This window comes from Saccharothrix saharensis (genome assembly GCF_006716745.1).
Classification (GTDB): Bacteria; Actinomycetota; Actinomycetes; order Mycobacteriales; family Pseudonocardiaceae; genus Actinosynnema; species Actinosynnema saharense.
In genome coordinates this window covers 4,137,038-4,362,482 of sequence record NZ_VFPP01000001.1, presented here as the reverse complement: position 1 = coordinate 4,362,482, position 225,445 = coordinate 4,137,038, and the positions used below count along the sequence as shown (strand labels likewise).

Annotated in this window: 225 protein-coding genes, 2 tRNA genes and 1 pseudogene (2 of these 228 cut by a window edge); 122 read left to right on the top strand and 106 right to left on the bottom strand. The window is 72.3% G+C overall.

Annotation, left to right across the window (positions count from 1 at the left end; translation table 11 throughout):
* The 3 genes from FHX81_RS18965 to FHX81_RS18955 all read left to right on the top strand — a co-directional run.
* Positions 1–431, top strand: the 3' portion of a protein-coding gene (locus tag FHX81_RS18965) for a serine/threonine-protein kinase (RefSeq protein WP_141979437.1). 814 nt of this gene lie to the left of the window's left edge; 431 of the gene's 1,245 nt are visible here — the last part of the coding sequence; the start codon falls outside the window, past its left edge; the stop codon is at positions 429–431.
* Positions 432–647: 216 nt separating this feature from the next.
* On the top strand, positions 648–2,270 hold the full coding sequence (groL, locus tag FHX81_RS18960; protein ID WP_141979436.1) for a chaperonin GroEL: 1,623 nt from the start codon (positions 648–650) through the stop codon (positions 2,268–2,270).
* A 432-nt stretch (positions 2,271–2,702) separates the two neighbouring features.
* Positions 2,703–3,512: a phosphodiesterase gene (locus FHX81_RS18955; protein WP_246108270.1), complete on the top strand. Its 810-nt coding sequence runs from the start codon at positions 2,703–2,705 to the stop codon at positions 3,510–3,512.
* Between the two features lie 46 nt (positions 3,513–3,558).
* Here the strand turns inward: FHX81_RS18955 and FHX81_RS18950 are convergent, their stop codons facing one another.
* The 4 genes from FHX81_RS18950 to FHX81_RS18935 all read right to left on the bottom strand — a co-directional run bounded on the left by FHX81_RS18950 (position 3,559) and on the right by FHX81_RS18935 (position 8,036).
* A complete protein-coding gene (locus FHX81_RS18950; RefSeq protein WP_246107882.1) occupies positions 3,559–6,462 on the bottom strand; it encodes a CHAT domain-containing protein in 2,904 nt (967 codons plus the stop codon).
* Between the two features lie 101 nt (positions 6,463–6,563).
* Positions 6,564–6,986, bottom strand: coding sequence for a carboxypeptidase regulatory-like domain-containing protein (locus FHX81_RS18945; RefSeq protein ID WP_387488077.1), 423 nt, complete (start codon positions 6,984–6,986; stop codon positions 6,564–6,566).
* Positions 6,987–7,045: 59 nt separating this feature from the next.
* On the bottom strand, positions 7,046–7,651 hold the full coding sequence (locus FHX81_RS18940) for an RNA polymerase sigma factor (RefSeq protein WP_053718676.1): 606 nt from the start codon (positions 7,649–7,651) through the stop codon (positions 7,046–7,048).
* A 193-nt stretch (positions 7,652–7,844) separates the two neighbouring features.
* Entirely contained in the window at positions 7,845–8,036 is a 192-nt protein-coding gene (locus FHX81_RS18935) for a hypothetical protein (RefSeq protein ID WP_141979434.1), read from the bottom strand.
* 130 nt (positions 8,037–8,166) lie between these two features.
* Here FHX81_RS18935 and FHX81_RS18930 point away from each other — a divergent pair, with 130 nt between their 5' ends.
* The 5 genes from FHX81_RS18930 to FHX81_RS18910 all read left to right on the top strand — a co-directional run bounded on the left by FHX81_RS18930 (position 8,167) and on the right by FHX81_RS18910 (position 13,296).
* Entirely contained in the window at positions 8,167–8,820 is a 654-nt protein-coding gene (locus FHX81_RS18930; RefSeq protein WP_141979433.1) for a copper homeostasis protein CutC, read from the top strand.
* A gap of 91 nt (positions 8,821–8,911) precedes the next feature.
* Positions 8,912–10,192 (top strand): extracellular solute-binding protein, encoded by a 1,281-nt coding sequence (locus FHX81_RS18925; protein ID WP_141979432.1) that lies wholly within the window; start codon positions 8,912–8,914, stop codon positions 10,190–10,192.
* Between the two features lie 28 nt (positions 10,193–10,220).
* Positions 10,221–11,108 carry a carbohydrate ABC transporter permease gene (locus FHX81_RS18920; protein ID WP_425473888.1) on the top strand — a complete coding sequence of 296 codons (888 nt, stop codon included), beginning with the start codon at positions 10,221–10,223 and terminating at the stop codon, positions 11,106–11,108.
* Positions 11,105–11,950 carry a carbohydrate ABC transporter permease gene (locus FHX81_RS18915; protein WP_141979430.1) on the top strand — a complete coding sequence of 282 codons (846 nt, stop codon included), beginning with the start codon at positions 11,105–11,107 and terminating at the stop codon, positions 11,948–11,950. The genes FHX81_RS18920 and FHX81_RS18915 overlap by 4 nt, the downstream gene beginning before the upstream one ends.
* Positions 11,947–13,296: a beta-N-acetylhexosaminidase gene (locus FHX81_RS18910; RefSeq protein WP_141979429.1), complete on the top strand. Its 1,350-nt coding sequence runs from the start codon at positions 11,947–11,949 to the stop codon at positions 13,294–13,296. Before FHX81_RS18915 ends, FHX81_RS18910 begins: the two co-directional genes overlap by 4 nt.
* 46 nt (positions 13,297–13,342) lie before the next feature.
* Here FHX81_RS18910 and FHX81_RS18905 read toward each other — a convergent pair whose 3' ends face one another.
* A complete protein-coding gene (locus FHX81_RS18905) occupies positions 13,343–13,564 on the bottom strand; it encodes a PspC domain-containing protein (RefSeq protein WP_141979428.1) in 222 nt (73 codons plus the stop codon).
* 228 nt (positions 13,565–13,792) lie between these two features.
* Here FHX81_RS18905 and FHX81_RS18900 point away from each other — a divergent pair, with 228 nt between their 5' ends.
* The 8 genes from FHX81_RS18900 to FHX81_RS18865 all read left to right on the top strand — a co-directional run bounded on the left by FHX81_RS18900 (position 13,793) and on the right by FHX81_RS18865 (position 22,395).
* Positions 13,793–14,671 (top strand): AAA family ATPase, encoded by an 879-nt coding sequence (locus tag FHX81_RS18900; protein ID WP_342787215.1) that lies wholly within the window; start codon positions 13,793–13,795, stop codon positions 14,669–14,671.
* Positions 14,668–15,750, top strand: a complete 1,083-nt coding sequence (locus FHX81_RS18895) for a vWA domain-containing protein (protein WP_141979427.1) — start codon at positions 14,668–14,670, stop codon at positions 15,748–15,750. Before FHX81_RS18900 ends, FHX81_RS18895 begins: the two co-directional genes overlap by 4 nt.
* Entirely contained in the window at positions 15,743–16,849 is a 1,107-nt protein-coding gene (locus FHX81_RS18890) for an XdhC family protein (protein WP_141979426.1), read from the top strand. Before FHX81_RS18895 ends, FHX81_RS18890 begins: the two co-directional genes overlap by 8 nt.
* Positions 16,850–16,918: 69 nt before the next feature.
* Entirely contained in the window at positions 16,919–17,395 is a 477-nt protein-coding gene (locus tag FHX81_RS18885; protein WP_141979425.1) for a (2Fe-2S)-binding protein, read from the top strand.
* Positions 17,392–19,824 (top strand): xanthine dehydrogenase family protein molybdopterin-binding subunit, encoded by a 2,433-nt coding sequence (locus FHX81_RS18880; RefSeq protein ID WP_141979424.1) that lies wholly within the window; start codon positions 17,392–17,394, stop codon positions 19,822–19,824. The genes FHX81_RS18885 and FHX81_RS18880 overlap by 4 nt, the downstream gene beginning before the upstream one ends.
* The gene (locus FHX81_RS18875) at positions 19,821–20,675 is read left to right on the top strand and encodes an FAD binding domain-containing protein (protein ID WP_141979423.1); all 855 of its coding nucleotides are present in this window, start codon (positions 19,821–19,823) and stop codon (positions 20,673–20,675) included. Before FHX81_RS18880 ends, FHX81_RS18875 begins: the two co-directional genes overlap by 4 nt.
* The gene (locus FHX81_RS18870; RefSeq protein WP_141979422.1) at positions 20,672–21,298 is read left to right on the top strand and encodes an SRPBCC family protein; all 627 of its coding nucleotides are present in this window, start codon (positions 20,672–20,674) and stop codon (positions 21,296–21,298) included. The genes FHX81_RS18875 and FHX81_RS18870 overlap by 4 nt, the downstream gene beginning before the upstream one ends.
* 47 nt (positions 21,299–21,345) lie before the next feature.
* Entirely contained in the window at positions 21,346–22,395 is a 1,050-nt protein-coding gene (locus FHX81_RS18865) for a CapA family protein (RefSeq protein ID WP_246107881.1), read from the top strand.
* A 184-nt stretch (positions 22,396–22,579) separates the two neighbouring features.
* Here FHX81_RS18865 and FHX81_RS18860 read toward each other — a convergent pair whose 3' ends face one another.
* From FHX81_RS18860 to FHX81_RS18850, 3 genes are read right to left on the bottom strand one after another with little or no spacing between them, the layout of a single operon-like run.
* Positions 22,580–23,515, bottom strand: coding sequence for an o-succinylbenzoate synthase (locus FHX81_RS18860; protein ID WP_141979420.1), 936 nt, complete (start codon positions 23,513–23,515; stop codon positions 22,580–22,582).
* Between the two features lie 9 nt (positions 23,516–23,524).
* Positions 23,525–23,989 carry a hypothetical protein gene (locus FHX81_RS18855; protein WP_141979419.1) on the bottom strand — a complete coding sequence of 155 codons (465 nt, stop codon included), beginning with the start codon at positions 23,987–23,989 and terminating at the stop codon, positions 23,525–23,527.
* Positions 23,990–24,025: 36 nt separating this feature from the next.
* Entirely contained in the window at positions 24,026–25,687 is a 1,662-nt protein-coding gene (locus FHX81_RS18850; protein ID WP_141979418.1) for a DNA repair helicase XPB, read from the bottom strand.
* Between the two features lie 212 nt (positions 25,688–25,899).
* On the opposite strand from FHX81_RS18850, the gene FHX81_RS18845 reads away from it, so the two are divergent.
* From FHX81_RS18845 to FHX81_RS40615, 4 genes are all read left to right on the top strand, one after another.
* On the top strand, positions 25,900–26,550 hold the full coding sequence (locus FHX81_RS18845; protein WP_141979417.1) for an LppU/SCO3897 family protein: 651 nt from the start codon (positions 25,900–25,902) through the stop codon (positions 26,548–26,550).
* A gap of 140 nt (positions 26,551–26,690) precedes the next feature.
* Positions 26,691–27,554 carry an LppU/SCO3897 family protein gene (locus tag FHX81_RS18840; RefSeq protein WP_141979416.1) on the top strand — a complete coding sequence of 288 codons (864 nt, stop codon included), beginning with the start codon at positions 26,691–26,693 and terminating at the stop codon, positions 27,552–27,554.
* Positions 27,555–27,621: 67 nt separating this feature from the next.
* Positions 27,622–28,089 carry an LppU/SCO3897 family protein gene (locus FHX81_RS18835; RefSeq protein ID WP_141979415.1) on the top strand — a complete coding sequence of 156 codons (468 nt, stop codon included), beginning with the start codon at positions 27,622–27,624 and terminating at the stop codon, positions 28,087–28,089.
* A gap of 65 nt (positions 28,090–28,154) precedes the next feature.
* Positions 28,155–29,033 carry an LppU/SCO3897 family protein gene (locus FHX81_RS40615; protein ID WP_170232095.1) on the top strand — a complete coding sequence of 293 codons (879 nt, stop codon included), beginning with the start codon at positions 28,155–28,157 and terminating at the stop codon, positions 29,031–29,033.
* 57 nt (positions 29,034–29,090) lie between these two features.
* Here the strand turns inward: FHX81_RS40615 and FHX81_RS18825 are convergent, their stop codons facing one another.
* Positions 29,091–29,957 (bottom strand): ABC transporter substrate-binding protein, encoded by an 867-nt coding sequence (locus tag FHX81_RS18825; RefSeq protein WP_246107880.1) that lies wholly within the window; start codon positions 29,955–29,957, stop codon positions 29,091–29,093.
* Between the two features lie 557 nt (positions 29,958–30,514).
* Here FHX81_RS18825 and FHX81_RS18820 point away from each other — a divergent pair.
* The 5 genes and pseudogenes from FHX81_RS18820 to FHX81_RS18800 all read left to right on the top strand — a co-directional run.
* Positions 30,515–33,889, top strand: a complete 3,375-nt coding sequence (locus tag FHX81_RS18820) for a sensor histidine kinase (RefSeq protein WP_246107879.1) — start codon at positions 30,515–30,517, stop codon at positions 33,887–33,889.
* Positions 33,886–34,305, top strand: a complete 420-nt coding sequence (locus FHX81_RS18815; protein ID WP_033442969.1) for a roadblock/LC7 domain-containing protein — start codon at positions 33,886–33,888, stop codon at positions 34,303–34,305. Before FHX81_RS18820 ends, FHX81_RS18815 begins: the two co-directional genes overlap by 4 nt.
* A 30-nt stretch (positions 34,306–34,335) precedes the next feature.
* Positions 34,336–35,094 (top strand): DUF742 domain-containing protein, encoded by a 759-nt coding sequence (locus tag FHX81_RS18810; protein WP_141979412.1) that lies wholly within the window; start codon positions 34,336–34,338, stop codon positions 35,092–35,094.
* On the top strand, positions 35,075–35,680 hold the full coding sequence (locus FHX81_RS18805; protein ID WP_073887831.1) for a GTP-binding protein: 606 nt from the start codon (positions 35,075–35,077) through the stop codon (positions 35,678–35,680). The genes FHX81_RS18810 and FHX81_RS18805 overlap by 20 nt, the downstream gene beginning before the upstream one ends.
* 72 nt (positions 35,681–35,752) lie before the next feature.
* A pseudogene (locus FHX81_RS18800) lies at positions 35,753–35,911 on the top strand (ATP-binding protein); the annotation flags it as partial.
* Positions 35,912–36,112: 201 nt separating this feature from the next.
* Here FHX81_RS18800 and FHX81_RS18795 read toward each other — a convergent pair.
* On the bottom strand, positions 36,113–38,359 hold the full coding sequence (locus tag FHX81_RS18795) for a helicase-associated domain-containing protein (RefSeq protein WP_141979411.1): 2,247 nt from the start codon (positions 38,357–38,359) through the stop codon (positions 36,113–36,115).
* 73 nt (positions 38,360–38,432) lie between these two features.
* On the bottom strand, positions 38,433–38,924 hold the full coding sequence (locus FHX81_RS18790; RefSeq protein ID WP_141979410.1) for an RICIN domain-containing protein: 492 nt from the start codon (positions 38,922–38,924) through the stop codon (positions 38,433–38,435).
* Between the two features lie 301 nt (positions 38,925–39,225).
* On the opposite strand from FHX81_RS18790, the gene FHX81_RS18785 reads away from it, so the two are divergent.
* The 5 genes from FHX81_RS18785 (at position 39,226) to FHX81_RS18765 (ending at position 42,271) form a co-directional block, all read left to right on the top strand.
* Positions 39,226–39,411 carry a hypothetical protein gene (locus FHX81_RS18785; protein WP_141979409.1) on the top strand — a complete coding sequence of 62 codons (186 nt, stop codon included), beginning with the start codon at positions 39,226–39,228 and terminating at the stop codon, positions 39,409–39,411.
* A 92-nt stretch (positions 39,412–39,503) separates the two neighbouring features.
* On the top strand, positions 39,504–40,898 hold the full coding sequence (locus FHX81_RS18780; protein WP_141979408.1) for an NAD-dependent malic enzyme: 1,395 nt from the start codon (positions 39,504–39,506) through the stop codon (positions 40,896–40,898).
* Positions 40,899–40,908: 10 nt separating this feature from the next.
* Positions 40,909–41,379 (top strand): cyclic pyranopterin monophosphate synthase MoaC, encoded by a 471-nt coding sequence (gene moaC / locus FHX81_RS18775; protein WP_141979407.1) that lies wholly within the window; start codon positions 40,909–40,911, stop codon positions 41,377–41,379.
* 11 nt (positions 41,380–41,390) lie between these two features.
* Positions 41,391–41,849, top strand: coding sequence for a MogA/MoaB family molybdenum cofactor biosynthesis protein (locus FHX81_RS18770; RefSeq protein WP_246107878.1), 459 nt, complete (start codon positions 41,391–41,393; stop codon positions 41,847–41,849).
* The gene (locus FHX81_RS18765; RefSeq protein WP_141979405.1) at positions 41,846–42,271 is read left to right on the top strand and encodes a molybdenum cofactor biosynthesis protein MoaE; all 426 of its coding nucleotides are present in this window, start codon (positions 41,846–41,848) and stop codon (positions 42,269–42,271) included. Before FHX81_RS18770 ends, FHX81_RS18765 begins: the two co-directional genes overlap by 4 nt.
* A 98-nt stretch (positions 42,272–42,369) precedes the next feature.
* On the opposite strand, the gene FHX81_RS18760 is transcribed toward FHX81_RS18765, so the two are convergent.
* The 3 genes from FHX81_RS18760 to moaA form a co-directional block, all read right to left on the bottom strand.
* Positions 42,370–43,035, bottom strand: coding sequence for a LysM peptidoglycan-binding domain-containing protein (locus FHX81_RS18760; protein WP_141979404.1), 666 nt, complete (start codon positions 43,033–43,035; stop codon positions 42,370–42,372).
* 380 nt (positions 43,036–43,415) lie between these two features.
* Entirely contained in the window at positions 43,416–43,670 is a 255-nt protein-coding gene (locus FHX81_RS18755; protein WP_141979403.1) for a MoaD/ThiS family protein, read from the bottom strand.
* A 1-nt stretch (position 43,671) separates the two neighbouring features.
* Positions 43,672–44,730 (bottom strand): GTP 3',8-cyclase MoaA, encoded by a 1,059-nt coding sequence (gene moaA, locus FHX81_RS18750; protein ID WP_141979402.1) that lies wholly within the window; start codon positions 44,728–44,730, stop codon positions 43,672–43,674.
* A 114-nt stretch (positions 44,731–44,844) separates the two neighbouring features.
* On the opposite strand from moaA, the gene FHX81_RS18745 reads away from it, so the two are divergent.
* The 3 genes from FHX81_RS18745 (at position 44,845) to FHX81_RS18735 (ending at position 47,064) form a co-directional block, all read left to right on the top strand.
* Positions 44,845–45,309 carry a MarR family winged helix-turn-helix transcriptional regulator gene (locus tag FHX81_RS18745; RefSeq protein WP_141979401.1) on the top strand — a complete coding sequence of 155 codons (465 nt, stop codon included), beginning with the start codon at positions 44,845–44,847 and terminating at the stop codon, positions 45,307–45,309.
* An 18-nt stretch (positions 45,310–45,327) separates the two neighbouring features.
* Positions 45,328–46,122: an HAD-IIA family hydrolase gene (locus tag FHX81_RS18740; protein WP_141979400.1), complete on the top strand. Its 795-nt coding sequence runs from the start codon at positions 45,328–45,330 to the stop codon at positions 46,120–46,122.
* Between the two features lie 153 nt (positions 46,123–46,275).
* Positions 46,276–47,064 (top strand): metallophosphoesterase, encoded by a 789-nt coding sequence (locus tag FHX81_RS18735; RefSeq protein ID WP_141979399.1) that lies wholly within the window; start codon positions 46,276–46,278, stop codon positions 47,062–47,064.
* 31 nt (positions 47,065–47,095) lie between these two features.
* Here FHX81_RS18735 and FHX81_RS18730 read toward each other — a convergent pair whose 3' ends face one another.
* Complete coding sequence (locus FHX81_RS18730) at positions 47,096–47,470, bottom strand: YccF domain-containing protein (RefSeq protein ID WP_141979398.1); 375 nt, start codon at positions 47,468–47,470, stop codon at positions 47,096–47,098.
* A 32-nt stretch (positions 47,471–47,502) separates the two neighbouring features.
* Between FHX81_RS18730 and FHX81_RS18725 the strand changes: the two genes are divergently transcribed.
* The gene (locus FHX81_RS18725) at positions 47,503–48,477 is read left to right on the top strand and encodes a Gfo/Idh/MocA family protein (RefSeq protein ID WP_141979397.1); all 975 of its coding nucleotides are present in this window, start codon (positions 47,503–47,505) and stop codon (positions 48,475–48,477) included.
* Positions 48,478–48,491: 14 nt separating this feature from the next.
* Here FHX81_RS18725 and FHX81_RS18720 read toward each other — a convergent pair whose 3' ends face one another.
* A complete protein-coding gene (locus FHX81_RS18720) occupies positions 48,492–49,040 on the bottom strand; it encodes a TetR/AcrR family transcriptional regulator (protein ID WP_170232093.1) in 549 nt (182 codons plus the stop codon).
* A 36-nt stretch (positions 49,041–49,076) separates the two neighbouring features.
* Here FHX81_RS18720 and FHX81_RS18715 point away from each other — a divergent pair, with 36 nt between their 5' ends.
* Complete coding sequence (locus tag FHX81_RS18715; RefSeq protein ID WP_141979395.1) at positions 49,077–49,727, top strand: HAD family hydrolase; 651 nt, start codon at positions 49,077–49,079, stop codon at positions 49,725–49,727.
* On the opposite strand, the gene FHX81_RS18710 is transcribed toward FHX81_RS18715, so the two are convergent.
* Positions 49,687–49,893, bottom strand: a complete 207-nt coding sequence (locus FHX81_RS18710) for a hypothetical protein (RefSeq protein ID WP_141979394.1) — start codon at positions 49,891–49,893, stop codon at positions 49,687–49,689. The genes FHX81_RS18715 and FHX81_RS18710 overlap by 41 nt on opposite strands.
* Before the next feature lie 148 nt (positions 49,894–50,041).
* Here FHX81_RS18710 and FHX81_RS18705 point away from each other — a divergent pair, with 148 nt between their 5' ends.
* Entirely contained in the window at positions 50,042–50,428 is a 387-nt protein-coding gene (locus FHX81_RS18705) for a cold-shock protein (protein WP_141979393.1), read from the top strand.
* A 93-nt stretch (positions 50,429–50,521) separates the two neighbouring features.
* On the opposite strand, the gene FHX81_RS18700 is transcribed toward FHX81_RS18705, so the two are convergent.
* The 6 genes from FHX81_RS18700 to FHX81_RS18675 form a co-directional block, all read right to left on the bottom strand.
* A complete protein-coding gene (locus tag FHX81_RS18700; protein ID WP_141979392.1) occupies positions 50,522–51,595 on the bottom strand; it encodes a ParA family protein in 1,074 nt (357 codons plus the stop codon).
* Positions 51,592–52,770, bottom strand: coding sequence for an ATP-binding protein (locus FHX81_RS18695; RefSeq protein WP_141979391.1), 1,179 nt, complete (start codon positions 52,768–52,770; stop codon positions 51,592–51,594). Before FHX81_RS18695 ends, FHX81_RS18700 begins: the two co-directional genes overlap by 4 nt.
* Positions 52,771–52,843: 73 nt before the next feature.
* On the bottom strand, positions 52,844–53,323 hold the full coding sequence (locus FHX81_RS18690; RefSeq protein ID WP_141979390.1) for a DUF2771 family protein: 480 nt from the start codon (positions 53,321–53,323) through the stop codon (positions 52,844–52,846).
* 11 nt (positions 53,324–53,334) lie between these two features.
* Positions 53,335–54,852: an MFS transporter gene (locus tag FHX81_RS18685; protein ID WP_141979389.1), complete on the bottom strand. Its 1,518-nt coding sequence runs from the start codon at positions 54,850–54,852 to the stop codon at positions 53,335–53,337.
* 34 nt (positions 54,853–54,886) lie between these two features.
* Positions 54,887–55,792, bottom strand: a complete 906-nt coding sequence (locus FHX81_RS41315) for a threonine ammonia-lyase (protein WP_141979388.1) — start codon at positions 55,790–55,792, stop codon at positions 54,887–54,889.
* 18 nt (positions 55,793–55,810) lie between these two features.
* Entirely contained in the window at positions 55,811–56,554 is a 744-nt protein-coding gene (locus tag FHX81_RS18675; RefSeq protein WP_141984008.1) for a glutaminyl-peptide cyclotransferase, read from the bottom strand.
* A gap of 73 nt (positions 56,555–56,627) precedes the next feature.
* Between FHX81_RS18675 and FHX81_RS18670 the strand changes: the two genes are divergently transcribed.
* Together FHX81_RS18670 and FHX81_RS18665 are read left to right on the top strand one after the other, a co-directional pair.
* Complete coding sequence (locus FHX81_RS18670) at positions 56,628–57,407, top strand: DUF3027 domain-containing protein (protein ID WP_246107876.1); 780 nt, start codon at positions 56,628–56,630, stop codon at positions 57,405–57,407.
* A complete protein-coding gene (locus FHX81_RS18665) occupies positions 57,404–60,232 on the top strand; it encodes a sacsin N-terminal ATP-binding-like domain-containing protein (protein WP_141979387.1) in 2,829 nt (942 codons plus the stop codon). Before FHX81_RS18670 ends, FHX81_RS18665 begins: the two co-directional genes overlap by 4 nt.
* 507 nt (positions 60,233–60,739) lie before the next feature.
* On the opposite strand, the gene FHX81_RS18660 is transcribed toward FHX81_RS18665, so the two are convergent.
* Positions 60,740–61,003 (bottom strand): DUF2530 domain-containing protein, encoded by a 264-nt coding sequence (locus FHX81_RS18660; protein ID WP_141979386.1) that lies wholly within the window; start codon positions 61,001–61,003, stop codon positions 60,740–60,742.
* Between the two features lie 180 nt (positions 61,004–61,183).
* Here FHX81_RS18660 and FHX81_RS18655 point away from each other — a divergent pair, with 180 nt between their 5' ends.
* The 6 genes from FHX81_RS18655 (at position 61,184) to FHX81_RS18630 (ending at position 67,453) form a co-directional block, all read left to right on the top strand.
* Positions 61,184–62,677, top strand: coding sequence for an NCS2 family permease (locus FHX81_RS18655; protein WP_141979385.1), 1,494 nt, complete (start codon positions 61,184–61,186; stop codon positions 62,675–62,677).
* Between the two features lie 17 nt (positions 62,678–62,694).
* Positions 62,695–63,159 carry a MarR family winged helix-turn-helix transcriptional regulator gene (locus FHX81_RS18650; RefSeq protein ID WP_141979384.1) on the top strand — a complete coding sequence of 155 codons (465 nt, stop codon included), beginning with the start codon at positions 62,695–62,697 and terminating at the stop codon, positions 63,157–63,159.
* A 4-nt stretch (positions 63,160–63,163) separates the two neighbouring features.
* On the top strand, positions 63,164–64,486 hold the full coding sequence (locus FHX81_RS18645) for an MFS transporter (RefSeq protein WP_141979383.1): 1,323 nt from the start codon (positions 63,164–63,166) through the stop codon (positions 64,484–64,486).
* Positions 64,487–64,523: 37 nt separating this feature from the next.
* Complete coding sequence (locus FHX81_RS18640; RefSeq protein ID WP_246107874.1) at positions 64,524–65,288, top strand: ABC transporter permease; 765 nt, start codon at positions 64,524–64,526, stop codon at positions 65,286–65,288.
* Between the two features lie 139 nt (positions 65,289–65,427).
* Positions 65,428–67,038 (top strand): ABC-F family ATP-binding cassette domain-containing protein, encoded by a 1,611-nt coding sequence (locus FHX81_RS18635; RefSeq protein ID WP_246107873.1) that lies wholly within the window; start codon positions 65,428–65,430, stop codon positions 67,036–67,038.
* Between the two features lie 4 nt (positions 67,039–67,042).
* Complete coding sequence (locus FHX81_RS18630) at positions 67,043–67,453, top strand: hypothetical protein (RefSeq protein WP_141979381.1); 411 nt, start codon at positions 67,043–67,045, stop codon at positions 67,451–67,453.
* Between the two features lie 568 nt (positions 67,454–68,021).
* Here the strand turns inward: FHX81_RS18630 and FHX81_RS18625 are convergent.
* Complete coding sequence (locus FHX81_RS18625; RefSeq protein ID WP_141979380.1) at positions 68,022–69,521, bottom strand: glutamate-cysteine ligase family protein; 1,500 nt, start codon at positions 69,519–69,521, stop codon at positions 68,022–68,024.
* A 214-nt stretch (positions 69,522–69,735) separates the two neighbouring features.
* Here FHX81_RS18625 and FHX81_RS18620 point away from each other — a divergent pair, with 214 nt between their 5' ends.
* A complete protein-coding gene (locus tag FHX81_RS18620) occupies positions 69,736–70,503 on the top strand; it encodes a TrmH family RNA methyltransferase (protein ID WP_211363828.1) in 768 nt (255 codons plus the stop codon).
* A 41-nt stretch (positions 70,504–70,544) separates the two neighbouring features.
* On the top strand, positions 70,545–71,171 hold the full coding sequence (locus tag FHX81_RS18615; RefSeq protein ID WP_141979379.1) for a DUF2537 domain-containing protein: 627 nt from the start codon (positions 70,545–70,547) through the stop codon (positions 71,169–71,171).
* A gap of 30 nt (positions 71,172–71,201) precedes the next feature.
* Here FHX81_RS18615 and FHX81_RS18610 read toward each other — a convergent pair whose 3' ends face one another.
* Both FHX81_RS18610 and FHX81_RS18605 read right to left on the bottom strand, forming a co-directional pair.
* Entirely contained in the window at positions 71,202–73,049 is a 1,848-nt protein-coding gene (locus FHX81_RS18610; RefSeq protein ID WP_141979378.1) for an ABC transporter ATP-binding protein, read from the bottom strand.
* Positions 73,046–74,809 (bottom strand): ABC transporter ATP-binding protein, encoded by a 1,764-nt coding sequence (locus FHX81_RS18605; protein WP_141979377.1) that lies wholly within the window; start codon positions 74,807–74,809, stop codon positions 73,046–73,048. The genes FHX81_RS18610 and FHX81_RS18605 overlap by 4 nt, the downstream gene beginning before the upstream one ends.
* Before the next feature lie 103 nt (positions 74,810–74,912).
* On the opposite strand from FHX81_RS18605, the gene FHX81_RS18600 reads away from it, so the two are divergent.
* Complete coding sequence (locus tag FHX81_RS18600; protein WP_141979376.1) at positions 74,913–75,140, top strand: hypothetical protein; 228 nt, start codon at positions 74,913–74,915, stop codon at positions 75,138–75,140.
* Between the two features lie 24 nt (positions 75,141–75,164).
* Here FHX81_RS18600 and FHX81_RS18595 read toward each other — a convergent pair whose 3' ends face one another.
* From FHX81_RS18595 to FHX81_RS18570, 6 genes are all read right to left on the bottom strand, one after another.
* Positions 75,165–75,602, bottom strand: a complete 438-nt coding sequence (locus FHX81_RS18595) for a hypothetical protein (protein ID WP_141979375.1) — start codon at positions 75,600–75,602, stop codon at positions 75,165–75,167.
* Positions 75,595–75,969 carry a hypothetical protein gene (locus FHX81_RS18590; protein WP_141979374.1) on the bottom strand — a complete coding sequence of 125 codons (375 nt, stop codon included), beginning with the start codon at positions 75,967–75,969 and terminating at the stop codon, positions 75,595–75,597. The genes FHX81_RS18595 and FHX81_RS18590 overlap by 8 nt, the downstream gene beginning before the upstream one ends.
* Before the next feature lie 139 nt (positions 75,970–76,108).
* Positions 76,109–77,017 carry a septation protein SepH gene (gene sepH / locus FHX81_RS18585; protein ID WP_141979373.1) on the bottom strand — a complete coding sequence of 303 codons (909 nt, stop codon included), beginning with the start codon at positions 77,015–77,017 and terminating at the stop codon, positions 76,109–76,111.
* Positions 77,018–77,271: 254 nt separating this feature from the next.
* A complete protein-coding gene (serC, locus tag FHX81_RS18580) occupies positions 77,272–78,405 on the bottom strand; it encodes a phosphoserine transaminase (RefSeq protein ID WP_141979372.1) in 1,134 nt (377 codons plus the stop codon).
* Between the two features lie 106 nt (positions 78,406–78,511).
* Positions 78,512–78,910 carry a polysaccharide biosynthesis C-terminal domain-containing protein gene (locus tag FHX81_RS18575; protein WP_141979371.1) on the bottom strand — a complete coding sequence of 133 codons (399 nt, stop codon included), beginning with the start codon at positions 78,908–78,910 and terminating at the stop codon, positions 78,512–78,514.
* Positions 78,907–80,019 (bottom strand): citrate synthase 2, encoded by a 1,113-nt coding sequence (locus tag FHX81_RS18570; protein WP_141979370.1) that lies wholly within the window; start codon positions 80,017–80,019, stop codon positions 78,907–78,909. The genes FHX81_RS18575 and FHX81_RS18570 overlap by 4 nt, the downstream gene beginning before the upstream one ends.
* A gap of 185 nt (positions 80,020–80,204) precedes the next feature.
* On the opposite strand from FHX81_RS18570, the gene FHX81_RS18565 reads away from it, so the two are divergent.
* The 5 genes from FHX81_RS18565 to ureG are packed head-to-tail and all read left to right on the top strand — an operon-like array spanning position 80,205 to position 83,891.
* A complete protein-coding gene (locus FHX81_RS18565) occupies positions 80,205–80,507 on the top strand; it encodes an urease subunit gamma (protein WP_141979369.1) in 303 nt (100 codons plus the stop codon).
* 10 nt (positions 80,508–80,517) lie between these two features.
* Positions 80,518–80,859, top strand: a complete 342-nt coding sequence (locus FHX81_RS18560; protein WP_141979368.1) for an urease subunit beta — start codon at positions 80,518–80,520, stop codon at positions 80,857–80,859.
* Positions 80,856–82,556: an urease subunit alpha gene (locus FHX81_RS18555; RefSeq protein WP_141979367.1), complete on the top strand. Its 1,701-nt coding sequence runs from the start codon at positions 80,856–80,858 to the stop codon at positions 82,554–82,556. Before FHX81_RS18560 ends, FHX81_RS18555 begins: the two co-directional genes overlap by 4 nt.
* A complete protein-coding gene (locus FHX81_RS18550; RefSeq protein ID WP_141979366.1) occupies positions 82,556–83,206 on the top strand; it encodes an urease accessory protein UreF in 651 nt (216 codons plus the stop codon). The genes FHX81_RS18555 and FHX81_RS18550 overlap by 1 nt, the downstream gene beginning before the upstream one ends.
* Positions 83,207–83,210: 4 nt before the next feature.
* Positions 83,211–83,891, top strand: a complete 681-nt coding sequence (gene ureG, locus FHX81_RS18545) for an urease accessory protein UreG (protein WP_141984004.1) — start codon at positions 83,211–83,213, stop codon at positions 83,889–83,891.
* On the opposite strand, the gene FHX81_RS18540 is transcribed toward ureG, so the two are convergent.
* Positions 83,861–84,367, bottom strand: a complete 507-nt coding sequence (locus FHX81_RS18540) for a DUF4232 domain-containing protein (protein WP_141979365.1) — start codon at positions 84,365–84,367, stop codon at positions 83,861–83,863. The two genes, ureG and FHX81_RS18540, sit on opposite strands and share 31 nt — an antisense overlap.
* 74 nt (positions 84,368–84,441) lie before the next feature.
* Here FHX81_RS18540 and FHX81_RS18535 point away from each other — a divergent pair, with 74 nt between their 5' ends.
* Both FHX81_RS18535 and pdxH read left to right on the top strand, forming a co-directional pair.
* On the top strand, positions 84,442–85,185 hold the full coding sequence (locus FHX81_RS18535; RefSeq protein WP_246107872.1) for an urease accessory protein UreD: 744 nt from the start codon (positions 84,442–84,444) through the stop codon (positions 85,183–85,185).
* Between the two features lie 170 nt (positions 85,186–85,355).
* Positions 85,356–86,012 carry a pyridoxamine 5'-phosphate oxidase gene (gene pdxH / locus FHX81_RS18530; RefSeq protein WP_141979364.1) on the top strand — a complete coding sequence of 219 codons (657 nt, stop codon included), beginning with the start codon at positions 85,356–85,358 and terminating at the stop codon, positions 86,010–86,012.
* A 277-nt stretch (positions 86,013–86,289) separates the two neighbouring features.
* On the opposite strand, the gene FHX81_RS18525 is transcribed toward pdxH, so the two are convergent.
* Positions 86,290–87,582: a hypothetical protein gene (locus FHX81_RS18525; RefSeq protein WP_141979363.1), complete on the bottom strand. Its 1,293-nt coding sequence runs from the start codon at positions 87,580–87,582 to the stop codon at positions 86,290–86,292.
* An 11-nt stretch (positions 87,583–87,593) separates the two neighbouring features.
* Complete coding sequence (locus tag FHX81_RS18520; protein WP_141979362.1) at positions 87,594–88,511, bottom strand: RNA polymerase sigma factor; 918 nt, start codon at positions 88,509–88,511, stop codon at positions 87,594–87,596.
* A gap of 161 nt (positions 88,512–88,672) precedes the next feature.
* Here FHX81_RS18520 and FHX81_RS18515 point away from each other — a divergent pair, with 161 nt between their 5' ends.
* From FHX81_RS18515 to FHX81_RS43005, 3 genes are all read left to right on the top strand, one after another.
* Positions 88,673–88,864, top strand: a complete 192-nt coding sequence (locus tag FHX81_RS18515) for a hypothetical protein (protein ID WP_141979361.1) — start codon at positions 88,673–88,675, stop codon at positions 88,862–88,864.
* Positions 88,865–88,945: 81 nt separating this feature from the next.
* On the top strand, positions 88,946–90,220 hold the full coding sequence (locus FHX81_RS18510; RefSeq protein ID WP_141979360.1) for an MFS transporter: 1,275 nt from the start codon (positions 88,946–88,948) through the stop codon (positions 90,218–90,220).
* Positions 90,217–90,687 (top strand): hypothetical protein, encoded by a 471-nt coding sequence (locus tag FHX81_RS43005; RefSeq protein WP_425473829.1) that lies wholly within the window; start codon positions 90,217–90,219, stop codon positions 90,685–90,687. Before FHX81_RS18510 ends, FHX81_RS43005 begins: the two co-directional genes overlap by 4 nt.
* Here FHX81_RS43005 and FHX81_RS18500 read toward each other — a convergent pair.
* On the bottom strand, positions 90,666–91,505 hold the full coding sequence (locus FHX81_RS18500) for a helix-turn-helix domain-containing protein (RefSeq protein ID WP_141979358.1): 840 nt from the start codon (positions 91,503–91,505) through the stop codon (positions 90,666–90,668). The two genes, FHX81_RS43005 and FHX81_RS18500, sit on opposite strands and share 22 nt — an antisense overlap.
* Positions 91,506–91,599: 94 nt before the next feature.
* Between FHX81_RS18500 and FHX81_RS18495 the strand changes: the two genes are divergently transcribed.
* Together FHX81_RS18495 and FHX81_RS18490 are read left to right on the top strand one after the other, a co-directional pair.
* On the top strand, positions 91,600–91,833 hold the full coding sequence (locus FHX81_RS18495; RefSeq protein ID WP_141979357.1) for a hypothetical protein: 234 nt from the start codon (positions 91,600–91,602) through the stop codon (positions 91,831–91,833).
* 83 nt (positions 91,834–91,916) lie between these two features.
* On the top strand, positions 91,917–93,299 hold the full coding sequence (locus FHX81_RS18490) for an APC family permease (protein WP_141979356.1): 1,383 nt from the start codon (positions 91,917–91,919) through the stop codon (positions 93,297–93,299).
* Here the strand turns inward: FHX81_RS18490 and FHX81_RS18485 are convergent.
* The 3 genes from FHX81_RS18485 to FHX81_RS18475 form a co-directional block, all read right to left on the bottom strand.
* Positions 93,268–95,424, bottom strand: a complete 2,157-nt coding sequence (locus FHX81_RS18485; RefSeq protein ID WP_141979355.1) for a hypothetical protein — start codon at positions 95,422–95,424, stop codon at positions 93,268–93,270. The two genes, FHX81_RS18490 and FHX81_RS18485, sit on opposite strands and share 32 nt — an antisense overlap.
* A gap of 76 nt (positions 95,425–95,500) precedes the next feature.
* Positions 95,501–96,325, bottom strand: coding sequence for an MBL fold metallo-hydrolase (locus tag FHX81_RS18480; RefSeq protein ID WP_141979354.1), 825 nt, complete (start codon positions 96,323–96,325; stop codon positions 95,501–95,503).
* Positions 96,322–96,876: a TetR/AcrR family transcriptional regulator gene (locus FHX81_RS18475; protein ID WP_141979353.1), complete on the bottom strand. Its 555-nt coding sequence runs from the start codon at positions 96,874–96,876 to the stop codon at positions 96,322–96,324. Before FHX81_RS18475 ends, FHX81_RS18480 begins: the two co-directional genes overlap by 4 nt.
* Positions 96,877–96,944: 68 nt before the next feature.
* On the opposite strand from FHX81_RS18475, the gene FHX81_RS18470 reads away from it, so the two are divergent.
* Both FHX81_RS18470 and FHX81_RS18465 read left to right on the top strand, forming a co-directional pair.
* Complete coding sequence (locus FHX81_RS18470; RefSeq protein ID WP_141979352.1) at positions 96,945–97,820, top strand: aldose 1-epimerase family protein; 876 nt, start codon at positions 96,945–96,947, stop codon at positions 97,818–97,820.
* Positions 97,821–97,839: 19 nt separating this feature from the next.
* Positions 97,840–99,033, top strand: a complete 1,194-nt coding sequence (locus FHX81_RS18465) for an amidohydrolase (protein WP_141979351.1) — start codon at positions 97,840–97,842, stop codon at positions 99,031–99,033.
* A gap of 189 nt (positions 99,034–99,222) precedes the next feature.
* Here the strand turns inward: FHX81_RS18465 and FHX81_RS18460 are convergent, their stop codons facing one another.
* Positions 99,223–100,362 carry an acyl-CoA dehydrogenase family protein gene (locus FHX81_RS18460; RefSeq protein ID WP_141984002.1) on the bottom strand — a complete coding sequence of 380 codons (1,140 nt, stop codon included), beginning with the start codon at positions 100,360–100,362 and terminating at the stop codon, positions 99,223–99,225.
* Positions 100,363–100,473: 111 nt separating this feature from the next.
* On the opposite strand from FHX81_RS18460, the gene FHX81_RS18455 reads away from it, so the two are divergent.
* The 4 genes from FHX81_RS18455 (at position 100,474) to FHX81_RS18440 (ending at position 105,188) form a co-directional block, all read left to right on the top strand.
* On the top strand, positions 100,474–101,070 hold the full coding sequence (locus FHX81_RS18455; RefSeq protein WP_141979350.1) for a TetR/AcrR family transcriptional regulator: 597 nt from the start codon (positions 100,474–100,476) through the stop codon (positions 101,068–101,070).
* Positions 101,067–102,005, top strand: coding sequence for a carbohydrate kinase family protein (locus tag FHX81_RS18450; RefSeq protein WP_141979349.1), 939 nt, complete (start codon positions 101,067–101,069; stop codon positions 102,003–102,005). Before FHX81_RS18455 ends, FHX81_RS18450 begins: the two co-directional genes overlap by 4 nt.
* A 268-nt stretch (positions 102,006–102,273) precedes the next feature.
* On the top strand, positions 102,274–103,587 hold the full coding sequence (locus FHX81_RS18445; RefSeq protein ID WP_073887957.1) for a citrate synthase: 1,314 nt from the start codon (positions 102,274–102,276) through the stop codon (positions 103,585–103,587).
* Between the two features lie 329 nt (positions 103,588–103,916).
* Complete coding sequence (locus tag FHX81_RS18440) at positions 103,917–105,188, top strand: cryptochrome/photolyase family protein (RefSeq protein WP_141979348.1); 1,272 nt, start codon at positions 103,917–103,919, stop codon at positions 105,186–105,188.
* 26 nt (positions 105,189–105,214) lie between these two features.
* Here FHX81_RS18440 and FHX81_RS18435 read toward each other — a convergent pair whose 3' ends face one another.
* The 3 genes from FHX81_RS18435 to FHX81_RS18425 are packed head-to-tail and all read right to left on the bottom strand — an operon-like array spanning position 105,215 to position 107,593.
* The gene (locus tag FHX81_RS18435) at positions 105,215–106,402 is read right to left on the bottom strand and encodes an ABC transporter permease (protein WP_141979347.1); all 1,188 of its coding nucleotides are present in this window, start codon (positions 106,400–106,402) and stop codon (positions 105,215–105,217) included.
* Positions 106,399–107,310 (bottom strand): ABC transporter ATP-binding protein, encoded by a 912-nt coding sequence (locus tag FHX81_RS18430; RefSeq protein WP_141979346.1) that lies wholly within the window; start codon positions 107,308–107,310, stop codon positions 106,399–106,401. The genes FHX81_RS18435 and FHX81_RS18430 overlap by 4 nt, the downstream gene beginning before the upstream one ends.
* A gap of 25 nt (positions 107,311–107,335) precedes the next feature.
* Positions 107,336–107,593 carry a helix-turn-helix transcriptional regulator gene (locus tag FHX81_RS18425; RefSeq protein WP_141979345.1) on the bottom strand — a complete coding sequence of 86 codons (258 nt, stop codon included), beginning with the start codon at positions 107,591–107,593 and terminating at the stop codon, positions 107,336–107,338.
* 194 nt (positions 107,594–107,787) lie between these two features.
* On the opposite strand from FHX81_RS18425, the gene FHX81_RS18420 reads away from it, so the two are divergent.
* From FHX81_RS18420 to FHX81_RS41310, 3 genes are read left to right on the top strand one after another with little or no spacing between them, the layout of a single operon-like run.
* Positions 107,788–108,231 (top strand): YbaB/EbfC family nucleoid-associated protein, encoded by a 444-nt coding sequence (locus tag FHX81_RS18420; protein WP_141979344.1) that lies wholly within the window; start codon positions 107,788–107,790, stop codon positions 108,229–108,231.
* Positions 108,232–108,242: 11 nt separating this feature from the next.
* Positions 108,243–108,557: a type VII secretion target gene (locus FHX81_RS18415; RefSeq protein ID WP_141979343.1), complete on the top strand. Its 315-nt coding sequence runs from the start codon at positions 108,243–108,245 to the stop codon at positions 108,555–108,557.
* Entirely contained in the window at positions 108,554–110,191 is a 1,638-nt protein-coding gene (locus FHX81_RS41310; protein WP_211363508.1) for a WXG100 family type VII secretion target, read from the top strand. Before FHX81_RS18415 ends, FHX81_RS41310 begins: the two co-directional genes overlap by 4 nt.
* A gap of 148 nt (positions 110,192–110,339) precedes the next feature.
* Here FHX81_RS41310 and FHX81_RS18405 read toward each other — a convergent pair whose 3' ends face one another.
* Positions 110,340–111,782, bottom strand: a complete 1,443-nt coding sequence (locus tag FHX81_RS18405; protein WP_141979342.1) for a glycerol-3-phosphate dehydrogenase/oxidase — start codon at positions 111,780–111,782, stop codon at positions 110,340–110,342.
* The gene (locus FHX81_RS18400) at positions 111,779–112,345 is read right to left on the bottom strand and encodes a TetR/AcrR family transcriptional regulator (RefSeq protein ID WP_141979341.1); all 567 of its coding nucleotides are present in this window, start codon (positions 112,343–112,345) and stop codon (positions 111,779–111,781) included. The genes FHX81_RS18405 and FHX81_RS18400 overlap by 4 nt, the downstream gene beginning before the upstream one ends.
* A gap of 16 nt (positions 112,346–112,361) precedes the next feature.
* Here FHX81_RS18400 and FHX81_RS18395 point away from each other — a divergent pair, with 16 nt between their 5' ends.
* The 3 genes from FHX81_RS18395 to FHX81_RS18385 are packed head-to-tail and all read left to right on the top strand — an operon-like array spanning position 112,362 to position 115,749.
* Positions 112,362–113,999, top strand: a complete 1,638-nt coding sequence (locus FHX81_RS18395; protein WP_141979340.1) for an FAD-binding oxidoreductase — start codon at positions 112,362–112,364, stop codon at positions 113,997–113,999.
* Positions 113,989–115,185, top strand: a complete 1,197-nt coding sequence (locus FHX81_RS18390) for an amidohydrolase (protein WP_141979339.1) — start codon at positions 113,989–113,991, stop codon at positions 115,183–115,185. Before FHX81_RS18395 ends, FHX81_RS18390 begins: the two co-directional genes overlap by 11 nt.
* Positions 115,186–115,227: 42 nt before the next feature.
* Positions 115,228–115,749, top strand: coding sequence for a hypothetical protein (locus FHX81_RS18385; protein ID WP_141979338.1), 522 nt, complete (start codon positions 115,228–115,230; stop codon positions 115,747–115,749).
* Here the strand turns inward: FHX81_RS18385 and erm are convergent.
* From erm to FHX81_RS18370, 3 genes are all read right to left on the bottom strand, one after another.
* Positions 115,730–116,497 (bottom strand): 23S ribosomal RNA methyltransferase Erm, encoded by a 768-nt coding sequence (erm, locus tag FHX81_RS18380; protein WP_141979337.1) that lies wholly within the window; start codon positions 116,495–116,497, stop codon positions 115,730–115,732. The genes FHX81_RS18385 and erm overlap by 20 nt on opposite strands.
* 185 nt (positions 116,498–116,682) lie before the next feature.
* Positions 116,683–117,687, bottom strand: a complete 1,005-nt coding sequence (locus FHX81_RS18375; RefSeq protein WP_141979336.1) for an NADP-dependent oxidoreductase — start codon at positions 117,685–117,687, stop codon at positions 116,683–116,685.
* Positions 117,688–117,728: 41 nt separating this feature from the next.
* Complete coding sequence (locus FHX81_RS18370) at positions 117,729–118,439, bottom strand: GNAT family N-acetyltransferase (RefSeq protein ID WP_141979335.1); 711 nt, start codon at positions 118,437–118,439, stop codon at positions 117,729–117,731.
* A 35-nt stretch (positions 118,440–118,474) separates the two neighbouring features.
* Here FHX81_RS18370 and FHX81_RS18365 point away from each other — a divergent pair, with 35 nt between their 5' ends.
* Positions 118,475–118,882 (top strand): GNAT family N-acetyltransferase, encoded by a 408-nt coding sequence (locus FHX81_RS18365; protein WP_141979334.1) that lies wholly within the window; start codon positions 118,475–118,477, stop codon positions 118,880–118,882.
* Here FHX81_RS18365 and FHX81_RS18360 read toward each other — a convergent pair.
* The 5 genes from FHX81_RS18360 to FHX81_RS18340 form a co-directional block, all read right to left on the bottom strand.
* A complete protein-coding gene (locus FHX81_RS18360) occupies positions 118,879–119,298 on the bottom strand; it encodes a hypothetical protein (RefSeq protein WP_141979333.1) in 420 nt (139 codons plus the stop codon). The two genes, FHX81_RS18365 and FHX81_RS18360, sit on opposite strands and share 4 nt — an antisense overlap.
* Positions 119,295–122,063: an FtsK/SpoIIIE domain-containing protein gene (locus FHX81_RS18355; protein ID WP_141979332.1), complete on the bottom strand. Its 2,769-nt coding sequence runs from the start codon at positions 122,061–122,063 to the stop codon at positions 119,295–119,297. The genes FHX81_RS18360 and FHX81_RS18355 overlap by 4 nt, the downstream gene beginning before the upstream one ends.
* A gap of 1 nt (position 122,064) precedes the next feature.
* A complete protein-coding gene (locus FHX81_RS18350) occupies positions 122,065–122,316 on the bottom strand; it encodes a prefoldin domain-containing protein (RefSeq protein ID WP_141979331.1) in 252 nt (83 codons plus the stop codon).
* Between the two features lies 1 nt (position 122,317).
* Positions 122,318–122,578: a hypothetical protein gene (locus FHX81_RS18345; RefSeq protein WP_141979330.1), complete on the bottom strand. Its 261-nt coding sequence runs from the start codon at positions 122,576–122,578 to the stop codon at positions 122,318–122,320.
* A 139-nt stretch (positions 122,579–122,717) separates the two neighbouring features.
* The gene (locus FHX81_RS18340) at positions 122,718–123,521 is read right to left on the bottom strand and encodes a hypothetical protein (protein WP_141979329.1); all 804 of its coding nucleotides are present in this window, start codon (positions 123,519–123,521) and stop codon (positions 122,718–122,720) included.
* A 218-nt stretch (positions 123,522–123,739) separates the two neighbouring features.
* On the opposite strand from FHX81_RS18340, the gene FHX81_RS40610 reads away from it, so the two are divergent.
* Positions 123,740–124,159 (top strand): hypothetical protein, encoded by a 420-nt coding sequence (locus tag FHX81_RS40610; protein WP_170232092.1) that lies wholly within the window; start codon positions 123,740–123,742, stop codon positions 124,157–124,159.
* 56 nt (positions 124,160–124,215) lie between these two features.
* Here the strand turns inward: FHX81_RS40610 and FHX81_RS18330 are convergent, their stop codons facing one another.
* The 4 genes from FHX81_RS18330 to FHX81_RS18315 form a co-directional block, all read right to left on the bottom strand.
* Positions 124,216–124,983 (bottom strand): alpha/beta fold hydrolase, encoded by a 768-nt coding sequence (locus FHX81_RS18330; RefSeq protein ID WP_141979328.1) that lies wholly within the window; start codon positions 124,981–124,983, stop codon positions 124,216–124,218.
* Complete coding sequence (locus FHX81_RS18325) at positions 124,984–125,580, bottom strand: DUF4232 domain-containing protein (RefSeq protein ID WP_141979327.1); 597 nt, start codon at positions 125,578–125,580, stop codon at positions 124,984–124,986.
* A 137-nt stretch (positions 125,581–125,717) separates the two neighbouring features.
* Positions 125,718–126,695 carry a gamma-glutamylcyclotransferase gene (locus FHX81_RS42860; RefSeq protein WP_342787213.1) on the bottom strand — a complete coding sequence of 326 codons (978 nt, stop codon included), beginning with the start codon at positions 126,693–126,695 and terminating at the stop codon, positions 125,718–125,720.
* Between the two features lie 224 nt (positions 126,696–126,919).
* Positions 126,920–127,294, bottom strand: a complete 375-nt coding sequence (locus FHX81_RS18315) for a winged helix-turn-helix transcriptional regulator (protein WP_141979325.1) — start codon at positions 127,292–127,294, stop codon at positions 126,920–126,922.
* 95 nt (positions 127,295–127,389) lie between these two features.
* Between FHX81_RS18315 and FHX81_RS18310 the strand changes: the two genes are divergently transcribed.
* Entirely contained in the window at positions 127,390–128,190 is an 801-nt protein-coding gene (locus FHX81_RS18310) for an SDR family oxidoreductase (protein WP_141979324.1), read from the top strand.
* A gap of 10 nt (positions 128,191–128,200) precedes the next feature.
* On the opposite strand, the gene FHX81_RS18305 is transcribed toward FHX81_RS18310, so the two are convergent.
* Positions 128,201–129,187, bottom strand: a complete 987-nt coding sequence (locus FHX81_RS18305) for a LysR family transcriptional regulator (RefSeq protein ID WP_141979323.1) — start codon at positions 129,185–129,187, stop codon at positions 128,201–128,203.
* Positions 129,188–129,518: 331 nt separating this feature from the next.
* On the opposite strand from FHX81_RS18305, the gene FHX81_RS18300 reads away from it, so the two are divergent.
* Complete coding sequence (locus FHX81_RS18300; protein WP_141979322.1) at positions 129,519–129,944, top strand: nitroreductase family deazaflavin-dependent oxidoreductase; 426 nt, start codon at positions 129,519–129,521, stop codon at positions 129,942–129,944.
* Here the strand turns inward: FHX81_RS18300 and FHX81_RS18295 are convergent.
* Positions 129,890–130,777, bottom strand: coding sequence for a PhzF family phenazine biosynthesis protein (locus FHX81_RS18295; protein ID WP_141979321.1), 888 nt, complete (start codon positions 130,775–130,777; stop codon positions 129,890–129,892). The genes FHX81_RS18300 and FHX81_RS18295 overlap by 55 nt on opposite strands.
* Positions 130,778–130,853: 76 nt before the next feature.
* Here FHX81_RS18295 and FHX81_RS18290 point away from each other — a divergent pair, with 76 nt between their 5' ends.
* A complete protein-coding gene (locus FHX81_RS18290) occupies positions 130,854–131,669 on the top strand; it encodes a LysR family transcriptional regulator (RefSeq protein WP_141979320.1) in 816 nt (271 codons plus the stop codon).
* A 23-nt stretch (positions 131,670–131,692) separates the two neighbouring features.
* On the opposite strand, the gene FHX81_RS18285 is transcribed toward FHX81_RS18290, so the two are convergent.
* From FHX81_RS18285 to FHX81_RS18275, 3 genes are all read right to left on the bottom strand, one after another.
* Positions 131,693–133,093, bottom strand: a complete 1,401-nt coding sequence (locus tag FHX81_RS18285) for a P-loop NTPase family protein (RefSeq protein WP_141984001.1) — start codon at positions 133,091–133,093, stop codon at positions 131,693–131,695.
* Complete coding sequence (locus FHX81_RS18280; RefSeq protein WP_141979319.1) at positions 133,093–134,904, bottom strand: dynamin family protein; 1,812 nt, start codon at positions 134,902–134,904, stop codon at positions 133,093–133,095. Before FHX81_RS18280 ends, FHX81_RS18285 begins: the two co-directional genes overlap by 1 nt.
* A 108-nt stretch (positions 134,905–135,012) precedes the next feature.
* Positions 135,013–135,960 (bottom strand): IniB N-terminal domain-containing protein, encoded by a 948-nt coding sequence (locus FHX81_RS18275; RefSeq protein ID WP_141979318.1) that lies wholly within the window; start codon positions 135,958–135,960, stop codon positions 135,013–135,015.
* A 244-nt stretch (positions 135,961–136,204) separates the two neighbouring features.
* On the opposite strand from FHX81_RS18275, the gene FHX81_RS18270 reads away from it, so the two are divergent.
* Entirely contained in the window at positions 136,205–137,497 is a 1,293-nt protein-coding gene (locus tag FHX81_RS18270; RefSeq protein ID WP_141979317.1) for an Hsp70 family protein, read from the top strand.
* Positions 137,494–139,881 (top strand): helix-turn-helix transcriptional regulator, encoded by a 2,388-nt coding sequence (locus FHX81_RS18265; protein ID WP_211363507.1) that lies wholly within the window; start codon positions 137,494–137,496, stop codon positions 139,879–139,881. The genes FHX81_RS18270 and FHX81_RS18265 overlap by 4 nt, the downstream gene beginning before the upstream one ends.
* Here the strand turns inward: FHX81_RS18265 and FHX81_RS18260 are convergent.
* Complete coding sequence (locus FHX81_RS18260; RefSeq protein WP_141979316.1) at positions 139,878–140,717, bottom strand: phosphotransferase; 840 nt, start codon at positions 140,715–140,717, stop codon at positions 139,878–139,880. The genes FHX81_RS18265 and FHX81_RS18260 overlap by 4 nt on opposite strands.
* Positions 140,718–140,826: 109 nt before the next feature.
* Between FHX81_RS18260 and FHX81_RS18255 the strand changes: the two genes are divergently transcribed.
* On the top strand, positions 140,827–141,402 hold the full coding sequence (locus tag FHX81_RS18255) for a TetR/AcrR family transcriptional regulator (RefSeq protein ID WP_141979315.1): 576 nt from the start codon (positions 140,827–140,829) through the stop codon (positions 141,400–141,402).
* 78 nt (positions 141,403–141,480) lie between these two features.
* The gene (locus tag FHX81_RS18250; protein WP_342787212.1) at positions 141,481–142,917 is read left to right on the top strand and encodes a carboxylesterase/lipase family protein; all 1,437 of its coding nucleotides are present in this window, start codon (positions 141,481–141,483) and stop codon (positions 142,915–142,917) included.
* A gap of 49 nt (positions 142,918–142,966) precedes the next feature.
* Here FHX81_RS18250 and FHX81_RS18245 read toward each other — a convergent pair whose 3' ends face one another.
* A complete protein-coding gene (locus FHX81_RS18245) occupies positions 142,967–143,440 on the bottom strand; it encodes a DUF2165 domain-containing protein (protein ID WP_246107869.1) in 474 nt (157 codons plus the stop codon).
* 86 nt (positions 143,441–143,526) lie between these two features.
* Positions 143,527–147,585 (bottom strand): nSTAND1 domain-containing NTPase, encoded by a 4,059-nt coding sequence (locus FHX81_RS42625; RefSeq protein WP_141979312.1) that lies wholly within the window; start codon positions 147,583–147,585, stop codon positions 143,527–143,529.
* Positions 147,586–147,880: 295 nt separating this feature from the next.
* Between FHX81_RS42625 and FHX81_RS18235 the strand changes: the two genes are divergently transcribed.
* The 3 genes from FHX81_RS18235 to FHX81_RS18225 all read left to right on the top strand — a co-directional run bounded on the left by FHX81_RS18235 (position 147,881) and on the right by FHX81_RS18225 (position 150,168).
* Complete coding sequence (locus tag FHX81_RS18235) at positions 147,881–148,066, top strand: hypothetical protein (RefSeq protein ID WP_141979311.1); 186 nt, start codon at positions 147,881–147,883, stop codon at positions 148,064–148,066.
* 137 nt (positions 148,067–148,203) lie between these two features.
* Positions 148,204–149,661 carry a DNA-3-methyladenine glycosylase 2 family protein gene (locus FHX81_RS18230; RefSeq protein ID WP_141979310.1) on the top strand — a complete coding sequence of 486 codons (1,458 nt, stop codon included), beginning with the start codon at positions 148,204–148,206 and terminating at the stop codon, positions 149,659–149,661.
* Positions 149,662–149,676: 15 nt separating this feature from the next.
* A complete protein-coding gene (locus FHX81_RS18225; protein WP_141979309.1) occupies positions 149,677–150,168 on the top strand; it encodes a methylated-DNA--[protein]-cysteine S-methyltransferase in 492 nt (163 codons plus the stop codon).
* Here FHX81_RS18225 and FHX81_RS18220 read toward each other — a convergent pair.
* The gene (locus FHX81_RS18220) at positions 150,142–150,816 is read right to left on the bottom strand and encodes a DUF2306 domain-containing protein (protein ID WP_342787211.1); all 675 of its coding nucleotides are present in this window, start codon (positions 150,814–150,816) and stop codon (positions 150,142–150,144) included. The genes FHX81_RS18225 and FHX81_RS18220 overlap by 27 nt on opposite strands.
* 347 nt (positions 150,817–151,163) lie before the next feature.
* Here FHX81_RS18220 and FHX81_RS18215 point away from each other — a divergent pair, with 347 nt between their 5' ends.
* The 4 genes from FHX81_RS18215 to FHX81_RS18200 are packed head-to-tail and all read left to right on the top strand — an operon-like array spanning position 151,164 to position 153,895.
* Positions 151,164–151,748 (top strand): ArsR/SmtB family transcription factor, encoded by a 585-nt coding sequence (locus tag FHX81_RS18215; RefSeq protein ID WP_211363505.1) that lies wholly within the window; start codon positions 151,164–151,166, stop codon positions 151,746–151,748.
* Between the two features lie 2 nt (positions 151,749–151,750).
* A complete protein-coding gene (locus tag FHX81_RS18210) occupies positions 151,751–152,461 on the top strand; it encodes an SRPBCC family protein (RefSeq protein ID WP_141979308.1) in 711 nt (236 codons plus the stop codon).
* Complete coding sequence (locus FHX81_RS18205; protein WP_141979307.1) at positions 152,458–153,087, top strand: DUF998 domain-containing protein; 630 nt, start codon at positions 152,458–152,460, stop codon at positions 153,085–153,087. The genes FHX81_RS18210 and FHX81_RS18205 overlap by 4 nt, the downstream gene beginning before the upstream one ends.
* 10 nt (positions 153,088–153,097) lie before the next feature.
* The gene (locus tag FHX81_RS18200) at positions 153,098–153,895 is read left to right on the top strand and encodes an alpha/beta fold hydrolase (RefSeq protein WP_141979306.1); all 798 of its coding nucleotides are present in this window, start codon (positions 153,098–153,100) and stop codon (positions 153,893–153,895) included.
* A 74-nt stretch (positions 153,896–153,969) separates the two neighbouring features.
* On the opposite strand, the gene FHX81_RS18195 is transcribed toward FHX81_RS18200, so the two are convergent.
* Entirely contained in the window at positions 153,970–154,803 is an 834-nt protein-coding gene (locus FHX81_RS18195; RefSeq protein ID WP_141979305.1) for an SAM-dependent methyltransferase, read from the bottom strand.
* Between the two features lie 213 nt (positions 154,804–155,016).
* On the opposite strand from FHX81_RS18195, the gene FHX81_RS18190 reads away from it, so the two are divergent.
* From FHX81_RS18190 to FHX81_RS18180, 3 genes are all read left to right on the top strand, one after another.
* Positions 155,017–155,892 (top strand): helix-turn-helix domain-containing protein, encoded by an 876-nt coding sequence (locus FHX81_RS18190; protein ID WP_141979304.1) that lies wholly within the window; start codon positions 155,017–155,019, stop codon positions 155,890–155,892.
* A gap of 129 nt (positions 155,893–156,021) precedes the next feature.
* Positions 156,022–156,261: a DUF397 domain-containing protein gene (locus tag FHX81_RS18185; RefSeq protein ID WP_141979303.1), complete on the top strand. Its 240-nt coding sequence runs from the start codon at positions 156,022–156,024 to the stop codon at positions 156,259–156,261.
* A complete protein-coding gene (locus FHX81_RS18180) occupies positions 156,245–156,556 on the top strand; it encodes a hypothetical protein (protein ID WP_141979302.1) in 312 nt (103 codons plus the stop codon). The genes FHX81_RS18185 and FHX81_RS18180 overlap by 17 nt, the downstream gene beginning before the upstream one ends.
* Before the next feature lie 215 nt (positions 156,557–156,771).
* Here FHX81_RS18180 and FHX81_RS18175 read toward each other — a convergent pair whose 3' ends face one another.
* The gene (locus FHX81_RS18175; protein WP_141979301.1) at positions 156,772–157,380 is read right to left on the bottom strand and encodes a TetR/AcrR family transcriptional regulator C-terminal domain-containing protein; all 609 of its coding nucleotides are present in this window, start codon (positions 157,378–157,380) and stop codon (positions 156,772–156,774) included.
* A 76-nt stretch (positions 157,381–157,456) separates the two neighbouring features.
* On the opposite strand from FHX81_RS18175, the gene FHX81_RS18170 reads away from it, so the two are divergent.
* Entirely contained in the window at positions 157,457–157,999 is a 543-nt protein-coding gene (locus FHX81_RS18170) for a peroxiredoxin-like family protein (protein WP_141979300.1), read from the top strand.
* Positions 158,000–158,119: 120 nt separating this feature from the next.
* Here FHX81_RS18170 and FHX81_RS18165 read toward each other — a convergent pair whose 3' ends face one another.
* The 8 genes from FHX81_RS18165 to FHX81_RS18130 form a co-directional block, all read right to left on the bottom strand.
* Complete coding sequence (locus tag FHX81_RS18165; protein WP_141979299.1) at positions 158,120–159,058, bottom strand: hypothetical protein; 939 nt, start codon at positions 159,056–159,058, stop codon at positions 158,120–158,122.
* A 169-nt stretch (positions 159,059–159,227) separates the two neighbouring features.
* The gene (locus FHX81_RS18160; protein WP_141979298.1) at positions 159,228–162,008 is read right to left on the bottom strand and encodes a helix-turn-helix transcriptional regulator; all 2,781 of its coding nucleotides are present in this window, start codon (positions 162,006–162,008) and stop codon (positions 159,228–159,230) included.
* Positions 162,005–162,634 (bottom strand): MBL fold metallo-hydrolase, encoded by a 630-nt coding sequence (locus tag FHX81_RS18155; protein WP_141979297.1) that lies wholly within the window; start codon positions 162,632–162,634, stop codon positions 162,005–162,007. The genes FHX81_RS18160 and FHX81_RS18155 overlap by 4 nt, the downstream gene beginning before the upstream one ends.
* Before the next feature lie 25 nt (positions 162,635–162,659).
* Positions 162,660–163,433: an ABC transporter permease gene (locus FHX81_RS18150; protein WP_141979296.1), complete on the bottom strand. Its 774-nt coding sequence runs from the start codon at positions 163,431–163,433 to the stop codon at positions 162,660–162,662.
* Positions 163,430–164,356 carry an ATP-binding cassette domain-containing protein gene (locus FHX81_RS18145; RefSeq protein ID WP_141979295.1) on the bottom strand — a complete coding sequence of 309 codons (927 nt, stop codon included), beginning with the start codon at positions 164,354–164,356 and terminating at the stop codon, positions 163,430–163,432. Before FHX81_RS18145 ends, FHX81_RS18150 begins: the two co-directional genes overlap by 4 nt.
* 13 nt (positions 164,357–164,369) lie before the next feature.
* Positions 164,370–165,539, bottom strand: a complete 1,170-nt coding sequence (locus tag FHX81_RS18140; RefSeq protein WP_141979294.1) for a cytochrome P450 — start codon at positions 165,537–165,539, stop codon at positions 164,370–164,372.
* Positions 165,540–165,567: 28 nt separating this feature from the next.
* Complete coding sequence (locus FHX81_RS18135) at positions 165,568–166,407, bottom strand: DUF4097 family beta strand repeat-containing protein (protein WP_141979293.1); 840 nt, start codon at positions 166,405–166,407, stop codon at positions 165,568–165,570.
* 49 nt (positions 166,408–166,456) lie between these two features.
* Positions 166,457–166,945, bottom strand: a complete 489-nt coding sequence (locus FHX81_RS18130) for a toxin-antitoxin system HicB family antitoxin (protein ID WP_141979292.1) — start codon at positions 166,943–166,945, stop codon at positions 166,457–166,459.
* Between the two features lie 434 nt (positions 166,946–167,379).
* On the opposite strand from FHX81_RS18130, the gene FHX81_RS18125 reads away from it, so the two are divergent.
* Entirely contained in the window at positions 167,380–168,558 is a 1,179-nt protein-coding gene (locus FHX81_RS18125; protein ID WP_170232091.1) for a Fic family protein, read from the top strand.
* A 141-nt stretch (positions 168,559–168,699) separates the two neighbouring features.
* Here FHX81_RS18125 and FHX81_RS18120 read toward each other — a convergent pair whose 3' ends face one another.
* Together FHX81_RS18120 and FHX81_RS18115 are read right to left on the bottom strand one after the other, a co-directional pair.
* Positions 168,700–169,557 carry a tetratricopeptide repeat protein gene (locus FHX81_RS18120; protein WP_141979290.1) on the bottom strand — a complete coding sequence of 286 codons (858 nt, stop codon included), beginning with the start codon at positions 169,555–169,557 and terminating at the stop codon, positions 168,700–168,702.
* A 150-nt stretch (positions 169,558–169,707) separates the two neighbouring features.
* The gene (locus FHX81_RS18115; protein ID WP_141979289.1) at positions 169,708–169,938 is read right to left on the bottom strand and encodes a transcriptional regulator; all 231 of its coding nucleotides are present in this window, start codon (positions 169,936–169,938) and stop codon (positions 169,708–169,710) included.
* A 163-nt stretch (positions 169,939–170,101) separates the two neighbouring features.
* On the opposite strand from FHX81_RS18115, the gene FHX81_RS18110 reads away from it, so the two are divergent.
* On the top strand, positions 170,102–170,434 hold the full coding sequence (locus tag FHX81_RS18110) for a helix-turn-helix domain-containing protein (protein WP_141979288.1): 333 nt from the start codon (positions 170,102–170,104) through the stop codon (positions 170,432–170,434).
* 296 nt (positions 170,435–170,730) lie between these two features.
* Here FHX81_RS18110 and FHX81_RS18105 read toward each other — a convergent pair.
* Positions 170,731–170,803, bottom strand: a tRNA-Arg gene (locus tag FHX81_RS18105).
* 198 nt (positions 170,804–171,001) lie between these two features.
* On the opposite strand from FHX81_RS18105, the gene FHX81_RS18100 reads away from it, so the two are divergent.
* Together FHX81_RS18100 and FHX81_RS18095 are read left to right on the top strand one after the other, a co-directional pair.
* The gene (locus tag FHX81_RS18100; RefSeq protein ID WP_141979287.1) at positions 171,002–171,877 is read left to right on the top strand and encodes a hypothetical protein; all 876 of its coding nucleotides are present in this window, start codon (positions 171,002–171,004) and stop codon (positions 171,875–171,877) included.
* Positions 171,874–172,623 (top strand): FkbM family methyltransferase, encoded by a 750-nt coding sequence (locus FHX81_RS18095; RefSeq protein WP_170232090.1) that lies wholly within the window; start codon positions 171,874–171,876, stop codon positions 172,621–172,623. The genes FHX81_RS18100 and FHX81_RS18095 overlap by 4 nt, the downstream gene beginning before the upstream one ends.
* Positions 172,624–172,725: 102 nt before the next feature.
* Here the strand turns inward: FHX81_RS18095 and FHX81_RS18090 are convergent, their stop codons facing one another.
* Complete coding sequence (locus FHX81_RS18090) at positions 172,726–175,926, bottom strand: penicillin acylase family protein (protein WP_141979286.1); 3,201 nt, start codon at positions 175,924–175,926, stop codon at positions 172,726–172,728.
* Positions 175,927–176,101: 175 nt separating this feature from the next.
* Between FHX81_RS18090 and FHX81_RS18085 the strand changes: the two genes are divergently transcribed.
* Together FHX81_RS18085 and FHX81_RS18080 are read left to right on the top strand one after the other, a co-directional pair.
* Positions 176,102–176,737 carry a peptidoglycan recognition protein family protein gene (locus tag FHX81_RS18085; protein ID WP_246107868.1) on the top strand — a complete coding sequence of 212 codons (636 nt, stop codon included), beginning with the start codon at positions 176,102–176,104 and terminating at the stop codon, positions 176,735–176,737.
* Between the two features lie 145 nt (positions 176,738–176,882).
* A complete protein-coding gene (locus FHX81_RS18080; RefSeq protein ID WP_053719266.1) occupies positions 176,883–177,530 on the top strand; it encodes a response regulator in 648 nt (215 codons plus the stop codon).
* Between the two features lie 115 nt (positions 177,531–177,645).
* On the opposite strand, the gene FHX81_RS18075 is transcribed toward FHX81_RS18080, so the two are convergent.
* Both FHX81_RS18075 and bluB read right to left on the bottom strand, forming a co-directional pair.
* The gene (locus FHX81_RS18075) at positions 177,646–179,097 is read right to left on the bottom strand and encodes a GGDEF domain-containing protein (RefSeq protein ID WP_246107867.1); all 1,452 of its coding nucleotides are present in this window, start codon (positions 179,095–179,097) and stop codon (positions 177,646–177,648) included.
* A gap of 125 nt (positions 179,098–179,222) precedes the next feature.
* Positions 179,223–179,855, bottom strand: coding sequence for a 5,6-dimethylbenzimidazole synthase (bluB, locus tag FHX81_RS18070; protein ID WP_141979283.1), 633 nt, complete (start codon positions 179,853–179,855; stop codon positions 179,223–179,225).
* 84 nt (positions 179,856–179,939) lie between these two features.
* On the opposite strand from bluB, the gene FHX81_RS18065 reads away from it, so the two are divergent.
* Positions 179,940–180,260: a hypothetical protein gene (locus tag FHX81_RS18065; RefSeq protein ID WP_141979282.1), complete on the top strand. Its 321-nt coding sequence runs from the start codon at positions 179,940–179,942 to the stop codon at positions 180,258–180,260.
* A 150-nt stretch (positions 180,261–180,410) separates the two neighbouring features.
* Here the strand turns inward: FHX81_RS18065 and FHX81_RS18060 are convergent, their stop codons facing one another.
* A complete protein-coding gene (locus FHX81_RS18060; RefSeq protein WP_141979281.1) occupies positions 180,411–181,064 on the bottom strand; it encodes a histidine phosphatase family protein in 654 nt (217 codons plus the stop codon).
* A 54-nt stretch (positions 181,065–181,118) separates the two neighbouring features.
* On the opposite strand from FHX81_RS18060, the gene FHX81_RS18055 reads away from it, so the two are divergent.
* The 6 genes from FHX81_RS18055 to FHX81_RS18030 are packed head-to-tail and all read left to right on the top strand — an operon-like array spanning position 181,119 to position 186,160.
* Entirely contained in the window at positions 181,119–181,436 is a 318-nt protein-coding gene (locus FHX81_RS18055) for an EthD family reductase (protein ID WP_141979280.1), read from the top strand.
* Positions 181,436–182,269 (top strand): 3-hydroxyacyl-CoA dehydrogenase family protein, encoded by an 834-nt coding sequence (locus tag FHX81_RS18050; RefSeq protein WP_141979279.1) that lies wholly within the window; start codon positions 181,436–181,438, stop codon positions 182,267–182,269. Before FHX81_RS18055 ends, FHX81_RS18050 begins: the two co-directional genes overlap by 1 nt.
* Positions 182,270–182,279: 10 nt before the next feature.
* Entirely contained in the window at positions 182,280–183,410 is a 1,131-nt protein-coding gene (locus FHX81_RS18045) for a GNAT family N-acetyltransferase (RefSeq protein WP_141979278.1), read from the top strand.
* 11 nt (positions 183,411–183,421) lie between these two features.
* Positions 183,422–184,033 carry a trimeric intracellular cation channel family protein gene (locus FHX81_RS18040; protein WP_141979277.1) on the top strand — a complete coding sequence of 204 codons (612 nt, stop codon included), beginning with the start codon at positions 183,422–183,424 and terminating at the stop codon, positions 184,031–184,033.
* Between the two features lie 52 nt (positions 184,034–184,085).
* Positions 184,086–184,775, top strand: a complete 690-nt coding sequence (locus tag FHX81_RS18035) for a response regulator transcription factor (protein ID WP_141979276.1) — start codon at positions 184,086–184,088, stop codon at positions 184,773–184,775.
* Positions 184,772–186,160 (top strand): sensor histidine kinase, encoded by a 1,389-nt coding sequence (locus tag FHX81_RS18030; RefSeq protein WP_141979275.1) that lies wholly within the window; start codon positions 184,772–184,774, stop codon positions 186,158–186,160. The genes FHX81_RS18035 and FHX81_RS18030 overlap by 4 nt, the downstream gene beginning before the upstream one ends.
* 203 nt (positions 186,161–186,363) lie before the next feature.
* On the opposite strand, the gene FHX81_RS18025 is transcribed toward FHX81_RS18030, so the two are convergent.
* From FHX81_RS18025 to FHX81_RS18010, 4 genes are all read right to left on the bottom strand, one after another.
* A complete protein-coding gene (locus FHX81_RS18025; protein ID WP_170232089.1) occupies positions 186,364–187,173 on the bottom strand; it encodes a hypothetical protein in 810 nt (269 codons plus the stop codon).
* 92 nt (positions 187,174–187,265) lie between these two features.
* Positions 187,266–188,129 carry a carbohydrate ABC transporter permease gene (locus FHX81_RS18020; protein ID WP_141979273.1) on the bottom strand — a complete coding sequence of 288 codons (864 nt, stop codon included), beginning with the start codon at positions 188,127–188,129 and terminating at the stop codon, positions 187,266–187,268.
* Positions 188,126–189,094 (bottom strand): carbohydrate ABC transporter permease, encoded by a 969-nt coding sequence (locus FHX81_RS18015; RefSeq protein WP_246107866.1) that lies wholly within the window; start codon positions 189,092–189,094, stop codon positions 188,126–188,128. The genes FHX81_RS18020 and FHX81_RS18015 overlap by 4 nt, the downstream gene beginning before the upstream one ends.
* Positions 189,095–189,098: 4 nt before the next feature.
* Entirely contained in the window at positions 189,099–190,397 is a 1,299-nt protein-coding gene (locus FHX81_RS18010) for an ABC transporter substrate-binding protein (protein WP_141979272.1), read from the bottom strand.
* Between the two features lie 157 nt (positions 190,398–190,554).
* Here FHX81_RS18010 and FHX81_RS18005 point away from each other — a divergent pair, with 157 nt between their 5' ends.
* The 4 genes from FHX81_RS18005 to FHX81_RS42855 are packed head-to-tail and all read left to right on the top strand — an operon-like array spanning position 190,555 to position 196,375.
* Positions 190,555–192,552, top strand: coding sequence for a beta-galactosidase (locus tag FHX81_RS18005; protein ID WP_141979271.1), 1,998 nt, complete (start codon positions 190,555–190,557; stop codon positions 192,550–192,552).
* A gap of 1 nt (position 192,553) precedes the next feature.
* On the top strand, positions 192,554–193,351 hold the full coding sequence (locus FHX81_RS18000; RefSeq protein ID WP_141979270.1) for a DeoR/GlpR family DNA-binding transcription regulator: 798 nt from the start codon (positions 192,554–192,556) through the stop codon (positions 193,349–193,351).
* A complete protein-coding gene (gene galT / locus FHX81_RS17995) occupies positions 193,348–194,451 on the top strand; it encodes a galactose-1-phosphate uridylyltransferase (RefSeq protein WP_141979269.1) in 1,104 nt (367 codons plus the stop codon). The genes FHX81_RS18000 and galT overlap by 4 nt, the downstream gene beginning before the upstream one ends.
* A gap of 52 nt (positions 194,452–194,503) precedes the next feature.
* Positions 194,504–196,375 carry a trypsin-like peptidase domain-containing protein gene (locus FHX81_RS42855; RefSeq protein WP_342787209.1) on the top strand — a complete coding sequence of 624 codons (1,872 nt, stop codon included), beginning with the start codon at positions 194,504–194,506 and terminating at the stop codon, positions 196,373–196,375.
* Between the two features lie 67 nt (positions 196,376–196,442).
* Here FHX81_RS42855 and FHX81_RS17985 read toward each other — a convergent pair whose 3' ends face one another.
* From FHX81_RS17985 to FHX81_RS17965, 5 genes are read right to left on the bottom strand one after another with little or no spacing between them, the layout of a single operon-like run.
* Positions 196,443–196,838, bottom strand: a complete 396-nt coding sequence (locus FHX81_RS17985; protein ID WP_141979268.1) for a hypothetical protein — start codon at positions 196,836–196,838, stop codon at positions 196,443–196,445.
* Positions 196,835–197,881 (bottom strand): molybdopterin-dependent oxidoreductase, encoded by a 1,047-nt coding sequence (locus FHX81_RS17980; protein WP_342787208.1) that lies wholly within the window; start codon positions 197,879–197,881, stop codon positions 196,835–196,837. Before FHX81_RS17980 ends, FHX81_RS17985 begins: the two co-directional genes overlap by 4 nt.
* Complete coding sequence (locus tag FHX81_RS17975) at positions 197,878–198,480, bottom strand: class I SAM-dependent methyltransferase (protein ID WP_141979267.1); 603 nt, start codon at positions 198,478–198,480, stop codon at positions 197,878–197,880. The genes FHX81_RS17980 and FHX81_RS17975 overlap by 4 nt, the downstream gene beginning before the upstream one ends.
* Positions 198,477–199,139: a TIGR04282 family arsenosugar biosynthesis glycosyltransferase gene (locus FHX81_RS17970; protein WP_141979266.1), complete on the bottom strand. Its 663-nt coding sequence runs from the start codon at positions 199,137–199,139 to the stop codon at positions 198,477–198,479. The genes FHX81_RS17975 and FHX81_RS17970 overlap by 4 nt, the downstream gene beginning before the upstream one ends.
* Positions 199,139–199,786: a glycosyltransferase family 2 protein gene (locus FHX81_RS17965; protein WP_246108266.1), complete on the bottom strand. Its 648-nt coding sequence runs from the start codon at positions 199,784–199,786 to the stop codon at positions 199,139–199,141. The genes FHX81_RS17970 and FHX81_RS17965 overlap by 1 nt, the downstream gene beginning before the upstream one ends.
* A gap of 152 nt (positions 199,787–199,938) precedes the next feature.
* Between FHX81_RS17965 and FHX81_RS17960 the strand changes: the two genes are divergently transcribed.
* The 3 genes from FHX81_RS17960 to FHX81_RS17950 are packed head-to-tail and all read left to right on the top strand — an operon-like array spanning position 199,939 to position 202,871.
* Positions 199,939–201,147: a hypothetical protein gene (locus FHX81_RS17960; RefSeq protein ID WP_246107865.1), complete on the top strand. Its 1,209-nt coding sequence runs from the start codon at positions 199,939–199,941 to the stop codon at positions 201,145–201,147.
* Positions 201,148–201,156: 9 nt separating this feature from the next.
* Positions 201,157–201,852 carry a response regulator transcription factor gene (locus FHX81_RS17955; RefSeq protein ID WP_211363504.1) on the top strand — a complete coding sequence of 232 codons (696 nt, stop codon included), beginning with the start codon at positions 201,157–201,159 and terminating at the stop codon, positions 201,850–201,852.
* Entirely contained in the window at positions 201,852–202,871 is a 1,020-nt protein-coding gene (locus tag FHX81_RS17950) for a sensor histidine kinase (RefSeq protein WP_141983991.1), read from the top strand. The genes FHX81_RS17955 and FHX81_RS17950 overlap by 1 nt, the downstream gene beginning before the upstream one ends.
* Here FHX81_RS17950 and FHX81_RS17945 read toward each other — a convergent pair.
* Positions 202,840–203,859, bottom strand: coding sequence for an NAD-dependent epimerase/dehydratase family protein (locus FHX81_RS17945; RefSeq protein ID WP_141979264.1), 1,020 nt, complete (start codon positions 203,857–203,859; stop codon positions 202,840–202,842). The two genes, FHX81_RS17950 and FHX81_RS17945, sit on opposite strands and share 32 nt — an antisense overlap.
* A gap of 95 nt (positions 203,860–203,954) precedes the next feature.
* Between FHX81_RS17945 and FHX81_RS17940 the strand changes: the two genes are divergently transcribed.
* Positions 203,955–204,455, top strand: a complete 501-nt coding sequence (locus tag FHX81_RS17940) for a MogA/MoaB family molybdenum cofactor biosynthesis protein (protein ID WP_053719418.1) — start codon at positions 203,955–203,957, stop codon at positions 204,453–204,455.
* On the top strand, positions 204,452–204,643 hold the full coding sequence (locus FHX81_RS17935; protein ID WP_141979263.1) for a hypothetical protein: 192 nt from the start codon (positions 204,452–204,454) through the stop codon (positions 204,641–204,643). Before FHX81_RS17940 ends, FHX81_RS17935 begins: the two co-directional genes overlap by 4 nt.
* Before the next feature lie 202 nt (positions 204,644–204,845).
* On the opposite strand, the gene mscL is transcribed toward FHX81_RS17935, so the two are convergent.
* The 4 genes from mscL to FHX81_RS17915 all read right to left on the bottom strand — a co-directional run bounded on the left by mscL (position 204,846) and on the right by FHX81_RS17915 (position 207,369).
* Positions 204,846–205,241, bottom strand: a complete 396-nt coding sequence (mscL, locus tag FHX81_RS17930; protein ID WP_141979262.1) for a large-conductance mechanosensitive channel protein MscL — start codon at positions 205,239–205,241, stop codon at positions 204,846–204,848.
* A gap of 575 nt (positions 205,242–205,816) precedes the next feature.
* Positions 205,817–206,326, bottom strand: a complete 510-nt coding sequence (locus FHX81_RS17925; protein ID WP_141979261.1) for an SAF domain-containing protein — start codon at positions 206,324–206,326, stop codon at positions 205,817–205,819.
* Positions 206,327–206,413: 87 nt separating this feature from the next.
* Positions 206,414–206,701, bottom strand: a complete 288-nt coding sequence (locus tag FHX81_RS17920) for an FmdB family zinc ribbon protein (protein WP_141979260.1) — start codon at positions 206,699–206,701, stop codon at positions 206,414–206,416.
* Between the two features lie 101 nt (positions 206,702–206,802).
* Complete coding sequence (locus tag FHX81_RS17915) at positions 206,803–207,369, bottom strand: 5-formyltetrahydrofolate cyclo-ligase (RefSeq protein ID WP_141979259.1); 567 nt, start codon at positions 207,367–207,369, stop codon at positions 206,803–206,805.
* A gap of 38 nt (positions 207,370–207,407) precedes the next feature.
* On the opposite strand from FHX81_RS17915, the gene FHX81_RS17910 reads away from it, so the two are divergent.
* From FHX81_RS17910 to FHX81_RS17890, 5 genes are all read left to right on the top strand, one after another.
* The gene (locus FHX81_RS17910; RefSeq protein WP_141979258.1) at positions 207,408–208,289 is read left to right on the top strand and encodes a UTP--glucose-1-phosphate uridylyltransferase; all 882 of its coding nucleotides are present in this window, start codon (positions 207,408–207,410) and stop codon (positions 208,287–208,289) included.
* 14 nt (positions 208,290–208,303) lie between these two features.
* Positions 208,304–209,542: a molybdotransferase-like divisome protein Glp gene (glp, locus tag FHX81_RS17905; RefSeq protein WP_141979257.1), complete on the top strand. Its 1,239-nt coding sequence runs from the start codon at positions 208,304–208,306 to the stop codon at positions 209,540–209,542.
* A gap of 33 nt (positions 209,543–209,575) precedes the next feature.
* Complete coding sequence (locus FHX81_RS17900; RefSeq protein ID WP_141979256.1) at positions 209,576–210,232, top strand: GNAT family N-acetyltransferase; 657 nt, start codon at positions 209,576–209,578, stop codon at positions 210,230–210,232.
* Positions 210,233–210,393: 161 nt separating this feature from the next.
* Positions 210,394–211,092: a divisome protein SepX/GlpR gene (sepX, locus tag FHX81_RS17895; RefSeq protein ID WP_141979255.1), complete on the top strand. Its 699-nt coding sequence runs from the start codon at positions 210,394–210,396 to the stop codon at positions 211,090–211,092.
* Between the two features lie 62 nt (positions 211,093–211,154).
* A tRNA-Ala gene (locus FHX81_RS17890) sits at positions 211,155–211,230 on the top strand.
* Positions 211,231–211,521: 291 nt separating this feature from the next.
* Here the strand turns inward: FHX81_RS17890 and FHX81_RS17885 are convergent.
* The 4 genes from FHX81_RS17885 to FHX81_RS42850 form a co-directional block, all read right to left on the bottom strand.
* A complete protein-coding gene (locus FHX81_RS17885; protein ID WP_141979254.1) occupies positions 211,522–211,710 on the bottom strand; it encodes a hypothetical protein in 189 nt (62 codons plus the stop codon).
* A gap of 203 nt (positions 211,711–211,913) precedes the next feature.
* Complete coding sequence (locus FHX81_RS17880; protein ID WP_141979253.1) at positions 211,914–212,255, bottom strand: hypothetical protein; 342 nt, start codon at positions 212,253–212,255, stop codon at positions 211,914–211,916.
* Complete coding sequence (locus FHX81_RS17875; protein ID WP_170232088.1) at positions 212,252–212,791, bottom strand: bifunctional DNA primase/polymerase; 540 nt, start codon at positions 212,789–212,791, stop codon at positions 212,252–212,254. The genes FHX81_RS17880 and FHX81_RS17875 overlap by 4 nt, the downstream gene beginning before the upstream one ends.
* Positions 212,727–213,092 carry a hypothetical protein gene (locus FHX81_RS42850; RefSeq protein ID WP_342787207.1) on the bottom strand — a complete coding sequence of 122 codons (366 nt, stop codon included), beginning with the start codon at positions 213,090–213,092 and terminating at the stop codon, positions 212,727–212,729. The genes FHX81_RS17875 and FHX81_RS42850 overlap by 65 nt, the downstream gene beginning before the upstream one ends.
* Before the next feature lie 320 nt (positions 213,093–213,412).
* Here FHX81_RS42850 and FHX81_RS17865 point away from each other — a divergent pair, with 320 nt between their 5' ends.
* Genes FHX81_RS17865 through FHX81_RS17850 form a run of 4 tightly spaced genes read left to right on the top strand, consistent with a single transcriptional unit; the run spans position 213,413 to position 215,934 of the window.
* Complete coding sequence (locus tag FHX81_RS17865) at positions 213,413–214,258, top strand: helix-turn-helix domain-containing protein (protein WP_141979251.1); 846 nt, start codon at positions 213,413–213,415, stop codon at positions 214,256–214,258.
* A complete protein-coding gene (locus FHX81_RS17860) occupies positions 214,203–214,601 on the top strand; it encodes an NsdA family TPR-like regulatory protein (RefSeq protein ID WP_141979250.1) in 399 nt (132 codons plus the stop codon). Before FHX81_RS17865 ends, FHX81_RS17860 begins: the two co-directional genes overlap by 56 nt.
* Before the next feature lie 51 nt (positions 214,602–214,652).
* Positions 214,653–215,525, top strand: a complete 873-nt coding sequence (locus tag FHX81_RS17855) for a DMT family transporter (protein WP_141979249.1) — start codon at positions 214,653–214,655, stop codon at positions 215,523–215,525.
* A 1-nt stretch (position 215,526) separates the two neighbouring features.
* Positions 215,527–215,934 carry a hypothetical protein gene (locus tag FHX81_RS17850; protein ID WP_141979248.1) on the top strand — a complete coding sequence of 136 codons (408 nt, stop codon included), beginning with the start codon at positions 215,527–215,529 and terminating at the stop codon, positions 215,932–215,934.
* Between the two features lie 217 nt (positions 215,935–216,151).
* Here the strand turns inward: FHX81_RS17850 and FHX81_RS17845 are convergent, their stop codons facing one another.
* The 4 genes from FHX81_RS17845 to FHX81_RS17830 all read right to left on the bottom strand — a co-directional run.
* Entirely contained in the window at positions 216,152–216,556 is a 405-nt protein-coding gene (locus FHX81_RS17845) for a hypothetical protein (RefSeq protein WP_141979247.1), read from the bottom strand.
* A 145-nt stretch (positions 216,557–216,701) separates the two neighbouring features.
* The gene (locus FHX81_RS17840; RefSeq protein WP_141979246.1) at positions 216,702–217,211 is read right to left on the bottom strand and encodes a hypothetical protein; all 510 of its coding nucleotides are present in this window, start codon (positions 217,209–217,211) and stop codon (positions 216,702–216,704) included.
* Positions 217,208–223,306 carry an RHS repeat-associated core domain-containing protein gene (locus tag FHX81_RS17835; protein WP_170232087.1) on the bottom strand — a complete coding sequence of 2,033 codons (6,099 nt, stop codon included), beginning with the start codon at positions 223,304–223,306 and terminating at the stop codon, positions 217,208–217,210. Before FHX81_RS17835 ends, FHX81_RS17840 begins: the two co-directional genes overlap by 4 nt.
* 87 nt (positions 223,307–223,393) lie before the next feature.
* Positions 223,394–225,445, bottom strand: partial view of a laminin G domain-containing protein gene (locus FHX81_RS17830; RefSeq protein ID WP_141979244.1) — the final stretch only. The gene runs 4,662 nt beyond the window's last position; only the last 2,052 of its 6,714 coding nucleotides appear in the window; its start codon lies off the right edge, out of view — the gene reads right to left on this strand; it ends in the stop codon at positions 223,394–223,396.

Here is a 225,445-nt window from a genome sequence, read left to right as displayed (position 1 = left end):
CGGCGTTGTCCGGCGCGGTCCAGGGCTCGCCGCCGCCGCGCCGCGCCGACTCCGGGCCCGTGCCGATGGGGCCGCAGACCGGCGGCGTGCCCGTGGCGCAGCAGCAACAGCCGCAGCCGGGCCAGTACCGGCCGCCCTACCAGCAGCAACAACCCGGGTTCCTGCAGGACCCCGTGCGGCTGCGCCCACCCGCCCAGGTCGGCGCCAGCGCGTTCACCACCACCGGCAAGTCCCGGCCCGCGTGGTTCGCGCCCGTGGTCGCGGGCGCGGTGGCGATCGTGCTCATCGTCATCCTCGTGGTGATCCTCACGCCGAAGGATGAACCTCCGCGACAGGGTGGCAGCGGCGGCGCCAGCCAGTCCATCGAGGTCGGGGGCACGACCAGCGGCAAACCGCTGCCCACCAGCGTGCCCGTGCGCACGTCCCGCTGACCAGCTCTTCTTGCACTCTCCCCCGTCGAGTGCTAAACACGGTGTTGGCACTCGGAACACCTGAGTGCCAACACGCAGGCTAGGACGGTGAGGCCCGTCCCCCCTGGGGGCAGGTCGTCCGTCGCGGGCACCGAATCCTGGCCGAAGCACCGTGTTCCGCTGTGGGCGCGAGCCCCCAGTGGCCCCATTCGTAATCAGGCGGAGGAACACACCGCAATGGCCAAGATGATCGCGTTCGACGAGGATGCCCGCCGCGGTCTCGAGCGTGGCATGAACATTCTCGCCGACGCCGTCAAGGTGACGCTCGGCCCCAAGGGCCGCAACGTCGTGCTCGAGAAGAAGTGGGGCGCGCCGACCATCACCAACGACGGCGTCTCCATCGCCAAGGAGATCGAGCTCGAGGACCCGTGGGAGAAGATCGGGGCCGAGCTCGTCAAGGAAGTGGCGAAGAAGACGGACGACGTCGCGGGTGACGGCACCACGACCGCCACCGTGCTCGCCCAGGCTCTGGTCCGCGAGGGTCTGCGCAACGTGGCCGCGGGCGCCAACCCGCTCGGCCTCAAGCGCGGCATCGAGAAGGCCGTCGAGGCCGTGACCGAGCAGCTGCTGAAGACCGCCAAGGAGGTCGAGACCAAGGAGCAGATCGCCGCCACGGCGTCCATCTCCGCGGGCGACTCGACCATCGGCGAGCTCATCGCCGAGGCCATGGACAAGGTCGGCAAGGAAGGCGTCATCACCGTCGAGGAGAGCAACGCTCTCGGGCTCGAGCTCGAGCTCACCGAGGGCATGCGCTTCGACAAGGGCTACATCTCCGGTTACTTCGTGACCGACCCCGAGCGCCAGGAAGCGGTCCTCGAGGACCCGTACATCCTGCTCTACGGCTCGAAGATCTCGTCGGTGAAGGACCTGCTCCCGCTGCTGGAGAAGGTCATGCAGGGCGGCAAGCCGCTGCTGATCATCTCCGAGGACGTCGAGGGCGAGGCCCTGGCCACGCTGGTCGTCAACAAGATCCGCGGCACGTTCAAGTCCGTCGCCGTGAAGGCGCCCGGCTTCGGCGACCGCCGCAAGGCGATCCTGCAGGACATCGCGATCCTCACCGGTGGCCAGGTCATCACCGAGGACGTCGGCCTCAAGCTGGAGAACGCCGACCTGTCGCTGCTGGGCAAGGCGCGCAAGGTCGTCGTGACCAAGGACGAGACCACGGTCGTCGAGGGCGCTGGTGACGCCGAGCAGATCCAGGGTCGCGTCAACCAGATCCGCGCCGAGATCGAGAAGTCGGACTCCGACTACGACCGCGAGAAGCTGCAGGAGCGCCTGGCGAAGCTCGCCGGCGGTGTCGCGGTGATCAAGGCCGGTGCCGCCACCGAGGTGGAGCTGAAGGAGCGCAAGCACCGCATCGAGGACGCGGTGCGCAACGCGAAGGCCGCCGTCGAGGAGGGCATCGTCGCCGGTGGTGGCGTCGCGCTGCTCCAGGCCGCCGAGATCGCGTTCGAGGGCCTGAACCTCGAGGGCGACGAGGCGACCGGCGCCAACATCGTCAAGGTCGCCGTCGAGGCGCCGTTGAAGCAGATCGCCGTCAACGCCGGCCTCGAGGGCGGCGTCGTGGTGGAGAAGGTCAAGGGTCTCCCCGTGGGCCACGGCCTCAACGCCGCGACCGGCGTGTACGAGGACCTGCTGGCGGCCGGCGTGCCGGACCCGACCAAGGTCACCCGCTCGGCGCTGCAGAACGCCGCGTCGATCGCCGCCCTGTTCCTGACCACGGAGGCCGTGGTCGCGGACAAGCCGGAGAAGGCGGGCGCCGCCCCGGCCGTCCCGGACGCCGGCGGCATGGACTTCTGATCGGCCAGGTCATCTGACCGAAGGCCGATCGGCTGAAGTCGCGAAGGGCCCGGTTCACCACTGGTGAACCGGGCCCTTCACCGTTCTGACCTGCGGCGAAAGGATCTCGCCGAACACGATCGGGTGAGATTCGCCCGCACATGTACGGAAACGCTGTTACCGCCCCTCGGTTAGAACGAGACGGCGCCCCTCAACCACCCGCCCCATCCCGTGGGTTGTCGGCCGCCGCGGAACACCGGCACCGCGTTCGGCTGCCGGCGCATCGCTGCCGCTGCGGGCGCTGTGCGAGTCGGCAGGGGCGGCGGGGATCGTTGTGGCGCCGGGGGCGCAGCCGTGGCTGGGTGCGGGGTCGGTGGTAGCCGGGGCGGCAAGAGCGGCGGGGTGGGATTTCGGTCGACTGGCGGAGTGCGTGCGGCCACGCTGGACGGGTTGGTGGTTGGCGTCGAGGACTGGAGTGGGCACGTGCTCATCGCGCACCTGAGCGACCCGCACTTGCGGACCGATGCGTTGGCGGCTGAGCCGGCGGCGTTGTTGCGGTTGGCGTTGGGCAGGGTGTTGGCGGTGGATCCGCGGCCGGATTGCGTGGTGATCACCGGGGACCTGGTCGAGCACGGTCGGGTCGAGGCCTATGCGCAGTTGCGGGAGTTGGTGGGGGCGTTCCCGCTGCCCCTGCACCTGGTGACCGGCAACCACGACGATCCGGCGGCGTTGGTCGAGGTGTTCCGGGGGACCGGGTTGCTCGGTGGTGGGGAATCCGCGCACTACGCGGTCGACCACGAGGGGTTCACGGTGGTGGCGTTGGATTCCTGGCGGCCGGACGGGCCGGCCGGGTTGGTCGGCGAAGAGCAGTTGGCGTGGCTCGACGACGTGCTCGGGCGGCGGCCCGACGTGCCGGCCTTCGTCTGCCTGCACCACCCGCCGGTGGCGGTCGGGATTCCGTTGCTCGACGGCATGCGGCTGGAGGACGGGCCGGCGTTGGGTGAAGTGCTCGGGAAGCACGGCAACGTCGCCCGGGTGCTGGCCGGGCACGTGCACCGGGCGATCAGCGTGCCGTTCGCGGGAACGGTGGTGTCCGTCGCGCCGAGCACGTACCGCCAGACGTCGTTGACCCTGCGCGCCGACCGGCAGACCGGACATCTGGCCGAGCCGACGGGCTTCCTGCTGCACGTCGCGACCGAGTCGGGATTCGCCACGCACACGGTTGCGGTGAGTCAGGCGTGGGCGTTGTCGGGAACCTTTTAGGGATCGGGAATTCGCTCGGACGTGTGGGGTGGTGGTTGCACAAAGTTCAGGCGCCAAAACACACGAATGGGCGACGCAACGGGTCCGCCGCAGTGGCTTCGGCGAGGGCGTGGGACAGCGGTTTGCCGTCCGACAGGAGTTTGTGGAACGTCCCCATCGCCAGGGCGGCGGCCCGGTCGCCCACCTGGTTCACGGCGGCGACGACGGTGCGCGAGCCGCTCGCCAGCAGCGCGCCGGCGAAGCCCAGGGCTTCGTCGCCCGGCCGGATGTGACTCAGCGCCAGCGAGCACGCGGCCAGGATCACTCGTTCGGGCGCGACGGGGAGGCGGGCGGTCTCATGGGCGAACAGCGGCCCGTCGACCAGTTCCAGGCGGGAGAACAGGGCGTTGTCGGCGACGTGCTCGCCGTGCGCCGCGATGTGGGCCAACCGAGCGCCGTTCAACGACGCCAGCACGTCACTCACCGCTTCCGCCGTCACTGAATCGGGGTACGTCCCGCGGAGGTCGCTCACCTCGCCGACGACCTCCGGCAGGTTCGGCCCGGCCACCAGCACCACGCGCCGCGCAGACGTCCGGGTCGACAGCGCGTTCAACCACGCGGTCGCCGAAGGGGCTACCACGATCGGGCGGCCGTGCAGGGACGGCAGGGCGTTCCACGGCACCGCGTACAGGTCACCGGTCGGCACGACGACCAGCTCGCGCTCGCCGATCAACCCGGCCAACGGCCCGATCAACGCCTCGTCCAACCGCTCGGCCCGCCGCGCCGCCGACGCCCTCACCGCCGCCGCGAGCAGCGGCGACAGGTGGTCCGGGCCGAGCGCGTCCACGTCCGCGTGCAACTCCCGCGCCGACTCGAACACCCCGGCCGCACGCCCGAGCCGCACCAACGTCGCCTCGCCCGCCACCAGCACCACCGCCGACAGCACGTCACCGTGCGTCACGAAGCTCACCATCGCGCGATCACTCAACACGGGGTGCACGTCGGCCACCCGGCACACCGGCCGCGGCCGGCCCCACACGCTCGTGTGCCACCCGAGCCGTGCCACCTCGCGCTGCAGCTCGTCCAGCCGCTCCTCCAGCTCCGCCACCGGCCGGCCGTCCAACCGCGCCTGCTGCACCGCCCGCGTCAACGAGCGCGACTGCGCCACCCGCCGCGCCAGCACCGGGTCGTCGATCGCCGGCAACGGCTCGTACCGGTACACCTGCGCCCGCGTCCGCTCCAGCCAGTCGAACGCCGCCTCCGCGTCGCCGTCGTGGTCCAGCACCAGCCCGACGGCGAGTTCGCCCAGCTCACGCCCGTGCACGGCGGTGCCGCACAGCAGGTCGAGACCGCCCATCCGGTCGCGGACGCGGCCCAGCTCGGCCAGGCCCTCCTCGGCTTCGCGCAACGCCGACCCCGGTTCGCCCTCGGCCACGGCCAGCTCGGCGCGGCACAGCCGCAGCAGCATCCGGTGGTCGATCGGCGTGATGGGGCCCGGTGGCGGGACCTCGGCCAGCAGCGCGCGGGCGGAAGGGAGGTCGCCGCGCCGGATCGCCATCCGCACCGCGAGCAGCCTCGCGACGGCGGCCTCGTCGGTCAGCCCGACCGCGGTCAGCCGCTCGGCCAGCCGGGTCGCGCGGGACGGGCTGAGCCGCGCCGATACCCGCGCCGGGGCTGTCGGTGACGCCGCGGGACGGCCCTGAGCCGGGACGAGAGGTGCGGTGGGGTCGACCGGCTCCGGGCCGGCGGCGGACGGGATCGCGGGTGCGGCGGGTCTGGTCGGTTCCGCGCCGGAGGCCGGGAGCGCGGTTGCTGGGGCGCGCTCGGTGCCGGAGGTGCTGGGTGCGCTGCTGAGGGCGGTGGTGGGGCCGGCGGGGGAGGGGATTGCGGTGGTGGGGATGGTGAGGGACGGGAGCGCGGTCGGGGGTTGTGGAGCGCGCTCGGTGGTGGGTGGGGAGGCGGGCGAGAGGATGTGACCGGCGGGGGTCGAGGTGGTGGCGGTGGTGAAGTCGGCGCGCATGCGCATCAGGGCGGCCAGTTCGGCCCACGACTTGCTGCCGCGGCGGCGGAAGCGGCGTTGGGCTTGGTCGGCCAGGTGGTGGGCGGTGGTCGGGTCGCCTTGCAGCAGGGCGGCGGCGGCGCGGGCCAGTTCGGCTTCGGCGAGGTCCTGGCCGACCCGGCGGCGCCGCAGCACGACCAAGGCCTCGTCCAGGTGCCTGGCGGCCTCGTCGGCCAGGCCGGCGGCCAGCATCACGCGCGCCCGGTCGATCCTGGTCCGCGGCACGAGGTCGGGCGCGAGCAGGCGGAACACGCGCTCGGCCTGCTCGTGGTAGGCCAGCGAACGGGGCACGTCACCCGTCAGGTGGGCGATGTCGCCCAGGTTGCCCAGCGCCTTCGCCTTCAGCAGCGGCAGGTCGTCGGCCTCGGCCAGCTCGATCGCGCGGCGCATGTCCCGCTCCGCCGCCTCCGGCAGGCCGAACGCGATGGTGGTCAGACCCCGGTTCATCAGGGCCGTGGCCAGGGTCGCCGCGCCGACCGCCCCGGACGCCCACCCGGCTTCCAGTTGGCGCACGGACTCGTCGTACAGGGCGATGGCCTCGGCCGTGCGGCCGGCCCGGTGCAGGATCAGGGCCTGCTGGTCCTTCACGATCGCGCGCAGGCCGACCGCGTCCGGCCCCTCGGGCAGCCCGTCGATCAACCCGGCCGCCGTCCGCAGGTGCGCCAGTCCGCCCTCGACCGACTCCGTCTCCGCCTCGCCGTACGACAACGTGATCAGGATCCGGATGCGGACCGTGGTGGCTTCGACGGTCGGCGACATCACCGGCAGTGCGCGCAACGCGCGGCGCAGGAGCGTCACCGCGTCCGCCGGACGGCCGCGCGACGCCGCCCGGAAAGCCTGTTTGTGCAGGTCGGCCGCTACCTCGACACCGTTCGACGATGCGGTGGAGACCGGCAGGGCGGAACGAGGCACGGACACGTCCTTAATGCCAGCACACGGAACGTGTCCGAGAAGCCGTCTTGCGGATGCTGTCCGTGAGCCGAACGGGTCACTCTCGGTGAGTGGTCGATCGGTTACAACATGATCGTCGGCGTCACCACGGTCCGCCCCGGCTCGCCCCGGGAGTCGACCAGGTGCACCACGATCTGCGTGGTGCCCGCGGGCACGTCGGACAGCACGAACCGGCCGCCGTCGTCGGCCTTGGTGGTGCTCGACTCGTGCTCGGCCACCCGCACCTCGACGGTGTGCTCACCGGCGGGTACGAGCCAGCCGTCGATGCGGTGCCGCGCGCCGATGGACGTGAAGTTCACCATCAGCGTCAGGTTGTCCACCGTGAACGTGATGGTGCCGGGGCTGCCGCCGCGCACCCCGGCGAAGGAACCGGCACGTTCCCACCGGGCCACCTCGACGTCCAGGTTCTCCAGCGCCACCGCGAACTGGATGCGTTCGACGAGCCCCGCCGGGGGCGCGTCCAACTCGTACACCAGGCGGTTCAGTTCCGTGAGGACAGCGGTGTCCTCTTGGCCTCTGCGGTCATCGCGCGGGTCGATGTCGTTCACCGCGATCCTCCTTCCGCGTCGAGATGTGTGCGCAACATGGTCAGGCACCGACCCCGGGTGGGGCCGATGCTGCCGCGTGGCATGGACAGTGCTTCGGCGACCGCGCGGTACTCCGCCCGGCCGGCCAGCACGGTGAGCCGCAGAAGTTCCTGGCACTTCTGCGACAGTCGGCCGAAAGCCCGCCACAGCCGGTGGTCCCGGTCGTCGACCAGGGCGGCGTCCTCGGGCAGGCCGTACTCGCTCTCCAGTTGTTCCGCCAGCTCGTCGCTCAGCGCCGCTTCACGGCGAGCCGGTGTCCAGGTCCGTTGGGCCTCGCGGCGCGTCGCGACGACGAGCCACCCGGCCAGAGCCCGCGGCTCGACCAGCCGGTCGAGGTGCCGCAGCAGCGCGAGCCAGACCGTCTGCACCACGTCCTCGGCGGTGCTGCGGTCCAGCCCGTGCCCCCGGGCGACGTGCCACACCAGTGGGGTGAGGTCGGCGACCAGCACGTCCAGCGCCCTGCGGTCGCCGTCGCGCGCGGCGACGACGCAAGCCGCGTGCCGGTCCGTGCCGTCCAGCCCCTCCCACGGTGGGCGCTCACCGGCCGTGCGCAGTTCTCCCACGTCGTCACCTCCTTCTCGGCGTCCCCCAGCCGAAGCTGATCGTCACACACGTTCGCCGTCACCGGCGCGGCGGCGGTCCGCGGTGCCCCCCTCGCACCGCGGACCGCCCTCCCCCCCATTTCGCAGGCGAACCCCCGATCGGCACCCCTCGAAGCCGACCGACGACCGCCTTCCCCCTTCCCCCCAGCGGCTCTCAGCTGCCGGTCACCGGCGTGCCGTCGGTGTCCACCGGGACGCTGTGCGTCTGGTGGTGGCCCGTCGGCGTCACCGGCGGCAGGTCGTCCAGCTCGTCGTGCAGGTCCAGCTCGTCGACCGGCTCCTCGGCGAACTGCCTCTCCAGCTCCTCGGGATCCAGCTCGTCGACGCCAGGCGGATTGGCGCTCATGTGGCCTCCTCAGTCGGGGTTGAGGACCGGTCATCAGATAAGGAGTGAGTAGTTCTACGCGAGATACATCGGCTCGCTTTAACAGTTCACTCGGGTCGTTCCCGAGCCACCGGGCGTTATGGTCTAGACCATGCTCGAGGTCATCGCACTGGACGCCACCGACGCCGAAGCCGCGCAGGACGGTGGCGCGCACCGGCTGGAACTCACCGTCGACATGGCCGCGGACGGGCTGACGCCGCCGGTCGCCGTGCTGCGGGACGTGCTCTCCGCGACCGATCTGCCGGTCCGGGTCATGCTCCGCGACGCGCCCGGCTTCGCACCCGGCGACCTGGACCGGCTCCGGCGGGACGCGGCGGCGCTGCGCGAGGCGGGGGCGTCGGAGTTCGTGCTCGGCTTCCTCGACGCCGCCGGGTGGGTGGACGAGGCGGCGTGCGCGGCGCTCGTCGCGGAGCTGGACGGGTGCGCGTGGACCTTCCACCGGGCGCTGGACAACGCGGCCGATCCCGAGGCAGCGTGGACGGTGGTCGGGGGACTGGGGTGCGACACGGTGCTCGCGGCCGGCAGCCCGCGCGGCGTCGCGGACGGCTTCGCCGTGCTGGAGCGGTTGGCCGCACGGCAGGGCGCGGTGCGGCTGCTGGTCGGCGGTGGGTTGCGGGCCGGGCACGTCCCGGCGCTGAAGGCGGTCGGCGTCACCGGGTTCCACGTCGGTGGCGCGGTCCGGCCGGGCGGCTGGGACGCCCCGGTCTCCGCCGCCGCGGTCCGGACCTGGGCGGATCTGGTCTAGACCGTTTGCCGTCGCGGACATTAGCATCCCCGTTGCTTCCCTTGAAATAGCTGTTGCATATTGCGCAACGTTGCGAGAAGAGGTGGCGAGGATGCGGTTCGCACTGACAGCAGCCGCCGTCGGCGTCGCCGTGCTGGCCGGGTGCACCCCGGTCCAGTCCGGCCCCGTCACGGGCACCGGCACGGACGAGCAGACGGGCCACCTCCGGGTCTGGCTGTTCGACGAGGTCAACCACGGCCCGAAGGAGGCCGTGGTCCAGGAAGCGATCTCGGAGTTCCAGAACGCGCACGGCGGCGTCACGGTCGAGGTGCAGTACATCCAGGTTCAGACCCGCGCCGAGCGGTTCAAGGCCGCGTTCAGCGACCCGCGCAGCGCGCCCGACGTGGCCGAGTTCGGCAACACCGACCTGGCGGGCTACGTCGCGGGCGGCGGGTTCGCCGAGCTCGACCTCGGCGGCTGGGACGAGGCCAAGGACCTGCTGCCCGCCGTGCTGGACACCGGAAAGGTGGACGGCAAGGTATACGGCGTTCCGTGGTTCGTCGGCGTGCGCGCGCTCTACTACCGCACCGACGTCTTCCAGGAGCTGAACCTCCAGCCGCCGGCCACGTTGGACGAGATCGCGCCGCTGGCCCGGAAGATCCGGGCCGCCAAGCCCGATCTGCTCGGCATCTCCGCGGGCGGCAAGTACACCTACGGCGCGATGCCGTTCGTGTGGGCCAACGGCGGCGACATCGCCCGCAAGGACGGTGACAAGTACGTGGCCGCGATCGACAGCCCCGAGTCCAAGGCGGGCCTGCGCCAGTACACCGAGCTGATCGCGGACGACATCTGCCCGCCCTCCCAGTGCGCGGGCAACGGCGGCGACGCCAGCGTCGAGGCGTTCCGCGCGGGCAAGGCGGCGATGGTCATCGGCGGCGACTTCAACCGCAAGTCCGTCGACGCCTCCACCGCCGCGGGCAAGTACGCGGTCGTGCCGCTGCCCGGCAAGAAGGCGGGCGAGATCGCACCCGCGTTCGCGGGCGGCAACCTGCTCGGCGTGATGAAGGGCAGCGAGCGCAAGACGCTGGCCACCGAGTTCGTCCGGCTGCTGGCCGGCAAGCAGTACCAGCGCAAGATGTTCGAGGGGATGGGCAACCTGCCCACGTTCGGCGACGTGCAGGCGGAGGTCGCCGAGGCCAACCCGGTGCTGGAGCCGTTCATCAGGACGCTGGAGGCGGGCACGCGGTTCGTGCCGGTCACGCCGAACTGGGCCAAGATCGACGCCCAGGCCGTGCTGCCGACGTTGTTGCAGCAGGTCGCCGCCGGTGGCGAGGACCTCGACAAGGCGGCGAAGACCGCGGCCGACGAGATGAACGCCGCCTTCGCCTCGTAGCGGACGACCAAGGGACAAGAGCATGACGATGCGGACCGCCAAGGGTGACGGGCGGATCGCGTTCGCCTACCTCGCCCCGGCACTGCTGGTGCTGGTCGGGCTGATGGGCTACCCGATCTACCAGCTCGTGCTGATCTCCCTGTTCGACTACGGCCAGGAGCAGGTCAGCGGCGGCGCGCCGCTGACCTTCCTGGGCCTGGACAACTACGCGACCCTGCTGTCGCAGAGCCGGTTCTGGGCCGTGCTCGGGCAGACCGTCGCGTTCGCGGCGGCCTGCGTGGTCGGGACCCTGCTGGTCGGCGCCGCGCTCGCGGTGCTGGCCACCAGGGTCCGCACGTGGGCGCGGATGACGTTGTTCCTGGCCGCGCTGGGCGCGTGGGCGACGCCCGCGGTGGCCGGGTCCACGATCTGGCTGTTCCTGTTCGACGCCAACTTCGGGTTCGTCAACGAGGTCCTCGGCACCACCGGCATGTCCTGGACCTACGAGAAGTGGACGGCGTTCGGGCTGGTCGCCGCCCAGGTGATCTGGTGCTCGTTCCCGTTCGTCATGGTCACCCTGTACGCGGGGATCAAGGCGATCCCGGGCGAGGTGCTGGAAGCCGCCGCGCTGGACGGCGCGAGCACGGTCAGGACGGCGACCCGGGTGATCCTGCCGCTGCTGCGGCCGCTGCTGATCGTCGTCACGATCCAGTCGATCATCTGGGACTTCAAGGTGTTCACCCAGATCTACATCATGACCAACGGCGGCGGCATCGCGGGCCGCAACCTGGTGCTCAACGTCTACGCCTACCAGCAGGCGTTCGCCGCCTCGGAGTACGGGCTGGGCGCGAGCATCGGCGTGGTGACGACGGTGCTGCTGCTGCTCATCACCCTCGGCTACCTGCGGGCGCTGCGGCGGAGCGGGGAGGTGCTGTGAACCGGCGCGCGTCGCGGGGCATCGCCGAGGGCGTCGTGGTCGTCGTCGCGGCCGTGGTGGCGTTCCCGCTGTACTGGATGGTGCTCACGGCGCTCAAGCCCGAGGCGGAGGTGATCTCCACCGACCCGCGGCCGTGGACGCTCGCGCCCACCCTCGACAGCTTCGTGCGCGCGTTGACCGTGCAGAACTTCGGCCGCTACCTGCTCAACAGCGTCGTGGTGGCGGTCGCGGTGGTGGCGCTGAGCCTGCTGATCTCGTTCCTGGCCGCCACCGCGCTGACCCGGTTCCGGTTCCGCAGCCGCACCACCCTGCTGGTCATGCTGCTGGTGGTGCAGATGGTGCCGGTCGAGGCGCTGACCATCCCGCTGTTCTTCGTCATGCGGTCGGTGCGGGACGTGGTGCCGGTCTTCGGGCTCAACCACCTCGGCTCGCTGGTGCTGGTGCACCTGGCGTTCAGCCTGCCGTTCGCGATCTGGATGCTGCGCGGGTTCGTCGCGGCCGTGCCGGTGGAGCTGGAGGAGGCGGCGACGCTGGACGGCGCGTCCCGCTTCCGGTTCCTGTGGCAGGTGCTGTTCCCGCTGGTCGCCCCCGGTCTGGTGGCGACCAGCGTGCTGTCGTTCATCCACGCGTGGAACGACTTCCTGTTCGCCAAGACGTTCATCATCTCGGCGGCGGAGAACCAGACGCTGCCGCTGGCGCTGCAGGTGTTCGTCAAACCGGACCAGAACGACTGGGGCGCGATCATGGCAGGATCGACGGTGATGACGATCCCGGTGCTGGTCTTCTTCATCCTCGTGCAGCGGCGGCTGGTGGCCGGCCTGGCCGGGGCGGTGAAGTCGTGATCCTTCCGCGTCCCGTGTCGTTCACCCGGGGCGACGGCGAGGTGCCGTTCGACGGCACGTTCCAGGTCGAGCGCGTGGCCGGGCCCGCCGAGGGCTACCGGCTGTCGGTGTCGGCGGCGGGCGTGCGGGTCCGAGCGTCCGACGACGCCGGCGAGTTCTACGCCCGGCAGACGTTGCGGCAGCTCAGCGGGCCGGCGGCGTTCCGGGCCGTGCCGCCGGGTGCGGTCGCGCTGCCGGTGTGCGAGGTCGAGGACCACCCGCGGTTCGCGTGGCGCGGCGTGATGCTGGACGTGGCGCGGCACTTCCTGCCCAAGCACGACCTGCTGCGCTACGTCGACCTGCTGGCCGTGCACAAGCTCAACGTGCTGCACCTGCACCTGACCGACGACCAGGGCTGGCGGTTCGAGTCGCGGCGCTTCCCCCGGCTGCACGAGGTCGGCGGGTGGCGGCCCGACTCGCGGTTCGGCGACCGGCGGTCCGGCGGCCTGGCCGGGCGGCCCCACGGCGGCTACTACACCCAGGACGACCTGCGGGAAGTCGTCGCCTACGCGGCGCAGCGGCAGATCACGGTCGTCCCCGAGGTCGACGTGCCGGGGCACAGCCAGGCGGCCATCGCGGCCTACCCCGAGCTCGGGGTCTCCGGCGGCGGCGTGTGGACCGACTGGGGCGTCAACCCGAACGTGCTCCGGGCCGACGAGTCCACAGTGGACTTCTACCGGCAGGTGTTCGACGAGCTGCTGGACGTGTTCCCGGCCGAGGTGATCGGCCTGGGCGGCGACGAGGCGGCGGGTGGCGACGGGCGGTTCGTCCGCCGCATCGCCCAACACCTGCACCAGCGCGGCCGGCGGCCGTTCGGGTGGGACGAGGTGCTGGGCGTCGGACCGCTGCCGGCCCGCACGATCGTCGCGTCGTGGCGCGGCGAGGAACCCGGCCTGACCGCGCTGGACCGCGGCCACGACGTCGTGATGTGCCCCGAGGAGCACGTCTACCTGGACTACCGGCAGTCCGACCACCCGGACGAGCCGATCCCCGTCGGCACCGTCACCACGCTGGAGGACGTCTACCGGTACGAGCCCGCGGCGGCGGACCGGGTGCTCGGGGCGCAGGCCAACCTGTGGACCGAACACCTCGACTCGCCGCGGCGCCTGGACTACGCCGCGTTCCCCCGGCTGTGCGCGTTCGCCGAGGTCGTGTGGAGCCCCGCCGAACGGGACGAGGCGGAGTTCCTGGCCCGGCTGGCCGAGCACCACCTGCCGCGGCTCGACGCGCTCGGCGTCGAGTACCGGCCCCTCGCCGGGCCCCGGCCGTGGCAGGCGCTGCCGGGCGTGCCCGGGCACCCGCGCTGACCCGCTCGGCTCCGGGTCGGTCGGCTCCGGGTCGGTCGGCTTCGGGTCAGTCGGCTTCGGGCACGAGGATCCAGCAGGCGAGGTAGAGGATCGCGCCGGCGCCGACGCCGAAGAGGGTGGCGGCGACGAGCAGGATGCGCAGCAGCGCGGCGTCCACGCCGAGCATCTGTGCGGCGCCACCGCACACACCGGCGACCATCCTGTCGGTCCGGCTGCGGCGGAGCTTCTTGACCTTGGCGGTGGCTTCGGTGAGCACGTCGTTCGTCATGGCTCAAGAGTGCTCCGCCGGACCTTCGGGGACATCGGGGGCGCACCCTGACTTCCCCCGGACCCGCGCTCTCAGGGTGTCACCAGGACCTTGCCCCGGAGGCCGCCCACCTCCGGGGCGGTGCAGCTCGGTGGGGCCCACGTTCGTCGATCGTCGGTGGATCAGTCGCGAACGGCCGACTTCCCGGCGATCGAGCCGCCGTCTGCGGAGCAGCGGCAAGATGACACCGTGACGCCTGAGGAGCTCGCCGCCGAACTGGACCGGGTCGGCTACCTGCCCGACCGGGGCATCGCGACCGCCGCCTTCCTGGCCTGGCGCATGCACCGGCCGCTGTTCTGCGAGGGCGAGCCGGGCACCGGCAAGACCTCCCTGGCCGTCGCGCTCGCCCGAGCCCTCGACCTGCCCCTCATCCGGCTCCAGTGCCACGAGGGCATTGACGCCTCCCAAGCCCTCTACGACTGGGACTTCCCCCGCCAGCTCCTGCACCTGCGCGCCCTCGAAGCCGCCGGCCCGGTCGACGTCGAGCAGGCCGAAGCCTCCCTCTACACCCGCCGCTTCCTCCTCGCCCGCCCGCTGCTGCGCGCCCTCGAAGACGCGCCGTGCGTCCTCCTCGTGGACGAGGTGGACCGGGCCGACGACGAGTTCGAGGCGTTCCTGCTCGAAGTGCTCGGCGAGAACGCCGTGACGATCCCCGAGCTGGGCCGCGTCACCGCCGCCACCCCGCCGCTGGTCGTCCTCACCTCCAACCGCACCCGCGAGGTGCACGACGCCCTCAAGCGCCGCTGCCTCTACCACTGGCTCGAACACCCCGACCTGGCCCGCGAGGTCGCGATCCTGCGACGTCGGCTCCCCGAAGCCACCGAACGCCTCGCGCACCAGGTCGCGTCCGCCGTGCGGCGGTTGCGCGAGCTGGACCTGCTCAAGCCGCCGGGCGTCGCGGAGTCCCTGGACTGGGCCGAAGCCCTGCTCACCCTGGGCCGCACGGAACTGGACGCGGAGGCGGCGGCGACCACGCTCGGTGCCGTCCTCAAGTACCGGGAGGACGCCCGACGCGCCCTTTCAGCCGGTGTGCCCGGCAGCGTGACGGGGAGCACAATCGGGGGATGACGGGAGCCGGGGCGTCGAACGGGCTCGTGGGGTTCGCCCGCGCGCTCCGGCACGGTGGCGTCGCGTGCGGGCCGGACCGGGTGCAGGCGTTCGTCGCGGCGGTCGGTTGCCTGGACGTCGCACGGCAGGAGCACGTGTACTGGGCGGGACGCGTCACCTTGTGCGGGGAGCCCGACGACCTGCCCCGGTACGACGCGGCGTTCGCGGCCTGGTTCGGGGGCGTGCCGCCGGCCCCTCCCCGGGCCCGCGCCCGGCGGCCCAGCCACCTGGCGGCGCTCGGCGACGGGGCGGGCGGGCGGAGCCGGGCGGCGGTGCTCAAGGTCGCCGCCGGCGATGTGGAAGTGCTGCGGCGCAGGGACATCGCCACGTTGACCCCGGCCGAGAAGCGGCACCTGGACGAGCTGCTGGCCGTGCTGGCACCCGTGCCGCCGACCCGGCGGGCGCTGCGCCGGACCCCGGCCCGACGCGGTGCGATCGACCCCCGCCGCACGTTCCGGGACATGCTGGCCACCGGTGAGGCGGTCCGGCCGCGCCACCGCCGCCGCGCCACCCGGCCGCGCAAGGTCGTGCTGCTGATCGACGTGTCCGGCTCGATGAAGCCCTACGCCGACGCCCTCCTCCGCTTCGCGCACGTCGTCGCCCGCCGGATGCCGGTCGAGGTCTGCACGCTCGGCACCCGCCTGACCCGCGTCACCCGCCAGCTCCGCCACCGCGACCCCGAGCAGGCGCTGGCCGCCGCCGCACGCGCCGTCCCCGACTTCGAGGGCGGCACGCGGCTCGGCGAGACGCTGAAGGTCTTCCTGGACCGCTGGGGGCAGCGCGGGGCCGCCCGGCGCGCCGTCGTCGTGATCTGCTCGGACGGCTGGGAACGCGGCGACACCGCGCTGCTCGCCGAGCAGGCCGAACGGCTCAAGCGCCTCGCGCACAAGGTCGTCTGGGTGAACCCGCACGCCGGCCACGCCGGGTACGAGCCGGTGCAGTCCGGCATCGTCGCCGCCCTGCCGCACCTGGACCGGCTGCTCGCCGGGCACAGCCTCGACACCCTGCACGCCCTGCTGGAGGAGGTCCGACTTGCGTGATGTCCTCGCCGAACTGGCCCGTCGCGTCGACCGGGGTGAGACGGTCGGCGTCGGCACGGTGGTCGCCACGTTCAGCTCCGCGCCCCGGCCACCCGGCGCGGCGATGCTGGTCGGCGCGGACGGCGCCGTCGTCGGCAGCGTGTCCGGCGGTTGCGTCGAGGGCGCGGTCTACGAGCTGGCCCGGGAGGTGGTCCGGGACGGCGAGCCCGTGCTCCAGCGGTACGGGGTCAGCGACGACGACGCGTTCGCCGTCGGCCTGACCTGCGGCGGGATCATCGACGTCTACGTGGAGCCGGTGGACGCGGCCTCGTTCCCCGAGCTGCCCGAGGTGCTCGGGACGGTGCGGGCGCAGGAGCCGGTGGCCGTCGCGACGGTCGTCGAACACCCCGAGTGGGTCGGCCGGCGCCTGGTCGTCTGGCCCGACCGCGCCACCGGCGACATCCCGTCCGCACGGGCCAGGGACGCCATTACCGACGACGCGCGCGGCCTGCTCGCCACCGGCCGCAGCGGCACCCTGCGCTACGGGCCCGACGGGCAGCGGCGCGGCGAGGGCATGGCGGTGTTCGTGAACTCGTTCGAGCCGCCGCCCCGGATGCTGGTGTTCGGCGCGATCGACTTCGCCGCCGCCGTGGCCAGGCTGGGCGCGTTCCTCGGCTACCGCGTCACGGTGTGCGACGCGCGGCCGGTGTTCGCCACGACGAGCCGGTTCCCCGAAGCCGACGAGGTGGTCGTCGACTGGCCGCACCGCTACCTCGCCGCGCAGGCCGACGCGGGCAAGGTGGACGAGCGCACGGTGGTCGCCGTGCTCACCCACGACCCGAAGTTCGACGTGCCGCTGCTCGAGGTCGCGCTGCGGCTCAAGCTCGGCTACGTGGGCGCGATGGGGTCCCGCCGCACCCACGACGACCGGCTGCGGAGGCTGCGCGAAGCGGGCCTGGCCGAGGGCGAGCTGGCCGGGCTGTCGTCCCCGATCGGCCTGGACCTGGGCGCCCGCACGCCGGAGGAGACGGCGGTGTCGATCGCCGCGGAGATCATCGCGCTGCGCTGGGGCGGGGGAGGTGAGCGGCTGGCCCGCACGGACGGCGCCATCCACAAGTGAGGGTTGTTTGACGCGGCAACAACGAGCAGGCTCAGTGTGACCCCCATCACCACCACACTTGGAGGGTTCATGCGGATCACGGTCACCGTCGACGGCGTGGCCTACAGCGACGAGGTGGAACCGCGCACCCTGCTGGTGCACCACCTGCGCGAACGACTCGGCAAGACCGGCACGGTCGTGGGGTGCGACACCAGCAACTGCGGCGCGTGCACGGTGCACCTCGACGGGCGGAGCGTGAAGTCCTGCGCCGTCCTCGCGGTGCAGGCGAACGGCCGCGAGGTCACCACCATCGAGGGACTGGCCCGTGACGGCGAGCTGCACCCCGTGCAGCGGGCGTTCCACGAGAACCACGCGTTGCAGTGCGGCTTCTGCACCCCCGGCATGATCATGCAGGCCATCGACCTGCTCGAGGACAACCCCGACCCCGACGAGGACGAGGTCCGGCACGGCCTGGAGGGCAACCTCTGCCGCTGCACCGGCTACCAGAACATCGTCCGCGCCGTGCGCGCCGCGGCCGCCCGCACGTCCGCCGGGGGTGACGCGTGACCGCCACCGCCGAACCCGAGATCGGGAAACCCCGCCGGCGCAAGGAGGACGCCCGGCTGATCACCGGCGCGACCCGCTGGACCGACAACCTCCAGCTCACCGGGATGCTGCACATGGCGTTGCTGCGCAGCCCCGTGGCGCACGCCCGGATCACGTCGATCGACGTCACCGAGGCCGTGCGGATGCCCGGCGTGCTGGTCGTGCTCACCGGCCGGGACCTGGCCGACGAGCAGGGCAGCCTGCCGTGCGCGTGGCCGATCACCGAGGACATGCTCGCGCCGCCCGCGCCGTCGCTGGCCGTGGACCGGGTGAACTTCGCGGGCGAGGCCGTCGCGCTGGTCGTGGCCCGCACCGCGGCCGAGGCGCACGACGCGCTGGCCGTGATCGACGTGGACTACGAGGACCTGCCCGTCGTGCTGGACCTGGAACGCGCCGTCGCGGACGACGCCGACCTCGTGCACCCCGAGCTGGGCACCAACAAGAGCGCGACCTGGGTGTTCGACTCCGCCGAGGCGGGTACCGGCGACGACGTGGACCGGGTCATCGCCGAGGCCGAGGTGGTCGTCGAGCGCACGTTCCGCCAGCAGCGGCTGATCCCGGCGTTCATGGAACCCCGCTCGGTCGTGGTCGACCCGTCGCCCGACTCGGTGACGGTGTGGTCGTCCACGCAGGTGCCGCACATCCTGCGGTGGATGCTGTCGGCCGTGCTCGGCATCCCCGAGCAGCAGGTCCGGGTGATCGCGCCGGACGTCGGCGGCGGCTTCGGCGGCAAGCTCCAGGTCACGCCGGAGGAGGTGCTGACCCTGCTGGCCGCGCGCCGGCTCGGCAAGCCGGTCAAGTGGACCGAGTCGCGCACCGAGTCGATGCTGTCCGGCCACCACGGCCGCGACCAGCTCCAGCGCGTCACGATCGCGGCCCGCCGCGACGGCACGGTCACCGGCCTGAAGGTCGACCTGCTCGCCGACATGGGCGCCTACCTTCGGCTGATCTCGTCGGGCGTGCCGATCCTGGGCGCGTTCATGTTCAACGCCATCTACAAGTTCGCCGCCTACCGGTTCACCTGCACGAACGTGTTCACCACCAAGGTGCCGACCGACGCGTACCGCGGCGCGGGCCGACCCGAGGCCACGTTCGCCATCGAGCGGATCATGGACGAGCTGGCCGCCGAGCTGGGCGTCGACCCGCTGGAGCTGCGGGAGAAGAACTGGATCAGGCACGACGAGTTCCCGTTCACCACCGTCGCCGGCCTGACCTACGACTCGGGCCACTACGAGGCCGCCACCGCCCGCGCCAAGGAGCTGTTCGGCTACGACGCGCTGCGCGCCGAGCAGGCCGAGCGCCGCGCCGCCGGCGACGTGGTGCAGCTCGGCATCGGCATCTCCACCTACACCGAGATGTGCGGGCTCGCGCCGTCCCGCGTGCTCGGCGCGCTGCGCTACGCGGCGGGCGGCTGGGAGCACGCGGCGATCCGGATGCTGCCCACCGGCAAGGTCGAGCTGATCACCGGCACCTCGCCGCACGGCCAGGGCCACGTGACGGCGTGGAGCCAGATCGTGGCCGACCGGCTCGGCGTGCCGTTCGAGGACGTCGAGGTGCTGCACGGCGACACCCGCGTCGCGCACCGCGGCATGGACAGCTACGGCTCCCGGTCGCTGGCCGTCGGCGGCGTGGCCGTGGTGCTGGCCGCGGACAAGGTGCTGGCCAAGGCGCGCACGGTCGCCGCGCACCTGATGGAGGTCGCCGAGGACGACGTCGAGTTCACCGCCGGCACGTTCGCCGTGCGCGGCACGTCCACGACCATGGCGCTGGGTGACGTGGTGGTCGCCGCGCACGTCGCGCACAACCTGCCCGACGGGGTGGAACCCGGCCTGGACGCCGAGGCCACGTTCGACCCGGACGACTTCTCCTACCCGCACGGCACCCACCTGTGCGCCACCGAGGTGGACACCCGGACGGGCGCGGTGAAGATCCGCTCGTACGTGTGCGTGGACGACGTCGGCACGGTCGTCAACCCGCTGATCGTGGAAGGCCAGGTGCACGGCGGCCTGGCGCAGGGCATCGCCCAGGCGCTGTACGAGGAGGCCGTGCACGACGAGAGCGGCACGCTCACCACCGCCACCTTCGCCGACTACCTGCTGCCGTCCGCGGTCGACCTGCCGCACTTCACCACCGACCGCACCGAGACGCCCGCGACCAGCAACCCGCTGGGCGTGAAGGGCGTCGGCGAGGCGGGCACGATCGCGTCCACGCCCGCCGTGGTCAACTCGGTCGTGGACGCCCTGCGGCACATGGGCGTCACCCGGGTGGAGATGCCGTGCACCCCGATGCGGGTGTGGAAGGCGATCCACGGCCGTGCCGCCGACGTCCCGACGACCCCCGGAGCGGGCGGCGGCCTGGGCTCCATCACCCCGCAGGGAGGTGCCGAGTGATCCCGGCCGCGTTCGACTACGTCGCGCCCACCACCGTCGAGGAGGCGGTGCGCGCCCTGGCCGCCGGCGGCGAGGACGCCAAGGTGATGGCCGGCGGGCAGAGCCTCATCCCGGTGCTGCGGATGCGGCTGGCCGCGCCGACCGTGGTGGTGGACCTGTCCGGGCTCACCGAGCTGACCGGCGTGCACGACGACGGCGACTGGCTGCGCATCGGGGCCATGACCACGCACCACGAGGTGCAGCGGGACCCGTTGGTGCGCCGGCACGCGGCGCTGCTGCGGCTGGCCACGGACACCGTCGCCGACCCGCAGGTGCGGCACCGCGGCACGTTCGGCGGCTCGCTGGCCCACGCCGACCCGGCGGGCGACCTGCTCGCGCCCGCGCTGGCACTGGACGCGGTGATGGTGTGCGTCGGGCCCGACGGCACGCGGGAGGTGCCGGCCGCGGAGTTCTTCGTCGACTACTTCACCACCGCGCTGGCACCCGACGAGCTGCTCACCCACGTCAAGGTGCCCAAGCTGACCGGCTGGGGCGCGCGCTACGAGAAGTTCAACCGGGTCGCGCAGGCGTGGTCGATCGTGGCGGTGGCCGCCGCGGTGCGCGTGTCCGACGGTCGGATCACCGACGCGCGGGTCGGGCTGACCAACATGGGCCCCACCCCGGTGCGGGCCCGCGGCGTGGAGGAGGCGCTGGTGGGGCAGCCCGCGACGGCCGAGGCGATCACGGCGGCGGCCACCCGTGCCGCCGAGGGCGCCGACCCGCCCAGCGACGGCAACGCCGACGCCGAGTACCGGTCGCACCTGGCCCGCGTGCTCACCGAGCGGGCGGTGACGGCCGCGGTGAGCGCATGAAGCTCGAACACCGGTTCACCGTGCCCGCGCCCGCGCCCGACGTGTGGGCGGCGCTGCTCGACCCGGAGAAGGTGGCGCCGTGCATTCCCGGCGCCACCCTGACCGGCGTCGACGGGCGGACGTTCACCGGCACGGTCAAGGTCAAGCTCGGGCCCGTGACGCTGCTCTACAAGGGCACCGGCGAGTTCACGTCCGTCGACGAACGGGTGCACGCGGCCGTGCTCAAGGCCACCGGCAAGGACACCAGGGGCAACGGCACGGCGTCGGCTTCGGTGTCGGTGGCGCTGACGTCGGCCACCGGCGGCACCGAGGTGTCGGTGGTCACGGACCTGAACGTCACCGGCCGTCCCGCCCAGTTCGGCCGCGGTCTGATCAGCGAGGTCAGCGGCCGGCTCATCGCCGAGTTCGCCGAATGCCTGGCGACTCGGCTCGCGCCGGCGGAAGCTGAGCGGGTGACGCCTACCGAGACCGCCGCCAGGCCGCACCTGCGCGCCGTGCCGGACGAGCCCCTCGACCTGGTCGGCACCGCCGGCGTGCCCGTGCTCAAGCGGGTGCTGCCGGTCGCGGCCGGGCTGCTGGCGGTCGTGCTGCTGGTGCGCAAGCTCCGCGGGCGGCACCGCTGAACGCGCGCGGCGGGCGGCCGGTCCTCGGGCTGGTCGCCTGCCTCGGCGTGCTGGTGGCGTGCACCGGGTCGCCGGTCGTGGTCACGTCACCGCGCGCGCCCGCGTCCACCACGTCCTCGGCGGCACCCGAGCCGCCGTCGTTCACGCTCGCCGCGGGCGGCGACATCCTGATCCACCCGGCGCTGACCGAGCAGGCCGACGCCGACGGCGCGCGGAACTTCGTGCCGCTGCTGGAGGGGCTGCGCGAGGCGATCGCCGCCGACGTGTCGATCTGCCACCTGGAGACGCCGCTGTCCGCGCCCGGCGCGCCCACCTACGGCTACCCGGCGTTCAGCGCGCCGCCCGAGGTCGCGTCGGCGTTGAAGGAGATCGGCTACGACAGCTGCTCCACCTCGTCCAACCACACCCTCGACCGGGGCGCGCCCGCCATCAGGACCACGCTGGACGTGCTGGACGCGGCCGGGCTCAAGCACACCGGGTCGTTCCGCTCGCCGGAGGAGTCCGCGACGCCGCTGCTGCTGGACGTCGACGGGGTGAAGGTCGGGCACATCGCGTTCACCTACGGGTTCAACGGCATCCCGCTGCCCCAGCCGTGGATGGCGAACCAGCTGTCCACCGAGGGCGTGCTGGCGGCCGCGCGCGCGGCGAAGGCGGCCGGCGCGGAGGTCGTGGTGGCGAGCCTGCACTGGGGCGACGAGTACCGGCACGAGGCGACGCCGCAGCAGAAGGAGATGGCGCGCGCCTTGCTGGCGGACCCGGCGGTGGACCTGATCATCGGCACGCACGTGCACGCCGTGCAGCCGATCGAGCAGATCAACGGCAAGTGGGTCGTCTACGGCATGGGCAACGAGGTGGCCCGCCACTCCGAGCCGCGCGGCATCACCGAGGAGGGCATCGTCACCCGGTTCAAGTTCGTGAAGGGACCGTCCGGCTGGGCGGTGGCCGAGGCGTCCTACCTGCCGACGCTGGTCGAGTTCGGCCCGCCGATCCGCGTGGTCGACCTGACCCGCGTCCCGCCCAACCCCCGCCGCACCGAAGCGCTCAACCGCACCGACGGCGTCGTGCGCAGCCTCGGCGCCCCGATCGCCCACCCCTGACCCGAGCGCCGGGACTGGCTACGGCGCCCCGACCGCCGAGCCGCGGTGTGGACCACGTCGAGACCGACGACCCCGGCGTGCCGTCGATGTGGCTGCTGCCGCACGGCGCGGCGGTGCACCTCACGCCTGACCGCCTTCCCCGACCCGACCCCGTGCCGGGTCACGGGCCGCCCCGATCGAGCCGTCAGAGCAGGGCGCGGACGCGGTCCAGGCGGGACAGCCAGCGGGTGGTGGTGGCGTCGTCGGCGCGGAAGTCGGTGAAGCGGTCCGGTTTCGGGGGGTGGGGTGGAATGGGCAGGTGGCCGTTCACCGGGAGCAGGGAGTCGGTGGTCACGTCGCCGTCCATCAAGGACAGCGTGGCCAGGCCGCACGCGAAGTCCAGGTCGGGCAGCGCACCGGCCAGCGCCAGGCCGGCCGCCATCCCGACCGACGTCTCCACCGCCGACGACACCACGCACGGCAGGCCGCACGCCTCCGCCACGGCCAGCGCCCGCCGCACACCGCCCAGCGGCGCGACCTTGATCACGGCCACGTCCGCCGCCCCGGCCACCGCGACCTTCATCGGGTCCTCGGCCCGCCGGATCGACTCGTCCGCCGCGATCCGCACGTCCACCCGCCGCCGCACCGCCGCCAGCTCCCCGATCGACGGGCACGGCTGCTCGACGTACTCCAGGCCGCCGGCCGCCCGGTCCAGCTCCCGGATGGCCCGCACGGCCGTGTCGACGTCCCACGCCGTGTTCGCGTCCACCCGGATCGCCCCCGACGGCCCGAGCGCGTCGCGCACCGCCTCGACCCGCGCCACGTCGTCGGACAGCGGCGTGCCCGGGTCGGCGACCTTCACCTTCGCGGTGCGGCAGCCGGACCGGGCCACGATGTCGTGCGCGCGTTCCGGGGAGACGACGGGAACCGTGCAGTTGACCGGGATCTCGGACCGCACCGGCGCGGGCCACCCCTGCTCGGCCGCCTCCAGCGCGCACGCCAGCCACGGCGCGCACTCCTCGTCCGAGTAGTCGAGGAACGGGCAGAACTCACCCCACCCGGCGGGCCCTTCCAGCAGCACGCCCTCGCGCACCGTGATGCCGCGGAACCGGTTGCGCATCGGGATCGAGTAGACCAGCACCCGACGAGCTTAGAGCGGGTCCAGCGCGGCGACGCGGCGCAGTGCGGTGCCGGTCAGCTCCGGGTCCGACTCCTCCACCACGATCCGCAGCGCGTCCTCGAACTGGTCCAGCCGGCGGTCCAGCTCGGCCAGCCCGCGGGTCGGCTCGGCGATCGCGGCGGCCAGGCCGGGCCGGTTCTCGGTGCGCGCCAACGCCTCCCGCAACGGCTGGCTGTCCCGCAACGCCACCAGCGCCCGCCACAGCAGCCGCTCGACCAGGGCCACCCGGGACGGGTCCAGGCCGCGCACGGCGTCGAAGTGCCCGCACAACCGGCCCGCGCGCCGCCGTTGCGCGGCGTCGGTGAACTGCTCGCAGTGCACGACGTCCCGCGCGTCGGCGGCCACGGCCACGTCCCACTCCGTCGACCGGGACCACGGCCACCGCCGACGCGCGGCACGGCGGATCGCCCCGACGTCGGCCCCCGGCCGCCACATCCACCAGCGGGGTAACGGTGCCACCCGGGTCACGGCTCAGCCGACCTCGGGCAGCTTCGGCCCGAGCAGGTCGTCGGCGTCCACGATCCGGTAGGCGTAGCCCTGCTCGGCCAGGAACCGCTGCCGGTGCGCCGCGTAGTCCGTGTCCAGCGTGTCCCGCGACACGACCGAGTAGAAGTGCGCCTGCCGCCCGTCGCCCTTGGGCCGCAGCAACCGGCCCAGCCGCTGCGCCTCCTCCTGGCGCGACCCGAACGTCCCCGACACCTGCACGGCCACCGACGCCTCGGGCAGGTCGATGGAGAAGTTCGCCACCTTCGACACCACCAGCGTGCGCAGCTCACCGCTGCGGAACCGGTCGAACAGCGCCTCGCGCTCCTTGTTCTTGGTCGACCCCTGGATGACCGGCGCGTCCAGCGCCTCGCCCAGCGCCTCCAACTGGTCCAGGTACGCCCCGATGACCAGCGTCGGCTCGCCCGGGTGCCGGTCCAGGATCGCCCGCACCACCGGCAGCTTCGTCCGGGCCGTGGAGCACAGCTTGTAGCGCTCCTCCGGCTCGGCCGTGGCGTACTCCAGCCGCTCGTTGTCGGTCAGCGTCACCCGAACCTCGGTGCACTCGGCGGGCGCGATCCAGCCCTGCGCCTCGATGTCGCGCCACGGCACGTCGTACCGCTTGGGCCCGATCAGCGAGAACACGTCGCCCTCCTGGCCGTCCTCGCGCACCAGCGTCGCGGTCAGCCCGAGCCGGCGCCGCGACTGCAGGTCGGCCGTCATCCGGAACACCGGCGCGGGCAGCAGGTGCACCTCGTCGTAGACGATCAGCCCCCAGTCCCGCGAGTCGAACAGCTCCAGGTGCTTGTACTCGCCCTTCGACTTGCGCGTGATCACCTGGTAGGTCGCGATGGTGACCGGCCGGATCTCCTTGCGCTCGCCGGAGTACTCGCCGACCTCGTCCTCGGTCAACGACGTCCGCGCGACCAGCTCCCGCTTCCACTGCCGACCGGCCACGGTGTTGGTGACCAGGATCAACGTGGTCGCGCCCGCCTCGGCCATGGCCGCCGCGCCGACCAGCGTCTTGCCCGCGCCGCACGGCAGCACCACCACGCCCGAGCCGCCCGCCCGGAACGCCTGCGCGGCGCGGCGCTGGTAGTCGCGCAGCTGCCAGCCGTCCTCGACCAGGTCGATCGGGTGCGCCTCGCCGTCGACGTACCCGGCCAGGTCCTCCGCCGGCCAGCCGACCTTGAGCAGCAGCTGCTTGAGCCGGCCGCGCTCGCTCGGGTGCACGATCACGGTGTCGTCGTCGATCCGCGCGCCCAGCATCGGCTTGACCTTCTTGTGCCGGAGCACCTCCTCCAGCACGGCGCGGTCCAGCGAGGCGAGCACGAGGCCGTGCGCGGGGTGGTTGGCCAGTTGCAACCGGCCGAAGCGGCCCATCGTGTCGACCACGTCCACCAGCAGCGGCTGCGGCACGGGGTAGCGGGAGAACCGGACCAGCGCGTCGACCACCTGCTCGGCGTCGTGGCCCGCGGCCCGCGCGTTCCACAGCGCCAGCGGCGTGACGCGGTAGGTGTGCACGTGCTCGGGGGCGCGTTCGAGCTCGGCGAACGGCGCGATGGCGGTGCGCGCGTCGTCCGACAGCGGGTGCTCGACCTCCAGCAGCAGGGTCTTGTCCGACTGGACGATCAAAGGGCCGTCGGTCACGGGTGCGCGCTCCTGTCGCTTGGTGTCCTTCAAGTGTGCATACCGCGTGCAAGTCCGAAGCGGACAGTACGCGGCCGTGCACCGAACGCTTACGGACTCGGTTCGATAAAGCCGTGCACGGCGGTGTGACGCAGCGGATAGCGTCCCTGCGCCCCACCGCGTGAACCCGCGCGGGACGTACAGGGGCCCTCCCCGGATGAACGAAGGTCGTCATGAGCACGGACATGCCCCCGTCCGCCCCGCAGTACCAGAACGGTCCCCAGTACCAGGGCGCTCCGCAGCAGCCGATGGGCGCGGCCCCGCAGTACCAGAACGCGCCGCAGGGCCAGCCGATTCCCCCGGCGCCGAAGAAGAAGGGCATCGTCGCGCGCATCCTCACGGCGATCATCGGCATCGCGGTCGCTGGCGTGGTGGTCTACGGCATCAACTACTTCACCAGCGACGCCGCCCAGTCCAAGGCGGGCGACTGCGCGAGCCTGACCGGCACCAGCACCAAGCCGGACTTCAAGACCGTGGACTGCGGCTCGGCCGACGCCAACTACACCATCGGCAAGGTGCTGGGCTCGACCGCCGAGTCGTGCCCCGCCGAGTTCTACGACGAGTACACCGAGACCGCCCGCCGCGGCCCGGACTCGAAGCTGTGCCTGGTGCCGAACCTGGCCGAGGGCAAGTGCTACGACATCGAGGGCAGCAGCACCACGACCATGGGCTACCCGGCCGTGGACTGCGGTACGTCCGGTGTGCACAAGCTGGTGAAGCTGGCGAAGGACACCGCGGACGAGACCGTCTGCACCGACAGCGTGCCGCTGGTCTACCCGGAGCCGAAGACCACGTTCTGCTTCGCGCCGGCCGAAGAGGCCTGACCGACCCCGCTGAGCGGCGTGCCCCCACCCCGGGGTGGGGGCACGCCGCTCAGCGGGCCCGTGCTCGGCTGATCCACCTCGCGGGTGCGGGTGGCGCTACCTTCTGGAGCGTCACGCGCACCCGTCCAGCGAGGATGATCATGAGCAACGAGCCGAGTCGACCCGCCGACGACGTGCCGGGCGACCCCTCCCCACGCCCGGACGTGCCGCCCGCCGACGCCCAGCGCATCGCGGCCGCCCGGGACGCCGCCGCGTCGGCGGAGGAGAAGGACCTGGCCAGTCCCGCGTCGGCCGGCCTCGGGTCCGGCCCGGCCGAGCCCGACGCGACGCCCGAGCCCGGCGCGGGCGCGCGGGAGCAGGCCGTGCCCGGCAACGAGCCCACCACCCCCGCCGGTCCCACCGCGGTGCCCGGCGCGCGTCCCGCCCCCGCCGCCGACCCGGCGGCGTCCGACGAGCCCGCCCCCTGGGCGCCCGCGACGACCGAGACCGGCACGCCCGACAAGCCCGGTGGCGGCCGGAAGATCCTGCTCGGCGTGCTGGCCGTGCTGCTGATCGGCATCGTCGTCTACGGCGTGCGGCACCTGACCAGCGACGCCGCCAACGCCGAGGTCGGCGACTGCGTCAGCGTGAGCGCCGAGAGCGACAACCGCGCCGAGGTCGACACCCTGGACTGCGCGGAGGACCGGGCGTCGTACCGGGTGGGCAAGGTCCTCGACACGACCGACGCCACCTGCCCGGAGGACGGCCTCTACACCGAGATCGTCCCGGCCGGCGGCGTCGGCGACGGCTACAAGCTGTGCCTGCTGCCCAACATGGCCGAGGGCTCCTGCTACAAGCCCGACGACGGCAGCGGCTTCGTCAAGACCGAGTGCACCGGCCCCGAGACCATCAAGGTGATCAAGGTCATCCCGGGCTCCGCCGACCTGGAGGCCTGTCCCGACGGCGCGGGCATGGCCTACCCCGAGCCGCCCGTCACGTACTGCCTGGCACCCGCCGAGATGTGACGTTCGCCGCGCCACGGGCGGGTGAACCCGCTCAACCCGTCGTGCGACCGTGCCGATGCCCTGTTCCATGCGGAAGATCGGGTTGGGCGTCGGCGCGGTCGCGGTCGTGGTGGCGGGCGCGTTCGCGGTGACCCTGCTGGGCAGCGGGCCCGCCGCGCCCGAGCCGGGCGGGTGCGCCCACATCGAACGGGTCGAGGAGGGCGCGGCGTACCGGGCGCTGGACTGCGCGGCGGCCGACGCCAACGTGCGCGTGGCCAAGGTGGTGGACGACGCCTCCCAGTGCCCCACGGGCGGCGCGCCGTACACGGTGTTCACCCGCTCGACCACGCTGTGCCTGATGCCGAACTTCGTGGAGGGCGCCTGCTACCAGGGCGACCGCACGTCGGGGATGAAGAAGGTCGAGTGCACCACCGCCCGGGCGATCCGGGTGGCCGGCGTCACCCGCGAGCCGGTGGAGTGCGCGAACGGCAAGAAGCTGACCTACGTGGAGCCGTCGGTCACGTTCTGCCTGGTCCCCGCGTCGGACATGCGCTGAAACCGCTGCGCCCGCGCGGCGCGCGAAGGTAGGTTCCGCTCGCCGAATGTCGAGAGGAACGCCAGGTGACCACGCCTCCCCACCCGCACCCGCCCCAGCAACCCGGCTGGGGCCCGCCGTCGTCGCCACAGGGCTTCCCCGCCCCACCGCAGCCCGGCTACCAGCCGATGCCCGGCTACCAGGGCCAACCGCCGCAGTACGCGCAATCCGCACACCCCGACCAGCCCGGTCCGGCGCAGTTCCCGGGTCAGCCCGGCTACCCCGGCCAGCCCCAGTACGCGGCCCAGCCCGGGTACCCCGGCGGGCCGTACCCCGGCCAGCCGTACCCCGGCCAGCCGTACCCCGGCCAGCCGTACCCCGGCCAGCCGTACCCCGGCCAGCCGTACCCCGGCGGGCCCGGCTACCCCCAGCAGTTCCCGCCCCCGCCCGCCAAGGGCACGTCCCGCGGCGCGAAGGCGCTGATCGCGGTGGTCGGGTTGGGCATCGTCGGCGTCGTCGTGGCGGGCGTCATCGCCGGCGCGACCGGCCCGGCGGGGGCCGAGCCGGGTGACTGCATCAAGGTCGTCTCGGCCAGTGTGACCGACGCCGACGTGGAGAAGGTCGACTGCTCGTCCGCGGAAGCCGCCTTCAAGGTCGCCGCCAACCTCGACAGCAGCAGTGACTCCTGCCCGGACGGCGACTACGCCGAGTACTCCGACAGTGGCGGTCGGCGCAGTGACGGCTTCAAGCTGTGCCTGATGCTCAACGCCGCCGAGGGTGACTGCTTCAAGCAGGAGGGCACGATTGTCGCGGGCAAAACGACCAAGGTGACCTGCGATTCGAGCGCCACCTACAAGGTCGGCAAGGTCATCGCCGGTCGGGCCGACGAGAACGAGTGCGAGAGCGGCGACACCGTGTCCGTTTACTCACAGCCCGCTACGACGATCTGCTTGACGGAAGCCTGATCGAAAAAAAGGGGGCCTTCCACAATGGAAGGCCCCCGCGTTCTCGTTGACGGTGAGTCAGTTAGTGGTTCCGGGCGGCAACAACCCGCCGACGTCCAACCGCTCGGGCAGCACCTCTTCGGTGTCCATCATGTCCGCGACGCGCTGCAAGCGGACCGGGTTGAGCGACAGCGGGAAGGTGCCCACCGACACCAGCGCGGCGGTCCGCTGGTCCACGTCCATGTAGCCGGTCAGCGCGTTCTGCACGGACAGCTTGTCGTTCGACGCCGCTTCCTGCGCGTCCCGCAGGATCTGCCGGAACAGCGCCAGCGTGCGCGGGTTGCCGTCGGCGAACTTCTTGCTCGACGCGTACCCGGACATGGGGAAGTCCTTGGTCGGACCCACGGCGGTGTCGGTGAGCACACGCGCGCCGGAGCCGCTCTGCGCCTGTGTGATGTACGGCTCGGTCATCCACGCGGCGTCGACCTGGCGGGCCTCCATCGCGGTGACCATCTGCTCGAACGGCATCTCGACCGGCCTGATCCGCTGCTTCTCCACGCCCGCGGTCTTGAGCACGGCCTTCGTGGTCAGCGCGCCGACGTCGCCGGTGGACGGCACCGCGATGCGCGGGTTGGGCAGCTTGCCGGGGCTGGAGTAGTTCGGGTCGAGCGTGACCAGCGCCATGGTGTTCACGCCCGCCTGGTACGCCTCGCCCTGGAGCTGGAGCTGCGTGCCCTCGGCGTAGCTGCGGAACAACGTGACGTGCGTCGCCCACGTGATGTCCAGCGTGGTGTCGAGCTGCTTGATGCCCTCGACCTCGTTGTTCAGCGGCACGAGCTGCACCTGCAGGCCGGCCTTCTCGAACAGCTTGTTGTTGAACGCCAGGCGCAGCGGTGCCACGTCCACGACGGGCAGCACGCCGATGCGCAGCGTGCTGCGTTCCACGTCGGGGCGGCTGTTCCCGTCGGTGCCGGGGATCAGTCCGCACGCCGTCAAGGTGGCGGCGCACGCGAACAACGCTGCCGCACGTCGCAGAACACGCGCTGGGGTAGGCATGGCACCTCTCGCCGTGATGACCTCTACAGGCGGGTCTTTTTGATCAACGAAATTCTCGACGCACTTGTCGATGCCGGGGATGGTAACCACCCAGAGGTATGAAACGACAGCCCTGCTCCGATACGGTGAGTGCTTCCGGAGTCTTCCCCGGGGCTGGGCACGAGCACTACGCTCCCCGCCTGGTGGCACAGGTCGTAGCAGACGGTCGTGTCCCGAGTGCGGAGCGCGGTGACTAGCCGGCACCACTGCTCCTGTGCTGCAATTCGGGCCGATTTCGTGTCCATGCTTCGGTCCGCGGGGGAGAGGCCGGGGAACACTGCTGCCGGAAGAGGAAGCCCAGGGTGGCCCGTCGAGAGAGAGGTCCCAGCCAGTCAGGCGTGGGGATTCCACCGCGCTCCGAAAGGCCCGGAACGGGTGACGGACTGGCTGCGCTGAGTGATGGAACTGTGACCGAGTCAACGGGTGCCGGCGCCACGGCTGGTTCGACCTCGGCCGGACGGGACCGGCAGGCCCGCCCGGCGGGCTGGCGGCTGCGCAACTGGCGGCTGCCCACCAAGCTGACCGCCGTGCTGCTGATCCCCACCGTCGCCGCGGTGGCCCTCGGCGGCCTGCGGGTCAACTCCGACCTCGCCAACGCCGCCGAGCTGAACCGGCTCGCGAACCAGATCCAGCTCGAGTCGGCGGTCGCCGACCTGGTGCAGCAGCTCCAGCGCGAACGGGACCTCAGCGCGAGCCACGTCGCCTCCGGCCGCGAGCTCGACCGCGTGGTGCTGGACCGCCAGCTGCGCCGCGTCGAGGACACCGTGCAGGCGCTCAACGCCAAGATCGCCGACCTCAGCGCCGACCTCGACGACGAGGTGGTCACCCGGTTCCGCCGGGCGTCCAGCCAGCTCGACCGGCTCAACAGCCTGCGCAACGCGGTCCGCGAGACGAAGTACCCGTCCGACGCGGTCCTGCGCACCTACTCCGAGTCGGTGGAGAGCCTCCTCGACCTCGGCGAGCAGGCCATCGCGGGCATCAACGAGCCCGAGCTGGTGCGGTTGCACCTGGCCACCAACGCCATCGCCCGCATCAAGGAGCAGGAGTCGCGCAAGCGCGGCATCATGCTCGACGTCTTCCAGCGCGGCGGGTTCGGCCCGGGCCAGGAGCGGCAGCTGCTGGCCGCGAACGCCGAGCTGGACGCCGCCCGCAACGACTTCCGCAAGTCCGCGACCCCCGACCAGGCCAAGATCTACGACGACACCGTCACCGGCCTCATCGTCGACACCGCGAACGACATGCAGGAGACGGCGCTGAACCTGGCCGCGGCCGGGTCGCCGATGACGTCGCTGCGCCCGGAGAAGTGGGACATCGCCTCCACGCTGACGGTGAACCTCACCCGGGACGTGGAGAACCTGCTGCTGGAGCAGCTGCAGAACCGCACCGACGAGCTGACCGGCGCGGCTCGCGCCGCGGCGTTCCGCGACTCCGGCATCGTGCTGGGCGCGTTGCTGCTGGCCTTGGTCATGGCGCTGTTCGTGGCCCGCTCGATCCTCAACCCGCTGCGCACGCTGCGGCGCACCGCGCTCGAGGTGGCCGACCACGGTCTGCCCGAGGCGGTCGGCCGGATCCTCGCCGACCCCAACCCGCAGGAAGCGGCGAAGACGGCCATCGCGCCGGTGCCGATCACCACCCGCGAAGAGGTCGGCCAGGTGGCGCGGGCGTTCGACGCGGTGCACGGCGAGGCGGTGCGGCTGGCCGCCGAGCAGGCGCTGCTGCGCGACAACGTCAACTCGATGTTCGTCAACCTGTCCCGCCGCTCGCAGGCCCTGGTCGAGCGCCAGCTGAACCTGATCGACCGGCTGGAGCAGGACGAGCAGGACCCCGACCAGCTGGCCAGCCTGTTCGAGCTGGACCACCTCGCCACCCGCATGCGGCGCAACAGCGAGAACCTGCTGGTCCTGTCCGGCACGGACCTGTCCCGCCGGCTGACCCGCCCGGTGCCCGCGGCCGAGGTGCTCGGCGCCGCGGTGTCGGAGGTCGAGCAGTACGCCCGGGTGCAGGTCGGCCAGACCCCGGAGCTCACCGTCCAGGGCCGCGCGGTCAACGACCTCGTGCACCTGATCGCCGAGCTGCTGGACAACGCGACCGCGTTCTCCGACCCGGTGACCAAGGTCACCGTGCGCACCGCCCGCACCCGCAAGGGCGAGCTGGCGATCGAGATCCAGGACCGCGGCGTGGGCATGGGCGAGCAGGAGCTCGTCGACGCCAACCAGCGGCTCGCCGACCCGCCGGACGTGGACGTCGCGGTGTCGCGCCGGATGGGTCTGTACGTGGTCGCGCGGCTGGCGAAGCGCCACGACATCAAGGTGCGGCTGCGGTCCAACGAGGACATCGAGGGCGGCACCACCGCGCTCGTGCTCGTGCCGGACACGCTGGTCGCCTCGCCCGGCGCGCCGGGTTCCCCGATCGGCGGCGAGCAGGTCTCGGCGTTCGGCGAGCCCGTGTTCGGCGACTCCGGTTCCGGCTCCGGCTTCGGTGATTCCGGCTCCGGCTTCGGTGGCTCTGGCTCCGACTCCGGTTTCGGGTCGACGGCGCAGCGCGCGTCCGGCATCGCCGGCGCGTTCGGCACCGGCGCGATGTCCCGCCTGGACGAGGACACGAGCTTCCCGAGCATGCCCCGCATCGAGGACGAGCCGGCGTTCCCGGTGAGCTTCGTGCAGGGCCAGGGCGAGCAGGACCCGGCCCGGGTGCCCGCGTTCGGCGAGGCGCCGGCGTTCGGGCAGGTGCCCGAGGAGACCCCCGCCGAGGTGTCGCAGTCGTGGCTGCGGCCCGCGGACGAGCGCGACGTGGAGCGCGAACCGGAGGGCTCGTTCGGCGAGCCGACGCTGTTCACCGCCTACGAGGACCGCGCCGAGCACGACACCGACTACGAGCACGGCTTCGAGACGACCCAGTTCGCCCCGGTGGACAGCGGGTTCCTGGTCGACCCGGAGCCCGAGCCGGACCCGGAGCCCGCGCACCGCAACGGTTCCGCGCCGCAGGCCGCGCCCGCGGCCAGGGAGGTCGAGCAGGACTTGGACGCCCCGACCGAGCGGCTGCCGATCTACGAGGCGGTCCTCTCGCAGTGGTTCCAGGCCGTGGGCAGCGAGACGTCGGCGGCGACCGCGCAGGCGGTGCCACCGGCGCCCGAGCGGACCCCGGTCGCCGAGTCGGGCCTGCCGACCCGCACGCCGCGCCCGATCCCGCCGGTCGCGCCCACCACGTCCGACGACCCGCTGCCGCAGCGGGGCCTGCTCGACTCCGGCCGGAATGCCGCGCCGCGGCGCGAAGCGGAGCCCGTTTCCCAGTCCCATCGGGGCGAGGGGGCGTCAGGCCGCGCCGAGGGCACTAGTCTGACCGAGGGCGGGCTGCCCAAGCGGCAGCCCGGTTCGCCCACCAACCTGCCCAAGCGCGCCGCGGAGGTGTCCCGCGTGACCGAGCCCGAACCGGTCGCCGAACCCGAGCCGGCCGCGCCCGCCGCCGAGTCGGTGTGGGAGTCCCCCGCCGACGAGGGCTGGCAGGCGGCACAGGCCTTGCTGAACAAGGCACCAGAGACCACGACACAGGCGGGGTTGCCCAAGCGGGTGCCCAAGGCTCAGCTTGTGCCGGGATCCGCCGCACCGAAGCCGACGGCGGCGACGGAGCGGCAACCGCAGCGGCCCCCGCTGCCACCACGATCGGCTGACGCGATCCGTGGACGCATGTCGAGTCTTCAGCAGGGCGTCCGTCGAGGGCGACACGCTTTGATCGACGCTTACGCTGGTGACATGTCGAGCCGGCAAGACGAGGAGCAGGAGTGACGACCGCAGCTCAGCCAGGCAGCTTTGGTTGGCTTATCACCGACTTCGTGCGCCGGGTTCCCGGTGTGGCACATTCCGTGGTCGTGTCGGCGGACGGGCTGTTGCTCGCCGGCTCGCAGGGCCTGCCCCGCGACCGCGCCGAACAGCTGTCCGCCGTGGCATCCGGGCTCGTCAGCCTCACGGCGGGCGCGGCGCGGTGCTTCGAGGCGGGCACGGTCAACCAGACCGTGGTCGAGATGGAACGGGGCTACCTGTTCCTGATGTCGATCAGCGACGGGTCGTGCCTCGCCGTGCTGGCGGCGCCCAACTGCGACATCGGTCTCGTCGCGTACGAGATGACGTTGCTGGTGGAGCGCGTGGGCCAACAGCTCACCCCGGAGCTGCGCGCGCAGCTCCAGGGCGTGGTTCGGCGGTAGATCCTCATGAGATCGTGGGGGTGAAGGTAGATGGCTGAACGATCTGGCGCCGGCGGCCGACGCTTCGGTAGGAACTTCAACTACCAGGAGTGGGCGGTCGGGGGCTTCCAATTCGCTGAGCCGGACGCCGACCCCGCACAGGACGAGGAAGCCGAGGACGCACCCAACTCGTGGCCGGGTCGCCGGGCGGAACAGGCGCCGGGGTCACGGGTCGAAGGCACAGGGCAGGGGCAAGGCGATATGTCTCAGCGTGAGGTTGACGACTCGTCGTACGACTACGACGACGTCCCCAACCGGTTCGACATCGACGGGTACGGCAGCGGCCTGTTCGGAGGTCCGGGCGCCGATCTCTTCGGTGCCCACGGCCTGCCCGACAGCGTGCCGGAACAGGTGCCCTACACGACCGGTCCGCAGCCGGTCGTGCGGCGCGAGGAGAACCCCGCGGCCGAGTCCGGGTCCCTGGTCCGCCCGTACACCCGGACCGGTGGCCGCACCCGGCCCGATTACGACCTCGCGATCGAAGCGCTGGTGTCGACCAGCGAACGCGGGCTCGAACGCGACGCGGCGGTGCTCCCCGAGCACCGCTCGATCTGCGGGCTGTGCACCGACACCAGGTCGGTGGCCGAAGTCGCCGCTCACCTCCGGCTGCCCCTCGGGGTGGTGCGGGTGTTGATCGGCGACATGGCGAGCATGGGTTTGGTTTTGATTCACCAGGGTGGCTTGGTCGTGGGGGACCGGCCGTCCATTGAATTCCTTGAGAGGGTGCTCAGTGGGCTTCGCAGGCTCTAGCCCCAACGCGGCCGAAGGCGCCAAGAAGCCGACGACGTCCGCGAAGATCGTGGTGGCCGGTGGCTTCGGTGTGGGCAAGACGACGTTCGTCGGCTCCGTGTCGGAGATCGTTCCGCTGACCACGGAAGCGGTGATGACCGAGGCGAGCGCCGGGGTCGACGACCTGTCGGCCACGCCGAACAAGGTCACCACGACGGTGGCGATGGACTTCGGTCGGGTGTCGCTGGACCAGGACCTGATCCTGTACCTGTTCGGCACACCGGGCCAGCACCGGTTCTGGTTCATGTGGGACGACCTGGTGCGCGGTGCCATCGGTGCGATCGTGCTGGTGGACACGCGCCGGTTGGCCGACGCGTTCGCCTCGATCGACTTCTTCGACGACCGGCAGTTGCCGTACGTCGTGGGGGTGAACTGCTTCGACGGTCTGCTGCACCACCGCATCGAAGACGTGCGGGACGCGCTCACGATCGACCAGTCCGTGCCGATAGTGACGTGTGACGCTCGCAACCGGCAGTCGACCAAGCAGACGCTGATCACGCTGGTCGAGCACGCCATGCGCCAGTGGATGTCGGTCCGCGCGGGCTGATCGGCCCCCGGGGGTCGGCGTGACGTGCTGAAGGGCGGTCTCCTCACCGGGGGCCGCCCTTCGGCGTGCCCGTACCCGTTCGGCACGCCGGGCCGGCGCCGGTTCCGGTTCCTGGGGGACGACCCGGTGCGCGGTGCCATCGGTGCGATCGTGCTGGTGGACACGCGCCGGTTGGCCGACGCGTTCGCCTCGATCGACTTCTTCGACGACCGGCAGTCGCCGCACGTCCTCGTCCCGCCTCCAGCCGGGTCGCCGTCACCCGCCGGACGGCGGTCTCCTCGTAGGAGGCCGCCCTCCGGCGTGCCCGAGCGGGGCGGGGTTCACCCGGCCGTTCGCTGCACGAGGTGGTGATGTGGTGCGGCTTGCGGCCGCGGTTCGACGCTAGGGCGTGGCGGGGTCGCCGATCGGGTGATCATCTGTGCCGAACGGGGATTACGCTCCGTCGTCCTCGACCAGGGCGGCGGACGTGATGCGGTGCAGGGGGAAGCGGCGGACCTCGCCGTAGCTGACGTCGACGCCCTCCAGCACGCCACCGCCCACGACCTGCGGCGTGATCACGCGACGGGCGGCGGTGCCGTGGCCGTCCACGAAGTCGACCAGCACGCTGCGGCCCTCCTTCGCGGCCCGCTGCAGCAGCGCCAGCGTCGCCGACGGTCCCGCGCCCAGGTTGCCGGGCACGGACACCCGCGCGCCGCCGGTGGTCGTCGCCGCCCGGTCGCCGGCGCGCACCAGCCGCACCAGCTCGCCCAGCTGCTCGTCCGACGGCGTGCTCGGCTGCACCGGCCTGCGCCTGCCCTTGCCCGCGATCCGCCGGCCGCCGGCCCGCAGGTCCAGCACGTGCCCGTCCGGCCCCTCGGCTGCGGGCGCGAACCCGGCGGCCCGCAACCCGTCCAGCACCTCGGCCAGCGGCAACGGGCTGACCAGCACGGTCGGCGCGATCTTGCGCAGCGCCAGCCGCTCCGCCGCCGCGTGCGCCATCACCTCGGCGATCAGCACCGGGTCGTCGCAGCGCAGGAACGACCCGGCCGCCCCGCCGCGCAACCGGCCGTGCCGGCGGGCCGCGTCGTCGATCAGGTAGGTCAACGACTGCGGCACCGGCGTGCGCGACCGGCTGCGGAACAGCTCGTGCAGGTCGGCGGCGCTGCGCCCGGCGTCGAACGCCCGCCGCACGGAGTCCTCGCGCACCCGGTAGACGGTGGCGCTGCCCGCCGACTCGACGTCCGCGACCAGCGCGATCTCGTCGGCCAGCTCCGGGTCGAGCCGTCCGGGCGCGACGACGGTCAGGTCCGCCTGCACCAGCACGTGGTCGACCGGCGCGGGCAGCGCGTCGGCGAGCCGTTTCGCGGCCGGCCCGGACCCCTCGGTCAGCAGCGCACGCCCCTGGGCGGTGAGGGCGTTGTGCGCGAGCACGCCCACCCGCGTGCCCTCCTCGACGGTCCAGCGCACCAGCTCGTCCCGCAGCCGCCCGCCCCGCCGGGGAGCGCGCCACGCCAGCACGGCGGCCAGCTCGTCCGGATCGGTCACGGCGGTGCCCGGCGGCAACGCGGCCAGCGCCTCGAGGACGCGCCGCCGGTCGCGGGGCGCACCCGGCCGGTTCAGCTCCGGCGCGAGCGGGTTGAGCAGGCGGTCGCGGTCATCCCGCTGCCCGATCAGGCCCGGCAGCCGCGGCAGGTCGAGCCACGCCTGGGCGATGGTGGCCCACCGGTGCTCGGGCGCGGCGACCAGCCACGCGTCGGTCTGCGTGGTCGGCACCCACTCCGGTTCCAGGCCCTCGGTGTCGGCGACCAGCCCCGCGTTGACGACCAGCTCGACCAGCAGCGCGGCCCGCCGCTCGTCCACGTCGAGGTCCTTGGCGAGCTTGCGCAGCTCCCGCACGCCGACACCGCCGGACCGCAGCACCGCGGGCGGCTCCTCCGACCAGCTCTTGAGCAGCGCCTCGACGTGCCGGGACAGCTCCAACGCCTCGCCCGCGCCGGTGTGGTCGACGTCGGACGGGTCGCGGCGGAACGTGGTCAGCGGCGGCTCGGCGGTCCGGACCGCGCCGAGCGGCCGGTCGCCGCGCACCTTCAGGCCGACCTCGCGGGGCAGCTCGACGGTCTGCGCGTCGCGGCGGACCAGCAGGCCGCGGGCGAGCAGCTTCTGGATCGGGGTCTTGGCGTTGGCCAGCGAGACGACGTGCCCGGCGTCCTTCGTCTGCCCGACCGGCGGCCCGGCGGCGAGGGTCTGCAGCACGCGGTGCTCGTCGGGGTCGAGCGCGCTCAGGTCGGCGTCGGCCAGGCGCGGCACCGAGCGGCCGAGGCCGCAGGGGAACGGGTTGACCGCGTCGCGGGTCGCGGGCGGGGTGGACAGCGCGTGGTCGCCGCCCCACAGCAGGGCACGGGCGCGCAGCGCGTCCAGGGCCGGGCCGATGTCGGTCTCGCCGAACAGCTCCTGCACGGCGCCGCGGCCGACCGGCGCGAGGTCGGCGTCCAGCACGAGCAGCGCTTCCAGCACCGTCAGGGTGACCGTGTCGAGGTCTTCGCAGGCCCGCGCCACGGACGCCCGCGACCCGATGCGGGTGGCGAGCACGGTCGTGTCGGCCGGCGGGGGCGTGGCCAGGTCCGGCCGGGCGCGCAGCAGGGCCACGAGCGCGGAGTCGTCCTGCGCCCGCAGCCACTCGGCGAGGGTGGTGCCGGACATCCCCACCACGGTATATGCCGACCTCCGGGCGTCGTCGGACGGCCCGCCGCCCGACGACGCCCCGGGCCGCGCCCTACACCTGCCACCACTTCCACAGCTCGGCGGCGTTGCCGTTGCAGTAGTAGATCTCGGTGGGGGTGCCCGGCTTGATCTCGAACTCGTAGACGTTCAGGCACAGGCCGGACTGCTTGTGCACCAGCTTGTCACCGTTGAAGGACCACTGCGCGACCTTCGCGTTGCAGGCCCAGATTTCCGTCCGGGTGCTCGCCTTGATGTCGTAGTTCACCGTGTTGAGGCACAGACCGGAATAAGGGTTGTACAGCTGCCCCGCGCTGTTCAACTCCCAGAGCTCGACCGGGTTGTCGAGGCAGTTGTAGATCTCGGTTCTGGCGCCGGGTTCGATGCTGCCGTGGGTGACGTTCAGGCACAGGCCCGAGTTGGGGTTGAACAGGTGGGCCTTGCCCGCGGGGGCGGCTCCGGCCGGGGCCGTGCCCCCGATCGCGAGGACGCAGCAGAGGGCCGCCAGGACGGCGGTGACGCGAATGGTGAAGGAGCGGAGGTTCATGGCATTCGACCTTCCGTTCGCCGATTCGGCACGACGTGTTCCGGGGAACGCGCGTTGTCATTCGGCGGCGGTTTCGCGAACACTACCGGATCGGAAAGGGCGTATTCGCCCGCGCAATGGTCGAATCATCGGACGGGCGAAAGGCTCAGTCCGGTGGGGCGTCCGGTCCCGCGGTCGCCCCCGCGCCGGGGCGGGGACGGTCGCGTGACGTGCCTCTCGCTTTCCGCCGCCGACCACCCGGAGCCGCCACCGGCGCGGATGAGGCACACTTGTCGGCGACGAACACCACCGAGGAGGAACCGTGGCCAAGGCCCGCCCCGAGCGCATCGACCCGCACTGGCCGGAGCCGCCCGCCGACGGCAAGTACGCGGTGTCCGAGCTGGCCAGCGACGTGCAGGGCGCGCTGTCGCCGTTCGGCAAGGTCACCTTCCCGCTGCCGGTCGAGGAGCTCGGCTACCGCCACCCGGTGACCGAGATCAACCGCTAGCCCGGCGCGCGCGGCCGTCGAGCCGCGCGCGTTCCGTATTTCTGCCGGGACTACTCTCGAACCCTCTTGAGCTGTGCTGTCTGGGAGGTTCGATGCCGGTCCCCGGCCCTGGTTACTCGATCACCGTCCGGCTGGAGGCCCCGCCGTCGGCGTCGGCCGCCGGCGACCTGACCTCGGCCGTCGGCCGGGCGGGCGGCGTGATCACGGCGTTCGACGTCGTCGAGTCGCACACCGACCGGGTGATCATCGACCTCACCTGCAACGCGCTGTCGGCCAACCACGCCAAGGACATCACCGACACCCTGGAGCTGCTGCCCGGGATCGTGGTCCGCAAGGTGTCCGACCGGACGTTCCTGGTCCACCTCGGCGGCAAGATCGAGATTTCGTCCAAGGTGCCGTTGCGCAACCGCGACGACCTCTCCCGCGCCTACACGCCCGGCGTCGCCCGGGTCTGCATGGCCATCGCGGAGAACCCCGACGACGCGCGCCGCCTCACCATCAAGCGCAACACGGTCGCCGTGGTCACCGACGGCTCGGCCGTGCTCGGCCTGGGCAACATCGGCCCCGCGGCCGCGCTGCCGGTGATGGAGGGCAAGGCCGCGCTGTTCAAGAAGTTCGCGGGCGTGGACGCCTGGCCGGTGTGCCTGGACACCCAGGACACCGAGGAGATCATCCGCGCGGTCGAGCTGATCGCCCCCGTCTACGGCGGCATCAACCTCGAGGACATCGCCGCGCCGCGCTGCTTCGAGATCGAGGCGCGGCTGCGGGAGAAGCTGGACATCCCGGTCTTCCACGACGACCAGCACGGCACCGCGATCGTCGTCGTCGGCGCGCTGCGCAACGCCCTGCGCGTGGTCGGCAAGAAGATCTCCGACTGCAAGGTCGTGGTGTGCGGGGTGGGCGCGGCGGGCAGCGCGATCATCCGGTTGCTGCTCAAGCAGGAGCCCGGTGACGTGGTGGCGGTCGACGTGGACGGCATCGTGCACCGCGACCGGCCCGGCCTGGACGACAACCTCAAGTCCATCGCGGCGGCGACCAACAAGGACAACGTCAGCGGGCGGCTGCACGACGCGCTGGTGGGCGCGGACGTGTTCATCGGCGTGTCGGCCCCGAACCTGTTCGGCGCGGAGCAGGTCGCCACGATGAACTCCGACGCCATCGTGTTCGCGCTGGCCAACCCGGACCCGGAGATCGACCCGATGGAGGCGCAGAAGCACGCCGCCGTCGTGGCCACCGGGCGCAGCGACTTCCCGAACCAGATCAACAACGTGCTGGCGTTCCCGGGCGTGTTCCGGGGCCTGCTGGACGCGCACGCCCGCACGATCACCGACGCGATGCTCATCGCCGCCGCGAACGCGATCGCGGACGTGGTGGACGGCGACCGGCTGAACGCCTCCTTCATCGTGCCGAGCGTGTTCGACAACACGGTGGCCCCCGCGGTCGCGGAAGCGGTCCGCAAAGCCGCTGTGGAGTCCGCTTCGGCCTAGCATCGCCGGTATGACTCAGTTCACCCACTTGGACGCCGCCGGCGCGGCACGCATGGTCGATGTGTCCGAGAAGGAGCCGACCACGCGCACGGCGGTGGCGTCCGGTGTGCTGCGGACCACGCACGAGGTGGTGGCGTTGCTGGGCCGGGACGGGCTGCCGAAGGGCGACGCGCTCGCCACGGCGCGGATCGCGGGGATCATGGCGGCCAAGCGGACGTGGGAGCTCGTGCCGCTCTGCCACCCCATCGCGCTGTCCAGCGTCAAGGTCGACCTGACGCCGGGTGACGCCGAGGTCCGCATCACGGCGACCGTCCGCACCACGGACCGCACGGGCGTGGAGATGGAGGCGTTGACGGCCGTGTCGGTGGCCGGGCTCACGCTGCACGACATGGTGAAGGCGGTGGACCCGGCGGCGTCGTTGGACGCGGTGCGGGTCGAGCGCAAGGAGGGCGGCAAGACCGGCCTGTGGGAACGCCCGTGAGGACGGCGCGGGTGATCACCGCGTCGAACCGGGCGGCCGCGGGCGTGTACGCCGACCGCGGCGGGCCGATCATCGTCGGGTGGCTGCGGGAGCGGTCCTACGACGTGCCGGAGCCGGTGGTCGTGCCGGACGGAGAGCCGGTGGCCGGGGCGTTGCGCGCGGCCGTGGCGGACGGCGTCTCGGTCGTCGTCACGACCGGTGGCACGGGCATCAGCCCCACCGACCGCACGCCCGAGGCGACCCGGTCGGTGCTGGACTTCGAGGTGCCGGGTGTGGCCGACGCCATCCGGATGTCAGGCTGGCCACGCGTGCCCACCGCCGTGCTGTCGCGCGGTGTGGCGGGGGTGGCCGGCCGCACGTTCGTGGTGAACCTGCCCGGCTCGACGGGCGGGGTGCGCGACGGGCTGGACGTGCTCGCGACCCTGCTGGAGCACGCCGTCGACCAGGTGGCCGGAGGTGACCACGCATGACCGAGGTGCTGCGGGCGACCGTGAGCGACCAACCGCTGTCCGTGAACGAGCACGCGAAGCTCGTGGAGCACGCGGCGGCGGGCGCGGTGGTGACGTTCGCCGGGGTGGTGCGCGACCACGACCACGGGCGATCGGTGCGCGAGCTGGAGTACGTCGGTCACCCGACGGCCGCCGCCGTGGTGGCCGAGGTGGTGGCGGACGTGGTGGGTCGGTTCGAGGGCGTGCGCGCGGTCGCCGTGTCGCACCGGGTCGGTCCGCTGGCGATCGGGGACGTGGCGCTGGCGTGCGCGGTGTCCGCCGAGCACCGGGGCGAGGCGTTCGCGGTGTGCTCGGAACTCGTCGACGAGGTGAAGCGGCGGCTGCCGGTGTGGAAGCGGCAGGTCTTCACCGACGGCACCGACGAGTGGGTCAACATGCCCTGAGCGGGGCTCTCACGCCGCAACGGGTTCGGACCCCGGACCGCCGAGGGGGGCGGTCCGGGGTCCGGTTCCGTCGTGCACCGACTCGCGCCGGCGACGGGTCACTTGGTCGCGATCTTGTGACCCGGCAGGATGAGGTCGGCGTTCGGGATGAACTGCTTGTTCAGCTCGTGCAGCTTGGCCCAGCCACCCTCGACCTTCAGCTCCTCCGCGATCTTGGACAGGCTGTCGCCCGCCTTGATCTCGTAGTCGCCGTTCGGGTTGGAGGTCGGCAGCGCCACGGTCACGGGCGCGGGCGCCTGCTGGACCGGGGCGGACTGCTGCACCGGGGCGGGCGCGGCCTGCTTGGGGGCAGCCTGCTGCGCCGGGGCCGGCTTGGCCTTCACCGGCGCGGGGGCGCCGCCGAGGCCCTTGGGCCCGCACACCGGCCAAGCGCCGATGCCCTGGGTCTGCATCACGTTCTCGGCTACGCGGATCTGCTCCTCGCGGGAAGCCTGGTGGGGCATGCCGGAGCCGCCGTGCGCGGTCCACGTGGACGGCAGGAACTGCAAGCCGCCGTAGTAGCCGTTGCCGGTGTTGATGCTCCAGTTGCCGCCACTCTCGCACGCGGCGACCGCGTCCCAGTTGACGCCGGAACCCTGCGCGTTGGCGGTGCCGGCGGCCATGGCCAGCGGGGCGCCCACGATGACGCCGGCGACGGCGACCTTCGCGATGCCGCGGGCGGCGGGACTGGTGGTCGGGCGGTGCTTGCCTCGGTAAGAAGCCATTTCCCTCTCGTCCACCCGCACCTGCACGACCGGCTCGGGTTCGGGCCCGGTACGCCGCTCGGCTTGATCCCTGTCCGGTGGTTGTCTCTCGCTCGGGGGGTGTTCCGGGGCGCCGGTGGACAGGTTCGGTGCGAGGCGTCCCGGTCGTGCTTCGGTCGGTCGGGGCCAACCGAGAAGCGACGGTACGTAACCGGGAGCCGCGCGCCAAATGATCTGCCGTGTGACGCACGTCACTGTAACGCAACAGAGTGACTACCCGACTCGCCCGTTTAGGCAGCTCAGGACACCGTTATCGGTCTGTTTCCGTTCCGAGATTCGCCGAGATCAATCACCGTAAGTGAGGTTTAGCTCACGTATTAATCCGCAAGGGTGGAGAAGGGTCAGCCACCGGCAAAGGGCGGCAGCACGTCGAGTTGTGACCCGGACAACACTGCCGTGTCATGATCACGGACCGCCACGCCGTCCAGGAGGAAGCTGCACGCGGGCAGCACGCGCGCCACCTTCTCGCCGTGCCGGCCGCGGACGGCCTCGATCGCCGCCTGGACGGTGGCCGTGTCGCCGGGCAGCTCGAAGCTCTCGTCCGGCACGCCCACCGCCGCCCGCGCCCCCGCGAAGTACCGAACGGTCAGCCGCACCTCATCCTCCGATCGCGCTCATGGGCCGGTCGGGCTGGCTGAACCCGGCCGAGTCGATGCCGTGCCCCTCCGCCTTCGCCCACGCGTTGCCCCGCCACACCGCCGCGACCTCCTCGTCGGACGCGCCGCCGCGCAGCAACGCCCTCAGGTCCGTCTCGGACCGGCTGAACAGGCAGTTGCGCACCTGGCCGTCCGCGGTGAGCCGGGTCCGGTCGCAGGCCGCGCAGAACGGCCGCGTCACCGACGCGATCACGCCCACCACGGCCGGGCCGCCGTCCACCAGCCACCGCTCGGCGGGCGCGCCGCCCCGCTCGCCCGGCTCGGGCGTCAGGGTGAACGCGGTGCGCAGGGACGCCAGGATCTCCTCGGCGGTCACCATGTCGTCGCGGTTCCAGCCGTGCTGCGGGTCCAGCGGCATCTGCTCGATGAACCGCAGCTGGTAGCCGTGCGCCAGGCAGTGGCGCAGCAGCGGCACGGCCTCGTCCTCGTTCACGCCCCGCATCAGCACCGTGTTCACCTTGACCGGCGCCAGCCCGGCGTCGCGCGCGGCGGCCAGGCCCGCGAACACGTCCGCGAGCCGGTCGCGGCGGGTCAGGCGGTGGAAGCGCTCGGGGTCGAGGGTGTCGAGCGAGACGTTGACCCGGTCGAGGCCCGCGGCGGCCAGCCCGGCGGCGCGCTTGGCCAGGGTCAGGCCGTTCGTGGTCATCGAGATGCGGGGCCGCGGGTCGAGCGCGGCGGTGGCCGCGACCACGTCGTCCAGCCCGGGCCGCAGCAGCGGCTCGCCGCCGGTGAACCGGACGTCGGTCACGCCCAGGCGGGTCACCGCGATCCCGATCAGCCGGGTGAGCTCGTCGTCGGACAGCAGGTCCGGCTTGGGCAGCCAGTCCAGGCCCTCGGCGGGCATGCAGTAGGTGCAGCGCAGGTTGCAGCGGTCGGTCAACGACACGCGCAGGTCGGTGGCGACCCGGCCGAACCGGTCCACCAGCAGCGGTGAGCCCGGCCGTTCGGAGGTGTCCGGGTTGCCGCGCACGACGGGTAGCCCCAACTCGACAGCTGTCACCCCTACCAGGGTAATCGGCGGACACTTGTGGGTGCTGCTGGAAATGGGGGACAGCGGGGCGTGGCGGTGGACGAGGCTGACGAACCCGGCGCCCGGAACGCTAAATTGCCCGGCATGACCAGTGAGCACGAGGTGCCCGCGGACGTGCTGGAGCGGTTCAGCGTCTACGCGCGGGAGACCAGCGCGCTCACCGTCCTGTTCCACAGCCGGGTGGCCGAGCGGATGGGGCTGTCGCCCACCGACGAGAAGTGCCTCGACCTGGCCCTGCGCGCGGAGGGCCCGATCACGGCCGGCCGGATCGCCGAGCTGTCCGGGCTGTCCACCGGCGCCGTGACCGGGGTGATCGACCGGCTGGAGCGGGCCGGGTACGTGCGGCGGGTGCGCGACCCGCACGACCGGCGCAAGGTCCTGGTCGAGGTCACCGTGCGGGAGGAGGGCGGGCTCGGCGACCTGGTCGCCGGGGCGCAGGAGACGCTGCGGGAGGTGCTGTCGCGGTTCACCCCGGCCGAGCGGGACGTGCTGGAGCGCTACAACCAGGTGCTCATCGAGACGTTCCGCCGGCGCGTGGTCGACGCCTGAGCCGGCAGCATGTCCGCCATGGCCGCTCAGTGGAACTACCTGATGGACATGGACGGCGTGCTCGTGCACGAGGAGCACCCGATCCCGGGGTCGAGCGAGTTCGTCGCCGAGCTCACCGCGAACGGCATCCCGTTCATGGTGCTCACGAACAACTCCATCTACACCCAGCGCGACCTGCGGGCCAGGCTGTCCCGCACCGGTCTGGAGGTGCCGGAGGCGGCGATCTGGACCTCCGCGCTGGCGACCGCGAGGTTCCTGGACTCCCAGCGGCCGGGCGGCTCGGCGTTCGTGATCGGCGAGGCGGGGCTGACCACGGCGCTGCACGAGATCGGGTACGTGCTGACCGACCGCGACCCGGACTACGTGGTGCTCGGCGAGACCCGCACCTACAGCTTCACCGCGATCACCAAGGCGATCCGGCTGGTGGAGGAGGGCGCGCGGTTCATCGCGACCAACCCGGACGCCACCGGCCCGTCCCGGGAGGGCTCGCTGCCCGCGACCGGCTCGATCGCCGCGCTGATCGAGCGCGCCACCGGCCGTGCTCCTTACTACGTGGGCAAGCCGAACCCGTTGATGATGCGGTCGGCGCTGCGGGCGCTGGGCGCGCACTCGGAGACGACGCTGATGATCGGCGACCGGATGGACACCGACGTGCGGTCCGGGCTGGAGGCCGGGTTGCGCACGATCCTGGTGCTCACCGGCATCTCGGCGGAGTCGACGGCGGAGCTGTACCCGTACCGGCCGACGCGGGTGGTCAAGTCGATCGCGGACCTGGTCGGCCACTCGGCGAACCCGTTCCCGGACGAGGCCTGAGGCGTGGCTCGGGGCCGGGGGCGGGGCCGACCTGGCGGACCGGCCCGAACTCACCCCGGTGGGGGAGGCCCGCGGTCCCCGCGGCGACGGTGGCGGCGGCGTGCCTGATCGACTTTTACGCGCCACGCCCCCGCGTCGCTTATCGTCGCAGGTGTGGAACGACCGCTCTTCGTGGTTGGCGACGTGCACGGGCACCTCGCCGAGCTGATCCGCGCCCTGCACGCCGCGGGCCTGGTCGACGCCGACGGCGACTGGTGCGGCGGTGACGCGGAGCTGTGGTTCCTCGGCGACTTCGTCGACCGCGGCCCCGACGGCATCGGCGTGATCGAGTTCGTGATGCGGCTGGCCGAGCAGAGCGGCGGCCGGGTCGACGCCCTCGTCGGCAACCACGAGGTGCTGCTCCTGGGCATGCACCGGTTCGGCGACCGCAACGTCCCGGGCGCGCCGACGCCCCGCAGCTTCGCCCGCAGCTGGCTGCTCAACGGCGGTCTGCGCAGCGACCAGGACCGGCTCACCGACGCCCACATCGAGTGGCTCACCACCCGCCGCGTGCTCACCGAGGTCGACGGGCACCTGCTGATGCACTCCGACACGCTCGCGTACCTGGAGTGGGGCGCCACGATCGACGAGGTCAACGAGGCCGTGCGGGAGGTGCTGCGCGGCGACGACCTGGACCACTGGTGGGAGTGCTGGCGCAAGATGACGACCCGCTACGCCTTCCGCGGCCCGGACGGCGCGGAGGTGGCGGCCGAGCTGCTCGACGTGCTCGGCGGCCGCGAGGTCGTGCACGGGCACAGCGTCATCGCCGACCAGCTCGGCGTGTCGCCGGAGGAGATCGACGGGCCGCTGCGGTACGCCGACGGCAAGGTGCTCGCGGTGGACGCCGGGCTCTACAGCGGCGGTCCGTGCCTGGTCGTGGAGCTGGACGACCTGTCGGAGTGACGCGCGGCGAGGGTGCGGCGGTGATCCGGGGCTAGGGGACCGGCACGATCTCCTTGCCCAGCGGCATCAGGGACACCGGGACCAGCTTGAAGTTCGCCACGCCCAGCGGGATCCCGATGATCGTCACGCACAGCAGCACACCGGTGACGACGTGGCCGATGGCCAGCCAGATCCCCGCCACGACGATCCAGATGACGTTGCCGAGCAGCGACGGCGCGCCCGCGCCGGGCCGGTCCACGACCGTGCGCCCGAACGGCCACAGCGCGTAGTTCGCGATGCGGAACGCGGCCAACCCCCACGGGATGGTCACGATCAGCACGCAGCACACCACGCCGGCCACCACGTACCCGACGGCCAGCCAGAAGCCGCTCAGGACCAGCCAGATCAGGTTCAGGATGAGCCTCACGGGTCCATCTTGCCCGATTAAGCTCCCGTCCCGTGCCGAACAAACTCCGCTGGGGCGTCGTGGCGACGGGCGGCATCGCCGACGTCGTCACCGGCGACCTCCGCCTGCTGCCCGACGTCGAGGTGCTCGCGGTCTCGTCGCGCGCGCTGCCCAAGGCCGAAGCCTTCGCGGCGAAGCACGAGATCCCCCGCGCGTACGGCGACTACGCCGACCTGCTGGCCGACCCGGACGTGGACGTCGTCTACGTGGCCACGCCGCACGTCCAGCACCACGCGGTGACGCGTGCGGCGTTGGAGGCGGGCAAGCACGTGCTGTGCGAGAAGCCCGCCACGCTGACGCTGGCCGAGTTGCAGGACGTCGTGCACCTGGCGGGTGAGCGCGGGCTGTTCTTCATGGAGGCCATCTGGACCCGGTTCAACCCGCTCATCGTGCGGATGTCGGAGTTGATCGCGGACGGCGTGATCGGCGAGGTCCGGTCGGTGCGGGCGGACTTCGGCTTCACCCTGGAGCACGACCCCGCCCACCGGCTGTGGAGCAAGGCGCTCGGCGGCGGGTCGTTGTTCGACCTGGGCATCTACCCGGTGTCGTTCGCGCACCTGGTGCTGGGTGAGCCGGAGACGGTGCAGGCGCACGGGCGGCTGGTGGGCGGTGTGGACGCCGAGATCGGGATGCTGCTGGGCTACGAGGGCGGCGCGCACGCGCTGCTGGGATCCTCGCTGGTCAGCCCGTTGCGGTCCGGTGCGGTGGTGTACGGGACGAAGGGGCTGGTGGAGCTGCCGGAGGCGCTCTACAACCCGAGCCGGATCCTGGTCGACGGGGTGGAGCACCGGCACGAGCAGGAGGGCGCGGGGTACGTCCCGCAGTTGCGGGAGGTCGTGCGGCGGGTGCGGGCGGGTGAGACGGAGAGCCCGTCGATGCGGCCCGCCGAGTCGTTGGCGATCCTGCGCACGCTCACCCGGGCCGCCGAGCGGATCGGGCTGAGCTACGACGACGTGGCGGCGCGGTAGGGCGCGGGCCGGGGTCAGAGCCGGTGGGCGAGTAAGGCCTCGGTCACCAGCACCACGGAGTCGAGGCGGCGGCTGCTCGGCGTGAGCAGGTGGCTCAGGGCCACCCGCACGATCGTGTCCGCGATCAGGTGCACGCGCGCGTCGGGCAGCGTCCGCCAGTGCGCGCGGATGTGCTGGGCGATGACCGAGGTGGCCAGCGTCAGCACCGGCCGGCCCTTGGTCGTCAGCAGCGGCAGCATGTCCTCGGCGTTCGCGCCGTTGAGCACGGACCGGGCCAGCGGGTCGCGCGCGGCGAGGTCGAACGCGAACGCGATGCCCCGGCGCAGCCCCTCCAGCGGGTCGTCGGTGCCGGCCAGCCGCTCCCGCACGCCGTCGAGGAACTCGCCGGTCTTGTGCAGCGCCACGGCCTGGATCAGCCGCTCCCGGTTGCCGAACTCGTTGTAGACGGTCTGCCTGCTCACGCCCGCCCTGGCGGCGACCTCCGCCATGCGCAGGCCGCGTGAGCCGTGCGCCGCGATCAGCTCCACCGCCGCGTCGAGCAGTGCCCGGGTGAGTTCCGTCACGGCGCAAAGCTTGGCACAGCGCATAGGGTGCGAACCGTGCCGCTGACGGTGGGATTCGACCTGGACATGACGTTGATCGACCCCAGGCCGGGCATGGCCGCGGTGATGGACGCCGTCGCCGCCGAGAGCGGCTACCCGCTGGACGGGGCGCACTTCGCGGCCAACCTGGGCCCGCCCCTGGACATGATCTACCGCGAGTTCGGCGTGCCGGAGGTGGACATCCCCGGCCTGATCGCCCGGTTCCGCGAGCTGTACCCGGAGGTCGTCATCCCGGCCACGGTCGCCCTGCCGGGGGCCGCGCAAGCGCTTGCGGTGGTGCGTGAGCTGGGCGGGACGACGATCGTGGTGACGGGCAAGTACCGGAAGAACGCGGCGCTGCACCTGGCCGCGTTCGACTGGGAGGTCGACCACCTGTTCGGCGAGCTGTGGTCCACCGGCAAGGCCGAGGCGTTGAAGGCGCACGGCGCGGCGGTGTACGTGGGCGACCACGTGGGTGACGTGCGTGGCGCGAAGGCGGCCGGCGCGGTGTCCGTGGGTGTGGTCAGCGGGCCGTGCGACGCCGGGGAGCTGGCGGCCGAGGGCGCGGACGTGGTGCTGCCGGACCTGACGGAGTTCCCGGGGTGGTTGCGGGCGAACGCCGACCGGCTCAGCGCCGGGGGCGGGGCCGGGCGTTCCGGACCGCGCTGAGCACGCCCAGCGCGAGACCCGCGGGGGCGAGCAGCCAGCCCGCGGCGAACACCCAGGCGGGCAGGCCGTGTTCGCCCGCGACGAACATCGCGACGACGGCCGCCACGCCGAGCGCGAACAACGCCACTGCCAGCGGCATCAGCTTCGTGGACTTCGTGGTCGACATGGGGTGGAGCGTAGTCGCGCGGCGGTGGCGGGGTAGTCGCGCGATCGGAGGTGCCCCGGGGATGGTGTTCTGGATAGTCTGGTGGGACGCGCCTTGGGCACGCCCGGGGCGCGTTCGTCGTGTGATCGCAAAGGGATTGGTGGGAACGGTGCCGACCGGCAAGGTCAAGTGGTACGACTCGGAGAAGGGCTTCGGCTTCGTCACACAGGACGGTGGCGAAGACGTCTACGTGCGGAAATCCGCGCTGCCTCCGGGTGTCGAGGGCTTGAAGGCCGGTCAGCGGATCGAGTTCGGCATGGCCGAGGGCAGGCGCGGGCCGCAGGCGCTGTCGGTCCGGCTGATCGACCCGGCGCCGTCGGTGGCGGAGGCCCGTCGCCGGCCCGCGGAGGAGCTGCACGGGCTGATCGAGGACATGATCAAGCTGCTCGAGGTGAAGGTGCAGCCCGAGCTGCGGCGGGGGCGGTACCCGGATCGGAAGAACACGAAGCTCATCGCCGAGGTGGTGCGGGCGGTGGCGCGGGAGTTGGATCCGTAAGCCGATCAGGTCGTGGTCCGGTACGTGGGTGGGCGTGCGACTCCCCGAGGCGTCACCGCCCCGGGGAGTCGCGCGTTCCGGACGAGCGACGGCTCACCGCAGTCCAATGGGTTCGGACACCCCCAGCCTGTCGAGTCGTTCGGCTACTTCGATGGCGAGCTTCTTGAAGTCCTGGTAACACCGTTGGACGTAAGACTGCATGCTACCTATCGCGCCATCGGCGGAACGGAGTTCGAACATGGGTTTTCGCGCGTCGTGAGCCAGCGGCATCAGGCTCTGGTAGTTCTTGAGCGTGGCGATCTCAAAACTCTTCTCGCTGCTGTGCGCCGTTGGTGCTGATTCGCCGAGTACGGCGGTCTCGAATACGCTGGGAATGCGTTCGAGCCAACGCCGGTAAGCTTGCACCGGTCGGTCGAGCCGCATGGTGGGCTGCATGATGACATAGCCGAGTGGTGTCATCATCCCGGCTGGCGATGGAATCTTGGACGGGATCTTGTCCCGGATGGTATCCTGCCAGGTCGTGCGCCAATCCCGAAGGGTCGGGCCAAGGTTCCGGAGGCCGCGCAGGGAGAACAGGTCGGCCGCTAGGGGCATGAGCACGGAGTCCGCCGCGAGCAGCGCCGCGCGATTTATCGCGCCCAGGTTCGGGCCTACGTCGATCAACACGAGTTGAGCTTCTGTCGACGCGGCGGCTTCGCGGATGATCCGGTGAAAGGCGGTGGTCGTCCTGATCGCTGCCAGGTCATTGCCCGGAAAACTTCTGGGCCAGGCGTCGGACAGCTTCTCCTCGAATGCGCTCAGCTCCAGGTCGCCGGGGACCAGGCTGAGCCCGGGCGCGACCTTCACCGGCGCGAAGTGCGTGACGTCGCCCAAGCCCTCCATGATCGGGTGAACCGACTGTGCGACGGTTCCGACGTGCTCCGTAACCTTGTTTGAGACGACGTCGAACAGCGGCGGTCGGTGTTGCTGCCAAGCGGGTGACTCGGGCTCACCCCACAGCGTGGCGAGGTCGTCCTCGTTCAGGAAGGCCGACGTGAGATTTGCCTGTGGGTCCAAGTCGACGGCCAGCACGCGCACGCCCAGCCGCTGGTACATGTGAGCGAGGTGGTAGGTCAGCGTGGTCTTGCCCACCCCGCCCTTGTTGTTGAACAGCGCAAGCGCGATCACCGGGCGCTCCTGATCACTACGACCCACGAGGACGTGTCGATCACGAACTCTGCCGGCGGGTTGCCGTTGAGTTCCAGGGACTTGCGGATCCTCCCGATCCCACGGCCGAACCGGTTGACGTAGCCGAGTGCCTTCATTGCCCCGGCGAGTGACGGATTGCGGTAGTCGTTGACTCGATCGTAATTGTCCGACCGAACTTGCCCGTACGGCCCTCCCGGATTGGTCACTTCAATTCTGTCCGCGAACCAGGATATTCTGACGGGAGCGTGGGAAGACTCGTAGTTGCGATGCATGACTGCGTTCATGCACACTTCGCGAAGTGCCTCGATCGGATAGTCCGGCGTGTCTTGCTCAGTGAAATCGTCCACCGTCTTGACCGAGGTGTGCAGATGTCCTCGAAGAACTGCCTGGAGCCTGCCGGTCGAATCGAGTACGTTGCCCCGGATCTCTTGCGAATCCATTATTGCGTCGCTTACATCGGTGCCGTCGTACCGGACGAACTGTACATATGCGCCGGGGATGCTTTCCGATGGATTGACTCCGATCAGGAGGTGGCCTAGGACGGTGGGTGTCTGCCGGCTGTCGGTGATGCGCAGCGAGGCGAGTTGCAGTTCGACCGGACGACCGTTTTCCTCGATGACCTCCGGAGAGACGAAGGCGGGAATCACATCACTCCTGAACCGGCTCAGGTCGAGATCTTCCAGGGTAGTACCGGGAACGGTTCGTGTGTCGAACGGTCCCTCGTTCGATCGCCTTCGCTCGCTCAGGACCCGCTCGTCGTCGCGGGTGGCGCAACGCGTCGTCGGTCCGGGCCTCACCCAGGCAATGCCGTCAAGGCGAACCGGTGGTGTGGACGAAGCCGTCACCTTGATGTGTACGACGTCTTTCCCCTGGAACTTCGCCCGGTCGACCACGATCGACGGCCTGTCGAGGATCTTCCCGTTGTCGCGCATGTCCGTGAGGGCAAGCAGCGCGCGATCCGAGACGTCGGTGCCGTCCACCGCATTGCCGTGCTTGTCGACCCCGATCAGCAGGTCGCCGCCACCCCGATTCGGCAGATCATTGGACAGGGCGCAGATCGCACGCAGAACAACGCTGCTGTCATTCGCGGACTGCTTGAACTCCAGGCACGAGTTCTCTTCAGTGCCCAGTACGTCCGCGAGGTCGTCGGTCATGGCGCAATCTTGACAGACGGGTCATCGGCGTGGGCCGGTGATCGGGCACCGCCCGACCACGTGAGCGGGAGCGTCAGTCCCGGTCGTCGACGGAGAGGATCCAGGTTCCCCGGGCGACGAAGTCGAACGCGCCGGTGGTGCTCGCTTCGATGCGGGCCCCGTACTGCTGGACCTCGACGGTTTCCAGTTGGTCGTCGGGGTTCGGGAGCACGAGGGTGTAGGCGTACTTCGGGTCGCGTTCGGTGAAGAGCTTGCTGCGCAGCGGTTCCTGCGGTTCGCCTTGGGCGTTGCGGTAGGTGAACTTCACCGACCAGGCGGTGTCGGCCAGGTCGCCCGGGACGGAGATCTGGACCGGTTTGCCCGGGCGGACGCGCAGCACGCCGACGGCGTCCGGGTCGACGTCGCAGTTCTCCGACTGCAGGTCGCAGTACTGGGACGGGCGGACGTTGATCGTCGTGCCGTCCGCGTGGAACGTCACCTCGGGGTCGGTGGGTGCCGCCGCGCAGCCGGAGAGGACCACCAGCAGCGACACGGGGATCAGGGCTCGGCGCACGGCGGTCGAGCCTACGTGCCCGGTCGGGGCACGACCGGCGCGGGCCGCAGTGGGCGGTCGCCGCCCAGGCCCGGGATCAGGGTGATGCCACGCCTGGTCTGGACGGTCTGGGCCAGGCCGACGGCCAGGAGGACGGCCATGACGGTGAAGCCGATCCAGTACTCGGTGGGCAGCAGGACGCCGATGGCGCCGCCGAAGACCCAGCCCAGTTGCAGGATGGTCTCCGAGCGGCCGAAGGCGGAGGCGCGGGACTCGTCGGGGACGTCGTCCTGGATGACGGCGTCGAGCGAGACCTTGGCCAGGGAGCTGGCGGTCGCGCCGACCAGGCCGACGGCGGCGGCGGTGACCAGGCCGGGGAGGACGGCGGCCAGGACGACGGTCAGCAGGGCGGCGGTGAGGCAGCCGATGACGACCTGGTCCGGTGAGCCGAACTGGAGGCGCGCGCCGACGGCGTTGCCGAGGAAGCTGCCGATGCCGGCGGCGGCGGCGATGACGCCCAGCAGGAGGACCTGCATGAGGGCGTCGCCCTCGGTCTGGGCGCGGACGACGAAGGCGGCGAAGAGCATGAGGAAACCGGTCAGCATGCGGATCGCGCCGTTGCCCCAGAGGGCGACCACGACGGTGCGGCCCAGTGCCTGGCGCTTGGGCTTCTGCGGCTTGGCGCGCAGCGAGGTGGGGACCTCGCCCTCGGTGACCTCGACCCACGAGGGGATGCGCAGGCAGTAGTAGGCGTTGACCAGGCACAGCACGGCGGTGAACCAGAGGGCTCCCGGGGAGCCGAACAGGTTGGCGAAACCGGCCGCGACCGCGCCGAACACGCCGCCGGCGGCGAGCCCGAACACGGTCATCCGGGCGTTGGTCTTGGACAGCGTGATCTCGCGCGGCAGCACGCGGGGCGTGATCGCGGCTTTCAGTACGGTGAACGACTTGGACAGCACCATGCTGCCCAGGGCGGCCGGGTACAGGCCCCAGTTGTCGAAGTTCAGCGCCATCACGATGGACAGGACGACGCGGATCACGCAGGACGCGGCCAGCGCCACCCGCCTGCCGTGCTGGATGCGGTCCAGCGCGGGACCGATCACCGGGGCGACCAGGGCGAACGGCGCGACCGTGATCAGCAGGTAGAGCGCGACCTTGCCCCGGCTCTCGCCCGAGGCGGCGGAGAAGAACAGGGTGTTGGCCAGGGCGACGGCCATGGCCGCGTCGGCCGCGTAGTTCAGCATCACCGCGTAGGTCAGCGACGACAGGCCGGACTGCTTCGCGCCGTCGGCGTGCGCGGCCTTGCGGAACGCGGCAACGGCCTGGCTGCTCAGCTGCCGCGTGCGGAACCACGCCACGCGGGTGACGGTCAGCTTCTTCGGCAGCGTCGGGACGGTCGGCTTGTCGTCCGGCGGGGTGAAGCGGGCCGACTCACGCGGGTCCGGGGGTGGTGGCGCGCCGGGGGTCGGGTACGGCCGGGTGCGCGGCTTGTACTCGTCGTCCTCCCACGGGTACCGCCGCGACTGGTCTTCCGGCCGAGGGGGTGTCACGCCCCCAATCCTGCCTCACCCGGTGCGGGCTGTCTCACACATTGCCGCCGGTGAGCACGGTGGCGATCGTCTCGCCGGGGACGTCGGCCGACGCGAGGGCGGCGAGGCCGATCGCGCCCGCCGGTTCGAGCACGAGGCCGAGCGTGGTCCGGGCCAGCGACATCGCGTCTCGAATGGCGTCGTCGGGCACGAGCAGCATGTCGTCCACGAGGGCCCTGAGGCGGGGGATGGCGGCCGGGACGGGGACGCGCACGGCGATCCCGTCGGCGATGGTGTCGATGGGCGTGTCGGCCACCGGGCGGCCCGCCCAGGCGCGGGCGACGGCCGGCGCGCCCTCGGCGCACACACCGACGATCCGGGTGTGCGGCGAGTGCTCCTTCAGCCAGCGGGCCATGCCGGTGATCAGGGCGCCGTCGCCGACCGGGACGACCGCGGCGTCGATCGGGACGCCGGCGCGGAGGAGCTCGACGGCGATGCTGCCCGCGCCCTCGGTGATGGCGACGTCGCGACCGTCCTCCACGAAGAGCGCGCCGGTCCGCTGGGCGTGCTCACGCGCGGCGTCCTTGGCCCCGGTGAAGTCGCCGGGGACCTCGGTGACGGCCGCGCCCAGCGACCTCATCCGGCGCACCTTGTCGCGGACGGCCGACTCGGCGACGAACACCTCGACCGGGAAGCCGCGCGTGCGGCCCACGTAGGCCACGGCCTGGCCGAAGTTGCCCGCCGACGCGCACACCACCGGGCGGCCGGGCGGCAGGGCCGCGCCCAGGAAGTCCGCGCCGCGGCCCTTGAAGCTGCGCAGCGGGTTCACCGTCTCGACCTTGACCAGCACGCGGCGGTCCAGCGCGGCGCACAGCTGCTCGTCGACGTACTGCGGTGTGCCGCGGAAGACGGGGTCGATGGTCTCGGCGGCGCGGGCGATGTTGTCGAGGTCGATGTCCACGTGCCAGACGGTAGGTCACTACCAGGTGAAGCGGACCCGGAAGATCGTCGGCCAGTTCTTCCCGGTCACCAGGAACTCGTCGGTGCCCGGCACGGCCGCGATGCCGTTGAGCACGTCCGAGGCGGGCACGTCCGGCGGGCGCAGGCCGCCGAGGTCCACGGTGGCGGTGACCAGGCCGTTCGCCGGGTCGATGCGCACCACCTCGTCGGTCTGCCACACGTTGGCCCACACCTGGCCGTCGACGCACTCCAGCTCGTTCAGGCGGGTCACCGGCCGCCCGTCGCGGCGCACGGCGACCGTGCCGGTCTCGGCGAACGACGTCGGGTCGCGGAACGCCAGCTCGTCGCTGCCGTCGCTCATCACCAGCCGGCCGCCGTCGCGGCACAGACCCCAACCCTCACCCTCGTAGGTGACGCGTCTCACTTCTTCGAGCGTGTGCCGGTCCCGCTCGATGGCCACGCCGTCCTGCCAGGTGAGCTGCCAGATCCGGTCGCCGACCACCGTGATGCCCTCGCCGAACAGCGGTGCGGGCAGGTCGACGCGGTGCTCCACCTCGCCGGTCTCGGGGTCGATGCGGCGCAGCGACGACCGCCCCTCCAGCCCGGTGCCCTCGTAGAGGACACCGTCGGAGAGCTCCAGGCCCTGCGTGAACGCGCCGGTGTCGTGGGGCAGCGTGCCCAGCACCTCGACCCGGGTCGGCCCCGGCGCTGGACCGCTCGGCGGGGTGGCGCACGCCGCCGAGCAGACCAGGACCGCCGCCATCAGGAGCCACCGCACGTCCGAAAGGGTGGCACGTGTGCACGGGGCTGCGAAGACGTGCGGCACAATTCAACCCGTGACCGCCACGCCGACCCGCCAGCCCGATCCCGCGCTCGCCGACCCCGAGGCAGTCCAGCTCGCCCGAGCCGCCGCAGAGGAGGAGGCGGGCGAGGAACGCGTCGGCGACCACGTGGGCACCGTCGCCGAGGACGAGGTCTCGGCGACCCACCTGTTCGAGGCCCAGCACGCCGGCTACCGCGGCTGGAACTGGGCCGTCACGGTCGCGTTCGCCGGACCCGGCACGCCGCTGTCGGTCAGCGAGGTCGTGCTGCTGCCCGGCGAGGACGCGCTGGTCGCACCCGAGTGGGTGCCGTGGCACGAGCGGGTCCGGGCCGGGGACCTCGGCGTCGGCGACCTGCTGCCCGCCCCCGAGGACGACCCGCGCCTCGCGCCCGGCTACGTCGGCTCGGACGACCCGGCCGTGGAAGAGGTCGCGCTGGAGGTCGGTCTCGGCCGCGTGCGCGTGCTGTCGCGGGAAGGCGTGCTCGACGCCGCCCAGCGCTGGCACACCGGCGACTTCGGGCCGCGCAGCGAGATGGCCCGCAGCGCGCCCGCGACCTGCGGCACGTGCGGCTTCTACACCCGCATCTCCGGCTCGCTCGGCGCCGCCTTCGGGGTGTGCGCGAACGAGATGACGCCCGCCGACGGCCACGTGGTGCACGTCGAGTACGGCTGCGGCGCGCACTCCGAGGTCGAGGTCGAGGGCGGCCCGCTGGTGCCGGTCGCCGAGGTCGTATACGACGACGCGGTGCTCGACGTCGAGGCCAACCCGGCGGCCGACGAGAGCGGGAAGTGAGCGCGGACCCGTTCGGCACCGAAGCGCTGCGCGAGTCGGTGCTGGCCGCGTGGCGCGGCTCGCCCACCCGGTTCCGCGAGGACGCCAACGCCGAGGAGGACCTCCGGCTCGGCGGGTACCGCGACCGGCTGCTGGTGGAACTCGCCCAGAACGCGTCCGACGCGGCCGGTGACGAGCCCGGCGTGCTGCGCCTGTCCCTCGTGGACGGCGAGCTGCGCGCGGCGAACACGGGCGCGCCGCTGGACGCGGCCGGTGTGGCGGCGCTGGCGTCGTTGCGCGCGTCCTCGAAGGCCGCGGACACGGTCGGCCGGTTCGGTGTCGGCTTCGCGGCCGTGCTGGCGGTGACGGACGAGCCGCGCGTGGTGTCGCGGTCCGGCTCGGTCGCGTTCTCGGCCACCCGGACGCGCGAGGCGGTGCCGTCGCTGGCGTCCGCGCGCGGCGGTGACGTGCCGGTGCTGCGGCTCGTGTGGCCGTCCGATGAGGGTGACGTGCCCGAAGGGTTCGACACCGAGGTCCGGCTGCCCCTGAAGGTCGACCCGGAGGGGGTGCTCGCCGAGTTCGCCCTGCAGGTGCCCGACCTGCTGCTGGCGCTGCCCGGGTTGCGGCGGATCGAGGTCGGCGCGGACGCGTGGGAGCGGTCCGAGGCCGACGGCGTCGTGGTGCTCACCGGGCCCGCCGGGACGCAGCGGTGGCTGGTGCACCGGGCGGGTGGCGAACTGCCCGCGTCACTGGTCGCGGGCGTGGAATCGCGGCCGCACTGGTCGGTGTGCTGGGCGTGGCCGATGGACGAGCCCCTGGCCGGCGACGTGCTGCACGCGCCGACCCCCACCGACGAGAAGCTGTCCCTGCCCGCGCGGCTGATCGCGACCCTGCCCGTGGAGCCGTCCCGGCGGCGGGTGCTGGCGGGCGCGGCGGCGACGTTCGTGCTGGACCAGGCCGCGCTGGCGTACCCGGAGCTGGTGGGCACGCTGCCCGCCGTCGAGCGGACGTCGCTGGTGCCGCTGCCCGGGTTCCCGCTGTCCGAAGTGGATGACCGGTTGCGCACCGGCATCCTGGCGGCGCTGCGGACGTCGCCGTGGCTGCCGCTCGCGGACGGCGAGTGGGCCGCGCCGTCGGCGGCGAAGGTGCTGGACCTGGCGTCGTTCGAGCTGGTCGAGCTGCTGGAGGACGTGATCCCCGGCCTGCTCGATCACGAACTGACCCTGCCGCCGCACGCGAAGGCGCTGGCCGCGCTGGAAGTACCGCGGCTCGGCGTGTCCGAAGTGGTCGCCGCGCTGGCCGGCGTCGGCGGCGACCCCACGTGGTGGCACCAGGTGTACGACGCGCTGTCGCCGGTCGCCGACGTCGACTCCACCGCCCGCGAGGAGATGGGCAGCCTGCCCGTGCCGCTGGTGGACGGACGGGTGGTGAGCAGCCCGCGCGGCGTGCTGGTGGGGACGGACTCGGAGCTGTTCTCGGTGCCCGGCCTGCGGATCGCGCACCCCGAGGCCGCGCACCCGCTGCTGCTGCGCCTGGGCGCGACCGAAGCGGGCCCCGCCGAGCTGCTGGACTCCGACGCGGTGCGCGAAGCCGTGCACCGAAGCCTGGACGACCCCGCCCTGGACGGCCCGGACCTGGTGCGGACCGTCCTGCGGCTGGTGTCGCGGGCCGGCGGGCGGCCGTGGCTCGCCGAGCTGGCGCTGCCGTCGGCCGACGGCGAGTGGCGGCGCGCCGACGAGCTCGTGCTGCCCGACTCGGCGCTGCTGACCGTGCTGGAGACCGACGCGCCGTTCGGCGTGCTGGACCCGGCGGTCGCGGCCGAGTGGCCCCGCGCGGTGCTGACCGACGTCGGCGTGATCGACGGGTTCACCGTGGTCGAGGACGACTCGCCCACCGAACCCGACCACGACCTGGCCGACGAGGGCTACTGGTGGGACGCGTTCGACGTGCCGCCGACGCGCGTGCTCGGCATCCGCGACCTGGACCTGGTCGCGCGCGACAAGTGGCCGCAGGCGCTGGCCATGATGGCTGCCGACCCGGTGGCGTGGCGCGCGGTGACCGAACCGGACGGCTACACCGGCTGGTGGCTGGCCCGCTACGCGACGATCGACGGCGTGCCGCTCGGGTCGTGGCGGCTGGCCGACGCGGACGGGCTGGAAGGCCTGTACGACGTGGTGCCGCCGGTCGACCTGCCGCCGCACGTGCTGGCCGCCGCGGGCGTGCGCACGTCGTTGAGCGTGGTCGACGCGGACGACGTGACCGAGCTGATCGCCCGGCTCGGCGACCCGGCGCGCGAGCTGTCGGATGCCCTGGTGCTGCGCGTGCACGGCCTGCTGGCCGAGGTGGCGGACTCGGTGAGCGTGGAGCCACCGGACCGGGTGCGGGCGTTGAGCGGCACCGCCGAGTCGGCGGACGACGTGCTCGTGCTGGACCTGCCGTGGCTGCTCGGCGTGCTGCCGCCGACCCAGGTGCTGGCCTCGTCCGGCTCGGCGGCCGAACTGGCCGAACTGCTGGCCCTGCCGCTGGCGTCGGAGGAGATCTCCGGGACCGTGGTCGGCGAGGGCGACGAGGTGATCTGGTCGGAGCTGGGCGCGGTGCGGCTGGCGTGCGACCTGCTGGGCGTCGACCTGCCGGACGGCACGCTCGTCGTGCACGACGACCTGGTCGTGACCGCCGAGGGCGCCGACCACTCGGTGTCCTGGTGGGTCGACGGAGAAGTCCTGCACGCCTCCGACACACCCGAAGGCTTAGCCCGCGCGCTGGCGTGGACGACGAGTCGGTGGGAGGATCGGCACACGTTCGCCGCCCTGATCGCCGACCCGACCCCCGCGGTGCTGCTCGGCTGATCCGGCAAGATCACCCGATGGGGTAATCGGTTCCGGGGATGAAGGGAAACCCCGGATTTGTTGCCGGAAAAGAGGGAGGCGCGGCGCCCCGGCCCCCAGTGTCATCCACGGGCCGACCGCCACCGCACCATCCGCGGCCTCGACCAGCCTCGGACGTCCGCGCCGGGACCGCTGGGCGGCGGGGCATCCGCGTAGCGCGAGACGTGCCGGGTCGCGTAGCGGGAACGTGCCGGGTGTCGGAAGGGTGCCGAGCGAGCGCAGCGACCACGCCGGGCTCAGCGGCCACCCTGGGATGGAGGTGGCGGCTGCGCCAGGCGAGGCCCGCGCCGCCCCACGCCAGGCCTGCCGGGGCTGGACGCGTCGGGGCCGGACGCGTCGGGCTGGAACGGAAGGCACCGGGCCGGGGACTGGAGCGTAGGGCTGGGGCACCCTGGCTGGAGCCGCCGGTCGGGACCGGCCGTCGGGTGGCGCTCAGCCGTCGGGTGGCGCTCAGCCGTCGGGTGGCGCTCAGTCGAGCCCCTGCTGGGCGGTCCTGCTGCCGCGGCGGGCGGCTGAGCGTTGCCAGGCGAAGATGCCGTAGCCGATGATCCCCAGCACGCCGCCGGACAGGCACGTCCACCCCAGCACGCCGAAGTCCCGCCCGAACAGCAGCACGCCCAGCGCTCCCAGCCACCACAGCGCCGTCCCCACCAGGACCACGGGCACGGGATCGGCGAGGCGAGGGGGGAGGGAAGGCGGGGGCGGGAGGGGTGTTGCGTCCTGTTCGGCCACGTCCGGCAGGCTACCTGTCCGCAACACGGGTAGGGCACGCTCTGCCTGGCCCAGCACCGAGCGTCCAGCACCGACCCGCACCGCAATCACCGCCCGCCACCGCCGCCCGCCCGCCGCCGCCCGAGCACCGCCCGAGCGGCGGCGTGGGGGAATAGCAGCACCACCGATCGAGGAGATGAGATGGCCACCGCCGAGACACCCGCCGCGCAGACGCCCCCTGGCGGGCCGGCCCGTTCCAAGTTGGACGGGTTCTTCAAGATCTCCGAACGCGGCTCGTCGGTCGGCCGGGAGGTGCGCGGCGGGCTCGTCACGTTCGTGACCATGGCCTACATCGTCGTGCTGAACCCGCTGATCCTGGGCAGCTTCGCCGCCGACGCCCCCGGCGCGAAGGTCGACGTGCTCGGCAACATCCTCACCATCCCGCAGGTCGCGGCGGTGACGGCGTTGGTGGCCGGGGTCATGACGATCCTCTTCGGACTCGTCGCCAACTACCCGTTCGCGCTGGCCACGGGCTTGGGCATCAACTCGTTCGTCGCCGTCACGATCGTGCCGCAGATGTCCTGGCCCGAAGCGATGGGCCTGGTCGTGGTGAACGGCCTCGTCGTCCTCCTCCTCGTCGTCACGGGCGTCCGCACGGCCGTGTTCAACGCGGTGCCGGCGGAGTTGAAGGCGGCCATCGCGGTCGGCATCGGGTTGTTCATCTGCTTCATCGGCCTGGTCGACGCGGGTTTCGTGCGGCGGCTGCCGGACGCGGCGGGCACCACCGTGCCGGTCGGGTTGGGCATCAACGGGTCCATCGCGTCGTGGCCCACGTTCGTGTTCGTGGTCGGCCTCGTGGTCACCGGCATCCTGGTCGCGCGCAAGGTCAAGGGCGCGATCCTGATCGGCGTGCTGTCGGCGACCGTGCTGTCGATCGTGATCGAGGCGATCGTGAAGGCGGGCCCGTCGCAGGGCACCAACCCGGCCGGGTGGAACCTCGGTTACCCCGCGTTGCCGGACCAGGTGTTCGGCCTGCCCGACCTCTCCCTGCTGGGTGACGTGTCGTTCGGCGCGTGGACCCGGGTGCCCGCGCTGACGGCCGCGCTGCTGGTGTTCACGCTGGTGCTCACGGACTTCTTCGACACCGTCGGCACGATGACCGGCCTCGGCAAGGAAGCGAACCTGATCGGCAAGGACGGCCAGTTGCCGGGCGTGTCGAAGGCGCTGTTCGTGGACGGCGTCGGCGCGGTCGCGGGTGGGGCGGCGTCCTCGTCGTCCAACACCGTCTACATCGAGTCGGCGTCCGGCATCGCGGAAGGCGCGCGGACCGGGCTGGCCAACATCGTCACCGGGCTGCTGTTCCTCGCCGCCATGTTCCTCACCCCGCTGTACGCGGTGGTGCCGATCGAGGCGGCGGCGCCCGCGCTGGTGGTCGTCGGCGCGTTGATGATCATGCAGATCAAGGAGATCGACTTCGCGGACTTCTCGGTCGGCCTGCCCGCGTTCCTGACCATCGTGATCATGCCGTTCACGTACTCGATCGCGAACGGCATCGGCGCGGGTTTCGTCAGCTACGTGGTGCTGCGGGCGCTGACCGGGCGTGCGCGCAGCGTGCATCCGCTCATGTGGGTCGTGGCGGCCGCGTTCGTCGTCTACTTCGCGATCGGCCCCATCCAGGCCGCTCTCGCCGGCTGAATGGGCAAGTTCACACGATGGGCGCAGAGATCGTGAGGTATGCTAACTACGTGGCGGAGACCGAGGCGGAAGCAGGGCTGGCGAGTCGGTTGCGGCTGGCCGTCGTGCGGCTCAACCGCAGGCTCCGCGCGCAGCGGGTGAACTCCGCGATCTCGCTCACCCAGGTGTCCGCGCTGTCCACGTTGCACAAGTGCGGACCCCTGACGCCGGGCGAGCTGGCCGCCAAGGAAGGCGTCCAGCCCCCGTCGATGACCAGGGTGATCGCCGCCCTGGAGGAGTACGGGTTCGCCACGCGCCGCCCCCACCCCACCGACGGCCGGCAGGCCATCGTGGAGCTGAGCGAGGCGGGGCTGAGCTACATCAACGAAGAGGTGTCCGCGCGCGAGGCCTGGCTGGACAAGCGGCTGGCGGAGCTGACACCGGAGGACCGGGGCGTGCTGTCGCGCGCCGCCGAGATAATCGACAGGATGGCGGGGCAGTAACGACGTGCCGGCGTACGCGGGTGGTGCAGAGGTAGACCAGGTCGAACGCGACCCAGCCGCACCCCCGCCACGCCGGCGCATGTTCGGCTCGTTGCGCGTGCGCAACTACCGCCTCTACGCGTCCGGCCAGGTCGTCTCGCTGGTCGGGCTGTGGATGCAGCGCGTCGCGCAGGACTGGCTGGTGCTGGAGCTGTCCGACGGGTCACCGGTCGCCCTGGGCATCGCCGCCGCGCTGCAGTTCGCGCCCACGTTGTTCCTGTCGCTGTGGGCGGGTGTGCTCGCCGACCGCATGGACAAGCGCAAGCTGCTGCTCGTGCTGGAGACCGGGCTCGGGCTCTGCGCGCTGACGCTCGGCCTGCTCGACGTCACCGGTGTGGTGCAGCTCTGGCACGTCTACCTGCTGTGCCTGCTGCTCGGCGCGGTGTCGGCGGTGGAGACGCCCGTGCGGCAGAGCTTCGTGGTCGAGATGGTCGGGCGGGACCAGCTCACCAACGCCGTGGCGCTGAACGCGATGACGTTCAACCTGGCCCGGATGGTCGGACCCGCCGTGGCCGGCGTGATGATCATCTTCGTGGGCACCGGGTGGGTGTTCCTGATCAACGCGATCAGCTTCCTCGGCGTGCTGTCCGGGTTGCTGATGATGCGCGTCGCCGAGCTGCACCGCGGCGACCCGGTGCCGCGCGAGAAGGGACAGCTCCGGGAGGGCCTGCGGTACGTGCGCAAGCGCGCCGACCTGGTGATCCTGCTGTTCCTCGTGTTCTTCATCAGCACGTTCGGGCTGAACTTCTACGTCACGCTGGCCGTGCTGGCGCGCAACACGTTCGGCGGCGACGCCGACGCGTACGGCCTGCTGTCCACGATGCTCGCGGTCGGGACGCTGGCCGGGGCGACGTTGGCCGCGAAGCGCAGCGCGAACGGCAAGCCGCGCCTGCGGTTGCTGATCATCGGGGCGTTGGCGTTCGGCGTGCTGGAGATCGTCGCCGGAGTGCTGCCCACGATGTGGCTGACCGGGGTCGCGCTGATCCCGCTCGGCATCGCCATGATGACGTTCACGACGACCGCCAACGCGACCGTGCAGCTCGCCGTGTCGCCCGCGATGCGCGGCCGGGTCATGGGCCTCTACATGCTGGTGTTCCTGGGCGGGAACCCGATCGGCGGCCCGGTGATGGGCTGGCTGGCCGAGCACTTCACGGCACGGGCGCCGCTCGTCGTCGGCGGTGCGGTGTCGATCCTCGCGGCGGTGGTCGGTGGCATCGTGCTGGCCCGGCGTGGCGGTCTGACCTTGCCGACGCACCGCCTGGGCCTGCGCCGCCGCGCCCGCGCCTGACACAGCCCCGTTCGGCACCGCGCTCGACAATGGCCACGTGGTCATCGCGACGGACTGGGTCCGGCTGCTCGTCGTCTGCTCGATCTTCACGGCTGTCGCGGGCGCGGTGGTGTGGTGGGCCCGGTTGGCGTCGCCGCGGCCCGTCGTCCGGGCGGCGGTGCGGGCGACCGCGCAGTTGGCCGCGGTGTCGGCGGTGATCACCGCGGTTCTCGCGTCACTGCCGTGGACGGCGGCGTTCCTGGTGCTGATGGCCGGTGTCGCCACGGGGACGTCGGCGGCGCGCACGAAGACCGGTCGGCGCGGCCTGTGGGTGGGGGCGGCGATCCTCGGCGGGACGGTGCCCGCGCTGGTGGCGCTGGTGGCGAGCGGGCTGGTGCCGGTGCGGGGGATCGCGTTGGTACCGGTCGGCGGCATCCTCATCGGCGGGGCGATGACCGCGACCACGTTGTCCGTGCGGCGGGCGTTGGACACCGTGCGGGACCGGCGCGGCGAGTTCGAGGCGGCGCTGGCGCTGGGGTTCACCGAGCCGGTGGCGGTGCGCGAGCTGGTGCGGCGGCCGGCGGCGGAGGCGTTGGTCCCGGCGCTCGACCAGACGCGCACGGTCGGGCTGGTGACGCTGCCGGGGGCGTTCGTCGGGATGCTGCTGGGCGGTGCGCCGGTGTGGCAGGCGGGGGCGTTGCAGCTCGTCGTGCTGCTGGGGTTGCTGGCGGTGGAGGCCGTGGCGATCGCGGTGGTCGTGGAGCTCGTCGCGCGGGGTCTGGTGCGCAGGGCTGGTGCTGTGGGAGAAGTTAGGCTAACCTAAGTCTCGTCGCTTCGTGGTGGGAGCGGCAGTCAGTTCGGGAACAGACGATGCCCCGCCCTCCGGTCGTACCACCGGAGGGCGGGGCATCGTCGTGCGAAACCCGCGTGCCCGCGGCCGGAGCCCGTGTGATGATCGGGCGGTGTTGACAGCCAGGAACGTCACGCTGTCGTTCGGCCCCAGGACCGTGCTCGCGGCGGTCGACCTCGACGTCCCCGCGGGTGAACGCGTGGGTCTGGTCGCGCCCAACGGTGTCGGCAAGTCGACGTTGCTGCGCGTGCTCGCCGGTGAGCTGACCCCGGACTCCGGCACCGTCACCGCGCGTGGCGCGGTCGCGCACCTCACCCAGGAGACGGAGATCCGGCCGGGCGAGTCGTTGCGCGACCACCTGGCCCGCCGCACGGGCGTGGCGGCGGCGCAGCGCGCGTTCGAGACGGCGACCACGGCGTTGAGCGAGGGCGTCGCCGGAGCCGACGACGCCTACGCGCGGGCGTTCGACGCGTGGACGGCGGCCGGCGCGGCCGACTTCGCCGAACGCGCCGACGAGGTGTGCGACCGGCTCGGGCTCCCGGCGACGTTGCTGGACGACCGCGGCTCCGGCGAGCTGTCCGGCGGGCAGTCGGCCCGGCTGCGCCTGGCGTCCGTGCTGCTGACGACCGCCGACGTGCTGCTGCTGGACGAGCCGACCAACGACCTCGACCTCACCGGGCTGGAGATCCTGGAGCAGCACGTGCTGCGCAGCCGTGCCGGGATGGTGCTGGTCAGCCACGACCGCGAGTTCCTGGCCCGCACCACGACCGCCATCGCCGAGCTGGACGAGTTCAGCCACCGGGTGAGCGTGTTCGGCGGCGGGTGGGACGCGTACGTGCGGGAGCAGGCACGGGTGCGGCAGCGGGCGTGGGAGGAGTACGAGGCGTACGCGGCGCGCCGGGACGCGTTGACGCAACGGGCGCGGCAGGCGCGGGAGTGGTCGCGGCAGGGCGTGCGGCGCAACGCCAAGTCCGACGAGAGCGACAAGAACATCAAGGCCGCGCGCAAGCAGGGCGCGGAGAACGTGGCCGCTCGCGCGTCCACTGTGGACCGCCGACTGGAGCGGCTGGAGGAGGTCGAGGAGCCGCGCGAGCCCTGGGAGCTGCGGCTGACGCTGCCCGCCGCGGGGCGGGGGAGCCGGGTCGCGTTCACGTTGCGCGGTGCGGTGGTCAGCCGGGGGGACGTGACGCTGGGGCCGGTCGACCTGACGATCGGGGCGGGCGAGCGGTGGCGGATCGCGGGGCCGAACGGGTCGGGCAAGTCGACGCTGCTGGGCGCGCTGCTGGGCCGGTTGCCGTTGGACGCCGGTGACCGGAGCCGGGGGCCGGGGGTGGTGGTCGGCGAGGTCGACCAGGTGCGCGCGGACTTCGCGGTGACGTCGTCCGTGCTGGAGGTCGTGACCGGGTTGACGGGGCTGGCGGACGTGGAGGCGCGGACGTTGCTGGCGAAGTTCCGGGTGGGTGCGGACGCCGTGCCGCGGCCGGCGCGGTCGTTGTCGCCGGGGGAGCGGACGCGGGCCGGGCTGGCGGTGCTGCAGGCGCGGGGGACGACGTGCCTGGTGCTGGACGAGCCGACCAACCACCTGGACGTGGCGGCCATCGAGCAGTTGGAACAGGCGCTCGACGGTTACGGGGGCACGCTGCTGCTCGTCACCCACGACCGGAGGCTGGCGTCGGCTGTGGGGGTTGACCACACCTTGGACGTGCGGACCCTGGCAAGATAGGCGCATGGGCACCGAGGAGGACTGGCCGATCGAGCAGACGTGGTCGCTGCGCAACACGCATTGGCACGCTTATGTGGAGCACACGTCCCTCGACCACGCCTCCCCGCGCGCGGAGCGGTTGGAGCGCACGCCGGAGGAGGTCCTGACCACGCCGACCGAGGTCGCCGCGTGGCTGGAGGTCAACCTGCGCAGCGCGACCAAGCCCGAGGAGGCCGGGAAGAAGCGCACGAAGGACGAGCGCGACTTCTCGGACTCCAACCGGGTGCACACGTCGCTGGCGTCGGCGGGCGAGAGCATCTACACCGGGGTGAAGGGCATGCTGACCCTGGCGGTCGAGGCCGTGACGCCCGACGAGTGCCGCAGCTCCCACGACGGTGCCGACGTGGCTCCCCTGAAGGCCGGCCGTAGGCGCTGACCTGCCGTATCGTGGTGTCGGGGCCGGGTCGGCGGGTCCTGCGAAGATCACTCCAACGTGCGAATCGAGCGCGGCCGGGGATCAATGGAAACGCCGAGAGCGTTGCCGGAAGAATGAAGGCGCGGCACCCGGCCCGGACCAGGCGTGGCACCCGGGCGGGAACGGCCACAGCCCCGGGCTCCCGAACCCCCGGGTCGACCCCCTTGGCCGCTGAGCCCCGGGCTGCTGGTGCTGACCGATGGCCGCTGACTGGTGGCTGGTGGCCGCGACGGGATCGCGGGCGCGCGAGTGCGGGTGCGGGTGCGCGGTCGGGTGGACGCAGCCCTGCGGACCGCGCGGGTCAGGCTCGGCCGTCGCCCAGCTCGGGCCGACCCCGGACAGATCGACGCCGCCGCCGCTCGGTTGCCCGTTCGGTACTGGGTGCACAGCCGAGTGCGGTGAGCGGGTTGAGGTGGGTGCACGGAGTCGGGGTGCGTGGCGGCCGGGAGTGCGGCGGCAGGGGAGGTGAGAGCCGCGCGGCGGCAGGGGGTGAGCCGCGCGGCGGTTCGGGAGTGGTGTGCCGGGTCGGTCAGAGGTCCACGGGCCAGGTGTGGACTGGTTCGCCGGCGTGGGACAGTTCGACGTAGCGGCCCAGCATGGTGGTCAGGGCGGTGTCGCGGTCGGCGCCGTGGGATTCCAGGAGGGCGACCGTGTCGCGTTGCCACTGCGAGCCCGTGCGGCGGGCCAGGCAGCGGGCCTCGATGACGCCCAGGTAGCGCTCGCGGGCCTCGTCGGAGACCCCGCAAGCGCGCAGGCCCTCGTGGGCCAGGGGGAGCAGGCGGCGCAGGACCAGTTCGTCCGGTGGCACCCAGCCGATCCCCGGCCAGTAGAGCTGCGAGCCCATCCCGTGCCGTGAACCGGCGTAGAGGTTCTCCTCGGCGGCGTGGAAGGACATCTGGGTCCACAGAGGACGTTCCAAAGTGGTCAGTGCTCGCTGTGCGCCGTAGAAGAACGCGGCGTTGGCCATGGTGTCCAGGACCGTCGGCCCGGCCGGCAGGACCCGGTTCTCCACCCGCAGGTGCGGCACGCCGTCCACGACGTCGTAGACCGGCCGGTTCCAGCGCCACACCGTCCCGTTGTGCAGCCGCAACTCCGTCAACGACGGCGTCCCACCCGACCCCAGCACGTCCAACGGGTCCTCGTCACCCGTCTCCGGCAGCAACGCCGGGAAGTACCGCACGTTCTCCTCGAACAGGTCGAAGATCGACGTGATCCACCGCTCCCCGAACCACACCCGCGGCCGGACGCCCTGGTTCTTCAGCTCCTGCGAACGGGTGTCGGTGGCCTGCTCGAACAGCGGTATCCGGGTTTCGTGCCACAGCGCCCGACCCAGCAGGAACGGCGAGTTCGCCGCGATCGCCACCTGCACCCCGGCCAACGCCTGCGCCGCGTTCCAGTGCGCCGCGAAATCGTCCGGCGCCACCTGCAAGTGCAGCTGCACGGACGTGCAAGCCGCCTCCGGCATGATGGACTCGGCATAGCTGGACAGCCGCTCACCCGCCCGCCCCGGCATGGGCGCGCCCTCCATCGACAGCACGACCTCCTCGCCGCGCGCCGCCAGGATCCGGTCGTTCAGGATGGTGTACCGCGCCTGCTGCGACAGCCACCGCCGGTCGAAGTGCTCGTGCCGCAACGTCGGCAGCACCCCGATCATCACGATGGACGTGCCCGCGTCGTGCGCCTTCACGTCCGCCGACGCCAGCGTCGACACCAGCTCCTTCTCCAGGTCCAGCGTCTCGTCGCCGGCCAGCTCGCGCGGCGGGACGTTGACCTCCAGGTTGTGCTGGCCCAGCTCCAGCGTGAACGACGGGTCGTCGATCTTCTCCAGCACCTCCGAGTTGGCCATCGCGGGCCGGCACGCGCCGTCGACGAGGTTCAGCTCGATCTCCAGCCCCATCTGCTGCCTCGGGAAGGAGAAACTCTCCTCCACCAGCATGGTTCCCAGCGCGTCCATGCACCGCTGCATGCGCTCGCGGTAGCGCTGGCGGTCCTCTCTGGTGAACGTCCGACTGGACACATCCGTACCCATGCCGCCTCCCAATCGGTAGGGCTGCTCCGGCGGGCTTAGCGGAGGCCAACCGTGACACAGCGCGCACGGACCCGCCAGCGCCCAAATCGGTGCTCTCTGTCACATGGCGGTAACAATCAGCGAGAACGTGCTGGTGGTGGCCTTGTGAGTGCGCCATCCGATCTACGAGGGGTGTTCACCTCTCGGGGAGTGGGACACTGCTCGCGTGATCGAGATCGACGACCCCGCGGACCCCCGGCTGGACGACTTCCGGGACCTGTCGACGGCCGACCGCCGCCCGGACCGCCCCGGCGGCCGGGGCCTGGTGATCGCCGAGGGCGTGGTCGTCGTCGAACGGCTCCTCGCCTCGCCCTACCCGGTGCGCGCGCTGCTCGGCGTGCGGCGCAGGGTGGAGGCGCTCGGCGACCTGCCCGCGCCCGCCTACGTCACGTCCGCCGACGTGATGGCCGAGGTCGTCGGGTTCCACCTCAACCGCGGCGTGCTGGCCGCCGCCGACCGCGCGCCCCAGCCCGACGTGGCCGGGCTCGTCGCCTCCTCGCGGCGGCTCGCCGTGCTCGAAGGCGTCGGCGACCACGAGAACCTGGGCTCGCTGTTCCGCAACGCCGCCGCGCTCGGCATCGACGGCGTGCTGCTCGGCCCGGGGTGCAGCGACCCGCTGTACCGGCGCAGCGTCCGCGTCTCGATGGGGCACGTGCTGCGCGTGCCGTTCGCGTCGGTGCCGAACCTGACCGAAGGCTTCGACCTGCTGCGCCGCAACGGTTTCACGGTCGCCGCGCTCACCCCGCGGGCCGACTCGCACAACCTGGCCGACGCCGGGCTGCGCGGCCGCAAGGTCGCTGTCCTGCTCGGATCGGAGGGCCCGGGGCTGACCGACGAGGCCATCGCGGCGGCCGACCTGGCCGTCCGGATCCCGATGGCGGAGGGCGTCGACTCGCTGAACGTGGCGACCGCCGCCGCGATCGCCTTCTACGCGATCGCCTGAACGCGCTACGTTCTCCCGAGCACGAGCAGAGGAGGACGTAGGTGGAACTGCGGGTCCAGGACGGCCGGGCCGTGCTCGCGGGCCGCGACGACGCGGGCGAGCGGGAAGTCGACCCGCGCACCCTCCCGCTCGGCGCCGGTCTCGCCGACGCGTTGCACGAGTGGGCGAAGGTGGCCGACGCGGTGATGCGGGCCGAGTCGCCCTCCGACGGCGTGGCCAGTGCGCTCGTGACCAGGCGGGGACGTCAGTTGGCGGGGAGGGTGGCGGCGGACATGGGCACACCTGTCGAGTACACGGACCCGGTGAGCGGCGAGCAGGTGCTGGTGGAGGTCCCGTCCGACGAGGACGAACCGCACGACGCCGACGTGGCGGACGGTGAGCCCGAGGAGCCGGAACCCCGGGAGGAGACCCCCTGGGGCACCGGCCTCACGGTCACCCTCATCGTCGCCGCCGTGGTGACGTTCACCGTCTACACGCTGTCGGTCGGGCTGGGCGAGACCAGCCAGTGGCTCGCGCTGCTGGCGAACGCCCTGGTGGTCGGCGGCATCGCCCCGTCCGTGTGGCTGGCGCGCAACGTGCCGGTGTGGCGGTGGGTGGCGTACGGCGTGGTGGCGGGTGTGCTGGCGGCCTGGTTGTCGTTGCTGCTGACGACCCTGCTGAGCCCCTAGACCGGCCGGGTTCCCGGCCCGGCCGGGTTCCTAGGCCAGCGAGTCCCGCCACGCGGTGTGCAGCGCGGCGAACCGGCCGCGCCCGCCGATCAGCTCCTCCGGCGTGCCGTCCTCCACCACCCGGCCGCCGTCGAGCACCAGCACCCGGTCGGCGATCAGCACGGTGGAGAGCCGGTGGGCGATGATGAACGCCGTCCGCTCCGCCAGCACGGTCTCCAGCGCGCCCTGCACCGCGCGTTCGGTCGGGACGTCCAGGCTGGACGTGGCCTCGTCCAGCACCAGCACCGCCGGGTCGGCCAGGAACGCCCGCGCGAACGCCACCATCTGCCGCTGCCCGGCCGACAGCCGCCCGCCGCGCTTGCGCACGTCGGTGTCGTAGCCGTCGGGCAGCGCCCGGATGAACCCGTCCGCGCCGACCGCCCGTGCCGCCGCCTCGATCTCCTCCCGGGTCGCGGACGGGCGGCCCAGCGCGATGTTGTCCAGCACGGACCCGTCGAACAGGAAGTTCTCCTGCGTCACCATGACGACCGCGCGGCGCAGCTCGGCGTCGGCGACCGACCGCAGGTCGACCCCGTCCAGCCGGACCGCGCCCGCGGTCGGGTCGTAGAACCGGGCCACCAGCTTGGCCAGCGTCGACTTGCCCGCGCCGGTCGCGCCGACCAGCGCCACGGTCTGCCCGGCGGGCACGGTCAGGTCGAACGGCGGCAGCACGACCGGCGTCGAGTCGGAGTAGCGGAACTCGACGCCGTCGAACCGCACCGCGCCCTGGACGTCACCCAGCGGCGTCGGCTCCTCCGGCTCGCGGACCTGCGGCTCCTCCTCCAGCAGGCCCGAGATCTTCTCCAGCGCCGCGGTGGCCGAGGCGTAGGCGTTGGCGAACATGGCCAGCTGGTCGAACGGGTCGTAGAACCGCCGCACGTACAGCGTGAACGCGGCCAGCACGCCGAGCTCCAGCCCGCCGCCGGCCACCCGGAACGCGCCCCAGGCGAGGATCACCGCCAACGACAGGTTCCCGATCACCCGGACGAGTGAGGTGAACGCCGCCATCACGCCCATGGCGTCGGTGTTGGCGTCGCGGAACCGGCCGTTCAGCTCGCCCATGATCTTCTCGTTGCGCCGCTCGCGCCGGAACGCCTGCACCGCGCGGATGCCGTTCATGGTCTCCACGAACTGCACGATGACCTTCGCGATGGCACCGCGGGTGTGCCGGTAGGCGCGGCCGGAGCGGCGGCGGAACCAGCGGGTGAGCAGGATCAGCGGCACGAAGCCGGACAGCACCACGAGGGCGAGCGGGACGTCCAGGTAGAGCAGGACGACCGAGATGCCCAGCAGGGACAGCATCGAGGTGAAGAAGCCGTCCAGGCCTTCCTCGACCAGGTCCTGGAGCGAGTCGACGTCGCTGGTCAGGCGCGAGATCACCTTGCCGGAGGTGTACTTCTCGTGGAACGACACCGACAGCCGTTGCGCGTGCCGGAACACGCGTTCGCGCAGGACGAGCAGGACGTCCTGGCCGATCCGGCCGGTGAGCCGGACGAAGGACCAGCGCAGCAGCGTGGCCGAGACCGCGGCGGCGACGTACCCGCCGACGCACCAGGCCAGCGCCTCGGGGCGGCCGTCCAACGCGGACGGCACGCCGGTGTCGATGGCCGCGGCGATGAGGAGCGGGCCGGCCAGGTTGACCACGTTCTCCGCGACCACGATCACGAGCGCGAGGATCGCCGCCCGGGTGTGCGGGCGGAGCAGTTCGGCCAGCAGGCGCCGGGACCGGGCCTGCAGCTTCACGCCGGTGGCGTAGTCGACGTCCTCGACGTCCTCGGCGGCGACGCCGCGCCAGGCCTCGTCGTCGTCCGGGCGGGGATCGGTCACGCTGCTCGTCATGCCGCCACCTCCTCGTCCTCCAGGGTGGACAGCAGGGCGCGGTAGTCCTCGTTGTCCGCCAGCAGTTGCGCGTGCGTGCCCGTGGCCGCGATCCGACCGTCCACCAGCATCGCCACCCGGTCGGCCAACTGGACGGTGCTCGGGCGGTGCGCGACGACGAGCGCCGTGACCCCCTTGAGGACGCGGCGCAGCGCGGCCTCCACCTCGGCCTCGGTGTGCACGTCCAGCGCCGACAGCGGGTCGTCCAGCACCAGCACCGCCGGGTGGCCGGCGACCGCGCGGGCCAGCGCGAGGCGTTGGCGCTGACCACCGGACAGCGACAGCCCCTGCTCGCCGATGCGGGTGTCCAGGCCCCACGGCAGGGCTTCGACGAACTCCTCGGCGCGGGCCACCTTCAACGCTTCGCGGACCCGTTCCCCGTCGACGTCCTCGGCGCCCAGGGCCACGTTCTCGGTGACGCTCGCGGAGAACAGGATCGGCTCCTCGAACGCCGTGCCGACCACGCGGCGCAGGTCGGCCAGGTCCAGGTCGCGGACGTCGACGCCGTCGAGCGTGACGCGGCCCGCGGTGACGTCGGCCAGGCGGGGCACGAGCGCGGTGACGGTGGTCTTGCCCGAGCCCGTGGCGCCGACCAGGGCGACGGTCTCGCCCGGCCGGATGTCCAGGTCGACGCCGCGCAGCACCTCGCGGTCCGAACCGGGGTGGTGGTAGCGGACGCCCTCGAAGCGCACGTGCCCGCGCACGGGCGCGGCCAGGGGCTTCGGTTCGGCCGGGCTCGTCACGGTGACCTCGGTGTCGGTCACCTCGAAGTACCGCTCCAGGGCCGACGCGGTCGAGTTCGTCTCCGCCAACAACCACCCGATCGAGTCGACCGGCCAGCGCAGGTAAGCGCTCACCGTGACCGCCGCGACGAGCGTGCCGACGGTGACGGTGCCGTCGGCGATGCCGAGCGAGCCGAACGCCAACTGCCCGGCGATGCCCAGCTCGGGCAGCACGATCAGCACCGCCCACAGCGCGGCGAAGATCCGCACCTTCGAGATCTCGGTGTCGCGCAGCTCCCTGGCCTGGCGGATGAACCGCTTGGTCAGGTGCGGGCCGCGGCCGAAGGCCTTGAGCACGCGGATGCCGAGCACGGACTCCTCGACCACGGTCGTCAGGTCACCGGACTGGTCCTGCGCCCGGCGGGCCACGACCTTGAACTTCGTCTCGAACAGGTACGACAGCCCGACCAGCGGCAACGTGGTCGCCAGCACGACCAGGCCGAGCACGGGCGCCAGCCAGAACAGCACACCCAGCCCGATCACCACGATCAGGCTGTTCACCACCAGGAAGATCACGGCGAAGCCGACGAACCGCCGCACCTGGGTCAGGTCGGTCGTCGCGCGGGACAGCAGCTGCCCCGACTGGTAGCGGTCGTGGAACGCCACCTGCAGGTCCTGCAGGTGGTGGTACAGCTCGGCGCGCATCCGCGCCTCGACGTCCGACGCCGGCCCGGCGATCAGCTTGCGGCGGGCGTAGAACAGGCCCGCCTCGGCGCAGCCGAGCACCACGACGATGCCGATGAGCAGCGGCAACGCGCCCAGGTCGCGGCCGGCGATCGGGCCGTCCACGATGCGTTGGGTGATCAGCGGGATGCCCAGGCCGCACACCATCGCGAGCAGGGTCGCGGCCATCGCGAGCACGACGGGCGTGCGCACGGGCTTGAGGTACGGCCACAGCCTGCGCAGTGTCGCGGCTGTGGAAGTACGGTCTTCCGACACGAGTCCCCCTCCGGTCCACCCTGACGGTACGAAGGTGGGCCGACCATCGGCATCCGGTTTTCCCGGCTTCGACCCTGCAAGCTGGACCTAGGTGGAGGTCAAGGTGGATGTGACGTACCTGCGGGCCGAGGCGTCCATGGCGTTCCCGCGCGGCCGGTTGCTGGCGGTGCGCGGGGGCAAGTTGTGGGTGCTCGCGCCGGACGGCTGGGACCCGGTGGGCGGGCCGCGGCCCGAGGGGGCGCGGCCGATCAGCCGGGAGGACGCGGTGCGGTGGTGCCGGTTCGAGGGGTTCGGGCCCGACGTGCTGGACGCCGTGCCGCTGCCGGGGTGACCGCGGGCGGTGGCTGCGGGGTGGCTACCGCTTGCGGAGGATGGCGGGTGCGGTGAGCAGGGCGGCGGCGCCGTAGCTCGCACCCGCCATCAGGGTCAGCACGGTCCACCGGTCGCCCAGGGACGCCAGGTGGTCCGGCAGCTTGAAGTAGTGCGCGAGGCCCAGCAGGATCGGGCCGAGCAGGATGATCGGCCACACCGGGCGCACCTTGAGCAGCCACAGCACCGGGCCCGCGAGCAGGGCGCTGACCAGCAGCGCGATCGGCAGGCCGACCACGACCAGCAGGATGAACTCGCCGAAGGTGGTGTCGTTCACCACCCGGTCGAGCACGCCGCTGCGGTAGGCCCAGATCCACGCGATGAGCAGCGCGGACCCGACGAACGCCGACACCAGGACGCGGACCAGCACCTTGACCGCGAAACCGCCCGCGGTCAGGCGTGAGGTGTCCGGCGCGTCAGCCACGGGCAGAAGTGTGGCCGACCGGGTGCCGTGCTGTCACCGGGGCGGCGAGGACGAACCCGATGACGCCCGCGGCGACCGAACCCGCCGGGATCGACACCCACACGGTGAGCAGGGTCAGCGCGGCGGTGAAGGTGACGCCCACGGCGGCGAAGCCGAGCGGTCGGTCCTGGTGGGCGGCGCGGAGGACGAGCCAGGCGAGCAGGACGCCGACGACCAGGCTGACCGGCATCGCGAACAGGCCCAGGGCCAGGCAGTCCCAGTTCTCGGTGGAGCAGATCGTCCCGGAGGCGATGAACTCGCGCAGGCCCCACCAGGCCGCGCCCAGGGCGGCTCCGAGCACGGCTCCGGCGACCAGTCGTCCCAGCATGGTGATCGGTTACCCGAGCGGTCACGCGCGGTAAACGCTCGTGTGGCGGGCCGGTCCGGCTCGACGGGCTGGTGCCCGGTCGGTCGGGGGCGCGAAACGGCCCCCGCCCGGGTGAGGCGGGGGCCGTTCGGGTGGCCGGTCAGCCGCGGGTGGAGCGGACGCCCAGGAGGACGTCTTCCCAGGACGGCACGATCGGGTGGTTCTTCTTGCCGCGCTTGGGTGGCGGGTCCTTGCGCGGCGGTTGCTGCTTGCCGGCCGCGGCCGGTTGCTTCGGGGCCGTGGGTGCCGGTGGGGCCGGTTCCTCGGCGACCGGGACCGGGTCCGGCGTCGGTTGGGGTTCCTGGACCGGGGGCGGAGGGGGCGGTGGGACCGGTTCCTGGGCGAGGATCTCCGGTTCCGGTTGCTTCTCCAGCTCCAGGGCCTGGCGGGCCAACTGGGTCACCGGGCGGACCGTGCGCAGCGTCCGGTTGGGGTTCGGGTCCATGAGTTCCATGGCCCCGTCGTCCAACGCGGTCACCGTGCCGCCCTGGGCGCCCGGGTGGAACGCCCAGTGCGCCAGGTTGTCCGAGCGGCCCGCGGTCCAGTGCAGCTGGACCACCCAGCGGCCGTCCTCGCCGCGCCACGAGTCCCAGCTGACGTCGGCGTAGTCCTGGCCGCGCAGGCCGAACGAGTGCGCGACGACCTCGCCGAGGGTCTGCACGTCCGGGCCGTCCTCGCGGACGGGGTGGGCGCGCTGGGCCAGCTCGGCGGTGCGGGACCGCTCCAGCAGGACCGGGTAGGCGTAGCGCTCGACCCGGTGCGTGGGCAGACCCGCGGCGGCCGCGACCTGGGCGACGGACTCACCGGCCCGGATGCGCGCCTGGATCTCGCGGGGCCGCATCTGGCTCTCGACCTCGATCTCGATCTGGCCGAGCCGGGTCAGGTCGCCGCGTGCCGCCGCGCGCAGCCGTTCGTCGGCGGGGAGCACGAAGCGCTCGCCGCGATCCGGGTCCTCGAGGATGACGGACTTGCCGTCGTCTTCGAGCCCGATGACTCGCAACGCTCGCATCATGGCCTCCCGGATGGCTCACCTCGCACGAGTACTCACGTTAATGCGGCGTGCCGCCTTGACGGGGGAGACTCGCCGCGTTCACCGATATCTTCGTGTGATCTTGCCGTATGTCGGCGCGGTGCGCACCTTCGTTACCCCAAGGTTCACCTGTGCGGCCCCGGGTGCGGTTCGGTTCGGGATGCCGAAGTGGCTGGTGACGGCGACGGGGGCCGTCCCGGAGTGGAACGGCCCCCGTCGCTGGATCCGCCTTCTCAGAGCTGGGAGACGACCCAGTCGACGGCCTTGGTCAGCGTGCTCACGTCGGTCGGCTCGACGGCCGGGAACATGGCGACGCGGAGCTGGTTGCGGCCCAGCTTGCGGTACGGCTCGACGTCGACGACGCCGTTCGCGCGCAGCACCTTGGCCACCGCGGCGGCGTCCACCGAGTCGTCGAAGTCGATGGTGCCGACGACCTGCGAGCGGTGCGCCGGGTCGGCCACGTACGGGGTGGTGTAGGAGGTCGACTCCGCCCACGAGTACAGCCGCGACGACGAGTCGGCGGTCCGCTCCACGGCCCACTTCAGGCCGCCGTTGCCCAGGATCCACTCGACCTGGTTGTTGAGCAGGAACAGCGTGGCCAGGGCGGGCGTGTTGTAGGTCTGGTCCTTGGTGGAGTTGTCCAGCGCCGTGGTCAGCGACAGGAACTCCGGCACCCAGCGGCCCGACTTGCCGATCTCGTCCACGCGCTCCAGGGCGGCCGGCGACATCAGCGCGATCCACAGGCCGCCGTCGGAGGCGAAGCACTTCTGCGGCGCGAAGTAGTAGACGTCGAAGTCGGCCGGGTCGACCGGGAGGCCGCCCGCGCCGGAGGTGGCGTCGATGGCGACGAGGGCACCGTCGGAGCCCGCGGGGCGGGAGACGGGCACGGCCACGCCGGTCGAGGTCTCGTTGTGGGCCCAGCCGACGAGGTCGGCGCCCTCGGCGTAGGCGATCTCGGGCGCGCTGCCCGGGTCGGCCTTGACCACGATCGACTCGCCCAGGAACGGCGCGTCGTTGGTGACCTTCGCGAACTTCGAGGAGAACTCGCCGTAGGTGAAGTGCTGGGCGCGCTCGCGGACCAGGCCGAACGCGGCGGCGTCCCAGAACGCGGTGGTGCCGCCGTTGCCCAGGACGACCTCGTAGCCCTCGGGCAGCGAGAACAGCTCCCGCAGGCCGGCGCGCACCGAGCCGACCAGGGATTTCACCGGCTTCTGCCGGTGGGAGGTGCCCATCAGCGCGGCGCCCTCGGCCGCGAGCGCCGCGAGGGCCTCGGGACGGACCTTGGAGGGCCCGCACCCGAACCGGCCGTCGGACGGCAGCAGGTCGGAGGGCAGGACCAACGAGGTCGGGTCGGCGGTCTGGGTCATCGCGAAGCCTCCGGTTACGGGGAGGGGGTCGGCACGACCGGCGCCGTTGCCGGGGCCCTCAGTGTTGCAGCCGCGTGGCCGGGCGGTGACAGGCGGGTGTCCCCCGTCACGTGGAATCACCGTCGGTGACCTGGCGCGGGTGCGTGTCGCGGTCGGCCCGGTCGTGGCCGACGAAGAGCCACAGGTCGGTGCCGCCGTCGTTGCGGACGGCGTGCGCCCAGTTCGGGGGCGGTGCGACCACGACGGCCCCCGACCCGGTGAACGTGCGGTGGTGGGTCGGGGTGCCGGGGCCGGTGTCCCAGTGCAGGGACCAGGTGTCGGCGTAGACCACGGCCATCAGCTCGCCCTTGTGGGCGTGGTAGTGCTGGCCGCGCGTGTGGCCCGGTCGGACGGACGCCAGGTGCGCGTCCGCGATCGGGCCGAGGGCGGACAGGCCCGCCAGGGTGAAGCTGACGCCGCGGTCGTCGCCGAACGCCTCCAGGGGCGTGACGGGCAGGTCGGTCACGCGATCTCGGCCCAGCCCTCCACCTCGGACGGCTTGCGCGGGCCGGGGCCCACGTACTTCGCCGACGGGCGGACCAGGCGGCCGGTCCGCTTCTGCTCCAGGATGTGCGCCGACCAGCCGGCCGTGCGGGCGCAGGTGAACATCGCGGGCATCATGTGCGGCGGCACCTGGGCGAAGTCGAGGATCACCGCGGCCCAGAACTCGACGTTGGTCTCGATGGCGCGGTCCGGGCGGCGTTCGCGCAGCTCGGCCAGGGCGGCCTGCTCGAGGGCGTTCGCCGCCTCGTAGCGGGTGGCGCCGAGCTCGCGGCACGTCCGGCGCAGCACGCGGGCGCGCGGGTCCTCCGCCCGGTAGACGCGGTGGCCGAAGCCCATCAGGCGCTCGCCGCGGTCGAGGATGCCCTTGACGAACCCCTCGGCGTCGCCGGTGCGCTCGACCTCCTCGATCATCGGCAGAACGCGGGCGGGCGCGCCGCCGTGCAGGGGACCGGACATCGCGCCGATCGCCCCGGACATGGACGCCGCGACGTCCGCGCCGGTGGAGGCGATGACGCGGGCGGTGAACGTGGAGGCGTTCAGGCCGTGCTCGGCGGCCGACACCCAGTACGCGTCCAGGGCTTTGACGTGCGCCGGGTCGGGCTCGCCGCGCCAGCGGGTGAGGAAGCGCTCGGTGATGGTGGTGCACTCGTCGATGCGGTGCTGCGGCACGGCCGGCCGGCCGATGCCGCGGGCGGACTGCGCCGCGTAGGACAGGGCCATGACCGAGGCGCGGGCGAGCTGCTCGCGGGCCTGCTCGTCGGTGATGTCCAGCAGCGGCTGGTAGCCCCAGATGGGGGCGACCATGGCCAGCGCCGCCTGCACGTCCACCCGGACGTCGCCGGTGTGCACCGGGATGGGGAACGGCTCGGCGGGCGGCAGGCCCGGACCGAAGCGGCCGTCGACCAGCAGCGCCCACACGTTGCCGAAGGTGACGTGGCCGGCCAGGTCCTCGATGTCCACGCCGCGGTAGCGCAGGGCGCCACCGTCCCGATCCGGTTCGGCGATCTCGGTGCGGAAGGCGACCACGCCCTCCAGACCCGGCCGGAAACCGTCGTCCTCGGTCTGCACCACGCTGTGCGCTCCTTCTCGGCGAGAGTGGAAGTTGCAAGCACCTTGCTCCCGTTCCGACGTGCCGGCAATCGCGGCCGCGCGTGTCGTCGGTCACGATCAAGGAACCGATTCAGAACGGCGGCGTGATCGTTAAGCCCTTGTTTCCGCTCCGCGTTCGGGGCGTGTCCCGTGGTAGACCACCGGGCATGCACCTGACACCGCACGAGCGGGACAAGCTGCTGGTCCACGTGGCGGCCGACGTCGCGCGCAGGCGGCTGGAGCGCGGAGTGGTCCTGAACTACCCGGAAGCGGTCGCGCTCATCACCGACCACGTGCTCGAAGGGGCTCGGGACGGCCGGACGGTCAGCGAGCTGATGGACAGCGGCCGGCACGTGCTGCGCCGCGACCAGGTGCTCGACGGCGTGCCCGAGATGATCGAGTCCGTGCAGGTGGAGGCGACCTTCCCGGACGGCACCAAGCTCGTGACCGTGCATGACCCGATCGTGTGAGGAGCAGCCCGTGGTCCCAGGCGAGATCGTCACCGGCGACGAGCCGGTCGAGCTGAACCCCGGCCGGCCGCGGACCACGCTGGTCGTGGTCAACGCGGCGGACCGCCCGGTGCAGGTCGGGTCGCACTACCACTTCGCCGCCGCCAACCCCGGCCTGGAGTTCGACCGGGAGGCCGCGTGGGGAAAGCGGCTGGACGTGCCGGCGGGCACGGCGGTGCGGTTCGAGCCGGGCGTGGAGCGGGAGGTGGTGCTGGTGCCGATCGCGGGCGCGCGGCGGGTGCCGGGGCTGCGGCCGGAGTGGGCCGGTGACCTGGACGCGGCCGGGCCCGAGTCGGGGGAGGCGGGCCGGTGACCGGGATCGACCGCCGCCGGTACGCGGAACTGCTGGGGCCCACGGTCGGTGACCGGATCAGGCTCGCCGACACCGACATCCTGATCGAGGTGACCGAGGACCGGTCGAGGGGCCCGCACGGCTCCGGCGACGAGGTGATCTTCGGCGGCGGGAAGGTGGTCCGCGAGTCGATGGGCCAGGGCGTGGCCACCCGCGCGGAGGGCGCGCCGGACCTCGTCATCACGGGCGCGGTCGTGCTGGACCACTGGGGCGTGGTGAAGGCGGACGTCGGCGTGCGCGACGGCCGGATCGTCGGCATCGGCAAGGCGGGCAACCCCGACACCATGGACGGCGTGGACCCGGCGCTGGTCATCGGGCCGTCCACGGAGATCCTGTCGGGCAACGGCAAGGTGCTCACGGCCGGCGGCATCGACTGCCACGTCCACTTCATCACCCCCGGGATCGTGGACGTCGCGGTGGCGTCCGGCCTGACCACGCTGATCGGCGGCGGCACGGGCCCGGCGGAGGGCACGAAGGCCACCACGGTGACGCCCGGCGCGTGGAACCTGGGCCGGATGCTCGCCTCGCTGGACCACGTGCCGGTGAACGTGCTGCTGCTCGGCAAGGGCAACACCACCCGCGAGGACGCGTTGCGCGAGCAGCTGGCGGGCGGCGCGGGCGGGTTCAAGCTGCACGAGGACTGGGGCACCACGCCCGCCGCGATCGACGCGTGCCTGCGGGTCGCCGACGAGTCCGGGGTGCAGGTCGCGATCCACACGGACACGCTGAACGAGGCCGGGTTCGTCGAGTCGACGCTGGCGGCCATCGCGGGCCGGTCGATCAACGCCTACCACTCCGAGGGCGCGGGCGGCGGGCACGCGCCGGACATCATCCAGGTGGTGTCCGAGCCGAACGTGCTGCCGTCGTCCACCAACCCGACGCGCCCCCACACGGTCAACACGCTCGAAGAGCACCTCGACATGCTGATGGTGTGCCACCACCTCAACCCGTCCGTGCCCGAGGACCTGGCGTTCGCGGAGAGCCGCATCCGGCCGACCACGATCGCGGCCGAGGACGTGCTGCACGACCTGGGCGCGATCTCGATGATCAGCTCCGACTCGCAGGCCATGGGCCGGGTCGGCGAGGTGATCATCCGGACGTGGCAGACCGCGCACGTGATGCAGCGGCGGCGGGGCGCGATGCCGGACAACCTGCGGGCCCGCCGGTACGTGGCCAAGTACACGATCAACCCGGCCATCGCGCACGGCATCGACCACGAGGTCGGCTCGGTGGAGGTCGGCAAGCTGGCCGACCTGGTGCTGTGGGAGCCGAAGTTCTTCGGCGTGCGGCCGTCGGTGGTGCTCAAGGGCGGGTTCATCGCGCACGCGGCGATGGGCGACGCGAACGCGTCCATCCCGACACCGCAGCCGGTCTTCGCCCGGCCGATGTTCGGCGCGCACTCGGCGGCCCGCGGCAGCGTGCACTTCGTGTCGCAGCAGGCGGTGGACGCCGGGTTGGCCGACGTGCTGCGGCTGGCGCGGCCGCTGGTGCCGGTGGGGAACACGCGGGGCGTCACCAAGGCCGACATGGTGCTCAACGACGCCATGCCGGCGGTGAAGGTGGACCCGGACAGCTTCGCCGTGCGCATCGACGGCGAGCTGGTGGAACCCGCGCCGGTGGCGGAGCTGCCGATGGCCCAGCGCTACTTCCTGTTCTGATGAACCTCGCGGCGCTGATGATCGCGGACTCCCGGTTCCCGGGCGGCGGTCACGTGCACTCGGGCGGGCTGGAGGAGGCCGTCGCGCGGCGGTTGGTCCACGACGAGCCGTCGTTGCGGTCGTTCCTGCTGGGGCGGTTGCGCACGGCGGGCGAGTTGGGCGCGGTGTTCGCGGCCGCCGCGTGCCGCGGGCACTACCCGGAGCTGGACGCCGAGCTGGACGCGCGCACGCCGTCGCCCGCGCAGCGCAACGCCTCCCGCGTGCAGGGTCGCGGCATCGCGCGGGCGGCGCGGCGGGCGTGGCCGTCGGCGGCGCTGGCCGAGCTGCTGCGGGTCACGCCGCGCCCGCACCACCCGATCATCGTGGGGGTGCTGGTGGGCGAGCCGTTCGAGGCCGCGCAGACGGTGGCCTACCACGCCGTCACCGGACCGGCGACGGCCGCGATCCGGCTGCTGGGGCTGGACCCGTTCGGGGTGAACGCGGCGCTGGCCGCGCTGGCGCCGGAGATCGACGCGATCGCCGCGACGGCCGCCGACCACGCCGACACCGCGCCCGAGGACCTGCCCGCGCCGAGCGCCCCCGGCCTGGACCTGCTGGCCGAAGCCCACGACCGCCACCACTCGGAAGAGGTGCGTCTCTTTGTCAGCTGACCACGTGCACCCGGTGAACTTCGACCCCACCGACGCGGGCCACGACCCGCACCACGCGCACGACCACGAGCACCGGGCCGTGCGGATCGGCATCGGCGGGCCGGTCGGCAGCGGCAAGACCGCGCTGACCGCCGCGCTGTGCCGGGCGCTGGGCGGCAGCGTGAACCTCGCCGTCGTCACCAACGACATCTACACCACCGAGGACGCCGACTTCCTGCGCGCCGCCGGGGTGCTGGACGTCGAGCGGATCGAGGCCGTGCAGACCGGCGCGTGCCCGCACACCGCGATCCGCGACGACATCACCGCCAACCTGGACGCGGTGGAGCTGCTGGAGCACCGGGTACCGGGCCTGGAGCTGGTGATCATCGAGAGCGGCGGTGACAACCTGACCGCCGTGTTCAGCCGTGGCCTGGTGGACCGGCAGGTCTTCGTGGTCGACGTGGCGGGCGGCGACAAGGTGCCGCGCAAGGGCGGTCCCGGCGTGACCACCGCGGACCTGCTGGTGATCAACAAGACCGACCTCGCGCCGATGGTGGGCGCCGACCTCGGTGTCATGACGGCCGACGCCCACCGGATGCGCGGCGAGCTGCCGGTGATCAGCCAGTCCCTTGTGGACACACCGGACGCTCCCGCGGTGGCCGACTGGGTGCGCGCTCAGCTCCGCACGCTCGCGGCGGTCAGGTGATTCCCGAACGCGCTCACGTCACCCGCGCATCCGTGCTGGTCGGTCATCCGGAGGTACAGCGGCGCGGTCTCGCCCGGCGGGAACACGCGGACGCCCCACACGGGCGTCTTGCGGCACGCGTCCGGGTCGAAGTTGTCGACCTGGGCGAAGCCCACGTCCGAGGTGGCGGCGGCACCGTGCGGGAGGGTGAGCGGCGCACCGCGTTCGCCGACGCGCACGGCCGCCGCGCCGACCCGGTCGCCGTTGGCGTCCACATAGGACACTCCCGGGAAGCCCCGCAGGACGCACGTGCGCAGGCCCCGGTTGGTCAGCACGACCTCCCGGTACGTGGTGCCGGCCGCGCCTCCCGCGCGGCCGAAGGCGATGTCGAGGTCCACCGACCCGCACGTGGTGCTCTCCGCTCGGGCGACGGCGGTTCCCCCCGCGGCGAGCACGGCGGCCGATATCGCAACTGTCGCGAGAAATCTCCTCGTCATGGTCTCCCCCGGGATCCGCGGGTGGGAAGTCCACCCGGTGCGAGGACGTGTCGGGGGTCACAGGGGTTGCGCCGGTGAGGGCGAGAGCCCACTTGGTCGTGGCACTCGACCCGAAGGGGCGAACGGTGGTGCGCGAGCTGCGGTCGATGGCGCCGCTGCGGCTGGTGCCACGACTCCGGCGCGGGCGTGACGAGGTGGCGCTGGTGCACCTGGTGAGCGCGGTCACCGCGCCGTTGGGCGGCGACGACCTGGAACTGCGCGTCACGGTCGAGGCGGGGGCGTCGCTGGACCTGCGCGGCGTGGCGGCGACGCTGGTGCTGCCCGGCCACCACGCGGGCGGCAGCCGTGCGCTCGTCGACGTGGAATTGGCCGACGGCGCGTCGTTGGCGTACGTGCCGGAACCGACCGTGGTCACGGCGCGTGCGTGCCACGAAGCGGTGTTCCGCGCGCGGATGGGTGAAGGCGCTCGGCTGCGCGCGCGGGAGATCGTCGTGCTGGGGCGCAAGGGCGAGCGGCCCGGCTCGCTCACCACGACGCTGGACGTCCGGCGGAACGGGCCGGTGCTGCGGCAGACGTCTCGGTTGGGAGTGCCCGAAGTGGACGCGAGCCCGGCCGGCCTGGCGGGGCGGCGGGTGCTCGGCACGGAGCTGCTGTGCTGGGGCGAAGACCTCCCGGGAGCGGTCTCGGACCAGTGGTGGTCACTCGTTCCGCTGGTGCGCGGCGGCAGCCTGAGCACCGCCGTCGGCCACGACGCGGTGACCGTCGAACGGGCGCTCGACCAGGCACGGGCCGGGCACCCCGGGTCGGGCGGCTTCTGACTCGATCTCGGACTCGATTCCGAGGCGGGGGTCACACCGAAAGTCACGGATCGGGTGGCGGTCATCACCGTGCGGGCGGTTTCGCACCGACGGTGAAACCCGTACCGTCGCGGGATCGCTAGGTGCCACAAGTGCCTTGGCCAGGCCGAAGTACGCTCCGGGAGGTCGGGATGTCGGAGACGACGAACATCGCGTTGCCGTCTATGCGCGTGTCCTACGAACAGGGCTCGCTCACAGAGAGCGACCTCGCGGCCAGCTGGCACGAGCAGTTGCAGCTGTGGCTGGACCAGGCGTCGGGCGCGGGCCTGCCGGAGCCGAACGCGATGGTCCTGGCGACCGCCGACACCGAGGGCCGCCCGTCCTCGCGGACCGTGCTGGCCAAGGGCCTGGACGAGCGCGGCCTGGTGTTCTTCACCAACTACACCTCGGCCAAGAGCCACGACCTGATGGCCACGCGGTACGCCTCGGCCACGTTCCCGTGGTTCGCGATGCAGCGGCAGGCGCACGTGCGGGGCATCGTGGAGAAGGTCGGCCCCGCCGAGACCGCGGCCTACTGGGCGAGCCGCCCGCGCGGCTCGCAGCTGGGCGCGTGGGCGTCCCCGCAGTCCCGCGTGGTCAGCGGGCGCTCCACTTTGGAGAGCGCGCTGAACAAGGTCGAGCGCCAGTTCGCCGACGCCGACCGGGTACCCGTGCCGCCCCACTGGGGTGGCTGGCGCATCCGCCCCGAAGAGGTCGAGTTCTGGCAGGGCCGCCGCGACCGCATGCACGACCGCCTCCGCTTCCGCCTCGGCCGCGACGGCTGGGAAGTGCAGCGCATCGCGCCCTAGTCGCGACGCCGCGGGATGACGTGCCCGGCCTCCGCCACCACCCGATGCGTGGCGGAGGCCGTTTTCGTGCCGCCCCCGCCACGATCAGGCATCGTGGGTTGGACCAACGGTCAAGGGCGTGGTCCGATGCGTCGCCACTGGTCCGTGCGCAGCCGGCGGACAGGCGGCCTCCGGTGCGCGGAGCCGATGCCCGTACGCGTCAGGGGGACTCGGTCAGCCCTGCCCGTCCGACGCCTCCGCGCTCTCCGGCCGCCTCCGTCCGGTGCTTCCGGTGTTGTCACGATTCCCCCAGGATGGTCCTCAGCAGTTCGTGCGAAGCCGCGAGCCGATCCGGTGTGGAACAGGTGCGGAACAGCTCCGGCGGCAGGTTCTCGGCCATCCACCCGCAGATGGTCGCGGTCTGCCCCTGGTGCAGTCCGAGTCGGTCACGCCTGACGTACAGCCGAGCGCGTTGAGCCGCGTCGAACATGGTCGTGCTCAGGATGCGCACCACCACTTCGGCGCGTTCCCGGTCTTTCCCGCCGGTCAGCCACTCCGTGAACGACCGCCGGCCGGCCGCGGTGAGCCGGAGGTTCGCCCGTGACCGGTGCCCCTGGGGTCTCGCCGCCCTGCCGACCAGCCGATCGCGGTAGAGGCGGTGCAACCGCTCCCTGAACTCGGTCGTCGAGAGGTCGCGCAGGCCGAGGTGGATCCGCACGGCTGATTCCAGCTCGGCGGTGTCCTTCGGTCCTTCGTACAGGGGGGCCAGGATGAGCGCGTCGACCTGGTCCAACGCGAACCCCGGGTCGACCTCCGATCCGGGTGGGGCCGGTTCGGCCACGTCGGCCCCGACCAGGGCCGTCGAACTCTCGATGAACCGCACCAGCACGTCGAGCAACTCGTCGAGTCGGCCCTGCTGCCTGACAACCCGGTCCCGGGCTCCGTGCGTGCGGACTTCTCCGTGCGGTTCGAGCTGCGCCAGGATGAAAGCCGAGGTGATCGACTTCCCGAGCCCGGTGGGGTGGTGGGCGAACCCGGTGGACCCGGTGGAGTCGATTCGGGAGGACCCCGGTTCGACGTCGGTCGTCAGCAACGCCTCCGCGGTTTCGTCCACGATCCGGCTGGATTCGATGGCGCCATTGGTCAGCCTCGCGAGCAGTCGGGGCACGTTCACCTTGAGCACGGTGTCGAGCACCATGCGCGCGATGTCCCGGTGGACGTAGCGGAACACGTCGACCTCGGCCAGGTGCGCGAGCATCCCCAGAGATGCCTTCGCGCCCATCGGCCAGGGTTGCGCGCAGGGTCTGGCCCCGGCTCCCGTCGTGTGCCGGGCGGCGGGATCGGAAGCCGCCGCGCGCACCAGGGCCAGCAGCGCGGTGTCGGCGTCGCCGTGCCCGATCTCACCACCGTCTTCTTCGGTGCGGTCGAGCATCGCCTCGACCTTCGCCCGATCCGTCAACTCCCGGACCGCACGCGCGTTCGGCGCACCGAGGCTGGACTCGCCGAGCAGCCGGTCGAACTCTTCGTCGAACCCCACCACCTCGTCGGTGTCTTCCCGCGGGGTGGTGAAATGGGTGTCGTTGATCTTCACGGTCGTACCCCCTACCCCTCGTCTTCGGTCTTGCTGATCATGTTCGGCGGCCGGAACTTCGAGCGTTGGTGGGACAGTCGCCGTTCCAGGCCCTTGGGCGACAGGCCGACCACCCCCGCGGCCTCGGCCTGCGTCATCCCGTCGGCTTGCAGGAGCAGCGCTTCGCGGACCTCGACGCTCTTGATCTTCGACATCGCCCGGGCGACCTCGTCGCGCGCGGCTGCCACCTCAGCCGGGTCCCGGCCGTCCAGGCCCCTGGCGGGGATCGAGTGGAGCACGTCCTCGTGCACGCCCGCCTCGGTCTCGCGGTGCGGGGCCGACTGCACGAACGCCAGCTCGAGCTGCCGGTGCTTCCACCGGTCGTTGCACACCCCGATGAAGCCGCAGATGCACGCTCCGACGAAGTAGGTCGACAAGGTCGCGCCCCGCCGGTGGTCCCACTTGCCGCGCTTCAAGCCGTACTCGAGGAAGAACGCGCTGCCCCACGCGATCGAGTCGTCGATCGCGTCGTGGCGCTCCTCCGCGGTCCACAGCATCGCCGCCGCCTGGGCGTCCCTGGAGAGCGGCTGTCTGTACCGGGACGTCTTGGCGAAGATCGTCCCGGTGTTGATCAAGGAACCGACGACCGGGTACGCGTACTCGAGCAGCGCTTGCCGCAGTTTCCGGTACGCGGCCTCGAAGCGCGGGCCCTCGAAGTCGGTCGACCGCAGTGCCTCGACCAGCCGACGGTCCTGGTCCAGCCGCCTGATCCGCTCCGCGTCGGGGAGCGGGGCCGCCGTGGCACCCAGCAGCGCGATCTCCGCTTCGGCCACCACCTGGCTGATGATGGCCTCGGCCACGACTTCCTCGAGCTCGCCGTCCGACAACATCGGCCGGGCGTCGACCTGGTCGTCCATCCCCGTCGGGCTGGACGAACCGGTTTCCGTCATGCGCTCTCCCCTGGCCGGCGGCCGCGAAGGTTCCCGGGTGCTCACGCCTTGGTCTTAGGGGCCTCGCCCCCGGCTTCCCCCCAAGATTTTTCTCACAGGGGTCGCCGCGGCTCTCCGCGCCTAGAACTCCCGCACCACCCCACCCCCAGGGAGCGATGACCATGTGCGACACCGATCACCACAAGCCGCACTTCAGCGTGCGCACCGCGCTGGTGCTGCTGCTCGCGCTGCTGTGCGCGGTCGGCGCAGGCTGGCTGTTCCACGCCGGTATGCGCTCGCTGCCGCTGGCGTTCCTCACCGGCGGCACCACCTTCGCCGGCGCATGGGTCTTCTGGGACCGGCTCATCGGCTGATCCGGGCGTCGGGCGCCTCCGCCTCCGGGCGGTGGTGCACGTCTCGGTGCGGAAGTCGTTAGTTGACGTACGCTAACGACCGTGCGGAGAGTGCTCGGGAAGATCGCCATCGACACCCGGCCGTTGAGGGTCGTGGCGTACCGGAGGCTGTGGCTCTCGACCGTCGTGACGGCCATCGGCAGCCAGTTGACCGCGGTGGCCGTGCCGAAGCAGGTGTACGACCTCACCGGGTCGTCGGGCTGGGTCGGGTTGTCGGCCGGGGTGGCGTTGGTGCCGTTGCTCGTGTTCGGGCTGTACGGCGGCGCGATCGCGGACGTGGTGGACCGGCGCAAGCTGCTCGTCGTCACGAACACGGGCATCGCGGTGACGTCCGTGCTGCTGTGGGGGCAGGCCGCGCTGCACGTGGACTCGGTGTGGCTGGTGATCGCCCTGCTCGGGCTGCAACAGGTGTTCTTCGCGGTCAACGCGCCCGCGCGGACCGCGTCGATCGCCCGGCTCGTGCCCGCCGAGCAGATCCCGGCCGCCACGGCGCTGGGGTCGACCGTGATGATGTTCGGCGGCGTGTTCGGGCCCATGCTGGCGGGCGCGTTGATGCCGGTGGTCGGGCTGTCCACGTTGTACCTGGTGGACGCGGTCGCGTTGACGTTGACGATCTGGGCGGTGTGGAAGCTGCCGCCGCTGCCGCCGTTGAGCGGGACGTCGCGGCGGGCCGGGCTGCGGGACGTGGTGGACGGGTTCCGCTACCTGGCCGTGCAGAAGATCCTGCTGGCGAGCTTCCTGCTGGACATCATCGCGATGGTGTTCGGCATGCCGCGGGCGTTGTTCCCGGAGCTGGCCGAGGACACGTTCGGCGACCCGGCGGGCGGCGGGTTGGCGCTGGGGCTGCTGTTCGCGGCCATCCCGCTGGGGGCGATGTTGTGCGGCCTCACGTCCGGCTGGACGTCGCGGGTGACGCGGCACGGCGTGGGCGTGGTGATCGCGGTCGTGGCGTGGGGCGTGGCGATGATCGGGTTCGGCCTGTCGCACGCCCTGTGGCTGGCCGTGGTGTTCCTGGCGATCGGCGGCGCGGCGGACATGATCAGCATGGTGTTCCGCAGCGCGATCCTGCAGGCGGCGGCGACCGACGAGATGCGCGGCCGGATGCAGGGCGTGTTCATCGTCGTGGTGGCGGGCGGTCCCCGGCTGGCCGACCTGCTGCACGGGACCACGGGCGCGATGATCGGCCCCGGCAACGCCACGGCGGTCGGGGGCGTCCTGGTCGTGATCGGTACCGCGCTGGCGGTGCTGGCGATCCCGGCGATCAAGCGCTACCGCTTCACGCCCGAGGCGGTGGCCCCGGCGACACTGGCGGGGTGACCACCTACGACCGCCGCGCGTTGGTCGAGGCGTACCTGGACGCCCACCCGAAGTCCCGGCGCGGCTACTGCGCGAGCAACGCCTACAACGCCGCCCTGCGCGAGCACCAGGTGAAGGTCTTGGGCGGGTTGCAGGAGCTGTTCGGCGTGGTGCTGGACCTCGCTCGCTTCCCGCAGGACCGCCTGGGCCTGTTCGTGCTCCACCGCCGACTGGCCGCCGTCGGCGTGGACGACACCGCCGGCCCGGACACCGCCGACTACGACGTGTGGGAGGACTACCGACCCCGCAGGAACCGCGCCCACGCGGAGGCGGGGAACGTGATGGTGGGCGCGGGGTTCTTCGAGTCCCGCGCCGCCACCCGCTCCCGGACCCGGGCCACTTCGACGCAGTTGGCGGTGTCGGCACTGCGCGAGCTCTTACGCCACAGGGTCATGAACCCATCGTTTCACGCGAGATCCTTGAGGTAATCCAGCGTTTCCTCCTCCGTGTAGGCCAAACGCCGCAGCGCGGCCCACGTCGCCTCGAACACCTCGATCTGGTCGTCCACGTCGATGAACAGGCTCGCGACCTTGTTCTCCAGCAGCACCAGGCTCGGGTCGTCGTCGTACTTCAGGATCACGAACGGTCCGCTGAGGCCGCCGTGCAGTTCCGCGTCGGTCGGCACCACTCGCACCGTGACGTTCGGGCGTTCGCCGGTGTCGATGAGGTGTCGGACTTGGCGGCGGTGTGCCCCTTGGTCGTGGAACGGGCGCTCCAAAACGCTCTGCTCGATGATCGCGCTCAGCTTGAGCGGCGTGCTGCGGCTGAGCAACCCTTGGCGTGCCATTCGACTTGCCACCAGGGCATCCACTTGTCCATCCGTCAAGGTGTGCCCAGTCGCTTCGATCAAAGTGCGCGCATACTCCGGCGTCTGCAGGAGACCCGGGATCGCCAGCGGTTGGTAATGCAACAGTGCGCTGGCTTCGTCCTCGAAGTCCGCCCAGGTCTGCCAGTCCTCGGGAAGGTTCGGGTTGTTCGTCCGCAGCAGACCGCGCTGCTCGGCGTGCCGGGCGAGGCCGAGGAGTTCGACGCGTTGTTTGCGCGCAACCTCGTAGAAGTCGAGCAGCTTCTCCAGGTCGTCCAGGTAGACGCCGATGTCGGACGACTCGATGCGGCTGATCTTGCTCCCGGACATGCCCACCGCCTCGCCCACGGCCTCCATGGTGAGGCCGGCGGTGGCGCGGAGTTTCCGGAGGACGTGTGCGAGTCGGCGGGATCGGGCCGACGTTCCAGCGCGGCGTGCCATGCGGTGAAATTAGAGCGCGTGCAAATTGCAGCGCAAGGACAGTCACTCTATCGAGTTATTGCCGGCGTTTAAGAATGTCTGCAAATCTTGCGGCATGGAGCCGATCATCAAGGTGACTACGCCGAAGCGCGAGTGGTTGTTGCGGTGCTACTCGGACAAGGAGGACGTGCTGAGCCTCGAGGTCCAGGACGGGGGAATCGACGTGTTCCTGCCCTCGGGCGTGGACGGCGTCCGGCTCGAAGCGGGCCAGATCGCGGCGTTCCGGGAAGCGCTGGACGAAGCGATCGCACGGGCCGAAGCCGACCTGCGGGCCGCCGCGACGGCCTGACGTGCGACTCGAACATCAAGACTTGCCCAAGGTGTGCGGATCCGACTATCCCGGTCCAATGTGATCCGGCACACTCACTCGGCATGGCGGAAGCGACGAGCGCACCGGAGCAACCGGAACTGAAGCGGGCCATCGGCCCGAAGCTGCTGCTGTTCTTCGTGGTCGGTGACATCCTCGGCACCGGCATCTACGCCCTCACGGGCAACGTCGCGGGCAAGATCGGCGGCGCGCTGTGGCTGCCCTTCCTGGTCGCGTTCGTGGTGGCGTTCCTGACCGCGTTCAGCTACCTGGAACTCGTCGGCAAGTACCCGAGGGCGGCCGGCGCGGCGCTCTACACCAACCGGGCGTTCAAGATCCAGTTCCTCACCTTCATGGTGGCGTTCGCGGTGATGAGCTCGGGCATCACCTCGGCGTCGTCCGCCGCGCTCGCGTTCGGCCGCACCTACCTGCAGTCCGTCATCAAGGAGTTCTTCTCCGACACGTTCACCGTGTCCGCGACGCTGGTCGCGATCCTGTTCATCATCGGCCTGGGCCTGATCAACTTCCGGGGCGTCTCGGAGTCGGTCAAGGCCAACGTCGTGCTGACGTGCATCGAGCTGTCCGGCCTGGTGATCATCATCGCGATCGGCATCTACGCGGTGATGGCGGGCGACGGCGACCCCGGCCGGCTGACCCAGGTCGACCCGGCGCCCGGCCAGAGCGCGCTCGTCGCCATCACGTCCGCCACGGCGTTGGCGTTCTTCGCGATGGTCGGGTTCGAGGACTCGGTGAACATGGCCGAGGAGTGCCGCGACCCGGTCCGCATCTTCCCGCGCGCGATGCTGTGGGGCATGGTGATCGCGGCGGTCATCTACGTGCTGGTCGCGATCACGTCGTCGCTGCTCATCCCCGCCGACGAGCTGTCCGAGGCCGGCTCGTCGGCGTTGCTGAAGGTCGTCACGGTCGGCGCGCCCGGCTTCCCGCTGTGGGTCTTCTCGCTGATCGGCCTGTTCGCGGTCATCAACTCGGCGATGATCAACATGCTGATGGCCAGCCGGCTGATCTACGGCATGGCGAACGAGCGGATCATCCCGAAGGTGTTCGGCACCGTGCACCCGTTCCGCCGCACGCCGTGGATCTCCATCATCTTCACGTCCGGTGTCGCGATCATCCTCGTGTCGACCACCGACATCGCCAAGCTCGGCGGCACGACGGCGTTGCTGCTGCTGGTCGTCTTCACCATCGTCAACATCGCGGTCCTGGTGCTGCGCAAGGAGAAGGTCGACCACAAGCACTTCCGCGCGCCGACGTGGGTGCCGGTGCTGGGCGCGATCACGTGCGCCTACCTGGCCAGCCCGCTGTCGGGGCGCGCGTCGGCGGACTACGAGATCGCCCTGTACCTGCTCGCCGCCGGCGTCGTGCTCTGGCTGATCAACCGGCTGGTGCACGGCAAGGTCACGTTCGACGCGGAGAAGCTGGCGAAGTGACCTCCTGACCGAGTTCGGCCAGGACGGCGAGGAGCCGGTCGCGTTCCTCGCCGTCCTGGCGCACCTGGCGGCCGTGGACGCCGCCGCCCGGCATCGCGGCGTCACCGCGGGCCAACGCGTGCAGGTCCGGCAGCAGCGGGTCCGCGTCGGAGCCCAGCTCGCGCAGCGACTCGACCAGCCAGGCACCCGGGCCCAGCCACGCCAGCCGGTGTCGGATGGCGTCCAGGAGCGGCTGGGTCTCACCCGTCACGCGGCGGATGGCCAGTGCGGCGGCGTGGGTGTCGTGGTGGTCGGCGAGCAGTTCCCGCAGGCGGGGCACGAGGGGTGCGGCCGGTGGTCCGATCCGGCCGGCCAGCTCGGCCGCGTCCGCCACGTGCCGGGCGCTGTCCAGCGCGTCGGCGACGGCCCGGACCGGGGCGTCCGCGTGCCCCGCGCGCAGCAGCAGGCGTGCGGCTTCGAGGCGGATCCGGATGGTGGCCGGGTCGTCGCCCGCGGCGGTGGTGGCGATGACGCGCAGGGACGGCAGCAGGTCGTCGAGGGGCAGTGCGTGGTGCAGGGCCGCCTGCGCCGCCGGGACGGGGTCGTAGGCGGCGGCCTCGGCCACGCCGGCGCGCACGTGCCCGACGTCGCCGGTGATCGCGGCCAGGGCCCGTGCGCAGGCGAGGCGGTCCCGCCAGGACGCCGCCGGGTCGTCGCGGACGGCGGTCAGCGCGGGCACGGCCGACGAGGCGGCCGACCCCATCGCGGCCAGCGCGCGGACCGCCCACCACTGGTCGTGCGGGACGAGCGGGGCCAGCTCGGGCACGGCGTCTGCCGCGTCCGCGCCCCACCGGTGCAGCAGCCTGGTCAGGTTGGTGACCTCGTTGTGCCACCGCATCCGGCCCAGGACGGCGTCGTGGTCCGACGAGAACGCCCACTGCGCCGGCAGCGCCGCCAGCCGCCGCCGCACCGCGCCCAGCAGCACGGGATCGCACGGCACGGCGGCGTCGACGAGCGCCCCCAGGACTTCCGGCTCGACCCCCTCGGCGGCGAGCGCGGTCGCGAGCGGCTCGCGCCAGCGCGGGTCGCCGAGGGTGATCAGCACTTCCAGGGCCAGGGCGAACAGCCGGGCTTCCGGGCTGTTCCGGTCGGTCGGCGGTGGGTCGACGAGCAGCGCGGCCAGCCGGTCGGCGGCGAGGGGAGCGGCCACGGGCACGTCCCGGACGGCGGTGGCGGCGGCGACGCGGACCCCGGGGGCCGGGTGGTCCAGGCCGGCTGCCAGCAGGGGGGCCAGCGCGGCACGGGCGGACCGCGACCGCGTGCACCGCTCGTAGGCGGCGTCGACGGCCCGTTGCGCCGACTCGGCCGTGCCCCGCTCGAACAGCGTGCGGCACAGCGCGGCCAGGTCCGCGACCTCGAGCCGCGCCACGACATCGGCGAACGGGTCGTCCGACCACACCCAGTTCCGCAGCGGGTCGCCGTCCACCCAGCAGTCGACCACGGCCGCGGTCGCCGCGTCCGACCACGGCAGCCCGGCGTCCGCGATGGCCCACAACGCCCCGGCGCGCACCGCCGCCGGACGGCCCGGCGCCACCTCCTCCGCCAACCACCCGGCGCACTCCGCCGGCGTGAGCCGGCCGGCCGCCGCCAACAGGCCCGCCGCCACGCGCGGCGACCGCTCGCGCCGGCGCCGGGCCAGCAGCGCGGGCACCACGCCGTCCGCCGGCGGGAGGTTGCCGAGCAGGTGGGTGGCGACGTGCCGGACCTCCACGTCCGGGTCGTCGAGCAGCGGCAGCAGCCGCGCGGTCTCCCGGTCCAACGCCGCCCGCACGTCCGCCAGCACCCCGGGCGGGGCGTCGTCCGTGTCGGCGATCACGCCGAGCAGGTGCACCAGGCCCCAGCGCCGGGGCGTGGCCGGGTCGGCGGCGAGCCGGGCCACGAACGGCACCGCCCGAGGTGTCGCCGAGTACAGCGTGCCCTGGTGGTAGATGCTGCCGAACAGGTGCTCGAAAGCCTCGCCGGCCGGTCCTTCGTCCGCGCCGACGGCGTGGCGCAACGTTCGCGGCACGTCCTCCGCCGAGCCGTACGCGTGGTCGAGGGACGCCCAGTCGACGTCGTCGATGCCGTCCAGGGCCGAGGCGGTCACCGGTCTGCTCCCATGAGCGGTGCAGCGTAGGGGTTGCGACCACCCCGGCCCGGCCGGGGGCCCGACGGCTACCGGATCACGCGAGGACCCCTTGGCGGCGACGCAGTTCGGTGGCGTCGTGGGCGCTGAAGACGTCCACCTCGTCGCCGTGGTCGCGCACGAGCTCGCGCAGCCGCTCCTGGTTGGCCAGGCGCAGCTCGCGCCGGACCTCCATGCGCTTCTGCATGTAGGTCAGGACGGGCGGGCAGTGGGGTTGCGGCCGGAGCTCGGCGTGGTGGAAGTAGGAGTCACCCGCGTGCAGGAGCCAGCGGTCACCGGTGCGGACCGCCACGCCGGTGTGGCCGTGGGTGTGGCCGAAGAGGGGGACGAGCAGGACGTCGGGGCCGACCTCGCGGACGCCGGAGAAGCCGAACCACGTCTCGCCGGTGGTCTCGTGGGGCACCCAGCGGGGGCCGTGCCGCCACTGGCCGTCGGGGTAGCGGAAGCGGTCGTTGCCCGACTTGCCCGGACGGGTGGCGGCGGCCAGTTCCTCGGCGGAGACGTGGACCTCGGCGCGGGGGAAGTCGCGCAGGCCACCGCCGTGGTCGAGGTCCAGGTGGGTCAGCACGACCCTCCGGACGTCGGCGGCGGTGAACCCGAGGGCTTCCACCTGGCGCAGCGCGGTTTCCCGCTCGTCCAGGACCGGGCGGCTCAGCAGCCGCCAGGCGCGCGCGAGCGTCTCGTCGGGGGTGCGGACGTCGTCGACGCCCATGCCGCTGTCGACGAGGGTCAGGCCGTCGTCGGTCTCCAGGAGCAGCACGTGGCAGACGAGTTCGGCCGTGCCGAAGCAGGAACCCCGGCCGGTCACCAGCCGCCCGCCGAACGGGCGCATGGTGCCGCAGTTGAGGTGGTGCACCTTCATGGCCTCGGCCTTCCCAGGAAGGCGCTCAGGCGAGCGCCGACGGCGTGCAGGGGATCGAGCGAACGGCGGGTGCGGGCGAGCAGGAGCGCGCCCTCGATGGCGGCCAGCACGACCGTCGCCACGTCCTCGTCACCGGTGCGCGCGGCGATGAGTCGTTGCCACCGGGCGTAGACGTCCGCGCAGGCGGCGCGGATCGGCTCGCTGTCCGACGCGGCGTCGAGCGCGACCGTGGCGACGGGGCACCCGCTGCGGAAGTCCGAAGCCAGCAGGTCCCGGCCGAGGAGTTCCAGGGCTTGGGCAAGCGCTTTCGCGGAGTCCGGTTCGGAGTCGAGGACGGCGGCGAGCGCGTCGCACAGCTCGTTGCCCGCCAACGTCACCGCCTCGACCGCCAACTGCTCCTTGCCGCCCGGGAAGTGGAAGTAGAGGGAGCCCTTGGGCGCGCCGCCCTCGGCGAGCACCTGGTTGATCCCCGTCGCGTGGTAGCCCTGCGCCCGGAAGAGGTCGGCGGCGGTGCGCACCACCCGTTGTCGGGTGTCGGTCCGTCTCGGCATGGTCTTACTATAGAGACCGGTCTAGTAAGTCCGTCAAGCGGAGGGCCGCTCGGATACGCTCCTGACCCATGCTGGAGATCGCCCACGGCGCGGCGCGCGCCGTCATCGCACCCGAAGGTGCGGGACTGAAGTCCTACGAGATCGGCGGCGTGCCGTACGTGGAGACGTACGACGACGAACCGCCCATGGGCAGCGGCGCGGTGCTGGTGCCGTGGCCCAATCGCGTGGCCGGCGGCAGATGGGTGCTCGACGGCGAGGAGCAGCAGCTCGAGATCGGCGAGCCCGCCCGGGGCAACGCCATCCACGGCCTGGTGCGCCGCGCGATCTGGGGCACCGTGGAGCACACCGGGTCGCTGATCTCGTTGGAGACGCCGGTCGCCGGTCTCGGCTGGCCGGTCGAGCTGCGCACCACCATCACGTACGCGTTGGACGAGAACGGGCTCAGCGTGTCGCACGGCGTCACCAACGTGGGTGACAAGCGCACCCCGTTCGGGGTCGGCACGCACCCGTACCCGCGGGCCGGGGCGTCGGCCACGGACGAGACGTCGCTGTCGCTGGCCGCCACCACCGTGCTGCCGGTGGACGCGCAGACCATGATCCCGAACGGCCCGGCCACGCCCGTCGAGGGCACCGAGTACGACTTCCGGGTGGCGCGGCTGCTGGAGGGCGTGCAGCTGGACACCGCGTTCGGCGGGTGCGAGCCCGTGGACGGGCTGGTGCGGCACGTGCTGAAGGGGCCCGCCGGCGGCGTCGAGGTGTGGGCCGACCCGGACTTCAAGTGGGTGCAGGTCTACACGCCCGACAACTTCCCCGGTCGGGGCCGCGCGGTCGCGATCGAGCCGATGACGTGCCCGCCGGACGCGTTGAACAGCGGGGTCGACCTGCTGTGGCTGGAGCCGGGCGAGTCGTGGGCCGGCCGGTGGGGTTTGCGCCCGCTGTCGTAGGCCGTTAGCGTCGCTAACTATGAACGTCGCCATCACGGGTGGGTACGTCGTCCCCGTCGTCGGAGAGCCGATCGAGGGCGGGACGGTCCTGGTCCAGGACGGGAAGATCGTCGCGGTCGGCTCGGACGTCGAGGTGCCGGACGGCGTCCCGGTCGTGGACGCGGCCGGCGGCTGGGTGCTGCCCGGGTTCGTGGAGGCGCACGGCCACCTCGGCGTGCACGAGGAGGGCGAGGGCTGGGCCGGGCAGGACACCAACGAGATGACCGACCCCAACGGTGCGCGGCTGCGCGCGTTGGACGCGATCAACGCCGCCGACCAGGGCTTCGCCGACGCCCTGGCCGGCGGCGTCACGACCGCGGTGGTCAAGCCCGGGTCGGGCAACGTCATCGGCGGGCAGACCGTGGCGGTGAAGTGCTGGGGCCGGACGGCCGACGAGATGCTCGTGCGCAACCCCGTCAGCGTGAAGAGCGCGCTGGGGGAGAACCCGAAGCGGGTGTACGGGGACCAGAAGAAGCTGCCGTCGACCCGGCAGGGCGTGGCGGCGGTGATCCGGGACGCGTTCACCAAGGCGCAGGACTACGTGGCGAAGCGGGACGCCGCCGACGGGGCGTTCGACCGCGACACCACGTCCGAGGTGCTGGCGCGGGTGCTGTCGGGCGAGCTGCCGTGGTGCCAGCACTGCCACCGTGCCGACGACATCGCGACGGCGTTGCGGCTGGCGGACGAGTTCGGCTACCGGCTCATCGTCAACCACGGGACCGAGGGTCACCTGATCGCGGACCTGCTGGCGGAGCGTGACGTCCCGGTGATCATCGGGCCGCTGTTCACGTCCCGGTCGAAGGTCGAGGTGCGCAACCGGTCGTTGCGCAACCCCGGCATCCTGGCGCGGGCCGGTGTGCGGATCGCGATCACCACGGACCACCCGGTCGTGCCGATCCACTTCCTCGTGCACCAGGTGACGTTGGCCGTGAAGGAAGGCCTGGACCCGCGCGTGGGGCTGGAGTCGATCACCGTGAACCCGGCTCGCATCATGGGCCTGGACGACCGCGTGGGCTCGCTGACCCCCGGCCTGGACGGCGACGTCGTGATCTGGTCGGGCGACCCGCTGGACGTGATGAGCCGCGCCTTGAAGGTCTTCGTCGAGGGCCGCGAGGTCTACCGCTACGCCGACGGTGCCGAAATCGTCACCACCCCCTTCTACCGCGAACCCTGACCCGAGAGTCGAACACTCAGGTCTCGAGAGTCGAACCTCCAGGACCCCCGAATTCAACGCTCAGGTACCCGGCTATGGGAGCTGAGTGGTGAACTCGGGGGTCCTGAGCGTTCGACACTCGGGTCCTGAGCGTTCGACACTCGGGGCCTGGAGGTTCGACACTCGGGGCCTGGAGGTTCGACACTCGGGTCAGCGGAGGGTGCGGGCGATGACCAGGCGTTGGATCTGGTTGGTGCCCTCGAAGATCTGGAGGACCTTGGCCTCGCGCATGTAGCGCTCCACCGGGAAGTCGCGGGTGTAGCCGGCGCCGCCCAGCACCTGCACGGCGTCCGTGGTCACCTTCATGGCGGTGTCGGTGCAGACCAGTTTGGCGACGGCGGCCTGGCGGGTGAACGGCAGCCCGCGGTCGCGGCGGCGGGCCGCGGCCAGGTACGTGGCACGGGCCGACTCGACGGCGGCGGCCATGTCGGCCAGCAGGAACTCCAGGCCCTGGAAGTCGATGATCGCGCGGCCGAACTGCTTGCGCTGCTTGGCGTACGCCACGGCCTCGTCCAGCGCCGCCTGCGCCAGACCCACGCCGCAGGCGGCGATCCCGAGCCGGCCGGAGTCCAAAGCGGACAGTGCGATCCTCAGCCCGTCGCCCTCGGCGCCGATGAGCCGGTCCGCGTCCAGCCGCACGCCGTCGAACGACAACTGGGCGGTGATCGAGCCGGTCAGCCCCATCTTGCGCTCCGGCTTCGCGGCGACCAGGCCGTCCACGTGGCCGGGGGCGAAGAAGCAGCTGATGCCCTTGCCGCCGTTGTCGGACGTGCGCGCCATCAACGTGTAGAAGTCGGCCACGCCGGCGTGCGTGATCCAGGCCTTCGTCCCGGTCACGGTGTAGTGGTCCCCGTCGCGGACGGCGCGCGTCGACAACGCCCCCGCGTCCGAACCCGCGTGCGCCTCCGACAACGCGTAACCGCCGAGCTGGTCACCGGCCACCACGTCCGGCAGCCACCGCGCCTTCTGCTCCTCGCTGCCGAACGTCGCCAACGCGTAGCTGGACATGATGTGCACCGACAGCCCGACCCCGACCGACATCCACGCCGAGGCGATCTCCTCCAACGCCTGGAGGTACACCTCGTACGGCTGCTCGCCCCCGCCGAACCGCTCCGGGTACGGCAGCCCGAGCAGCCCGGTCTTGCCGAGCAGCCGGAACGCCTCGCGCGGGAACCGGGAGTGCTCCTCGGCCTCGGCGGCGTGCGGCGCGAGCTCGTCCCGCGCGATCTCGCGGACCAGGGCGAGCAGGTCCTCGGCCTCGGTGGTGGGCAAAAGGCGCTCGGCGGGCATCGTCGACCTCCGGATCACGGCGGACAGGACAGGCAACAGCGGGGTACGCTCACCAGTACTGTAGGACGTACTCCAGTACTGGAGCCAGGCACTGTGACAGAGTTGCCGCCCATGACCTCGATCGTGCGCAGATCGCCGACGCCCAGGCAGGTGGAGCTGCTGGGCAGGCTCGAAGCGCTCGTGCTCGCCGAGGGGTTCGCGCACTTCACCCTGGACGACCTCGCGGCACGCCTGCACTGCTCGAAGTCCACCCTCTACGCGCTGGCCGCGAGCAAGGAACAGCTGGCCGTGAAGGTCGTCGGCCGCTACTTCAAGGGCGCGGCCGAGCGGATCGAGCAGCGCATCGCCGACGTCAAGGACGTGCGGGCCCGCGTCGGCACGTACCTGGCGGGCGCGGCCGAGGAGCTGCGACGCGCGTCGGCCCAGTTCATCGCGGACGTCTCCGCCTTCGCGCCCACCCGCAGCACCTACGAGCGCAACGCCCGCGCCGCCGCCGAGCGCATCCGCGAGTTCATCCAGGAGGGTGTCCGCGACGGGGTGTTCCGGGACGTGCATGCGACCCTGATCGCCGAGATGGCCGGTCTGCTCATCGAGGGCATCCAGACCGGTGTGCTGACCCGGCGCGCGGGTGTGTCGGACGCCGAGGCGTTCACCGCGCTGGGTGAACTGCTGCTGGACGGGTTGCGCAGAGAACGGAGCCGGTCGTGATCGTCGTCGCAGGGGAAGCGCTGGTCGACCTGGTGCCCACGGCCGGGGGTGACCTCGCGCCGCGGCTGGGCGGCGGCCCGTACAACGTGGCGGTGGCCGCCGGGCGGCTCGAAGCGCCGGTGAGCTTCCTGTCCCGGGTCTCGACCGACCTGTTCGGCGACCGGCTGGTCGAGCGGCTGCACGCGTCGAACGTGCGCACGGACCTGGTCCAGCGCGGCGACCAGCCCACGACGCTGGCCGTGGTCGGGTTGGCCGACGACGGCTCGGCCCGCTACTCCTTCTACGTCGAGGGCACGGCGGACCGCCAGGTCACCGACCCGGGCCCGCTGCCCGCCGGCACGAAGGCCGTCTCGTTCGGCACGCTGTCGCTGGTGCTGGAGCCGGGCGCGAGCACCTACGAGCGGGTGCTGTGGCGCGAGGCCGAGCGCGGCGCGCTGACCGTGCTCGACCCGAACATCCGGGCGGGCCTCATCCACGACCCGACGGCCTACCGCGACCGGTACGACTCGTGGCTGCCGCACGTGGGCCTGCTGAAGGTGTCCGTGGAGGACGCGCGGTGGCTGGCCGACCTGCCGGCGGACGCACCCGAGGACGACGTGCTGGAGGTCGTGCGCGACTGGCAGGGGGCGGGTCCGGCGGCCGTCGTGCTCACTCGCGGCGGGGACGGGCTGGCCGTGCTGACCGCCGCCGGCGACGTGATCCGCGTCCCACCCACCCCGGTGGACGTGGTCGACACCATCGGCGCGGGCGACACCGTGCAGGGCGCGCTGCTGGCCTGGCTGCACGACCACGACGCGCTGTCCACCGAGGCTGTCCGGGGTCTGGACGCCGGCGCGTGGGGCGCGGCGCTGGCCCACGCGGGCGCGGCGGCGGCCGTCACGTGCTCCCGCGCGGGCGCGGAGCCACCCTTCCGGCGAGAGCTGGAGATGACCTAGCTCTCACCCCTCGTGAGGTGGATAAACAGCCCATAAGGGCTACGGTGGTGGATGCACGCTAGCCACCCATGCATCCGGATGTGATGCCGGTCCCACCTCACAGAATCGGTTCACACCGCGGCTGTGGAGAGGGTCGTCCTCTGACTAGCGTGGGAGAACTGACAGGACCCCAACGGGGTGGTGCTGCGGTGCGGGGCGATCCCACGCCCGCGCGCGTGCGTGCGAGACCCGCATGAGCCACCCCGCCCTAGCGTGAGAGGGACTCTGCATGCCCGACGCGACGACTGCGCCGAACGACACCCGTACCGTCGCGCTGCGCCATCCGGGCGGAGAGCACGAGATGAAGGTAGTACCGGCCACCGAGGGTGCGCCCGGTATCGATCTCGGCAAGCTGCTGGCCACCACCGGCTTGGTCACCCTGGACAGCGGGTTCGTCAACACCGCGTCCTGCTCCTCCGAGATCACCTACATCGACGGTGACGCGGGCATCCTGCGCTACCGCGGCTACCCGATCGAGCAGCTCGCCGAGAAGTCGAACTTCATCGAGGTCAGCTACCTGCTGATCTACGGCGAGCTGCCGACCCAGGCCCAGCTGGAGGAGTTCTCCTCCAAGATCAACCGGCACACGCTGCTGCACGAGGACCTGAAACGGTTCTTCGACGGCTTCCCGCGTGACGCCCACCCCATGCCCGTGCTGTCCTCGGCGGTGTCCGCGCTGTCGACGTTCTACCAGGACAGCCTCAGCCCGTTCGACGCCAACCAGGTCGAGATCTCCACGATCCGCCTGCTGGCCAAGGTGCCCACCATCGCGGCGTACGCCTACAAGAAGTCCGTGGGCCAGCCGTTCCTCTACCCGGACAACAGCCTGGGTCTGGTGGACAACTTCCTGCGCATGACGTTCGGCTTCCCGGCCGAGCCCTACGACGTCGACCCCGACCTGGTGCGGGCGCTCGACCTGCTGTTCGTGCTGCACGCCGACCACGAGCAGAACTGCTCCACGTCGACGGTGCGGCTGGTCGGCTCCTCGGAGGCGAACCTGTTCGCGTCCATCTCGGCCGGCATCAACGCGCTGTTCGGCCCGCTGCACGGCGGCGCGAACTCCGCGGTGCTCGAGATGCTGGAGAAGATCCGCCGCGAGGGCGGTGACGTCTCCGCGTTCGTGAAGAAGGTCAAGAACAAGGAGGACGGCGTCCGCCTGATGGGCTTCGGCCACCGGGTCTACAAGAACTACGACCCGCGCGCCGCGATCATCAAGAAGACGGCCGACGAGATCCTCGGCAAGCTCGGCGCGTCCGACGAGCTGCTCGACATCGCCAAGGCGCTGGAGGAGACCGCGCTCGCCGACGACTACTTCGTCGAGCGGAAGCTGTACCCCAACGTCGACTTCTACACCGGACTGATCTACCGCGCGATGGGCTTCCCGACGAAGTTCTTCACCGTGCTGTTCGCCCTGGGCCGGCTGCCCGGCTGGATCGCGCACTGGCGCGAGATGATCTCCGACCCGGCCACCAAGATCGGCCGTCCGCGGCAGGTCTACGTCGGTTCGCCGGAGCGCTCGTTCGTGCCGCTCGACCAGCGCTGACGACACACCGCGCGAAGACCCGCACCGGTTCGCCGATGCGGGTCTTCCCGTTGTGCGGCAACGCCGACGGCCGAGTTCGGCGACCAGCGCTCGGTAGGTCGAGCCGACGGCCGCGCACCGCGGACCGGGCCGGCGGGCGCGCCGCGGGCCCGCGGGTCGGTGAGCATCCGGTAGGGGTGCGTCGGGTGCTCCGGCAGGAGGCCGGGCACGGCGAGCACCAGCGGGTGGTCCAGGGCGCGAGGAGGCACGGTCGAACACCGTCGGTCGAAATCGACCGCCGGCGAGTGGGTCGTCGTGCGAGGTGTCGGCGGCGCTCCTAGGGTCGGTTCGTGGACTCCTCGACCGTGGTGTGGTTCCGGCGCGACCTGCGGACCGCGGACCACCCCGCGCTCCTCGCGGCGGCCGAACGGGCGTCACGCGCGCTCGCGCTGTTCGTGCTCGACCCCGTGCTGCTGCGGGCCTCCGGTGGACCCAGGGTGGAGTTCCTGCACCGGTGCCTGCGGTCGCTGGACGCGGACCTGGGTGGCCGGCTCGTCGTGGTCGAGGGCGATCCGGTGGAGGTCGTGCCGCGGGTGGCGGCCGAGGTCGGTGCGACGTCCGTGCACGTCTCGGCGGACGCCGGGCCGTACGGGCGCGCCCGGGACGCGGCGGTCGCCGAACGGGTCGAGCTGGTCCGCGCGGGATCGCCCTACGCGGTCACGCCGGGACGCGTCACCAAGCCCGACGGCACGCCGTACCGCGTGTTCACGCCGTTCTGCAGAGCCTGGCTCGAGCACGGGTGGCACTCGCCCGCCCGGACCGACGCCTCGACGGTCGACTGGATCCGGTCGGACCTCGGGCGCGACCTGCCGGCGGGGGACGGGCTGCCGGACGTGCGGGCGCTGTGGGAGGCGTTCCGCGACGAGAAGCTGCCCGACTACGCCACCCGCCGCGACCGGCCTGACCTGGACGCGACCAGCCGGTTCTCCCCGTTCCTGAAGTGGGGCGTGGTGCACCCGCGGACCCTGCTCGCCGACCTCGGGCGCGGCGCGGGCGCGCAGGCGTTCCGCACCGAGCTGGCCTGGCGCGACTTCTACGCCGACGTCCTGTGGCACCAGCCGGAGTCCGCGCGCCGCAACTTCAACCGCGCGTTCGACCGGATGCCGGTGGACGACGACCGCGAGCGGTTCGAGGCGTGGTGCGCGGGCCGCACCGGCTACCCGTTCGTGGACGCGGGGATGCGCCAACTGCTCGCCGAGGGCTGGATGCACAACCGCGTCCGCATGGTCGTGGCGAGCTTCCTGGTCAAGGACCTCCACCTGCCGTGGTGGTGGGGCGCGCGGCACTTCATGCGGCACCTCGTCGACGGCGACCTCGCGTCCAACCAGCACGGCTGGCAGTGGGCCGCCGGCACCGGCACGGACGCGGCCCCGTACTTCCGCGTGTTCAACCCCGTGACGCAGGGCGAGAAGTTCGACCCGGCCGGGGACTACGTGCGGCGGTACGTGCCCGAGCTGCGGGACGTGCCGGGCAAGGCCGTGCACCAGCCGCGCGACCCGATCGTGGACCACGCGCAGGAGCGCCGCGAAGCGCTCGCGCGGTACGCGGCCGTGAAGGGCTGACGCGGCGAGGGCCGGCGCCGCGGGGGTCAGCGGAGTGCTTCCCGCAGCCGCACGCGCGCACCCGTGCGCAGGACGGCGTTGGCGTACACCCGGCCGCCCAGCCACGTGATCGCCGCGATGGCGAGCAGCGCCAGCACGACCGCCAGCAGCACCTGCCACGTCGGCGCGAGACCCAGCGCCATCCGGCCCGGCATCAGGATCGGCGCGAACGGCGGCAGCAGCGACAGCACCGTCACCGCCGTCCCGGTCGGGTCGGCGAGCAGCAGGTTGATGCCGAGCACGAACGCCACCACGATGACCGTGCTGATCGGCGTCAGCACCGACTGGACCTCCTCCTGGCGCGACACCAGCGACGCGGCGGCGGCGAACACCGTGGCGTACAGGAAGAAGCCGAGCAGGTACCACAGCAGGCCGGTGGCCAGCGCGCCGCCCGCCACACCCGCGACGTCGAGCACGCCGGAGAACGTCGCCAGCGCCAGCCCGGCCGCGCCGATGACCACGAGCTGCAGCAACCCGACCAGCCCGAGGCCGACGACCTTGCCCAGCAGCAACTGCCACGGCCGCAGCGTCGCCAGCAGCAGCTCCACCACCCGGCTGGACTTCTCCTCCACCACGCCCTGCGCGACCATCATCCCGTAGACCAGCAGCGAGTAGTACAGCAGCGCCGCGATCACCAGGCCGATCACCAGCCGCTGGCCGCGCTGCGGGTCCTGCGGCTCCAGCGCCACCACGTCGACGCCCGCGCGTTCCAGGTTGCGCGCCACCTCGGCCGGGTCCACGCCCGCCTCGGCGAAGTGCGCGTCCAGCACCTGCTGCTTGACCAGCAGGTCGATCGAGTTGCGCAGGGCGTCGCCCAGCGACTCCTTCACCACCACGCGCAGGTCGTCCGACGCGCCGGTGATCAGCGCGTCCACGTCACCGGAGCGCACCTGCTCCTCGGCCGCCGCCGGATCGGTCACGTCGACCGTCTCCACCTCGCGGCCGAACGACCGGGCGGTCTGCTCCAACGGCTCGGCGAGCACGGTCGCCTGCCCGCTCAACGCGACCCGGTCGCGCCCGGCGTCGTCCGACAGCACCGACTGGAGCAGCACGTACCCCGCCAGCACGGCGACGATCACGAGCGTGCCCCACACGAACGACTTCGTGCGCACCTTGCCCAGGAACTCCCGGCGCGACACCAGGAACACCGCCCGACCGGGGGTGAGGTCGTTCATGCGGCGGACTCCTCGGTCACCACGCTGCGGAACAACTCGGTCAGCGACGGCCGCTGCCGGGAGAACTCGTGCACGGGTCCCGTGCCCAGGGCCGCGCGCAGCACGGCCTGGTCGTCCACGTCCGGCGCCACCGCCAGGACCGTGCGGCCGGACGACGTGTGCGCCGAGCGCACGCCCGGCAGGTCGTCGGCCCACCCCGGCGGCGCCAGCGGGGCGTCCACGACCAGCTTCGACTCGCCGCCCGCCCGCAGCTCGTCCACCGAGCCGCACGCCACCAGCGTGCCGCTGCGCACGATGCCGACCCGGTCGCACAGGCGCTCCACCAGGTCGAGCTGGTGGCTGGAGAACACCACCGGCACGCCGCTCGCCGCCTTCTCCCGCAGCACGGCGCTCATCACGTCCACCGCGACCGGGTCCAGGCCGGAGAACGGCTCGTCCAGCACCAGCACGTCCGGCTCGTGCACCAGCGCCGCGGCCAGCTGCACGCGTTGCTGGTTGCCGAGGCTGAGCGTCTGCACCTCGTCGCCGCGGCGCTCGCGCAGGCCCAGCCGGGCGATCCAGGTCTCGGCCGAGCGGTGCGCCGCGTCGGTCGACAGGCCGTGCAGCTCGGCCAGGTAGACGAGCTGGTCGAGCACCTTCATCTTCGGGTACAGGCCGCGCTCCTCGGGCATGTAGCCGATCCGGCGGCGGGTCTCGAAGGTGATCGGCGCGCCGTTCCACCTGACCTCGCCCGCATCGGCGGCCAGCACGCCCAGCGCGATGCGCATCGCGGTGGTCTTGCCCGCGCCGTTGCTGCCGACGAACCCGAACAGCTCGCCCGCCCGCACGTCGAAGGTCATCCCGTCGAGCGCGACGACCTCCCCGTAGCGCTTGGAGATCCGGTCGACCTCCAGCACCCCCTGTGCCACGTGCTCTCCTCTCGTGACCGGTCGCCTAGCCGTAGACCTGGGTGGACAACGGCATGAACGGCGTGCGGCTGAACACCGCCTCGACCGGCAGGCCGAACACGTCGCAGATCCGCAGCGCCAGGTCGAGGCTCGGGTAGTGGTCGCCCCGCTCCAACGCGCCGATCGTCTGGGGGTTGACCCCCACCGCCCCGGCCAGTTCCGCCCTGGTCATACCCCGCTCGACCCGCAGCACACCGATCCGGTTGTGGATGGGCTGCCCTGGGCCCCGGCGCACCGGACTCATGCTACGAAGTGTTGCGAAAACCCAACAGAACGGCAAGTAAACAATTCACAGAATAGGCCGAACGGCGGTATCCGCACGGCGGGTGCGGAAAAATCACGATTCGGTGAAACGATACGTCGTCGGGAACCGAATCGAGGGACGACGGGTCGAATTGCGCAGTAGGGCCGCAAGCCCCGTTGCCGTGAGGGGTGAACATGGAGCCGGACCAGTGGCTCGCGCAGTACGGAGAGAAGATCGAGCAGGCCAAGCGGAACGCCGCGCAGGCCGAGTCGCAGCTCGGCGGCGTCGGCGGTAGCGCGACGTCGCCCGACGGCCTGATCACGGTCACGGTCAACGCCTCGGGCGCGTTGACCGACCTGATCCTGCGCCCGCAGCTGCGCGGCGAGGACCCCGAGCGGATCTCCGGCGCGATCATGACCGCCGTCGCCCAGGCGCAGCGCGCCGCGGCGGGCCGGGTCGTCGAGATCATGACCGAGTTCGTCGGTGACAGCCCGGCGCTGGAGTTCGTGAAGTCGAAGATGCCCTACGGCTATTCGGGTGACGGCACGGACGCCGTGGAACCGGAGCCGGAGCTCCAGCGTCGAGACACCAGGCCCGACGACGACTACTTCACCAACCCACCCGATGTCATGGCCTGAGCAGGGGGTAGATGACCATGTTCGTCTCGTTCAACGTGAACCCGGAGGAGATCCGGGCGCACGCTGGAACGGTCGACCAGCTGACGCAGCGGATGCTCGCGGCCACCCAGACCGCTGACCCGTCGTTGTCGACCGACGCCTTCGGCGTGTTCGGTTCCTTCCTGGCGCAGTTCCTGCTCAAGACCGCGGGTTCGGGTCAGGACATCCTCGGCCAGGCCACGGAGACCGTCGCCGACATGTGCCAGGGCCTGAAGGAGGTCGCCGAGCTCTACGAGAACGTCGACCTCGACAACGCGTTCGGCTTCAACGGAAGGGCACGGGGATGAGCGGGCAAGCCACCACCCAGGGCCGCGACCCCTCGCACCTGATCGGCGACGTGCAGGGCACGGTCGCGGCGGTCGAGCGCGGTGACTGGGTCCAGGCGGGTCTCGGCATGGCCAACACGGCCATGGGCATCGTCGGCCTGGCCTCCAACCCGCTCTCGGGCTTCCTGTCCGCCGGGTTCAGCTGGGCCATCCAGCACGTCGACTTCCTGCGCGAGCCGTTCGACGCGCTGCTGGGCAACCCGCAGGCGATCCAGAAGATGTCCGACAGCTGGGCGTCCGCGGCCAAGCAGATCGACGGCATCGTCGCCGACTACCGGCGCGCGTCGGTGGAGGAGACCCGGACCTGGCGCGGTCGTTCCGCCGACGGGTACCGGGCGGCGAGCCAGAAGCACGCGGCCGGGCTGGAGACGCTGTCCAAGGCCACGCAGGGCATCTCGCGCGCGGCCAAGGGCGCGGGCGAGCTGGTCGCGACCGTGCGCAAGACCATCATGGACCTGATCAGCCAGGCCGTGTCCGAGATGGTCATGAAGATCATCCAGTGGTTGGCGGCGTCGTTCCTGACCTTCGGCGCGGCCATCGGCGCGGCGATCGCGGACATCGTGCAGATGGCGTGCAACTACGCCAAGAAGCTCGCCGACTTCCTGCAGAAGCTCGCCAACTCGCTCAAGAAGCTGATCGACCTGATCAAGTCGGTCGCGCAGATCGCCCAGACCGCCAAGCAGATCCTGCAGGCGATCACGGCGATGACGTCGTCCAACAAGGGCTCGGGCGGCGGTGGCGGCGCGGGGCCGCGGTTGTCCCAGGGCGGTCTCGGGCTCGACGAGCGGCAACTCGACGACATGGACCGGGACGCGAACCGGCGCTACAGCAACGACCCGGGCGGGTCGACCGTCCCGTCCGGCAGCGGCGGCCACGGTGCCGGTCCCGTGGTGAGCCGGCCGCCGACGGTGGGTGGCGGCTACGGTCCGGGCACGGGCCAGCAGGAGCCCGTGCGCACGTTGCCGGGCGGGCCGAGCGGTCCCGTGGTGAGCCGTCCCCCGACGGTCGGTGGCGGGTCCGGCGGATCCGGTTCCGGCGGTTCCGGCGGCGGCGGTCACTGGGAGCCGGGTCGGTGGGTGCCGGACGGCGGGTCGTCGGCGGGCCGCGTGCCCCCGCCGCCCACGTTCCGCGACACGACGTACGCGACCGGCACCACCACGCCTTCGGTGCCGCCCATGCCGACCGTGCGGCCGGTGTCGGCCGATCTGCCCGGCATGCCTTCGGGCGGTGGCGCCGGTGGGGGTGCCGGCGGCTTCGGCGGCGGTGGTGGCGGTGGCTTCGCCGGTGGTGGCGGTGGCTTCGGCGGCGGTTCCGGTGGCGGTGGCGCGGGTGGGGCGACGCTCCAGTCCGGTGGCTCGTCCGGCGTGCTCGGCCCGTCCGGCGGTCCGGCCGGCGGCGTGCCCGGCGCCGGTGCTCCCGGCGCGGGCGGTGGCCGTCCCGGTGTCGGTGGCATGGGCATGATGGGCGCGCCGATGATGGGCGCTCCCGGCCAGGGCGGCGGCGACGGCAAGGACCACCAGCGCAAGGTGCGGCTGGAGGGCGAGCCGCTGATCGAGGAGCCGCCGAAGGCGGCGAAGCCGATCATCGGCGAGTGACCTGCGACGACGAAAGGGGGACCTCCACCGCGGAGGTCTCCCTTTCGTCGTCCCGAACGGTCAACTCACCCCCTGGACGTAGGACCCTCGCGAGTGTCGAACGTCCAGGTCCCGAGTGTCGAACGTTCGGGTACCGCGAGTTCAACGCTCAGGTCGGGGACTGGGCGGCCAGTTCGGCGGCGACCTCGGCGGTGACGGCGGGTTCGGCGGCGGCGCGGTCGGTCGGGACCAGGCCGATCCGGGTGCGGCGGTCGAGGACGTCGTCGGCGGTCAGCGCGCCCTCGTGGCGCACGGCCCAGGCGACCTCGCCGATCGCGGCCACCCCGGCGGCCTCGGCGCCGTAACGGGCGGCCAGGTCGGCCGGGCCGGTGGGCGGGCCCGCGCCGACGAGCGGGAGGGCCGCGGTGCGGGACCGGGCGGTCGTCAGGCCGGTGGCGTCCACGGCGTCGGCGGCCATCCGGCGGTAGGTGGTGAGCTTGCCGCCCACCACGGTGGTCACGCCGCCTTCGGTCAGCACGGCGTGGCGGCGCGACAGGTCGGCGCTCGGCCCCGCGCCGGTGTCCAGGAGGGGGCGCAGGCCCGCGAACGCCCCCAGCACGTCGGCCCGGGTCAGCGCCCGTTCCAGCACCGACGACGCGACGCCCAGCAGGAACTCCACATCGGACTCCGGCACGGTCGGCACGTCCGGGACCGGGCCCTCCACCGGCTCGTCCGTCAGCCCCACGTACACCCGCCCGTCGCGTTGCGGCAGCACCAGCGCGAAGCGGTTGCGCGCACCCGGGACGGGCACGGTCAGGGCGGTGCTCGACACGCCCACCGCGGCCGCCGACAGCACCAGGTGCGAACCGCGCGACGGCCGCAGCCGAACGCCCGGCACCAGCTCGCCCGCCCACACCCCGGCGGCGTTCACCACCGCCCGCGCCCTGATGTCCAGCGACTCCCCGGTCAGCGCGTCGACCACGTGCGCGCCCCGACCGGTCAGCGAAGCGGCACGGGCCCGCGTGATGATCCGCGCCCCGAACCCGGCGGCCGTGCGGGCCAGCGCCACGACCAGCCGCGCGTCGTCGACCACCTGGCCGTCGAAGCCCAGCAACCCGCCACGCAGGTCCGCCCGGCGCAACCCCGGGGCCAACGCCACCGCCTCGACCGCCGACACCCGCCGCGGCCCCGGCAGCACGCGGGACGGCGTGCGGGCGAGCCGGCGCAACGCGTCACCCGCGCGCAGCCCGGCCAGTACCACCGGGTCGTGCGCCCTGCCGTGCAGCGGCACCAACTGCGGTAGCGCCCGCACCAGGTGGGGCGCGGTGCGGGTCATCAGGATGCCCCGCTCCACCGCGCTCTCGTACGCGAGCCCGACCTCGCCTTGGGCCAGGTACCGCAAGCCGCCGTGGACCAGCTTGCTCGACCAGCGGGACGTGCCGAACGCCAGGTCGTGCGCCTCCACCAGGCACACCGACAACCCGCGGGCGGCGGCGTCCAGGGCGACCCCCGCCCCCGTCACCCCGCCACCCACGACGAGCAGGTCGACCGGGGACGACGAGAGGTGGTCGAGGTCGGCACGGCGGCGCGCCGCGTTGAGGGAGGTGTTCACGACAGCGCCGCGTCCAGGTAGGCGGCCAGCTCGGCCAGCAGCTCCTCGAAGTCCAGGTCCGTGGTGGCGGGCCGGATCGACAGCACCAGCGACTGCGTCGTCAGCAGCACGAGCCGCGCCTGGGCGGCGGCGGAACCGGGGCGGATCGAGCCGTCCGCGTGCCCCGCCTCCACCTGGCCGACCAGGAACGCCTCGACCAGCCGCTGCGTGCTCCCCAGCCGCTGCACGAGGTAGGGCAGCATCAGCTCGGCGTCCAGGTCGAGCACGCGCCGCATCAGCGGGTCCGCGGCGAGCAGCCGGATGCCCGCGATGGCCTGCGCCACGAGCCGCTGCCGCGCGTTGTCCCCGGTCACCTCGATCCGCCGGAGCAGGGTGGTGAACTCCCTGGTCATCAAGGCCCTGACCAGCGTGCCGACGTCCGGGAACCGGCGGTAGAGGGTCATCCGGCTCACGCCGGCGCGCTTGGCGATGTCCGTCAGCGTGGTGCGGCGGACCCCGACCTCGACCACGCAGTCGCGGGCCGCGTCGAGGAGCACGTCATCACTGTGACGTTGAGACGTCATGTGTCACACTGTAGCGGTGACCGAGCGCATCGACCACACCCTCCGGGGCAGTTGGACTCCCGTCGCGGGCTCGCTCCCGCCGCACGCGTTGCGGTGGTTGCGCGAGCGGATCGGGCTGGGTGACGTCCGCACGCCGGCGCGCGCGCCACAGGTGCCGGAGTCGTTGTTGAGCGACCCGGCCAAGGCGGCGCTGGGCGAGGTCGTCGGGCCCGGGTACGTCCGGGTCGACCGGGACTCACGGCTGGGTCGCGCGGGCGGTCTGTCCTATGTGGATCTCCTGCGCCAACGCGGTGACGGCGGGTTGGCCGTGCCGGACGCGGTGGTGCTGCCCGCGTCACCGGAGCAGGTGGTCGACGTGCTGAAGGCGTGCGTCGAGCACGACGTGGCCGTGGTGCCGTTCGGTGGCGGCACGTCCGTCGTCGGCGGCGTGACCGCCCTGCGCGGCGACAAGGCCGCGGTGATCGCGCTCGACCTGCACCGGCTCGACCGGCTGGTCTCGGTGGACCCGGTGTCCCGCCTGGCCGTGCTCCAGGCCGGGCTGCCCGCGCCGCGGGCGGAACGGTTGCTGGCCGCGCACGGTCTCACCACCGGGCACGTGCCGCAGTCCTACGAGCGGGCCACGATCGGCGGGTTCGCCGCGACCCGCTCGGCCGGGCAGGCGTCGTCCGGGTACGGGCGGTTCGAGGACATGGTGGAGGGCGTGCGGCTGGCCACGCCGGTGGGCGAGTGGCGGCTGGGCGGCGCGCCCGCGTCGGCCGCCGGGCCGGACCTGAAGCGGGTGGTGGTCGGCAGCGAGGGCGTGCTCGGCGTCATCACCGAGGTCTCGCTGCGGGTGCGGCCCCGGCCGGCGGTCGAGCGGTACGAGGGTTTCGTCGTGGACGGTTGGGAACGAGGGTCGGCCGCGGTGCGGCGGTTGGCGCAGCGGCGGGTGCTCGCCGACGTGACGCGACTGTCCGATGTGGACGAGACGGCGGTGTCGCTGGCGCTGGCCGGCGGTTGGAAGACCAACGCGCTCAAGGCGTACCTGCGGGCGAGGGGTGTGCGGCGGCCGTGCATGCTCATCCTCGGGTGGCACGGCGCGTCGAAGGCCGAGGTCGCGCGGCGGCGGGCCGAGACGTTGCGCGGTGTGCGGCTCGTCAGCCTGGGCAAGGCGCTCGGCGAGGCGTGGCGGCACGGCCGGTTCAACGGTCCCCGGCAGCGGGACGCGTTGCTGGGCCTCGGGGTGTGCGTGGAGACGCTGGAGACGGCCACGCACTGGTCCCGGGTGTCGGAGCTGCGTGCCGCCGTGCGGGAGGCGCTGGTCGACGCGCTGGGCGACTGCCTGGTCATGTGCCACATCTCGCACGCCTACGAGACCGGCGCGTCGCTGTACTTCACGGTGCTGGCGGCCCGGGACGCGGCCGACCCGGTCGGGCAGTGGCAGGTGGCCAAGGCCGCCGCGAGCGAGGCCATCACCGGGCTCGGCACGATCAGCCACCACCACGCCGTGGGCACGGACCACGCGCCGTACCTGGAGGCCGAGGTCGGCGGGCTCGGCCTGGACGTGCTGGCGTCGGTGAAGCGGACGCTGGACCCGACCGGCGTGCTCAACCCCGGCAAGCTCCTCGTTGGCGACTTCACCCGGGCGGGGCTAGCGTCGCCTGGTGACCGGTGACCTGCTGATCCGTTCCGTGCGGCCGTGGCCGAACGCCCCCGGCGCACCCGTGGTCGACGTGCTCTGCGAGGGCGGGCGCGTCGCGGCGTTCGGTCGTGACCTCGACCCGCCGCCCGACGTGCCGGTGGCCGACGGGCGGGGCGGCGTGCTGCTGCCCGCGTTCACCGACGCGCACGCGCACCTCGACTCCACCCGGCTCGGCCTGCCGTTCCGCCCGCACAGCGCGGGCGAGGGGCTGGCCGAGCTGATCGACAACGACCGCCGCAACTGGCGCTCGGCGGGGGCGTCGGTCGCCGAACGCGCCACCCACACCCTCGGGCGGACGATCGCGTTCGGCGCGACGCACGTGCGCAGCCACGCGCAGGTGGACGTCGACTCGGGGCTGGAGAAGCTGGAGGGCGTCCTCGCGGCGCGGCAGGAGCACGCCGGCCGGGCGCACGTCGAGGTGGTGGCGTTCCCGCAGTGCGGCATCCTGCGCGAGAAGGGCACCGCGGACCTGCTGGACGCGGCGCTGCGGGCGGGCGCCGACCTGGTCGGCGGGCTCGACCCGGCGGGCTACGACCGCGACCCGGTGCGGCACCTCGACGTGGTGTTCGGGTTGGCCGAGAAGCACCAGCGCGGGGTGGACGTGCACCTGCACGACGCGGGCACGCTGGGCGCGTTCCAGGTCGAGCTGATCTGCGAGCGGGTGGCCGCCCTGGGCATGTGGGGGCAGGTGACGATCAGCCACGCGTTCGCCCTGTCCACTGTGGACGACCAGCGGCAGGGTGAGCTGGTGGAGCGGTTGGCCGAGCACGACATCGCGGTGACGACGGTCGCGCCGGGCGTGCGCGACCCGCTGCCGCTGCGGCGGCTGCGGTGGGCGGGGGTGCGGGTCGGCCTCGGCCAGGACGGCATCCGGGACTACTGGTCGCCCTACGGCGACGGCGACATGCTGGACCGGGCTTGGCAGCTCGCCTACCGCAACGGGTTCCGGCGCGACGAGCTGGTGGAGATGTGCGTCGACATCGCCACGCGGGGCGGCGCGGCGGTCATGGGCCGGGTGCTGGGGCTGACCGAGGGCGCGCCCGCCGACCTGGTGGTGGTGCCGGGCGACACGGTGACGGGTGCGGTGATGGATCGCGCGCCGCGGACGCTCGTGGTCCACGAGGGGCGTGTGGTGGCCTGCGATGGCCAGGTCGTGTGAACAGCCCGGTGGCGGGTTCCGCGGGTCAGTAGCCTGCCCGGCATGAGTGAGACGTGGGAGGCCCTCCGGACGACCCCGCTGGTCGAGGTGCGGCGACGCGCGGCGATCGTCGGCGAGACGGCCGACGTGGCGCCGATGACCGTGGACGGTGCGCAGCGGTTCGGGTGGAACGACCGGGGCGGCCAGTCGGCCGTCTGGTACTTCACCCCCGAGGGACGGGCGTTGCTGCTGACCTTCGACCACGAGACCGACCTCAACCTGTACGCGGAGGGCGACTACGCGCTCCAGGAGTCGCTCTACCGGGGCGTGCCCGAGGACCTGGTGCGGCTGGTGCGCAACCGCCCGGAGAACTACGAGTCGCTGAACCTCGCCGACGAGGCCACCGGCAGCACCATCCACTACGCCGGCGGGGTGTTCTGGTTCGACGGCGAGCGGTGGCACGCGGCCGAGGGGTTCCTGGAGCACTGCGAGCGGGAGGGGCTGGACCCGATGGTCGAGTCCGGCTTCGAGTACTGCCTGGAGGCCTACCGGTTCGGCCGCGACCTCACCGCACCGGCGGAGTGAGGGCGAACAGCTCGGCCCACTGCTCGGCGGTCAGGTCGCGCGGGAGGGTGCGGTCGGTGACGTGGTGGCGGCGGGCCCAGGCGTCCGTGCGGGCGCGCGGGTAAGTCGCGCGCAGGATCGCCGGCACGCCCCGGCCCCGGCCGGTGAACACGCGGTGCACGACCGCCTGGTACCGGCGGCGGTCGCGCGGGTCCACCAGCGGCGCCCGGCGGCGGGTCACCGCCAGCAGGCCGCCGTCCACCCCGGGACGTGGCCGGAACGCCGCCGCGGGCACGCGTCGGACCAGTGCGAACGAGTACCAGGGCCACCACTGGGCGGTCATCATCGTCGCGCCGCCCACGCCCGCCCGGCGGCGGGCCACCTCCCACTGCACGAGCAGCACGGCGTCCGTCCAGTGCCCGGCGTGCACGACCCGGCGCAGCACCGCCGTGGTCAGGTGGAACGGCAGGTTGCCGACCAGGACGTGCGGCTCACGCGGCAGGCGGTGGTGCAGGAAGTCCGCCTCCACCAGGGTCGTGGTCGGCGCCACGCGCCGGCGCAGCTCGCGGACCCGGGCCGGGTCGACCTCCACGCCGGTGAGCGGGCGGCCCAGCGCCTGCAGGGGCAGGGTCAACGCGCCCGAGCCGCAGCCGATCTCCAGGATCGGCCCGGTGGTCCGGGCGACGAGGTCGACCACGTCGGTGATGACGGTCCGGTCGACGAGGAAGTTCTGGCCGTGCTCGTGCCGGCCGTCGTGGTGCGTGCGCACTGAAGGGTCTCCGCGGCTGCTGGGAGCGAACCGGGCAGCGGAGGTGGGTACCGCCCGGCGAGGACTCGCTGGAGCGGCGGAACCGGGGTGCCGCCGCTAGACGCGGCGCATCCGGGTCACGGCACAGGCGCACATGCCGGCGACGCTAGCGCATCGCCGGCCGTGTCCGACAACTGGTTTTTCCCCTACAGCGTGACGAGCGCCTTGCCGAGGTTCTCCCCGCGCAGCATGCCGATGAACGCCTCCGGCGCGCGGTCCAGGCCCTCGGTCACGGTCTCCTGGTAGCGCAGCTCACCCGAGGCGATCCAGCCGCCGACCTCGCGGACGAAGTCCGCCTGGAGGTGCTTGTGGTCGTGCACGAGGAAGCCGCGCAGGGTCAGGCGCTTGCCGACGGCCAGGCCGACGTTGCGCGGGCCGGTGGGCGTCGTGGTGTTGTAGTTGGAGATCGCCCCGCACAGCGCGGCGCGGCCGTAGAGGTTGAACGAGTCGATCGCGGCTTCCAGGTGGTCGCCGCCGACGTTGTCGAAGTACACGTCGATGCCGTCCGGCGCGGCCTGGGCCAGCAGCTCGCCCACCGGGCCGTCCTTGTAGTTGAACGCCGCGTCGAAGCCCAGCTCCTCCACCAGGTACTTGACCTTGGCGTCGCTGCCCGCGCTGCCGATCACGCGCCCCGCGCCGCGCAGCCGGGCGACCTGGCCCGCGACCTGGCCGACCGCGCCCGCCGCGCCGGAGACGAACACCACGTCGCCCTCCTTGAACGCGGCGACCTCCAGCAGGCCCGCGTACGCGGTCATGCCCGGCATGCCGAGCACGCCCAGGTAGGCGCCGATCGGGGCGGCCCGCGGGTCGACCTTCGTGGCGTGGGCGGCGTCCACCGCGGCGTACTCGCGCCAACCCAGGCCGTGCAGCACGGTGTCGCCGACCTCGAAGCCGGGCGCCTTCGACGCCACCACCTCGCCGACCGCGCCGCCGTCGAGCGCGTGGCCGACCTCGAACGGCTCCACGTAGGACTTGCCCGCGTTCATCCGGCCCCGCATGTAGGGGTCGACGCTCATCACCTGGTTGCGGACCAGCAGTCCGCCGTCGGCGATGTCCGGGAGGGGCACTTCGACCAGCTCGAAGTTCTCCGGGGTGGGGAAGCCTTCGGGGCGGGAGGCGAGACGGATCTCGCGCGCGGTGCTCGGCGTCATACCGCGTGCAACACCGGGGCGTCGCGGGGCTGTTCCGCCGATCAGGTGTGAGCTGAGTCCCGCAGTGCGGTCACGCTGCGGTAGGCGAAGCCGAGCCGCCGGTAGACCTCGATGGCGGCCTCGTTCGCCGCGTCGACCATCAGCCCGCACGTGCCGCGCTCGGCCAGCAGCGCACCGACCACGAACCGGCAGACGGCCGTGGACAGGCCCCGGCCGCGGTGGTCGGGGTGGGTGGCCACGCCCGCCACGAACCCGACCTCGGGCGACGGCCAGGAGTCCGCCGCCACCGAGGCCAGCGCCCCGTCCACGTGGACGCCGGCCCAGCGGGCCGGCCCCGGCTCGCGCGGCCACGCCCACGACTCGGGGTTCGCCTTGCGCAGCAGCGCCTCGACGTCGTCCCACTCGGACTCGGCCAGCCAGCGGGGTCCGGGGACGCGGTCGAGCGACCCGGTGCGGTGCATCCAGCCGAACGTGCCGCGGGTGGGCCAGTCGAGCTCGTCGGCCACGGCCGTGGTGACCAGGGGCCTGACGTCGGGCCGCACGTGCGCGCGCAGCAGCGTCGCCACGTCGTCCACCGGGCCGGTCAGGACCAGGCGGTCGAAGCGGTACAGCGCGGGTGCCAGCACCGCGACCGCGTCGCCGTGCGCCCACGCCGTGCCACCGCGGCCGGGCAGCAGGGCTTGGGCGGCCCACCGGGCGATCGGGTCCGGGGTGGCGGCGGAGACGTCGGCGGGGGTGGGCAGAACGCGCATGACCGCATCATCACCCAGGAGCTACCCTCGCCCGCATGGACATCCGGCTGGTCACGTCGTTCGACGCGGTGGTGGCCGCGGGGCACCTGTTCGACGACCCGCCGCGCGAGGACGCCACCCGCGCGTTCCTCGCCGACGACCGGCACCACCTGCTCATCGCCTACGTCGACGACCGGCCGGCCGGGTTCGTGTCCGGGGTGGAGACCATCCACCCCGACAAGGGCGTGGAGATGTTCCTCTACGAGCTGGGCGTGGACGACCCCCACCGGCGGCGGGGCGTCGCGAGCGCGCTGATCGCCCGCCTGATCGACCTGGCCCGGGAACGCGGCTGCACCGGCGTGTGGACCGGCACCGAGAAGGACAACGCCGCCGCCCTGGCCACCTACCGCCGGGCCGGCGCCGAACTCGACTTCGACACCGTCGCCGTCTCCTGGGGCTTCTAGCGGAACAACGCGCGCTTCTGCGCCGCCTCCTCCAACGCCCGGAACGCCAGGTCCAGCGCGGTGTCGTAGTCGCGCTGGTCGCGCGGCGGCACGGACTCGTCCGGCGCGGGCACGGTGGTCATGGTGAACCACCGCTCGTCCCACAGCAGCTTGACCACGGCCTCCCAGTGCTCCGCGACGACCTGCTTGACCAGCTTCTCCCGGTCGATCACCGCGGCCATCCGGTCCTGCGACCCGGCCAGCCGCTCCAGCAGCTGCCGCACCCGCGCCCGGTCGGCGGCGCGCATCCGCTCCGCCGACTCGCCGGCCAGCGCGACGAGCTCCCGGTACCGCTCGATCGCCGAGACCGCCTCGACCTCCGGCGCGCCGTGCCCGCTCGTGCGCTGCGCGGGAACGACTGAGGCGTGGCTGATCATGGTTCCTCCCCGGTGTCGAACGGGATGACGACCTGCGGCCTCGAGTGCTCGAACCGGTCGAAGAACAGGCCGCGCCGCGGTCGCGGTGACCACGCCATGACCTGCTCCGGCCCGAACGACAGCAGTTCCTTGCCCTGCACGTCGAACGCGATCCACGCGCCGATGTCGTCGTAGACGCCCGGCGGCAGGCTGTTCTTCAGCCGCTGCGCGCCACGCCACCACCCGAGCACGTGCGTGCGGTTCTCCGGCCCGTGCTTGAGCACGGTCCGCAGGCTGTCGACCCCGGAGGCCCGGGTCGTCGGGTCCTTCGCCTCCAGGAGGGTGTGCGCCGCGTCCACCGCGTAAACCACCACATAGTGGGGTGGCAGCGGCGCGCCCGTCTCACCGGTCATGCTCGCGGTGATCCGGGCCGCCGTGTCGTCCACGAGCGCCCGGACGCCGTCCAGGCCGAGCAGGTAGACGGTGTGGCCCGCGTCGCCCAACTGCTTGTGCAGGCGCTCCGCGTGCGGCCAGGCGTCCTCGGCCAGGCACGCCAGGGTGAACCGGGCGTCGTCCGGCTCGTGCTGGCGGGCCAGCGACAGCGCCGCGCCGGCCAGCACGCCCGCCGCGTCGTCGGCCAGCGAGCCGAGCACCGCGATGTTGCGGCCCGGCGTGCGGGCGAACCGCACCCCGGCCGCGCTGCCCGCCACGTCGATCACCTGGCCCAGCAGCACGGTGGGGCTGCCGCCCCCGACCGGGCGCAACGCCCGGAAGTCCGGCATCGCGTGCAGCGCGGGCACCTTGCTGCCGTCGAACAGGATCGGTTCGGGCAGGTCCGCCGGACGCCTGCGGTGCAGCTCGGCCTGCAAGACCTCGAACGTGCCCCTGGCGGTGGCGTCCGGGATGCGCGCGACCTCGTTGCCGGGCCGCACCCCCGACTCGTGGTTGACCACGGCGTGCCAGCGCGGCAGCTCCACCGCGGCGTCGTTCTGCGGCTCGGCCAGCACCCGCCGCGCCTTGGGCAGCGCGATGCGCACGGTGAACTGCTCGAAGATCGCCGACTTGCCCCAGAAGCCCTCGATGCCGGACACGTCCTGGCTGGACAGCACCAGGTGGATGCCCTGCGACCGGCCGCGCCGCGCCACGTCCTCCAGCAGCTGGGTCGCCTGCGCGGTGACCTGGTCGCGTTCGCCGAACAGGTACTGGAACTCGTCGATCACGGCCACGATCCGCGGCCAGTGGCCGTGCGGGTCCTCCTCCCGCAACTGCTCCAGCTTGGTCACCTCGTGCCGCTTGGCCGCGTCCGCCCGCCTGCGCATCTCGTCGGCCAGGAACGCCAGCAGCGCCACCCCGAACTCGCGGTCGGTGTTGACGTTGACGCCGACCAGCCGCGCGTGCGGCAGCCACGTCGGGTCCTTGCGGCCCGGCGCGAACTGCGCGAACGACACGCCCTCCTTGAAGTCCAGCAGGTACAGCTCCAGCTCGTCCGGCGCGTACCGGGCCGCGAGGCTGCCGAGCATGGCGTAGAGGAAGTTCGTCTTGCCCGAGCCGCTGGGACCGCCGATCAACGCGTGCGGCGACGTGTCGCCCAGCCCCACGTGCACCGGCTCGCCCTCCAGGAACCCGACCGGCGCGAGCACGCCCGCCGACGAGTTCTCCCGCCAGAACTGCTCGGGCAGCAGGTCGGCGAACGTGCTGAGCCGGTTGCGGCGCTCCTCGCGCTTGTCCGCGATGGCCGCGCACGCGCGGGGCACCCGGTCGCGGGGCAGCGGCGGGTCCAGCGCGACCGCGACGTGCTTGCCGGTCATCGTGCAGGTCGCCGAGTGGTCCGCGGCGATGGTGACGGTCTCGATCGGCGAGTTGACCGTGACCGGGATGTCGACGATGAACAGCTGGATGCCGGCGGCCAGGCCGTTGCGCGCGACCCGCTGCAACTGCTGCTGGTGCTCCTCCCGCAGCGGCTGCCGGTTGCCGAACAGGACCGCCACCCGCCACGGCTCGGTGCGCCGCCCGCCGGCCGCCCGCACCGACTGGTGGCCCTCGGTCAGCACGCCGGTGTGCACCCGGCGGATGTGGTCGGACAGCTCGTCCAGCAGCTCGTGCAGCCGGGCCGGGTCGTGCACGGTCAGCAGGCCCGCCCGGGTCAGCGGGTACAGGCCGGGCAGCGCGCCGGTGAGCTGGCCGACGTCCCAGACGTGCACGTGCACCAGTCCCGGCTGGAAGTGGCTCAGCACCCGCAGCAGCAGGGTCTCGACCAGCGACTCGGCGGTGGCGCGGCTCTCGTGGGTGGAGGAGACGTGCAGGTGCGAGTGGTCCAGCAGCGGCACCGCCACCGGGAACCGCTGCGGCTCGGGCGCGCTGCGGACCAGGCCGGTGCCGATGCGCCACAGCTCGGGCGCGCCGTCGCTGCCGTCGGCCGTGCCCGGCGTGCCGAGCCACGCCTCGGGCGGCCACGACGCCGGGCCCTCGGCCGCCGCGTCGACCAGCGCGGTCAACTGGTCGGGGCCGCGCTCGGACCACTCGCGGAACGCCTCGATCCGGTCGATCAGGGCCCGCGCGAGCTGCTGCTCGAACAACGGGTTGGCCAGCGCACCCGCCAGCAGCGGGTCGGCCAGCGCTCGGTCGACGCCGTCGCCGCGCAGGATCACCTCGAACATGTCGCGCGCGCGTTCGTCCGCGAGGAGGCGGTGCTCGCGCGCGGCGTTGCCCAGCGCGGCGGCGACCGCCTTGCGGAACTCCTCGAAGGAGCCCTCGATCCTCCTGCGGCGCTCGTCACGCCTGCTCACGTCACAGCTCCACGGCTAGGCGTTGGACCAGTTCCAGGCTGCCCACGATCAGCTCCAACTCGTCGGCGAACCGCTCGCCGGCCGCCAGGAACCCGGGCGGCACCAGGGACTCGTGGTGGTCGGCGCTCGCGTCGAGCAGGATGTCGACGGCCTCGTCCAACGCGGTCTGGGCCTCCCGGACGCTGCGGTAGGCGTCCCGCAGGAACTCGCAGCTCTGCTCGAGCGCGAGCTTGACGTCACCTACCGAGGTCACGTCACAACCTGGAGTTGATGCTCTCGGCCTGGGAGATCCCGGCGCCGAGGTGCTTCTGCAGGTCGGTGACGCCGCTGACCACCTCGGCGAACCGCGCGTTCGCCTGCTCCACGTCGGCCTGGACGCTGCCCTGCGTCGCCGTGCTCAGCAGCGCTTGGGCGTCCTCGGCCAGGTCGGCGGCCTGTTGCAGGGCGTTGACGCTCTGGCCCGCCTTCTCGACGGCCTGGGCGATCGCGGCGCGGACCTCTTCGATGCTGGCCATGTCGGATCCCGACCCCTCCTGGCGAAACTGCTCGAGTTCCTATAGTTGAAAGTAGTACCTAAAGTTTCACGATTCACAAGCAAGATCGGCTGACCGGGTGGCAGTGCAAATCCACTCGATCGGGGCAGTGAAAACGATCTCAGTCCGGCACCGTCCACACGAATGCCGAGTCCGGAGTCGCTGTCAGTGCCAGCGCGGCGATCCCCGCCTCCGGCACCGGTGACGCCGACCAGCGGATCGTCCCGGAATCGCCCGACCACTCGACGTCCGACCACCCCGAACGGCCCAGCGACGCCACGGCGTCCTGTAGCGCGACCGTGGGCGAATTAACGCTCGCGCCGAGGTCGATGTGCACGCTCAGTAGGTGCCCGTGGGGAGCCACTCGGGTGATCTTGCCACTTCTCGCGACCCGGCTCGCTACCGCCCGCGCCTGCCACTCGGCGCCCGCGGACCGGTCGGTGGCCACGTCCACGCGCAACGACAACCGCGTGCGCACCCGTTCGGGCTCCGGCGCCTGCGCCGAACGGTCCGGTGCCGGTACCTCGGGCCGGTTCTGCTGCGGGTCCCCGCCCGCCCACGCCTCCACCAGCAGCCGCTCGGCGCCGGGCACGAGGCCGTCGAGCAGCGCCGGGTCCTCCAGCACCGTCCACGCCGTCGGCGGCTCGCAGGCCACCCGCGGCGTGGGGAACTGGTCGCCGAGCTGCCGCACGAACGTGCGCACCGCGCGGGCCAGCGCGCCCGCCACGTTCTGCGTCGCCCGCTCGCCGCTGACCCGGCTGATCGTCACCGACCAGCAGCCCGGTTCCTCGTCGGAGCAGTCGATGGCCCGCACCACCCGCCCGCCGACCTGGCGCAGCAGTGCGGCGCAGGCGGCGCGCGCCTGCCGGTCGTCGTCGGCCGCCACCACCGCGGTGATCAGCAGCTCCAGGTCTTCTCCCACCATCTCGACGCGAATTGTCCACGACACAGGTGTGGCACGTGAGGGTGCCACTGATGTCACCCATAAGCAGGGACTTGCGCCCACCCCTCGTGATGTCCGCTGATCAGGCCGTTTTCGCCGGTTCAACCGCCGTTCACACGATGCGGTCGGCGACGTCCGGTGGCGCGTCGTGCGAGGTAACGATGTGAGCGCATGGCCATCTACGCCAAGGAGGTTCCACCATGCGCAGCATCATCCGACTGGTCGCCGCGGGCGCGTTGTCGCTCCCGCTCGTCATCGGCGCCGCGGGCATCGCGTCGGCCGACGTCGAGTACGACCAGGGCAGCGCGTCCGCCACGGCGGAGGGCGCCACGGTCCACGACCTGGCGTCCGGCGCCGACGCCTACGGCAACTCGTACTACTTCGAGCAGTACCAGGTCGCCGGCAACTACGGCGCGGGCTCGTTCACCGTGGCTGCGTGGACGTACGACGGCAACGCGGGTTACTTCGACAGCTACTCGTGGTCCAGCCCCGAAGGCGCGTGGACCGGGGACACGTCGGCCCAGGCCGATTCCAACGACTGGTACGACGAGTACGACGATGACGCCGACTACGACGACGACGACTACGACGACGACGACGGCAGCGACTACGACGAGTGATCCCTGACGGGGTGGGGCGGCGCCGCGTCGGCCGCCCCACCCGTCCGGGTGACGGATCAGCCGGACGCGAGCACCCGGCGCACGAAGTCGACCACGTCGGCCAGCACCTCGGCCGAGTTGGTCTCGTTGAACACCTCGTGCCGCGCGCCGGGGTAGACCCGCTCCTCGAACAGCAGCCCGCGCAGCCGGTCGGTGCCGGTCCGGGTCTCGGCCAACGGCACCAGCTCGTCCGCGGCGCCGTGCAGCCACAACGTCGGCAGGTGCTCCAACGCGGGGCCGTAGTTCACCTCGTCGAGCGCGCGCTCCAGCGCCTCCAAGGTCTCCCTCTTGTACGGCCCGTGCCACACCATCGGGTCCGACGCGTAGTTCTTGCCGACCTCCGGGTCGCGTGACAGCAGCTCCGGGTCCACCGGCTCCTCGGGCCGGTCCAGCCCTTCCCACGTGCCGAGCACCGGCGCCGACAGCACCAGCGCCGCCGGCGGGTTGCCCTGCGCGTACCGCGCCGCGATCAACCCGCCCTCGCCGTGCCCGATCAGCACCGTCGGCAGGTCCGACGCCGCCGAGCTCACCGCGGCACCGACATCGGCCACGACCCCGTCGAAGTCGGCGATGACCGCCCGTTCCCCCTCGGACCGCCCGTGCCCGACGAGGTCGGCGGCCACCACCAACGCACCGGCCTCCACCAACGCGTCGGCGACGTGCCCGTACCTGCCGCTGTGCTCGCCGTACCCGTGCACGATGACGGCGAGCCAGTCGGCGTCCAGGTTGGGCCAGGTGCGGACGGCGAGCTCCCCGGCGTGGCCGGGGACGTTGGACTCGATCACCTAGGCAGCGTAGAACGCGCTGATCTCGATCTTCCCGCCGGCGCACACCGGACCCAACCCCCACCGCAGGCTCATCGGCTCGGTCTCGTCGGGCGGGATCGCCGCCGCGCGCACCGCCTCCTCCTGGCACGGCCGGTCCACCGGCTCGTCACCGGTCGGCACCACCGTCCAGTGCAGGTTCGCCGCCGCCGCCGTCCCGGGCGCGAGCACCACCGGCGCGGGTCCCGGGTCGGACGTCCGCCGCAAGTCCGTCGGCACCGGGTTGCCCGCCGAGTCCAGCAACTGCAAGCCGCTGTACCCGTTCACCGTGCACGGCCCCGCACCGTTGTTGGTCACCACGAGCTTCCCGTACCGGTTCCCCGCACCGGCCCCGGTCGACTCCACCGCCGCCGCCAGCACCGCCGCCGTGCAGCGGCCCGACGCCGGCGCCGCCGTGGCCGTGACCTGCGCGGACGTCACCGGCGCCGACGACGGCGGCGCGGGTGCGGACTCCGAGGACGGCTCGACCGCCAACGAAGATTGGTCGGCCGCCTGCTGTGGGCTCCCGCACGCGGCAAGAGCGACCGCGAGGACGCCGAACGCCACGAGTCGCCTCATGTCCACCTCCTGCTAGGAAACGGGTCCTTGTCAGGAGGACGTACCCAACCACCGAACGGTTGGGTGGATCGGCGAGGAATTCACCGGATCGGGCGCACCGATGACGCTGCTCCACAACCCGTCCGAGGTGCCCCGCCTCAGACCCACCCGCCGGACAGCACCGGCATGTCGCCGACCGCCGCCTGCCAGACGTACACCCAGCACACCTGCCCGTCGGCCAACGTCACCCGGACCCGCCGGTACTCGTCGCCCTCGTACTCGTCCAGCACGGGCAACGCCTCTTCCGGCCGCTCCACCCGCAGCACGTGCCCGGGCACCGGCGCGCCACCGCCGGGCCGCCACGCCGGGTACCCGCGCCCCGTGTCGTGCAACGTCCCCGACAACGACGCCCGCACGGGCTCACCCACCACGAACGGCTCCACCACGGCCCAGGCCGCCATCCCCGGCTGCAACGTCCCGTACACGAACACCCGATCCGGCCAGTCGTCCGGCGAGGGGTCGCCGTGCACGGGCGTCACGTCCAGCCCGTCGCCGTCCGCCGGTCGCCCGCCGAGCCGCCGCGCCGTCCGCTGGTCGACCTCCGCGCACCGCACCGGCCGCCCGCCCACCAGCAACGGCATCCGCCTCGTGCCCGCACCGGTGTACGCCAGCACGGAGTCCACCACGCCACCGTTGAACAACGTCACCCGCCCGGTGTGCACCCGAACCAGCCGGTAGCGCAGCCCGCGCCCCTCGCACCGGTCGAGCACCCGCAACTGCTCCGCGGTGGCGAACCACACCGCGTGCTCCTCCTCGACGCCCGGCGCGGCGGCGAGCGTCGCCGGGCGCTGCCCGTCGGTCTTGCGCAACCCGGCGGCCCAGACCGCCGACAACCCCTCGCACCTGGCCCTCAGCACCACCGCCGGGCCGGTCAACCCCAGTTCGTCCCGCAACCACGTCACCTTGGCGGGGTTCGCGTTCGACCCGTACGCCAGGACCGGCATCCGGCCCGTCAACGGCGGTTCGCCGTGCTCGGCCAGCCAGTCGTCCAGGTCCTGCCCGTCGGGGGCGACCCGCCATCCGGAATCGGCACCGGGATCGGGCGTGACCGGCCAGCCGGCGCCGTCGAGGTGCACGAAGCAGTGTCCCGGCCGAGCTCCCGGATAGGGCTCGGCCGGGTGACTATCGTCCGTGAAGGGCTGCGTCATGGCACTCATTCTGGCAAACCACCCCCGGAATTCACCGGCTGTTGGTTTCCCCTTACCCGCCACACATCCGATCTAAACGCCCAGTTGCCCGGTAACATGCGCATGGCAACCCTGTGCGCCCGCGCACAGGTCGGAGGTGTGGACGTGATCCGTCACACGTTCTCGACCCGGCGCGCGTCGTACTCCTCCTGCGCCGCCAGGAAGTCCGGCAGGTTCTCCTCGATCCACCCGAACAGCCCGCTGATCTGCTTCGCCGCGTGCGCGCCCAGCGTCGTCAGGGAGTAGTCCACCCTCGGCGGGATCACCGGGTGGACCTCGCGGTGCACCAACCCGTCCCGTTCCAGTGCCTGCAACGTCTGGGCGAGCATCTTCTCGCTCACCCCCGACACCTCCCGGCGCAGCTCGCCGAACCGCTTCGTGCCGGCCAGGAGCTTGCCGAGCACCAGGCTGCCCCACTGCCCGGTGGCGTGGTTCGCGATCACCCGCGTCGGGCAGTTGCGGTCGTACACGTCACCTCGCTGCACCATGGCAGGCACCCTACCTGCACGCTATCCGCAGCGTAAGTACCTGACGAACAGGTAGGTACTTACGAATAGTTAGCGTCGCACCTACCGTTGCCGGCATGACGACCTTGATCACCGGCGCGACCGGCCACCTCGGCTCCCTGATCCTCGAGCACACCCTCACCCGCCTGCCCGCCGACCGGCTGGCCGTCTCCGTCCGCGACCCGGAGAAGGCCGAGGGCCTGGGCGTCGAGGTCCGCCCGGGCGACTTCGACGGCCCGCTCGCCGACACGTTCGCCGGCGTCGAGACGCTGCTGATCGTCTCGGTCGACGGCCCGGACGAGATCCGGCTGCGACGGCACTCCAACGCCGTCCGCGCCGCCGCGGACGCGGGCGTGCGGCACATCGTCTACACCTCGGTCACCGACGCGGACACCTCACCGCTGACCCTCGCCCGCGTGCACAAGGCGACCGAGGAGGCGATCCGGGCCACGGGTATCCCGTTCACGTTCCTCCGCAACGGGATGTACCACGAGAACTACCTGCCGCACGCGCCCGGCCCGATCGTCAGCGCCGCCGGTGACGGCCGCATCGCCAGCGCGTCCCGCGACGACCTGGCCCTCGCCGCGGCCGTCGTGCTGAGCACGCCGGGCCACGAGAACGCCGTCTACGAGCTGACCGGCCCGCGGGCGTGGAGCTTCGACGAGCTGGCCGCGCTGGCCGGCACCACGCACCAGCCGGTGAGCCGGGCCGACCGCGTCGCCGGCCTGAAGGGCTTCGGCCTGCCGGACTTCGTGGCCGACCTGCTCGCCGACATCGAGGTCAACATCAGCCGCGGCGTGCTCGCCGAGGTGCGCCCCGACCTGGAGGAGCTGATCGGTCGCGCCCCCGCCACGATCGAGGACGCCCTGAAGTCCTGACCCGGCCCGCCTAACCACCCGCCAGCAGGGCCGCGTCGATCTCCCGGTGCGCCTCGGGGTGCTCCTCCCACCACGCGGCGTAGCCGGGGTTGCGGGGGAGCACCGCCCGGTACGCGCGGGCCGCCGCCGCGAACACGTCGTGCGCCCGCCCCGCCGCGGGCCCCTCCCGCCGCGTGGCCAGCATCAGGTCCACCATCAGGGGCGCGCCGCGCAGCGGTCGGATCACGATCCCCTCCCCGCCGCGGGACTGGGGCAGCGCGAACGACACCGCCCCGTTGGCGACCAGGCTGCGCGCCGTGCTGGCCTCGTTCACGTGGTGGCTGAACCGGGGCGTGAAGCCGGCCGCCGCGCACGCCGTGAAGATCTGCAACCGGTTGCCGACGAACTCGTCCGGCGGCGCGACCCAGTCGCGGTCGGCGAGCTGCGCGAGGTCGACGTCCTCCTGGGCGGCCAGCGGGTCGGTCTCCGGCAGCGCCACGAACTGCGGCTCGCTCACCAGCCGGCGCAGCTCCAGCCCGCGCAGCTCCCGCCGTTCCAGCCCTTCGAACCGGTCCAGCACGGCGAGCTGCACCTGGCCCGACACCAGCAGTTCCAGCAGGTCCGAAGCGCCGGGCATGATCTCGGTGCGGACCTCCGAACAGGGGATGACCCGCCGCAGCTCCTCCACGAAGTGCCCGAAGAACAACGTGGGCACGCCGCCCACCAGCAACGGCCCCGGCTTGCCGTCCCGCGTCCGCTCGCGGGCCAGCGACACGAGCTGCTCGACCTCGTCGAGCACCAGCCGGGCCGTGCCGACGACTTGTTTGCCCAGCTCGGTGGGCAGGGAACCACCGGGGCTCCGGTCGAACAGGCGACCGCCGACGATCCGCTCGACGGTCCGCAACTGGGCGCTCATCGCGGGTTGCGTGAGGCCCAGGCGCGAGGCGGCCTTCGTGAGGCTGCCTTCTTCGGCTATCGCGCACACCGCGCGCAGGTGGCGGAGCTCAAGCTCGGGCATAACGCTCTTCTATCCCCCTTTCGTATGAGCCGCCAGCCCTGCCGCCCGTCATAGTTGGCGAAGTCCCGTCGAGCTGAGGAGAGCACATGCGCCGCACGAGCCAGATCTACTGAACCGGGGCGTTGGCCGTCCCGCTCCCGCACCACGTCCCCATGGCGTGGTCGAGCGACCCCGGCACACCGCTTACGCGGGCGGAACGCCGGGGGACGCCGAGGAGCAGGCGACGGGCCAGGGGGTGCGAGGCGGACGTCCCCACCCCGTTCGGGGCCGCCGGTCGGCATTGCGGAGTGCACGACCGGCGGCCCCGTCGCGTTCTCGGTAGCGTCGAACCATGGCAGTGGTGAACAGCCCGGTCGACTGGGTCAACGAGCACATCCGCAAGTACGTCGAGACCGGTGGCGCGGAAGGGCACGAGTGGCAGCCGGGGGTCTTCACGCTCCTGCTCACCACCACCGGCCGCAAGTCCGGCAAGCCCCGCCGCACCGCGTTGATCTACCAGCCGCACGGTGACGCGTACGTGGTCGTCGCCTCGTACGGCGGCGCGCCGGAGCACCCCGCCTGGTACCGCAACCTCGAAGCCCGCAACGAGGCCGAGGTGCAGGTGCGGTCGGACGTGTTCCGGGCGCGGGCCCGCACCGCGACCGGTGCGGAGCGCGCGGAGCTCTGGAAGCTGATGACCGAGGTGTGGCCGGCCTACGACGACTACGCCGGGAAGACAGACCGCGAGATCCCCGTCGTGGTGCTGGAACGCGTCTGAGCCCCGATCCGCACCGCCGCGCCCGTCACGGTGACGCGCGGGTCCTCGGGCGACACCCGGAGCCGGAGCACGCTGGGCCGGCCCATGTCGACGCCCTGGTGGATGGTGATCGACCTGGGTCGCCCGACCTGCCCGACGGCCCGCAGGTACCCGCCGAACGCCGCGGCGGCGGACCCGGTCGCCGGGTCCTCCACCACGCCGCCCACCGGGAACGGGTCGCGCGCGTCGAACACGTCCTCGTCCCGCTGGTGCACCAGCTGCGCGGTCACCGCGTCGCGGGCCCGCAGCAGGTCGCCCAGCGCGTCGAAGTCGTAGTCCAGCGCCGCCAACCGCTCCCGCGACCGCACGGCCAGCACGAGGTGCCGCGACCCGCCGAACGCCCAGTGCACGGGGTAGCGCGGGTCGAGGTCCTCGGCCGACCACCGCAGGGCCCGCAACGCCTCCGCCACGTCCCGCCCCGACGCGGGCGTGGACGACGTCGGCACGCTGGTCAGGCTCGCCTCGTCGGGCGTCGCGGCGATCTCCACCAACCCCGCCGGCGTGTGGAACCGCAGCGTGCCCGTCCGGCCCAGCGCGACCGCGGACGCCACGGTGGCGTGACCGCAGAACGGCACCTCCACCAGCGGGCTGAAGTACCGCACGTCGAACTCACCACCGGCGTCGCGCGGCACCAGGAACGCGGTCTCGGAGTAGCCGACGGCGGCGGCGATCTCCAGCATCGCCGCGGAGTCCAGGCCGGTAGCGTCGAGCACGACACCGGCCGGGTTGCCGCCGGCCGGGTCGGTGGTGAAAGCGGTGTAGCGGAGCACCGCGGGTTCAGGCACGTCGTTCATGTCGACAGCCTCTCCCACCACTTACCATCGAGTCCAACGATTCCCAGCGATGTGCTCGATCGGTATTGTCGATGCGGTGGACACCCGCCTCCTGCGCACCCTCCTGGTGCTCGCCCGCACGGGCAGCTTCACCGCCACCGCGGCGGAGCTGCACCTCGTGCAGTCGACGGTGACGAGCCAGGTCAAAGCCCTGGAACGGCACCTCGGTGCCCGCCTGTTCGACCGGCTGCCCAGCGGCGCGCGGCTGACCGAGGCGGGCCGGCAGGCCGTCGAGCACGCCCGCGAGGTGCTGACCGCCGAGCAGCGCCTGCGTGACGCCGTGCGCGGCAGCACGGCGGTGGAGGGCGACGTGCGGATGGCCGCGCCCGAGTCGGTGTGCGCCTACCGGCTGCCGCAGCGGGTCGCCGACGTGGCCATGCGCTGGCCGGGCATCTCCGTGCACCTCTCGCCCGCCGGCACCCGGCAGGCGCTGGCCGGCGTCCGCAACGGCACGCTCGACCTGGCGCTGGTGCTGGAGGACTCGCTGACCGCGCCGGGGCTGAAGGTGACCGCCGTCGGCGTGGAGCCGATCGAACTGGTCAGCGCGCCCGGCGTGGTGCTGGACGAGCGGTACTTCCTGCTGGAGGAGGGCTGCTCGTACAGCGACCGGTTCGTGCGGGAGCTGCCCGCGACGCCGAGCATCACCCGGTTCGGCAGCATCGAGGCCGTGCGGTCGTGCGTGGTGGCGGGCCTGGGCTGGGCCGTGCTGCCGCGCGTCGCGGTGGCCGAGCACCTGGACGCGGGCACCCTGCAGCGCGTCCGCGACCTGCCCGACAGCACGCTCTACCTGGTCACCGACCCCCGCCGCACGCCTTCCGCGGCCGTCCGCGCCGTGGCCGCCGCACTGAACTGACCCGGTCGCACCGCACCGGCCGCTCATCCGACCAACTGCGCCAGCATCCCCTCGCAACTGCGCACGACGACCGCCGCCGCCCGCCGCTGCCCGTGGTCCAGGGCGGGGTCCACCGCGTGCTCCCGCCACCGCCCCAGCGTGTCCAGCACGGCGTGCCGCAGCTCGCCCTCCGTCGGCTCGTGGTCCATCCCCAACCGCACCACCGGGTTCGTCCCCAGCCCGCCGACCAGCCGCGACGCCTCCGCGTCCAACTCGCCCGGCAGCCGGGTCCGCCCGCCCTGCAACGCGGCCAGCAGCCGCAGCTCCCGGAAGTCGTGCGCCGAAGCCAGGACCCGCTCCACCGCCGCCGCCAACCCGATCGAACCGGGCCGCGGCTCGGCGCGCAGCACCACGTCCAGCCCCAGCAGCGCGGCCCGCGCCTTGAGCACCTCGCGCCGCTCGGTGAAGTAGACCCCGACCGAGTCCCGCAACTCGCCCAGCCCGCTGCGTTGCACCAACTGCCCGGTCAGCTTGACCTGCGTGTCGAACCCCTGCCGGATCAACGTCGTGGTCAGCCGCACGCCGAAGATGCCGAACCGGTCGACCAGGCCCCGCCGCACCGCCGGGTCCAGCCGCACCGGGAAGTCCTCGGCCACGAACCGGTCCGCCGACAGCAGGTGGTCGTCCAGCTCGGTGCGCGCCAACGACGCCAGCGCGGCCAGCGCGGCGAACTCGTCCGCCCGCAGGGTGCGCGCGGCCACCGCGAGCAGCCCGGCCACCGCGACCACGTTCTGGCACAACGGGGTCACGGTCGCCTCGCGCCGGTAGCGGCGGGCGATCTGCTTGGCCGAGGACAGCGCGTCGATCCGGCCGCCGCCGATCTCGTCGGCCCGCGACAGCACCAGCACCGTGTTCACCGGCGCGGCCCGCGCGACCGGGTGGTCGTGCGCGGTCCGCAGGAACCGCACGTCCGTCGTGTGCAGGTGCCTGGTCAGGTACAGCACCGCGTCGGCCTCGCCGTAGACCTGCTCGACCGGCGCGTCCGCCGGCGTGTCGACCAGGGTGAGGTCGCGCAACGACCGCGACGGCCACTCCACGGTCACCCGCTCGGCGTCCGGCGCGTCGACGAACGCCTTGCCGTCGCGGCGCAGCACCGGCACCTCGTACTGGCCGACGTGCGCCCTGGGCCGCGGCCCGTCCTGGTACCACGTGGTGACGCCGGTCGGCGCGAACTCCTCGCCGATCAGCGCACCGACCACGGTGGACTTCCCGGACCGGGGCGCGCCGGCCACGGCCACCCGCACCGGTTCGCCGAACCGGGCCTGGTGCCCGCGCAGCCACGACACCGCGCGCGGGCTGTCCCGGTAGACCGACAGGGCGTCCTCCAGCAGCGCCCAGACCTCGTCCTCCAGCGTCGTGCCCGGCGCGACCTCGCCCGCGGGCATCATGCGCTGATCCCCAACGGCGGCGCCTGGCCGCCCGCGATCGCCTGGACGCGCTGGTACAGCGCCACGAGGTCGTCCAGCTCCCGCTTGGCGTCGCGGTTGCGGCGCTCCCGCTCGGTGGTGTCGTCCTGCACGGCGCGGCGCGCGCTGCGGGCCGATTCGAGCAGCGTCTCCTGCAACTCCTCGGCCAGCGTGGAGAAGTGGTTGCGCAGGCTGCGCTGGATGTGCCGGGCCGCGTCGCGGCAGTCCTTGCCGAACTTGAGGAAGAAGTCGTCCACGTGCCGCGCCGCGGCGGCCTTGGCGGCGGCCTGCCTGCGGCGCAGCCGCTGGTCGCTCTCGTCGATGATCGACTTGCCGCCGAACAGCGCGCCGGCGCCCAGCGAGATCGCGTTGATCAGCGGCATCCCGGCGAGGCTGGTGGCCAGGCCGAACATCAGCACACCGCCGTAGGAGCCCTTCAACCCGGTGAACGCCTTCTGCGCCAGGCTGAACCGCTCGATCACCGGCTTGTCCATCGGCGCGACGCGGTCCAGCACGTCGTCCGGGAAGATCGACTCGGGCAGCAGGTCGTCGCGGGCCACCGGGAAGCTCTTGGCGACCTTCTCCGCGACCCACTCCGAGCGGTCGAGCAGCCAGGCGAAGTTCGTGGTGGCGGCCTCGGTGAGGTTGTCCTCGAGCCACGCCTCGAACCGGTCCCAGCCCAGCGCCGGGTCGGCGGTCTCGAACGTCCTCTCCACCTCGCGCATGATCCGGCGGGTGCGGTCGCGCAGGTCGTGCTCGATGTCGGAGACCAGGTCGGCCATCTCGTCGGCCAGCACGGTCTGCCAGCGCGCGGACCGGCGGCGCAGCTCGTCGACGCGGCGCTGCGCCTCGTTCAGCGCGGCGATCGTCCGCTCCGGGCCCTGCGCGGCGCGGGCCGACAGCTCCTCGCGCACCGGCGCGACGAGCTGCTTGATCGCCGACGCGGCGGTGACCGCGATCGTGCGGCGGGCCAGTTGGTCGGCGGCGGCCAGGATGTCCTGCTGCACGCAGGTCAGCAGCTCGGGGAAGCCGGACTCGGCGTTGAGCGCCTTGTCGCCGGTCTTGGCCGCGCGCAGCCGCAGCGCCGCGGACACCGGGATCAGCTTCACGGCCACGCCCGCGCGGGCCAGGTGCGCGCGGTTGCGCTCGACCACCCGCCGCCACTGCGCCGCGATGTCGATCTTCGTGAGCACCAGGATCACGTTCGGGCACGACGTCATGACCTGCCTGAGCAGCTCCAGCTCCGACCCGGTCAGCTCGGCCGTGGCGTCGGAGACCATGAGCACCGCGTCGGCCTGGAGCAGCGCGGCGAACGTGCTCGCGGTGTGCGCGGGCCGCAGGTCGCCCACGCCCGGCGTGTCGATCAGCACCAGGCCCGAGTCGAGCAGGGCGCGCGGGATGCCGACCTCGGCGCGCACCAGGTCGCCGCCGTGGAAGTGGTTCGCGCTGACCTGGTCGGCGAGCTGGTCGAGGGGCACCGGGATGCGTTCGGTGGGGGTGTTCGCGATGGACGCGCCGCGCACGAGCGCCGCGGACGGGGTTTCCGCGTGCTGCACGAAGGTCGGGACGGTGGTCGTGACGTCGTCGCCCACCGCGCAGACCGGGGCGTTCACCATCGCGTTCACGAGCTGGCTCTTGCCCTGCTTCGGCTCGCCGATGACGAGCACGCGGAGCTTGGGGTCCAGCTGACGGGCGCGCTTGTCGCGCAACCGTTCGGCCAGGTCAGGCCGGTTGTGCGCAGCGCAAGCCCGGATCGTGTCGTCGAGCACGTCGAGCCAGGGCGCGGACATCACCCGGCAGAGTGTGCCGGTAAAACCCGTCCGGGTGAAAGTCCGGAAACGCGGCGGAGGCCGGTCCCGTCCGGTGGACAGGACCGGCCTCCCGGTGGTGGACCGCTCTCAGAAGAGCAGGTCGTCCACGCCGAGCGAGTCGACGACCGGCAGGTCCAGGCGGTCGACCGTGCCGGTGACGTTGCTCACGACGCCGCCGAGGCCGGCGGTGTCGGCCACGTTCGCGACGGTCCCGGTGACGTCGGACAGGGGAGCGGCGCCGTGGGGGTCGAGCGTGCCGTGCGCGGAACCGGACACGCCGGCCACGTTGCCCAGACCGGCGACGTCGCCCAGGTCGGCCACGTTGCCGAGGCCCGCGACGTTGCCGAGGTCGCCGACGGGCAGCGAGCTGGTGAGGCCACCGGTCACGTCGCCCACCACGCCGCTGAGCGTGTCGAGCGCGCCGAACGCGGTGCTGGTCAGGCCGTCCGCGTGCGGCAGCGCGCCGGTGACCCCACCCGTGGCGGCGGCACCGTCCAGCGTGCCGGTCGCCGTGGCGGTCAGGTCCGAGACCTGACCGGTGGCGGTGTGCAGCGTGCCGTCCAGGGTGTCGGTCACGTCACCCACCGCGGAGAAGTCGCCCTCGACCGACAGCTTCGCCGAAGCGGCGCCGTCGAGCAGGTCCCAGCTCGACACGCCGCCGAACACCGACAGGCCGTCGGCGTCCGCGCTGAGCGTGCCCGCCACGGCGGCCTTGACGTCGCCGGCGCCGGTGGCACCCGACACCGCGAGCTGGTCCGTGACGGCCTTGAGCCGGAAGATCGCACCGGCCTGGCCCGCGTCGGCCAGGTCCAGCGGCAGGTCCTCGACCAGCGAGCCGTCGAGAGCGGGCAGGCTCCCGGTCGGCACGTAGTCGAGCACCAGCGGGATGACTTCCTGCACGTCCAGGGCGCTGATGTCGCTCAGACCGGCCCTCGCCAGGGTGCCCTCGGCGTCGGCCTGGAAGTCGGCCAGCGCGGTCGGGTCGCTGAGCAGGTCGAGAACGAAGTCGTGCAGCGTGGTGGGGCTGGAGCCCATGATGGATTTCTCCTGGTGAGTGGGACGCGGGGAGCCGGCCCGGCAGGGGTGGGGTCCGGCTGGTGATCAAGGTAGGGCCGGGGGGAGCACCGGCCATCGGGGATTACTCCCAGTAGATGCCGCAACCACTATGGGGTGGTATTCGTTCACTCCCTAGGGGATTAGGGGATGGCCTTGTGACCTTCTCGTAACCCGTGTAGGTACTGCCGGGTACTTCGTTCAGGTGAGTTGAGGAGGCTCCGAGTTGCCATACGTCCTCGGGGTCGACGTGGGCACCACGCGCACCGCCGCGGCCGTGTGCCGGCTGGGCGGCGCGGGGCGCGGCGAACCCGAGGTGGTCGGCCTCGGCGGGCCCGGCGGCGGCGTCGCGTCGACGTTGCAGCTCACCCCGGACGGCGCGTTCGCGGTCGGGGAGCCGGGCGACCCGCGGTGGACGGCCACCGGCTTCGGCCGCCGGGTCGGTGACACCGTGCCGATCGTGCTGGGCGTCGATCCCGGGGGGACCGGCGGCCCGGGCGCCGGCGGCGAGCTGTTCACGGCGGAGGAGCTGACCGCGCTGCTGGTCATGTGGGTCGCCGACCAGGTCGCGGCCCGCGAGGGCGAACGGCCCGCGCACATCGTGCTCGCCCACCCCCCTGGTTGGGGGCCCCACGCGAAGGGCTTGGCGCACCGGGCGCTGCGGTCCGTCGGCCTGGAGGTGTCGCTGGTGCCCGAGCCGGTCGCGGCGGCGGAGAACCACGCGTTCACCCGGTCCTTCGCCGGGTCGCTCGGCGTGTTCAGCCTCGGCAGCCACGCGTTCGGCGCGTCCGTCGTGGGCCGGGGCTTCGAGCTCGTCCACGCCGTCGAAGGGGTCGACCAGGCCGCCGGCGTCGACTTCGACGACGCGGTGTTCGCGCACGTGCGCGCCACGCTCGGGCGGGCGCTGGCCGAGCTCGACGCCGACGACCCGCGCACCCGCGGCCTGTTCGCGCGGCTGCGCCGCGACTGCGAGGCGGCCAAGCGGGTGCTGTCCGGCACGCTGGAGACCTCGATCCCGGTGCACCTGCCGTCGGGGCCGGTGGAGGTGCCGATCACCCGCGCGCGGTTCGAGGAGCTGATCCGGCCGCACGTGGAGCAGGCCGTGTCGGTGTTCGAGCGCGTGGCGGCCGCGGGCGTGGAGATGACCGTGCTGGTCGGGGGCAGCGCCCGCATCCCGCTGGTCGCCGCGTCCGTACCCGGCCGGGTGGTGCTGGAGGCCGCGCCCGAGACCTCGGTGGTGAAGGGCGCCGCGCTGGCCGCCCGCAGGCTCGTGGTCGGGCCGGACGCCGAGCCCGAGCCGATCGAGACGTCGGTCATGGTCCGCGACGACGACCCGCTGCTGAGGTTCCCCGTGGGCGGCCAGGACGCGCCGGAGGCGGAGTTCACCGCGCCGCCGCCCCGGCCGCCCGTCGACATCACCCCGCTCGACCTGCCGGAACGGCGCACGGTGAAGCGCGTCGTGCGCGGGCTCGTGCCGACCGGTGGGCGACGCGCCCGTGACAGCGAGGAAGGCCGTTGAGCCCGAGCACTACCGCGCGCCCGGTGTTGTCGGAGCAGGTCACGCAGGTCCTCGACGCCATCGAGGCCGGGACGGTGCTGCGGCTCGGCGTCGTCGCGCCCGGCGGGTACGGCAAGAGCACCGTGCTGCGGGAGATCGCGCGCGCGTTCGAGGACGCCGGCGCGTCGGCCTCGGTCGTGGACGACGCGCACCTGCTGCCGGACGCCGAGCTGCTGGCGCTGCGTTCCCTCGTCGAGCGCGGCACCGGGAACGTCGTGGTGGCCTACCGCCCGTGGCCGCGCACGCGGGCGCTGGCGGCGCTGGCCGAGTCGCTGGGCCGGGCGCGTCCCGCGCTGATGCTGGAGCCGTTCACCCGGGAGCAGGTGCGGGCCGTGCTGCCCGCGTCCGCGCGGGGGCTGGTCGACTTCGTCCACGAGCTGACCGGTGGCGTGCCGCGGTTCGTGCGGCGGCTGGCCGGGCTGACCGCGGCGGAGGTGCCGCCCGAGGTGGTGGCGTCGTTCCGGGCGGACCTGGACTGGCTGGACGCCGACGTGCAGAAGTACCTGCTGGCCGCCGAGGCGGGCGCGGCGCTGCGGCTCGACCTGCTCGGCGGGCTGCTCGGGGTCGACGCGGACGGCGTCGGCGACGTGATCGAGGCGGGCCGGGCCACCGGCCTGGTCGCGGCCGACGGCACGCTGCTGCCGGTGGCGCGGCTGGCGGTGGCGGCGCTGAGCCGGACCGACCGGCGGATCGCGGTGCGGCAGCGGTTGGCCGAACTCCAGCTCCGGTCCGGCGGGCCGGTGCTCGACCTGGTCCGGCCGCTGGTCGGCGTCGGCGGCGACCAGCCGGGCGTGGCCGGTCCGGGGCTGGCGCAGGCGTTCCGCGCGGCGGCCGACGAGGCGCTGGCCACCGACCCGGCGCTGGCCGCGCGGCTGCTGGCCGCCATCGGCACCGCCGGGCCCGAGGTGGCCGTGCGGCGGGCGGTGGCGTCGGCGATGGCGGGTGACCTCGACGCCGCGATGCGCCTCGCGGACCAGGTGATCTCCAGCGGTGACACCGGGCACCGGGGTGCGGCGGCCGAAGTCGCCGCCATCGCGTTGGCGCACCGGGGGCAACTCGCCCGCGGCACCGAGCTGCACCGGTGGTCGCCCAGTTCGACGTCGTCGGCGTTCGCGGTGATCGGGCAGGTCGGCACGGGCCGGTTGCCGACCGCGCCGCTGCCGGTGGCGCCACCGACCATGTTGGACGGCAGCGCTTCGCTGATGGCGCAGGGAGTGGTGGAGTCGGTGACGTCGTCCGCGACCACCGCACTGTCCACTTTGGTCCGTGCGGCGGGGTTGCTGGAACCGGCCGGGCGGGCCGTGCTGTTGCCGGACACGCCCGCCGCCCTGGCCGCGTTGGTGGCGCTGCACAGCGGTGAGCCGGGTGTGGCCGAGTCGGTGCTGGACCGGGCGATGGCGACGTCGTCCGGCGGCGCGCTGATGGTGGTGCGGCACCGGTTGCTGCGGGCGTGGATCGCGATGCAGCGCGGCAACCTCGCGCAGGCCCGGGAGACGCTGGTGGCGCTGCGGAAGGCGGGCCGCCCGCTGGAGCCGCGGGACTGGCTGTTCGCGGTGGCGCTGGAGATCGGCGTGGCGCGGCGCAACAGCGACCTGGCCACGTTGAAGCGGACGTGGGAGCAGGCGTGCGAGGCGGTGCTGCGGCACCCCGTCGACCTGTTCACGTTCCTGCCGCTGGGCGAGTTCGCCACCGCCGCGGCGCGGTTGCGCGACCAGCACCGGCTCGCGCCGCACCTCACGGCCGCGCGGACCCTGTTGCGTGACCTGGGTGATCCGTGCCTGTGGGCCGTGCCGCTGCACTGGAGCGCGCTGCACGCGGCGATCATCGCCGAGGAGACGTCCGTCGCCGAGGAGCACGCCGCGTCGCTGGCCGCGTGCCGGGACCGGAGCCGGTACGCGGCGGTCGTGTCGGCGGCCGCGGAGAGCTGGCTCGACGTGGTGGCGGGCAAGGTCGACGCCGACCAGGTCGAGGAGTCGGCACGCGGCCTGCAGGCCGTCGGCCAGTGGTGGGACGCGGCCCGGCTCGCGGGGCAGGCCGCGATACGGACGTCGGACCGGCAGGCGATGGTGCGGCTGCTGGACTGCGCGCGCCTCCTCCAAGGCCGGTCCGCGACGACCGCCCGCAAGCAGCCCGAGCCGGTCGCGGAGGCCGACGCGGGCAAGCTCAGCGACCGCGAGCGCGAGGTCGCCGAACTGGTCGTCGGCGGGCTGACCTACAAGCAGGTGGGCGACCGCCTGTTCATCTCGGCGAAGACGGTCGAGCACCACATGGCCCGCATCCGGCAGCGGCTGGGCTGCACCAGCCGGGCGGAACTGCTGGACCAGCTCCGCCAGATCGTCGGCTAGGGCGTCGCGCGGGACCGCAGCGCCTCACGGAGCCGACCCAGCCCCTCGACGCCCAGCCGGCGGCCGTCGGGGAACCGGTCGTCCCGGTCCCAGCGCCACGCGGTGACCATCGCCGGCACGAGGACCCGGCAGTCGTCCACCAACGCCCGGTCGACGCCCGGGTAGTGGTCGGCGACGTCCTCCGGCGCGTGCGCCAGGTCGAACTCGACCGGCCCCCGGCAGTGCGTCTCCCAGTCGACGAACAGCGGCCCGCCCGCCGTGCCGAGCAGGTTGCCGGGGTGCGGTTCGCCGTGCAGCAGCTGCTCGGTCCCGGCCCGCCGGACGACCGCCCGCCGCAGGTCGCGCAACGCGCCGCCGAGCAGGTCCCGGTCCGCGTCGGCGAGGTCCGGTGAGAGCTCGCGGCTCGCCACGACCCGCCGCGCCTGCTCGACCCGGTCCGTGAAGTGCGGCGCGGGCACGTCGACCCGGCGCAGGCCGGCGTGCAGCCGCACGAGCGCGTCGGCGTAGTCGGCCGGTGGGACCTCAGGGGTCACGGACTCGTAGTAGGTCCACAGCGTGACCACGAACCCGTCACGTTCGTGGGCGCGCGGCTCCACGCCGGGCGCCGGCGCGGCGACCGGGCCGCCGGATTCGGCGAGCCGCCGCGCGAGCGCGATCTCGGCCCCCGCGACCTGGTCCGCCTCCGGCGCCACCCGCGCCAGGACGTCGCACGGCAGCAGGCGCAGGGTGAGCTTGTTCGAGTCCTGGAGGACGACGGTGACGCGCACCACCAGGCCGACCGAGGCCGCGATCGACGTGGCCGCGGCCACCGCGCGGCGGAACTCCGACGCCTGCATCGTCGCGGGTCCTCCTTCACACGTCGCCCGGCAGCGACCTTATCAAGACGTTCGTGCTGGTCACGCCTCATTCAACCGGCAGTTTGCTCAGTCGTGCTAGATTTTGCTCATGCGAGCAAAGTCCGTGACCGAGCAGGCCAGGCGAGCGCAGGTCATCGCCGCGGCGATCGAGGTGCTCGCCGAGCTCGGCTACGGCGCGACCTCGTTCCGGCGGATCGCCGCCCGCGCCGGCCTGAGCAGCACGGGGCTGATCTCGTACCACTTCAAGGGCAAGCAGGAGCTGGTGGACAGCGTCTACGCCGAGGTCCGGCGGACGTTCGCCGAGTTCGTGCTGGAGCGGATGGACCGCGCCGACACCGCGGCGGGCGAGCTGCGCGCGTTCCTGAGCGCCAACCTGCGGTTCCTGGCCGCCCACCGGGCGCACATGGTGGCGCTGGCGCAGGTGCGGCCGCACGTCTCGGCCGCCGACAGCGCGGACGACGACCACCGCAAGATGGCCGACCTGCTCCGGGAGGGGCAGCGGCGGGGCGAGTTCCGCGGGTTCGACGCGGACACCATGGCGATCTTCGTGCTGGCGCTGCGCAACGGTGTGCTCGCCAGGGCGGCCGATCACGCGGAGGTCGACCTCGACCTCTGCGAACGCGAGCTCCTCACCACGGTGGAGCTCGCCACCACAAGGGGGTAGCACATGCGTCGGGGGACGCGGGCACTGATCACGGCGGCAGCCGCCGCCCTGGTCGTGACGGCATGCGGGGGTGGGGACGTGGAGCGAGCGGACGTCGTGCGGGTGGAGAACGGAGAGGTGCGCGGCGTCGTCCGCGCCGACCACGCCGTATTCCAAGGCATCCCGTACGCCATGCCGCCGAAGGGCGAGCTGCGCTGGCGGTCACCGCACCGCCCGGCGGACTGGGCGGGCGTCCGGGACGCGACGAAGCCGGGCAGCCCGTGCCCGCAGGTCGGGTCGTCCTACTCGGACACCCGGTCGACGGACGAGGACTGCCTGTTCCTCAACGTCACCACGCCGTCCACCGAAGGCCGCCGGCCGGTCATGGTCTGGCTGCACGGTGACGGCGCGATCGGCGCGGGCCACCACTTCGACGCCACGGCGTTGGCCACCAAGGGGGACGTGGTGGTCGTGACGCCGAACTACCGGCTGGGCGTGTTCGGCGGCTTCGGCCTGGCCGGTCTGGCGGGGTCCGGCACGTTCGCGTTGCAGGACCAGCGCGAGGCGCTGGACTGGGTGCGGCGCAACATCGCGGCCTTCGGCGGCGATCCCGGCAACGTCACGTTGTTCGGCGTCTCCTACGGCGCGTCGGCCACCGCGGCGCACCTGATCTCGCCCGCGTCCCGCGGCCTGTTCCACAAGGCGATCATGCACAGCGGGTTCGCGCTGGTGGACCTGCCCGCCGAGGCGTGGTACCCGGGGCTCGGCGCGCTGCCGTGGCTCGCCTGGCGGGACACGGCCGAGATCGAGCAGCTCGGGCGGATGGTCACCGTCGAGCTGGGCTGCGCGGACATCGACTGCCTGCGCGCGCTGCCGGTCGGGAAGCTGTTGGAGTACCCGCAGGTGATGAACATCTTCCAGCCCTTCGGGTACGGCAACCCGGACCTGCCGAAGGTGCCCGCCGAGGCGTTCCCGGCCGGTGAGGTCGCGCGGGTGCCCGTGCTGGCCGGCAACACGCGGCACGAGCACCGCAACCTCGTGGAGGTCTTCCGCGGGCCCGTCGCCGCCGAGGACTACCCGCGGCTGCTCGCGGCGGCGTTCGGGGACCGGGCGGCCGAGGTGGAGCGGGAGTACCCGCAGGGCGCGTTCGAGAGCCCGGGCCGGGCGTGGGCGGCCGTGCTCACGGACCGGGTGTGGGCGCGGGCGACGTTCCGGCAGCACGAACTGCTGTCCGCGCACACGCCGACGTACGCGTTCGAGTTCGCCGACGAGGAGGCCTCCGAGCACGGCGCGAGCCACAGCACGGACATCGGCTACCTGTTCCCGGACCGGGAGCTCACCGACCGGCAGCGGGACCTGTCGGACGCGATGATCCGGTACTGGACCGCGTTCGCCCGCACCGGCGACCCGAACACCGGCGGCCTGCCGCACTGGCCCGCGTTCGGCGAGGGGCGGCACGTGCAGTCGCTCGCGTCGGGCGCGATCACCGGCGTGGACTACCGGGCCGAGCACCGGCTCGACTTCTGGCAGGGGTGACGCCGGACCGGAGGCCGTCCCGAGAGGGGGCGGCCTCCGGTGGCGCGGTTCAGTCCCTCTTGCTCGCGTGCAGCAGCACCAGCCCGAGCGCGGCGACCACGAAGTTCTGGAACGCGGCCGACAACCCGTTCCAGTCCTTCGACTGCCACATGACGAACCACTCGCCGCCGATCGCGATGAACCCGCCGCCGAACAGCAGCACCTGCATCACCCAACCCGCGGACGACAGCCGCCGCGCGACCTCCTCGCGGCGCCGCAGCCAGGCCACCAGCCCGGCCAGCAGCACCAGCGCGGTGACCGCCTCCCACAGGATGATCAGCACGTAGACCGCGGTCACCACGGCCGGGCTGGTGATCGCGCGCCACGACGTGTTCGGCGAGCCGAACGTGGTGTCCATCGCCAGCACGTGCTGGACGAACGCGTGGTTGGTCCCGTAGTCGGTCACGTTGCCGAACACCACGAGACCCATGTAGAGCGCGGTGATCCCGGTCAGCGCCGTGATCGCCGCCTGCGGGCTCCCCACCCTGGCAAGTAAACGCATGATCTGTAGAACCTAGTCACGATCCACCGGAAGTCCACGAGCGGTTTCCCCCCGCCCGCACCGCGGCGTCAGGGGCAGGGCGGCTCGTAGTCGAGCTGCGGCAGGTGCTCGCGCCACCGCTCCTCCGGCAGCACGCCCTTGGTCTTGACGCAGACGCGGTCGATCACGTGCTCCAGGTCCAGGTCCCACACCCGGACCGTGCTGTCGGAGCTGGTCGACGCGAGCCTTCGGCCGTCCGGGCTGAACGCGATGTCCCGCACCCCGCCGTCGTGCCCGGTCAGCACCTGGCCGATGGCGGCCGGCCGGTAAGCGTCGCGCACGTCCCACAGCCGGATGGTGCGGTCGTCGCCGCCGCTGGCCAGCGTGCGGCCGTCCGGGCTGAACGCCACCGTCACCGCCGCCTCCACGTGCCCGGTCAACGGCAAGCCGATCGGCTGGACCCGGTTCGGCACGGTCAGGTCCCACAGCCGGATCGTGCCGTCGTCGCTCGCGGTGGCCAGGGTGCGCCCGTCCGGGCTGATGTCGCCCGCGCGCACCACGCGGCTGTGGCCGGTCAGCGGGTGGCCGATCGGTTGGGCGGCCGCCGGGTCCGTGACGTCCCACAGCCGCACGGTCTTGTCCGCGCTCGCCGTGACCATCGTCTTCCCGTCCGGGGTGAACCCGACGTAGTGCACGTACTCGGTGTGGCCGACGAGCGCGCGACCCAGCGGCTCGGGGTGCGCGCGGTCGTCGAGGTCCCACAGCTGCACCGAGTGGTCGTCCGCGCCGGTCGCCAGGACCTTGCCGTCGGGCCGGAACGCCACCGGCGAGCTGTACCGCGTGCCCACCGCGATCGGCTCGCCCAGCGGTTCGGGCCGGTGCGGGTCGGCGAAGTCCCACAGCCGGACCATGTCGTCGCTCACGCTGGCCAGGGTGAGCCCGTCCTCGCTCAACGCCACCGACCACACGCCCGCGCCGTGCGACAGCGTGGTGGTCGACACCGGGGCGGTCGGGTCGCCGGTGTCCCACACCCGGATCGACGAGTCGTCGCTGCCCGACACCAGGTGGTGGTCGTCGGGGGTGAAGCGGGGTCCGGTGGTGCGCGCGGAGTGCCCGACGAGCACGCCGTGCGGCAGCGACCACAGCCGCACCACCGAGTCGAGGCTGCCGGTGGCCAGGGTGCGGCCGTCCGGGCTGAACGCCACCGCGTACACGATGCCGTTGCGCCCGGTCAGCGGCCGGCCGAGCGCGATCGGGTGCGCCGGGTCGGTGACGTTCCACAGCCGCGTGGTGCCGTCGCCGCCCGCGGACGCGAGCACCCGGCCGTCCGGGCTGAACGCCACCGACCACACGCCCTCGGTGTGGTCGGTCAGCGGGCGGCCGACCAGGCGCGGCGCGGCCGGGTCCGTCACGTCGAACAGTTGCACGGTGTGGTCCTCGCTGCCGGCGGCCAGCAGCCGGTTGTCCGGGCTGAACGCCACCGAGTGCACGGTGTTGTCGAACCCGGTGATCGGCTCGCCGACGGGGACGGGCCGCTGCGGGTCGCGCACGTCGAACAGCACCGCGGTCCCGTCGTCACCGGCCGTGGCCAGCAGCGTGCCGTCCCGGTTGAACGCCACCGCGCGGACCTGCCCGGTGTGCCGGCCGAGCGGTTCGCCCAGCCGCTGCGGGGCGGCCGGGTCGGTCACGTCCCACAGCCGTGCGGTCATGTCCTCGTTCGCGGTGGCCAGCGTCCGCGAGTCCGGGGTGAACGCCAGCAGGTACACGGTGCCGTTGCCGCCGTTCAACGGCTCGCCGAGGGAGCGCGGGCGTTCCGGGTCGCTGACGTCCCACAGCCGCACGGTGGCGTCGTTGCCCGCCGTGGCCAGGGTCCTGCCGTCCGGGCTGAACACCGCCGACGTGACCCAGCTCCGGTGGCCGGGCAGCGGCGAGCCGAGCGGCTCGGGGTCGTCCCGGTCGCGCAGGTCCCACAGCCGCACGGTCTGGTCGAAGCTCGCGGTGGCCAGGAACCTGCCGTCGGGGGAGAAGGACGTGAGGTACACCGGGCCGGTGTGGCCGGCCAGCGGCGTCGCCAGCGGCGAGGACTGGCTGGACAGCACCCGCGTCTGCACGTCCCGGTCGTCCGGCCGCATCCGGTGCGCGACCAGGGCCAGTTGCGCCGACAGCGACGGGTCGGACTGCTGCAACCGGTCCGCCTCGGCCACCACCTGCCGGAACACCGCGTCGTCCCGCTGCCGCACGGCCAGCACGGCGGCGGTGGCGGCGATGAGCGCGAGCACCACCACGCACGCCACCGCCGCGCGTCTGCCCCACGCGGCACGTCTGCGGTGCTGCATCGACACGGCGAGGAAGTCCTGGGCGGTGCCGGTCAGCCCCTGCGGGCCGGCCGCGTTCGCCCAGTGCCGCGCGGTCTCCAGCCGCGCACCCCGGTAGAGCAGCGACGAGTCGCGGTCCTGCGCGGCCCACGACGCCGCGTCCTCCTCCAGCCGCTGCCGCAGGAGCTGGCCCTCGCGGTCCTGGTCGATCCAGCTCCGCAGCCGCGGCCACGCCTGCAGCAGCGCCTCGTGCGTGATCTCGACCGAGCCCGCGTCGAGCGTCACCAGCCGGGCCCGCGCGAGCACCTCCAGCGCCTCCTCGCCCGCGTCCCGGTTCGCGGCCTGCTCGACCAGCTCGTGCCGGGTGGACCGGCGGCGCGTGTCCTGGGTGTCCTCGCCGACGCGCACCAGCCGCAGCAGCAACGGCCGCGCGGCGTGCTGCGCCTCGGGCGCGAGGTCGGCCCACGCCCGTTCCGCGGTGGCCGCGACCGCGCCCTGGATGCCGCCCGCCGAGCGGTAGCCCGCGATGGTCAACTTGCCCGCCTGCCGGCGCTGCCAGGTGGCCAGCAGGGCGTGCGACAGCAGCGGCAACGCGCCCGCGTCGTACGCGCCCTGGCCCGTCCGCGCCTGCGTCCGCCCGCTGCGCACGCCCAGGTCGCGCAGCATCAACTCGATCAGCCCCGGCTCCAGTTGCAGCCCTGCGGCCTTCGCGGGCCGCGACACGGCCTCCCGCAGCTCCGCCGACGTCATCGGGCCCAGCACCATCTGCCGGTCCTGCAACGCGTCGGCCAGCTCCGGGAACGACAGGCAGCGGCCGTAGAAGTCGGCCCGCACGCCCACCAGCACCAGCGCCGGGGCCGTGCCGCCGGGCACCGCGGGCGTGCAGGCCACGTGCAACGCCTGCACGAACACCTGCAACCGGTTCTCGTCCGAGGACAGCGTGAACGCCTCCTCGAACTGGTCCACCACGACCACCACGCGGTCGCCGCCGTGCCGCCGCGCGTGGGCCGCGAACGCCGCCCGGATCTGCGCGGCGAACCGCAGCACGCCCATCAGCGTCTGCCCGAGGAACGTGTCCGGACCGTGCCCGGAGGCCACCAGGTCCTGGTCCATCCCGTCCAGGGCGAGCGCCATGTCCAGCACCTCGGCCAATTCCGGGATCTGCCGGACCAATTCCTTCACGGGATCCGCGCCGGGCGTGATGACGACCGCGGGCCAATTCGTCGAACCGGGCACCGCCAACGCCCCGTCGCGAATGGACGGGATCACTCCCGCGCGCACCAGTGACGATTTACCGGCACCGGACGCGCCGACCAGCATCACGATCCCGCCGGTTTCCGCGGCACTGCCCAACCGGGACACCAGCGCGGCCGTGCTGCGCTCGCGGCCGAAGAACCAACTGGAATCCTCGGGTTGGAAAGCGGCCAATCCCCGATAAGGGCACACGCCGATTTCGCCGGAGCTGGGCGGATCTTCGTCCTCGGGCGAGGAGACCGGGCTCGCCAGCGCCTCCTCCCACAGCGCCCGCCACGCGTCCAGGTCGTACAACCCGGCCGCCGGTGGCTGCGGGCGGGACTTCCGCGCCTCACCGATCAAAATTTCAAGTACTACCGAGAGTGCCGAGAACCTGGCCGGGACGTTGCGCCCGCGACGCCAGTCGCTGACCCGTTGCGCGGTCGCGCGCACCGGCCTGCCGCGCTCGTCGGTGCGCCGCGCGCGGCCGACCGACTCGGTCACCTTCTTCAGCGGCGGATCACCCGCTTCGGCGTACAGCAGCGCGAACCGCTCCGCGAACACGGCGCGGGGACCCGACCCCTGACCGGAACCAGCCATCCGCGGCGTGCCTCCTCAAGATCCGGTGTTCCGGACCGGAAAACCGGATGTGAGCGCGTGAACAGGTCTTTTGCCAACCCGTGGAGCCCTTGTCAGTCCACCCTAACGACTTGCGCTGACAAGCTGGTCCGGACGTTGCAGGTGACGTCGACAGGTTGTGCGAAGGGACCGGTCACAGTGGTTTCGCAGGCAACTACCGCGAATGGCAGCTCGTGGCGCGCTGAGGGGTCCTGGGGGTCTTCTCAGCGGTGCGCACCGAACCGACCCGGTCGGTGGAACGGTGCGGCGACCTGCCATGCCGAGCGGAGTTGACCCGGTGCGGACGGCCCGTCCGCCGGTCACGGCCCGTGAGGACCGGGGTGTCCCCGGTGAAGCACGGGTCTGCCCGATCCTGAGGACGGTGCTGGACGCGAACCGCCGCGACCGGGCCGAGGTGAGGCTGGACCTGCTGGCCCGGCTCGCCGCCTCCGCGCACGGCTAGCCGATGTCCGGACGAAGGGCGACGCCGCCCTCCCGGGCCGCCGCACACCGAGGTGCGGCGGGCCCGGTTCCGGCCCGATTCCAGCCATGTCGCATTTCCGCCGGCCACGGCGCCCGACTTTGCCGGATGCTGGTGCGGTGCACGAAGACGTGGAACGTTGTGTCCGGGCCGTGCGGTCGAAAGACGCCCGGTTCGACGGGTGGTTCTTCACCGCGGTCCTGACCACCCGGATCTATTGCCGGCCCAGTTGTCCGGTGGTCCCGCCGAAGGTCGCGAACATGCGCTTCTACCCGAGCGCGGCGGCGGCCCAACAAGCGGGATTCCGGGCCTGCAAGAGGTGCCGGCCCGACGCGTCACCGGGTTCTCCGCTGTGGAACCACCGCGCCGACTCGGTGGCCAAGGCGATGCGGCTGATCGCCGACGGCGTGGTCGACCGCGAAGGCGTGCCCGGCCTCGCCGCGCGCCTCGGCTACAGCGTGCGGCAGGTCGAGCGGCTGCTGCTGGCCGAGCTGGGCGCGGGACCGCTGGCGCTGGCCAGGGCGCAGCGCGCGCAGACCGCCCGGCTGCTGATCGAGACGACCGCGCTGCCCATGGCGGAGGTCGCGCCGGCGGCCGGGTTCGCCAGCGTCCGCGCGTTCAACGAGACCGTGCGCGAGGTGTTCGCGCTGTCGCCGACCGACCTGCGCACCCGCAGGCGTCCCGCGCCCGACACGCCCGGCGTGCTGTCGCTGCGCCTGCCGTTCCGCGCGCCGCTGCGACCGGACAACCTGTTCGGCCACCTCGCCGCGACCGGCGTGCCGGGGGTGGAGGAGTGGCGCGACGGCGCGTACCGGCGGACGTTGCGGCTGCCGCACGGGCACGGCGTCGTGTCGTTGACGCCGCAGGACGACCACGTGGCGTGCAAGCTGGCGTTGAGCGACCTGCGGGACCTGTCGATCGCCATCTCCCGCTGCCGCCGGATGCTCGACCTCGACGCCGACCCGGTCGCGGTGGACGAGCAGCTGCGCTCTGACCCGCTGCTCGCGCCCGTGGTCGACGCCGGTCCCGGGCGGCGCGTGCCCGGCACCGTGGACGCCGCCGAGTTCGCCGTGCGCGCGGTGCTCGGGCAGCAGGTGTCCACGGCCGCCGCCCGCACCCACGCCGCCCGGCTGGTGCGGGCGGTGGGCGAGCCGGTCACCGACCACGGGCTGACCCACCTGTTCCCCACCCCGGAAGCGCTGGCCTCGGTGGACCCGGCCGCGCTCGCGATGCCGCAGGCGCGCAAGACGGCGTTCCGGGCGCTGGTCGAGGCGCTGGCCGACGGCTCGCTGGACCTCGGCGTCGGCGCGGACTGGGACAAGGCGCGGGCCGACCTGCTGGCCCTGCCCGGGTTCGGGCCGTGGACGGTGGAGGTGATCGCGATGCGGGCGCTGGGCGACCCCGACGCGTTCCTCCCCACCGACCTCGGCATCCGCATCGCCGCGCAGGCCCTCGGCCTGCCCGGCACACCCGCCGCCCTGGTGCGGCGTGCCCAGGCGTGGCGCCCGTGGCGGGCGTACGCCGTCCAGTACCTCTGGGCCACCGGTGACCACGCGGTCAACCGGCTGCCCGCCTGAAAGGACGTGCCACCGATGAGCCACACCACGGTCGACAGCCCCGTCGGACCGCTCACCCTGGTCGCGCACGACGGCGTGCTGTCCGGGCTGTACATGACCGGGCAGCGGCACCGGCCGGGTGACGAGGCGTTCGGCCCCGAGGACCCGTCGCCCTTCGGGGACGTGATCACGCAGCTCGCCGAGTACTTCGACGGCACGCGGACCGGGTTCGACCTGCCGCTCGACCCGATCGGGACGCCGTTCCAGCGGACCGTGTGGCGGGCGCTGGTCGAGATCCCGTACGGCGGGACCGTGACGTACGGGGAGCTCGCGCAGCGGTTGGGCCGCCCGACGGCGGCGCGGGCCGTCGGGCTGGCCAACGGCCGCAACCCGATCGGGATCATCGTGCCGTGCCACCGGGTGGTCGGCGCGAACGGCGACCTCACCGGGTACGGCGGCGGCCTGGCGCGCAAGCGCCACCTGCTCGACTTCGAGCAGGGCTCAGACGCCTACCGGCTGCCGCTCTGACCTCGCGGCGGTCCGCCGCCGGCGCTTGCGGGCGTCACCGCGTTCCAGCCACCACTCGGCGACCAGCAGCGGCACGACCCAGCCCAGCCACGCGGCCAGCCCGGAGATCGTCTGCAACAGGGCGACCTCGCTGCCGCCGAACGTCGTGTCGAGTCGCGGTGACAGCGCGAGCGCGGCGACGACCGCCCAGATCCGGTTGCTCATGATCGAGGCGGTGAGCGCGAAGCTGCGGACCATCCACCGCCGGTGGTCGACGAACCGCCGTTGCCGGGCCATCCGGAACCCGGCGACGGTGAACGCCAACCACAGCGCGCCCATCAGCACGTTGCCCGCCTGGTTGAGCGGCCCGAACGGCGACACGGCCCCGATGGCGATCGCCGTGACGCCGGCCGGCAGCACCCCGCCGAACACGTAGACCCGGCCGACCACCCGGTGCACCGCCGGGTACCGCCGCCGCAACCACGGCCACACCTGCGCCACGCAGGTCAGGATCGCCACCGACCCGAACACGACGTGCGCCACCAGCACCGGGTAGTGCCACGGGTACCCCTCCGCCTCCGGCACCCTGGACAACGCCGGGTCCAACGTGAGGTACGGCGGCAACGAGAACGCCACGAACACCAGCACGAGGAACCCCAAGGGCCCCACCCAAACCCGCCTGTACCACTGAATGCCCTCGTTCGTCCGCTCTGTCATCCCCATGCCCCCACCGTCCCCACCCCCACTGACAACCCCCGCACCACCCACGCACCACCGCGTGTCGAACGCTCGCGTCCCGCGTGTCGAACCCTCGCGTCCCGCGTGTCGAACGCTCGCGTCCCGAGTGTCGAACCTTCAGGACCCCCGAGTTCCACACTCGCGTCCCGGCCCTCCGTCCTGAGCGTTGAACTCAGGGGTCCTGAGCGTTCGACACTCGGGACCTGGAGGTTCGACACTCGGGGACGGAAAAGAAAGTTTGTCTTGACGAGGAGAGTTTTCGGTGGGAGGGTTGGGGCATGTTGGACGTGGCGGTGATCGAGGACCCGGCGGTGGCCGAGGTGTCGTTGGACCCGGTGCGGGCGAGGTTGTTGGCCGAACTGGCCCAGCCGAGCTCGGCGACGATGTTGGCGGCCAGGATCGGCCTGCCCCGGCAGAAGGTGAACTACCACCTGCGCACGCTGGAGCAGCACGGCCTGGTCGAGCTGGCCGAGGAACGCCGCAAGGGCAACATGACCGAACGGGTCATGCGCGCCACCGCCGCGTCCTACGTCATCTCGCCCACGGCGCTGGCCGCCGTCCAGCCCGACCCGGAACGCGCGCCCGACCGCCTGTCGGCCCGCTGGCTGCTCGCCCTGGCCGCCCGGCTCGTCCGCGACGTCGGCAACCTCGTCACCGGTGCGGCCAAGGCGGACAAGAAGGTCGCCACCTTCGCGCTGGACGGCGAGGTCCGCTTCGCCACCGCCGCCGACCGCGCGGCGTTCGCCGAGGAACTGGCCACCGCCGTCACGTCCCTGGTCGCGAAGTACCACGACGAGACCGCGACCGGCGGACGCGCGCACCGCGTCGTCGTCGCCGTCCACCCGAGCATCCCGAAGGAGTGACGATGGGTCACGCGTTCGAAGGCGTCAACGAAGTCGAGCTGCCCGGCGTCACGCCGGAGCAGGTCTGGGAGGCCATCGCCACCGGCCCCGGCATCGACTCGTGGTTCATGGGCGCGAACGAGGTCGAGCCGGGCGCGGTCGTCCGGCAGGCGTTCGGCGACTACCGGCCGGCGCACCCGGTCACCGCCTGGGAGCCCGGCAAGCACCTGGCCTACGGCGGCGAGAAGGAACCCGACGGCCGGTTCGTCGCCTACGAGTTCCTGGTCGAGGGCCGCGACCGCGGCAGCACGGTCCTGCGCATGGTCGCGAGCGGCTTCCTGCCCGGTGACGACTGGGAGGACGAGTTCGAGGCCATGACCGCGGGCGGCGAGATGTTCTGGCAGACCCTGGTCACCTACCTGCGCCACTTCGCCGGCCGCACCGCCCGGCCGCTCACCGCGTTCGGCCCGCCGATCACCGACTGGCCCGCGCTGTGGCAGCGGCTCGGCCGCAAGCTCGGCCTCGACCACGCGCCGCGCACCGGCGACCGGGTCGACCTGGACGGCGGCGTCGTCTACTTCGCCAACGCCCAGACCGTCGGCATCCGCACCGGCCACGCCCTGTACCGGTTCTTCCAGGGCATGCCCGGCGTGCTGATCGCCATGCACACCGTGTTCGCCGACGACCACCGCGACGAGCGGACCTGGTCGACCTGGATGGAGGACCTGGCATGACCACCCTGCGACACACCGACGCCCGCGCCGACACGACCACCGGCCTGCTGCTCGGCTGCGGCGTCCTGGCCGGCCCGCTCTACCTGGTCACCGGCTTCGCCCAGGCGTTCACCCGCGAGGGCTTCGACCTGACCCGCCACCCGTTCAGCTTCCTCTCCCTCGGCGAGGGCGGTTGGCTCCAGATCGCGAACTTCGTCCTGTGCGGACTGCTGTTCCTGGCCGCCGCGATCGGCCTGCGCCGCACGGGAGGGGTCGGTTCGGCGGTGCCCGTCCTGATCGGCCTGTTCGCGGTCGGCATGATCGGCGGCGGGGTGTTCGTGGCCGACCCGGCGTTCGGCTTCCCGGCCGGCGCGCCGGAGGGTCAGCCGGCCGAGCTGTCGTGGCACGGCGTGCTGCACGGCGTGGCGTTCTTCGCCGCGTTCCCGGCGCTGGTGGCGGCGTTCTTCGTGCTGGCGCGGAAGTTGACCGGCCCGTGGGCGCGGGCGAGCGCGGCCGCCGGCGTGCTGTCGCTGGCGCCGATGCCCTTCATGGGCACCGAAGTGGGCACGGTCCTGTTGTACGGCGCCGCGACCGTGGCGTGGTTGTGGGTGTCCGCCGTCCTGGCGAAGCTGCGCTCCGAGAGCTGAGGGGATCATCATGGGACAGGTCGTGTCCAAGGACGGCACCGCGATCGCCTTCACGCGCACCGGGTCCGGACCGGCGTTGATCATCGTGGACGGCGCGATGTGCTACCGGGCGTTCGGCCCCGCGACGGCGCTGGCCGAAGCGCTGTCGGACCGCTTCACCGTCTACACCTACGACCGGCGCGGCCGGGGGGAGAGCGGCGGCGGCACCACGCCGTACGACGTGGAGCGCGAGGTCGAGGACATCGCCGCGCTGATCGGGGAGGCGGGTGGCTCGGCCCACCTGTTCGGCATGTCGTCGGGCGGCACGCTGGTCGCCGAGGCGGCGCACCGGGGCGTCGACGCGGAGCGGATCGCGATCTACGAGTCACCGATGATCGTGGACGGCACCCACCCGCCGATGGACCCCGACCTGCCGGCCCGCGTGGAGCGCGCGGTCGGGGAAGGACGCCGGGGTGACGCGATCAAGCTGTTCATGCGGTACGTCGGCACGCCCGGCATCTTCGTCGCGGCGCTCCAGGTCATGCCGCCGTGGCGGAAGCTGAAGGGCGTCGCGCACACGTTGCCGAACGACTTCGCGCTGACCGGCGAGTTCCAGCGGGGCACGCCGCCGCCCGCCGACCGCTGGCAGGGCGCGGACGTGCCGGCCCTGGTGATCGCCGGTGGCAAGAGCCCCGAGTACATGCGCAACGCGCAGCGGCACCTGGCGTCGGCGCTGCCGCACGGCGAGCTGACCGTCCTGCCCGGCCAGACCCACATGGTCAAGCCCAAGGCGACGGTCCCCGTGCTCGTCGACTTCTTCACCCGCTGAGCCGGCGGGCGGGCGCGCGGAACCTGGTGGTGGGCGAGGACCTCCCTCGTCCACCACCGTCGTGCGCGACGGCTTCAGGGCTTGCGGCCCACCGCGCCCGCGATGCAGTAGCTCACCGCGTCGAGCTCCTTGAGCCGCGGCCCGTCCGGCCACCAGTCCGCGCAGATCACCAGACCCGGCTCGACCAGTTCGAGGCCGTGGAACAGCTCCAGCATCGCCCGCCTGGTGATGAACCTGCCGCTGCCCATCGGCGAGTGCAGGAACGTGTGCTCCATCCGCCGCGCGATGGCCGAGTGCTCCTCGGTCTCCGGGTCGAGGAAGTGCGAGATCGCCACGTACGAGCCGGACGGCAGCGCGTCGATGTACTCGGCCATGATCTCGGCCGACGTGGGCGAGTCGCCGTTGTAGTGGTGCAGCGTGCCCATCTGGAAGAACGCGATCGGTTGGGTGAAGTCGATGTGCTTGCGCACGACCTCGTCGTTGAGGATCTCCCGCGGCTTGAAGATGTCGGCGGCCGAGAAGTGCGTCCGGTCGTTCTCCTCCAGCAACGCGCGGCCGTGCGCCAGTACCACCGGGTCGTTGTCGACGTACACGACTCGTGCATCCGGGTTGATCCGCTGGGCCACTTGGTGGGTGTTCTCGGCCGTGGGCAACCCGGAGCCGCAGTCGAGGAACTGGTCGATACCCGTTTGGCTCGCGACGAACCGGGTGGCGCGGATCAGGAAACCCCGGTTGTCCACGGCGAGCGTGGTCGCCTCCGGCGCGACCTCCTGCACGCGTCGCAGCACTTCCCGGTCGATCTCGTAGTTGTCCTTGCCGTTGAGGAACGCGTCGTAGACCCTGGCGATGCTGGCCTTGGTGGTGTCGATGTAGACGGGGGCGGCGGCGTCCGAGGACGTACCCGGCATTGTGTTGACCTCGCATTACGGGGATGGGAGTGGTGGGTTTGTGCACCGCGTCACAGTCCGGTCAGCGTAAGGGTATGGGCTCAACGCGCGAGTGAGCGTCGTGCATCCGACCGGGCAAGATCAAGGGTGTACGTTCAGTGACGATGCGAGTCAGCCCTCCCCGGGCACAACCGCTGTTCGGGTGGGACGGCACGACGGTCGGGAGGATCGGCGATGGCGACGGGTGAGTCCACGCCGGAGCGGGACAGCGGTCCGACCGCTCTGCGGATCGTGCTCGGCGCCCAGTTGCGCAGGTTGCGCGAGGCCGCCGAGATCACCCGGGCGGACGCGGGCTACGCGATCCGCGGCTCCGAGTCGAAGATCAGCCGGATGGAGCTCGGGCGCGTCGGCCTGAAGCCGCGCGACGTGACCGACCTGCTCACCATGTACGGCGTCGACGACCCGGACGAGCGGGCGAAGTTCCTCGACATGGTCCGCCGGTCGAACGAGCCGGGCTGGTGGAACCGCTACACCGACCTGATGCCCGACTGGTTCCACGACTACGTCGGCCTGGAGGAGGCGGCGTCGCGGATCCTGATCTACGAGACGCAGTTCGTGCCCGGCCTGCTCCAGACCGAGGAGTACGCCACCGCGATCGCGAGCCACGGCCGGGCGGAGTTGGTGACGCCCGAGGTGCGGCGGCGGGTGGCGTTCCGGATGCAGCGGCAGAAGATCCTGGCGCGGCCGGGTGCCCCGAGGGTGTGGGCCGTGATCGACGAGTCGGTGCTCTACCGGACGATCGGCGGCCGCCAGGTCCTGGTCAACCAGATCGAACACTTGCTCAGCGTGACCAAGGACGGCCCGGTCACCCTCCAAGTCGTGCCGTTCCCGTTGGCCGGGTACGCGGCGAAGGGCCCGTTCGCGATGCTGCGCTTCGGTGAGCCCGACCTGCCGGACATCGTCTACCTCGAACACCTCGCCGGTGCCCTCTACCTGGACAAACTCGAAGAGCTGGAGATCTACAGCCGGGTCTTCGACCGCCTCACGGTGGACGCCGAGACGCCCGATCGCAGCCGGCAGCTGCTCGCCAAGCGGCGGGCCGAGCTGTAGCTGTCGTCCGACCGGGTGGGATTCACGCTCCGCATCTGCACGTGCATTTACCCGTGCATCACTCGGTGCTACGGTCCGTGCACAACCGGATGCACGTGCAGATGCATCTCTGGCTCGGAGGGTGAGTCGATGGCCACCAAGGTTCACAACGGCATGTCCGCGGCCGACCTGAACGGCGTCACGTGGACGAAGAGCTCGTACAGCGACGCGATCGGCAACTGCGTCGAGTTCGCCGTGCTCGGCGGCGGTGAGATCGCGATGCGCAACTCCCGGTTCCCCGACGGCCCCGCGCTCGTCTACACCCGAGCGGAGATGGCCGCGTTCGTGGCCGGGGCCAGGGACGGGGAGTTCGATGACCTCGTCGACTGACCACGCCTCCCGGACCACCTTCCAGCTCCGCGAGCTGATCGCGCGGGGGTTCCAGTTCCTGCACCCGCGTGACGCCAGGGGAGAGCTGGCGGCGGTGGTGGGGGTGCGCGCGCACGACGCGGTGATCGACGTGGTGCGCCTGCACAACGAGGACGACGCGGTGGCGATGCGGATGCCCGCCGACGAGGTGAACGTGCTGTCGCCCAGCCGTTTCTCGTGGCGCCGTCGCGGCCCGGCCACGCACGTGCTCGAAGAGCTGCTCGACCTGCCGGACGACGACGAGCGGACGGCCTGAAGTCTTCCCGTCCGATCCGCGGTGGCGGACGGGACGAGGGGGCGCAGCCCCCTCATCGGCGAACCTGACCTGGAGACGCAGCGGGCGTCGACTCCGCGCCGGAACTGTCGACGCCACGCTCGGAGCGCAACTCCGTGTTCGTCGCGTTTCGACGCGGAGGCCGAGGTCGGCTTCGGCCTCCGCGCCGGCTCACCCCGTCGTGGCGGTCCCGGCGTTCAGGGCCGGCGCAGACCGCTGAGCACCACGTCGAGGCCCCGCCGGAACTCGAGGTCCCGCGTGATCGTGCGGGCGGTGGCGGCCGTCTCGGCCAGCAGCGGGTACTGCTCGCCCAGCCCCGACATCGCGTCGGTGCCCGGCCCCGTGAGCGACCCGCGGTGCTCCAGCTCGATCGCGCCGATCAGGTAGCTCACCAGCGCGCGCATCGCGATCACCCGCTGCTCCCCGGTGAACCCGGCCCGGGTGAGCACCGCCAGCACGGACTCCGTCCAGCGCAGCAGGCTCGGGCACCGGTGCCGGTGCGCCGTCGTGAGCGGCACGGCGTTCGGGTGTGCCGCGACCGCCGCGCGGACCCGTTCGACCAGCACCGCGACCTGCTTGTCCCACAACGCCTTCGGCGGCGTGCAGTCGACCCCGGACAGCAGGTGGTCGACCGCGAGCGCTTCCAGCTCGTCCCGGTCGGCGACGTACCGGTACAGCGACATCGTGCCCATGCCCAGCTCCTGGGCGACGGCGCGCATCGACAGCGCGGCCAGGCCGTCCCGGTCCAGGACGGCGAGCGTGGCGGCGGCGAGTGCGGCCGGGGTGAGCGACTTGGGGCGGGGCATGACCTTGACAGCGTACAAGTTACGCGCATAACTTCCGTAGGCGTACAGCACACGCCTACGGGGTCGAGGGGGAGACGTGAAGGTCGCCGAACGTGAGTGGGGAACCGTGCTCGGGGGCGCGGTGCGGGTGCCCGACCCGCACAACCTGGTCCACCTGCAGTTCCGCCGCTTCGCGGGCTGCCCGGTGTGCAACCTGCACCTGAGGTCGATCGTGCTGCGGCACGACGAGATCACCGCCCACGGCATCACCGAGGCGGTCGTGTTCCACTCGTCGGACGCGGAACTGCGCCCGCACGTCGCCGACCTGCCGTTCGCCGTGGTCGGCGACCCGCGCAAGCGGCTCTACGCCGAGTTCGGCGTGGGGTCCGCCGCGCGCTCGGTGCTCGACCCGCGCGCGTGGGGCGCGATCGTGCGCGGCGTGGTCCGCGACCTCGGCCCGGTGCTGCGCGGCCGGCGCCCGCTGCCCGAGCCGGAGGGCGGGCGGCTGGGCCTGCCCGCCGACTTCCTCATCGCGCCGGACGGCGAGGTCGTCGCGGAGAAGCGCGGACGCCACGCCTACGACCAGTGGTCGGTGGACGAACTGCTGGCTCATGCACAGGCCCTGACCAGGCGCGACTGAGTTGTCCACAGGGTTGTCCCCAGTTGTGGACGGATCGAACAGGCGTTCGACCACGTGCAGTGCACGCAGTGCGCGGCAAGGCCCCGCCCTGGCGGGCGGGGCCTTGCGGTGGTCCGGCGATCAGCCCACCGGCGGGGACATCACGAACCAGTTGAAGCCCTCGACCATCTGGCGCGTCTTGGTGCTGACGTAGCGCGGGCCGGTCAGCTCCCACCGCACCACGTTGCGGTACGTGCCGGGCAGCAGGCTCTCGTCGGCCGGGGTGTTCGCGTCGTCCTTGGCCGCGATGTGCTCCACGATCGTCTTGCGCTCCAGCGTCACGTCGAGCGACTCGTAGGCGGACTGGGTGTAGAGGTAGTCGTCCTGGCCGTGGTCCAGGGCGCGGCCCGGGTCGGCAAGCTTGAGCTGCACGGTGTTCCCGTCGAACGAGCCCTTCGCCGACACCACCGTGACGATGTGCCCGCCGGTGCGCTCCAGGCTCCCGGTACGCGGGCCGGGGGCGTAGCGGCCGTAGACCAGCTGCACCGGGCCCTGGTTGAGCCGCTTGGCCAGCGTGCCCGACCAGTCGTCGGTGGTGTGGGTGCTCGCCCAGTCCGTGGCGGTGGCCCAGCCGGCGTTGCGGGCGGGCTGCGTGGCGATGTTCCACGCGGTCCGCAGGTTGGTCATGTTGGTGCCGCCGTCGTACTTGGCGTCCACCCCGATCCGCCAGATCGAGTTGCCGACGACGGTGTAGTCGGCCGGGTCCTTCGGGTCGAGCGCGCCGACCTTGGTGGTGAGCCAGCCGACCGGCGCCTTCTTCTCGTGACCCCAGAAGTGCAGGACGTTGTAGAGCGACGCGGGGCCGCAGTGGGCGTTGCCGTTGCCCTGCAGGCCGGCGCGGAACTGGTCGACGTCGCTGACCCCGCACTGCTTGACCTCGAACTCGGCGCCGGCGAGGTCGCTGACCTTCACGCAGGGCGGCGGCGTGCCGAGGACCGGGTCGGCCGCGGCGGGACCGGGCAGGGCGACGGCGCCGACGGCGGTGGTGGCGAGCGCGGTGAGCAGAGCCTTGCGCAACATGGGTTCCTACCTCCTGTGGAGGGGACCGCCTCCCGCGGCCCCTTCGGTAGGACTAGCTTGACCTGCGCAAACGGCGAAGGCATGAGGGTTGATCCCTCATCTGCGCGGCGCGGGAAGTTGGGTGTATCAGGCACACCCCCACCCGACTCCTCCTCTTAATCGGGCTCCCTCAGGCGAGCACGCGGGCCAGCTCGCGCCGCCCGCTGATGCCGAGCTTGGTGTAGATGCGGCCGAGGTGGTTCTCCACCGTCTTGGGCGTCACGAACAGCTCCTGGGCGATCTCCCGGTTGCCCCGCCCGGTGGCGGCGAGGTCCGCGACCCGGCGTTCGCTGGCGGTCAACGCCTCCGCGCCCGCGAGGGTGGACCGCCGCGGTCGGTCGCCCAGCGCCTCCAACGCCTCCGCGGCCCGCGCCCGCACCACGGGCGAACCGCACTCCGCGGCCAGGTCCGCCGCCCGGTGCAGCGGTTCCCGCGCGTCCGCGCGCCGCCGCGCGACCCGCAGCGCCTCACCGAGGTCCACCAGCGACCGGGCCAGGTGCAGCCGGGCCGGTGACCGCTCCAACACCCGCACCGACTCGGCCAGCAGCTCCACCCGCCGTGCCTGGTCGACGTGGGCCAGCAGCCGCAGGGCCGCGCCGACCTCCGTCGCGGCGGCCCACTTCTCGGCGAGCGCGAGCTGGTCCTCGGCCAGCGCCATCGCCTCGGCTTCGTCGCCGAGCAGCATCGCCGCGCGTGCCGCCGGGTCGCGCCACGGGATGGTCGGCGGGTCGAGCTCGGCGGCCCGCATGGCGTCGCGCTGCAGGTGCGCCTCGACCCGTGCCCGCCTCGGGTCGCCCTGCGCCAGGGCCAGCAACGCCCGCGGCTCGTGCAGCCAGATGGTCGGCATGATCTGCGGCGACTCGGTGTGCTCGGCGTCGAACCGGGCCAGGGTGGCCGCCGCCTCGACCAGGTCGCCGCGTTCGAGCGCGGCGTACGCCAGGAAGTGGGTGGCCGTCGCCCGCGTCGCCACGACCTGCGGCACCGGGTCCTCCTCCAGCACGGCGGCCAGCACGCCCTCGGACTCGGCGGCCACCTGGCGCATCGAGCCCGTCCGCCAGTCCAGGAACGCGGCGGCGTTGCCCACCATGCCGAACTCGACCGGTGACCCGTGCGCCCGCACCCGCAGCCGGGCCCGCTCGACCTCCGGCCTGGCCTCGTCCACGCCGTCCGCGGCGACCAGGGCGATCAGCGCCACCAGCCACGCCACCATGGCGTCCGTGCTGCCCGTGGCGTCGTCGAAGTACGCGCCGTGCGACAACGCGCGCAGCGCGACGGCGGCGACCTCGGGCGAGGGCCACACCTCGTAGCGGCCGGTCTGGGCGAGCAGGCCGAGCAGCGTGCGTTCGTCCGGGGTGCGGCCGGCCAGCGAGGCGTGCCCCCTGAGGTGGTCCGACGCCGCCTGGCGGTGCCGCGGCGAGAACGACCGCACGACCGCCAACCTGGCCTCCAGGTGCAGCCGTCCGGCATCCGGGGCACGGGCCGCGATGGCCTCGGTCAGCTCGGCGATCGCCGCGTCCGGTCCGTCCACGGCGGCGGTCGCGGACGCGGCGGCGGCGAGCAGTTCCGCGTCCGGCACCTCGGCGGCGGCGATCCGCAGCTCGTGGCGCGCCTCGGCGGCGTCACCGCCGCGCAGCAGCGCCCGGCCCAGCTCGGCGCGCAGTGCCGGGTCGTCCGGCCGTTCGTCCACCGCGCGCCTGAGGTGGGCGGCGGCGGTGCGCGGGTCGCCCGCCGAGAGCAGTGCGCCGGCCGCCGTCCGCAGCACGTCCACGGCCTGCGGCAGGCTGCCCCTCGGCGCGTGCGCGAGGTGCGCGGCGATCCGGTCCGCCGGCGCCTTGGCCTCCCACAGCCGGGTGGCGGCACGGGCGTGCAGCGCGGCGCGGGCCACCGGGCCCAGGTCCGCCAGCACGGCCTCGCGCACCACCGGGTGCGCGAACTGGAGCTGTTCGCCGGTCAGCACGTGCGCCGAGACGAGCGCGTCGACGGCGGGGCGCAGGCGGTCGGCGTCGAGGTCGGCGACCTGACCCGCCAACCACGGGTCGCCCGCGGTGCCGAGCACGGCCGCGGCGCCCGCCAGCCGGACCGCGTCGGCGGGCAACCGGCCGAGCGCGGCGCGGAACACCGAGCTGGGACCGAGCCGCGCGACCCGGCCCGCCGTGCCGGGGTCGTCCAGCGGCAGCGCCAGCGCGTCCAGCTCGTCCACCAGGACCCCGGTCAGCAACGGGTTGCCCGCGCCCGCCGCGTGCAGCGCGGACACCACCTCGGGGTGGGGGCGCACCCCGCGTGCCGCGACCAGCTCGGCCAGCGCCGTCGGTGACAGCGGACGGGGCACCAGCCGTTCGGCCTGCCGCGACACGCTCAACTGCGCGAGCGGACCGGTGCTGTCGGCCACCGGCCGGGCGGCGACGACCAGCGCGATCGGCAGGTCCGCGATCCGCCGCGACAGGTAGGCCAGGAACCGCGCCGACGACAGGTCCGCCCACTGCGCGTCGTCCACCGTGATCAGCAGCGGCCGGGTGGCGGACAGGTCCACCGCCACCCACCACAGCGCGTGCAGCGTGCGGGCCAGCTCCGCCTCGCTCGGGTCGGCCGCCGCGCCGTCGAGCGCCCGCAGCGCGTCGCCGGACGGCCCGGCCAGGATCTTCTCCCGCACCTCGCCCCGGTACCGCGACACCGACCGCTCCACGAGCTGGCGCACGACACCCCAGGCCATCGCGCTCTCCAGCACGTCGCCCACGGCCTGCAACCGGCCGAAACCGCGTTGCTTGGCCAACGCCCTGGTGTCCTGCACCAGCCGGGTCTTGCCGATGCCCGCCCGGCCCTCGATCACCACGACCCGGCCCTCGCCCGCCACCGCGGAGTCCAGCGCCGCCGTGATGCGCGCCAGCTCCCGGTCCCGCTCCAGCGTGCTCATCGGACGAGGCGCAGCAGGCGGTCCGGGTCGCGCAGCGGGCGGCCGTGGCCGAACAGCACCAGCTTCGGCCGCAGCTCGGCGAGCCGGCGCATGGACGCCCGGTTGCGCTCGTCGTCGAAGGTCAGGATCTTGGGCGGCGCGCTCGGGCGCAGCAGGTTGAAGAACACGTCACCGCAGATCAGCACGCCGTCGTGGTCGCGCCACAAAGCGATGTGACCGGGCGAGTGGCCGGGCACGTCCAGCACGGTGAACCCGGCGACCTCGTCGCCCTCGGCCAGGCCCCGGGCGACCGGGTGCGGCGGGGGCATCTTCATCCGCGACAGCAGGGAGGCGGCGAAACCGGGCGCGGGCACCGGGGTCGCGGTGGTGATCGCCTCGACGTCCTTCGCCCCCGTCCACAGCGGCACGTCGTACCGCTCGCACACCGCGTGGCTGGAGCCGAAGTGGTCCGGGTGGGCGTGCGTCACCACGTGCGCGGCGATGGTGCGGCCGTCGAGCTGGCGGGTGATCCGCTTGCGGGCCGACCGCGTGCCGGCGTCCACCAGCACGTCCTCCACCAGGTAGGCGTTCACCATGTGGGGAGGACGGCCGAGCAGCTGGTGGACTCCGGGAGCCAGTGGTCGCACCGGGCGATCTTAGCGTCCGCGCAGCTCAGCGGGAGGGGTCGCGGTTGTAGAGCACGCGGGCCCTGGCGTAGCCGGCGGCGGTGATCACCAGGCACCAGCCGACGGCCCAGTACCCGCTGTCGCCGATCGGCGTGCCGATCAGCAGCCCGCGCAGGGTGTCGGTGATCGGCGTGAACGGCTGGTTCTCCGCCACCCACGCCAGCCCGCTCGACATCGAGTCGGTCGGCACGAACGCGCTGCTGACGAACGGCAGGAACTGGAGCGGCAGGGTGGAGGTGTTCGCGCCGGCGACCGTCTTCGCGCCGATGCCGAACGCGATGCCCAGCCAGGTGAACGCGAGCGCCAGCAGCACCAGCAACCCGGCCGCGAGCAGCCAGCCGCCGAGGTCGGCCGCCGGGCGGAAACCGCTCAGCAGCGCCAGCCCGGTCACCGCCGCCAGGCTGACCACCGTGTTCAGCAGGCTGCTCAACGCCTGCCCGGTCAGCACCGAGTACCGGGAGATGGCCATGGTGCGGAACCGGGCGATGATGCCCTCGCCCATGTCGGTGTTGATGTTGATCGACGTCCACGCGGCGCCCGAGCCGACGGCCATCACGAGGATGCCCGGCACCAGGTAGTCCACATAGGACGCGCCACCGGGCAGCGCCGCGCCGAGCGAGCCGCCGAAGACGTGCACGAACAGCAGCATCATCAGCACCGGCATGCCGATCGTGCCGATCGACATCATCGGGAAGCGCTGCATGTGCCGCAGGTTGCGGCGCAGCATCGTGGTCGTGTCGCGGATGGCGAGGGTGCTCATCGCTGCGCGGTCCTCTCGGTGGTCAGGGCGAAGAAGACGTCGTCGAGGTCGGGCGTGTGCACGGACAGGTCCTGCACGTCGACCGCGGCGTCGTCCAGCCGGTCGAGCAGGGCCCGCAACTGGTGCACGCCACCGTCACCGGGCACGTCCAGGGTCAGGTTCGCGTCGTCGCGGGCCGGACCGCCGAGCGCCTTGGCGGCCAGGTCGAGCGTGTGCGCGTCGGCGAACCGCAACCGCACGTGCCCGCCCGGGATCAGCCGCTTCAGCTCGGCCGCGGTGCCCTCGGCGACCAGCCGGCCGCCGTCGAGCACGGCGATCCGGTCCGCGAGCTGGTCGGCCTCCTCCAGGTACTGCGTGGTGAGGAAGATGGTGACGCCGTCCGCGACCAGGTCCCGGATGACCTCCCACATGGTGTGCCTGCTGCGGGGGTCCAGGCCCGTGGTCGGCTCGTCCAGGAAGATCAGCTCCGGGCCGCCGACCAGCGTCATCGCCAGGTCCAGGCGCCGGCGCATGCCGCCGGAGTAGGTGGCGGCGGGCTTGCGCGCCGCGTCCACCAGGTCGAACCGCTCCAGCAGTCGGGCGGTCGTGCGGCGGCCCTCGCGGCGGTCCAGGTGGGCGAGGTCCGCCATCAGCCGCAGGTTCTCCTCGCCGGTGAGCAGGGTGTCCACGGCGGAGAACTGGCCGGTGACGCCGATGGCCGCGCGGACGCCCGCCGGGTCGCCGAGCAGGTCGTGGCCCGCGACGGTCGCCCGGCCGCCGTCGGGGGTGATGAGGGTGGACAGGATCTGCACGGTCGTCGTCTTGCCCGCGCCGTTGGGTCCGAGCAGCGCGAACACCGAGCCGCGCGCCACCCGCAGGTCGAGGCCGTCGAGCACGACGTGGTCGCCGTAGGACTTGCGCAGACCGGTGGCGGTGATCGCCATGGTGGTCTCCTTGTCAGTCGGTGAGCAGCGGCAGGGACTGCACGCCGGTGAGGTTCGGGGAGGGCAGGAACGTCGGCGGCCGGTCGGGGTCCGTGCGCAGCCGCGGGAAGCGGTCGAGCAGGACGTCGAGCGCGAGCCGTCCTTCGAGCCGGGCCAGCGGCGCGCCGAGGCAGAAGTGGACGCCGCGGCCGAAGCCCAGGTGCGGGTTGGGGTCCCGGGTGATGTCGAGGACGTCCGGGTTCGCGAACCGGCGCGGGTCGCGGTTGGCGGCGCCGATCCACAGCATCACCAACTGGTTCCCGGGGATCCCGACGCCGCCCAGCGTCACCGGCTCGTTCGTGACCCGGGCCAGCGCCGCGAACGGGGTCAGGAACCGCAGCGACTCCTCGATGGCGGCCGGCACGAGCGCGCGGTCCCGCCGGACCTTCGCGAACTGGTCCGGGTGCGCGTCCAGGGCCAGCACGGTGTTGCCGAGCAGCATGGTGGTGGTGAGGTGACCCGCCACGAGCAGCACGGCGGCGAAGTTCACCACCTGCGCGTCGGTCAGGCGCTCGCCGTCCACTTCGGCGTGCACCAGGTCGTTGAGCAGACCGGGGCGCGGGGCGCGGCGGCAGTGCGCGGCGTGCTCGCCCAGGTAGTCCAGCAGCGGGCGCGTGGCCTCGACGCTGTCGCGCAGCTCCTGCCGCAACTTGGCCTCGTCGTCCTTGAGCGAGAACTGGTTGGTGCTCTCGAACATCCGGTCCACCCACACCTTGAACAGGTCGCGGTCGCCGCTCGGCACGCCGAGCAGTTCGGCGATCACGATCACCGGCAGCGGGTAGGCGAGGTCGCGGACCAGCTCGAAGTCGTCGCCGGTGACGTCGTCGAGCAGCTCGCCGGTGAGCTCGGTGATGCGGTGCTCCAGGTCGGCCACGACCTTCGGCGTGAACGCGTGGCTGACCAGGCGGCGCAGCTTCTGGTGCTCCGGCGGGTCGAGCTGGATGATGTTGCCCTCGGTCAGCGCCCCCTCGGTCGGCGGGAACAGCCGGGTCACGTCGGACGAGTAGCGGCCCCAGTCACCCAGGACCTCGACGATCTCCTGGTGGCCGTGGACGTTCCAGAAGCCGAGCTGCTCGTCGTACGCGACGACGTGCTCGGGGCGTTCTCCGCGCAGCCAGGGCTGCTGCGGGTTGGTGTCCCACATTTTCCTTCTCCCCCAATGGTTTTGTGTGTTACGCGCGGTGGATGACGATGTCGCCCAGGGACGTGCGGGCGCGCACCTCGACCCGCTCCTCGGCGTCACCGGGTGCGTCGGCGCCGGTCAGCTCGTTGCGCACGCGGCCCGCGATCGAGCGCACGTCCAGCCACGCGGCCGTGCCCTCGCGGATGCCGACCTCCAGCTGCCCGGCCGAGGTCTCCATGACCACCGAACCGCGCACGGCCTCCTCGACCCGGATGCGGCCGTTGGCGGTCTTGGCGTGCACGTCGCCCGCGGCGTGGCCGACGACGATGTCCCCGTTCGCGGCACCGGCCCGCACGTCACCGGTGACCTCACCGATCCGGGTGGGGCCGTTGGAGTTCTTCACGGTGCCGGAGCCGTCGAGCCGGTCGACGCGCAGCTCACCGGAGCCGGTCGACAGCTCGGCGCGGCCGGTGATGCGTTCGACCAGGACGTCACCGTGCGAGGTGGTCGCCTTGAGCGCGGCGGTGTCCTGGAGCCGGATGTGGCCGGCGGAGGTCTTGAAGCGGCACTCGCCCAACGCGCCCTCGGCGCGGAAGTCGGTGAGCGAGCCCTGCGCGGCGACGTGCGACCCGGTGGGCAGCCGCACCACGACGTCGACCGAGCCGGTCCTGCCGAAGACACCGCGTGACCGGGGCGTCCTGATCGTGAGGCGGCCGCCGGCGAAGTCCACCGCGGTGCCCTCGGCGGCGGCGACGTCCTTGCCGTTGTCCGGGTCCGCGGGCGCGACCTCGACCACCGTGTCGTCCCGGTCGGTGGCCGCGATGAGGACGCCGCCGGCGGTGACGTCGAGGTCGAGCGTGATGGGTTCGGGCGTGGCGTAAGAAGGCATGGCTGTCCCCTCGAAGGGTGTCGGGTGAGTGTTTGCGCTGGTGGGGCGGTTAGCGAACCCAGCCGGTGTAGCTCTGCCGGGACGACGTGCGGCCGGACGGCCGCCCACCGTGCCCAAGCCCGGCCGCGGCGGCGCGCACCAGCCAGGCGTTGACGGAGACCCCCTCGCGGGTCGCGGCCTCCTCGACCCTCGACTTGAGGTGCTCAGGGAGCCGCAGGTTGATCCGAGCCACCGGACCGTCCTCGGCAACCACCGGCGGCAACTCCGCGGCACCACTCTGGCTCTCCGTGGCACCATCCGGCACCGTGACGACGAACTCCGGATCGCGTCCCCGTACCCGCACGTCGACCGAGCCGGGCGCAAGCTCCCGCGTGATCTCGTCCATCGCGGTGGACAGGGCTTCGAGCAGCGTCAACCGCACGGCGGAGTCGAGCGGGGCGATGAGTCGTTCGGCCAACGCCCGGGCCTCCGCCCCACCCGCCTCGGCGGCGGTGGCGAGCTCCCGGCGAAGGTTGTCGACGTACGGCGTCAGGTCCATGGCACCACTATGGCACCAGAGTGGCACCAGGGCAAGCCCTCGTGGTGCCAGGACGGTGGGTGGGCGGGGCCCGGAGACCTGACACCCTTTCGGGTGGAATAGCGGGACGGGTGGACCAGTGGTCCAATTCGGGACGTCACGGTATGTCGTGGCCGCTTTCCCAGGTGCACCTCGGGTGGAATACCGCAGCCCCGCAAGCACAGGCGGTCCGATTCCACGACGGTGGTGATCGACTCCGCACCTTGAACGTCTTGAGCTGCTGCTATGGCTGAAGCAGGGGGCGGCGGCCGTAATTTTGCGGTAGTACACCAAAGTTGTGACTCGATCGGCCTAATCGAGGTGTGCAACCTGATGTGTAGTGAACGGGCACCTGGCTTCACTTCCGGTTGGGAATGCCTTGCCAAAGCGTCGGTTGTCGTGCCAGTGTCTCGCCCATGAATTTTCGTCCCCTGCCCGATGGGCAGTGGTCGCCGGTGCCCGAGCTGCCCGGCATCCCCGAACCACTCCGGCGCGAAGGCGCCTACCTGCCGCCGCCGCTGCCCTCCGACCTGGCGCTGCCCCCGTCGACCTACCGCCGGTGCGCCGAGGCCGAGCACGCCCTGGGTCGCCTGGACGAGGCGGCCGAACGACTGGGTGTGCGGCCCGCGATCGTGCGGTCCACCCAGGTCCGTGACGCGAACGCCTCAGCCGGGCTGTCCGGGGTCGCCGTGGGGCTGCGCGAGACGTTCGCGGCGGACCTGCTGGCGTCCCAGGGCGGCCCGCCGCCGACCGGCAGCGCCGCGCCGTCGCAGCTCGTGGCCCCGTTCCTGCGGGCCTGCGACCACGGTCTGGCCCGGGTCCGCGCCGGTGCGCCGGTCGACGCCGAGCTGGTCGGCGAGGTCGCCGCGATCATGACCGGCGGTGCGCCCGGCCGCCGCCTGCCCGACGTGCTGCGGGACGCGCCCGGCCGCTTGGGCGTCAGCGACGGGCGGGCCTACCTGCTGACCGCGACCGGCGCGCACCTGGTGGCGTTGCTGGAGCAGTGGTCGACGTGGGTGCGCGAGGAGGACGAGCAGCCCAGGGTCGCCAAGGTCGCGCTCGCGCACTACCAACTCGAAGTGCTGCAACCGTTCCCCACGGCCAACGGGCACGTCGCGCGCACGTTCTCGACGTTGGAGATGGTGCGGTGCGGGCTGGTGCGCGACCAGGTGCTCCCCCTGTCGGTCTGGCTGGACACCGCGTTGGACGAGTACCAGGAGCGGATCCGCGACGTGGTGGACACCGGTCGCGTGGACCGCTGGGTCGACTTCTTCGCCACCGCCGTGCGCGACCAGGCGTTGGCGCAGCTACGGCTGATCGGCCACTTGGAGGCGCTGGCCGCCGAGTACACCGCTCGGCTGCCGCGCACGGGGAAGCTGCCCCTCGTGGCCGCCGAGCTGATCGGTTTCCCCGTGGTGGACCACCGGTCGCTGCGCACCCGGTACGGCATCACCGCGAAGGCCGCCACCGACCTCACCGCCCGCTTGGTCGAGCTGGGAATCCTCGTCCCGCGGGAGCACCTCGGCTACCGCCGCGTGTTCCTGTGCCGGGATGTGCTGCGCCTGCTGGCCGACCACCCCGACACCACCGCCTGAACACGGAAAGAGCACGACGCCACGATGAACGCATCCCCCGACCGCGACCACCCTTCCCCCGAGCGGTCGTCTTCGGACCGACCGTCGCCCCGGTGCCGGCACATTGGCTGCCGCAGGAGGGCCTGCCGTCGCCGACACCGCTCAGCGGTCCTGCGCAGGGTCCGCGTCGTGGTCGGCCTGCTGATCCAGGTCGGCGTGGCCCTGCTGCACTGGTTCCGGGACTGACCGCGACCGGAGGTCGGCGACCAGGTCGCGCACCCGTTGCGCCGCCGCGTCGTCGGTCCCGATGAGCAGCGCGAGCGCGCGGTTGAACCGCCGGTGCGCCTCGGCCCGGTCTCCGGTCAGCCACAGCGCCCGGCCCAGCTCGGGCAGGCACCGGGCGCGTCCGGCCGGATCGTCCAGGTCGGCGAACAGCTTGTCCGCCCGGGACAGGTACTTGATCGCGGAGTCGTGCCGCCCGACCTCGGCCATCAGCGAGCCGAGGTGCGTCAGCGCCCGTGCCGTGCCGGGCCGGTCGCCGTGCAGGAGGTACAGCTCCAGCACCTCGTCGGCGCACCCGACCACCTTGTGCATCCGGCCTTGGGCGCGGTAGGTGGCGGCCAGGTCGTGCAACGCGCCGGCCGCCGCGTCCGGGTCGTCGTCGCGGAGGCGGTGGACGGCCAGTTCCCGCATGCCCGCGACGGCGGCGAGCCGGAGTGCCCCCTGCTCGCGCAAGGACTGCGCGGCCCGGCGGAAACCCTTGGCCAGCAACAGTGACGTGGGCAGCGCGGCGGCCAGTTCGGCACCGACGTCGAGCAGCTCGCGGGACCACGCCTCGTCGACGTCGACGGGCACCACGGGCCACACGTCGGCGAACAGCGCGACCGCGGCCTCCGGTTCGGCCAGTGCGTCGCGCAGCGCGGACGGAAGCTCGTCGCGGTGCGCCTCGAACCAGTCGTGCCCGGTGGTGCGCAGGTCCCGGCGCAACCGCGCGACCGCGTGCCGTGGCTCGTCGCTCACCTGGTGTCATCCTTCCGCTGGTCTCATCGCAGTGCGCCGTCACTTGATCACGAGTGTCAACCAGACGGGTGAGCCCGCACACCGCTGAAGTGACGACGCTCGACGGCTCGGGGTCACACGTGCGCGCAACTTCGACGCCACGGACCGTCATCACCGCTGGGTGGGGACGACCTCGAAGAGGTCCTCGAACTGCATCGGCTCGAGCGCGACCAACGCGCCGCCGATGAACGCCGGGCCGGGTTGGAGTTCGCCGCTGAGGACGCGCGCGACCGTGGAGCGGTTGACGTCCATCGCCTTGGCCAGCGCGTAGTCCGACCGGAAGCCGGCGAGACGTGCGGCTTTGGCGAAGACATCGGTGCGAAGCTTGATCGTGTTCGGCATGGCCTGCCCTGTGTTGTGCACGCCCAACGCATGTGGTGAGGGAACAACGCTAGGCAATTCGTTTTGTGAGCGCAACTAACGTTGTTTGAGCACAACGCGCAGGTCAGGGCTACCTGGGGGGAGCGCCCAACGCACGTTGCGTGCGCGCACGTACCATTGCGCGGTGACCAAAGCCGAGAGTGCGGACTCGTCCTGGTCGGACTTCGTCCAGAGGCACATGGACGACCGCGGGATGACCACAGGGGACCTGACCGAGAAGACGGGCTTCGACCGAAGCCGCCTGACCGCGTGGCGCAAGGGCGAACGCCCCAACCTCGACACCGCCCGCGTCGTCGCCAAGGCGTTCGGCCTGAGCCCCCTGGAAGTCATGGTGGCCGCCAAGCTCATCACCGCCGAGGAGGCGGAACTGCGCGGCGTCTCCACCCCGGACCCGAGCGCGTTGACCGATCAGCAACTGGTGGCCGAACTGAGCCGCCGCCTCAAGCGCACGACCTGACGTCCCACCCCACCACCGACCGGGAACCGCGTCGGCCGGGCCTGATCCGCTCGGTCGACGCGGTCGAGTTCCTCGCTGGACCCGAGCGACCTGGCGAACGGGATGATCGCGGGCTGCTTCCCCTTCGGCTCCGACCGCCTGTGCGTGCAGAACGCACTCGACGAGAACGGCCTGCCAGTCGGCGACCTGGACCTGAAGCCGACCAGCAACCCATCCCGCTCGCCACGTAACCTAAAAGATCAAGCCCCGGCCGCGTTTCCGCTGGCCAGGGCCTGATTCACCCGGCGAAAGGTGAGTGCCCCCGGCAGGATTCGAACCTGCGACACACGGTTTAGGAAACCGATGCTCTATCCCCTGAGCTACGAGGGCGCGAGGGTGAGCCTACCGGGTCATGGGACGGGCTTACGGTGGTGGGGTTGTCACTCGGTGGGCCTAGGCGTGTGCACCTTGGGTTAGGGAGTGGGGGCTCGGGGGTCGGCTGTCCGGGCGAAGTGGGCGACCTCATCTGTTCCGCATCGGTCCAGTCAGGTACAGAAGGGGCATATCCCCTCCGACGAAAGCCATCCCATGAGCAGCCGACCCTGGCCTGACTTCCGTCCCGGCCCGCTGGGCTCGCTCGGCGCCTGGTGGCGGCGGCTCCGTGCCCGCCCCGACGCCGAGCAGTACACCTTCGTCCCGGCCTCGACCTCGCACGAGCTGCCGTTCGAGTCACCGCTCCCGAGCGCCGTGTACGGGCTCGACTTCCACGCCAAGATGACGATCCACTGGCGCGTGGACCTGACCACGGGCGTGCGGCACAACGCGCCGCGCAGCGCGGCGGTCAACGACATCATCCACCGGGCCAAAGCCCTGACCGAACGGGCGATGCTCGTCCACCACGCCCCGCTCCAGCACCAGCTCGGCGCGGAGCTCGCGGCGGAGCGGCAGGTCGAGGGCACGCACGTCTGGGCGCGCGCGGACGCGGTGGAGTTGCGGGTGGACGAGCAGGACCTCGCGATGGCGCGCAAGCACATCGAGCTGCTCCAGACCACGACGATGCGGCAAGCCGAACGGGACGCCGAGCGCGCCGAGATCAAGTACCTGCGGGACGAGGTGCTGACCGACCTGTCCAGCGCCACGATCTGGTGGCTCATCCGCAACGGCTACGAGGTGGAGCAGGCGGTGAAGTTGAGCAGGCACCTCGCCGAGCTCGTCGGCATCGCCTCGCAGCGCCGCGACCAGCACTGGGCCGACACGCTCGTCACCTCCTTCGAGAGCGCCCTGCCCCGCTTGGACGACGGCCACCGCGCCGACGTCCGCCTGCACCTGGCCAAGGCGCTCGGCATCTACGGCGGCTCGACGGTGGCGGCGGAGTTCGCCGAGCAGGTCGGGCTGCCGCCGCAGCTGCCGCACCACCAGAATGGGGCGAAGCCGCTGCCGGGATTGCCTAACCTGGACACGTGACCCACAACCTGACCGAGGCGCGTGGCGCGGCCGTGGCCGGCGCGCTGCGCGTCCTCGCCCGGCTCACGCCGTTCGTCGAACCCGAGTTGATCGGCCTGCGCGAGGTGGTGCGGCCCGGTGACGTGTGCGTCGACATCGGCGCCGCGCTCGGCCTCTACACCGTCTCACTGTCCCGCCTGGTCGGTCCACACGGGACAGTGCACAGCATCGAGCCGCTGGTGTTCGCGCACCCCGCGCTGTCCTTCCTGCTGCGCCCGCGGGAGGGCCGCAACGTCGTGCGGCACGCCGTCGCGTTGGGTGTCGGCGAGGGCCGTGAGGTCATGAGCGTCCCCGTCCGCCACGGCACGCCGGTCACCGGCCGTTCGTTCCTCACCTCCGGCGCGACCGGCCTCGGCTCCAACGCCGAGTTCACCGACCACATGGAGGTCCTGGTCCGCACGGACACGCTGGACCGGTTCTGCGCGGCCAACGCCGTCGACCGGCTGGACTTCGTCAAGGCCGACGTGGAAGGCGCGGAACTGCGCGTGCTGCAAGGCGGCGCGGAGACCATCGAGAGGTTTCGGCCGAAACTCCTCCTGGAGATCGAGGAACGGCACGTGCTGCGCTTCGGCTACCGGGCCTGCGACGTGCAGGAGTGGCTGGCGGAGCGCGGTTACCGCATGCACGCCTGGCACCGCGGCACGTGGCGGCAGGTCGACCGGATCGACGACCGCGTGCGCAACTACCTGTTCGTGGCACCCCGCTAGGGGTGGGGCCCGCAGCGGCAGCGCGGTAAGGCCTGGTCAGGCCCGGAAATAGCGGAAGACCCCGGTCCCTGGGGGTGGACCGGGGTCTTCCTGTGGGCCGGTCTACGAGACGTAGACCTCAAGTTCGTAAACCGAGTATCCGTATCCGGTGGCCCGTTGGATACCCGTCATTCGTACGAATCGTGCCGCATCGGGAGGGAACGACGCAAGGTCCTTTCCGCCATCACCTTCGGACGTCGTGTGCACGGTGCGCCAGGTGCGGCCATCCGTGGACAGTTCTATGCGATATGCCTTGGCATAGGCCGCTTCCCACGACAGCACGACCCGGCCGACGGTGCGCGTCGCGCCCAGGTCGACCTGCACCCACTGCTGGTCCGACCAGTCGCTGGCCCACCGGGTGTCCGGTTTGCCGTCCACGACGTGCGACGGCGGCGAGGAGTACCAGCCGCGTTCGTGGCTGCTGGCCGTGGCGGTCGCGCCCGTGGCGAGGTTGGCCAGGCTGGTACCGCGGCGGGACGGGAACTGGACGACCTGCTGGTACGTGGGCCGGTTCTGCCAGTTCACCTTGTCGTGCGTGATGCCGCCCATGGCCCGGTGGATGATGGTGTCCGCGCACCACTGGTCGCCCGCGGCGCACGAGTCGTCGCCGGGGTACGTGGTGGTGGCCGGGGTGGCCGCGGCGGCGCTGAGGCTGTCGAGGAGCGCTTGACGGCACGCCGCGACGTTCCCGTTGCCGCAGTAGCGGGCGGCGAGCGGGCCGTCCACGCGGTCGCCGAGGACGGCCCTCAGGTCCTTGTCGACGTAGCTCCACCAGCCGTTCTGGAACGACGAGCCCTTGTGCGGCGCGGAGCCGTGCGTGTCCGACGGCGGTTCGTCGACCTGGACGGCACGGGTGAGCTGACCGTAGAGGGCGTCGCCGAGGCCGGGCTTGAACTGCGCCTCGACCAGGCGCGGCCACCAGGCGTCGAGCAGGCGGATCGCCTCGGCGTGGGCGTAGGTCTTGCTGCCGCGGGTGGTTTCCTTGCGCAGGGAACCGGATCGCAGCCAGTCGCGCAGCTTGGTGACGGCGGCGGCGAGCGCCGGGTCGGTGATCGGCGCGGTGTCGAGGACCCGCAGCAGGTCGGGGAGGACCTGTTCGGCGCGCAGGTCGGCCACGCCGGCTTCGGCCATGGCCTTGGTGAGCGAGGAGCGGGAGACCTTGCCGTCGGCGATCAGCCGCCGCACGCGGTCGTCCAGCAGGTCGCCGCGGTGCACCGATCCCATGCCGTAGCCGGACGCGGAGTAGTCCTGCGCCTGCTTGTTGTTCCAGCTGATGTAGTAGTCCTGGTTGATCGAGTTGGGGTGCTGTGCGAACGGCGTGTACGTCGCCGTGTTGCGGTCGGCGTTCCAGCCCTCCCACTCGTAGGCGGGTTCCGCCTTCACCGGCAGGTGCGGGTCGACGGTCGCCTTGCGCACCGGGTTCGCGCCCGAGTTGAAGTACGCGGTGTCGCGGGAGTCCACGTAGAACCAGTTGAACGCGTACCCGACGTGCTCGGCCGCGCGCTGGAAGTCCGCGGCCGACTTGATCGCGTCGGGGTCGTTGAACTCCTGGAACCCGATGATCGAGTCGACCTCGTGCAGGTAGGTGGAGCGCAGCGAGGTGTACGCGACGAACTTCCCGTCGACCTTGGCGCGGCTCTGCACCAGGCCGTACTTGGTGCGGTGCATGACCAGGGTGTACGACCCGGCGGGCGTCGGGTCGGCGACCGTCGGCTTCCAGGAGTTCCTGCGCTCCAGGCGTTCCATCGGCAGGCACTGGCCGTGGTAGCGGTAGTGCAGCGAGTTCGCGGTGGGCGCGGAGCCGGACGGCTCGCACAGCTCGACGGCGTAGGTGTCGGTGATGTCCTGACCGGCCGACGTCGCGCTCCACGAGTAGTCGATGCCGCGGCCGAGCTGCACGTACATCGACACGCCGGCGAACGACACGCCGCGTGCCCGCAACCCGGGGCCGTGCAGTTCCTGCAGCATCAGCAGCTGCGGGGCGAAGTAGCCGGTCTGCGGGCCCCAGACGGCGACCGGGTTGCCGGTGTCGGTGTGCGCTCCGGAGACCACCAGGGCGTTGGACATGCCGTGCTTCTTGGTGAGCAGGTCGCGGGGGAGGACGCCGTCGGCGAAGAGCCCCTTGAGCGGTTCGAGGTCCGGCGGAGTGTCCACTGTGGAGGACGCTGTGGTCGTTTGGTCGAACACCATGGGCTCGGGGGTGACCACGCCGTCGTCCGGGAGCGCCACACCTTGGGGTGACGACGGTGTGGTGCCGTAGGGGAAGCGCTGTCCGTTGTGGAGGGTCAGCACGGCTTCCGGGTCGTTCTGCTCGCGGAACGACCGCCAGACCCGGTCGCCCACCGTCGCGCCGTACTTGTTCTGGGCGGCGAGCTTGACGAGCGCGTTCTGCACCTCGCCGCCGCCGCCCGCGCCGAACAACCCGCCCACCACGGCGGCGATCGCGACCAGGTCGGTCGGCTGGAACGGCTTGATGTCGTTCCAGTTGGTGATCGCGTCGGCGTGCCCGGTCAGCACGTACTCGCCCGGGAACGTGCGGTTGTTCACGGAGGTGGTGAGGTAGGCGTTGATGCCCGCGATGTAGTCCTTGACGTCCTGCAACGCCTGCGCGCCGCGCGGCCCCTGCGCGGCCACCTGGTCGATCTGCGCCTGGAGGTCGGCCTCGGTGTACGGGATCTGGCTGTAGAAGCTCTGCTCCAGCGCCCGGTTGCCCTCGGCCCCGCCGGCGAACCCGGACAGCCGGCCGCGGCCGAGGTGCCGGAACAGGTCCATCAGCCACAGCCGGTCCTGCGCGGCGGCGTAGCCGGCGCCGAACTCGGTGCCGGAACGGGTCGTCCCGTAGATGTGCGGCATGCCGAGGGCCTTGTCGCGCACGATCGTGACGTCGGCGCGCGGCTTGATCGTGCTCTCGACCTGGTCGGCCGGGACGCCGAACGAGGCGTCGTTGAAGAACCGGCCGAGCTGGTCGTTGGTCAGGCCGCCGTACCCGGAAACGAGCGAGTCGTAGCGGCCCAGCTGGTCCGCCGAGTGGGCCGGGCGGGTGCCGAGGGCGCGGTGGGCCAGGATCTCGGCGAGGGTCGCGTTGCCGTTCTGGCCGGGTGGCAGCACGTCGTGGCACTGGCCGAGGCAGTGGTCGTCCGGGGCGAACGCGGTGGTTCGGACGGGTGAGGCGGGGGTCTGGGAGGTGGCGGGGGAGGCGGGGACGGTGACGGCCGCGGCGGTGAGGAGTGCGACCACGGCTAGCGATCGGGCGGCTCTCCGCATGACGCGAAGCTCCTTCCAGGCAGGGATCGTGTGACGCACGTTACTGGCTGGTTACAGATTCGCGAAAGACCTTCGCGTTCGTGGGTGGCGGGCGAGGGGTCCCGTCGGCCGGGTTCCATCGATCGGGTGTGGGTGCTTGACGTGTAATGGCGATGTTGGGAAAAACATTCACATGATGCGACGTCGATCGCTGCTCACCGGGCTCGCCGGTGCCGGGGTGCTGGCCGGGTTGGGCGCTTCCCCGGCGCTCGGATCGCCCGTACTGCCCATCCGCGGCTGCGCCGACTGGGGCGCGAGGCCGCCGGCGCAGCCGACGAGCGTTGTGAACGAGCGGCCGGTGCGGATCCTCGTCCACCACACCGCGTCGGCCAACGTCACCGACTACTCGCAAGCGGCCGCGTACGCGAACGCGAAGTGGATTCAGAACCTGCACATGGACACCAACGGCTGGATCGACTCCGGCCAGCACTTCACCAACAGCCGCGGCGGGTTCCTGATGGAGGGCAGGCACGGCAGCCTGGCCGCGCTGCGGGCGGGCGACCGGGTGGTGGTCGGCGCGCACTGCCCCGGCCAGAACACGGCCGCCATCGGAATCGAGAACGAAGGCCTCTACATGGACGTGGAGCCGCCGAAGTTGCAGTGGGACTCATTGGTGTCGTTCTGCGTCTACACGTGCGAGCAGTACGGCATACCGCCGACGGCGATCCAGGGCCACCGGGACTACCGGGACACCCTCTGCCCGGGCGACCGGCTCTACGCCCTGCTGCCGAGGTTGCGTCAGGAAGTCGCGCAGGTGTTGGGCGTGGCGTGAACGGCGGCGACGATGTCCTGGCAACTGTGAACAGGCTGAACCCGCCCCCGGTCGTGGTGAGATAACGGTGAATTAACGTCAGCTTGCGTGTTCGTGCGCGAGGCTGAACGAGTACGAACACGAAACGCCAACGCGGGGAGGCGTCGTGATCAAGGTGATGCTGGCCGATGACGAAGACCTCGTCCGGTCCGGCCTTCGCATGATCCTCAGCAGCGCAGGCGACATGGAAGTCGTGGCCGAATGCGACGACGGGCACCTGGTGGCCGACCTGGCCCGCCGGCACCGCCCGCACGTCGTGCTGCTGGACATCCGGATGCGGTCGTCCGACGGGTTGATGGCGTTGCGCAGGCTGCGCGCCATCCCGGACCCGCCGAAGATCGCCATGCTGACCACGTTCGACGTGGACGAGTACGTGTCGGAGGCGTTGCGGCTGGGCGCGTCCGGGTTCCTGTTGAAGGACACCGAACCGGAGCAGCTGGTCCGGGCCGTGCGCGACCTCGCGGTGGGTGGCGCGGTGCTCGACCCCGGTGTGGCCGCGCGGGTGCTGGCGGCGGTCGCGGACGGCGAGCGGGCGGCCGAGCCGGCTCGGCGGCTGCTGGCGTCGTTGTCCGAACGGGAGCGTGAGGTGTTGGTCCTGATCGGACAGGGCATGTCGAACGCGGAGATCGGTGGGACGTTGCACTTGTCCGAGGCGACGGTGAAGGGGTACGTGTCGTCGGTGTTGGGCAAGATCGGGGCGGTGAACCGGGTGCAGGCGGCGTTGGTCGCGTTCCGGGGTGGGCTGATCGCGTAGGTCCCGGTTCGGGGCGCGCGGTCGCGGCTCGGCTCCGGCTCGATGTGGCATGGGCCTGCACGGGCCCCATGCCACATCGAGCCTCCGGGCCCGGTTCTTCGCGGGGCCGGTGGGGTCAGTTGCCGGAGATGGTCTCCGGGACGATCGGGTGGGGTTCGACTTCGACGCGGTTGCGGCCGTGGCGCTTGGCGCGGTAGAGGGCCATGTCGGCGGCGGCGAAGAGTTGGTCCAGTTTGGCCGGTCCGGCGGCGACGCCGATGCTCACGGTCGGGCGGCGGGTGGTGCCCAGGACGACGGTCCAGTCGTGGCTGTCGACGGCGGCGCGGATGCGCTCGGCGACGGTCGGGCCCACTTCCGGGGTGGTGCCGCCCTGGTCCCCCAGGAGGACGACGAACTCGTCGCCTGCCCAGCGGGCGACGAGGTCGGCGGCGCGGCACTCGCGGCGCAGGAGTTGGGCGATCTCGCGCAGGGTGGCGTCGCCGGCGGCGTGGCCGGCGTCGTCGTTCACGCCCTTGAAGCGGTCGACGTCGACCAGGACCAGCCAGGGGACGCGGCCGCGGGCGGCGGTGTTCTCCAGCAGGCCGGCGGCGGCGCGTTCCAGGCCGAGGCGGTTCGCCAGGCCGGTCAGGGGGTCGCGGGCGGCGGCTTCCTGGGCGGCGACGGCCAGGCGTTGGGCCTGGACGGCCACCCGGCGTTGTTCGAGGGCCTGTCCCAGTCCTTCCTGGAGGGTCTCGGTGGCGGTGCGCCCGGCCGCGACGGAGCAGCGCAGCGCGGTGGCCTCGCCCACGTGGTCGCCCATCTCGGCGCAGATGTCGGCCAGGTCCAGGGAGAACCGCAGCAGCAGGGAGGGGTCGTTGATGGACTCCGAGGCGGCGACGGCGCGGCTGGCCAGCGTGCGGGCGGGGACCAGGTCGCCCTGTTCGCGGCGCACGACGGCGAGGACCCAACTCGCGACGGCGGAGGCCCACTTGTCGCCGGCTTCCTGGGCTTGGCGCAGTGCCTCCTGGGCGCTCTCCTCGGCCTGGTCCAGTTCGCCGACGCCGGCCAGCGAGCGGCTGTAGGCGGCGAGGAGGGCGCGGCGCATCTGTTCGTCGCGGGCCAGTTCGAGGCCTTCCTTGAGGTGGCCGCGGGCTTCTTCGAAGATCGCCGGGGCACGGTCGGGGTCGGAGGAGATCGCGCGGAAGTTCAGCGTGCCGCCCAGGCCCTGCAGGCAGTGACCCAGGACCTCGACGGCGGCGGGATCGGTCTCGGCGGCGCGGCGGGCCACCTGGACGGACAGGCGGAGCATGTCCACGGCGGCGCGGCGGTTGCCGATGCCTTCCAGCAGGTAGGCGAGGGCGTGCATGGCCCGGGCGGCGGCGGGGTTGTCGGCGTGCTCGCCGTCCAGGTCGGTCCAGCCCTCGGCGGCCAGCTCCAGGGCCAGCGGGATGCGGCCGAGCCGCCAGGCCAGCTTGGCGCGGTTGACCAGCACGGCGGAGCGCTGCCAGCGGTCGGCGCCCGGTGGAACGCGGCCGACGACCTGGTCGAACAGGGTGTTGGCCTCCGGCAGGCGGCCAGCGTTCAGCAACGCCTTGACCTCAAGGTCGAGTTGCGGGACCTGTCCGGTTGCCTGCTCCACTCGTGCTGACACTCCATTCCGACTCGGCGAGGCGGGTACGCGGGACCGCTCGCCGCCGGCACGGCTACCACAGGCTACCGGCCCGAACGTCGTGTGTACCGCTCCTCGTGCAGGACTTCCTCCAAGGGCAACCGGTTGCGCCAGCCGTGCCGTTCGAGGTCGGGGGTGTCGGGCAGGCAGTCGACCGGGCCGACGCACAGCCAGGCCACCGGGCGCAGCGGCTGGGGGATGTCCAGCAGCCGGCGCAGCACGTCCTCGCGGTAGAAGCTGACCCAGCCGACGCCCAGGCCCTCGGCGGTGGCGGCCAGCCACAGGTTCTGGATGGCCAGGCACACCGAGTACAGGCCGGCGTCGGCGATCGCGTGCCGGCCGAGGACGGCCGGCGAGCCGCGGTCGGGGTCGTAGGTGACGACCACGCCCAGGGTGGACTCCAGGATGCCCTCGACCTTGATCCGGGCGAACAGCTCGGCCTGGCGCGGGTCCAGCTCGGAGGCGAACACGCTGCGCTCGGCGTGGACGTGGTCGCGGAACGCGCGGCGGGTGTGCTCGTCGCGCACGACGATGAAGTCCCACGGCTGGGACAGGCCCACGCTGGGCGCGGCGTGCGCGGCGGTGAGCACCCGGCGCAGCACGTCCGGCGGGATCGGGGCGCCGGTGAACTCGCCCCTGGTGTCCCTCCGGCGGTGCACGACGTCGTAGAAGCTCATTCGGACGATCGTGCCTCACGCGATCCGGTGAACCTGCCCCGGAGAGGGTGGTGTGCGTCTCAACCGGGCGTTGAATGGCCGGTCATGGTCGGAACGGTGCACGGGTCCGCGCTGGGTTTCGCGGGCGGCGTGGTGGTGACCGCGCTCGCGGGGAGTTGGCCGGTGTTCGCCCTCCTGCTGCTGGTGGTCGTGGTGGCGGTGGTGTCGTGGTGGACGACGGTCGCCGGCGCGGCGCTCACGGCGGTGCAGTGCTGGGGCTTGTACGGCAGCTTCGTGGTCGGTGACGAGGGGCACCTGGTGGCGGACTGGCCCGCGCTGGCCGTGCTGGCGGTCGCGGCGGCCGTGTCGCTCAGCGGTCTGGTGCGCGACCGGTCGGCGTCCGTTGTGGATTCCGCGGTGGGGTGACCTCCACCCCGGGTGAAGCCGCACGGTGGTCCCGGTCGGGCCGCGCGGAGCCGGTGACCGTCGGCGTGCTCGCACCGGCCGTCCGGGCCGGCCGACGCGGGCGGCGGTCCCGGACGACGTGGTGTGCGTGGTCGCGGAGGTCGTGCCGGGCTAGGCGAGCGGTCCCTGGGTCTCGCCGTCCGGGGACGCCCGCCACTGGTCGAACGGGCGGTCCAGGCGCCAGGTCCCGTCCTCGCGGGTCAGGACGCGGTGCTCGCACGTCTCCAGGTTCGACAGGGACTCGAACAGCTCGATGCTCCAGCCGAACAGGCGGCGGCACAGCAGCCGGATCGTGAGGCCGTGCGAGACGACGAGCGCCGTGGTGGGGTGGGCCGGGTCCTGCATCCGGGTCTCCAGGTCGGTCAGGAACGCGGCCAGGCGGTCGTCCACGTCCGCGCCGGACTCGCCGTTGGGCAGCCGGAAGAAGAAGTGCCCGAACGCGTGCCGCTGGTGCTTGAGCACCTCCTGCTGCACGGGGTCCTGGAGGTTGCCCCAGTCCTGCTCGCGCAGCCTCGGCTCGGCGACCGTGCGCTCCACCCGGTCGCCGAGTTCGAGGTTGCGCAGGGTGGCCCTGGTCCGCACGTACGGGCTGACGTAGACCGCCACCGGGCCGCCGTCGAGGAGGTCCCTGATCCGCGGCCCGGCGGCGCGGGCCTGCTGTTCGCCCAGCTCCGTGAGGGGTAGGGCGTGGTCGGGGATGCGGCAGTACGCCAACTCGTCGACGTTGCCCAGGCTCTGTCCGTGGCGCAGCAGGATGATCCGCACCCGTCCATCGTGCCGGTGTTACATTCCCAGGCGAAACCGGACGGAAGGTGTCACATGGTCAAGTACGTCGCCCTGTACCGGAAGCCCGCCGACGTCGAGGCGTTCGACGAGGCCTACTTCGCGTCGCACCTGCCGCTGGTCGAGCGGACGCCGGGCCTGCTCCGCGCCGAGGTGGCCAAGGTCACGCGCGTCTTCGTGCCCGGTTTCCTCGGCGAGCACGAGCTGCACATCGTGGCCGAGATGTACTTCGAGTCCGCCGACGCGATGAAGGACGCCTTCCGCACGCCCGAGTGGCAGGCGGCGGGCGCGAACCTGGCCGAGATCGGCGGCGTCGAGCTGGTCGCCATGGTCGCCGCGGAGGTCGTGGCCTGATGATCGCGGTGGTGATCGGCGGCGGCACGATGGGCGCCGGTGTCGCCCACCTGCTCCTGGCCGGCGGGCACGACGTGGTGCTGGTGGAGGCGGGCGCGGACCGGGCGTCGGCCGCGCGGCGGGCCGTCGAGGCGTCGCTGGCCAAGGCCGCGGAGCGCGGCAAGCTGGACGCCGTGCCGCACGACCTGCTCCGGCGCCTGACCGTGGTCGAACGGCTGGACACGCAGGTCGGCCGGGGTGCGGCCCTGGTCGTGGAGGCCGTGCCCGAGGACCTGGGGCTGAAGCGGCGGGTGCTCGCCGAGGCCGCGTCGGCGTGCCCGGACGCGGTGCTGGCGTCGAACACGTCGTCGTTGTCGATCTCCGCGCTGGCCGAGGGGCTGCCCGGCGAGCGGGTGCTGGGCATGCACTTCTTCAACCCGGTGCCCGTGCAGCAGCTCGTCGAGCTCGTGCACCACGCCGGGGTGGCCGCCGACGTGGTGGCGCGGGTCCGCGGCTGGGCCGAGGAGCTGGGCAAGACCGTGATCGAGGTGCGGGACGCGCCCGGGTTCGCCACGTCGCGGCTCGGGGTCGCGGTCGGCATGGAGGCGATCCGGATGCTCGAAGAGGGCGTCGCGAGCGCCGAGGACGTCGACACCGGGATGCGGCTGGGCTACGGCTGGCCGATGGGCCCGCTGCGGCTGACCGACCTGGTCGGGCTGGACGTCCGGCTGGCCATCGCCGAGCACCTGGCGGCCGAGCTCGGGCCCCGGTTCGAGCCGCCCGCGCTGCTGCGGGAGAAGGTCGCGGCCGGACACCTCGGGCGCAAGACCGGCCAGGGGTTCTTCACCTGGTAAGCAGGAACCCGTGCGGGTTCGCGAGCTGAGCGCCGACGACGTCGAGCAGGCCGACCGGTTGCGCCGGGTGGCGTTCGGCGGCGTCGGCGAGCCGTCGGCGAAGCCGGGTCGGCGCGGGCTGCTGGCCGAGCTGGACGGGCGGGCGGCGGGCGTGCTGACGATCACGCAGTTCCACCAGTTCTGGGGCGGGTCGACCGTGCCCATGGGCGGGGTCGGCGGGGTGGCCGTCGACCCCTCGGCCCGGGGCCGCGGCGTGGGCGGGGCGCTGCTGGACGCGGCCCTGCGGGACATGCGGGAACGCGGGCAGGCGGTGTCCGCGCTGTACGCGACCGTGCCGGCGGTCTACCGGTCGCGCGGCTGGGACGCGGGCGGCGTGTTCGAGTGGCTGGAGTTCCCGCTGGACCGGATGCCCGCCGGTGAGCCGGTCGCGACCCGGCCCGCCGAGGAGGGCGACCTCACGGCGCTGCACGCCTGCTACACCGACCTGGCGTCCACGGTGAACGGGTTGGTCGACCGCAGCGCGCCCGCCGTCGACGTGGCCGACGTGCTCCGGCTCGACGTGGTGTCGGTGGTGCCCGGTCACGACGGCGAGGTGCGCGGCTACCTCACGGCCTCGCGCAGCCGGGACGGCCTGCGGGTGTACGACCTGGTCGGGCGGGACCGGGTGACGCAACTGGGGCTGTTGCGGCAACTGGGCAGCTGGGCCGGGGTGCTGGACCGGGCGCGGGTGCGGGTGACCGACCCGGCTGTGACCGGCCTGCTGGCGAACCGGGCGATCGAGCACACCGTGACCACGTCGGTGTGGCTGCTGAGGGTGGTGGACCTGCCCGCGGCCGTGGCGGCACGCGGGTGGCCCGCGGCGGCGTGGCTGAAGCCCGCCGCGGTGGACCTGGACGTGGTCGACGAGCACGCGCCGTGGCACGCCGGGCGGCAGCGGCTGGTGGTGGAGGACGGCGCGGTGCGCGTCGAACCCGGTGGCAGCGGTGCCGTGCGGCTGCACGCGCGGGCGCTCGGGCCGTGGTTCAGCGGGCTGCACGACAGCCACGCGCTGCGCCGCGCCGGCCTGCTCGACGGCGACGGCGCGCTGCTCGACCGGCTGGTCGGGGCACCTGGCGTCCCGCGTTTGGCGGACTGGTTCTAACCTGACCAGCCGTGCTGCTCGACGCCCTGGAACTGGTCGGCATCGCCGCGTTCGCCGCCTCCGGGGCGGTCGCCGCGGTGCGGGCGCGGCTGGACGTGTTCGGCGTCATCGTGCTGGCCCTGACCACCGCGCTCGGCGGCGGGATCATCCGGGACGTGCTGCTCGGCGTGCACCCGCCGGCGGCGTTGGTGAGCTGGCCCTACCTGGCCGTCGCGGGCGTCACCGGACTGGTGGTCTTCTGGTTTCACCCGACCGTGGCCAAGCTGCGGCGGGCGGTCCTGCTGCTGGACGCGATCGGGCTCGGCCTGTTCGTCACGGCCGGCACCACCACCGCGCTCGGGCTCGGCGCGCCGCCCTACGCGGCCTGCCTGGTCGGGATGACCACCGGCATCGGCGGCGGCGCGCTGCGCGACGTGCTGCTGCGGGAGATCCCGCTGGTCCTGCGCCGGGAGATCTACGCGGTGGCCGCGCTGTGCGGCGCGGTGGTGGTGGCGTTCGGCGATTACCTCGGCCTGCCCGCCGTGCCGGTGACGCTGGTCGGGTCGGTGGTCATCGTCGGCCTGCGGCTGCTGGCGCTGTGGCGGCGCTGGAACGCCCCGGTGGCCCGCAAACTTGACGGGTAGCTCACACCGGCTTCTCAGGCGGCTCTCAGGACCAGGGGCAAGACTGACCCACATGCGCATCCTCGTTGTCGACGACGACCGGGCCGTGCGTGAGTCGCTCCGCCGCTCACTGCAGTTCAACGGCTACCAGGTCGACCTAGCCGGCGACGGCCAGCAGGCCCTCGAATCCGTCATCGCCCAGCGCCCGGACGCCATGGTGCTGGACGTGATGATGCCCAGGCTCGACGGGTTGGAGGTGTGCCGCCGGCTGCGCAGCACCGGTGACGACCTGCCGATCCTCGTGCTCACCGCCCGGGACGCGGTGTCGGACCGGGTGTCCGGGCTGGACGCGGGCGCCGACGACTACCTGCCCAAGCCGTTCGCGCTGGAGGAGCTGCTGGCGCGGCTGCGCGCGTTGCTGCGGCGGGCGGCGTCCGACGCCGAGGAGCCCGCGGGCGCGGTGCTGCGGTTCGCCGACCTGGAGCTCGACCCGGGCACCCGGGACGTGCGGCGCGGCGACCGGCCGATCAGCCTCACCCGGACCGAGTTCGCCCTGCTGGAGCTGTTCCTGGCGCACCCCAAGCAGGTGTTGACCCGCGGCCGCATCCTGGAGGACGTGTGGGGCTACGACTTCCCCACCTCGGGCAACGCGCTGGAGGTCTACGTCGGCTACCTGCGGCGCAAGACCGAGGCCGAGGGTGAGACCCGGCTGCTGCACACCGTGCGCGGTGTCGGCTACGTGCTGCGGGAGACCCCTCCGTGATCGGTGCCGCCAACGGGCGGCTCCAGCGGGTGTCGCTGCGGGCCCGGGTGACCCTGCTGGCCGCGTTCTGCGTGGCCGGGGCCGTCGCCGTCGTGTCGCTCGGCGCGTACATGACCGTGAGCCAGAACCTGCACGACCAGATGGACGAGAACCTGCGGCAGCGCGCCCAGGCCGCGGTGAACGCGCCGAAGGTCAACAACGACGTCACCGAGATCCCCGGCGCGTTCCTGGCGGCGGGTGACATCCGGATCGGCGTGCTGGACGTGAGCGGTCAGATCCTCTACCCGAAGGGCACGATCGCGCCGCCCACGCAGCCCGCCGACCTCGACGTGGCGCGCGGGTCGCGGCTGGAGAACATCTGGACCGACCTGCGCACCGACTTCCGGGTGATCGCGGTGCCGTACGGCGACGGGCAGGCGATGCTGATCGCCCAGTCCACCAAGCCGTTGAACGTGACGCTCGGCAAGCTGTCCGTGGTGCTGTTCGTGATCAGCGGGATGGGCGTGCTGGTCGCGGCGGTGGCGGGGACGGCGGTGGCGCGGACCGGGCTGCGGCCCGTTCAGCGGTTGACCGAGGCCACCGAGCGGGTCGCGATGACCGGTGACCTGCGGCCGATCCCGGTGTCGGGTGACGACGAGCTGGCGCTGTTGTCGCAGCGGTTCAACGCGATGCTGGGCGCGGTGGCGGAGTCGCAGGAGCGGCAGCGGCGGCTGGTCGCCGACGCCGGGCACGAGCTGCGCACGCCGTTGACGTCGATGCGGACGAACCTGGAGCTGCTGCTGGCGTCCGAGCGGCCGGACGCGCCGACGTTGTCCGACGAGGACAAGGCGGAGATCAACGCCGACGTGCGGGCGCAGCTGGACGAGCTGACCACGTTGATCGGGGACCTGGTGGAGCTGGCGCGCGAGGACGCGCCGCAGGTCGTGCACGAGCCGGTGGACCTGGTCGAGGTGGTGGAGCGCGCGCTGGACCGGGCCAAGCGGCGTGCGTCCGACGTGGACTTCGTCGTGGAGGTGCAGCCGTGGTCGTTGTTGGGTGATTCCAGCGCGTTGGAGCGGGCCGTGCTGAACCTGCTGGACAACGCGGTCAAGTTCAGCCCGACGGGCGGTGTCGTGCGGCTGTCGTTGAAGCAGTTGGGCGACGGCAGCGCGGTCGTCGAGGTCGCGGACTCGGGCCCCGGCATCGCCGACGCCGACCTGCCCCACGTCTTCGAGCGCTTCTACCGCTCGTCCGAAGCCCGCACCCTCCCCGGCTCCGGCCTCGGCCTGGCGATCGTCAAGCAGGTCGCCGAACGCCACGGCGGCCTGGCCTACGTGGGCCGCGCCCCCGAGGGCGGCGCCATGTTCACCCTCCGCCTCCCGGGCCGCCCCACCCCCCACCCGTGAGTCGAACCCCCAGGTCCCGAGTGTCGAACGCTCAGACCCCGCGTGTCGAACCTCCAGGTCCCGAGTGTCGAACGCTCAGGACCCCCGAGTTCCACATTCGCGTCGACCGAGGGGTACGCGAATGGTGAATGCAGGGGTCCTGAGCGTTCGACACTCGGGGCCTGAGCGTTCGACACGCGGGGCCTGGAGGTTCGACGCTCGGGTTAGGGGAGGGTGGCGAAGAGCAGGGGGCGGGTGGAGGTCGGCTTGTACTGGGTCGTCACGTTCTCGTTCGGGCCCCACCAGTGGCCGGTCGGCACGTCGTCGGACCCGGTGCTGACGAAGACCCACCCGCGGCCGACGCCGGTGTACTCGGTGGTGCCCACCCGGCGCGTGTCCGGGAACAGGTGCACCGGCGACCCGGCCCACGTGCTGGGCACGCCGTGCGGCTCCTTGGTGCTGTCGATCACCGGCACGGCGTACTCGCGGGTCGAGGCGTTGCCGTCACGGTTGTAGAGCTGCGGCGTGCCGGCGACGACCATCATGTGGCCGGTCGCGTCACCGGTGCCGCCCGCGGAGTCGGTGTACTTGACCGCGATGACGTCACCCCGGACCAGGCTCGGCACCGTCGTCTTGGTCGTGAAGTGGTCCGCGCCCGCCAGCAGCCCGTCGTAGTACTGCGCCGAGGTGGGGCTGGTGCTGCCGAACTCGGCCGTGAAATAGCCATCGGTGGCCCACGCGAACGTGTGCCGCAACGCCAGGGTGACCAAGGGGGCGCACTTGGACTTGCTCTCGTACGTGGTAGGACTGCCCGGCGTGCCCCACACGACGGTCGACGCCCCGTCCGGGTGCCCCAGCTCACCGGGGTAGTGGTTGTAGGTGTCCTGCCCCGGCCACGCCAGGGAGTTCAGCTCCGCGGCGAGCTCGTCCACCTCGGCGTAGAGCGTGGCCGAGGTGGCCTGCGCGGGCGGTGCCACCGCGAAGCCGACGGCTGTCGCGGCGGCGCAGGCGACCAGGATCCGGCGGGCGAGCATGGGACGTCCTCTCGACGGGTGACCGCTTCCTCGGACATGGATCACCGCCGGCGGACCTGGATACCGCCGGTGTCGCGGAACACCCCAACGGCCTAACCCTTGGTGGAACCGAGGGTCAGGCCGCCGATGAACTGGCGTTGCAGGGTGAAGAACACGACCAGGGTCGGCAGGGCGACGAGCAGGGAGCCCGCGGCCACCAGGTTGTTGTCCACGAAGAACGTGCCCTTCAAGTTCTGCAGGGCGGACGTGATCGGCATCTTGTCACCGGTCTGGATCAGCACGAGCGCCCACAGGAAGTCGTTGTAGATCCACGTGAACTCCAACGTCGCCAGGGCCGCCAGCGCCGGGCGGCACAGGGGCAGGATCACCTGCCAGTACTGCCGGAACACGCCGGCGCCGTCGACGCGCGCGGCCTCGCCGAGCTCGTGCGGGATCGTCTTCATGTAGTTGCTCAGCACGAACACGCAGAACCCGGACTGGAACGCCACGTGGATCAGCACCAGCCCGAGCTGCGAGTCCAGCAGCACCCCGCTGTCGCTCAACCACGACGGCAGCGGGGTGAGCAGGTACAGCCGGTACAGCGGCGTCACGATCACCTGCTGCGGCAGCAGGTTCCCCGCCGTGAACAGCACCAGCAGCGCCACGTTGAACCGGAAGCTGTACCGCGACACGCCGTACGCCACCATCGAGCTCAGCAGCAGCACGAGCACGAGCGCGGGCAGCGTCACGAGCAGCGTGTTGAGGTAGTAGTGCGGCAGGTCCGCCTGCGTCCACGCGGCCGTGAAGTTGTCGAACGTCAGGCTCTCGGCGACGGAGAAGTACCCGTTGCGCGCGGTGTCGTCGTACGTCCGCAGCGACGCGTACAGGGCCCACAGCAGCGGCGCGAGGGTCGTCAGGCACGTGAGGACCAGGAAGACGTGCAGGGCGACGCGCGCCGGCCGGACAGCGAACCTCACGTCCGTTCCTCCTCGCGGAACACCTGGAACAGGTAGGTGACGATGAACCCGAGCGAGATCAGCAGCAGGACGACGGCCAGCGCCGACCCCCACCCGATCCGGCTCGACTCGCCGATGATGTTGTCGGTCACGAGCACGGACAGCAGCTCCAGCCCGTTGCGCCCCTTGTTGATCACGTACACGATGTCGAACGCCCGCAGGCCTTCGATCACGGTGACCACGAGCACCACCACGTTCACCGGCCTGAGCACCGGGAACGTGACCCGGAAGAACGTCTGCCACGCGTTCGCGCCGTCCAGCGCGGCGGCTTCCTTCAACGCCGGGTCCACCGACTTCAGCCCGGCCAGGTACAGCAGCATCACGTACCCGGTGTGCCGCCACCCGGCCGCCACCAGCACCGCGTACAGGTTGATGTCGGGGTCGCCCAGCCAGTTCACCGGGTCGGTCGACGCCGTGCCGAGCACGTTGTTCAGCAGCCCGTGCTCGGGCTGGTAGATGAGCTGCCAGATGAACCCGACCAACGCCAGCGACAGCACCATCGGCAGGTACAGCGCGCTCTGGTAGATCCGCCCGAACCGCAGTTGCCGGTCCAGCAGCACGGCCAGCAGCAGCCCGGCGACGGTCGGCACGACGAGCAGGAACAGCAGCCAGATCAGGTTGTGCTGGAGCGCGGGCCAGAACCGCGGGTACCGGGTGAAGATGTCGACGTAGTTCCGGAAGCCGACCCACTCGATGTCGGCGAACCCGCCGATGCCGTCCCACGAGCTGAACGACAGCCCGACCGAGCCGAGCGCGGGCACCCACACCAGCGCGAGGTGCAGCAGCGACGGGACGCCGAGCATCAGCCCGAGCACGAGCTTGTCGCGCGGGGCGAGCGCGGTGGCGCGGCGGCGCCTGCCGCGCCGGGACGTCGGGGAGGGGGCCGACGTCCCGGCGGGCTTCGCGGGGGATTCCAAGGCGGTCACTCCGTCACTCCGAGAAGATCGTCTTCGCCTGGTCGGCCATGCCCTTGAGGATCGAGTCGAGGTCGTCGGGGTTCTGGAGGAACGCGTTGAGCCCGTTGGTCGCCGCGTCGCTGGCGAAGCGCGGGTCGGTGTCGCGGTCGAGGAACTGCGTGACGTGCGCCGCGTCCTTGATGACCTGGGCCGACTTCTTCTGCAACGGGGTGTAGCCGGACGTGTCGGCCTTGCTGGACGTGGGGATCTGGCTCGGGTCGGCCTTGAGGTAGGCCAGCTGCGCGGCGGGCGTGGACAGGTACTCCAGCAGCTTGCGCGCGCCTTCGGGGTTGCCGGGTTTGCGGGACATCATGAAGCCGTCGATCGGCGCTTCCACGGTGTCCTGCCCGTGCTCGGGGTTGATCTCGGGGTACGGGAAGAAGTCCAGGTCGTCCAGGTCGGGGCCCTTGAACTGCTGGGCCACGAACGAGCCGAGCAGGTACATGCCCGCCTTGCCCTGCTGCAACGCCTGAGCGGCCTCCTGCCACTCGCGGCCCAGCGCGTTCTCCTGGTGGAACGGCAGCAGCCGCTTCCAGGTGTCGAACACCTCCCGCACCTTCGGCCCCTGCCAGTCCTCCTTGCCGGCCATCAGGTCGACGTGGAACCGGTAGCCGTTGATGCGGAAGTTGAGCTGGTCGAACGTGCCCATGCCGGGCCAGCCCTGCTTCTGCGCGAACGCGATGGGCACGAGGCCGTCGGCCTGCATCCTCGTGGACAGCGCGACGAGCTCGTCCAGCGTCTTCGGCTGTTCGTACCCTCGTTGCCGCCAGACGCTCTTGCGGTAGAACACGCCCCACGGGTACTGCACGAACGGGATCAGGTACTGCTTGCCGTCCGAGGCGGTGGACGCCTCCTTCAGCGCGGGCTCGTAGCCCCCGGAGACCTTGGACCACACCTCGCTGAGGTCGCCGGTCAGGCCCTTCTCGGCGAAGAACCGCATGCGGTAGCCCGCGAACCAGGACAGCACGTCGTCCGGCTTGCCCTGGAGGTAGTTGTTGATCTGCTCCTGGTACTGCTCGTGCTGCTTGGTGTTGATGGCGACCTTGAGGCCCGACTCGCCCTCGAACGCCTTCAGCACGGCGGTGATCGCGTCCTTCGGCACCTGGTCGGACTGGTTGTTGCCGAACGACACCGCGTCGGTGGCGGCGCCCCCGCCGTCGGAGCCGCACGCGGCGAGGCCGGGCACGGCGGCGACGCCCGCACCCGCGACGATCGCCTTCAGCAGGGCACGGCGGCCCAGCAGGGGGTGGGGGCTGGCGGAGAACCTCGTCATCGTCGCTCCTCCGGGTGACACTCGGCGATGGCCAAGTGAACAAAGAGTCAACAAGAGGACTCACAATGTGGTGTCGGCCACACGAAAAGTCAAGCTATCCGACGGTTGTTGTTGGACTGTGTTGACGTTTTCGTGCTAAATCGACCACTCTTGCGTCATGACGACTTGGCCCACCCGCGTGCGCGGCCTCGCCTGGGGCGCCGACTACAACCCCGAGCAGTGGCCGGAGGACGTGTGGGACGACGACGTCGAGCTCATGCGCCGGGCCGGCGTGAACCTGGTGAGCGTGGCGATCTTCTCGTGGGCCCTGCTGGAAGTGGAAGAGGGCCGGTACGAGTTCGGCTGGTTGGACCGCGTGCTGGACCGTTTGCACGCGGGCGGCATCCGGGTCGACCTGGCCACCGCGACCGCCGCGCCGCCGCCGTGGCTGACCACCGCGTACCCGGAGGTGCTGCCGGAGACCGCCGACGGCGTCCGCCTCTCGCACGGCTCGCGCCAGTCGTACTGCCCGAGCTCGCCGGTCTACCGGGCCAAGGCCGTGGCGCTGGCCCGCGCGCTGGCCGAGCGGTACCGCGACCACCCGGCGCCGGCCGCGTGGCACGTCAACAACGAGTACGGCTGCCACGTCCCCCGCTGCTACTGCGACCGGTGCGCGGTGGCGTTCCGGGCCTGGCTGCGCGCCCGCCACGGGACGCTGGACGCGCTGAACGAAGCCTGGGGCACGGCGTTCTGGAGCCAGCACTACACCTCGTGGGAGCAGATCCTGCCGCCGCGCGCCACGCCCACCTCGCACAACCCGGGCCAGCTGCTGGACTTCGACCGGTTCTCCTCCGACGCCCTGCTGGAGCTGTTCAAGGCCGAGCGGGACGTGCTGCGCGAGGTCACCCCGGACGTGCCGGTGACCACGAACTTCATGGCCGCCGGGTTCTCCGGGCTGGACTACTGGAAGTGGGCCGCCGAGGTCGACTTCGTCTCCAACGACCACTACACCCGCGGTGAGGACGCCGAGCGGCACATCGACCTGGCCTACTCCGCGGACCTGGTGCGCGGTTTGGCCGGCGGGCGGCCGTGGCTGCTGATGGAGCACTCCACGTCGGCGGTCAACTGGCAGCCGCGCAACATCGCCAAGCTGCCCGGCGAGCTGCGCCGCAACTCCTACGCGCACCTGGCCCGCGGCGCGGACGGCACGCTGTTCTTCCAGTGGCGGCAGTCGCGGGCGGGCTCGGAGCGCTACCACTCGGCGATGGTGCCGCACGCCGGCCCGGACACGAAGGTGTACCGCGAGGTCGAGCGGGTCGGTGCCGAGTACGGGCGGCTCGCCGAGCTCGTCGGCTCCACCGTGGCCGCCGAGGTCGCCGTCGTCTTCGACTGGGAGTCGTGGTGGGCGCTGTCCCAGCCCAACCACCCGACCGGCGACTTCGCCTACCCCGAGCACGTCTTCGCGCACTACCGGGCGTTGTGGCGGGCCGGGGTGACGGTCGACTTCGTGCCGCCCGGCGCGGACCTGTCCGGCTACCGGCTGGTCGTCGTGCCCGCGCTGTACGCGGTGGACGACGCGACGCCGTACGAGCGGTACGTGGAGGGTGGCGGCCACCTGCTGGTGACCTACCTGTCCGGCATCACGGACACGCGCGGCCACGTGCGCCTGGGCGGTTACCCCGGCGCGTTCCGCGAGCTGCTGGGCGTGCGCACGGAGGAGTTCCACCCGCTGGGGGCGGGGCGGGCCGTGGCGCTGGACGACGGTTCACCGGTCGCGGTCTGGACCGAGCACCTGCACGCCGACGGCGCGAAGGTGCTCGCCTCCTACGCCGACGGCCCGCTGCCCGGCGTGCCTGCGGTGACCCGCAACGAGCGCGGCGACGGCGTCGCCTGGTACGTGGGGTGCGGCCTCGTCGGCGACGGGCTGGACCGGCTGCTGCGCGCGGCGCTGGACCAGGCCGGGGTCGCGGTCGGGCCGGGCGGTGACGTCGAGGTGGTGCGCCGGCGCGGTGAGGTGGCCGGGACCGCCGTATCGTGGCTGGTCGCGGTCAACCACGGCAGTGGCGACGCCGAGCTGCCCGCGGCGGGGGTCGAGCTGCTGTCGGGCGCACGCGCGGCCGGCAGCGTGGTCGTGCCCGCCGGCGGCGTGGTCGTGCTCAGGGAAGAAGAGGTGTGACGTGCTGGCGCGTCAGCGACAAGCGGTGATCCTGGAGGAGGTCCGGCGCACCGGCGCGGTCCGGGTGAGCGACCTGGTCGTCCGGCTGGGCGTCTCGGACATGACCGTGCGCCGCGACCTGGACGTGCTGGCCGCCCGCGGCCTGGTGGAGAAGGTGTACGGCGGCGCCACGTCCGTGGTCGGCCGCAGCACCGACGAGCCGGGCTTCGAGGCCAAGTCGGTGCGCCAGCTACCGGAGAAGGAGGCCATCGCCGCGTTCGCCGCGGGCCTGGTGCGCCCCGGCACGGCGATCGGCCTGTCCGCCGGCACCACCACGTGGACGCTGGCCCGGTTCCTGGACGACATCCCCGACCTGACCGTGGTGACCAACTCGATCCGGGTCGCCGACGTGCTCCAGCAGAGCGGGCGCACCGACCGCACGGTGGTGCTGACGGGTGGCGTGCGGACGCCGTCGGACGCGCTGGTCGGGCCGGTGGCCGTGCAGGCGCTGCGGTCGCTGCACCTGGACGTGGTGTTCCTCGGCGTGCACGGCATGGCCGAGCGCTCCGGCTTCACCACGCCCAACCTGAACGAGAGCGAGACCGACCGCGCGCTGGTCGACGCGGCCGGGCGGGTCGTCGTGGTCGCCGACCACACCAAGTGGGGCACGGTCGGCATCTCCACCATCGCCGCGCTGGACGAGGCGCACGTGCTGGTGACCGACGAAAGGCTGCCGGAGGCCGCGCGCGCGGTGCTCGGCGAGCAGGTGGGCGAACTGGTCCTGGCGCACGTGCCGGGACGCGGAGAGGAACTGGCGTGAGGCGCACGGCCGGGAAGCTCGCCGATGGTCGCGAGATCATCTACTTCGACGACACCCCGGACGCGCCGCCGCGGCACGCGGTCGACACCCGCGACCTGCCGCGCACCCAGCCGCTGTCGGAGGTGCGGCGCGACCCGCTGACGGGCGAGTGGGTCGCGATGGCCGCGCACCGGCAGACCCGGACGTACAAGCCGCCTGCGGACCTGTGCCCGCTGTGCCCGTCGACGCCGGGCAAGCCGACCGAGGTCCCCGAGTCGAGCTACGACGTGGTGGTGTTCGAGAACCGGTTCCCGTCGTTCGCGCAGGGCGTGCCCGAACTGCCGTCCACTGTGGACGGGATGCCGATGGTGCCGCGGGCGGCGGGGGTGGGCCGGTGCGAGGTCATGTGCTTCACCTCCGACCACGACACGTCGTTCGGGTCGCTGCCGGTGTCGCGGGTGCGCACGGTCGTGGACGCGTGGGCGGACCGCACGGCCGCGCTGAACGCGACCCCGGGCGTCGAGCAGGTCTTCCCGTTCGAGAACCGGGGCGAAGAGATCGGCGTGACGCTGTCGCACCCGCACGGCCAGATGTACGGCTACCCCTTCGTGACCCCGAAGACGGAGCGGATGCTCGCCGTCGCGGCGGACTACCAGGCGTCACACGGTCGTCCACTGATGGGTGACATCTTGGCCGCCGAACGTGCGGCCGGCACCCGAGTCATCGCGAAGGGCGAGCACTGGACGGCGTTCGTGCCCGCCGCGGCCCGCTGGCCGGTCGAGGTGCACCTGGTCCCGCACCGGCAGGTGCCGGACCTGCCCGCGCTGACCGACGCCGAGCGGGACGACTTCGCGGCCCTCTACCTGACCGTGCTGCACCGCTTGGACGCCCTCTACGACCGGCCGCTGCCCTACATCGCGGCCTGGCACCAGGCACCCGTGCGCACCGGTCGTGACCTGGCGTGGCTGCACCTGGAGGTGTTCTCGGTGCTGCGCACCGCGGACAAGCTCAAGTACCTGGCCGGGTCCGAGTCGGGCATGGGCGTCTGGGTGAACGACGCGACGCCGGAGCAGATCGCCGAGCGGCTGCGCGGGGGAAACTTCGGGTCGACTCACAAGTGATGCCCAGTTTCGTTTAAGGCTGCTCTCAGGCGGGCACCGCAGAGTGGTGGACATGACCGAAGACGAGCAGCCGAAGCAGCCCTCGCAGTCGCAGCCGCCTCAGCCGCAGAGCCCGTGGGCGCGGGGGAGCGCCGCCGGGCTGGGTCATGACGACGCCGGTCTCCAGCAGCAGGGTGCTGGTCGGCCGGACACCGGCGCCGTGCAGGGCGGCGCCGGTGCGTCGGGGTCCACCGGTGCGCAGCGCGCCTGGCAGGGGGACGCGGGGCACCCGGAGGACGTGACCGGCGGGTCGGCGGCAGGGGCCGACCGGCCGGAGGCGGGGCCGGCGGGTGTTCCGCGGGGGAACACCGGCCGCCCGGCCGACCTCTACCCGGACAGCGTGACGACCACCGCTGCCGCTTCGAACTCCGGCTCGCCGGCCGCTCACCCGAGCGCCGCCGAGCCCGTGCCCGGGTCGCCGGAGGCGCACGCGCGTTCCGGTCGCCCGGATGACTTCGGCTCGTCGGCCGCCTCGCAGGGTGCCGCCGGCGTGCCGGGAACCGGTCAGGCGGGTGCCGTGCAGGGCGGCACCGGTCCGATCGGGGCAGGTGTGGCCGGTGCTGTGCAGGGCGGCGCCGGCCAGACCGGAACCGGCGGTTCCGGCGTCGTGCAGGGCGGCGCCGGAACGCCGGGCTCCGGACCGGGAGCCTGGCAGGGAGGCTTCCACCGCCCGGAGCACACGGGTCCGTTCGGCGCTCCGCAGACCGGCGCCCCGGACCACCCCGGCTCGCCGCCGCCCCACTCCCCTTCCGGGGCGGCGGCGTCGGGCCCCTACTACGCGCCGCCCGGCTCCGTCGCCGCGCCACCGCGCCCCGCCAAGGGCCGCGGCAAGGTCGTCGCGGGCGTGGCCGCGCTGGTGCTCGCCGTGGGCGGCGTCGCGGGCGGTGTCGGCGGGTACGTCGGCTTCCAGGCCGCCGAGGAGGCCCGGCCCGTCACCAACGCCCTCGACCAGACCCCGCCCGCGCAGCAGAGCTCCGACGCGCCCGCGGGCTCGATCGAGCAGGTCGCCCAGAAGGTCCTGCCGACCGTGGTGCAGGTGCAGGTCAGCGGCGGTGCCGGGTCCGGGTTCACGCTCAGCTCCGACGGTCTCGTGCTCACCAACAACCACGTGGTCGAGAGCGCCGCCGCCGGCGGACCGATCAAGGTCCAGCTCCAGGACGGCCGCTCGTTCGACGCCCGCATCGTCGGCCGCGACCCCACGTCGGACCTGGCCGTGGTCAAGGTGGAGGACGTCTCCGGCCTGCCCACCGCCGAGCTCGGCAACTCCGGCGACCTGCGGATCGGCCAGCAGGTCGTGGCCGTCGGATCACCGTTCGACCTCAACGGCACGGTCACGTCCGGCATCGTCAGCTCGCTCAACCGCCCGGTCCGCGCCGGCGGCCAGCAGGGCGGCGAGGACACCGTGCTCAACGCCATCCAGACCGACGCCGCGATCAACCCCGGCAACTCGGGCGGCCCGCTGGTCAACATGCGCGGCCAGGTCGTCGGCATCAACTCGGCCATCTACAGCCCGAACTCCGGCCAGTCCGCGCAGGGCGGCTCGGTCGGCATCGGCTTCGCCATCCCGATCGACCAGGCCCGCCGCACGGCCAAGGAGCTGTCGGAGACCGGCAAGGCGAACCAGACCGTGCTCGGCGTCCAGGTCACCAACGCCCCCGAGGGCGGCGCGCTGGTCCGCAACGTCACCGGCGGCGGCGCGGCCGAGGCGGCCGGCATCAAGGTCGGTGACGTGATCACCGAGTTCGGCGACCGACCCATCGACACCTCCGACGCCCTCGTGGCCGCCGTCCGGTCCCGCGCGCCGGGCGACAAGGTGCAGCTCACCGTCGGCCGGGACCGCTCGGTCGAGGTGACGCTCGGCAGCCAACCCGTCGAGGTGCGCTAGCACCCGCACCAGCCCCGGCTCACGTGCCCCGAGCCGGTTCGGAGGCCGCGCGCCGACCGGGATCCCCTCACCGGTCGGCACGCGGCCCCTTGTGCGTGACCGCGGTGACCACCAGGACCGCCGCCCACACCACGGCGACCGCCACGAGCAACCCGACCGGGTAGTCGCGGTCGAGCAGGCCGGGGTTGGGCGAGCCCGCGAACGGCCGCCACAGCAGCGGCACGGCCAGGAGCACGAGCACACCGGTGAGCGTGCCGCCGACCAGCACCGCCGCTCGCCACGGCTTCGGCACCCACCGGGCGACCAGCAGGCCCGCACCGGCGACCAGGGGCGCGAGCAGCACGTCGTGCACGACCGGGCCCGCGACGAACCACAGCACCAGGTCCACGTCGACCAGCGGGAGCAGGAGGAGCGCGCCATACAGACCCATGACGACACCCACCGCGCCGATCACCCACCTCATCGGATGACCTCCAGTCGGGTTACCCACTTGGTCTGCGTCACGCCCGGTCGGCTCGGCGCGATCAGTCGGCACGGGTAGCCGTGGTCCAGCGGCAGGGTCGCGCCGTCCACGCGCAGCGCCAGCAGGGTCGACGGGTCGCGGGCGTGCGCGGCGGGCAGCGTGCTCGCGCGGTAGAGCCCGTCGCGCTCCAGCGACTCGACCCGGACGTCACCGGGCTCCACGCCGGCCAGCGCCAGCAGGTCGCGCACGGGCACGCCGGTCCACCGGGCCGACGCGCTCCAACCCTCGACGCACGCGATCGGCAGCTCGGCCGTGGTCTGGGGCAGCGCTTCGAGCTCCCGTCGGGAGAACCGGCGCGTGCCGACGACCAGCCGCCAGCCGTCGTCCACCGCGGACACGCCGGCGGCGGCGGCCGTGCGGTTGACCGGGAGCCCGACCGACCGCGCACCCAGCACCGACACGGTCCGCAGCCACGGCACCGTGCCACCGGCCGTGGCCAGCACCCCCACCGCCGCCGCACCGCCCGCGGTGAGCAGGAAGCCGCGTCGGCTGAGCGTGCCTCGGCGGACCTGTTCGGCGGGCGTGCGCATGAGCGGCAGCTTGACCGCGACGTGCACGAGCAGCGCCCCGACGGCGACCCACGCCACGGCGTGGTGCGCGGTCGGGAAGAAGAACCGCCACGGGTAGTTCTGCGCGGCGTTGAACAGGCCGGTGACCAGCTCGAAGAACGACGCGCCGAGCAGCACGAAGAGCGCGCCGCGCTCCAGCGCGTGCGGCAGCGACCGCACCACCGGCCGCTCGAACAGCTTCGGGTAGACCGTCCACAGCTTCGCGAGCAGCAGCGGGACCGCGGCCACGCCCGCCGTGACGTGCACGCCCTGCGTGACCCGGTAGAGGTCGACCGGGCGGGTGGGCCAGGCGAACCAGCCGGGCGGGTGCTGGAGGTGGTGGCTGAGCAGGCCGGTGACGAAGCACAGGCCGAACGCCACGCCCAGCCACCGGCCGATGCGGGTGGCGGTGTGCGGGCTGGACGCGCGCTTCACGACCGCACCAGCTCCGCGAACCAGCGCCCGTCGCGCTCGACCAGCCACCGGAGGGCCAGACCGGCCCGTGCGGCGGTCGGCGTCACGGCCCGCGCGTCGACCCGGGCCCAGTCGAACCACGCGCCACCGGAAACCCGGGCGCGTTCCCGGCGCACACCGCAGCCGGGCGGCTCGACCTCGACCAGCACGCTGCCGCGCCGGCGCAGCAGGGCGCGGGCGCGGCGCAGCAGGGCGACCGGGTCGCCGCCGATGCCGATGTTGCCGTCGGCGAGCAGCACGTGCGCCCAGCGGCCGGCGCCCGGCAGCCGGCCGAACACATCGCGGTGCAGGGCGGGTCCGCCCCTGGTCCGGGTGAGGGCGACGGCGAGCGGCGAGTTGTCCACGCCCAGCGCCACCACCCCGCGCCGGACGAGGGCCGCGACCAGCCGCCCGGGCCCGCAGCCGAGGTCGACGGTCGGCCCGCGGCAGGCGTCGAGCAGCACGCGGTCGGCGTCGTCGGCGTCCCCGTGCCACCGGTCGACCGGCAGCGGAACGTGCTCGCCGCCGGACAGTTCGAGCCGGCACCGCGCGCCGCTGAGCCCGACGTCGAACGCGGTCACCGCAGTGCTCCCAGGCGCGCGAGGGCGGCGGCGAACCGCGTGCGCGGCACGAGGGCCGCCACCTCGCGGGCCGTGGCCATGTCGTCCACGTCGGACAGCACGGGCAGCAGGCCGGTGTCGCGGTCGCCCAACGCCCGCAGCGTCAGCGCGCCCGTGTCGGGCCGGGACATCGGCACCGCGCGCAGGTTCTCGGCCACCCGCGGGTCGTTGAGCCCGAGCGCCCACCACCCGCCGTCGGCGGCCGGGCCCAGCACCGCGTCGTGCGCGGCCAGCCGTTCGACGGACCCGGCCAGCAGCGCGGGCGTGAGCTGGGGCGTGTCCATGCCGATCTGGAACACCGGCAGCCCGTGCGCGCGGTGGGTGTCGGCGTGCGCGTTGGCCAACCGGTCGGCGAACGACCCGCCGCGCTGCGCCAGCACGGTGCAGTGCCGCAGCACCGCGCGGATACCGGCCGACCGGCACGCGTCGCCGAGCGACCCGGTCATCGCCACCACCGGCCGGACGAGGGGCGTGCCGAGCACGGCGTCGAGCGTGTCCAGCAGCGCGGCGGCGGCGATCCCGGCCGCCTCCTCCGGTGTCGCGGGCGGGCAGAGGCGGGTCTTCGCCAGACCCGGCACCGGCGCCTTCGCCACGACCAGCAGGCTCGCGGTGGCGGTCATCAGCGCACACCCCTCCGGGTGACCGCCGCCATGTCCCGCACCGCCCGCGCGGTCCCGCGCACCGAGCCGGACACCTTCGACCTCGTGCCCGCCGCACGCGGCCCGTACCGCACGTCCCGCTCGACCACCCGCCACCCGGCCGCCGCGGCGCGCAGCAGCAGCTCCAACGGGTAGCCGAACGCCCGGTCCCGCACGTCCAGGTCCAGCAGGTCGCGCCGCCGGAACGCCCGCACCGGCGCGATGTCCCGCACCGGCAGCCCCTTGCGCCGCACCAACGACGCCAGCACCGCGTTCCCGGCCCGGGCGTGCCACGGCCAACTACCCGCCTCCGGCACCCGCCGCCCCACGGCCAGCTCCGCACCCGACAGCAGCGCGACCAGGTCCGGCAGCTCGCGCGGGTCCAGCGAACCGTCCGCGTCCAGCACGCACACCACCTCGGAGCGCGCGCGCTCGATGCCCGTGTGCACGGCCGCCCCGTAACCGGGCCTGGGCTCGTGCACCACTTCGGCGCCCAACGAGCGGGCGATGTCCGGCGAGCCGTCACGCGACCCGTTGTCGACCACGAGAGGCCGGTAGCCGGCGGGCATGGCCCGCAGCACGCCCGGCAACGCCGCCGCCTCGTCCAGGCAGGGCAGCACCACGTCGATGTCGTCCACGCCACCCAGCATGATCCCGGGTGGACGATCGGAAAGCCTTGTGCCGCTTACCGAATCATGACGTGTGCGGCAGTCCTTACGGACCGCTGACGGATGCCGCCGCGACCGCGCGACGCCCCCTCGCCCGGCCCTACGGTGGGCGTGTGCTCCGTGTCCTGGCCGCTGCGGCCCTGGTCGCCGCGGCCGTCGTGGTCGGCGCGCTCCTGCCCTACGACCGGGTCCACGCCCCCGCCCCGCCGCTGTTCGCCCACTGGCTGCCGCACGTCGGCATCGGCACGCCGTTGGCGGTGCTGGTGGCGTTGTCGGTGGTCGTGTGGGGCCCGGGCCTGGCCGGGCGGCTGTCGTGGCGCGCGGCGCTGGGCGCGGTGTACGCGACCGCCGTGGCGTGGACGTTCTCGCTGGCCCTGGTGGACGGCTGGGAACGCGGTTTCGCCGGCCGGCTGACCACCGAGCACGAGTACCTGCACGAGGTGCCGGGCGTGACGGACGTCGGCGCGATGCTGCGCGAGTTCTCCTCCCGCATCCTCGACCACCAGCCCGACTCGTGGACCACGCACGTCTCCGCGCACCCGCCGGGCGCGTTCCTGGTGTTCATCGGGCTGGACCGGGTCGGCCTGTCCGGCGGCGCGTGGGCGTCGGCGTTCGTGGTGCTGGTCGGCGCGTTGACGGCGGTCGCGGTGCCGGTGACGGTGCGCGCGCACGTCTCCGAGGACCACGCGCGGGCCGTGCTGCCGTTCGTGGCGCTGTTCCCCGGCGCGGTGTGGATGGGCGTGTCGGCGGACGGGCTGTTCGCGGGCGTGGCGGCCTGCGGGATCGCGCTGCTGGCGACCCGACGTGCGTTGGCGGGTGGCGTGGTGCTCGGCTTCGCCGTGTTCCTGTCGTACGGGTTGGTGCTGATCGGCGTGCCGGCCCTGGTCGTGCTGTGGCCCGACTGGCGGCGGATCGGCGTGGCCGTGCTGGGCGCGTCGGCCGTGGTGGCGGTGTTCGCGGCGCTGGGTTTTTGGTGGCTGGACGGCTACCACCTGGTCGTCGAGCGGTACTACCAGGGCATCGCCACGCCCCGCGCCTACGGCTACTGGGTGTGGGCCGACCTGGCCGCGGCCGTGTTCGCCTGCGGTTTCGCCCCGTTCGCGGCACGGTGGCGGGGGCCTGCGGTCACACTGGCGGCAGCGGCGGCGGTGGCGATCCTGGCCGCCGACCTGTCCGGGTTGAGCAAGGCCGAGGTGGAACGGATCTGGCTGCCGTTCACCGTGTGGCTGGTCGTGCTCGTGCCGGACCGGCGGCGGATGTGGCCGGCGGCGCAAGCGGTGACCGCGCTCGCGGTCAACCACCTCCTGTTGACCAACTGGTGAGGCGCGGACATGGGTGAGACGACCGGGCGGGTCCTCGTCGTGGACGACGACGTGACCGTGCGCGACGTGGTGCGCCGGTACCTGGAGCTGGCCGGGTACGAGGTGGCGCTGGTGGGCGACGGCGAGAGCGCGTTGCGGCGGTTCGCCGAGCGCGAGCCGGACCTGGTGGTGCTGGACCTGATGCTGCCCGGCGTGGACGGGCTGGAGGTGTGCCGCCGGCTGCGGGTGCGCAGCGCCGTGCCGGTGGTGATGCTGACCGCGCTGGGCGAGGAGGAGGACCGGATCGCCGGGCTCCAGCTCGGCGCGGACGACTACGTGACCAAGCCGTTCAGCCCGCGCGAGCTGGCACTGCGGGTGACGTCGGTGCTGCGCCGGTCGCGGGTGGTGGCGGCGCGGTCGTCGTCGGTGCTGGTCGACGGCGGGCTGCGGGTGGACGTCGGCGCGCGGGCGGCGTGGCTGGACGGGCGGGAGCTGTCGCTGACCACCCGCGAGTTCGACCTGCTGGTGTTCTTCCTGACCAACCGCGGTGCCGCGGTCAGCCGCGCCGAGCTGCTGTCGCGGGTGTGGGGCTGGGAGTTCGGCGACCAGTCGACCGTGACCGTCCACGTGCGACGGTTGCGGGAGAAGGTGGAGCCCGACCCGGCCCGGCCGGTGCGGATCGCCACCGTGTGGGGCGTCGGCTACCGGTACGACGGCGGTGCGTGATGCTGGTCGAGATCTACCACATCCTGCCCTACGCGGTGCTGTTCTCGTTGCCGCTGGCGCTGCTCGGAGCGGTGGTGCTGCGGCGGCTGTCGAGCGGGTCGCTGGCCACGGCGCTGACCGTGCTGGCGATCGTGCCGGTGGTGGCGACGGTCGGCGGCGTGCTCGCGGTGAGCGGGTTCATGTTCACCCCGATCCTCACCACGACCGTGCTGGTGTGCCTGCTGGTGGCGTTGGTGACGGTGCCGACGGCGGTGCTGCTGGGGCGGGCGCTGGCGCGGCGCAGCGTGTGGGAGAGCGAGGCGCGGGCGCGGGAACGGGCCGCCGAGGCGTCGCGGCGCGAGCTGGTGGCGTGGATCAGCCACGACCTGCGCACGCCGCTGGCCGGCATCCGGGCGATGGCCGAGGCGCTGGCGGACGGCGTGGTGTCGCGGCGGGACGAGGTCGCCGAGTACGCGGGGCGGATCTCCACCGAGGCGGAGGCGCTGTCCGGGATGGTGGACGACCTGTTCGAGCTGTCCCGCATCACGGCGGGCGCGTTGCGGCTGACGCTGTCGGAGGTGCCGCTGGCGGACGTGGTCAGCGAGGTGGTGGCGGCGGAGAGCCCGGTGGCGTCGCGCAAGGGCGTGCGGCTGCGGGCGGACGCGGCGACGTGGCCGGTGGTGCTGGGCAGCGACCCGGAGCTGGCCCGGGTGGTGCGCAACCTGCTGTCCAACGCGATCCGCCACACCCCGCCGGACGGCACGGTGGCCATCCAGGTGGACGTGGACGGCTCGTCGGCGTTGCTGCGGGTGGACGACGGCTGCGGCGGCATCCCGGAGGCCGACCTGCCGCGGGTGTTCGACGTGGCGTTCCGCGGCGCGCCGCACCGGCAGCCGGTCGGCGGCGGGCTGGGGCTGGCGATCGCGCGAGGCCTGGTGGAGGCGCACGAAGGCACCATCGACGCCCGCAACCACGGGAACGGCTGCCGGTTCGAGGTGCGGCTGCCGCTCAGCGCAGCGGGTCCGTTGCGAACTGCTTGACCCCGGCCGCGAAGGGGGTCGCGGCGCGGAAGCCGAGCAGGTCGCGGGCCTTGGCGGGGTCGGCGACGACGTGCCGCACGTCCGCCGGCCGCGCGCCGCCGACGACCCGGGGCAGCGGACCGCCGCACGCCCGCGCCAGGTGGGTGGCGAGGTCGCCGACGGTGCGCGGCTCGCCGGAGCAGATGTTGAGCGCGGTGAACGTGCCGGGGGCGGCCGGGCGCCCGAGGGCCAGCACGTTGGCCCGCGCCACGTCCGTGACGTGCACGAAGTCGCGGCGCTGGCGGCCGTCTTCGAGGACCGTGGGCGCTTCGCCGCGTTCGAGCGCGCTGCGGAACAGGCTCGCCACGCCCGCGTACGGGGTGTTCTTCGGCATCCTCGGGCCGTAGACGTTGTGGTAGCGCAGCGCCCACACCGCACCGCCCGTCTGGCGGGCCCAGGCCGCGGCGTAGTTCTCCTGGGCGAGCTTGCTGGCGGCGTACGTGCTGCGGGGGTCCGGCGGGGCGTCCTCGGGGACCAGGCGCGGCTCCAGGGGGCTGCCGCAGTGCGGGCACGGTGGCTCGTAGCGGCCCTGGTCCACATCGGCCCGGCGACGCGGCGCGGCTCGGACGACGCCGTGCTCGGCGCACTCGTAGCGGCCCTCGCCGTAGACCACCATCGAGGACGCCAGGACCAGGTGCCTGATCCGCAGTTCGTGCATCGCGGCGAGCAGCACGGCGGTGCCGAGGTCGTTGTTGCGGGCGTACAGGGGCGCGTCGGACGGGTCGAGGCCGTGGCCGACCACGGCGGCCTGGTGGCAGACGACGTCCACCCCTTCGAGGAGCTTCTTCACCGTGTCGAGGTCCGTGATGTCACTCGCGCCCGGAGGGCGGTCGCGGTGGGCCTGGGGGAGGTAGGCGTCGAGCACGACGACGTCGTGGTCGTGGTCGGTCAGCTGGTCGGCGACGTGTGAGCCGATGAACCCGGCACCGCCGGTGAGGAGAACGCGCACGTCACCGACGTTAGGGGTGGACCGGCGCGATCGGGCGGGGCGACAGCGTGACGTCACGGAACCGTCAGATCCGCCGATTGGCTACGGTGGCGCTCATGGAACGCAGCGCGCAGCGACTGGGACGCGCCCTTGTCGTGATCGTGGACGACCGGGTGGCGCACGGTGAGCACGACGACAGCACAGGACCGCTGGTCACCGAGTTGCTGGAGGAAGCAGGGTTCATCGTCGACGGCACGGTCGCGGTGGAAGGCGAGGTCGTGGGCATCCGCGCCGCGCTGAACACCGCGGTGATCGGTGGTGTCGACCTGGTCGTCACCGTGGGCGGCACCGGCGTGTCGCCGCGCGACGTCACACCGGACGCCACGCAAGGTGTGCTCGACCGGCCGATCAGCGGCATCGCCGAGGCGTTGCGCGCCTCGGGGCTGGCGGCGGGTGCCGTCGACGCGGGCATCTCGCGGGGACTGGTCGGCGTGTCCGGCAGCACCCTCGTGGTGAACCTGGCCGGCTCGCGGTCGGCGGTGCGCGACGGCATGGCGACGTTGTCCGCCCTCGTGCCGTACGTGATCGAGCAGCTGTCGGGACTGGACGAGTCGTGACCGAGCCGGCCGACGACGCCACTCCCGCCCCCACCGCCGCCTCGGCCGCGGCGGAGGCGGCGCGGCGTCGTCGGCTGGCCGAGGTCTTCGGCGACGTGCTCCCGGAGACCTCATCCGACGACCCCCACCCGACCGCCCGCGACGACCGGTGGTACGAGGAGAACCGACCACCGCACCACGGCGGCTAGCCGCGACCGGCGTCGACCACCAGGCCTTCGCCGCCGACCAGCCGACCCGGCCCGCTCCGGGAGGTGCCGCTCACGCAGGCCTGGTCCGGCTGGGCCGCCTCCGTCGCGCACGCGGCCGGTCCGGGCGCGTGAGGGGACGTCGGCGGGTGACCGGGCGGTGCCGGCGAGCCCGGCGACGTCCGCTGTCGTCGGACCGAACGCGTCAGTCCTGGCGCTGGCGCTGGGCGAGGAGGTCGCGGATCTCCTTGAGCAGTTCGACGTCGGTCGGCTCGGCGGGACCGGGCTCCTGGCCGCGCTTGCGACGTTCCTTCAGCTTGTTCATCGGCAGCACGAAGATGAAGTAGACGATCGCGGCCACGATCAGGAAGTTGATCACCGCGGTGATGATCGCGCCGAAGTCCACGATGGTCTTGTCGCTGCTGCCGAGCTGCACGGCCAGACCGTTCACGTTGTTGCCGCCGAACAACGCGATGATCGGGTTGATCAGGTTCGTGGTGAACGCGGTGACGATGGCCGTGAACGCGGCACCGATGACGACCGCCACAGCGAGGTCGATCACGTTGCCGCGCATGAGGAAGTCCTTGAAGCCCTTGATCACGTTCGGCTCCTCCGTTCGGGGGTATGGGTGGGAGTCAGCGGAGAGTAACCCTCAGGGCCGACCCGGTGACGCTCCGGGCACGTGTGTCGCACCGCGCCACCCTCGACCGCCCCACCCTCGATCGCCCCGCACCCTGCCTCCGCCGACCGGAGATCGCCACCCCGGCCGGCCCGGCAGGGACGACGCGACCGAGACGGTCGGGCAGGGGCGGTCGGGCAGGGGCGGTCGGGCCGCGCTGCGCGGCGGCGGCCCTGCGTCGGCCAGGGCGCGCGGACGGCGGGTTGTGGTGGGCTCGCCGGTTCTTGATCCCCGGGCGGGAGTCCCGTCGCGGGCGGCCCGGTCGGGGGAGTCGGCTGGGCGATTGGCCGGTCGTGTCGGGTAGGCGGTCCGTTGGTCGGGGGTCCGCCGGTGTGGTGGCTGGTCGGGGTGGTCCGGGCTGATGGCCGACCGGGCAGGCTGGCCGAGTTCGCCGGCTCGGGGGCTCGGTGGGTTGGTGGGCGAGCGGGGCGGGCGGCAGGGCCGCCGGGGGCGTGAAGCGGTGGGCCGGTGAGGTGAGGCGGTGGGTTGAGGGCGGTTCAGCGCAGGATCACGGCGACGGGGCCGGACAGGGTTTCGGCGGCTATCCGGTGGGCGGACGGGCGGTCGGCGGAGAGCACGACGACCTCGCCGCCGCGCACCGCGACCACCGAGGCGTCGGTGGCCAGGACGGTGGCTTCGGGGCCCACCACGTCCACCCGGCTCCCCGGCCGCAGCAGCCCTGCCACGCCCGGGTCGGACAGGCGCACGGCCACCGAGGACGCGGTCGGGTCGGTCGAGGTCAGGCGGGCGTCGGTCAGGGGTTCGCCGGAACGGGCCGCGCTGACCAGGCTGCGGCCCAACGCGTCACGTTCCGACACCGCGCCCGAAGGCGACAACGACGGCGGCACGGCGATGACCCGCACGTCGGCCGCGCCCAGCGGCACGCCGGGTGCCAGGTCGTGCGCGGCCACCGCGACGGCGACCGCCGGTTCGCCCGGCAGCACGGCCACACCCACGGCTGCCAGCGCCAACAGGCCCGCGAGAATCCTTCTGAGGTGGAGTAGCACGGGTCCGACGTTAGGGACGGCGGACGCCTCGGGACAGCGCGAACCCCCGAGCTGTGGACAACTCGGGGGCCTGTGGACAGCTTCCGATCAGGACGCGGCGGCGGCCGGTGCGCTGCTGGACGACGACGTGGAGGAGTCCGACTTCGACGAGGAAGACGAGGAAGACGACGCCGAAGAAGTCGAAGAAGAGGACGACGTCGAACGGCTGTCGGTCCGGTAGAAGCCGCTGCCCTTGAACACGACACCGACCGCGCCGTACAGCTTGCGCAGCTTGCCGGAGCACTGCGGGCACTCGGTCAGCGCGGAGTCCGAGAAGGACTGCACCGCTTCGAACCGGTGGTCGCACTCGGTGCAGGCGTACTGGTAAGTCGGCACGGTGAGCCCTCCACGAGTCCTGGTTGGCACTCCTGCGTCACGAGTGCCAACACCGATGATGCGGCAACCGGCACAGGTGGCGCAAACATCACAGGTCAACGTCACAGCACCGGCAGCCGCACCACACCCCGCCCCGGCGTCAGCACCGCGTCCACCCGGACGTCGTGCGGCTCGGCGGGCAACGACGGCACGAACTCCTCGTCCCGCACCACCGCCACCACCGGCCCCGCCGCCGAACCCAACACCCGGTCGTAGTACCCGCCGCCCTTCCCCAACCGCACCCCCGCGTGGTCCACCGCCAAAGCCGGCACCAGCACCAACGCCGCCGACCCGACCGCCTCCGCACCGAGCAACGGCCCCACCGGCTCCCGCAGCCCGAACGCCCCCACGCGCAACCGCCCGTCGTAGGACGCCCAGTCCAACGCCTCGCCGACCACCACGGGCAGCAACACCCGCAACCCGCGCGACCGCAACGCCTCCACCATCGCCAACGACCCGGGCTCCACCGCCGAAGCGACATAAGCGCACACCGTCTGACCAGGTGAAACGTCGAACTCGACCACGGCGGCCAGCACCTCGGCGGCCATCGAGGGCATCACCGCGCCACGCCGCCCGGCCCGCAGCCGTGTGCGCAGAGTCGCCTTCCGATCACGTTCACCGGACGTCATGGCAGGTCACCCTAAGCGCGCCGTTACGCTCGCAGCTCATGAGCGCCTTCCAGACAGCAATCGTGCCGGCGGCAGGCCTGGGCACGCGCTTCCTCCCCACCACCAAAGCGGTGCCCAAGGAGCTGCTGCCGGTCGTCGACACCCCTGGCATCGAACTCGTCGCCACCGAAGCCGCCGAGGCGGGCGCGACGAAGCTCGTGATCGTGACCTCACCCGGCAAGGACGCGGTCGCGGAGTACTTCCGCCCGCAGCCCGAGCTGGAGGCGACGCTCGAAGAACGCGGCAAGTCCGACCTGCTCGCGAAGGTCCGCCGCGCGCCCGACCTGCTCGCCGTCGAGACCGCCATCCAGGACAAGGCGCTGGGCCTGGGCCACGCGGTGGCCTGCGCCGAGGGCAACCTGACCGGCGCGGACGAGGCCGTCGCCGTCCTGCTGCCGGACGACCTCGTGCTGCCCACGGGCGTGCTGAAGAAGATGGCCTCGGTCCGCGAGAAGCTCGGTGGCAGCGTGCTGTGCGCGTTCGACATCCCCAAGGAGCAGATCTCCGCCTACGGCGTCTTCGACGTCAAGGACACCGGTGACGACGACGTCAAGCAGGTCGTCGGCATGGTCGAGAAGCCCAAGCCCGAGGACGCGCCGTCCACGTTCGCCGCGGCCGGCCGCTACCTCCTCGACCGGGCGATCTTCGGCGCCCTCAAGCGCATCACGCCCGGCGCCGGCGGCGAGCTGCAGCTCACCGACGCCATCGCGCTGCTGATCAACGAGGGCCACCCGGTGCACGTCGTCGTCCACCGCGGTGGGCGACACGACCTGGGCAATCCGGGGGGATTCCTCAAAGCTGCGGTTGACTTCGCACTGGAGCACCCCGACTACGGGCCCGAGCTGGGGGAGTGGTTGCGGGCACGCCTCGCCAACTCCTAAAACGAGGTCAACTTATGAGGTCAGTGGACGAGCAGCTCGCCAAGGTGGTCGCCGCCGCCGTGCGGCCCGCCCCGGTGCGGGTGGCGATCTCCGAGTCGCAGGGCCTGCTCTGCGCCGAGGAGGTCGTCGCCGAGCGCGCCTTGCCCGGGTTCGACCAGGCGGCCGTGGACGGCTACGCGGTGCGCAGCGTCGACGTGCAGGCGGCGAACGAGGAACCGGTCACGCTGCCCGTGGTCGGCGAGATCCCGGCGGGGTCCCGCCAGCCCAGACGGCTGCAACCCGGTCAGGCGGTCCGGGTCGCGACCGGCGCGCCGCTGCCGACCCTGGCCGACGCCGTGGTGCCCGCCGGCTACACCAACCGCGGTGACGCCGACGGGCACGCGGCGAAGGTGACGGTGCACCGCTCCGTGCCGTCCGCGGCGTTCGTCCGGCGCGCCGGCGAAGACGTGCAGACCGGTGACGTGGCGGTGCGCCGGGGTGCGTCGATCGGCGCGGCCCAGGTGGGGCTGCTCGCCGCGGTCGGCCGCAACAAGGTGCTGGTCCACCCCCGGCCGCGGGTGTCGGTGATCTCGATCGGCGAGGAGCTGGTCGACGTCGACCGCACCCCCGGCCAGGGGCAGGTCTACGACGTCAACTCCTACGCGCTGGCCGCCGCCGCGCGGGACGCGGGCGCCGAGGTCAGCCGGGTCGGCATCCAGTCGCCGGACCCCCGCCGGTTGCGCGAGGTCGTCGAGGGCAGGTTGCTGCTGTCGGAGATCGTGGTCGTCGCGGGTGGCGTCGGGGGCGTCATCGGCGACGAGGTGCGCGCGGCGCTGGCCGACCTCGGCGACGTGGACGTGACGCGGGTGGCCATGCACCCCGGTTCGGTGCAGGGCTTCGGCCGGCTCGGACCGGACGCGGTGCCGACGTTCCTGCTGCCCGCGAACCCGATGAGCGCGCTGGTCGTTTTCGAGGTGCTGGTGCGTCCGCTGATCCGGGCCGCGCTGGGCAAGCGCAACCCGTACCGGCGGGCGGTCAGCGCGCGGCTGCTGTCGCCGCTGACCTCGACCAAGGGGCGGCGCGGCTACCTGCGCGGCCAGTTGCTGCGCGACGCGGACAACGGCGAGTACCTGGTGCAGCCGCTGGGTACCTCCGGGTCGCACCTGCTGGCGTCGTTGGCCGAGGCGAACTGCCTGATCATGGTCGACGAGGACGTGACGGACGTGGCGGTCGGCGAAGAGGTCGTGGTCAGCTTCCTGGCGCAGCGGGGATGACGGTCCGACCGGGGACGAGCACGGTGGGGATGGATGAGTTTCGCGGGTGACGGTGGTCGGCACCCCGGTTGGCCCGCGCGGCTCGGCCCGCTGCGGGTGCCCGCGGGCCTGGTGGCGCTGCGCCCGCCGAAGCTGATGGACGCCTCGGCGTGGTCGCGGGCCCGGCTGCGCGACCGGGCGTACCTGGAGGACTGGGAGCCCACCGCCGCCGAGGGCTGGCACGAGCGCAACGCGCCGCTGGCGTGGCCGCCGCAGTGGTCGTCGCTCAAGTCGCTGGCCCGGCGCGGCCAGGCGCTGCCGTTCGTGATCACCGTGGACGGCGAGCTGGCCGGTCAGATCACCGTGGGCAACATCGTGCGCGGGTCGTTGCGCTCGGCGTGGGTCGGCTACTGGGTGGCGGCCGACCGGGCGCGCGGCGGCGTGGCCACGGCGGCGCTGGCGCTCGTGGTCGACCACTGCTTCGGCGAGGGCGGCCTGCACCGGCTGGAGGCCACCGTCCGCCCGGAGAACCGGGCCAGCCTCCGGGTGCTCGCCAAGGCCGGGTTCCGCGAGGAGGGCCTGTTCCTGCGGTACCTCGACGTGGCGGGGGACTGGCGCGACCACCTGTGCTTCGCGATGACCGCCGAGGAGGCGTCGCCGGAGGGATTGGTACGCCGGTTGGTCGCACAGGGATACGCCCGAACTGCCTGATCTGCGGGCCGACCGGCTTATTCGGATCACCCGAAAGTGGGTGATACACCACACTTTGGTACGTACGCCAGTCGGCGTGCCTCCGACACAGGTGTGACTGTTGTGACTAGCGTGGCGAGCGCACCACCGAGCGCGCCGCGGGGTAGGGGGAGGTGACGGGGATGCCGAGCTCGCTGATCGTCGTGGGACTGGTCGTGGCCTGGTTGGTCGTCCTCGTGCCCATGGTCGCGCGCAAGCGCGCCGACGCCTCGCGCGGCGGCGTGGAGGAGGAGTACGACGCCATGCCCGAGGCCGACCCGGATTTCGACGACTACGACGACTACGACGAGCCGGACCTGGACTTCGTCGAGCACCGGCCGTTCCGCCCGGGCCGCGGTGGCTACGACCCGGAGACGGCCGCGATCGTGGCCCAGGCGAAGTACGCGTTCCGCCGCCGCGTCGTCGGCACGCTGCTGCTCCTGGCCCTCGTCACGGGCATCGTCGCGGGCGTGCTCTACCCGCTGGTCTGGTGGGGCCACGCGGCCGTCGACGTGACGCTCGTCTCCTACCTCGGCTACCTGCGCCGGCAGGTCCGGATCGAGGAGGAGATCCGCGCCCGACGCCAGGCCAGGCTGGCCCAGTCCCGCCGCCGCCCGGCCACGCGGCAGGCCGCCGCGGACCCCCGGCGGCACGCCGCGACCACGTCGTCCGCCGAGGACGCCGAGCAACCCCGTGACCAGCCGGGTCTGCCCGCGCAGCCCCGCTTCCAGCACCAGCCGCGCCCCGGCACCGTCGTGGTGGACCCGGACGACGAGGACCCGCTGTTCGTCGAGCTGGACGGCCCCGAAGCCCTCCCGTACCGGCGGGCGTCGGGTGAGTAGAGGGGGGTGGCAAAACCACCCCCCGACTACTGATATGCTTCCCCCGCACGACAACAGAACACGGGGCTGTAGCGCAGTTGGTAGCGCGACTCGTTCGCATCGAGTAGGTCAGGGGTTCGATTCCCCTCAGCTCCACCACAGGGGGCTCACCCCATCTGACCCTCATAGGTCAGATGGGGTGAGCCCTTTTTGTTGTGCGCGCCGTCGGCCTTCCGCTGGGTCGTGACGGCTGTCCGGTTGCTGAGGTAGACGGTGTACGCCGCTCTTGGAGTGTCGAAGGGCTCTTCGGCCTGGTGCTCGATGACTTTCTCGCCGTCGACCTACAGCTTTGTGAAGAACGCCCGGTTCAGGATGGTGCGTACAGTCGCGTTGCCGCGTTCGTAGGCCCGTGCGGGCTGTTCCAGAAGCGTGAGCGCGGCAAGGGACACGTCACGGCCAGCGTCGAGCTGCTGTCCGGCACGTTGCCGACGTGCTCTCGATCTCTGATCGCTCCGCGCGGATGCCGTCGATCTTGACGCGCAGCTTCTCCTTCGACCGGCCTTGGTCGGCCGCGAGGTCGAGGAGATAGTCCTCCTTGCGCTCCAACTCTTCGAGGTTCCGCGCGTACTGCTGCCGCATGTCGTCACTGAGCTGGACGTTGGTGCCCGCTCCGCCAGCTCTGCCACGGTCACCGACTGCGGTCCACGCCCGTGGTGTGCACCCACGGCGATCACGTCCCTCCATCTGAGGGCGCCAGGAAGCAGCACGTCCCCACAGGCAGACGGAGGAGGTAGCCCTCACGCACGGGGTCGCCTCCTCCGAGTCGTCTGCTGGGCGTCGCTTTAGCCCTGATGCGCCGCAGTGGTTGTCTCGTCCAGCCACACCACGTGCACCCGTGAAACCCCCGTCGACCGTGAGGAGATCTCGAACAGCGTCCGGGCACGCTCCGCACTCTCGGAGTTCAGTTGGAAGTCGCCTTCCACGGAGTTGACGTCAACCCGGTCGGCGTAGGCCAGGCCGTAGCCCGCAACGCGGGCGTCTTCTCCTTCGCCGTACTCCTCCACGAGCGCGAACAGCCGTGGGACTTCGGACACGGCCAGCTCCCGCATGAGCCTGGTGAACTCCTCCGCGCTCCACGGCAGTCGGGTGATGGTCGGTGGCGTCCGTTCGGCCAGCTCAGTCACGCGCTCTTCCTCTTCTCGTAGCTCTGGATCAGGTCGGCCAGGGCGTCACCGGGCATCAGGCGGTTGCCCGCCTGTTCGGGGGTGACGAGCCAGATCACCGGCGTGGTCTCCAGTGCGCTGGGTGGCAGGGGCATCGGCATCCCGGCCTTCATGACCCGCGCTTCGTCGCTCATGAGCACCGAGGGCATCGGCGGTCGGACGAGGAAGTAGGCGATGGGCATGTTCGGGAAGGCCAGCACCGGCGTCGGCAGACCAGCGAACCACGGGTCATCCGCGAGCGTCATGACCAGTGACTCGGCTACCGCGAACGCGCCCACCTCCGGACCGGTCACGGTGAAGACGTTGGGCTGGTGCAGCCCAGGCGTCGACCACCACTCGCGCACCAGTTCGGCGTCGGTGGTGGCTGCCTTGATGGGGCGCAGGCACGGACTGGTGACGGGCAGCTCGTCCACCGGACTGGCGAAGTGTCCGTCATGCCAGATGGCTCCCGGTATCACGGGCCAGCCCAGTTCGGCGTGGGCCAGGGCGGCCTGCAAGGTCGTGGACGGTTCGGTGTTCGGCGTGCTGGTCGGCACTGCCTTGCCTTTCTGTCGAGGAATCGTCTGTGGAAGTGGAAGCGGGTACGACCTCGAACAGGTCGTGAAACTGCATGGGCGCGAGGGCGATGAGCGCGCCGCCGATGAACGCCGGACCGGGCTGAAGCTCGCCGCTCAGCACCCGTGCAACCGTGGAGCGGTTGACGTCCATCGCCTTGGCAAGCGCGTAGTCCGAGCGGAAGCCCGCAAGTCGCGCAGCCTTGGTGAAGACGTCGGTACGCAAGCGGACGGTGTGCGACATCCCTGGCGTACCTGTCCTATGTGGACACGGGTGTATGTCGGGGCGGCATGATCACTGCTCTCTTGCGGCGTTTGGGTGTTGTCGTCGGGTGGCCCAGCACCAGGCGGCGCGGGGACCACCGGGGACTTCGGGAGGCATCTCCACCGGGGGCTTGCCTGGCGCTGGGGCCGTGATCAAGGGTGGAATCCCCGAGGGGCGACGCCCAGCGCCGCTGTAAGGCCGGCGTATCGCCCGAACGGGGCCAGCCGGATGCACCGCTACGCTTGACCAGGCACAACCCGCACTGCGGAATGCGGCAGCCAGCGCCAGGAGGTCATCCGATGGCAGTACGGCGAACCGGCTTTGTCCGGGCGAGGAAGGCCGCTGGCTTCACTCAGGAGTCGTTCGCGGAAGTCATGCACGTTGACCGCTCCACGGTGGCCCGCTGGGAGCAGGGCACGCGAGAGCCGCTGCCATACCAGCGCCCGAAGCTGGCTCGGCTGCTGAAGATCACGATGAACGAGCTGGACGAGCTGCTGCACCCCGAGGTCGAAAGCGTTGCGGCGACGCAACATGCGAGTCCGCCCGCCGTCGTGGTGCCTTCGCCACGAGTGGTCCAAGCCGAGCTACTGACGCAGTACGAAGCGCTGACAAGTGCCTACCGCCAGATCGACTACCAGGCCGGTTCGGCAGCGGTGTACGAGCAGACCGTCTCGCAGCTCAACCGCCTGATGAGCATGGCGGACAACGTGCCGTCATCCCACTACCAGCGGTTCGCCCTGGTACTTGGTGACACTGCCCAGCTCGCTGCCTGGTTGGCGATCGACCACCAGGACTACGGCGCAGCCCGGCGCTACACCTCACTGGCCTTGTCCAGCGCACAGGAAGGCGAGGAAGCCCAGCTCCATGCCTACGTGCTGGGGATCATGAGCTACATCCACCTGCACGCGGGGCGAGGGCCGGACGCGGTGCGCTTGCTGCTGGCAGCGTTGCACCTCGCGGAGAACCCGCGCTTCGGCATCAGCCAAGCTGTCCACTCCTGGCTGTCGGAAGCCATCGGGGAGGCGTACGCCCTGGCGGGAGACCATCGGGCAGGAGCAGCAGCGCTCGCTAAGGCTGAGCGGTTGTTCGATGGCGTCGACCAAGCCCGACGTACCGGCGTGGCTCGGGTTCTACAACGGGGCTGAGCACATCATGCGGCTGAAGGGGCGCTGCCTCGTGCGGCTGGGCGATGGTGCGGCTGCGGTGACCGCGCTGGAGGAAGCCGTCCAGGCGTTGCCCGTGCACTACGTCCGTGAGCGTTCCGGCACGCTTATCGACTTGGCCATCGCTCGCCTGATGCCGTCGCGCACCGGCCACACTTCAGCCGTCGAACCCGAGGCTGCTGCCACTGCTGCGCTCGAAGCCTGGGAGCTGGCTGTCCAGACCGGTTCCGGCCGCAACCAACGCCGGGTACGCGAGCTGCTGCCCCAGCTCCAGCCCTACCGGCAGCTCGGCGCTGTACGGACGTTGCTTGAGGCAGCCCCGTAGCATCGGCTCCGTGCCGATTAGGAGTGAAGACCGCACCGGAAGCACCAGGTGATGAACCGTAGGAACTGGCTGCTGCTCGTGGCACTGTCCTTCCTGTGGGGTGCGGCCTACCTGGTAATCGCGGTCGCATTGCGTGGGTTTCCGCCGGTGGTTGTGGTGTTCGGGCGGGTCTTCCTCGCTGCGCTATTTCTGACACCATTGGCTATCCGCCGTGATGTCTTGAGACCACTGCTGAAGCATCCGTGGTGGGTGCTCGTGACCGTCCTCGTACAGTCCACCGCGCCTCTGCTCCTGCTTACTTATGGGCAGCAATGGCTGTCTGCTGGCCTTACGGGCGTCCTTATTGGGGCGCAGCCGCTGTTCGTGGCGGCCCTTGCTACCTGGTTCGCATCCGACGAGAGGCCGGAGGGTGTCAGAGGAATCCTCGGGCTCGTTATGGGCTTCGCTGGTATCGGGCTGCTGTTCGGTGTGGACATCGGCGGTAGTTCGCACTTGCTGCTCGGCGGAATCCTGGTTACCGCGGCTGCCATGTGTTACGCCGCTGGCTCTATCCTGATCCACCGCAAGTTTAGCTTTGCCCAGCCGCTGGGCATTGCCACTTCGGCCATGCTGGTGAGCAGCGCAGTAACCGCCATTCCAGCCGCACTGATGACGCCGGACCAGATGCCGTCATCCGCCAGTGTGGTGGCATTGGTGGCGCTCGGCGTGGTGTTCACGGCCCTGACACTCACCGTCTTCTACGGCCTCATCGCACGAGCTGGGCCAAGCAAAGCGACGCTGGCGTTTTATCTTTCGCCTGGTGTGACGGTGGTGCTTGGCTGGTTGCTGCTCGATGAGCAGGTGCAGTGGTCGACGGTGGTTGGCCTGGTGGCGATCATTGTGGGTTCGGTGCTGGCGGCGGGCAAAGCAGAACAGCTTGCTTAGTGTGAGCAGGTCCGTTACATTTCCGGCATTGGGCTATCGTAGGGGTGGTGACTATGACTACTGTGTAAACGGAGTTGAGGTCAATGCTGCAAGGACTCGTCAGAACAACATGCAAGACGAAAAGGTCTATAAACCGTTGAAGCAGGTGGCTCACGCCACCCACGCCTTCGAGTCGATGCATCCCAAAGTTGTAGAAGGTGTGAACTACTTTCGGAACGATGACGCCTACCCCACAAGGTTGTATGTTCCTGTCATCATCACCACGGCCAATATCTATGTTCCTGAGTTCGAGCCGCAGGATGTCGTGAAGGGTGACGTTCAACCAGGCAAACTCAGTTTGGGGGAGCCACGCAAGTGGGCTAGCTACGAATTCCCGCTTCCGGACTTCCTGGGCTATCACGTAGAATGACCTAATGAACGTCGACTGCCGTAGGAAAGAGAACCGTCTTCATTCTGGGTGACAAGTACATCGACGAGTTCTTTGTGAACGCCTTGTCAGTTGTAACGCCAGATAGTCCACCGATGGAGTAAGCGGCTGCGGTTACGTGCTTACTGTCTTGCTTTGCCGGCAACAGCACCTACTGGCCACGCGTTACGCCATCTATCAAAAACTCGTTTCAGTTCGGTCAAAACAACCTGCTTCGTTCTGGCCATCCACGGATCACGTCATCGCTGAGGACCCGTTGAACTCTGTGGCGTGGTGAAAAGACGACTCGCTTCGTTCCGTCTGAGTTTACTTGTCTTTTAACCGTCCTCCGTGCTTCCGCAGCATCCGCCGCACGCTGCTCAAGCTTGTACTGCTCCGCAAGCTCCCGAGCGATAGCTCCCTCTTGGTACTGCTTGATCACCAACTTGAGGTTGGTCTCACCAAGTTGATCTTCTACTCGCCACGTTCGCTCACTACGCCCGGTCGAGCGCACGCTTAGTTGCTCCGAAGAGTCGGCCTCCTGAGCCTTGCCCAGCTCCCGCAGCGCCGTAGCCAGCTCAAACGCCACGCCACCCCCGTTCGAGTAAGCGGTGATGAGGTCCACCGAAGAACAACGTGCACGAACGCCGAAGGGGCGGGAACCGGTAAGCCGGTTCCCGCCCCTTCGGCGTGTGCGGCACGAATCGATCGCCCGGACGCCGCCTCGCCCAGCAGTGGGACCGCGGCCGGGCGAGGGGCATCCGTGGACGTCAGCCGTTCCCCGGGTCCACGTCGGACATGTCCAGCACCATCATCGCCTCGATCCTGAAGTTCTCCAGGTCGTCGAGCCAGTCCGGATGACCACCTCTGGTGGTGAAGAACCTGACGGTGGTGCCGTGACTCAGGTAGTCGTCATCGATGCCCGTGCTCACCAACGCCGTGAGCTTGTCGCTCTCCGGCACTCCCCTGGCGCCCCGCATCGCGGCCTTCGTGAACCACAACGCCCGCGACACCATCGTGAGCAGGAAACGGTCCCTCTCCTGCTCGCTCCCGTGCTCCGGCACCCTGATGTCATTGACTTCGTACTCCCGGTTGGCCACCTCACGCTCGTCACACGGCCAGGACCTCGCGTGCAGCCCGGTCGCGCGCAGCAGGAGAGCCCCGCAGTCGGCGGTGTACCAGCCGGCGCGGAGGATGTGGTCGAGTTCCTCCGGGAAGGGCGCCTCAACCTCCTGGCCGAGGTCCCGCATCAAGGCCCGCATCGCCGAGTTGGTCTTCATCGCACTCCCAAGTACTCGAGTGCGCGGTCGACGTACTTCTGGTCGATCTTCCGCGCCACTCCCGGAGCGAGCGTCGCACCGTTCTCCGAGATCCAGGTCCTGGTCTTGGGGTTCAAGTAGTACTTCGTCTTGTCCGCTCCCCGGCCCATGAACTGGACGTGGATCTGCGCGGCCCCCTTCTTGCCCGGAGCGGGGTTCTCCACGTCGATCCGGTAGTCCCTGATGCTGGACGGGGTCATGGTCTTGCTCTGGAAGTTCGGTGAGTCGGGCTTCGAGGTGATCCGGCACACGGCCGGCGGCGCGTTGTGGACGAGGACCGGCGTGCGGCCCGCCAGCACGTAGTACGTGTGGACCGTGTCGACGCTCAGGTTGTAGGTCCGCATGGTAGCCGCGTATGCCCGTGCGGACAGGACGGTCGCACGGCCGCCCAAGCCGGTGTCGAGGACGTCGTCCGGACGCAGGTCGCCGGCGTGGATCCACCGGTGCCGGGACGCCTCGTAGAACGGGTGGTGGGCCGTCGTCGTGATCGTCCGCGGGCCGTCGGTGGTCGAGACGGTCAGGTCCACGTACTGCTTGTCCGCGTCCGTGACGTGGACAGCGGTGACGACGTGGGACTCGGTCCGCTCGCTCTCCGGATCGGCGTTGAGCACCACGTCGCCGACCTCGAGGTCCTCGATCGGTTTGGTCGTGCCATCGGCCATCAGCACGAGGGTGTCGCCGTCGAAGCTGTTCGGTCCGCAGCCGTCCATCATGTCCACGAGCTGCTTGACCGACCGCGCCAGCTTGCCGCCGCCGCCCCGGCCGCCGCCGTCCAGGCCGCCGGTCTCACCGAGGAACTGGATCCACGGCCACTGCAGTTCCTGGTAGTCGTCGAGCGAGCAGTCGTCGCTCTCCCGGCAGAACGCGAGCAGCGCGCCGTAGGTGTTCTCGACGTTCATCTCGCTGCCGAGCGGGTGGACGTTGGGGCCGCCGTAGCCCGCGACGACCTTCGGCAGGATCTTCTCGGCCTCCGCGGCGGTCCACGGGGTCGGGACGCCGTTCAGCGTCGTGCCACCGGTCTCGGAGTCGTACCCGCCGTACCAGCCGTCGCCGTGGTTCGTGATCGGCGGGTAGTACGCGCCGGCCGGGGGGTCGCCGCCGGGCTGGTAGTTGTCGTGCTTGTTCTGGCAGTTGCGGACGCAGTCGCCGTTGCTGTTGTTGACCGGCCCGTTCGGGTTGTGACCGCCGTCGCCGGGGCACGAGTTGTAGTCGCAGTAGGCGAGACCGGTCGGGTCGCTGAACGTCAGCGGCGAGTTGTTGCCGTACGCGTAGCCGTGCCACTGCTGCGGGTCGGTGATGTCCATGATCGGGTCGACCGACAGGAACCTGCCCAGGTCGGGGTCGTACTGCCGGGCTCCGATGTGGACCAGGCCGGTGGCCTCGTCGTTCGTGCCGCCGACGAACCCGCGCTCGCCCGGGAACAGCACGGCCGGGCCGCGTTCGCCGCCGAACGGCAGTTGGCGGCGCTTGGTGGCCGTCATCGAACCCACGTCGACCGACACGTGCGAGGTGCCCTGGTGGTCGGAGCCGAGCCAGGTCAGCCTGGTCTTGCCCTCGCGCATCGCGACGGTGTGGCCCGCGTGGGTGTAGTACCTGGTCACGGCGGGCGTGGGCGCGCCGACCGCCAGTTCCACCTCCTGGTTGCCGAGGTAGAGCGTGGTGGACTCGGCGTCCTTGCGCAGCAGCCGGGTGCCGTCGACGCCGTAGATGAACGTCACCCCGCCGGACGCCTCGACCAGCTTGCCCTCGGCGTCCCAGTCGAGCTCCTGGACACCCTCGGGCTCGGTCCGCGTGACCGTGTTGCCCGCCGCGTCGTAGCCGAACTCCTCGATCCGGGTCCCGCCCGGGCCCTCCTGGACCACCTTGCGCAGGGTGTGCGCCTGCGGCGTGCCGGGTTCCGGGTACTTGTACGTGCGCGTGGTGTCGCCGCCGGCCTTGTGGTCGACCTCCGTGAGGCGGTTGCCCGCCTTGTCGTACTCGTACGACTGCCAGTACGGCGCGGGACCGGACAGGCCCGTGGTCGTCGGCTGCGGACCGCAGCCGACGCCGCCCGCGGGCGTCCACGCCCCGGTCAGCCGCCGCAGGTGGTCGTAGGTGAAGCACTGCAGGTCGACGGGCTGGTCGCGGGGCGCGTCCGAGACGGACCGGACGTTGCCGACGTCGTCGAACGAGTAGGAGACGTCCGCTTGCATGGGCGCGGGCGTCTCGGTGTCGACGATGTACCGGTTGAGCCGCCGGGTGTCGGACTCGTAGTAGTACGACAGCCAGGTGCGCTTGCCCCCGTCACCGAGGTGGATCCGCTCCAGCTCACCGAGCCGGGTGAACGACGTCTGCGAGGCGATGGTGGTCGTCGTCCCGTCGATCCCGCCGTTGGTGGTCGTGGGCCGCCCGAAGTCGTCGTACACGTGCAGCACGGTCTCGGCGGGCACGTTGCCCGCCGCGGCGAACGTCTCGCCCGCGACGGTGCCGTCCTGGTTGTAGCTGTAGTAGGACGTGTAGGTGTTCCGGAGCAGGCCTTCGGCCTCGGGGATGATCACGGACACGCTGGCCGGCCGGTACCGCGAGTCGTAGCTCCCGATCTGCTGGGTGTAGGCCGCGCCGTTGACGTACCGGGTGGCCGACGCGAGCCTGCCCTTGCCGCCGCCCGCGGTGTCGTACGCGTACTTGTGCAGCAGGAGACCGGTCGGGCCGCCTTCGCGGACCTCGGTGCGCCGGCCGACCTTGTCGTACCCGTTCCACGTGGTGCGGCCCCGGGCGTCGGTCGACGTCTCGAGCCGGCCGAGCGCGTTGTAGACCGTCGTGGTCGCGCCGCGGTCGACGTCCTCGGACCGCGTGAGGTGGCCGCGGACGTCGTAGGTCCACCGCCACGTGTTGCCCGCCGGGTCGGTCGCGGACGCCAGGTCGCCGGTCGGCCAGTACGCGTAGGTCGTCGCGTCGAACGTGCCCGTGGGCGTGGGACCGTGGTACTGGCGCAGCTCGGTGGTGCGGCCGCGGGCGTCGGAGACGGTCGTGGTGGCGGTGCCGCCGGCCGGCGGGGTGACGTGCACCCGGTCGCCGTCGTAGGCGGTGGTCGACTCCCACTTCTTCTGCGCGCCGGCGTAGAACATCTGCTTCACCGGGCGGCTGGCGCCGTCGAACCTGGTCCAGGTCACGCTCGTCACGGCGTTGTCCGCCGCGGTCCACAGCGTGGTGTCGACGGGCGCGGCGTTGTAGTACGGCTGGGTGGTCCGGTACTGGCGGCCGTGCGAGTCGTACCGGGTCTCGGCGAGCACCCGACCGCCGTGGGTCGGCGTCTGGACCTGCCTGACCCGGTAGAGGCCGTCGTAGAGGGTGGTGCTGGTGGTGTGGTTGCCGTTCGGGCCGACCTTGGTCTCGCTGACCGCGGACGGGGCGTCGTTGCGGATCAGGTAGCTGTACTTGGCGCTGCCGGACGGGTTGGTGGTCTTCCTCCGGTTGGGCAGCCACACCTCGGTGTTGCGGCCCAGCGCGTCGAACGCGACCTCGGTGACGCGCAGGTTGGCGTCGACCGTCCTGGTCGGCGTACCCCACGCCGGCTCGACCGTCAACGTCGTCGTGTAGCCGAGGGCGTCGGTGGTGACGGTCTTGGTGAGCGGCCCGCCGTCCGCGGGGGTGTAGGCGAGCTTCGACTCGTTGCCCGCGCCGTCGGTGATGGTCAGCGGGCGGCCGAACCGGTCGTAGGTGGCCGAGCCGTCGACGCCGTAGCCGGGGGCCGCCTGGGGGCGGTCGCGCAGCGACTTCTTGGACGTCAGGTCGCCCTTGGCGGGTGCGACGCCGAAGTCCTGGCCGTCGTAGGCGAACACCTCGTCGGCCAGGGCGTGCGCCGGGAACGTCGGCGGCGTGCCGCAGGCGACCGCCACGGCTTCCTGGCGGGACGGGAGGTTCATCAGCCACTTCGCGGTGTTGCGCGCGTAGGTCGTGGTGACGCACTTGTCGTCCGCGTCGGTGGTCGTGTCACCGAGGTCGTTCACGGTGAGCACGAGGCCGAGGTCGTCGTAGGTCGACTCGGTCTTCGTCGTCCGCCAGCCCCCGGCCTTCAACGCCGTGTAAGTCGTCGAGGACGCGTTGTGGACCACGTAAGCCTGGTACTCACCGCGGCTGGCCGTGGGGCCTTGCCACGACGGGGTGTCGATGGTGCGGCTGACGACCTCCTCGCTCTCACCGAGGTAGGTCGTCGACTCGAACCGGACGCCCTGGAGCCAGTCGTGGTCGGTGTGCGCGCCGCCCGCCGAGTCGGTGAACGTGCCGCCCATGCCGCGGTAGAACCGCTCTTCGGCCAGCGTGGTCGGCCCGCTGGTGTCCGTCGGGAGCCCCGTGCGCACCTTCACCCGCGCGTAGCCGCGGTACTCGTCCCAGGTCTTGCGGTCCGCCGGGGTGAACTCGGACCGGCTGAAGTGCCAGGCCGCGCCGTCCAGGTACTCGTAGGACACCTTCTGCATGGCGTTGGCGCCGAACCGGTCCGACGTGGTCACCGATGCCACCACGTACTTGTGGAAGTAGTCGGTGCGCTCGGCGAAGTCCTTCTTCGTCCACGTCACCGGGAAGCACCGCTGCGTGTTGGACTCCGCGCTCGCCGGCATGGAGCCGGCCGCGCAGTCCGGGTCCGCGTAGGCGATCGACGTGATGCCGCCCGCCTCGGAGATGATCGCGGTCAGCCGGAACCGCTGGAGCGGCCCGGCGTCGGTCGGCTGCTCGACCCGGTTGGCCAGCCGGGTGCCCTCGAAGGTCACCGCCGGCAGCGCCACGTCGGTCGTGCCGACGTGCCCGGTGTGGGTGATGCTCTTGAGCCACAGCGCGGCCTTCTCGCCGCTGCCGGGATCGGGGAACTCGTGCCCGAGCGACCAGGAGTCGACGTCGTCGAAGCCGGTGCCGCGCCACACCTTGGTGACGACCCGGCTCAGCCTCTTGGTCGACCAGAACGTGGGCGAGTGCAGGTCCGCGCACGTCGACGCGACGCACCGGTCGGTCAACGAGGTGTCCGGCCAGTTCTCCGGCTTCTCCGGCACGCAGTCGCTGCCCGGCACGCACCGGTCCGCCAGCTCGAAGTCCACCCGCGCGGACGCCTGCACGGCCACCTCGTCGCGCAGGCCGTACACGATGGACTTCAGGGTGCCCGCGCGCACGTACGGAACGGCGGCGTCCTCGGCGTTGAGCCCGTAGGAGTTCGTCTCGGTCTCGTAGTCGTACAGGATGACGTTGCCCCGCGCGTCGACCGACTTGTCGAGGTTCCAGCGCCACGCCTGGGTGCACCACGAGGTGGCGAACGTCGTGCCGTTGCACTCCTCGTGCTGGTCGTCGCCGAACACCGGCACGGTCCACGTCGAGTTCGACTCCTTGCGGGAACCGAAGTAGTGGGTGGTGCCGTCGACCGTGGTGATCGTCCAGTGCTCGCCGTTGTCGTCACCGTTGTCGACGCCGGTGCCCAGGGTGATCCGGGCGCCGTTGTCCGACTTCTGCCGCCACGTGCCGCTGCCCTCGTCGCGCACCAGCATCCCGCCGCCGCCGGGGTAGGTGGCGGTGGCGTTGTGGCTGCGCCAGCACAGGTCGCCGGTGTCGGTGGGCGCGGCGGTGCCCTCGGTGTCGTCGGTGCACCCGCCGTAGCTGCGCTCGACGTACCCGGCGCCGAGCTCCCAGCCCTCACCGACCCACGACGACTGGTTGTTCGTCGCGCTGGTCCGACCGTCCACCAGGGACGACCGGTACGACAGCCCCAGCGACGGCTCGAAACCGCCCGGCGACGGGGGTACGCGCAGCGGGTACGACCAGCTGAAGTCACCGGTCTGCCGGGCCACGTCCCAACTGGCCGTGGGCGACAGCGGCGTGGCCTTGAACGAACCGCCGCCGTCGGGTGCGGCGGTGGACGCCGACTGGTTGCCGCGCAGCGCCCGGGACGTGCTCTCCCCGGTCGGCGTCGACCCCCACGACGGGCTGGTCACGGGTACGGACGGGAGGTCGGGCAGGGCGGCCGAGGGCCCCGCCTGGGCCGTGGCCGGTGTCGGGGCGACCGCCGTCACCAGGGAGAACCCCAAGGTGACCACGAGCGCTCTCGAGAGCGCGCGGAAGGTACGTCTGTCGGACCGCATTACCTCTCCAAAGGTGAGCGGGAGCAGGGCAGGGAGGAACGGTCAGGCCGGGAACACCGGCTGGGTGGTCGGGACGGCCATCTGCACGTGGCCGAGCAGGCCGTCCGCGGTCAGGCCCTCGCAGGTCGGCTCGAGGGAGGCGAACGCCTGCCCGGCGGACGTCCGGCACCGGTAGAGCGGCCGGGTGGCCACGTCGGCCGGTGGCTGCGTCCACGCCCAGCCGAGGCCGCCGCTGACGGTCTTGCCGTCGCACGTGGCGCTGGTCGAGACGAACTGGTCGTAGCCGTCGTGGCAGCTCATGAGCTGGTGCGTGCCGGACTTGGCCACCAGTGACAGGAAGCCGAGCGGACCCTCCGACCGGTAGCCGGCCGGCGTGCCCTCCACGGTCACCGCGTGGTCGCCGGTGTCCCGGTTGAAGTTCCGGGTCAACGCCGCGTACGCCACCGTGTGACCGAGGAGCCCTTCGACCCTCGCGCCGGCGCAGTCGGACCGGCGCGACTCGAAGTGGTCACCCGCGCCGGCGCACCGGTAGATCGGGATCGTCGGCACGTTCGACGGCGCGACGCGGTACACCGCGCCGATCACGCCGAGCACGGTCTGACCTTCGCAGTCGGCCAGCAGCGAGGTGAACACGTCGTCGTGGAACAGGCACGAGTACAGCGGTCGCGTGTTCGCGTGCGCCGGGTCGACCAGCGTGCCCAGGGTGCTCAGCAGGTGGTAGCCCTCCCGCAACGGCCCGGTCGTGCTGCCCGTCGCGTGGTCGCCCGAACCGTTGACCAGGACGCCGAGCTGCCCCGCCGCCGGGGCGGCGTAACCGCCGCGCCCCGCGATGACGGCCTCGGTCTGGACGCCCAGCTCGGTGCGCACCTCGTCGATCGAGCCCCGGAAGAAGTTCCCGGGCTTGCCCGCGACCTTGCCCGCGCCGATGGTCAGCGGGGCGAGGGTCTCCGGCAGCGCGACGCCGTCCCGGATGCCCGCGAGCTTGCCGTCGACGTAGAGCCGCAGCCTGCCGTTGGGCCGGTCGTAGACGCCGGTCAGGTGGGTCCACGAGTTCGTCTTCGGCGGCTGGGCGGACGCCGCCCACACCAGCGGCGCCTGCTCGGTGTCCTGCGTCGGCCCGCCGAACACCCAGCGATCGGCCTCGGGCCGGTACTGCAGCACGAACCCGCTCACGACCGAGCCGTCCTGGCCCACGACGGTGGCGACCGCGTCGCGCGCCTCCAGCCGGGCCCACGCGGAGACGGTGAAGCTGTCCCGCATGGACGCGCCCCACTCCGTGGTGGTGGCGTAGGACGTGCCGTCGAGCTTCAGCGCGCGGCCGTTGACGCCGTCCGTGAACGACACCGGGCCCTTGGCGGCGGTGGGGTTGTTGCGCTGGGAGTGGTCGCGCACGGTGTCGTCGTCGAACCGCCACATGCCCGACGCCACCGCGGTCACGTCGGCCGACACCAGCTTCAGCTCGCCGTCGCTCAACGCCCGGTCGTACACCCTCAGGTCGTCCACACCGCGCGGGAAGAACCCGGCCGGGCCGCCGCCCGCCTTCATCCGGCCGACGGTGAGCGGACCGGTGGACCTGATCGCCGTCGCGCCGACCACCGTGCCCGACGGGACGCCGTTGACGTGCAGCTTCAGGTGGCCCGATCCCGCGTCGTAGCTCAACGCCAGGTGCGTCCAGTTGCTCTTCGCGGCCGGTGTGCTCGACCGCACGACGGAGGTCTCCGCGCCGTCCGAGTCGGCCTTCGGCACCACGCCGGTCCACCGGTCGGTCGCGGCGTCGTACCCGAGCCGGAACGAGCTGACCTGGTCGCCGTCCTCCGCCACGACCGTGCGGTAGCCGGTGCTGCCCGAGCCGTGCAGGTAGGCCCAGGCCGCGACGGTGAAGCTCTTGCCGGGCTCGGTGAGCAGCACCGGACCCGCCGTCTCGGCGTGGTCGTCGACGCCGTCGAGCCACGCGGCGTGGCCCGTGCGGCCGGCGATCCAGCCCGCGCCGTTCTTGAGCGTGGCGGTCCGGCCGCCGACGCCGTCCGCGGCGGTGGTGCCGGTGTTCTCGTTGAACTTCCAGTGCCCGGTGGGCGTGGGCATGGTCGGGGTCGC

Bases quoted from the DNA above. Each gene is read 5' to 3' on its own strand.
- groL (WP_141979436.1), top strand. From the start codon at position 648: ATGGCCAAGATGATCGCGTTCGACGAGGATGCCCGCCGCGGTCTCGAG.
- FHX81_RS18935 (WP_141979434.1), bottom strand. From the start codon at position 8,036: ATGAGCGCCAATCCGCCTGGCGTCGACGAGCTGGATCCCGAGGAGCTG.
- FHX81_RS18930 (WP_141979433.1), top strand. From the start codon at position 8,167: ATGCTCGAGGTCATCGCACTGGACGCCACCGACGCCGAAGCCGCGCAG.
- FHX81_RS18925 (WP_141979432.1), top strand. From the start codon at position 8,912: ATGCGGTTCGCACTGACAGCAGCCGCCGTCGGCGTCGCCGTGCTGGCC.
- FHX81_RS18920 (WP_425473888.1), top strand. From the start codon at position 10,221: ATGCGGACCGCCAAGGGTGACGGGCGGATCGCGTTCGCCTACCTCGCC.
- FHX81_RS18905 (WP_141979428.1), bottom strand. From the start codon at position 13,564: ATGACGAACGACGTGCTCACCGAAGCCACCGCCAAGGTCAAGAAGCTC.
- FHX81_RS18895 (WP_141979427.1), top strand. From the start codon at position 14,668: ATGACGGGAGCCGGGGCGTCGAACGGGCTCGTGGGGTTCGCCCGCGCG.
- FHX81_RS18885 (WP_141979425.1), top strand. From the start codon at position 16,919: ATGCGGATCACGGTCACCGTCGACGGCGTGGCCTACAGCGACGAGGTG.
- FHX81_RS18870 (WP_141979422.1), top strand. From the start codon at position 20,672: ATGAAGCTCGAACACCGGTTCACCGTGCCCGCGCCCGCGCCCGACGTG.
- FHX81_RS18855 (WP_141979419.1), bottom strand. From the start codon at position 23,989: ATGTGGCGGCCGGGGGCCGACGTCGGGGCGATCCGCCGTGCCGCGCGT.
- FHX81_RS18845 (WP_141979417.1), top strand. From the start codon at position 25,900: ATGAGCACGGACATGCCCCCGTCCGCCCCGCAGTACCAGAACGGTCCC.
- FHX81_RS18840 (WP_141979416.1), top strand. From the start codon at position 26,691: ATGAGCAACGAGCCGAGTCGACCCGCCGACGACGTGCCGGGCGACCCC.
- FHX81_RS18835 (WP_141979415.1), top strand. From the start codon at position 27,622: ATGCGGAAGATCGGGTTGGGCGTCGGCGCGGTCGCGGTCGTGGTGGCG.
- FHX81_RS18810 (WP_141979412.1), top strand. From the start codon at position 34,336: ATGGCTGAACGATCTGGCGCCGGCGGCCGACGCTTCGGTAGGAACTTC.
- FHX81_RS18795 (WP_141979411.1), bottom strand. From the start codon at position 38,359: ATGTCCGGCACCACCCTCGCCGAGTGGCTGCGGGCGCAGGACGACTCC.
- FHX81_RS18790 (WP_141979410.1), bottom strand. From the start codon at position 38,924: ATGAACCTCCGCTCCTTCACCATTCGCGTCACCGCCGTCCTGGCGGCC.
- FHX81_RS18780 (WP_141979408.1), top strand. From the start codon at position 39,504: ATGCCGGTCCCCGGCCCTGGTTACTCGATCACCGTCCGGCTGGAGGCC.
- moaC (WP_141979407.1), top strand. From the start codon at position 40,909: ATGACTCAGTTCACCCACTTGGACGCCGCCGGCGCGGCACGCATGGTC.
- FHX81_RS18765 (WP_141979405.1), top strand. From the start codon at position 41,846: ATGACCGAGGTGCTGCGGGCGACCGTGAGCGACCAACCGCTGTCCGTG.
- FHX81_RS18760 (WP_141979404.1), bottom strand. From the start codon at position 43,035: ATGGCTTCTTACCGAGGCAAGCACCGCCCGACCACCAGTCCCGCCGCC.
- FHX81_RS18745 (WP_141979401.1), top strand. From the start codon at position 44,845: ATGACCAGTGAGCACGAGGTGCCCGCGGACGTGCTGGAGCGGTTCAGC.
- FHX81_RS18740 (WP_141979400.1), top strand. From the start codon at position 45,328: ATGGCCGCTCAGTGGAACTACCTGATGGACATGGACGGCGTGCTCGTG.
- FHX81_RS18710 (WP_141979394.1), bottom strand. From the start codon at position 49,893: ATGTCGACCACGAAGTCCACGAAGCTGATGCCGCTGGCAGTGGCGTTG.
- FHX81_RS18695 (WP_141979391.1), bottom strand. From the start codon at position 52,770: ATGACCGACGACCTCGCGGACGTACTGGGCACTGAAGAGAACTCGTGC.
- FHX81_RS18675 (WP_141984008.1), bottom strand. From the start codon at position 56,554: ATGGCGGCGGTCCTGGTCTGCTCGGCGGCGTGCGCCACCCCGCCGAGC.
- FHX81_RS18655 (WP_141979385.1), top strand. From the start codon at position 61,184: ATGGCCACCGCCGAGACACCCGCCGCGCAGACGCCCCCTGGCGGGCCG.
- FHX81_RS18650 (WP_141979384.1), top strand. From the start codon at position 62,695: ATGGGCGCAGAGATCGTGAGGTATGCTAACTACGTGGCGGAGACCGAG.
- FHX81_RS18630 (WP_141979381.1), top strand. From the start codon at position 67,043: ATGGGCACCGAGGAGGACTGGCCGATCGAGCAGACGTGGTCGCTGCGC.
- FHX81_RS18625 (WP_141979380.1), bottom strand. From the start codon at position 69,521: ATGGGTACGGATGTGTCCAGTCGGACGTTCACCAGAGAGGACCGCCAG.
- FHX81_RS18610 (WP_141979378.1), bottom strand. From the start codon at position 73,049: ATGACGAGCAGCGTGACCGATCCCCGCCCGGACGACGACGAGGCCTGG.
- FHX81_RS18590 (WP_141979374.1), bottom strand. From the start codon at position 75,969: ATGCTGGGACGACTGGTCGCCGGAGCCGTGCTCGGAGCCGCCCTGGGC.
- sepH (WP_141979373.1), bottom strand. From the start codon at position 77,017: ATGCGAGCGTTGCGAGTCATCGGGCTCGAAGACGACGGCAAGTCCGTC.
- serC (WP_141979372.1), bottom strand. From the start codon at position 78,405: ATGACCCAGACCGCCGACCCGACCTCGTTGGTCCTGCCCTCCGACCTG.
- FHX81_RS18565 (WP_141979369.1), top strand. From the start codon at position 80,205: ATGCACCTGACACCGCACGAGCGGGACAAGCTGCTGGTCCACGTGGCG.
- FHX81_RS18550 (WP_141979366.1), top strand. From the start codon at position 82,556: ATGAACCTCGCGGCGCTGATGATCGCGGACTCCCGGTTCCCGGGCGGC.
- FHX81_RS18540 (WP_141979365.1), bottom strand. From the start codon at position 84,367: ATGACGAGGAGATTTCTCGCGACAGTTGCGATATCGGCCGCCGTGCTC.
- pdxH (WP_141979364.1), top strand. From the start codon at position 85,356: ATGTCGGAGACGACGAACATCGCGTTGCCGTCTATGCGCGTGTCCTAC.
- FHX81_RS18520 (WP_141979362.1), bottom strand. From the start codon at position 88,511: ATGACGGAAACCGGTTCGTCCAGCCCGACGGGGATGGACGACCAGGTC.
- FHX81_RS18515 (WP_141979361.1), top strand. From the start codon at position 88,673: ATGTGCGACACCGATCACCACAAGCCGCACTTCAGCGTGCGCACCGCG.
- FHX81_RS18500 (WP_141979358.1), bottom strand. From the start codon at position 91,505: ATGGCACGCCGCGCTGGAACGTCGGCCCGATCCCGCCGACTCGCACAC.
- FHX81_RS18495 (WP_141979357.1), top strand. From the start codon at position 91,600: ATGGAGCCGATCATCAAGGTGACTACGCCGAAGCGCGAGTGGTTGTTG.
- FHX81_RS18490 (WP_141979356.1), top strand. From the start codon at position 91,917: ATGGCGGAAGCGACGAGCGCACCGGAGCAACCGGAACTGAAGCGGGCC.
- FHX81_RS18480 (WP_141979354.1), bottom strand. From the start codon at position 96,325: ATGAAGGTGCACCACCTCAACTGCGGCACCATGCGCCCGTTCGGCGGG.
- FHX81_RS18475 (WP_141979353.1), bottom strand. From the start codon at position 96,876: ATGCCGAGACGGACCGACACCCGACAACGGGTGGTGCGCACCGCCGCC.
- FHX81_RS18470 (WP_141979352.1), top strand. From the start codon at position 96,945: ATGCTGGAGATCGCCCACGGCGCGGCGCGCGCCGTCATCGCACCCGAA.
- FHX81_RS18465 (WP_141979351.1), top strand. From the start codon at position 97,840: ATGAACGTCGCCATCACGGGTGGGTACGTCGTCCCCGTCGTCGGAGAG.
- FHX81_RS18460 (WP_141984002.1), bottom strand. From the start codon at position 100,362: ATGCCCGCCGAGCGCCTTTTGCCCACCACCGAGGCCGAGGACCTGCTC.
- FHX81_RS18455 (WP_141979350.1), top strand. From the start codon at position 100,474: ATGACCTCGATCGTGCGCAGATCGCCGACGCCCAGGCAGGTGGAGCTG.
- FHX81_RS18445 (WP_073887957.1), top strand. From the start codon at position 102,274: ATGCCCGACGCGACGACTGCGCCGAACGACACCCGTACCGTCGCGCTG.
- FHX81_RS18435 (WP_141979347.1), bottom strand. From the start codon at position 106,402: ATGAACGACCTCACCCCCGGTCGGGCGGTGTTCCTGGTGTCGCGCCGG.
- FHX81_RS18425 (WP_141979345.1), bottom strand. From the start codon at position 107,593: ATGAGTCCGGTGCGCCGGGGCCCAGGGCAGCCCATCCACAACCGGATC.
- FHX81_RS18420 (WP_141979344.1), top strand. From the start codon at position 107,788: ATGGAGCCGGACCAGTGGCTCGCGCAGTACGGAGAGAAGATCGAGCAG.
- FHX81_RS18415 (WP_141979343.1), top strand. From the start codon at position 108,243: ATGACCATGTTCGTCTCGTTCAACGTGAACCCGGAGGAGATCCGGGCG.
- FHX81_RS41310 (WP_211363508.1), top strand. From the start codon at position 108,554: ATGAGCGGGCAAGCCACCACCCAGGGCCGCGACCCCTCGCACCTGATC.
- FHX81_RS18400 (WP_141979341.1), bottom strand. From the start codon at position 112,345: ATGACGTCTCAACGTCACAGTGATGACGTGCTCCTCGACGCGGCCCGC.
- FHX81_RS18385 (WP_141979338.1), top strand. From the start codon at position 115,228: ATGAGTGAGACGTGGGAGGCCCTCCGGACGACCCCGCTGGTCGAGGTG.
- FHX81_RS18375 (WP_141979336.1), bottom strand. From the start codon at position 117,687: ATGACGCCGAGCACCGCGCGCGAGATCCGTCTCGCCTCCCGCCCCGAA.
- FHX81_RS18370 (WP_141979335.1), bottom strand. From the start codon at position 118,439: ATGCGCGTTCTGCCCACCCCCGCCGACGTCTCCGCCGCCACCCCGGAC.
- FHX81_RS18365 (WP_141979334.1), top strand. From the start codon at position 118,475: ATGGACATCCGGCTGGTCACGTCGTTCGACGCGGTGGTGGCCGCGGGG.
- FHX81_RS18360 (WP_141979333.1), bottom strand. From the start codon at position 119,298: ATGATCAGCCACGCCTCAGTCGTTCCCGCGCAGCGCACGAGCGGGCAC.
- FHX81_RS18345 (WP_141979330.1), bottom strand. From the start codon at position 122,578: ATGGCCAGCATCGAAGAGGTCCGCGCCGCGATCGCCCAGGCCGTCGAG.
- FHX81_RS18340 (WP_141979329.1), bottom strand. From the start codon at position 123,521: ATGGTGGGAGAAGACCTGGAGCTGCTGATCACCGCGGTGGTGGCGGCC.
- FHX81_RS40610 (WP_170232092.1), top strand. From the start codon at position 123,740: ATGCGCAGCATCATCCGACTGGTCGCCGCGGGCGCGTTGTCGCTCCCG.
- FHX81_RS18325 (WP_141979327.1), bottom strand. From the start codon at position 125,580: ATGAGGCGACTCGTGGCGTTCGGCGTCCTCGCGGTCGCTCTTGCCGCG.
- FHX81_RS18315 (WP_141979325.1), bottom strand. From the start codon at position 127,294: ATGGTGCAGCGAGGTGACGTGTACGACCGCAACTGCCCGACGCGGGTG.
- FHX81_RS18310 (WP_141979324.1), top strand. From the start codon at position 127,390: ATGACGACCTTGATCACCGGCGCGACCGGCCACCTCGGCTCCCTGATC.
- FHX81_RS18305 (WP_141979323.1), bottom strand. From the start codon at position 129,187: ATGCCCGAGCTTGAGCTCCGCCACCTGCGCGCGGTGTGCGCGATAGCC.
- FHX81_RS18300 (WP_141979322.1), top strand. From the start codon at position 129,519: ATGGCAGTGGTGAACAGCCCGGTCGACTGGGTCAACGAGCACATCCGC.
- FHX81_RS18295 (WP_141979321.1), bottom strand. From the start codon at position 130,777: ATGAACGACGTGCCTGAACCCGCGGTGCTCCGCTACACCGCTTTCACC.
- FHX81_RS18285 (WP_141984001.1), bottom strand. From the start codon at position 133,093: ATGCCCGCGGGCGAGGTCGCGCCGGGCACGACGCTGGAGGACGAGGTC.
- FHX81_RS18280 (WP_141979319.1), bottom strand. From the start codon at position 134,904: ATGTCCGCGCCCTGGCTCGACGTGCTCGACGACACGATCCGGGCTTGC.
- FHX81_RS18275 (WP_141979318.1), bottom strand. From the start codon at position 135,960: ATGGGCTCCAGCCCCACCACGCTGCACGACTTCGTTCTCGACCTGCTC.
- FHX81_RS18260 (WP_141979316.1), bottom strand. From the start codon at position 140,717: ATGCAGGCGTCGGAGTTCCGCCGCGCGGTGGCCGCGGCCACGTCGATC.
- FHX81_RS18255 (WP_141979315.1), top strand. From the start codon at position 140,827: ATGCGAGCAAAGTCCGTGACCGAGCAGGCCAGGCGAGCGCAGGTCATC.
- FHX81_RS42625 (WP_141979312.1), bottom strand. From the start codon at position 147,585: ATGGCTGGTTCCGGTCAGGGGTCGGGTCCCCGCGCCGTGTTCGCGGAG.
- FHX81_RS18235 (WP_141979311.1), top strand. From the start codon at position 147,881: ATGCCGAGCGGAGTTGACCCGGTGCGGACGGCCCGTCCGCCGGTCACG.
- FHX81_RS18225 (WP_141979309.1), top strand. From the start codon at position 149,677: ATGAGCCACACCACGGTCGACAGCCCCGTCGGACCGCTCACCCTGGTC.
- FHX81_RS18215 (WP_211363505.1), top strand. From the start codon at position 151,164: ATGTTGGACGTGGCGGTGATCGAGGACCCGGCGGTGGCCGAGGTGTCG.
- FHX81_RS18210 (WP_141979308.1), top strand. From the start codon at position 151,751: ATGGGTCACGCGTTCGAAGGCGTCAACGAAGTCGAGCTGCCCGGCGTC.
- FHX81_RS18205 (WP_141979307.1), top strand. From the start codon at position 152,458: ATGACCACCCTGCGACACACCGACGCCCGCGCCGACACGACCACCGGC.
- FHX81_RS18200 (WP_141979306.1), top strand. From the start codon at position 153,098: ATGGGACAGGTCGTGTCCAAGGACGGCACCGCGATCGCCTTCACGCGC.
- FHX81_RS18195 (WP_141979305.1), bottom strand. From the start codon at position 154,803: ATGCCGGGTACGTCCTCGGACGCCGCCGCCCCCGTCTACATCGACACC.
- FHX81_RS18190 (WP_141979304.1), top strand. From the start codon at position 155,017: ATGGCGACGGGTGAGTCCACGCCGGAGCGGGACAGCGGTCCGACCGCT.
- FHX81_RS18185 (WP_141979303.1), top strand. From the start codon at position 156,022: ATGGCCACCAAGGTTCACAACGGCATGTCCGCGGCCGACCTGAACGGC.
- FHX81_RS18180 (WP_141979302.1), top strand. From the start codon at position 156,245: ATGACCTCGTCGACTGACCACGCCTCCCGGACCACCTTCCAGCTCCGC.
- FHX81_RS18175 (WP_141979301.1), bottom strand. From the start codon at position 157,380: ATGCCCCGCCCCAAGTCGCTCACCCCGGCCGCACTCGCCGCCGCCACG.
- FHX81_RS18165 (WP_141979299.1), bottom strand. From the start codon at position 159,058: ATGTTGCGCAAGGCTCTGCTCACCGCGCTCGCCACCACCGCCGTCGGC.
- FHX81_RS18160 (WP_141979298.1), bottom strand. From the start codon at position 162,008: ATGAGCACGCTGGAGCGGGACCGGGAGCTGGCGCGCATCACGGCGGCG.
- FHX81_RS18150 (WP_141979296.1), bottom strand. From the start codon at position 163,433: ATGAGCACCCTCGCCATCCGCGACACGACCACGATGCTGCGCCGCAAC.
- FHX81_RS18145 (WP_141979295.1), bottom strand. From the start codon at position 164,356: ATGGCGATCACCGCCACCGGTCTGCGCAAGTCCTACGGCGACCACGTC.
- FHX81_RS18140 (WP_141979294.1), bottom strand. From the start codon at position 165,539: ATGTGGGACACCAACCCGCAGCAGCCCTGGCTGCGCGGAGAACGCCCC.
- FHX81_RS18135 (WP_141979293.1), bottom strand. From the start codon at position 166,407: ATGCCTTCTTACGCCACGCCCGAACCCATCACGCTCGACCTCGACGTC.
- FHX81_RS18130 (WP_141979292.1), bottom strand. From the start codon at position 166,945: ATGGACCTGACGCCGTACGTCGACAACCTTCGCCGGGAGCTCGCCACC.
- FHX81_RS18125 (WP_170232091.1), top strand. From the start codon at position 167,380: ATGAATTTTCGTCCCCTGCCCGATGGGCAGTGGTCGCCGGTGCCCGAG.
- FHX81_RS18115 (WP_141979289.1), bottom strand. From the start codon at position 169,938: ATGCCGAACACGATCAAGCTTCGCACCGATGTCTTCGCCAAAGCCGCA.
- FHX81_RS18100 (WP_141979287.1), top strand. From the start codon at position 171,002: ATGAGCAGCCGACCCTGGCCTGACTTCCGTCCCGGCCCGCTGGGCTCG.
- FHX81_RS18090 (WP_141979286.1), bottom strand. From the start codon at position 175,926: ATGCGGAGAGCCGCCCGATCGCTAGCCGTGGTCGCACTCCTCACCGCC.
- FHX81_RS18085 (WP_246107868.1), top strand. From the start codon at position 176,102: ATGCGACGTCGATCGCTGCTCACCGGGCTCGCCGGTGCCGGGGTGCTG.
- bluB (WP_141979283.1), bottom strand. From the start codon at position 179,855: ATGAGCTTCTACGACGTCGTGCACCGCCGGAGGGACACCAGGGGCGAG.
- FHX81_RS18065 (WP_141979282.1), top strand. From the start codon at position 179,940: ATGGTCGGAACGGTGCACGGGTCCGCGCTGGGTTTCGCGGGCGGCGTG.
- FHX81_RS18055 (WP_141979280.1), top strand. From the start codon at position 181,119: ATGGTCAAGTACGTCGCCCTGTACCGGAAGCCCGCCGACGTCGAGGCG.
- FHX81_RS18050 (WP_141979279.1), top strand. From the start codon at position 181,436: ATGATCGCGGTGGTGATCGGCGGCGGCACGATGGGCGCCGGTGTCGCC.
- FHX81_RS18035 (WP_141979276.1), top strand. From the start codon at position 184,086: ATGCGCATCCTCGTTGTCGACGACGACCGGGCCGTGCGTGAGTCGCTC.
- FHX81_RS18025 (WP_170232089.1), bottom strand. From the start codon at position 187,173: ATGCTCGCCCGCCGGATCCTGGTCGCCTGCGCCGCCGCGACAGCCGTC.
- FHX81_RS18010 (WP_141979272.1), bottom strand. From the start codon at position 190,397: ATGACGAGGTTCTCCGCCAGCCCCCACCCCCTGCTGGGCCGCCGTGCC.
- FHX81_RS18005 (WP_141979271.1), top strand. From the start codon at position 190,555: ATGACGACTTGGCCCACCCGCGTGCGCGGCCTCGCCTGGGGCGCCGAC.
- FHX81_RS42855 (WP_342787209.1), top strand. From the start codon at position 194,504: ATGACCGAAGACGAGCAGCCGAAGCAGCCCTCGCAGTCGCAGCCGCCT.
- FHX81_RS17985 (WP_141979268.1), bottom strand. From the start codon at position 196,838: ATGAGGTGGGTGATCGGCGCGGTGGGTGTCGTCATGGGTCTGTATGGC.
- FHX81_RS17970 (WP_141979266.1), bottom strand. From the start codon at position 199,139: ATGACCGCCACCGCGAGCCTGCTGGTCGTGGCGAAGGCGCCGGTGCCG.
- FHX81_RS17955 (WP_211363504.1), top strand. From the start codon at position 201,157: ATGGGTGAGACGACCGGGCGGGTCCTCGTCGTGGACGACGACGTGACC.
- FHX81_RS17950 (WP_141983991.1), top strand. From the start codon at position 201,852: ATGCTGGTCGAGATCTACCACATCCTGCCCTACGCGGTGCTGTTCTCG.
- FHX81_RS17940 (WP_053719418.1), top strand. From the start codon at position 203,955: ATGGAACGCAGCGCGCAGCGACTGGGACGCGCCCTTGTCGTGATCGTG.
- FHX81_RS17915 (WP_141979259.1), bottom strand. From the start codon at position 207,369: ATGACGTCCGGTGAACGTGATCGGAAGGCGACTCTGCGCACACGGCTG.
- FHX81_RS17910 (WP_141979258.1), top strand. From the start codon at position 207,408: ATGAGCGCCTTCCAGACAGCAATCGTGCCGGCGGCAGGCCTGGGCACG.
- glp (WP_141979257.1), top strand. From the start codon at position 208,304: ATGAGGTCAGTGGACGAGCAGCTCGCCAAGGTGGTCGCCGCCGCCGTG.
- FHX81_RS17900 (WP_141979256.1), top strand. From the start codon at position 209,576: ATGAGTTTCGCGGGTGACGGTGGTCGGCACCCCGGTTGGCCCGCGCGG.
- sepX (WP_141979255.1), top strand. From the start codon at position 210,394: ATGCCGAGCTCGCTGATCGTCGTGGGACTGGTCGTGGCCTGGTTGGTC.
- FHX81_RS17885 (WP_141979254.1), bottom strand. From the start codon at position 211,710: ATGCGGCAGCAGTACGCGCGGAACCTCGAAGAGTTGGAGCGCAAGGAG.
- FHX81_RS42850 (WP_342787207.1), bottom strand. From the start codon at position 213,092: ATGTCGCACACCGTCCGCTTGCGTACCGACGTCTTCACCAAGGCTGCG.
- FHX81_RS17865 (WP_141979251.1), top strand. From the start codon at position 213,413: ATGGCAGTACGGCGAACCGGCTTTGTCCGGGCGAGGAAGGCCGCTGGC.
- FHX81_RS17860 (WP_141979250.1), top strand. From the start codon at position 214,203: ATGGCGTCGACCAAGCCCGACGTACCGGCGTGGCTCGGGTTCTACAAC.
- FHX81_RS17855 (WP_141979249.1), top strand. From the start codon at position 214,653: ATGAACCGTAGGAACTGGCTGCTGCTCGTGGCACTGTCCTTCCTGTGG.
- FHX81_RS17840 (WP_141979246.1), bottom strand. From the start codon at position 217,211: ATGAAGACCAACTCGGCGATGCGGGCCTTGATGCGGGACCTCGGCCAG.